This window comes from Azonexus sp. MM2026_4 (assembly GCF_055901855.1).
This window is the reverse complement of sequence record NZ_CM148380.1, coordinates 2,191,663-2,414,743: the sequence shown is the minus strand read 5'-3', so window position 1 is coordinate 2,414,743 and position 223,081 is coordinate 2,191,663. Positions and strand designations below refer to the sequence as shown.

The 223,081-nt window shown below is 66.4% G+C and carries 210 protein-coding genes, 1 other RNA gene and 3 pseudogenes (2 of these 214 running past the window's edge); 118 read left to right on the top strand and 96 right to left on the bottom strand.

Annotation, left to right across the window (positions count from 1 at the left end; genetic code table 11):
- On the top strand, positions 1–232 hold the final stretch of the coding sequence (locus tag AC0KWY_RS11395; protein ID WP_474025612.1) for a DMT family transporter. It extends 644 nt beyond the left edge of the window; the window shows 232 of its 876 coding nt (coding positions 645–876); its start codon lies off the left edge, out of view; the stop codon is at positions 230–232.
- The gene (locus AC0KWY_RS11390) at positions 229–1,086 is read left to right on the top strand and encodes a bifunctional helix-turn-helix domain-containing protein/methylated-DNA--[protein]-cysteine S-methyltransferase (RefSeq protein ID WP_474025611.1); all 858 of its coding nucleotides are present in this window, start codon (positions 229–231) and stop codon (positions 1,084–1,086) included. The genes AC0KWY_RS11395 and AC0KWY_RS11390 overlap by 4 nt, the downstream gene beginning before the upstream one ends.
- Positions 1,087–1,149: 63 nt before the next feature.
- Here the strand turns inward: AC0KWY_RS11390 and AC0KWY_RS11385 are convergent.
- Positions 1,150–1,239: pseudogene (locus AC0KWY_RS11385) on the bottom strand (YgaP family membrane protein); the annotation flags it as partial.
- Positions 1,240–1,330: 91 nt separating this feature from the next.
- Here AC0KWY_RS11385 and AC0KWY_RS11380 point away from each other — a divergent pair.
- Positions 1,331–2,353 (top strand): tyrosine-type recombinase/integrase, encoded by a 1,023-nt coding sequence (locus AC0KWY_RS11380; RefSeq protein ID WP_474025610.1) that lies wholly within the window; start codon positions 1,331–1,333, stop codon positions 2,351–2,353.
- A gap of 52 nt (positions 2,354–2,405) precedes the next feature.
- Here AC0KWY_RS11380 and AC0KWY_RS11375 read toward each other — a convergent pair whose 3' ends face one another.
- From AC0KWY_RS11375 to AC0KWY_RS11320, 12 genes are all read right to left on the bottom strand, one after another.
- Positions 2,406–3,803, bottom strand: coding sequence for an HD domain-containing protein (locus AC0KWY_RS11375; protein WP_474025609.1), 1,398 nt, complete (start codon positions 3,801–3,803; stop codon positions 2,406–2,408).
- A 48-nt stretch (positions 3,804–3,851) separates the two neighbouring features.
- Positions 3,852–4,325, bottom strand: a complete 474-nt coding sequence (locus AC0KWY_RS11370; protein ID WP_474025608.1) for a hypothetical protein — start codon at positions 4,323–4,325, stop codon at positions 3,852–3,854.
- An 83-nt stretch (positions 4,326–4,408) separates the two neighbouring features.
- The gene (locus AC0KWY_RS11365) at positions 4,409–4,990 is read right to left on the bottom strand and encodes a recombinase family protein (protein WP_474025607.1); all 582 of its coding nucleotides are present in this window, start codon (positions 4,988–4,990) and stop codon (positions 4,409–4,411) included.
- Positions 4,991–5,668: 678 nt separating this feature from the next.
- Positions 5,669–6,784, bottom strand: a complete 1,116-nt coding sequence (locus AC0KWY_RS11360) for a hypothetical protein (protein WP_474025606.1) — start codon at positions 6,782–6,784, stop codon at positions 5,669–5,671.
- A 278-nt stretch (positions 6,785–7,062) separates the two neighbouring features.
- Positions 7,063–7,254, bottom strand: coding sequence for a YgaP family membrane protein (locus AC0KWY_RS11355; protein ID WP_298399699.1), 192 nt, complete (start codon positions 7,252–7,254; stop codon positions 7,063–7,065).
- A gap of 71 nt (positions 7,255–7,325) precedes the next feature.
- Entirely contained in the window at positions 7,326–8,003 is a 678-nt protein-coding gene (locus AC0KWY_RS11350) for a Crp/Fnr family transcriptional regulator (RefSeq protein WP_474029720.1), read from the bottom strand.
- On the bottom strand, positions 8,000–8,764 hold the full coding sequence (gene xth, locus AC0KWY_RS11345) for an exodeoxyribonuclease III (protein ID WP_474025605.1): 765 nt from the start codon (positions 8,762–8,764) through the stop codon (positions 8,000–8,002). Before xth ends, AC0KWY_RS11350 begins: the two co-directional genes overlap by 4 nt.
- The gene (locus AC0KWY_RS11340) at positions 8,761–9,222 is read right to left on the bottom strand and encodes a DUF4124 domain-containing protein (protein WP_474025604.1); all 462 of its coding nucleotides are present in this window, start codon (positions 9,220–9,222) and stop codon (positions 8,761–8,763) included. Before AC0KWY_RS11340 ends, xth begins: the two co-directional genes overlap by 4 nt.
- A 21-nt stretch (positions 9,223–9,243) precedes the next feature.
- Positions 9,244–11,298 carry a M3 family metallopeptidase gene (locus AC0KWY_RS11335; protein WP_474025603.1) on the bottom strand — a complete coding sequence of 685 codons (2,055 nt, stop codon included), beginning with the start codon at positions 11,296–11,298 and terminating at the stop codon, positions 9,244–9,246.
- Positions 11,299–11,360: 62 nt separating this feature from the next.
- Positions 11,361–12,134: a DUF2189 domain-containing protein gene (locus AC0KWY_RS11330; protein WP_474025602.1), complete on the bottom strand. Its 774-nt coding sequence runs from the start codon at positions 12,132–12,134 to the stop codon at positions 11,361–11,363.
- Positions 12,135–12,208: 74 nt separating this feature from the next.
- Positions 12,209–13,141, bottom strand: coding sequence for a phosphoribosylaminoimidazolesuccinocarboxamide synthase (locus AC0KWY_RS11325; RefSeq protein WP_474025601.1), 933 nt, complete (start codon positions 13,139–13,141; stop codon positions 12,209–12,211).
- Positions 13,142–13,228: 87 nt separating this feature from the next.
- On the bottom strand, positions 13,229–14,539 hold the full coding sequence (locus tag AC0KWY_RS11320) for a DUF3422 family protein (protein ID WP_474025600.1): 1,311 nt from the start codon (positions 14,537–14,539) through the stop codon (positions 13,229–13,231).
- Between the two features lie 180 nt (positions 14,540–14,719).
- On the opposite strand from AC0KWY_RS11320, the gene AC0KWY_RS11315 reads away from it, so the two are divergent.
- Together AC0KWY_RS11315 and AC0KWY_RS11310 are read left to right on the top strand one after the other, a co-directional pair.
- Complete coding sequence (locus AC0KWY_RS11315) at positions 14,720–15,472, top strand: SPOR domain-containing protein (RefSeq protein WP_474025599.1); 753 nt, start codon at positions 14,720–14,722, stop codon at positions 15,470–15,472.
- A 1-nt stretch (position 15,473) separates the two neighbouring features.
- The gene (locus AC0KWY_RS11310) at positions 15,474–18,815 is read left to right on the top strand and encodes a UvrD-helicase domain-containing protein (protein WP_474025598.1); all 3,342 of its coding nucleotides are present in this window, start codon (positions 15,474–15,476) and stop codon (positions 18,813–18,815) included.
- Positions 18,816–18,841: 26 nt separating this feature from the next.
- Here the strand turns inward: AC0KWY_RS11310 and AC0KWY_RS11305 are convergent, their stop codons facing one another.
- The 8 genes from AC0KWY_RS11305 to AC0KWY_RS11270 all read right to left on the bottom strand — a co-directional run bounded on the left by AC0KWY_RS11305 (position 18,842) and on the right by AC0KWY_RS11270 (position 27,514).
- A complete protein-coding gene (locus tag AC0KWY_RS11305) occupies positions 18,842–21,826 on the bottom strand; it encodes a bacteriohemerythrin (RefSeq protein WP_474025597.1) in 2,985 nt (994 codons plus the stop codon).
- A gap of 93 nt (positions 21,827–21,919) precedes the next feature.
- Positions 21,920–22,084, bottom strand: a complete 165-nt coding sequence (locus AC0KWY_RS11300; protein ID WP_474025596.1) for a hypothetical protein — start codon at positions 22,082–22,084, stop codon at positions 21,920–21,922.
- Positions 22,085–22,107: 23 nt separating this feature from the next.
- Positions 22,108–22,521 (bottom strand): STY0301 family protein, encoded by a 414-nt coding sequence (locus tag AC0KWY_RS11295; RefSeq protein ID WP_474025595.1) that lies wholly within the window; start codon positions 22,519–22,521, stop codon positions 22,108–22,110.
- Positions 22,515–22,910 (bottom strand): BPSL0067 family protein, encoded by a 396-nt coding sequence (locus AC0KWY_RS11290; RefSeq protein ID WP_474025594.1) that lies wholly within the window; start codon positions 22,908–22,910, stop codon positions 22,515–22,517. Before AC0KWY_RS11290 ends, AC0KWY_RS11295 begins: the two co-directional genes overlap by 7 nt.
- A 63-nt stretch (positions 22,911–22,973) precedes the next feature.
- Positions 22,974–23,516: a flavin reductase family protein gene (locus AC0KWY_RS11285; RefSeq protein ID WP_474025593.1), complete on the bottom strand. Its 543-nt coding sequence runs from the start codon at positions 23,514–23,516 to the stop codon at positions 22,974–22,976.
- A 50-nt stretch (positions 23,517–23,566) separates the two neighbouring features.
- A complete protein-coding gene (locus AC0KWY_RS11280) occupies positions 23,567–23,947 on the bottom strand; it encodes a diacylglycerol kinase (protein ID WP_474025592.1) in 381 nt (126 codons plus the stop codon).
- Positions 23,947–26,769, bottom strand: a complete 2,823-nt coding sequence (gene uvrA, locus AC0KWY_RS11275) for an excinuclease ABC subunit UvrA (protein WP_474025591.1) — start codon at positions 26,767–26,769, stop codon at positions 23,947–23,949. The genes AC0KWY_RS11280 and uvrA overlap by 1 nt, the downstream gene beginning before the upstream one ends.
- A 97-nt stretch (positions 26,770–26,866) precedes the next feature.
- The gene (locus AC0KWY_RS11270; RefSeq protein WP_474025590.1) at positions 26,867–27,514 is read right to left on the bottom strand and encodes a L,D-transpeptidase Cds6 family protein; all 648 of its coding nucleotides are present in this window, start codon (positions 27,512–27,514) and stop codon (positions 26,867–26,869) included.
- Positions 27,515–27,664: 150 nt separating this feature from the next.
- Between AC0KWY_RS11270 and AC0KWY_RS11265 the strand changes: the two genes are divergently transcribed.
- The 3 genes from AC0KWY_RS11265 to AC0KWY_RS11255 are packed head-to-tail and all read left to right on the top strand — an operon-like array spanning position 27,665 to position 30,226.
- Positions 27,665–28,867: an MFS transporter gene (locus tag AC0KWY_RS11265; RefSeq protein WP_474025589.1), complete on the top strand. Its 1,203-nt coding sequence runs from the start codon at positions 27,665–27,667 to the stop codon at positions 28,865–28,867.
- A 12-nt stretch (positions 28,868–28,879) separates the two neighbouring features.
- Complete coding sequence (ssb, locus tag AC0KWY_RS11260) at positions 28,880–29,353, top strand: single-stranded DNA-binding protein (protein ID WP_474025588.1); 474 nt, start codon at positions 28,880–28,882, stop codon at positions 29,351–29,353.
- A gap of 24 nt (positions 29,354–29,377) precedes the next feature.
- Positions 29,378–30,226: an HDOD domain-containing protein gene (locus AC0KWY_RS11255; protein WP_474025587.1), complete on the top strand. Its 849-nt coding sequence runs from the start codon at positions 29,378–29,380 to the stop codon at positions 30,224–30,226.
- Between the two features lie 6 nt (positions 30,227–30,232).
- On the opposite strand, the gene AC0KWY_RS11250 is transcribed toward AC0KWY_RS11255, so the two are convergent.
- Both AC0KWY_RS11250 and AC0KWY_RS11245 read right to left on the bottom strand, forming a co-directional pair.
- Positions 30,233–30,721 (bottom strand): adenylyltransferase/cytidyltransferase family protein, encoded by a 489-nt coding sequence (locus tag AC0KWY_RS11250; RefSeq protein ID WP_474025586.1) that lies wholly within the window; start codon positions 30,719–30,721, stop codon positions 30,233–30,235.
- A 38-nt stretch (positions 30,722–30,759) separates the two neighbouring features.
- Entirely contained in the window at positions 30,760–31,668 is a 909-nt protein-coding gene (locus AC0KWY_RS11245) for a MerR family transcriptional regulator (RefSeq protein ID WP_474025585.1), read from the bottom strand.
- Between the two features lie 104 nt (positions 31,669–31,772).
- Between AC0KWY_RS11245 and AC0KWY_RS11240 the strand changes: the two genes are divergently transcribed.
- From AC0KWY_RS11240 to AC0KWY_RS11195, 10 genes are read left to right on the top strand one after another with little or no spacing between them, the layout of a single operon-like run.
- On the top strand, positions 31,773–32,342 hold the full coding sequence (locus tag AC0KWY_RS11240) for a glutathione peroxidase (protein WP_474025584.1): 570 nt from the start codon (positions 31,773–31,775) through the stop codon (positions 32,340–32,342).
- Positions 32,343–32,368: 26 nt separating this feature from the next.
- Complete coding sequence (gene folE2 / locus AC0KWY_RS11235) at positions 32,369–33,169, top strand: GTP cyclohydrolase FolE2 (protein WP_474025583.1); 801 nt, start codon at positions 32,369–32,371, stop codon at positions 33,167–33,169.
- A gap of 9 nt (positions 33,170–33,178) precedes the next feature.
- The gene (locus tag AC0KWY_RS11230; RefSeq protein WP_474025582.1) at positions 33,179–34,495 is read left to right on the top strand and encodes an NAD(P)/FAD-dependent oxidoreductase; all 1,317 of its coding nucleotides are present in this window, start codon (positions 33,179–33,181) and stop codon (positions 34,493–34,495) included.
- A 7-nt stretch (positions 34,496–34,502) separates the two neighbouring features.
- The gene (locus AC0KWY_RS11225) at positions 34,503–35,273 is read left to right on the top strand and encodes a DUF1365 domain-containing protein (RefSeq protein WP_474025581.1); all 771 of its coding nucleotides are present in this window, start codon (positions 34,503–34,505) and stop codon (positions 35,271–35,273) included.
- Positions 35,270–36,460, top strand: a complete 1,191-nt coding sequence (locus tag AC0KWY_RS11220; RefSeq protein WP_474025580.1) for a class I SAM-dependent methyltransferase — start codon at positions 35,270–35,272, stop codon at positions 36,458–36,460. Before AC0KWY_RS11225 ends, AC0KWY_RS11220 begins: the two co-directional genes overlap by 4 nt.
- Positions 36,447–36,941, top strand: a complete 495-nt coding sequence (locus tag AC0KWY_RS11215) for a chalcone isomerase family protein (RefSeq protein WP_474025579.1) — start codon at positions 36,447–36,449, stop codon at positions 36,939–36,941. Before AC0KWY_RS11220 ends, AC0KWY_RS11215 begins: the two co-directional genes overlap by 14 nt.
- Positions 36,942–36,944: 3 nt before the next feature.
- On the top strand, positions 36,945–38,180 hold the full coding sequence (locus AC0KWY_RS11210; RefSeq protein ID WP_474025578.1) for an MFS transporter: 1,236 nt from the start codon (positions 36,945–36,947) through the stop codon (positions 38,178–38,180).
- Positions 38,177–38,698 carry a DUF3833 domain-containing protein gene (locus AC0KWY_RS11205; RefSeq protein WP_474025577.1) on the top strand — a complete coding sequence of 174 codons (522 nt, stop codon included), beginning with the start codon at positions 38,177–38,179 and terminating at the stop codon, positions 38,696–38,698. The genes AC0KWY_RS11210 and AC0KWY_RS11205 overlap by 4 nt, the downstream gene beginning before the upstream one ends.
- 8 nt (positions 38,699–38,706) lie before the next feature.
- Positions 38,707–39,468 (top strand): SDR family NAD(P)-dependent oxidoreductase, encoded by a 762-nt coding sequence (locus AC0KWY_RS11200; protein WP_474025576.1) that lies wholly within the window; start codon positions 38,707–38,709, stop codon positions 39,466–39,468.
- Position 39,469: 1 nt separating this feature from the next.
- Complete coding sequence (locus AC0KWY_RS11195; RefSeq protein ID WP_474025575.1) at positions 39,470–39,892, top strand: nuclear transport factor 2 family protein; 423 nt, start codon at positions 39,470–39,472, stop codon at positions 39,890–39,892.
- A gap of 22 nt (positions 39,893–39,914) precedes the next feature.
- Here AC0KWY_RS11195 and AC0KWY_RS11190 read toward each other — a convergent pair whose 3' ends face one another.
- Together AC0KWY_RS11190 and AC0KWY_RS11185 are read right to left on the bottom strand one after the other, a co-directional pair.
- Complete coding sequence (locus tag AC0KWY_RS11190) at positions 39,915–41,603, bottom strand: putative bifunctional diguanylate cyclase/phosphodiesterase (protein ID WP_474025574.1); 1,689 nt, start codon at positions 41,601–41,603, stop codon at positions 39,915–39,917.
- Positions 41,600–44,521 carry a chemotaxis protein CheB gene (locus AC0KWY_RS11185; RefSeq protein ID WP_474025573.1) on the bottom strand — a complete coding sequence of 974 codons (2,922 nt, stop codon included), beginning with the start codon at positions 44,519–44,521 and terminating at the stop codon, positions 41,600–41,602. Before AC0KWY_RS11185 ends, AC0KWY_RS11190 begins: the two co-directional genes overlap by 4 nt.
- A 423-nt stretch (positions 44,522–44,944) precedes the next feature.
- Here AC0KWY_RS11185 and AC0KWY_RS11180 point away from each other — a divergent pair, with 423 nt between their 5' ends.
- The 3 genes from AC0KWY_RS11180 to AC0KWY_RS11170 are packed head-to-tail and all read left to right on the top strand — an operon-like array spanning position 44,945 to position 48,691.
- A complete protein-coding gene (locus AC0KWY_RS11180) occupies positions 44,945–45,856 on the top strand; it encodes a TRAP transporter TatT component family protein (protein WP_474025572.1) in 912 nt (303 codons plus the stop codon).
- 12 nt (positions 45,857–45,868) lie between these two features.
- Positions 45,869–46,867, top strand: coding sequence for a TRAP transporter substrate-binding protein (locus AC0KWY_RS11175; protein ID WP_474025571.1), 999 nt, complete (start codon positions 45,869–45,871; stop codon positions 46,865–46,867).
- A gap of 12 nt (positions 46,868–46,879) precedes the next feature.
- Positions 46,880–48,691: a TRAP transporter large permease subunit gene (locus AC0KWY_RS11170; RefSeq protein ID WP_474025570.1), complete on the top strand. Its 1,812-nt coding sequence runs from the start codon at positions 46,880–46,882 to the stop codon at positions 48,689–48,691.
- On the opposite strand, the gene AC0KWY_RS11165 is transcribed toward AC0KWY_RS11170, so the two are convergent.
- The 6 genes from AC0KWY_RS11165 to AC0KWY_RS11140 form a co-directional block, all read right to left on the bottom strand.
- A complete protein-coding gene (locus AC0KWY_RS11165; RefSeq protein ID WP_474025569.1) occupies positions 48,679–49,866 on the bottom strand; it encodes a class I SAM-dependent DNA methyltransferase in 1,188 nt (395 codons plus the stop codon). The two genes, AC0KWY_RS11170 and AC0KWY_RS11165, sit on opposite strands and share 13 nt — an antisense overlap.
- Positions 49,863–51,563: a potassium channel family protein gene (locus AC0KWY_RS11160; RefSeq protein WP_474025568.1), complete on the bottom strand. Its 1,701-nt coding sequence runs from the start codon at positions 51,561–51,563 to the stop codon at positions 49,863–49,865. The genes AC0KWY_RS11165 and AC0KWY_RS11160 overlap by 4 nt, the downstream gene beginning before the upstream one ends.
- Before the next feature lie 13 nt (positions 51,564–51,576).
- Positions 51,577–51,960 (bottom strand): DUF6394 family protein, encoded by a 384-nt coding sequence (locus AC0KWY_RS11155; protein ID WP_416691540.1) that lies wholly within the window; start codon positions 51,958–51,960, stop codon positions 51,577–51,579.
- 37 nt (positions 51,961–51,997) lie between these two features.
- Positions 51,998–52,660: a BON domain-containing protein gene (locus tag AC0KWY_RS11150; RefSeq protein ID WP_474025567.1), complete on the bottom strand. Its 663-nt coding sequence runs from the start codon at positions 52,658–52,660 to the stop codon at positions 51,998–52,000.
- A gap of 1 nt (position 52,661) precedes the next feature.
- Entirely contained in the window at positions 52,662–53,252 is a 591-nt protein-coding gene (locus AC0KWY_RS11145; protein ID WP_474025566.1) for a phosphoheptose isomerase, read from the bottom strand.
- 64 nt (positions 53,253–53,316) lie between these two features.
- A complete protein-coding gene (locus tag AC0KWY_RS11140) occupies positions 53,317–53,679 on the bottom strand; it encodes a YraN family protein (RefSeq protein WP_474025565.1) in 363 nt (120 codons plus the stop codon).
- 8 nt (positions 53,680–53,687) lie between these two features.
- Here AC0KWY_RS11140 and rsmI point away from each other — a divergent pair, with 8 nt between their 5' ends.
- The 5 genes from rsmI to AC0KWY_RS11115 all read left to right on the top strand — a co-directional run bounded on the left by rsmI (position 53,688) and on the right by AC0KWY_RS11115 (position 58,275).
- Positions 53,688–54,533, top strand: coding sequence for a 16S rRNA (cytidine(1402)-2'-O)-methyltransferase (gene rsmI / locus AC0KWY_RS11135; RefSeq protein ID WP_474025564.1), 846 nt, complete (start codon positions 53,688–53,690; stop codon positions 54,531–54,533).
- Between the two features lie 93 nt (positions 54,534–54,626).
- On the top strand, positions 54,627–55,742 hold the full coding sequence (locus AC0KWY_RS11130; protein WP_474025563.1) for an MGDG synthase family glycosyltransferase: 1,116 nt from the start codon (positions 54,627–54,629) through the stop codon (positions 55,740–55,742).
- Positions 55,739–56,713 carry a phosphatase domain-containing protein gene (locus AC0KWY_RS11125; protein WP_474025562.1) on the top strand — a complete coding sequence of 325 codons (975 nt, stop codon included), beginning with the start codon at positions 55,739–55,741 and terminating at the stop codon, positions 56,711–56,713. Before AC0KWY_RS11130 ends, AC0KWY_RS11125 begins: the two co-directional genes overlap by 4 nt.
- 78 nt (positions 56,714–56,791) lie before the next feature.
- Positions 56,792–57,823: a dihydroorotase gene (pyrC, locus tag AC0KWY_RS11120; RefSeq protein WP_474025561.1), complete on the top strand. Its 1,032-nt coding sequence runs from the start codon at positions 56,792–56,794 to the stop codon at positions 57,821–57,823.
- An 11-nt stretch (positions 57,824–57,834) separates the two neighbouring features.
- Positions 57,835–58,275, top strand: coding sequence for a hypothetical protein (locus tag AC0KWY_RS11115; RefSeq protein WP_474025560.1), 441 nt, complete (start codon positions 57,835–57,837; stop codon positions 58,273–58,275).
- A gap of 18 nt (positions 58,276–58,293) precedes the next feature.
- Here AC0KWY_RS11115 and infA read toward each other — a convergent pair whose 3' ends face one another.
- The 3 genes from infA to leuA all read right to left on the bottom strand — a co-directional run bounded on the left by infA (position 58,294) and on the right by leuA (position 61,469).
- Positions 58,294–58,560 (bottom strand): translation initiation factor IF-1, encoded by a 267-nt coding sequence (infA, locus tag AC0KWY_RS11110; protein ID WP_474025559.1) that lies wholly within the window; start codon positions 58,558–58,560, stop codon positions 58,294–58,296.
- Between the two features lie 13 nt (positions 58,561–58,573).
- Positions 58,574–59,470 carry a transglutaminase-like domain-containing protein gene (locus tag AC0KWY_RS11105; protein WP_474025558.1) on the bottom strand — a complete coding sequence of 299 codons (897 nt, stop codon included), beginning with the start codon at positions 59,468–59,470 and terminating at the stop codon, positions 58,574–58,576.
- A 316-nt stretch (positions 59,471–59,786) separates the two neighbouring features.
- Complete coding sequence (gene leuA / locus AC0KWY_RS11100) at positions 59,787–61,469, bottom strand: 2-isopropylmalate synthase (RefSeq protein WP_474025557.1); 1,683 nt, start codon at positions 61,467–61,469, stop codon at positions 59,787–59,789.
- Between the two features lie 133 nt (positions 61,470–61,602).
- On the opposite strand from leuA, the gene AC0KWY_RS11095 reads away from it, so the two are divergent.
- The 3 genes from AC0KWY_RS11095 (at position 61,603) to rnpB (ending at position 62,712) form a co-directional block, all read left to right on the top strand.
- Complete coding sequence (locus AC0KWY_RS11095; RefSeq protein ID WP_474029719.1) at positions 61,603–62,067, top strand: Lrp/AsnC family transcriptional regulator; 465 nt, start codon at positions 61,603–61,605, stop codon at positions 62,065–62,067.
- Positions 62,068–62,094: 27 nt separating this feature from the next.
- Complete coding sequence (locus AC0KWY_RS11090) at positions 62,095–62,301, top strand: hypothetical protein (protein WP_474025556.1); 207 nt, start codon at positions 62,095–62,097, stop codon at positions 62,299–62,301.
- Positions 62,302–62,330: 29 nt separating this feature from the next.
- Positions 62,331–62,712, top strand: an RNA gene (rnpB, locus tag AC0KWY_RS11085) — RNase P RNA component class A.
- Between the two features lie 14 nt (positions 62,713–62,726).
- Here the strand turns inward: rnpB and AC0KWY_RS11080 are convergent.
- Positions 62,727–63,911, bottom strand: coding sequence for a vWA domain-containing protein (locus AC0KWY_RS11080; protein WP_474025555.1), 1,185 nt, complete (start codon positions 63,909–63,911; stop codon positions 62,727–62,729).
- A 7-nt stretch (positions 63,912–63,918) separates the two neighbouring features.
- Positions 63,919–64,764 (bottom strand): AAA family ATPase, encoded by an 846-nt coding sequence (locus AC0KWY_RS11075; protein WP_474025553.1) that lies wholly within the window; start codon positions 64,762–64,764, stop codon positions 63,919–63,921.
- 64 nt (positions 64,765–64,828) lie between these two features.
- Between AC0KWY_RS11075 and AC0KWY_RS11070 the strand changes: the two genes are divergently transcribed.
- Positions 64,829–65,962 carry a methyltransferase gene (locus AC0KWY_RS11070; RefSeq protein WP_474025552.1) on the top strand — a complete coding sequence of 378 codons (1,134 nt, stop codon included), beginning with the start codon at positions 64,829–64,831 and terminating at the stop codon, positions 65,960–65,962.
- A gap of 55 nt (positions 65,963–66,017) precedes the next feature.
- Here the strand turns inward: AC0KWY_RS11070 and ahpC are convergent, their stop codons facing one another.
- Positions 66,018–66,581, bottom strand: a complete 564-nt coding sequence (ahpC, locus tag AC0KWY_RS11065; RefSeq protein WP_474025551.1) for an alkyl hydroperoxide reductase subunit C — start codon at positions 66,579–66,581, stop codon at positions 66,018–66,020.
- A 287-nt stretch (positions 66,582–66,868) separates the two neighbouring features.
- On the opposite strand from ahpC, the gene AC0KWY_RS11060 reads away from it, so the two are divergent.
- From AC0KWY_RS11060 to AC0KWY_RS10960, 21 genes are all read left to right on the top strand, one after another.
- Positions 66,869–67,165: an HU family DNA-binding protein gene (locus tag AC0KWY_RS11060; RefSeq protein ID WP_474025550.1), complete on the top strand. Its 297-nt coding sequence runs from the start codon at positions 66,869–66,871 to the stop codon at positions 67,163–67,165.
- Between the two features lie 58 nt (positions 67,166–67,223).
- Complete coding sequence (locus AC0KWY_RS11055) at positions 67,224–67,577, top strand: hypothetical protein (protein ID WP_474025549.1); 354 nt, start codon at positions 67,224–67,226, stop codon at positions 67,575–67,577.
- Positions 67,578–67,649: 72 nt separating this feature from the next.
- A complete protein-coding gene (locus tag AC0KWY_RS11050; RefSeq protein WP_474025548.1) occupies positions 67,650–68,813 on the top strand; it encodes a UbiH/UbiF family hydroxylase in 1,164 nt (387 codons plus the stop codon).
- Between the two features lie 9 nt (positions 68,814–68,822).
- Positions 68,823–69,554: a DsbC family protein gene (locus AC0KWY_RS11045; RefSeq protein ID WP_474025547.1), complete on the top strand. Its 732-nt coding sequence runs from the start codon at positions 68,823–68,825 to the stop codon at positions 69,552–69,554.
- Positions 69,555–69,878: 324 nt separating this feature from the next.
- Complete coding sequence (mraZ, locus tag AC0KWY_RS11040; protein WP_374324476.1) at positions 69,879–70,325, top strand: division/cell wall cluster transcriptional repressor MraZ; 447 nt, start codon at positions 69,879–69,881, stop codon at positions 70,323–70,325.
- The gene (gene rsmH / locus AC0KWY_RS11035; RefSeq protein WP_474025546.1) at positions 70,322–71,248 is read left to right on the top strand and encodes a 16S rRNA (cytosine(1402)-N(4))-methyltransferase RsmH; all 927 of its coding nucleotides are present in this window, start codon (positions 70,322–70,324) and stop codon (positions 71,246–71,248) included. The genes mraZ and rsmH overlap by 4 nt, the downstream gene beginning before the upstream one ends.
- Positions 71,248–71,508, top strand: coding sequence for a cell division protein FtsL (ftsL, locus tag AC0KWY_RS11030; RefSeq protein WP_474025545.1), 261 nt, complete (start codon positions 71,248–71,250; stop codon positions 71,506–71,508). Before rsmH ends, ftsL begins: the two co-directional genes overlap by 1 nt.
- A complete protein-coding gene (locus AC0KWY_RS11025; RefSeq protein WP_474025544.1) occupies positions 71,508–73,256 on the top strand; it encodes a peptidoglycan D,D-transpeptidase FtsI family protein in 1,749 nt (582 codons plus the stop codon). Before ftsL ends, AC0KWY_RS11025 begins: the two co-directional genes overlap by 1 nt.
- Positions 73,253–74,728, top strand: a complete 1,476-nt coding sequence (locus tag AC0KWY_RS11020) for a UDP-N-acetylmuramoyl-L-alanyl-D-glutamate--2,6-diaminopimelate ligase (protein WP_474025543.1) — start codon at positions 73,253–73,255, stop codon at positions 74,726–74,728. The genes AC0KWY_RS11025 and AC0KWY_RS11020 overlap by 4 nt, the downstream gene beginning before the upstream one ends.
- On the top strand, positions 74,725–76,095 hold the full coding sequence (locus AC0KWY_RS11015; protein ID WP_474025542.1) for a UDP-N-acetylmuramoyl-tripeptide--D-alanyl-D-alanine ligase: 1,371 nt from the start codon (positions 74,725–74,727) through the stop codon (positions 76,093–76,095). The genes AC0KWY_RS11020 and AC0KWY_RS11015 overlap by 4 nt, the downstream gene beginning before the upstream one ends.
- The gene (mraY, locus tag AC0KWY_RS11010; protein ID WP_474025541.1) at positions 76,095–77,198 is read left to right on the top strand and encodes a phospho-N-acetylmuramoyl-pentapeptide-transferase; all 1,104 of its coding nucleotides are present in this window, start codon (positions 76,095–76,097) and stop codon (positions 77,196–77,198) included. Before AC0KWY_RS11015 ends, mraY begins: the two co-directional genes overlap by 1 nt.
- Positions 77,198–78,550 (top strand): UDP-N-acetylmuramoyl-L-alanine--D-glutamate ligase, encoded by a 1,353-nt coding sequence (murD, locus tag AC0KWY_RS11005; RefSeq protein ID WP_474025540.1) that lies wholly within the window; start codon positions 77,198–77,200, stop codon positions 78,548–78,550. The genes mraY and murD overlap by 1 nt, the downstream gene beginning before the upstream one ends.
- Positions 78,550–79,710 (top strand): putative lipid II flippase FtsW, encoded by a 1,161-nt coding sequence (gene ftsW, locus AC0KWY_RS11000; protein WP_474029717.1) that lies wholly within the window; start codon positions 78,550–78,552, stop codon positions 79,708–79,710. Before murD ends, ftsW begins: the two co-directional genes overlap by 1 nt.
- A 132-nt stretch (positions 79,711–79,842) precedes the next feature.
- Positions 79,843–80,901 carry an undecaprenyldiphospho-muramoylpentapeptide beta-N-acetylglucosaminyltransferase gene (gene murG / locus AC0KWY_RS10995; protein WP_474025539.1) on the top strand — a complete coding sequence of 353 codons (1,059 nt, stop codon included), beginning with the start codon at positions 79,843–79,845 and terminating at the stop codon, positions 80,899–80,901.
- Entirely contained in the window at positions 80,898–82,289 is a 1,392-nt protein-coding gene (murC, locus tag AC0KWY_RS10990; RefSeq protein ID WP_474025538.1) for a UDP-N-acetylmuramate--L-alanine ligase, read from the top strand. The genes murG and murC overlap by 4 nt, the downstream gene beginning before the upstream one ends.
- Complete coding sequence (locus AC0KWY_RS10985) at positions 82,286–83,191, top strand: D-alanine--D-alanine ligase (RefSeq protein WP_474025537.1); 906 nt, start codon at positions 82,286–82,288, stop codon at positions 83,189–83,191. The genes murC and AC0KWY_RS10985 overlap by 4 nt, the downstream gene beginning before the upstream one ends.
- A gap of 8 nt (positions 83,192–83,199) precedes the next feature.
- On the top strand, positions 83,200–83,940 hold the full coding sequence (locus AC0KWY_RS10980; RefSeq protein ID WP_474025536.1) for a cell division protein FtsQ/DivIB: 741 nt from the start codon (positions 83,200–83,202) through the stop codon (positions 83,938–83,940).
- A gap of 4 nt (positions 83,941–83,944) precedes the next feature.
- Positions 83,945–85,174 (top strand): cell division protein FtsA, encoded by a 1,230-nt coding sequence (gene ftsA / locus AC0KWY_RS10975; protein ID WP_474029688.1) that lies wholly within the window; start codon positions 83,945–83,947, stop codon positions 85,172–85,174.
- A 35-nt stretch (positions 85,175–85,209) separates the two neighbouring features.
- Positions 85,210–86,391: a cell division protein FtsZ gene (gene ftsZ / locus AC0KWY_RS10970; protein ID WP_474029687.1), complete on the top strand. Its 1,182-nt coding sequence runs from the start codon at positions 85,210–85,212 to the stop codon at positions 86,389–86,391.
- An 89-nt stretch (positions 86,392–86,480) separates the two neighbouring features.
- Complete coding sequence (gene lpxC / locus AC0KWY_RS10965; RefSeq protein ID WP_474029686.1) at positions 86,481–87,395, top strand: UDP-3-O-acyl-N-acetylglucosamine deacetylase; 915 nt, start codon at positions 86,481–86,483, stop codon at positions 87,393–87,395.
- Positions 87,396–87,402: 7 nt separating this feature from the next.
- Positions 87,403–87,591, top strand: a complete 189-nt coding sequence (locus tag AC0KWY_RS10960) for a hypothetical protein (RefSeq protein ID WP_474029685.1) — start codon at positions 87,403–87,405, stop codon at positions 87,589–87,591.
- Here the strand turns inward: AC0KWY_RS10960 and AC0KWY_RS10955 are convergent.
- A complete protein-coding gene (locus AC0KWY_RS10955) occupies positions 87,578–88,012 on the bottom strand; it encodes a DciA family protein (protein ID WP_474029684.1) in 435 nt (144 codons plus the stop codon). The genes AC0KWY_RS10960 and AC0KWY_RS10955 overlap by 14 nt on opposite strands.
- A 10-nt stretch (positions 88,013–88,022) precedes the next feature.
- On the opposite strand from AC0KWY_RS10955, the gene AC0KWY_RS10950 reads away from it, so the two are divergent.
- The 4 genes and pseudogenes from AC0KWY_RS10950 to ydiK form a co-directional block, all read left to right on the top strand.
- The gene (locus AC0KWY_RS10950; protein ID WP_474029682.1) at positions 88,023–88,946 is read left to right on the top strand and encodes a M23 family metallopeptidase; all 924 of its coding nucleotides are present in this window, start codon (positions 88,023–88,025) and stop codon (positions 88,944–88,946) included.
- Positions 88,947–89,051: 105 nt separating this feature from the next.
- Positions 89,052–91,757 carry a preprotein translocase subunit SecA gene (secA, locus tag AC0KWY_RS10945; RefSeq protein ID WP_474029681.1) on the top strand — a complete coding sequence of 902 codons (2,706 nt, stop codon included), beginning with the start codon at positions 89,052–89,054 and terminating at the stop codon, positions 91,755–91,757.
- Between the two features lie 58 nt (positions 91,758–91,815).
- Positions 91,816–93,042, top strand: a complete 1,227-nt coding sequence (gene argJ / locus AC0KWY_RS10940; RefSeq protein ID WP_474029680.1) for a bifunctional glutamate N-acetyltransferase/amino-acid acetyltransferase ArgJ — start codon at positions 91,816–91,818, stop codon at positions 93,040–93,042.
- A gap of 3 nt (positions 93,043–93,045) precedes the next feature.
- A pseudogene (ydiK, locus tag AC0KWY_RS10935) lies at positions 93,046–94,041 on the top strand (AI-2E family transporter YdiK); the annotation flags it as partial.
- Positions 94,042–94,101: 60 nt separating this feature from the next.
- On the opposite strand, the gene AC0KWY_RS10930 reads toward ydiK, so the two are convergent.
- Both AC0KWY_RS10930 and apaG read right to left on the bottom strand, forming a co-directional pair.
- Positions 94,102–94,698 (bottom strand): class I SAM-dependent methyltransferase, encoded by a 597-nt coding sequence (locus AC0KWY_RS10930; protein WP_474029679.1) that lies wholly within the window; start codon positions 94,696–94,698, stop codon positions 94,102–94,104.
- Entirely contained in the window at positions 94,699–95,082 is a 384-nt protein-coding gene (gene apaG / locus AC0KWY_RS10925) for a Co2+/Mg2+ efflux protein ApaG (RefSeq protein WP_474029678.1), read from the bottom strand.
- A 35-nt stretch (positions 95,083–95,117) separates the two neighbouring features.
- Between apaG and rpe the strand changes: the two genes are divergently transcribed.
- From rpe to AC0KWY_RS10895, 6 genes are all read left to right on the top strand, one after another.
- Positions 95,118–95,819, top strand: a complete 702-nt coding sequence (gene rpe, locus AC0KWY_RS10920; RefSeq protein WP_474029677.1) for a ribulose-phosphate 3-epimerase — start codon at positions 95,118–95,120, stop codon at positions 95,817–95,819.
- 228 nt (positions 95,820–96,047) lie between these two features.
- A complete protein-coding gene (trpE, locus tag AC0KWY_RS10915) occupies positions 96,048–97,523 on the top strand; it encodes an anthranilate synthase component I (protein ID WP_474029676.1) in 1,476 nt (491 codons plus the stop codon).
- A gap of 10 nt (positions 97,524–97,533) precedes the next feature.
- Positions 97,534–98,106 carry an aminodeoxychorismate/anthranilate synthase component II gene (locus AC0KWY_RS10910; RefSeq protein WP_474029675.1) on the top strand — a complete coding sequence of 191 codons (573 nt, stop codon included), beginning with the start codon at positions 97,534–97,536 and terminating at the stop codon, positions 98,104–98,106.
- Entirely contained in the window at positions 98,103–99,131 is a 1,029-nt protein-coding gene (gene trpD / locus AC0KWY_RS10905) for an anthranilate phosphoribosyltransferase (RefSeq protein WP_474029674.1), read from the top strand. The genes AC0KWY_RS10910 and trpD overlap by 4 nt, the downstream gene beginning before the upstream one ends.
- Positions 99,128–99,916, top strand: coding sequence for an indole-3-glycerol phosphate synthase TrpC (gene trpC, locus AC0KWY_RS10900; RefSeq protein WP_474029673.1), 789 nt, complete (start codon positions 99,128–99,130; stop codon positions 99,914–99,916). Before trpD ends, trpC begins: the two co-directional genes overlap by 4 nt.
- Positions 99,917–100,090: 174 nt before the next feature.
- Positions 100,091–101,191 (top strand): porin, encoded by a 1,101-nt coding sequence (locus AC0KWY_RS10895; protein ID WP_474029672.1) that lies wholly within the window; start codon positions 100,091–100,093, stop codon positions 101,189–101,191.
- A gap of 419 nt (positions 101,192–101,610) precedes the next feature.
- Here AC0KWY_RS10895 and proB read toward each other — a convergent pair whose 3' ends face one another.
- The 6 genes from proB to rplU all read right to left on the bottom strand — a co-directional run bounded on the left by proB (position 101,611) and on the right by rplU (position 108,031).
- Positions 101,611–102,729 carry a glutamate 5-kinase gene (gene proB / locus AC0KWY_RS10890; protein WP_474029671.1) on the bottom strand — a complete coding sequence of 373 codons (1,119 nt, stop codon included), beginning with the start codon at positions 102,727–102,729 and terminating at the stop codon, positions 101,611–101,613.
- On the bottom strand, positions 102,726–103,799 hold the full coding sequence (gene cgtA / locus AC0KWY_RS10885) for an Obg family GTPase CgtA (protein WP_474029670.1): 1,074 nt from the start codon (positions 103,797–103,799) through the stop codon (positions 102,726–102,728). Before cgtA ends, proB begins: the two co-directional genes overlap by 4 nt.
- Entirely contained in the window at positions 103,796–105,037 is a 1,242-nt protein-coding gene (locus AC0KWY_RS10880; protein ID WP_474029669.1) for an EAL domain-containing protein, read from the bottom strand. Before AC0KWY_RS10880 ends, cgtA begins: the two co-directional genes overlap by 4 nt.
- A 6-nt stretch (positions 105,038–105,043) precedes the next feature.
- Positions 105,044–107,056 (bottom strand): hypothetical protein, encoded by a 2,013-nt coding sequence (locus AC0KWY_RS10875; protein ID WP_474029668.1) that lies wholly within the window; start codon positions 107,054–107,056, stop codon positions 105,044–105,046.
- Between the two features lie 378 nt (positions 107,057–107,434).
- Positions 107,435–107,698 carry a 50S ribosomal protein L27 gene (gene rpmA / locus AC0KWY_RS10870; RefSeq protein ID WP_076092045.1) on the bottom strand — a complete coding sequence of 88 codons (264 nt, stop codon included), beginning with the start codon at positions 107,696–107,698 and terminating at the stop codon, positions 107,435–107,437.
- A 21-nt stretch (positions 107,699–107,719) separates the two neighbouring features.
- The gene (gene rplU, locus AC0KWY_RS10865; RefSeq protein WP_011289195.1) at positions 107,720–108,031 is read right to left on the bottom strand and encodes a 50S ribosomal protein L21; all 312 of its coding nucleotides are present in this window, start codon (positions 108,029–108,031) and stop codon (positions 107,720–107,722) included.
- Between the two features lie 126 nt (positions 108,032–108,157).
- Between rplU and AC0KWY_RS10860 the strand changes: the two genes are divergently transcribed.
- Positions 108,158–108,502 carry an FKBP-type peptidyl-prolyl cis-trans isomerase gene (locus AC0KWY_RS10860; protein ID WP_028994363.1) on the top strand — a complete coding sequence of 115 codons (345 nt, stop codon included), beginning with the start codon at positions 108,158–108,160 and terminating at the stop codon, positions 108,500–108,502.
- Positions 108,499–109,854: a pseudouridine synthase gene (locus AC0KWY_RS10855; RefSeq protein WP_474029667.1), complete on the top strand. Its 1,356-nt coding sequence runs from the start codon at positions 108,499–108,501 to the stop codon at positions 109,852–109,854. The genes AC0KWY_RS10860 and AC0KWY_RS10855 overlap by 4 nt, the downstream gene beginning before the upstream one ends.
- A gap of 76 nt (positions 109,855–109,930) precedes the next feature.
- Here AC0KWY_RS10855 and AC0KWY_RS10850 read toward each other — a convergent pair whose 3' ends face one another.
- The 7 genes from AC0KWY_RS10850 to AC0KWY_RS10820 all read right to left on the bottom strand — a co-directional run bounded on the left by AC0KWY_RS10850 (position 109,931) and on the right by AC0KWY_RS10820 (position 115,564).
- Complete coding sequence (locus tag AC0KWY_RS10850; RefSeq protein WP_374324396.1) at positions 109,931–110,368, bottom strand: MaoC family dehydratase; 438 nt, start codon at positions 110,366–110,368, stop codon at positions 109,931–109,933.
- A 52-nt stretch (positions 110,369–110,420) separates the two neighbouring features.
- Complete coding sequence (locus AC0KWY_RS10845; RefSeq protein WP_474029666.1) at positions 110,421–111,620, bottom strand: ABC transporter permease; 1,200 nt, start codon at positions 111,618–111,620, stop codon at positions 110,421–110,423.
- A gap of 1 nt (position 111,621) precedes the next feature.
- On the bottom strand, positions 111,622–112,830 hold the full coding sequence (locus AC0KWY_RS10840) for an ABC transporter permease (RefSeq protein ID WP_474029665.1): 1,209 nt from the start codon (positions 112,828–112,830) through the stop codon (positions 111,622–111,624).
- A complete protein-coding gene (locus AC0KWY_RS10835) occupies positions 112,817–113,506 on the bottom strand; it encodes an ABC transporter ATP-binding protein (RefSeq protein ID WP_474029664.1) in 690 nt (229 codons plus the stop codon). Before AC0KWY_RS10835 ends, AC0KWY_RS10840 begins: the two co-directional genes overlap by 14 nt.
- On the bottom strand, positions 113,507–114,643 hold the full coding sequence (locus AC0KWY_RS10830; RefSeq protein ID WP_474029663.1) for an efflux RND transporter periplasmic adaptor subunit: 1,137 nt from the start codon (positions 114,641–114,643) through the stop codon (positions 113,507–113,509).
- A gap of 80 nt (positions 114,644–114,723) precedes the next feature.
- Complete coding sequence (locus AC0KWY_RS10825; RefSeq protein WP_474029662.1) at positions 114,724–115,032, bottom strand: EF-hand domain-containing protein; 309 nt, start codon at positions 115,030–115,032, stop codon at positions 114,724–114,726.
- 10 nt (positions 115,033–115,042) lie between these two features.
- A complete protein-coding gene (locus AC0KWY_RS10820; protein ID WP_474029661.1) occupies positions 115,043–115,564 on the bottom strand; it encodes a hypothetical protein in 522 nt (173 codons plus the stop codon).
- 193 nt (positions 115,565–115,757) lie between these two features.
- On the opposite strand from AC0KWY_RS10820, the gene ompR reads away from it, so the two are divergent.
- Both ompR and AC0KWY_RS10810 read left to right on the top strand, forming a co-directional pair.
- Positions 115,758–116,489, top strand: a complete 732-nt coding sequence (gene ompR, locus AC0KWY_RS10815) for an osmolarity response regulator transcription factor OmpR (RefSeq protein ID WP_474029659.1) — start codon at positions 115,758–115,760, stop codon at positions 116,487–116,489.
- Between the two features lies 1 nt (position 116,490).
- Positions 116,491–117,822, top strand: coding sequence for an ATP-binding protein (locus AC0KWY_RS10810; protein WP_474029658.1), 1,332 nt, complete (start codon positions 116,491–116,493; stop codon positions 117,820–117,822).
- Here the strand turns inward: AC0KWY_RS10810 and AC0KWY_RS10805 are convergent.
- Positions 117,815–118,402, bottom strand: a complete 588-nt coding sequence (locus AC0KWY_RS10805; protein WP_474029657.1) for a hypothetical protein — start codon at positions 118,400–118,402, stop codon at positions 117,815–117,817. The genes AC0KWY_RS10810 and AC0KWY_RS10805 overlap by 8 nt on opposite strands.
- Positions 118,403–118,709: 307 nt before the next feature.
- Between AC0KWY_RS10805 and AC0KWY_RS10800 the strand changes: the two genes are divergently transcribed.
- Positions 118,710–119,072 (top strand): RidA family protein, encoded by a 363-nt coding sequence (locus AC0KWY_RS10800; RefSeq protein ID WP_474029656.1) that lies wholly within the window; start codon positions 118,710–118,712, stop codon positions 119,070–119,072.
- On the opposite strand, the gene AC0KWY_RS10795 is transcribed toward AC0KWY_RS10800, so the two are convergent.
- Positions 119,063–119,380, bottom strand: coding sequence for a hypothetical protein (locus AC0KWY_RS10795; RefSeq protein ID WP_474029655.1), 318 nt, complete (start codon positions 119,378–119,380; stop codon positions 119,063–119,065). The two genes, AC0KWY_RS10800 and AC0KWY_RS10795, sit on opposite strands and share 10 nt — an antisense overlap.
- A gap of 92 nt (positions 119,381–119,472) precedes the next feature.
- Here AC0KWY_RS10795 and AC0KWY_RS10790 point away from each other — a divergent pair, with 92 nt between their 5' ends.
- Entirely contained in the window at positions 119,473–120,159 is a 687-nt protein-coding gene (locus AC0KWY_RS10790) for a DUF3334 family protein (RefSeq protein ID WP_474029654.1), read from the top strand.
- 9 nt (positions 120,160–120,168) lie between these two features.
- On the opposite strand, the gene AC0KWY_RS10785 is transcribed toward AC0KWY_RS10790, so the two are convergent.
- A complete protein-coding gene (locus AC0KWY_RS10785) occupies positions 120,169–120,879 on the bottom strand; it encodes a peptidoglycan DD-metalloendopeptidase family protein (protein WP_474029653.1) in 711 nt (236 codons plus the stop codon).
- A 272-nt stretch (positions 120,880–121,151) separates the two neighbouring features.
- Here AC0KWY_RS10785 and paaX point away from each other — a divergent pair, with 272 nt between their 5' ends.
- On the top strand, positions 121,152–122,096 hold the full coding sequence (paaX, locus tag AC0KWY_RS10780; RefSeq protein ID WP_474029652.1) for a phenylacetic acid degradation operon negative regulatory protein PaaX: 945 nt from the start codon (positions 121,152–121,154) through the stop codon (positions 122,094–122,096).
- A gap of 5 nt (positions 122,097–122,101) precedes the next feature.
- On the opposite strand, the gene AC0KWY_RS10775 is transcribed toward paaX, so the two are convergent.
- A complete protein-coding gene (locus AC0KWY_RS10775; protein ID WP_474029651.1) occupies positions 122,102–122,725 on the bottom strand; it encodes a phenylacetic acid degradation protein PaaY in 624 nt (207 codons plus the stop codon).
- Between the two features lie 64 nt (positions 122,726–122,789).
- On the opposite strand from AC0KWY_RS10775, the gene AC0KWY_RS10770 reads away from it, so the two are divergent.
- The gene (locus tag AC0KWY_RS10770; RefSeq protein WP_474029650.1) at positions 122,790–123,590 is read left to right on the top strand and encodes an IclR family transcriptional regulator; all 801 of its coding nucleotides are present in this window, start codon (positions 122,790–122,792) and stop codon (positions 123,588–123,590) included.
- A gap of 25 nt (positions 123,591–123,615) precedes the next feature.
- Here the strand turns inward: AC0KWY_RS10770 and AC0KWY_RS10765 are convergent, their stop codons facing one another.
- The 9 genes from AC0KWY_RS10765 to paaN form a co-directional block, all read right to left on the bottom strand.
- Positions 123,616–124,398 (bottom strand): enoyl-CoA hydratase/isomerase family protein, encoded by a 783-nt coding sequence (locus tag AC0KWY_RS10765; RefSeq protein WP_474029649.1) that lies wholly within the window; start codon positions 124,396–124,398, stop codon positions 123,616–123,618.
- A 13-nt stretch (positions 124,399–124,411) separates the two neighbouring features.
- A complete protein-coding gene (locus AC0KWY_RS10760; RefSeq protein ID WP_474029648.1) occupies positions 124,412–125,185 on the bottom strand; it encodes an enoyl-CoA hydratase in 774 nt (257 codons plus the stop codon).
- A complete protein-coding gene (locus AC0KWY_RS10755) occupies positions 125,182–126,411 on the bottom strand; it encodes an ABC transporter substrate-binding protein (protein ID WP_474029647.1) in 1,230 nt (409 codons plus the stop codon). Before AC0KWY_RS10755 ends, AC0KWY_RS10760 begins: the two co-directional genes overlap by 4 nt.
- 42 nt (positions 126,412–126,453) lie before the next feature.
- A complete protein-coding gene (gene pcaF / locus AC0KWY_RS10750) occupies positions 126,454–127,659 on the bottom strand; it encodes a 3-oxoadipyl-CoA thiolase (RefSeq protein ID WP_474029646.1) in 1,206 nt (401 codons plus the stop codon).
- Between the two features lie 10 nt (positions 127,660–127,669).
- A complete protein-coding gene (paaK, locus tag AC0KWY_RS10745; RefSeq protein ID WP_474029645.1) occupies positions 127,670–128,995 on the bottom strand; it encodes a phenylacetate--CoA ligase PaaK in 1,326 nt (441 codons plus the stop codon).
- 27 nt (positions 128,996–129,022) lie between these two features.
- The gene (gene paaI / locus AC0KWY_RS10740) at positions 129,023–129,493 is read right to left on the bottom strand and encodes a hydroxyphenylacetyl-CoA thioesterase PaaI (RefSeq protein ID WP_474029643.1); all 471 of its coding nucleotides are present in this window, start codon (positions 129,491–129,493) and stop codon (positions 129,023–129,025) included.
- A complete protein-coding gene (gene paaH, locus AC0KWY_RS10735) occupies positions 129,486–131,009 on the bottom strand; it encodes a 3-hydroxyacyl-CoA dehydrogenase PaaH (protein WP_474029642.1) in 1,524 nt (507 codons plus the stop codon). Before paaH ends, paaI begins: the two co-directional genes overlap by 8 nt.
- A 2-nt stretch (positions 131,010–131,011) precedes the next feature.
- Positions 131,012–131,806 (bottom strand): 2-(1,2-epoxy-1,2-dihydrophenyl)acetyl-CoA isomerase PaaG, encoded by a 795-nt coding sequence (paaG, locus tag AC0KWY_RS10730; RefSeq protein WP_474029641.1) that lies wholly within the window; start codon positions 131,804–131,806, stop codon positions 131,012–131,014.
- A gap of 130 nt (positions 131,807–131,936) precedes the next feature.
- On the bottom strand, positions 131,937–133,604 hold the full coding sequence (gene paaN / locus AC0KWY_RS10725) for a phenylacetic acid degradation protein PaaN (protein ID WP_474029640.1): 1,668 nt from the start codon (positions 133,602–133,604) through the stop codon (positions 131,937–131,939).
- A gap of 373 nt (positions 133,605–133,977) precedes the next feature.
- Between paaN and AC0KWY_RS10720 the strand changes: the two genes are divergently transcribed.
- From AC0KWY_RS10720 to AC0KWY_RS10670, 11 genes are all read left to right on the top strand, one after another.
- On the top strand, positions 133,978–135,006 hold the full coding sequence (locus AC0KWY_RS10720) for a hypothetical protein (protein ID WP_474029639.1): 1,029 nt from the start codon (positions 133,978–133,980) through the stop codon (positions 135,004–135,006).
- A 79-nt stretch (positions 135,007–135,085) separates the two neighbouring features.
- Positions 135,086–136,144 (top strand): 2Fe-2S iron-sulfur cluster-binding protein, encoded by a 1,059-nt coding sequence (locus AC0KWY_RS10715; RefSeq protein WP_474029638.1) that lies wholly within the window; start codon positions 135,086–135,088, stop codon positions 136,142–136,144.
- 157 nt (positions 136,145–136,301) lie between these two features.
- On the top strand, positions 136,302–137,177 hold the full coding sequence (locus AC0KWY_RS10710) for a branched-chain amino acid ABC transporter permease (protein WP_474029637.1): 876 nt from the start codon (positions 136,302–136,304) through the stop codon (positions 137,175–137,177).
- Positions 137,178–137,179: 2 nt separating this feature from the next.
- On the top strand, positions 137,180–138,112 hold the full coding sequence (locus AC0KWY_RS10705) for a branched-chain amino acid ABC transporter permease (protein WP_474029636.1): 933 nt from the start codon (positions 137,180–137,182) through the stop codon (positions 138,110–138,112).
- A gap of 1 nt (position 138,113) precedes the next feature.
- Positions 138,114–138,875, top strand: a complete 762-nt coding sequence (locus AC0KWY_RS10700) for an ABC transporter ATP-binding protein (RefSeq protein ID WP_474029635.1) — start codon at positions 138,114–138,116, stop codon at positions 138,873–138,875.
- Positions 138,876–138,885: 10 nt separating this feature from the next.
- On the top strand, positions 138,886–140,193 hold the full coding sequence (locus AC0KWY_RS10695) for an ATP-binding cassette domain-containing protein (protein ID WP_474029634.1): 1,308 nt from the start codon (positions 138,886–138,888) through the stop codon (positions 140,191–140,193).
- 283 nt (positions 140,194–140,476) lie between these two features.
- Positions 140,477–140,683 (top strand): hypothetical protein, encoded by a 207-nt coding sequence (locus AC0KWY_RS10690; protein ID WP_474029633.1) that lies wholly within the window; start codon positions 140,477–140,479, stop codon positions 140,681–140,683.
- Between the two features lie 421 nt (positions 140,684–141,104).
- Positions 141,105–142,220 (top strand): efflux RND transporter periplasmic adaptor subunit, encoded by a 1,116-nt coding sequence (locus AC0KWY_RS10685; protein WP_474029632.1) that lies wholly within the window; start codon positions 141,105–141,107, stop codon positions 142,218–142,220.
- On the top strand, positions 142,217–145,288 hold the full coding sequence (locus AC0KWY_RS10680) for an efflux RND transporter permease subunit (protein WP_474029631.1): 3,072 nt from the start codon (positions 142,217–142,219) through the stop codon (positions 145,286–145,288). The genes AC0KWY_RS10685 and AC0KWY_RS10680 overlap by 4 nt, the downstream gene beginning before the upstream one ends.
- Positions 145,285–146,505 carry a cation:proton antiporter domain-containing protein gene (locus tag AC0KWY_RS10675; protein ID WP_474029630.1) on the top strand — a complete coding sequence of 407 codons (1,221 nt, stop codon included), beginning with the start codon at positions 145,285–145,287 and terminating at the stop codon, positions 146,503–146,505. The genes AC0KWY_RS10680 and AC0KWY_RS10675 overlap by 4 nt, the downstream gene beginning before the upstream one ends.
- 107 nt (positions 146,506–146,612) lie before the next feature.
- The gene (locus AC0KWY_RS10670) at positions 146,613–147,095 is read left to right on the top strand and encodes a DUF488 domain-containing protein (RefSeq protein WP_474029629.1); all 483 of its coding nucleotides are present in this window, start codon (positions 146,613–146,615) and stop codon (positions 147,093–147,095) included.
- On the opposite strand, the gene AC0KWY_RS10665 is transcribed toward AC0KWY_RS10670, so the two are convergent.
- From AC0KWY_RS10665 to AC0KWY_RS10650, 4 genes are all read right to left on the bottom strand, one after another.
- Positions 147,052–147,876: a hypothetical protein gene (locus AC0KWY_RS10665; RefSeq protein WP_474029628.1), complete on the bottom strand. Its 825-nt coding sequence runs from the start codon at positions 147,874–147,876 to the stop codon at positions 147,052–147,054. The genes AC0KWY_RS10670 and AC0KWY_RS10665 overlap by 44 nt on opposite strands.
- A gap of 98 nt (positions 147,877–147,974) precedes the next feature.
- A complete protein-coding gene (locus AC0KWY_RS10660) occupies positions 147,975–151,625 on the bottom strand; it encodes a translocation/assembly module TamB domain-containing protein (RefSeq protein WP_474029627.1) in 3,651 nt (1,216 codons plus the stop codon).
- A 2-nt stretch (positions 151,626–151,627) separates the two neighbouring features.
- Entirely contained in the window at positions 151,628–153,301 is a 1,674-nt protein-coding gene (locus tag AC0KWY_RS10655) for an autotransporter assembly complex protein TamA (protein WP_474029626.1), read from the bottom strand.
- 2 nt (positions 153,302–153,303) lie between these two features.
- The gene (locus AC0KWY_RS10650; RefSeq protein WP_474029625.1) at positions 153,304–155,397 is read right to left on the bottom strand and encodes a site-specific recombinase; all 2,094 of its coding nucleotides are present in this window, start codon (positions 155,395–155,397) and stop codon (positions 153,304–153,306) included.
- 109 nt (positions 155,398–155,506) lie between these two features.
- On the opposite strand from AC0KWY_RS10650, the gene AC0KWY_RS10645 reads away from it, so the two are divergent.
- From AC0KWY_RS10645 to AC0KWY_RS10625, 5 genes are all read left to right on the top strand, one after another.
- Complete coding sequence (locus tag AC0KWY_RS10645; protein ID WP_474029624.1) at positions 155,507–156,169, top strand: OmpA family protein; 663 nt, start codon at positions 155,507–155,509, stop codon at positions 156,167–156,169.
- 68 nt (positions 156,170–156,237) lie between these two features.
- Positions 156,238–158,412: a patatin-like phospholipase family protein gene (locus tag AC0KWY_RS10640; RefSeq protein WP_474029623.1), complete on the top strand. Its 2,175-nt coding sequence runs from the start codon at positions 156,238–156,240 to the stop codon at positions 158,410–158,412.
- Positions 158,409–161,081, top strand: a complete 2,673-nt coding sequence (locus AC0KWY_RS10635; RefSeq protein ID WP_474029622.1) for a PD-(D/E)XK nuclease family protein — start codon at positions 158,409–158,411, stop codon at positions 161,079–161,081. The genes AC0KWY_RS10640 and AC0KWY_RS10635 overlap by 4 nt, the downstream gene beginning before the upstream one ends.
- Positions 161,082–161,115: 34 nt before the next feature.
- On the top strand, positions 161,116–162,420 hold the full coding sequence (locus AC0KWY_RS10630) for an ABC transporter substrate-binding protein (protein ID WP_474029621.1): 1,305 nt from the start codon (positions 161,116–161,118) through the stop codon (positions 162,418–162,420).
- The gene (locus AC0KWY_RS10625; RefSeq protein WP_474029620.1) at positions 162,417–164,741 is read left to right on the top strand and encodes an ATP-binding protein; all 2,325 of its coding nucleotides are present in this window, start codon (positions 162,417–162,419) and stop codon (positions 164,739–164,741) included. Before AC0KWY_RS10630 ends, AC0KWY_RS10625 begins: the two co-directional genes overlap by 4 nt.
- A 49-nt stretch (positions 164,742–164,790) precedes the next feature.
- Here AC0KWY_RS10625 and AC0KWY_RS10620 read toward each other — a convergent pair whose 3' ends face one another.
- From AC0KWY_RS10620 to AC0KWY_RS10600, 5 genes and pseudogenes are all read right to left on the bottom strand, one after another.
- Positions 164,791–165,291, bottom strand: a complete 501-nt coding sequence (locus AC0KWY_RS10620) for a DUF3592 domain-containing protein (RefSeq protein ID WP_474029619.1) — start codon at positions 165,289–165,291, stop codon at positions 164,791–164,793.
- 212 nt (positions 165,292–165,503) lie between these two features.
- Entirely contained in the window at positions 165,504–166,007 is a 504-nt protein-coding gene (locus tag AC0KWY_RS10615; RefSeq protein WP_474029618.1) for a hypothetical protein, read from the bottom strand.
- 134 nt (positions 166,008–166,141) lie between these two features.
- Positions 166,142–166,324 (bottom strand): hypothetical protein, encoded by a 183-nt coding sequence (locus AC0KWY_RS10610; RefSeq protein ID WP_474029775.1) that lies wholly within the window; start codon positions 166,322–166,324, stop codon positions 166,142–166,144.
- A 54-nt stretch (positions 166,325–166,378) separates the two neighbouring features.
- Positions 166,379–166,444: pseudogene (locus AC0KWY_RS10605) on the bottom strand (zinc finger protein); the annotation flags it as partial.
- Between the two features lie 221 nt (positions 166,445–166,665).
- On the bottom strand, positions 166,666–167,583 hold the full coding sequence (locus tag AC0KWY_RS10600) for a LysR family transcriptional regulator (protein ID WP_474029617.1): 918 nt from the start codon (positions 167,581–167,583) through the stop codon (positions 166,666–166,668).
- A gap of 103 nt (positions 167,584–167,686) precedes the next feature.
- Between AC0KWY_RS10600 and AC0KWY_RS10595 the strand changes: the two genes are divergently transcribed.
- From AC0KWY_RS10595 to AC0KWY_RS10585, 3 genes are read left to right on the top strand one after another with little or no spacing between them, the layout of a single operon-like run.
- On the top strand, positions 167,687–168,397 hold the full coding sequence (locus tag AC0KWY_RS10595; RefSeq protein WP_474029615.1) for a pirin family protein: 711 nt from the start codon (positions 167,687–167,689) through the stop codon (positions 168,395–168,397).
- Between the two features lie 24 nt (positions 168,398–168,421).
- Positions 168,422–168,973, top strand: a complete 552-nt coding sequence (locus AC0KWY_RS10590; protein ID WP_474029614.1) for a flavodoxin family protein — start codon at positions 168,422–168,424, stop codon at positions 168,971–168,973.
- 49 nt (positions 168,974–169,022) lie between these two features.
- Entirely contained in the window at positions 169,023–169,823 is an 801-nt protein-coding gene (locus AC0KWY_RS10585; RefSeq protein WP_474029613.1) for a response regulator, read from the top strand.
- An 18-nt stretch (positions 169,824–169,841) separates the two neighbouring features.
- Here the strand turns inward: AC0KWY_RS10585 and AC0KWY_RS10580 are convergent, their stop codons facing one another.
- Genes AC0KWY_RS10580 through AC0KWY_RS10570 form a run of 3 tightly spaced genes read right to left on the bottom strand, consistent with a single transcriptional unit; the run spans position 169,842 to position 172,053 of the window.
- The gene (locus tag AC0KWY_RS10580; RefSeq protein WP_474029612.1) at positions 169,842–170,363 is read right to left on the bottom strand and encodes a hypothetical protein; all 522 of its coding nucleotides are present in this window, start codon (positions 170,361–170,363) and stop codon (positions 169,842–169,844) included.
- A complete protein-coding gene (locus tag AC0KWY_RS10575) occupies positions 170,360–170,923 on the bottom strand; it encodes a hypothetical protein (protein ID WP_474029611.1) in 564 nt (187 codons plus the stop codon). The genes AC0KWY_RS10580 and AC0KWY_RS10575 overlap by 4 nt, the downstream gene beginning before the upstream one ends.
- Positions 170,920–172,053: an exo-alpha-sialidase gene (locus AC0KWY_RS10570; RefSeq protein ID WP_474029610.1), complete on the bottom strand. Its 1,134-nt coding sequence runs from the start codon at positions 172,051–172,053 to the stop codon at positions 170,920–170,922. The genes AC0KWY_RS10575 and AC0KWY_RS10570 overlap by 4 nt, the downstream gene beginning before the upstream one ends.
- A 116-nt stretch (positions 172,054–172,169) precedes the next feature.
- Here AC0KWY_RS10570 and AC0KWY_RS10565 point away from each other — a divergent pair, with 116 nt between their 5' ends.
- A complete protein-coding gene (locus AC0KWY_RS10565; protein ID WP_474029609.1) occupies positions 172,170–174,728 on the top strand; it encodes a putative bifunctional diguanylate cyclase/phosphodiesterase in 2,559 nt (852 codons plus the stop codon).
- Here the strand turns inward: AC0KWY_RS10565 and AC0KWY_RS10560 are convergent, their stop codons facing one another.
- Positions 174,729–175,514: an enoyl-CoA hydratase gene (locus AC0KWY_RS10560; protein ID WP_474029608.1), complete on the bottom strand. Its 786-nt coding sequence runs from the start codon at positions 175,512–175,514 to the stop codon at positions 174,729–174,731. It lies immediately after the preceding gene.
- A 116-nt stretch (positions 175,515–175,630) separates the two neighbouring features.
- On the opposite strand from AC0KWY_RS10560, the gene AC0KWY_RS10555 reads away from it, so the two are divergent.
- The 3 genes from AC0KWY_RS10555 to AC0KWY_RS10545 are packed head-to-tail and all read left to right on the top strand — an operon-like array spanning position 175,631 to position 180,736.
- The gene (locus AC0KWY_RS10555) at positions 175,631–176,785 is read left to right on the top strand and encodes a benzoate/H(+) symporter BenE family transporter (RefSeq protein WP_474029607.1); all 1,155 of its coding nucleotides are present in this window, start codon (positions 175,631–175,633) and stop codon (positions 176,783–176,785) included.
- Positions 176,786–176,810: 25 nt separating this feature from the next.
- Positions 176,811–180,257 carry a DNA polymerase III subunit alpha gene (dnaE, locus tag AC0KWY_RS10550; protein WP_474029606.1) on the top strand — a complete coding sequence of 1,149 codons (3,447 nt, stop codon included), beginning with the start codon at positions 176,811–176,813 and terminating at the stop codon, positions 180,255–180,257.
- Positions 180,254–180,736, top strand: a complete 483-nt coding sequence (locus tag AC0KWY_RS10545; protein ID WP_474029605.1) for a WbuC family cupin fold metalloprotein — start codon at positions 180,254–180,256, stop codon at positions 180,734–180,736. Before dnaE ends, AC0KWY_RS10545 begins: the two co-directional genes overlap by 4 nt.
- Here AC0KWY_RS10545 and AC0KWY_RS10540 read toward each other — a convergent pair.
- Positions 180,733–182,250 carry a methyl-accepting chemotaxis protein gene (locus AC0KWY_RS10540; protein ID WP_474029604.1) on the bottom strand — a complete coding sequence of 506 codons (1,518 nt, stop codon included), beginning with the start codon at positions 182,248–182,250 and terminating at the stop codon, positions 180,733–180,735. The two genes, AC0KWY_RS10545 and AC0KWY_RS10540, sit on opposite strands and share 4 nt — an antisense overlap.
- Before the next feature lie 115 nt (positions 182,251–182,365).
- Positions 182,366–182,950 (bottom strand): response regulator, encoded by a 585-nt coding sequence (locus tag AC0KWY_RS10535; protein WP_474029603.1) that lies wholly within the window; start codon positions 182,948–182,950, stop codon positions 182,366–182,368.
- Positions 182,951–183,112: 162 nt separating this feature from the next.
- Between AC0KWY_RS10535 and AC0KWY_RS10530 the strand changes: the two genes are divergently transcribed.
- From AC0KWY_RS10530 to AC0KWY_RS10500, 7 genes are read left to right on the top strand one after another with little or no spacing between them, the layout of a single operon-like run.
- Complete coding sequence (locus AC0KWY_RS10530; protein ID WP_474029602.1) at positions 183,113–184,561, top strand: complex I subunit 4 family protein; 1,449 nt, start codon at positions 183,113–183,115, stop codon at positions 184,559–184,561.
- 1 nt (position 184,562) lies between these two features.
- A complete protein-coding gene (locus AC0KWY_RS10525; protein WP_474029601.1) occupies positions 184,563–187,550 on the top strand; it encodes a DUF2309 domain-containing protein in 2,988 nt (995 codons plus the stop codon).
- Positions 187,547–187,837, top strand: a complete 291-nt coding sequence (locus AC0KWY_RS10520; RefSeq protein WP_474029600.1) for a hypothetical protein — start codon at positions 187,547–187,549, stop codon at positions 187,835–187,837. Before AC0KWY_RS10525 ends, AC0KWY_RS10520 begins: the two co-directional genes overlap by 4 nt.
- Entirely contained in the window at positions 187,834–189,357 is a 1,524-nt protein-coding gene (locus AC0KWY_RS10515) for a proton-conducting transporter transmembrane domain-containing protein (protein ID WP_474029599.1), read from the top strand. Before AC0KWY_RS10520 ends, AC0KWY_RS10515 begins: the two co-directional genes overlap by 4 nt.
- The gene (locus tag AC0KWY_RS10510; protein WP_474029598.1) at positions 189,357–190,850 is read left to right on the top strand and encodes a complex I subunit 4 family protein; all 1,494 of its coding nucleotides are present in this window, start codon (positions 189,357–189,359) and stop codon (positions 190,848–190,850) included. Before AC0KWY_RS10515 ends, AC0KWY_RS10510 begins: the two co-directional genes overlap by 1 nt.
- Entirely contained in the window at positions 190,847–192,319 is a 1,473-nt protein-coding gene (locus AC0KWY_RS10505) for a complex I subunit 4 family protein (protein WP_474029596.1), read from the top strand. Before AC0KWY_RS10510 ends, AC0KWY_RS10505 begins: the two co-directional genes overlap by 4 nt.
- 3 nt (positions 192,320–192,322) lie before the next feature.
- Positions 192,323–192,523: a hypothetical protein gene (locus tag AC0KWY_RS10500; protein ID WP_474029595.1), complete on the top strand. Its 201-nt coding sequence runs from the start codon at positions 192,323–192,325 to the stop codon at positions 192,521–192,523.
- On the opposite strand, the gene AC0KWY_RS10495 is transcribed toward AC0KWY_RS10500, so the two are convergent.
- On the bottom strand, positions 192,524–192,865 hold the full coding sequence (locus AC0KWY_RS10495; RefSeq protein WP_474029594.1) for a zinc ribbon domain-containing protein YjdM: 342 nt from the start codon (positions 192,863–192,865) through the stop codon (positions 192,524–192,526).
- 3 nt (positions 192,866–192,868) lie between these two features.
- Positions 192,869–194,560 carry a SulP family inorganic anion transporter gene (locus tag AC0KWY_RS10490; protein ID WP_474029716.1) on the bottom strand — a complete coding sequence of 564 codons (1,692 nt, stop codon included), beginning with the start codon at positions 194,558–194,560 and terminating at the stop codon, positions 192,869–192,871.
- 110 nt (positions 194,561–194,670) lie between these two features.
- On the opposite strand from AC0KWY_RS10490, the gene AC0KWY_RS10485 reads away from it, so the two are divergent.
- Complete coding sequence (locus AC0KWY_RS10485; RefSeq protein WP_474029593.1) at positions 194,671–194,862, top strand: CopG family transcriptional regulator; 192 nt, start codon at positions 194,671–194,673, stop codon at positions 194,860–194,862.
- Here the strand turns inward: AC0KWY_RS10485 and AC0KWY_RS10480 are convergent.
- On the bottom strand, positions 194,859–195,113 hold the full coding sequence (locus tag AC0KWY_RS10480) for a hypothetical protein (protein WP_474029592.1): 255 nt from the start codon (positions 195,111–195,113) through the stop codon (positions 194,859–194,861). The two genes, AC0KWY_RS10485 and AC0KWY_RS10480, sit on opposite strands and share 4 nt — an antisense overlap.
- 398 nt (positions 195,114–195,511) lie before the next feature.
- Complete coding sequence (gene metG, locus AC0KWY_RS10475; protein ID WP_474029591.1) at positions 195,512–197,593, bottom strand: methionine--tRNA ligase; 2,082 nt, start codon at positions 197,591–197,593, stop codon at positions 195,512–195,514.
- A gap of 161 nt (positions 197,594–197,754) precedes the next feature.
- Between metG and AC0KWY_RS10470 the strand changes: the two genes are divergently transcribed.
- The 4 genes from AC0KWY_RS10470 (at position 197,755) to AC0KWY_RS10455 (ending at position 202,542) form a co-directional block, all read left to right on the top strand.
- Positions 197,755–198,438 carry a response regulator transcription factor gene (locus AC0KWY_RS10470; RefSeq protein WP_474029590.1) on the top strand — a complete coding sequence of 228 codons (684 nt, stop codon included), beginning with the start codon at positions 197,755–197,757 and terminating at the stop codon, positions 198,436–198,438.
- Positions 198,439–198,513: 75 nt separating this feature from the next.
- Positions 198,514–199,605: an iron-sulfur cluster carrier protein ApbC gene (gene apbC, locus AC0KWY_RS10465; RefSeq protein ID WP_474029589.1), complete on the top strand. Its 1,092-nt coding sequence runs from the start codon at positions 198,514–198,516 to the stop codon at positions 199,603–199,605.
- Positions 199,606–199,679: 74 nt separating this feature from the next.
- Positions 199,680–200,246 carry a dCTP deaminase gene (dcd, locus tag AC0KWY_RS10460; RefSeq protein WP_121456767.1) on the top strand — a complete coding sequence of 189 codons (567 nt, stop codon included), beginning with the start codon at positions 199,680–199,682 and terminating at the stop codon, positions 200,244–200,246.
- Between the two features lie 70 nt (positions 200,247–200,316).
- Positions 200,317–202,542, top strand: coding sequence for an Orn/Lys/Arg family decarboxylase (locus AC0KWY_RS10455; protein WP_474029588.1), 2,226 nt, complete (start codon positions 200,317–200,319; stop codon positions 202,540–202,542).
- 18 nt (positions 202,543–202,560) lie between these two features.
- Here AC0KWY_RS10455 and AC0KWY_RS10450 read toward each other — a convergent pair whose 3' ends face one another.
- Genes AC0KWY_RS10450 through AC0KWY_RS10440 form a run of 3 tightly spaced genes read right to left on the bottom strand, consistent with a single transcriptional unit; the run spans position 202,561 to position 205,428 of the window.
- Positions 202,561–203,037, bottom strand: coding sequence for a dihydrofolate reductase (locus AC0KWY_RS10450; RefSeq protein WP_474029587.1), 477 nt, complete (start codon positions 203,035–203,037; stop codon positions 202,561–202,563).
- Between the two features lies 1 nt (position 203,038).
- Entirely contained in the window at positions 203,039–204,631 is a 1,593-nt protein-coding gene (gene pgi, locus AC0KWY_RS10445; protein ID WP_474029586.1) for a glucose-6-phosphate isomerase, read from the bottom strand.
- Between the two features lie 2 nt (positions 204,632–204,633).
- Positions 204,634–205,428 (bottom strand): thymidylate synthase, encoded by a 795-nt coding sequence (locus AC0KWY_RS10440; RefSeq protein ID WP_474029585.1) that lies wholly within the window; start codon positions 205,426–205,428, stop codon positions 204,634–204,636.
- Between the two features lie 189 nt (positions 205,429–205,617).
- On the opposite strand from AC0KWY_RS10440, the gene AC0KWY_RS10435 reads away from it, so the two are divergent.
- Complete coding sequence (locus AC0KWY_RS10435; RefSeq protein ID WP_474029584.1) at positions 205,618–207,102, top strand: hypothetical protein; 1,485 nt, start codon at positions 205,618–205,620, stop codon at positions 207,100–207,102.
- Between the two features lie 3 nt (positions 207,103–207,105).
- Here the strand turns inward: AC0KWY_RS10435 and mog are convergent, their stop codons facing one another.
- On the bottom strand, positions 207,106–207,696 hold the full coding sequence (gene mog / locus AC0KWY_RS10430; RefSeq protein WP_474029583.1) for a molybdopterin adenylyltransferase: 591 nt from the start codon (positions 207,694–207,696) through the stop codon (positions 207,106–207,108).
- Positions 207,683–208,222 (bottom strand): ribosome biogenesis factor YjgA, encoded by a 540-nt coding sequence (gene yjgA, locus AC0KWY_RS10425; RefSeq protein ID WP_474029582.1) that lies wholly within the window; start codon positions 208,220–208,222, stop codon positions 207,683–207,685. The genes mog and yjgA overlap by 14 nt, the downstream gene beginning before the upstream one ends.
- Positions 208,223–208,289: 67 nt before the next feature.
- Here yjgA and pmbA point away from each other — a divergent pair, with 67 nt between their 5' ends.
- From pmbA to ribD, 6 genes are all read left to right on the top strand, one after another.
- Positions 208,290–209,633 (top strand): metalloprotease PmbA, encoded by a 1,344-nt coding sequence (gene pmbA / locus AC0KWY_RS10420; protein ID WP_474029581.1) that lies wholly within the window; start codon positions 208,290–208,292, stop codon positions 209,631–209,633.
- 144 nt (positions 209,634–209,777) lie between these two features.
- A complete protein-coding gene (locus AC0KWY_RS10415) occupies positions 209,778–210,950 on the top strand; it encodes a TRAP transporter substrate-binding protein (RefSeq protein WP_474029579.1) in 1,173 nt (390 codons plus the stop codon).
- Position 210,951: 1 nt separating this feature from the next.
- On the top strand, positions 210,952–211,611 hold the full coding sequence (locus tag AC0KWY_RS10410; protein ID WP_474029578.1) for a histidine phosphatase family protein: 660 nt from the start codon (positions 210,952–210,954) through the stop codon (positions 211,609–211,611).
- 37 nt (positions 211,612–211,648) lie between these two features.
- Positions 211,649–212,899, top strand: a complete 1,251-nt coding sequence (gene glyA, locus AC0KWY_RS10405; RefSeq protein WP_474029577.1) for a serine hydroxymethyltransferase — start codon at positions 211,649–211,651, stop codon at positions 212,897–212,899.
- A 6-nt stretch (positions 212,900–212,905) separates the two neighbouring features.
- Positions 212,906–213,370 carry a transcriptional regulator NrdR gene (gene nrdR, locus AC0KWY_RS10400; RefSeq protein WP_474029576.1) on the top strand — a complete coding sequence of 155 codons (465 nt, stop codon included), beginning with the start codon at positions 212,906–212,908 and terminating at the stop codon, positions 213,368–213,370.
- Positions 213,367–214,464, top strand: coding sequence for a bifunctional diaminohydroxyphosphoribosylaminopyrimidine deaminase/5-amino-6-(5-phosphoribosylamino)uracil reductase RibD (ribD, locus tag AC0KWY_RS10395; RefSeq protein ID WP_474029575.1), 1,098 nt, complete (start codon positions 213,367–213,369; stop codon positions 214,462–214,464). The genes nrdR and ribD overlap by 4 nt, the downstream gene beginning before the upstream one ends.
- On the opposite strand, the gene AC0KWY_RS10390 is transcribed toward ribD, so the two are convergent.
- Genes AC0KWY_RS10390 through AC0KWY_RS10375 form a run of 4 tightly spaced genes read right to left on the bottom strand, consistent with a single transcriptional unit; the run spans position 214,461 to position 218,321 of the window.
- The gene (locus AC0KWY_RS10390) at positions 214,461–215,216 is read right to left on the bottom strand and encodes a HesA/MoeB/ThiF family protein (protein ID WP_474029574.1); all 756 of its coding nucleotides are present in this window, start codon (positions 215,214–215,216) and stop codon (positions 214,461–214,463) included. The two genes, ribD and AC0KWY_RS10390, sit on opposite strands and share 4 nt — an antisense overlap.
- A complete protein-coding gene (locus AC0KWY_RS10385) occupies positions 215,213–215,614 on the bottom strand; it encodes a hypothetical protein (RefSeq protein ID WP_474029573.1) in 402 nt (133 codons plus the stop codon). The genes AC0KWY_RS10390 and AC0KWY_RS10385 overlap by 4 nt, the downstream gene beginning before the upstream one ends.
- Positions 215,615–215,637: 23 nt before the next feature.
- Positions 215,638–217,020 (bottom strand): S41 family peptidase, encoded by a 1,383-nt coding sequence (locus AC0KWY_RS10380; RefSeq protein ID WP_474029572.1) that lies wholly within the window; start codon positions 217,018–217,020, stop codon positions 215,638–215,640.
- Complete coding sequence (locus tag AC0KWY_RS10375; protein ID WP_474029571.1) at positions 217,017–218,321, bottom strand: murein hydrolase activator EnvC family protein; 1,305 nt, start codon at positions 218,319–218,321, stop codon at positions 217,017–217,019. The genes AC0KWY_RS10380 and AC0KWY_RS10375 overlap by 4 nt, the downstream gene beginning before the upstream one ends.
- A gap of 79 nt (positions 218,322–218,400) precedes the next feature.
- Between AC0KWY_RS10375 and AC0KWY_RS10370 the strand changes: the two genes are divergently transcribed.
- The 6 genes from AC0KWY_RS10370 to AC0KWY_RS10345 are packed head-to-tail and all read left to right on the top strand — an operon-like array spanning position 218,401 to position 221,325.
- Positions 218,401–218,718, top strand: coding sequence for an ArsR/SmtB family transcription factor (locus tag AC0KWY_RS10370; protein ID WP_474029570.1), 318 nt, complete (start codon positions 218,401–218,403; stop codon positions 218,716–218,718).
- Between the two features lie 3 nt (positions 218,719–218,721).
- Positions 218,722–219,147, top strand: a complete 426-nt coding sequence (locus AC0KWY_RS10365) for a rhodanese-like domain-containing protein (protein WP_474029569.1) — start codon at positions 218,722–218,724, stop codon at positions 219,145–219,147.
- Positions 219,144–219,410, top strand: a complete 267-nt coding sequence (grxC, locus tag AC0KWY_RS10360; protein WP_474029568.1) for a glutaredoxin 3 — start codon at positions 219,144–219,146, stop codon at positions 219,408–219,410. The genes AC0KWY_RS10365 and grxC overlap by 4 nt, the downstream gene beginning before the upstream one ends.
- Before the next feature lie 26 nt (positions 219,411–219,436).
- Positions 219,437–219,892, top strand: a complete 456-nt coding sequence (secB, locus tag AC0KWY_RS10355; RefSeq protein WP_474029567.1) for a protein-export chaperone SecB — start codon at positions 219,437–219,439, stop codon at positions 219,890–219,892.
- Between the two features lie 9 nt (positions 219,893–219,901).
- Positions 219,902–220,339 carry an SH3 domain-containing protein gene (locus AC0KWY_RS10350; RefSeq protein WP_474029566.1) on the top strand — a complete coding sequence of 146 codons (438 nt, stop codon included), beginning with the start codon at positions 219,902–219,904 and terminating at the stop codon, positions 220,337–220,339.
- The gene (locus AC0KWY_RS10345; protein ID WP_474029565.1) at positions 220,336–221,325 is read left to right on the top strand and encodes an NAD(P)H-dependent glycerol-3-phosphate dehydrogenase; all 990 of its coding nucleotides are present in this window, start codon (positions 220,336–220,338) and stop codon (positions 221,323–221,325) included. The genes AC0KWY_RS10350 and AC0KWY_RS10345 overlap by 4 nt, the downstream gene beginning before the upstream one ends.
- A 9-nt stretch (positions 221,326–221,334) precedes the next feature.
- Here AC0KWY_RS10345 and trmL read toward each other — a convergent pair whose 3' ends face one another.
- Positions 221,335–221,799, bottom strand: coding sequence for a tRNA (uridine(34)/cytosine(34)/5-carboxymethylaminomethyluridine(34)-2'-O)-methyltransferase TrmL (gene trmL, locus AC0KWY_RS10340; RefSeq protein ID WP_474029564.1), 465 nt, complete (start codon positions 221,797–221,799; stop codon positions 221,335–221,337).
- 43 nt (positions 221,800–221,842) lie between these two features.
- Complete coding sequence (locus AC0KWY_RS10335; protein WP_474029563.1) at positions 221,843–222,655, bottom strand: ComF family protein; 813 nt, start codon at positions 222,653–222,655, stop codon at positions 221,843–221,845.
- Here AC0KWY_RS10335 and bioB point away from each other — a divergent pair.
- A protein-coding gene (gene bioB / locus AC0KWY_RS10330; RefSeq protein ID WP_474029562.1) for a biotin synthase BioB crosses the window boundary here: on the top strand, positions 222,639–223,081 show its beginning. 541 nt of this gene lie beyond the right edge of the window; the window shows 443 of its 984 coding nt (coding positions 1–443); its start codon is at positions 222,639–222,641; its stop codon lies off the right edge, out of view. The two genes, AC0KWY_RS10335 and bioB, sit on opposite strands and share 17 nt — an antisense overlap.

Genomic DNA, 223,081 nt, shown 5'->3' with positions numbered 1-223,081 from the left:
GCTCGGGGTCTTGTGCAGCGGCGTCGCCTTCCTGCTCTATTTCCGGCTGGTCGCCGAGATCGGCCCGGTGCGCACGCTGACCGTCACCTACCTGATTCCTCTGTTTGGCGTCCTCTGGGGCGTCGTCTTCCTCGCCGAGCAGGTCGGCTGGCATACCCTGGTCGGCGGCCTCACCGTGCTCGCCGGCACCGCGCTGGTCACCGGCATCGGTCGCCGGGAGAAAACGTCATGAACGATCTCGCCACCGCCTGCCGCCATTACGACATCGTCGCCCGGGCCATCGTCCATTTGCGCCGCCATGCGCGCAGCCAGCCGACGCTGGCCGAACTGGCCGCCGTCGTCGGCCTCAGCCCGGCCCACCTGCAGCGCGTTTTCGCCGAATGGGCGGGCATCTCGCCGAAGCGCTTCGTTCAGCACCTGACCCGCGAATACGCCCGCAGCCGCCTGCGCGCTGCCGCCGATACGCTGAGCGTCGCCCTCGACGCCGGCCTCAGCGGCAACGGCCGGCTGCACGACCTGATGATCGTCGGCGAGGCGATGACGCCAGGCGAAATCCAGCGCGGCGGCGAGGGCGTCACGCTCGATTACGGCAGCGGCCCGACGCCGTTCGGAATGGCCTTCCTGGCCTGGAACGGGCGCGGCATCTGCCATCTGTCCTTTGCGCACGACGACGGCGCCGCCTCGCTCGCCACCCTGGCCGAGGAATGGCCGCGCGCCGCATTGCGGCGTTCGGACGAAGGGGCGGCGGCCATGCTGCAGCGCATCTTCGGCGAACTGGTGAGCGGCGTGCCGCTGCACCTGCAACTGCGCGGCAGCAACTTCCAGCTCAAGGTCTGGGAAGCCCTGATCCGCGTGCCGCCGGGCGAAGTGCTGTCGTACGGGCAACTCGCCGGCAGGATCGGTGCACCGCGCGCCCAGCGCGCGGTCGGCTCGGCGCTGGCGGCCAACGACATCGGTTTCCTGATTCCCTGTCACCGGGTGATCCGCGACAGCGGCGAAAGCGGCAACTATCGCTGGGGCGAGGAACGCAAGCTCGCCCTGCAACTCTGGGAAGCCGGCCGCCGCGCGCCCGACGCGGCGGCATGAAAAAGGCGGCTCGGGTTACCCCGGCCGCCTTCTGCGAAAAAGCTCGGAATGCCTTGTGCTGCCTCAGTCCTTCTTCAGCGGGCAGGTGTTCAGGCCGATCAGCGGGTAGAGCGGGCACCAGCCCATCAGGCCGGTAGCCAGGGGAACGACGCCGCCCGGAGATGCTGATCTGGCAATGCTTTCCAATTTAGCGCTTTGACGCATTTGTCTGTTTGTCCCTCCTGTGTCCCTCCGGGAGGATCAGGTGGCTACATTCAGGCAGCGTTCAGGTGGTTGGCAGGTTCGGGTTCGGCGTCAGGGCTACCCCGATGTGGTGAAGACGTTCAAGCTCCGGCAAGACGGCGAGAAATGGGCCAGAGCTATTGAACGCGAGTTGGACATGGGTTGCTATGTCCATCGCACAGAAGCGGAGCGGATGACGCTTGCCGAGCTTCTGGAGCGCTATGGGAAAGAGGTGTCGCCCCAGCACAAAGGCCACCGGGAGGAGCTTTGGAAGATCGGCGTCCTCCTGCGTGACCGGATCGCCAAATACAGCTTGGTGGCTTTGACGCCGATGCTGGTCGCCAACTACCGGGACCGGCGCTTACAGGTCGTGTCCGACGCGACGGCCAGGCATGAACTGAACATCATTAGCGCCGCTTACAAGGTGGCCGCTCGTGAGTGGGGTATTCCGGTCAGCAACCCGGTCAGCCAGATCAAGCGCCCTCCTGCCGGACGAGAACGCAAGCGACGCATCAGCCGGGCGGAGATCGATGCCATCATCCAGCACAGCAAGACCAAAGAGCTACCTGACTTCCTGCGTCTCGCTGTCGCTACCGGGATGCGGCGAGGCGAGATCATACGACTACGCTGGCAGGACATTGATCTGAGGCGGCGTCTTGCTTACCTGAACGATACCAAGAACGGCGAAGATCGCGCCGTGCCACTCAGTAGCGAAGCGCTGGTGGTGCTGCAAGCTATGCCTCGACGAATCGACGGACGCCTGTTCAGTCTTGAGCCGCGAGGCTTTTCCAAGGCGATGCGAAAGTCAGTCGTCAGGGCGAGGCGTGCGTATGAGGAGGATTGCGCTTTGTCCGGTGTGTTGCCTGATCCTGACTTCCTCTGTGACCTCCGCCTCCACGATGCTCGCCACGAAGCAGTGAGCGCCTTCTTCGAGCGAGGGTTGGATGTGATGGAGGTTGCGTCCATCTCTGGACATAAGACTCTCGGCTGCTTGAAGCGTTACACGCACATGCGCGCTGAGAAATTGGCTAAAAAACTTGCCTGAATATGATCAACTTTCCTTAAATCTTGGCCTCTTGTCGGTCGGTTTGTGCCATTTAACGCATGGGATAATCAAAATTTTGGTTCAAATATGAAACGAGCTTTTCTCTTAATTCAGGGCGCTTGCTCTTTGGATCTTCCAGGTAAAAAACTCTCAAGCCCCTGTGGTCTTGATCAATTAACTTTCCGAATAGTGAATCATTAACTATACATAGGGGTCGAGATTGGCCGGTTGTTTCGTCAATAATCCGAATCGCGCCAATTGCATAGTCCTCCTTTGCATCGTCAATGGAGTATTTTGCAAAGCTGACATGAGTGCTCCAAACCTTTAAGCGATCAGGATCAATCGATTCTTGTTTGGCAAAATCGGAAATGATTTTTTCGAGGGTCGATTCTTGGGATTTAAACGCCTTTGAATTCTTGCGCAACATTAATGATTCATAAGACGCTAGCGTAATCGCTGGCTTTCGTTCAAGGATGGCTTTAAGGTGATCATGTAATACGCTAGAGTTATCTATTTTGTTTAGCAGCTTCCGAAATTGTTCAAAGAAATAGTTGTCATCAAAAAGGTGCCATTCTCCTGATTTGATTCGATCAACCATACTTTGTGCGGAGCAGTCCAGTCCATCCTCTAGTAGGGTTTCAATGCACGTAATTAGAGACCACTCTAATGCACAGACTGTTTTGTTATATGGAACTTGTAGATAGTCGTAATAACGAGATATTAATAAGTGGTCAGCGGCACGGGTGGCTTTTGAAGATAGGCAATATCGGGAATTGCTATCAAGGCGCGCTTGATTAGCCAAGAATTCGGTGTCAACTGCACCATAAGGCAATCCGGTATGATGGGCTGTGCGTCTGAGGTAGTCCAATCTATCGCAATCCAAGTCCGAACTGATCATCTCAATGAGGGAGTTCTCGGGATCTTCTTTGCCGAAGATTGCTTTTACGGCCTCCGCATCGAAGTCATGGCGAGCAAATATCTCAAGTAGCTCGGGGTCGTGATCAAGAACCTTTCTTCCAAGCATCTCGTGGTTTATACCGTCACCTTTTGGGAGGTCCGGTTGTGATATATCGGCTTGGCTCAGAAGCTGTAATTTGTTTTTAGAATAAAAATTCTGAATTACGTGTTCAGTTGCGTGTGAAAATGGATAGTGGCCAATGTCGTGTAATAGTGCGCCTAGTCGTAGAGATTTCTCCAAGGTGTTTAGATGATCGACGCCATTGTTAGAGTTGTCTCTTGCCGCTTGTAGCATCTTGGTCACATTGTGGCAGGCGCCAATTGAATGCGAAAACCTAGAATAATTGGCGCCCGGGAATATGAGATGCGCCAAGCCTAATTGGCGAATGTTATGTAAGCGCTGAAAAGATTTTGATGAGACTATTTCAGATTCAATCGAGTTTAGAAAAATTGAACCGTGAATTGGGTCGGTTATTCGTTTTTTTTGGCGCATATAAAAAAACACCCCGATAACGGGGTGTTGGTATTTAATTGTTTGTTTTCAAATGAGCTTGTATTGTGTCAAGCGTTCAATGCCTTGGTCAATGCACTCAACTAAGTGAGGTTTTACTTGGGCAATTTTGTTTCTTGCGTCTGCTTCCGACATTTTGCTAACGGAGAGTAAATAATGAAGCGATGCAAGCAATTCATACCAGTGGGACTTTTTGAGGTTGACTGAGTCCGGTATTTGAAGAAACTCTCTTGCCTTGGTGAGCTTTTCTGTCAGTTCAGGGTTAAGAGTCCATTTTTCATCATCAGCACCAATCTGCTGATCAAGCTCAAAATAATCTTGTGTAAGCGACGTGCAGTATGGCCCCTTGATATACCAGCTATATCGATAGCCTAAGTCTGCCTCGAATAGCTGACCAAGATATACTGCTTTCTGCACTCTTAGGCGGTCATCGAAACTAGCAATTTCGGGGTCTTCGCCGAGCGCTCCCAGAAACAACTCAAGGACCTTAAGTCGCGGTTCCATTGCGCCTCCTTGCGCGAGTGTTATCTGTTTGTCCAGCCCGTCTATTATATATGACAAGTCAACACTTGGCCAGATTGCGTTGGCTAGCGCAACTGTGTGCTTAAGCAACCGTTGATTGTGGCCCGAGAAACGCCGTAGGTGCGCGCCAGAGCGCTCACTGATTCACCCCCGCCCAGCCTACGTCGAATTTCTGATCGTTCGGCAGGCGTCGTTTTTGACGGTCTGCCGAGGGTCTTTCCTTCGGCCTTCGCGCGAGCCAGTCCGGCTTGGGTGCGCTCGACCAGCAGGTCGCGCTCCATCTCTGCCACCGCCGCCAGCATCGACAGCAGGAGCTTGCCTGCCGGTGCCGTGAGGTCGGTATTGCCGAGTTGCAGCACGACGACCTTGATGCCACGATCACCGAGTTGGCGGACGGTCTGTAGCACGTCAATGGCGTCACGACCGAGCCGGTCCAGCTTGGACACGACCAGCGTCTCGCCCTTGCGAATCTGACCGAGCATCGCTTTGAACGCCGGACGCTGAGACGCGGCGACCTTGCCGCTCAGCCCTTCATCAGCAAACCAGAAATCCGGTTCGATCTGGTGGCCGGCTTGCTCAAGCTCAAGCCGCTGGTTGTCTGTCGTCTGCGTCCCGGTTGATACACGCCCGTAACCGAAGGTGGCCATCGTCTGCTCCTCTATATGACTGTTGGAAAACGTGGCCAAGAATAGGATGCCGCCAGAAAGTCCACAAGGATAGATTTCCGACTGGGTTGAACGTATAGATAGAGAGGTGCCGGAATACGGTCGTTATCTGACAGGAGCAACCCCGATCAAACTTAATATAAGTTAGTGCTAACTTAGCGCCAAAATTGCCTCGCACCCAAACTAACGCGTTGCGCCCGACCGGAGCGAAGTCCTAGCTGGACGGCGATGGTTTGAAAGTGGTCTGTTCATCGTTCCGAGTCGGTGGCGTGGATTCTTATAGAGGAGGCGGGGTCGAAACCCCGCCAACACACTCCTCCTGTCTGACGGAGGACTTCCTTTTCCGAGGATCAGGAACGGAGGCGGAGCCGACGTTCGGAGCCGCGACACTGCCTTCAGCTATTAGATGAATCGAATCCATGACCCGTCCCCGCAGGGGCGGGTCAGTTCGCCGAAGGCGAACAAGGTTCGATCATTTATTTCTATATCTGCTTGCTACGTCACTACTTACGTATTTCTATATGGCAACCGGGCGCGAAGAGTGGTGTGTAAGGTAATGAATTTATGAGGGAATTCGAAGTGTTGAATTTCAACTCCCGCTTCTACCCCCTCGCTCCTCCTTCCCTTACCCCCTCTCCTCCTCCCGCCACCCTCCCGCGCCTACACCCCAAACGGAACACCAGTCTTTTCCAGCACGTCACGCAATGTCTGGATCTTCGCGGACACAGTTGTACGATGCAACGGCTTCACACCACACCGATAAGCGGCAAGGATGGCGATCTCTTCCGCCTTGGCTTTCGGGCCAAGCAGGCGCATTGCCAACCAGATTGCCTCATACATTTCTTCCTGGCCACGAATGCGGTGATTGCCATCCGCCCACGTAGCAATCGCCATCCTTACAGCAGACACCTCGGCCTTCGAGCGTCTGGTGCGCTTGCCTTCTTCCAGTCCGCTCTTACCCTCCAGAAGGATACGGAAGCGGTCTTTCATCTCGTTGCTGCGAAGCTGCATGAGTTGGGTCTGCTGACGCGGACACACAGTAATCAACTCATTCACACGGAAGTCACAAGTCCAACCGCGCCCAGCAATCTGCTCGGCAATCGCATCACAGTCGAATTCACCCACATGTTGCAGGAGCGACTTCAATTCCGGCCAACGCGGGAAGAGGCGCTCTCCACGGCAAACCAGCCAATGAAGGTCAATCACGATCTGGTCAATGAGAAGCTGGGTGTATTTCTCCCACTCCTTCTTACTGTAGGGAATTTTGGGCTGGTCACGGAACACCGGCGCCAGCATCCCCCACTGATTCAACGCTAGGGAAATATAGACAAATTCATCCCGGATTGCGCCGTAGTCGCGGTCGCGCCTAAATTGACTGGCAAGCTCAATGGATCGCTTAACCATAATGTCATGGCTAAGAGCATCCAGACACAACGGCAATGCCGGATAGGTGTTGCTGCTAGCTGCACAGCTTGCAGAAGCTCTGGCAGATGTATTGCTTGGCGTTGCAGGAACCGGAGAGCAAAGCACTTCCTCTTCCGTTGCTCCGGCGGCACGCTTAGATTTCTGCCGCGCATCGTTAATAAGGGTGTCTGCGAGTTTGGTGACCGTGGCGTGCCGAAGCTGATCGTCACACCCTTCGAACTCCATCAATACGCTCTGATGGACCAAATCTTCCATAATCCCGTCGATCACCGCTCGCTCCAAACGGGGTCCGCCTGCGACAACACGATTGACGTAGTCCATCCAGGTTTCAGAATAGCTATTGGGTTTCATAGTGCTTCCCTCCTTCAAGTAAATATGGGCAGCCCTACGTCCCAACGACCATGAACCCTCTAAGAATTATAGTCAGCTCCGACTTATTCGGTCGGCGATGGCATAGTCAGTTTTGTTGAGAGTATCCAAGCGATGTGATCTGATAGCTACTGGAGGGTGATTTGTTGTCCCTCCTGTGTCCCTTTTGACCAAAAAATTGAGGGTCAAATAGACAAAAAAGGCGGCCCGGGTTGCCCCGGCCGCCTTCTGCGCTAAAGCCTGGAATGCCTTGTGCTGCCTCAGTCCTTCTTCAGCGGGCAGGTGTTGAGGCCGATCAGCGGGTAGAGCGGGCACCAGCCCATCAGGCCGGTAGCCAGGGGAACAACGCCGATCCAGGCCCAGACGGGGCCGCCGGTGAGAGCCCAGGCGATCAGGGCGATGCCGGCCACGATGCGCAGGATTTTGTCGATGCCGCCAACATTGCTTTTCATGAGGTGTTCTCCGATAGATGAGTAGACGACGCCAATTTAACCGCGCCGTGCTGCGCAGTATGTAACCTGGGTCACACAGCGGCAAGCTTGTGCAGGCCGTCGCGGTCGGTCACCGTCAATTGCTCGCGGCCGAGGCTGACCAGGCCCTGGGCAGCAAAGCCCTTGAGCAGGCGGCTGACGATCTCGCGCACGCTGCCCAGCTCGTCGGCCAGTTGCTGGTGGGTGATGTTCAGCGTGTCGGTGTGGCGGGCCAGGATCAGCCTGGCCAGCCGCTGGTCGAGGCGGGCGAAGGCGACTTCCTCGACCAGTTGCATCAGCTCGCCGATGCGTTCGGAAAACAGGTGGAAGACGAAATCGCGGAACGGTGCGTGGTCGACCAGCAGCCGCCCGAACTCGCCGACCGGCAGGGCGAGCAGGGTGAGCGGGGTTTCGGCGATGCCGCGCGCGTTGTAGTCGGTGTGGCCGAGCAGGCAGGACGAGGAGATGATGCAGGAGCCGCCGGGGCTGACCCGGTAGAGCAGCAGTTCGCGGCCGCTGCTGGCCTGCTTGACGACCTTGATGCTGCCGTCGAGCAGCAGCGGGAAACCCGAGCAGGGTTGGCGCTCGGAGAAGACGCAGGCGCCGGCGGGCAGGTGCATCAGCGCTTGCGGCTGCAGCAGGCGGTCGAGGCGGGCGGCAGGCAGATCGCTCAGCGCCGGGTAGAGGCGGAGCAGGGCGCCGCGGTCGAGACTGGCTTCGCTCACGTTCAGCCCAGCGTCGCCCACACCGGGGCGTGGTCGGAGGGGCGTTCGCGCTTGCGCGGCGCGCGGTCGACGCCGGCCGCCGTGCATTTGTCGGCGAGCGGCTGGGAGAGCAGGATCATGTCGATGCGCAGGCCGAGGTTCTTCTGGAAGCCGAGCATCCGGTAATCCCACCACGAGAAGGTCTTTTCCGGCTGTTCGAACAGCCGGAAGCTGTCGCACAGGCCGAGCGCCAGCAGGCGGCGGAAGGCGGCGCGCTCCGGTTCGGAGACCAGGATGCAGTCGCGCCAGCGCGCCGGGTCGTGCACGTCGCGGTCGTCGGGGGCGATGTTGTAGTCGCCGCCCAGCGCCAGTTGCGGGTAGCGCCGCAGTTCGCCGTCCAGCCATTCGGCCAGCGCGTCGAGCCAGCGCAGTTTGTAGTCGTACTTGTCGCAGCCGACTTCCTGGCCGTTCGGCATGTAGGCGCCGACGACGCGCACGCCATCGACGGTGCCGGAAATCAGCCGTTTCTGCTCGTCCGGGAAATGCGGGTTGCCACAGACGACGTCCTCGATCGGCGAGCGGGCGAGCAGGGCGACGCCGTTGTAGGTCTTCTGCCCGGAGAAGGCGACGTGGTAGCCGGCGGCCTCGATTTCGGCGCGCGGGAAGTTGGCGTCCTCGAGCTTGAGTTCCTGCAGGCAGACGACGTCGGGTGCCGCTTCCGCCAGCCAGTCGAGCAGGTGCGGCAGGCGGACCTTCAGCGAATTGACGTTCCAGCTGGCGATTTTCAAGGCGTTTTCCCCGCTTGCGGGTAGCCGGCGAGGTCGAGCATCCGGCCGTAGGCGTCGGCGTTGAAACCGCGGTGCGACTGCGTGCCGACCTTGATCGACGGCACGAAGACGTCGCCGACGACGCGCTTCAGTTCTTCGGCCTGCGCCGGTGTTTCCAGCTTCATCTCGGTGAAGGGAATCCGCCGCTTCTGCAGCAGGTCGCGCGCCTGGCGGCATTCGTCGGCACAGTCGGCCATCGTGTACAGCGTCACCGGGTGCCTCTGCGCTGCCAGCTTGGTGGCGAAGGGCAGGCCGTCGTCAGCCTGCGCCTTGCCGCCGGCTTTCTCGACGTTGCGTGCCTGACCCGGCGGCGGCGTGTCGGAAATCACCGTGCGCCCCTGCGCATCGGTCCATCGATAGGCCTGTGCCTGGGCGCCGGCGCAGCACAGCAGCAGGCAGAGAGCGAGCAGTCTGGACATGAGAGTCTCCCCGAGCGGAAATCAGGCCGCAATCATACCGCTATGACGAAGCAGTGCGTCGGGGCTCGGCGCGCGGCCGCGGAAGGCCGTGAAGTTCTCCAGCGCCGGCCGCTCGCCGCCGCGCGACAGGATTTCTTCGAGGAAACGCCGACCGACCACCGGGTCGAACGGATCACCGGCTTCCTCGAAGGCCGCGTAGCAGTCGGCCGACAGCACTTCCGCCCACTTGTAGCTGTAGTAGCCGGCCGCGTAGCCGCCGCCGAAAATGTGCGAGAAGCTGTTCGGGAAACGGTGCCACTCGGGCGGAATCAGGACGGCGACCTCGCGGCGGACTTCGTCGAGCAGGTCCATCACCGTCCGCTCGCCCTTGGGGTCGAATTCGTAGTGCAGGCGCATGTCGAAGATCGAGAATTCGATCTGGCGCACGGTCATCATGCCGCTCTGGAAGTTCTTCGCCGCCAGCATCTTGTCGTAGAGCGCGCGCGGCAGCGGTTCGCCGCTTTCCACATGGGCGGTCATGCCCTGCAGCACATCCCATTCCCAGCAGTAGTTTTCCATGAACTGGCTCGGCAGCTCGACGGCGTCCCACTCGACGCCGTGGATGCCGGAGACGCCCAGTTCCTCGCCGCGCGCCAGCAGGTGATGCAGGCCGTGGCCGGTTTCATGGAACAGGGTGATCACTTCGTCGTGCGTGAAGGTGGCTGGTTTGCCGCCGACCGGGCGGGCGAAGTTGCAGTTCAGGTAGGCGATCGGCTTCTGGATGCCGCCGGCCGCCCGCTTGCGCGAGCGCGCTTCGTCCATCCAGGCACCGCCGCGCTTGGTCTCGCGGGCGTAGAGGTCCATGTAGAACTGGCCGACCAGCTCGCCGGCCGGCGTTTCGATGCGGTAGAAGCGCACGTCCTCGTGCCAGACCGGCGCGGTGTCGGGTTTCACCTTGACCGTGAACAGGCTCTCGATGACCTGGAACAGGCCGGCGATCACCTTGGGTTCGGTGAAGTACTGCTTCACTTCCTGCTCGGAGAAGGCGTAGCGCGCCTGCATCAGCTTTTCGGAAGCGTAGGCGGCGTCCCAGGGCTGGAAGTCGGTCAGGCCGAGCTCGTCGCGGGCAAACGCCTTCAGTTCGGCGATGTCCTTCTCGGCGAAGGGCTTGGCCTTCTTCGCCATGTCGCGCAGGAAGTCGAGCACCTGCGCCGGCGTGTCGGCCATCTTGGTGTACAGCGAGACTTCGGCGAAGTTGTTGAAGCCGAGCATGGCCGCGTCCTCGGCCTTGAGTTCGAGCAGGCGCTTGATCAGCGGGCCGTTGTCCCATTCCGGCTTCGAGTAGCCGTTGTCGATCTCGGCGGCGCGCGTGGCGTAGGCGCGGTACATGCGCTGGCGCAGCTCGCGGTTGTCGGCGTATTGCATCAGCGGGCCGTAGGACGGCGCGTGCAGCGTGAATTTCCAGCCCTCGACACCGGCCTTCTCGGCGGCTTCGCGGGCGGCGTCCCTGGCGTAGTCGGGCAGGCCGGCGAGCAGGCTTTCGTCGGTGACGATCTCGGCGAAGGCGTTGGTCGCGTCGAGTATGTTTTCCGAGAACTTGGCGGAAAGCTGCGACAGCTCTTCCATGATCGCCTGGAAGCGCGGTTTCTGGTCTTCCGGCAGTTCGGCGCCGCCCAGACGGAAATCGCGAATCTCGTTATCGACGATCTTCCGGCGTTCGGCGCAGAGCGTGGCGTATTCCGGGCTCTGCTTGAGCGCCCGGTACTTGTCGAACAGCTTCAGGTTCTGGCCGAGCTCGGTGAAGAAGCGCGAGACTTCCGGCAGCATTTCGTTGTACGCCTCGCGCCAGGCCGGCACGTCGTTGACCGAGTGCAGGTGGCCGACCACGCCCCAGGCGCGGCCGAAGCCTTCGAGGCCGTCGCTCAGGGCGCCGGCGAAGTCGGCCCAGGTGGCGGGCGTGCTGTCGGCGGTCAGGCGGTCGACCAGGGCGCGGCCGTCGGCGAGTAGCTGGGTGATCGCCGGTTTGACGTGTTCGGGCTGGATCAGGTCGAAGCGGGGGAGGTCGGTGAAATCGAGCAGGGGATTGGTGGCGGTCATGGTTTTCGCGGGGGCAAGAAAAAGGGGCGGTCGCTGCCGCCCCGTGTTTGGCGTCAATCGGACTATTCTACTAGCTCGCGGTAGGCGTGCCACGAGGCGTGACCGAGCATCGGCATGAGGACGACGAGGCCGAAGAGCAAGGTGGCGAAGCCGGTCAGCGTCAGGACCACGATCAGCACCGCCCACAGCGCCAGCGGCCCGGGGTTGGCGACGACCGCGCGCAGGCTGGTGGCCATCGCGGTAACCGGGTCGCAGTCGCGGTCGACCATCATCGGCACCGAAACCACGGTCAGCGCGAAGACGAAGGCGGCGAGCAGCGCGCCGAGAGAGAGCCAGGTCAGGCTGAAGAGCAGGTGTTCGCCGGAGAACAGCAGTTCGTTGAGATAGACGCTGGCGGTGCTGGCCGAGGAGGCACCGAGCAGGGCGAAGGCGATCGCCGAGAAGCGTTCCCAGAGCGTGGCGATCAACGCCAGCAGCAGCCCGAACAGCGCCAGCGACTGGAAGTTGCGGCGGAACACGCGCAGCGATTGGACGAAGATCAGTTTCTCGCCGCTGCCGCTGGCCCGGCTCAACTCGTAGAGTCCGGCGGCGAGCAGCGGCGCGACGAAGAAGAAACCGGAGACGGAGAGCGCCAGCAGATGCGGGTGCTCGAGCAGGGCGAGGATGATCAGGTCGCCGCCCAGCGCGAAGAGCAGGCCGTAGGCGAGCGAGGCGATCGGCGTCCGGCGGATGTCCTGCCAGCCGGCTTCCAGCCAGCGGCTGGGGGCGCGGGCATCGACGCGGCGGACCGCCGGCAGGTCGTGCCCGACACTGTCGAAGCTTGAAGGGGCGTGCATGTCGAACTCCTGAACGATGCGGACACCCCTTCAGACCATTGGCAAGGGCCGGAGGTTCCCGGCCCACGCCCGGTTTACAGCGTCTGGCCGGTCAGCTTCTCGAAGGCTTCGACGTACTTGGCGCTGGTGCGGGCGACGACTTCCGCCGGCAGCGCCGGTCCCGGCGCCTTCTTGTTCCAGTCCAGGGTCTCCAGGTAGTCGCGCACGTACTGCTTGTCGTAGGACGGCGGGTTGCTGCCTTCGGCGTACTGGTCGGCCGGCCAGAAACGCGACGAATCCGGGGTCAGCGCCTCGTCGATCAGGTGCAGGGTGCCGGCGGCGTCGATGCCGAACTCGAACTTGGTGTCGGCGATGATGATGCCGCGCGTCGCCGCGTACTCGGACGCTTCCTGGTAGAGGAGGATGGCGGCGTCGCGCGCTTCGCCGCAGAGCTCGGCGCCGGTCTTGCCGGTACCGGCGAGGGCAGCGTTCAGCGTCGCGTCGCAGTTGGCGGCGGCCTGTTCGAAGGAGACGTTCTCGTCGTGGTCGCCGACTTCGGCCTTGGTCGCCGGCGTGAAGATCGGCGCCGGCAGCTTCTGCGCCAGCTTGAGGCCGGCCGGCAGGGCGATGCCGCAGATGGCGCCGGTCGCCTGGTAATCCTTCCAGCCGGAACCGATCACGTAGCCGCGCACGACGGCCTCGATCGGCAGCGGCTTCAGGCGCTTGACGACGACGGCGCGGCCGCGCACCTGCTCGCGTTCATTTTCGGCGACGACCGATTCCGGATCGATGCCGGTCAATTGGTTGGGGACGATGTGGCCGAGCTTGGCGAACCAGAAATTGGCCACCGCCTGCAGCACTTCGCCCTTCTTCGGGATCGGGTCGGGCAGGATGACGTCGAAGGCCGACAGGCGGTCGGTGGTGACGATCAGCAGCTTGTCGGCATCGACCGCGTAGATGTCGCGGACCTTGCCCTTGGAGAGCAGCGGCAGGCTGGTGATGGAGGAGGCGAAGAGCGGTGCGGTCACGGTCGGGGTCCCGAAAGCAAAAGCGCGATTATAAACCAGCGCCCGTTGGCTTCCGGCCAGTTTCCCGGCGCCGCCTTGTCGGCGCTTTCAGCCGGCCGCTTCCTCGGCGGCCAGCTTGCGCCGCATGCGGCGGGTGCCCCAGGCGACGAGGCCGGCGATCAGCGGGATCGAGACGGCGGTGACGACGTCGGTGTTGAGGTGGTGCAGTTCCTTGGTGCCCTTGGCCAGGTACTGCACCAGTTGCGAACCGTAGTAGGTGAGGACGACCACCGACAGCCCCTCGACCGTTTCCTGCAGGCGCAACTGCAGCTTGGCGCGGTGGTTCATCTGCCCGAGCAGTTCCTGGTTCTGGCGCTCCAGTTCGATGTCGACGCGGGTGCGCAGCAACTGGCTGTTGCGCGCGACGCGCGCCGAGAGTTCTTCCTGGCGGCGGCTGATCGCCTCGCAGGTCTTCATCGCCGGCAGCAGGCGGCGCTGCATGAATTCGTCGAGCGTCGGCAGACCGGGGATGCGCGTTTCGCGCAGTTCCTCGATGCGCTGGCTGACCAGGCCGTGATAGGCGCGCGAGGCGCCGAAGCGGAAGGTGGTGCGCGCCACCGAGTTCTCCACCTCGGCGGCCAGCGCCGACAGCGCGGCGAGCACGCTGCGCTCGTCCTCCGGGGTTTTTGCCTGGCCGATCCTTTCCATCAGCTCGGCCAGCCGTTTTTCCCCGCCGTACAGCCAGGCGCCGACTTCCTTGGCGATCGGCAGGCCGAGCAGCGCCATCATCCGGTAAGTCTCGATCTCGACCAGGCGCTGCACGGTGCGCCCGGTCTGGCGCTGCGTCATGCTCTCGTTGATCACCAGGAAGCGCGAGAAGCCGTTGTCGATCTTGAAGTCGGTGAATACCCAGGCTGCGTCATCGGCGACGCGCGAACCGCCGAGCGTGCGCCCGCTCGGCGTCAGGCCGGCGAGCACCGGCTCGGGCGACATCTCGCTGCCGGGCCGGACTTCGACCTGGGTGGCGACGATCAACTGGCCGGGAATGCCGGACAGCCACTCCGGATGCACCGCGTCGAAGGCGGTGGCATCGGCCGGCAGCGCCTCTCCGGCGGTCAGGTCGCGGAAGAAGGTGTAGGTCGAGAACTCGGTGTGCAGCTCCCAGCGCATGCGGAAGGCGCCGGTCTCGATCATCAGGTGCGATTCCGAACTGTCGATGGCGTTGCAGACATGGCCCTGGCAAAGCTTCGACAGGTTTTCGCGTTCGGCGGCGACGGTCGTCGCGCTGTGCTTGAACACCAGGTGCGAGACGAGCACCGCGCCGGCCAGCGCGGTCGCCGGGCGGGCGTGGAACTCGTTGTTGAGCCGGTGGCGGAGCGGGTGTTCTTCCAGTTCGGCGAGAGTCAGGCGAGGGTGCATGGCGGTATCCGGACGCGATTGCTGCGGTGCAAAAGATTGTAGCACCGCGTTCCGGCGGCCATGGCAAGGACGGCAACGGTGGTGCGAAGCCTCGCGGTAAGCGCTGTCCCGCAGCTTACGGTGAACACGCCCTACAATGTCGCGTGTTCCAGCATTCCCGGCTCCGCGCCGCCTCATCGCATGCGTCTTCCCCTGTTTCTTGCCGCCTGTCTCCTCATTCTGCCGTCCCTGCCGGTGTTCGGCGGGGAGGCCGCCGCCGATCCGGCTGCCGACTTCCAGATGGCGCAGCGCCATTTCGTCGGTTTCGGTGTTGCCCGCAACGACTGGCAAGCCCTGTTCTACCTGAAGCGCGCGGCGGAAGGCGGCCACGCCGAAGCACAGTTCACCCTCGGCAACTACCTGCACATGTACGCCTACGATATCCGGGGGGCGGCGCAGTGGTGGCGGCGGGCCGCCGCGCAGGGGCATTCGGGGGCCGCCGCCAACCTGGCCGAGGCGCTGGCCGCCGGCTGGATCGCGCCCGAGCCGGGCGACGATTCCAAGGCCAAGCCGCCAGCCGCTGCCGCCCCGCTGGCCGCAGCAGCGCCGGCCAGCGCTCTGCCCGACGTCGCCCGGGCGCTGACCGAGGATGCGGCGTGGCGTGTCCTGGGCGACGACGCGGCCAGCCTGCAGGTGTTCGCGTCGAGCAGCGAAGCCGAGGTGCGCGCGCTGGCGGCGCGCCACGCCTGGAAACGGCCGCTCGCGCTGCTTTCCTTCGAGCGCGCCGGGCAACGCTGGTACGCCCTGCTCTACGGCCAATTCCCCAGCGCCGCGGCGGCCAGCCAGGCAGTCGGCGAAGTGCCCGCCGCCTTGCACGCCGCCAGGCCCTGGGCCCGCCGCCTCGGCGACATCCGGCGCCTGGCGCGGCCGCTGCCGGCGCCGGAAGCGCGCTGAGATGCCGCCGCTCGACCGCCTGCAGGAAGACGAAGCCGCCCGCCGGCGGGCGCTCGACCTTGCCTCCTTCATCGTCGAGGCGCCGGCCGGCGCCGGCAAGACCGAGCTGCTGACGCAGCGCACGCTGCGCCTGCTGGCCACCGTCGACCATCCGGAAGAAGTGCTGGCGCTGACCTTCACCAACAAGGCGGCGACCGAGATGCGCGACCGCATCCTCGGCAGCCTCACTGCCGCCACCCAGCCCGCGCCGGCCGACCTGCCGCCGCACAAGGCCGCCACCCGGCAGTGGGCTCTCGCTGTCCTGGCCCGTGACGCCGAACTTGGCTGGAGCCTGCTCGACCATCCCGGCCGCTTGCGCGTCACCACGCTCGACGCGCTGTGCGCCTCGCTCGCCCGGCAGATGCCTTTCCTTTCCCGCTTCGGCGCGCAGCCCGGCGTCGCCGACGACGCCGAAGCTCACTACGCGCTGGCGGCGCGGCGCACGCTGGAAATGGTCGAAACCGGCGACGCCGACGCCGACGTCGTGGCCGCCGCGCTGGCGGCAATGGACAACGACGCCGGCCGCCTCGAACGCCTGCTGGTCGCCATGCTCGGCCGCCGCGACCAGTGGCTGCAGCACGCCGCTCGGGTCGACGGCGGGCTGGTGCGCGACGAGGTTGAAGCCGGCTTCGCCGCGCTGTTCGCCGCCGACCTCGGGCGCGCCGCCGCGCTGCTCGACGCCGTCTGGCAGACGCGGCTGATGCCGTTGGCGCGTTTCGCCGCCGGCAACGTACCGGAGGTTTTCCCGGCCCTGCTCGACTGGAGCGAGCCGCTGCCCGCCGACCTCGACTGCCTGCCCGCCTGGCAGACGCTGGCCGGTTTGCTGCTGACCGGCGAGGGAACGCTGCGCAAGGCGCTCAACAAGAACGTCGGCTTCCCGGCCGGCAAGGAATTCGCCGAGGCGAAGCAGGCGATGGCCGCGCTGCTCGCCGAGCTGGCCGCCGTGCCCGGGCTGGAAGACGCGCTGGCCGGGCTGGCGGCGCTGCCGTCGCCGCGCTTTGCCGACGCCGAATGGGCCACCGTCGAGGTCTTCGCCCGCCTGCTGCGCCTTGCCGCCGGCCAGTTGTGGCTGGTCTTCCAGGAGGCCGGCGAGGTCGATTTCATCGAGATCGCCGCCCGCGCCAGCCTGGCGCTCGGCGACGACGAGGCGCCGACCGACCTGGCGCAGGCGCTCGACTACCGGATCAGCCACCTGCTGGTCGACGAATTCCAGGACACCAGCCCGACCCAGGTCGCCCTGCTCGAGAAGCTGATGCGCGGCTGGACGCCGGACGACGGGCGGACGCTGTTCGTGGTCGGCGACCCGATGCAGTCGATCTACCGCTTCCGCAAGGCCGACGTCGGCCTCTTCCTCAAGGTGCGCGAGCGCGGCATCGGCGACCTGTGCCTCGAACACCTGCGCCTGTTCCGCAACAACCGCTCGCACCCGGCCGTCGTCGACTGGGTCAATGCCAGTTTTCCGACCATTTTCCCGGCCGCCGACGATGCCGCCGCCGGCGCCGTGCGTTACGCAGAATCGGCGGCGACGCGGCCGCCGGTGGACGACAGCGGCGTCAGCGTGCATCCGCTGGTCGTCGGCGCCGGCGGCGACGGCGCCGCCGCCGAAGCGCGCCTCGCCCTCGAGCTGATCCAGGCCGCCCGCCGCGCCGCGCCGGATGGCAAGCTCGCCATCCTGGTCCGTGCCCGCCGCCACCTCGACGCGCTGGTTGGCGAACTGCGCCGCAGTGCTCCGGAGCTGCGCTTCCAGGCGGTCGAGATCGAAGGCCTGGCCGAGCGCCAGCACGTCCAGGACCTGCTCACCCTGTACCGCGCGCTGACCCACCGCGCCGACCGCGTGCACTGGCTGGCCGTTTTGCGTGCCCCGTGGTGCGGCCTGACCTTAGCTGACCTGCACGCGCTGGCCGGCGGCGACAGCCAGCGCACCGTCTGGCAACTGATGCACGACGCGGATCGCCTCGCCGCGCTGAGCGCCGATGGCCGCCAGCGCCTGCTCCACTTGCGCGGCGTGCTTTCCCTGGCGCTTGCCGAACGCGACCGCCAGCCGCCGCGGCGCTGGCTCGAAGGCGTCTGGCTGATGCTCGGCGGGCCGCGCTGCCTCGACCAGCCCGCCGCGCTCGCCGATGTCGAGGCCTGCCTCGACCTGCTCGAACAACTGGCCGCCGCCGGCCGCCTCGACCTCGACACCCTGGCCGCCCGCGCCGCCGAACTCTACGCGCCGGCCGATCCGCTCGGCGACGCCGTGCAGATGATGACCATCCACAAGGCCAAGGGCCTGGAGTTCGATACCGTCATCGTCCCCGGCCTGCACCGCGACACCGGCGGCAGCGACAGCGCGCTGCTGTTGTGGGACGAAGTGCTCGGCGCCGACGGTCGCGAGCGCCTGCTCGTCGCGCCGCTGCGGGCGCGCGGCGAAGCCGTCGCCGGGCCGACGCTGTACGACACCCTGCGCCGCCTCGAAGCCAGCCGCAACGCGCACGAAACCGAGCGCCTGCTCTACGTCGCCGCCACCCGCGCCATCCGCCGCCTGCACCTGATCGGCGTCGCCGCCGTCTCGGAAAAGACCGACGACGGCCTGCGCGAACCGCCCGCCGGCAGCTTCCTCAAACTCCTCTGGCCGCAGGTGCAGCCGCGCTTCGCCGCCACCGAACCGCTGACCGGCGACGCCAGCGCCGGCATCGATTCCGCCAGCTTCGTGCCGCCGCTGTTGCGCCTCGCCGCGCCGGCCGTCCCGGAAATCCTCGCCGCGCCGCCGACCGCCCCGCGCGGCGCCGCCAACCCGGCGGCCCTGCCCGACGAAGCGGCGCATACGCTCGAAATCGCCGTCGGCACCCTGGTCCATCGCTGCCTCGAACTGATCGCCCAACAAGGCCTCGCCGCCTGGCCCGTCGACCGCCTGCCCAGCCTGCTCCCCGGCTGGCAACGCTGGCTGCAGGCGCGCGGCTGCAGCGACGACGAAGCCGCCGCCGGCGCCGCCGAAGCGCAGGCGGCGCTGACGACGACGCTGAGTTCGGCAACCGGTCGCTGGCTACTCGCCGCCCACCCGGATGCCGCCGCCGAACAGGCATGGACCAGCCGCGACGGCGACAGCCTGGCGCAACACGTGATCGACCGCGTCTTCATCGCCGACGGTGCGCGCTGGATCGTCGATTACAAGACCGTGCGCGCCCCGCTCGAAGAACTCCCCGCCCGCGCCGAAGGCTTCCGCCCGCAACTCGAACGCTACGCCAGGCTGTTCGCCGGCGACCCGCTACCGCTCAAGCTGGCGGTGTGGTTCGTGTTGCAGGGGCGGCTGCTGACGCTGTAAGCGGGGCCAGGGGGCGGGGGCGCGCGTCAGCCGTTCGGCGAAGCGCCGTCGACGCCGTTCCTGTCCAGCCAGCGCAGCAGGATCGTGTAGAGCACGGCCGGGGTGACCGGCTTGCTGATGAAATCGTTCATGCTCGCCGCGAAACATTGCGCCTTGTCATCGGCGAAGGCGTTTGCCGTCATGGCGAGGATGGGCAGCTGCGCCCGGCCGGCGAGTTGCCTGATCTGCCGGGTGGCCATCAGGCCGTCCATGACCGGCATCTGCATGTCCATCAGCACCAGGTCGTAGCTGCCGGAGGCGGCCAGCGCCACGGCTTGCTGCCCATCTTCCGCGAGATCGACGCGCAGCCCCAGGTCTTCCAGCAACACCTGGGCGATTTCCCGGTTCACCGGCTCGTCCTCGGCGAGCAGAACGCGCTTGCCGGCGTGCTTGCGCCGGATTTTCCGTTCGGTTTCGGCGAGCGTTGCCTCGTCGCTGGCGTAGGCGGGGAAGATGTCCTTGTTCAGGGTGGCGGTGAAGAAGAAGGTGCTGCCGTGGCCCGGCCTGCTGTTGACGCCGGCCTGGCCGCCCATGGCTTCGGCGATCTTCCGGGTGATCGCCAGGCCGAGGCCGGTGCCGCCGTACTTGCGGGTCAGCGAGTTGTCGGCCTGTTCGAAGGCGTTGAACAGTTTGGGCAAGGCTTCGGGCGCGATGCCGCTTCCCGTGTCCTCGACTTCGAAACGCAGGCAGACGCTGCGCTCGGTTTCGGCTTCCCGCCTGACGCGCAAGGTGATCTGCCCCTGTTCCGTGAATTTCAGGGCGTTGCCGGCGTAGTTGAGCAGCGCCTGCTTGAGCCGCGTGGCGTCGCCGCGCAGGTGGCGAGGCAGGCCGGCGGTCTCGATGTGCAGCGTCAGGCCCTTGTCGTTCACCTTCGAGGTGAGCATGGCAACGATGTCGGCGAGCAGCGCTTCGATGTGCAGCGGGGCGTCGTCGAGGGTGAACTTGCCGGCCTCGATCTTGGACAGGTCGAGGACGTCGTTGATGATGCCCAGCAGGTGTCTGCCGGCGTTTTCGATCTTGTCCAGCCTTTCCGACTGCTCGGCGTTGACGCCGCTGCGGCGGAGGAGGTGCGCCATGCCGGTGATGGCGTTGAGCGGGGTGCGGATTTCGTGCGACATGTTGGCGAGGAAGGCGCTCTTCGCAATGTTTGCCGATTCCGCGGCGAGCTTGGCCTCGGCCAGTTCGCGGGTGCGTTCCTCGACCAGCAGTTCGAGGTTCTGGCGATGTTTGCGCAGTTCTTCATCGGCCTGCTTGCGCTCGGTGACGTCGGTATGCGTCCCGCACATGCGCAGCGGTTTGCCGTTGGCGTCGCGCTCCATCACCCTGGCCTGGTCGAGAATCCAGCGGATGCTGCCGTCCTTGCAGAACATCCGGTACTCCAGGCAGTGGCTGTCGGCCTGCCCTTCGATGACGGCGTTGATCGAATCCCAGGCCGGCGCGCGATCATCGGGGTGAATGAAATCCGACCACTGCAGGGTGGTATTCCTGATTTCCTCGTGCGCGTAGCCCAGCATCTCGGCCCAGCGGGCATTCCGGTCGACTCTGCCGCTGCTGATGTGCCAGTCCCAGAAGCCGAGCTCGGATCCCTCGAGCACGAAGCGCAGCTGTTTTTCGCTGGCCCGCAGGGCGCGCTCCTGCGCCTTGGCTTCGGTGACGTCGAGGAGCGTGACCAGGTGCACCGCATCGAGCCCTTCCGGCAGTGACGCGGCGCCCGCCAGCACGGTGCGGACCTCGCCCGACTTGGTGGTGATGCGCACCTCGCGGGGCATTCCCAAACTTGTCTGACCATTCACCTGCGTCATGTGCGCTTCCCAGTCGGCGATGACCTGTGCCCGGTAGGCCGGGTCGGGGTAAGCGCGTGGCCACCAGTCGGCCAGCGTGGGGATATCGGCCAAGGTGTAGCCGAAGGTGTCGATGAAGGCGGCGTTCAGGTAGGTGATGCTGAATGCCTTGTCGTTGAGCGCCATCGGGATCGGCGATGCTTCGATGATCGCCTGGAAGCGTGCCGATGCCTGGCGCAAGGCGTCTTCCAGACGAACGTGTTCGCTGATGTTGTGAAAGATGGTGGCGAACTCATCCGGCGCGGGGGCGACCACCGAGACCGCAAACGTCCGGTCGAGCGGGGCGTAGCGGGTTTCGAACTGGATCGTCTGCCCGGTGCTGGCAACCTCGGCATAACAGTCCAGATAGGGCACCTCGCCGTAAACCTCGGTGGCCGTCCTGCCAACGACATCTGCCGCGCGCAGGCCTGTGTGGTTCTCGAAGGCAGGATTGACCTCGATGATCTGATAATCGACCGGCTGCCCCGCGGCATCGCGGATGATGCGATGCAGAGCCAGTCCTTCGGTCATGCTCTCGTACAGCGAGCGATAGCGCTGCTCGCTGGCGCGCAGGGCTGCCGAGGCCTGGCCGTGATCGGCGATTTCGCGCATCAGCTTGAGCGCGTTGTCGGTCAGCGAGCCATAGATCGAGAGGGTGAGATCGAGCAGGGCGCGTGTCGCCCCCGCCATTTCCTGCCTGGCCTGTTGCCGGGCGGCTGGGGCGTCGAGGCCGGAGCGCATGGCCAGTACCGCAAAGGCGGCCTGCTTGTCGGTTTCCAGGATGTGCGAGGCCAGCCAGCGGGCGAGAAAGGAGAGGGCTTCGCGCTCGACGTCGCCGGCCGGCTTCTGCCTCAGGTCGGCCTTCAGTTGCCCGACGGTGGCGACGAAGCGGGCGTGGATAGCGCGGTGTTCGATGGCGTCCGGATCATCGCCGAAGCTGGCGTGCCAGATGTTTTCCTCGGTGCGGAAATGGTGATCCGCGTAGTCCGCCAGTTCGTCGAGCAGCGAGTTCAGTCGGCTGGGGCCGCTGCGATAGGCGACATGGCTGGCAAGGAGATTGAGCAGATCGACCAGCTTGTGGTGTTGCTGGTCGATTTCGGCAATGCCGGTATTGAATTGCTCGTTCCAGGGGAAGATGTCGATGGTCTGCATGATCGGTCGGAGATCCTGTGCGACGAAATGCCTCAGCAACGGATACTACGCGCAAGCGTGGCGGATGAGTTTCCTGCCCGCCGCTAACCCGCGTCACGAATAACGGAAGGTGACGTAAATGCCGGCGATCACCGCCGCCAGGAAAAACAGCCCGAGCAGCGCCCGCAGCAGGCGCAAGCAGCGGTGTTTTCTCGCTGCCCGGGCCGTTTCTACATCGATCGTGGCGGCGACAGCGAGAGTGACAAGGTCGTCAACCATCACTGCATCTTTCCGCTAGCCTGTCAGCGGCAGTCGATGCCGCGGATGATGCCGCCCGGGCCCTGGCTGACCCGGCATTCCCGGTAGGCCGGCAGCGGTCGCGCCAGGGTGACGGCGCTGTCCAAATAGCGGCAGCTCAGCCAGACGGGAACCGGGTTGCTGCCGAATTTCCAGGTGGCGACGGGGTTGCGGCCGGTGGAGTCGGTGGTCGGGGCGAGGCTTCTTTGCTCGTCGGGGTGGCCGTCGAAAAAGCCGACCCCGGCGAGGTTGCGGCTGGTGTTGTCGTAGCGGGCGGTCCAGGGTTCCGGGGCGGCGCCGGTCAGGGTTTCGCTGACCGTGATGCTGGGCGGGCAGGCGACGGGTTCCGCCAGCGCGCTGCAGCCGCTGGCGGCAAGCAGCGCGGCGAGGGCGAGGTGGGGCAGGGCGGGCTTTACCATTCGATCACCGAGTATGCGTTGCCATCGTTGCTGAGTCCCGGCCGGCGCGGCTTCCAGGGAATGGTGCGCGGTTGCACCCGGCCTTGCGCCCGCCATTGATCGAGAACCTGAATGCCATCGGCGTCCTGGCCGAGGTAGATCGCGGCATGCTTGCCGGTGTTGCCTTGCTGCGGGTAGGCGCCGCCGACGAAGGTGGCAATGGCGGTGCCCTTGCGGATCGGGTCGCTGGTGCCCGGCGTCAGTTTGCGGATGACCATGCCCTGTCGCCATTGCGGGGTCGGTGGCGCAGCGAGGGTCTGCTGGATGAACTCGACGCATTCGGTGTTGCCGCTTGCGTTCGGGAAACTTCTGTTGCGATACAGCTCGGGGTTCTCCAGGACATGCGCCACGCTTGCTCTCCTTGGTTTGACATTGGCATGAAAACCGGGATGTTAGCGCAGCCGGCGAGCGGATCAAAGGCCTGGCGGCAATTTTGCGGCCATCTGCGTTTTTCGCTCCAGTCGCTGGCCGTCGACGATGAAGCTGCCGTCGCCTACCGCGTGCAGAGTGCGGCGTTCCCGGCGTGCGCCGTCGAGGTGGGCGACGAGCCCTTCCAGGATGACGATGCTGTGTTGTTCGACGATGTCGATGACCTTGCATTCGATGTTGGCCAGACATTCGCGGATCAGCGGTGGGGCGACCTGGCTGGCCGCTGCCGGGGTCAGCCCGAAGCGGGCGAACTTGTCGGTGTCGGCGCCGGAGCTGGTGCCGATGCCGACCACCTGGTCGAGGAGATCGACGGTCGGGATGGCGATCACGCATTCGCCGGTTTTGCGCAGTGCGGCGTAGGAGTGGTTCCATTCGCCGGTGGTGATGGCGAAGCGCGGGCTGAAGTCGATGACCATGGTCCAGGAGATGGTCATGATGTTGGGTTTCCCGCCGTCCTGCGTCGTTACCAGGACGACCGGTCCCGGTTCGATCAGGGTGAAGGCCTGGCTCAGCTTGATCCGCTCCATGCGGCAACCTCCGTTGGCAGGGGGAGACTCCCGTTATGACCCTTGCCGGATCATCCCGCCGGCCACAGCACGCAGGCCCAGACCACGGCGGCGTTGATCAGCGACAGCAGCACGGCGGCGCTGCCCATGTCCTTGGCTTGCTTGGCGAGTTCGTGCTTTTCCGGCGAGGCCTTGTCGACGATGGCTTCGAGGCCGGAGTTGAGGATTTCGACGATCAGGATGAGCAGGATGCTGCCGATCAGCAGCGCCCGGTCGACGCCGGTCTGGCCGAGAAAAATGGCGAGCGGGATGGCGACGATGGCGAGCAGGGTTTCCTCGCGGAAGGCGGCTTCGTTCTTCCAGGCGGCGGCGAGGCCGTCGCGCGAGTAGCCGAGGGCGTTGAACAGGCGGACGAGGCCCTGCTTGCCTTTGAATTCCTTGTAGTCGCTCATTATTTCTTGTTCAGTAGGGGTTTCAGGAAGCGCCCGGTGTGGCTGGCCCGGCATTTGACCACATCTTCCGGCGGGCCGGCGACCAGGATGCGGCCGCCGCCACCGCCGCCTTCGGGGCCGAGGTCGACGATCCAGTCGGCGGTCTTGATCACGTCGAGGTTGTGTTCGATGACGACGATGGTGTTGCCGTGGTCGGCCAGCCGGTGCAGCACTTTCAGGAGCAGCTCGATGTCGGCGAAGTGCAGGCCGGTGGTCGGCTCGTCGAGGATGTACAAGGTGCGGCCGGTGTCGCGCTTCGAGAGTTCGAGCGCCAGCTTGACCCGTTGCGCCTCGCCGCCGGACAGCGTGGTCGCCGCCTGGCCGAGGGTGATGTAGGAGAGGCCGACATCGACCAGCGTCTGCAGCTTGCGGGCGACGACCGGCACCGGGTCGAAGAATTCGCGCGCCTGTTCGACGGTCATGCCGAGCACGTCGTGGATGGTCTTGCCCTTGTATTGCACTTCCAGCGTCTCGCGGTTGTAGCGCTTGCCGTGGCAGACGTCGCAGGGGACGTAGATGTCGGGCAGGAAGTGCATCTCGACCTTGATCATGCCGTCGCCCTGGCAGGCTTCGCAGCGCCCGCCCTTGACGTTGAAGCTGAAACGCCCCGGGCCGTAGCCGCGCACCCGCGCTTCCGGCACCTGGGCGAACAGCTCGCGGATCGGCGTCAGCAGGCCGGTGTAGGTGGCCGGGTTGGAGCGCGGCGTGCGGCCGATCGGCGACTGGTCGACGTTGATCACCTTGTCGAACAGGTCGAGGCCGACGATTTCCTGGTGCGGCGCCGGTTCGGCGGTCGAGCCGTAAAGATGGCGGGCGGCGGCGGCGTAGAGCGTGTCGTTGATCAGCGTCGATTTGCCCGAGCCGGAGACGCCGGTGACGCAGGTGAACAGGCCGACCGGCAGTTCCAGCGTGACGTCGCGCAGGTTGTTGCCGTAGGCGCCGACCACCTGCAACTGCTTGTCCGGATTTTGTGGCCGGCGTTTCTGCGGGACGGCGATTTCGCGCAGGCCGGACAGGTAGGCGCCGGTCAGCGAGGCCGGGTTGGCGGCGACCTGGGCCGGCGTGCCTTCGGCGACCACCGAGCCGCCATGGACGCCGGCGCCGGGGCCGATGTCGATGACGTAGTCGGCGCTGCGGATGGCGTCTTCGTCGTGCTCGACGACCAGCACGGTGTTGCCCATGTCGCGCAGGTTGCGCAGGGTCTGCAGCAGGCGGTCGTTGTCGCGCTGGTGGAGGCCGATCGACGGTTCGTCGAGCACGTACATGACGCCGGTCAGCCCGGAGCCGATCTGCGAAGCCAGGCGGATGCGCTGCGCTTCGCCGCCGGACAGCGTTTCCGCCGAGCGTTCGAGGCACAGGTAGTCGAGGCCGACGTCGATCAGGAAAGTCAGGCGGGCGGTGATTTCCTTCAAGATCTTGTCGGCGATCTGCGCCTTGTGGCCGGGCAGTTGCAGGCAGTTGAAGTAGTTGCGCGCCTCGCCCAGCGGCAGGCGGTTGATTTCGTGCAGCGTCAGCGTGCCGACGCGCACGTGGCGGGCCTCGACGCGCAGGCGGGTGCCGTTGCAGTGCGGGCAGGTCGAGTTGCTGATGTATTTCGACAGCTCTTCGCGCACGGCGTTGGAGTCGCTGCCGCGGTAGCGCCGTTCGAGGTTGGGGATGATGCCTTCGAAGGTATGGCTGCGGTCGAAGCGGGTGCCCTTCTCGTTGGCGTAGCGGAAGTTGATCGCTTCCTTGCCCGAGCCGTAGAGCACTAGCTGGCGGATGTTCTCGGGCAGTTCCTGCCAGGGCGTGTTGACCGAGAAGCCGTAATGCTCGGCGAGCGATTCGATGATCTGGAAGTAGAACTGGTTCTTCTTGTCCCAGCCGCGGATGGCGCCGCCGGCGAGCGATGCCGCCGGGTTGGTGACGACGCGCTTGGGGTCGAAGAACTGGATGACGCCCAGCCCGTCGCACTTCGGGCAGGCGCCCATCGGGTTGTTGAAGGAGAAGAGGCGCGGCTCCAGCTCCTGCAGCGCGTACGAACAGACCGGGCAGGCGAACTTGGCGGAGAACAGGTGCTCCTTGGCGGAATCCATCTCCAGCGCGACGGCGCGGCCGTCGGCGTGGCGCAGCGCGGTCTCGAAGGATTCGGCGAGGCGCTGGCGCATGTCCTCGCGCACTTTCAGGCGGTCGACGACGACATCGACGGTGTGCTTGGTCGATTTGGCCAGCTTGGGCACGGCGTCGATTTCATAGACCGTGCCGTCGACGCGCACGCGCGCAAAACCCTGGGCGCGCAGTTCGGTGAACAGGTCGAGCTGCTCGCCCTTGCGGTTGGCGACCACCGGGGCGAGGATCATCAGCTTGGTGTCCTCGGGCAGCGCCAGCACGTGGTCGACCATCTGCGACACGGTCTGCGCTTCCAGCGGCTGGTCGTGGTCCGGGCAGTAGGGCGTGCCGGCGCGGGCGTAGAGCAGGCGCAGGTAGTCGTGGATTTCGGTGACGGTGCCGACGGTCGAGCGCGGGTTGTGGCTGGTCGCCTTCTGCTCGATCGAGATCGCCGGCGAGAGGCCCTCGATCAGGTCGACGTCGGGCTTTTCCATCAACTGCAGGAACTGCCGGGCGTAGGCCGACAGCGACTCGACGTAGCGGCGCTGCCCTTCGGCGTAAAGCGTGTCGAAAGCCAGTGAGGACTTGCCGGAACCGGACAGGCCGGTGATCACGATCAGTTGATCGCGCGGCAGGTCGAGGTTGATGTTCTTGAGATTATGGGTGCGGGCGCCGCGGATGCGGAGAGTTTCCATCGCCGGTCTACCTGGGGTTGGGACGAAGCGGGAACTATACGCAAAAGCGGCGCGGCTTGCACGGAAGGCTGTATGAATGTACAGCCTTCCGCGGTGCTCAGCGTTTGGCCGGCGAGAACACTTCCTGCTCGATCAGCCACTTGCCGTCGATCCGGCGCAATTGCAACTGCTTGATGCCGGCGTCGCTGTGCGCCTGCGTCTTGTAGCGCTGGTCGAAAGTCAGCCAGGCGCGGTCGTCGCCTTCGCGGCGGATTTCCAGCGTCCCCAGTTGCAGTTCGATCTGCCCGGCACGGCCGATCACGCGCTGGCGGGCGCTCCGCCACTCTTCGGCGCTGGCTGCCTGGCCCTTGAACTCCGGGTGGTAGTGCTTGAGATAGGTGGTGACGTCGCGGGCGACCCAGGCGTCGCGCCAGCTATCGAGGAAGGCCTGCAGGCTGCGGTCGGCGGGGGCGGCGGCCGGGGTCGGCGCGGCTGTCGGCGGCACTGGCGCGGCGCTGGCAGGGGTGACGGCCGGCGGGGCGACTGTTGCCGCGACAGCGGGCGCCGCCGGGGCAGCTGCAGCGGGGGCAGCGGCGACGGGTGCGGCAGCGGGTGTTACGACCGGCGCCGGGGCGTCCTGTTCCATCGGCGGCGGTGGCGGCGGATCGAACATCTGCATGGTGCTGCCGCAGCCGGCGGCGCCCAGTGTGGCGATGACGAGTCCGGCGGTAATCCCCTGTCTGCCGATGCTGTTCTTTTTGCTCATGATCCCTCCCGATCGTGAAAGCGTTGGCCGAAAAATGACAACAACAATGCGCGACTATAACCTATGGCCTAGCCCTTGCGTAGGGGCGCCGTTCGCGTTGGGGCAAACCTGCTAAACTCGTTTCCCTCGCTGCGTTGCAACAAATTCCCCATGTCCGCCATTTCCGACCGCATGAGCCCCGCCGAACGTCGCGTCGGCGCTTCGCTGGCTTCGATCTTCGCCCTGCGCATGCTCGGCCTGTTCCTGATCCTGCCCGTGTTTTCCGCGCACGCGGCGAGCATCCCCGGCGGCGGCAACCTGCTGCTGGTCGGCCTGGCGCTCGGCGCCTACGGGCTGACGCAGGCGGTCTTCCAGATTCCCTTCGGCATCGCGTCCGACCTCGTCGGGCGCAAGCCGGTGATCGTCGCCGGCCTGCTGATGTTCGCCGTCGGCAGTTTCGTCGCCGCCTGGGCGCCCGACCTCCACTGGATCATCGCCGGCCGCGTGCTGCAGGGCATGGGCGCCATCTCGGCGGCGGTCACTGCGCTCGCCGCCGACCTGACGCGCGAGGAGCACCGGACCAAGGTGATGGCGATGATCGGCTCGTCGATCGGGCTGGTCTTCGCGCTGTCGCTGGTCGGCGCGCCGCTGCTCTACGGCTGGGTCGGACTGAGCGGGCTGTTCGTGCTGACCGGGGTGCTGGCGCTGGCGGCGATCGGCCTGCTGCTGAAGACGGTGCCGCCGGTGCCGCGCCCGGCCGGCCACGTCAAGCTGCCGCTGCGCAAGGTGCTGACCGATCCGGCCTTGCTCAAGCTCAATTTCGGGATCGGTACCCTGCACATGATCCAGATGGCGATGTTCGTCGTCCTGCCGCAGGCGCTGCTGCACCGCGGCGGGCTGGCCGCCGCCGAGCACTGGAAGGTCTACCTGCCGGCGGTCGTCGCCTCCTTCGCCTTCATGGTGCCGGCGATCATCGCCGCCGAACGCAAGGACCGGATGCGGCCGGTGTTCCTGGCGGCGGTCGGGCTGACCGCGCTGGTCCAGGGCGGGCTGTTCCTGTTCAGCGACAGCCTGCTGGCGCTCGGCGTCTGGTTGCTGCTCTTCTTCGTCGCCTTCAACATTCTGGAGGCGACGCTGCCGTCGCTGGTCTCGCGTACCGCGCCGGCGGCCGCCAAGGGCGCGGCGCTCGGGGTGTACAACACGACCCAGGCGGTCGGCCTGTTCATCGGCGGTGCGCTGGGCGGGTACATTGCGCAGCATTTCGGCGATAATGCGGTCTTTTCCGCCTGCGCGGTGCTCGCCCTGCTCTGGCTGGCGGTCGCCGCCACCATGAAATTCCCGCGGCGCGCGGCGCCGGCGGTCCAAACTGTTTAGGAGACGATTACGATGGCATCGGTCAACAAGGTGATACTCGTCGGCAACCTGGGTGCCGATCCGGAAACCCGCTACACGGCGAGCGGCGACGCGGTCTGCAACATCCGCCTGGCGACGACGGAAAGCTGGAAGGACAAGAACTCCGGCGACAAGCGCGAGATCACCGAATGGCACCGCGTCGTCTTCTACCGCAAGCTCGCCGAAATCGCCGGCCAGTATTTGCGCAAGGGCTCCCAGGTGTACCTGGAAGGCCGCATCAAGACCCGCAAGTGGCAGGACAAGGACGGCCAGGATCGTTACACGACCGAAATCGAATGCACCGAAATGCAGATGCTCGGCTCGCGCCAGGGCATGGGCGCGCCGGCGGCGCAGGGCGCTGGCGGTGGCGGCGGTGGTTACGACGAGCCGACCGACTACGCGCCGGCCCCGCCGAAGAACCGGCCGAAGCCCTCGTTCGACGATCTGGGCGACGATATTCCGTTCTGATTTTTCTGCCAGGGGCAAGCGCGCATGAGTAAGGCCGTCACCTTCAAGATTCTCGAAGACATCGCCAGGGATCTGTCGGGCAAGGAAATCACCTTCCCGACCTTTCTTGATATCACTTTCCAGGTTCGCAGCGCGCTCAAGGACCCGAACCTGAACGTCGAGCAGCTGGCCAAGCTGGTCGGCGCCGAGCCGCTGATGAGCACCAAGATCATCCGCATGGCCAATTCGGTGGCGCTCAACCCGTCCGGGCGCGAGATCGCCGACGTCAAGAACGGCATCATCCGGGTCGGCATGGAGGCGGTGCGTACCGTCTCCTTCGCCGTCGCCATGGAGCAGTTGCTGTGCTCGAAGCAGATGAAGCCGTTCGAGGAGATCTCGCGCCGCCTCTGGGAGCACACCGCGCACGTCGCCGCGCTGTCCCGCGTGCTGGCGCGCAAGATCGCCAAGATCAACGGCGACGAAGCGATGTTCACCGGGCTGGTGCACGACATCGGCGTCTTCTACCTGATGTCGCGCGCCGCCGGCTTCCCCGAGCTGGTTGCCGACAAGGCGGAGCTGCACGCGCTGCTCGCCGGCTGGCACGACAGCATCGGTCACGCGCTGCTCTCTGCGCTCGGTTCGCCGGAATCGGTGCTGCTTGCCGTCCAGGAACACGAGACGCCGCGCGAGATCAAGGAAATCAAGACCCTGTCCGACGTCCTCTACATCGCCAACAAGATCGCCAACCGCACCTCACGCTGGCGCGATCCGGAGTACGACGGCGAAGTCGATACCTCGATGCTCGAATCGCTGTTCGACGCCGACACCCTGGCCAGCATCGTCGAGGAATCGGAAGAGGAAGTCGCCTCGCTGAAGACCGCGCTCGGCGCCTGAGCGGCGCTACAGACGACGGATCGTGTCGAGCAGGGCCGTCGTCGATTTCTGGTGGATGAACGGGATGGAATGCACCGTCCCTCCCCAGCCGCGTACTTCGGCGCAACCGACGATCCTGTCCACCGGCCAGTCGCCGCCCTTGACCAGCACTTCCGGGCGGCAGTCGAGGATGCGCTGCAGCGGCGTGTCTTCGTCGAACCAGGTGACGAGGGCGACGCAGTCGAGCGCCGCCATTACCGCCAGCCGATCTTCCAGCGTATTGACCGGGCGTTCGTCGCCCTTGCCCAGCCGTTTCACCGACGCATCGGTATTGAGCGCCACCACCAGGCTGGCGCCGAGGGCGGCTGCCTGCGCCAGGTAGGTGACGTGGCCGCGGTGCAGGATGTCGAAACAGCCGTTGGTGAATACCAGCGGCCGGGGCAGTTTGGCGGCGCGCGCGGCCACATGCTCCGGCGCGCAGATCTTGGCCTCGAAGGCGGGAAGGGCGTAGTTCATGGGCCGCATTGTAGCGCGGCCGGCGACACGCGCCGTCCTCAGGCGTGCTCGCGCTGCCAGTCGGCGAGCCCCTGCAGCGCGTCAGGCAGGCCGTGCAGCAGCGTCACGCCGGGTAGCGGCGAGGTGCGCTGGATGCCGGCGCCGCCTGCCCACAGCGCGGTGCTTGGCGGCAATAGCTCGCGCAGTTGCTGCAGCAGGGTCGGCACGCGGCGGCCGGGGAAGGCCACCGAGAACGACAGGGCGACGATGTCAGCCCGGTGCGCCTCGGCGGCGCGGGCGATCTCGAGCAGCGGCATCTGCGTGCCGAGCGGGATGCACTCGGCGCCTTCCAGGGCGAGCAGGGTTTCCGCCATCAGCAGGCCGAGGACGTGCTGCTCTTCCGGGACGCTGGTCAGGATCAGCCGCGGCCGCTGCCGGCCGGCCGGCAGGGCGGCGATGTTCTGGCGCAGCAGGCGCTTGGTCAGTTCGGTGAACAGGTGTTCCTCGAAAACCTCGATGCGGCCGTTTTCCCATTCTTCGCCGACGCGCCCGGTGAGCGGCGCCACGGTGTCCTGGACAAAGCGTAGCAGCCCCTGACGCGCCAGCCGCTGCTGCATGGCCTGCGCGTAGCCGGCGGCGTCGTGCTGGCGGATCAGGTCGAGCAGTTCGTCGAGTCCGTCGGCGGCTGCTTCGGCGCCGGCTGGCGGCGCCGGGCGCGGGCGGCGCGGGCTCAGTCCGGCCAGCGTCTCGAGCGGCGCGGCGACCAGCTTGCCGGGGCGATGTCCCTGATCCATCAGGCGTTTGATCAGGCGCAGGCGCTCCACCTGGTCGGCGCTGTAGCGCCTTTCGCCGTGCGCGTCGCGTTCCGGCAGCGGAAAGCCGTAACGGCGCTCCCAGACGCGTAGCACGTCTTTCGAGAGGCCGGTGTCGCGCTCGACGGTGGCAATGTCGAAACCTGGGTTGTTCATTCTTTGTCCTGAACAAATGTTAGACAAACCGTTGACAAAGGGGTTGTTGCTGACTATCTTACGAACAAAGCCCTGGTTTGTCCAGGACAAATTCGGAGATAAGCATGTTGTCCACCCTGCACCGCTGCCTCGCCGCCATCCTCTTCGCCATCACCGCGCTGGTCCCGGCGACGCTGCGGGCGGCCGATTGTCCGCCGCTGCTCGAACATCGCTTCGCCGATCTCAAGGACGGCCGGCCGCTGTCGCTCTGCCAGTACACCGGCAAGGTGATCCTGGTCGTCAATACCGCCAGCTACTGCGGCTTCACCTCGCAGTACGAGGGACTGGAAGCGCTCTACGCCCGGCTGCGCGAGCGCGGGCTGGTGGTGCTGGGTTTTCCGTCGAACGATTTCGGCGAGCAGGAGCCGGGCAGCGACCGGCAGATTGCCGACTTCTGCCGTTCGACCTATGGCGTCGAATTTCCCATGGTGTCGAAGACCGCGGTCAACGGGAACGCCGCCCATCCTTTCTACCGGCAACTGGCGCAACTGACCGGCAGCCCGCCGCAGTGGAACTTCCACAAGTACCTGATCAGCCGCGACAGCCGCCGGGTGCTGGCTTTCGGCAGCAGCACGCGGCCCGACGAGCCGGCTTTCCTCAAACAGGTCGAGGCCTTCCTCGACGCCGCCCCCTGAACCCGCCGTCCCCCCCGGAGAACCCCATGAACGCCCCCGAAAAGCTCTTCCTGCCCGATGTCCAGTCCACGCCCGACGACCGCCTGCTGGCGATCCAGAAAGTCGGCGTCAAGGGGCTGCGCTATCCCATACAACTGCTGGCCGCCAACGGCCACAGCCAGTCCACCGTCGCCACGCTGGCGATGACCGTCGGCCTGGGCGCCGCGGACAAGGGCACGCACATGTCGCGCTTCATCGAACTGCTCGAAGAGCGGCGCGGCGTGCTCAGCCAGGAGGGCATGTTCCGCCTGCTCGAGGAAATGCTGCTGCGCCTGGATGCCAGCAGCGGCCGCATCGAGATGCGCTTTCCCTGGTTCATTCGCAAGCAGGCGCCGGTTTCCGGTGTCGAAAGCCTGCTCGACTACGACGCCGCCTTCATCGTCGAACGCGAGGAAGGGCGTTACCCGGCGCTGACCCTGGCGGTGACGGCGCCGGTGACCAGCCTCTGTCCGTGCTCGAAGAAGATTGCCGACTACGGCGCGCACAACCAGCGCTCGCTGATCACCCTCGAGGTCCGCCTCAACGCCATGCTCGGCATCGAGGAGCTGGTACGCATCGCCGAGGACGAGGCGTCCTGCGAGGTGTTCGGGCTGCTCAAGCGGCCGGACGAGAAGTGGGTCACCGAACGCGCCTACGACAACCCGAAGTTCGTCGAGGACCTGGTCCGCGACATCGCGCTGCGCCTCATGAAGGAGCCGCGCATCCGCGAGTGGAAGGTGATCTCGGAAAACTTCGAGTCGATCCACAACCACTCCGCCTACGCCGAACTGCATGGCAGCAACGCCTGAGGAGCCATCATGGAGCGGATGAATCGTCAGCGCATCGCCGTCGTCGGCGCCGGCATCTCGGGCCTGGCCAGCGCCTGGCTGCTGTCCCGCCAGTACGATGTGACCCTGTTCGAGGCCGGTAGTTATCTCGGCGGGCATACCAACACCGTCGATGTCACGGTCGATGGCCTGACCCATCCGGTCGATACCGGCTTTCTGGTCTTCAATGAGCGCACCTATCCCAACCTGATTGCCCTGTTCGCGCTGTTGGGCGTGGATTCTGTGGAAACCGAGATGTCGTTCGCGGTCAGCCTGCAATCGCCGGACCTGGAATGGGCGGGGAGCAATCTGGCGAGCGTCTTCGGGCAGAAGCGCAATCTGCTGCGCCCGGCCTTCTGGGGCATGCTCTCCGACATCCTGCGCTTCAACCGCGAGAGCACCGCCTGGTTGCTGGCGCATCCCGGCGACGAGCGCAGTCTCGACGATTTCCTGCAGGCCGGCGGCTACTCGCGCGAATTCGCCGACTGGTATCTGCTGCCGATGGCCGCCGCGATCTGGTCCTGTCCGACCGGCCAGATGCGCGCCATGCCGCTCGCCCCCTTCGTCCGCTTCTGCAACAACCATGGCCTGCTGCAGGTCTTCGACCGGCCGGCCTGGCGCACCGTCAGGGGCGGCGCCCGCAGCTATGTGCAGCGGATCGCCGAACAACTGGACGACGTCCGCATCGCCTGCCCGGTCAGCGCGGTGACGCGTGAAGCGGCAGGGCTGCGGGTGACGCATGCGCGCGGCAGCGATCATTACGACCAGGTGGTGATGGCCTGTCATAGCGACCAGTCGCTGGCCATCCTCGGCTACTCGGCGAGCGATGCGCAGCGCGAGCTGCTGGCGGCGATCCGCTACCAGCCGAACCGCGCCGTGCTGCATACCGATCCGGCGCTGTTGCCGCGTCAGCGTTCGCTGTGGTCGGCGTGGAACTATTTTGCCGGGGCGGGGGCGCCGGGCGAGCAGCCGGTCGGCGTTTCCTACCTGATCAACAAGCTGCAGCCCCTGCCTTTCTCGACGCCGGTGGTGGTGACCCTCAACCCGGTGCACGAACCGGCGCCGGATACGCTGCTCGCCGAGTTCGATTACGCCCACCCGGTGTTCGACGCCCCGGCCATTGCCGCCCAGCAGCGCCTCGCCGACGTCCAGGGCGAGAACGGCATCTGGCTGGCCGGTGCCTGGGGCAGTTACGGCTTCCATGAGGACGGCCTCAAGTCGGCGCTGCGCGTCGCCAACGGGCTCGGCGTGCGGGCGCCCTGGCAGGGCGGGGTTGCCGAACTGCTGGCCGAAACGGAGAGCGCCTGAGGTCGTCATGAGCAGCGCCGCGCACATCTTCCTCGGCCATGTCATGCACCGGCGTTTGCGGCCGGTGGTCAACGCCTTCGTCTATCCGGTGTTCTACGTCCAGTTGCCGCTGCGTGAACTGGCCGCCTGCGATTGCGGCATCTTCTCGGTCGACCGCTGGAACCTCCTGTCGCTGCGCAGCCGCGATCACGGCCCGCGCGACGGTTCGCCGCTGCTGCCGTGGATTACCGGCGTGCTGCGCGAGCACGGCTTGGCCGACGACGGCGAGATCGTCCTGCAGACCTTCCCGCGCGTCTTCGGTTACGTCTTCAACCCGGTCAGCTTCTGGTTCTGCCGCGATCGCCAGGGCCGGCTGATCGCCGTGCTGGCCGAGGTGAACAACACCTTCGGCGGGCACCACAGCTATCTGCTGCACGAGCACGGCCGCGCGCTGGTCGATGGTGCCGAACTGCAGGCAGCCAAAGTCTTTCACGTCTCGCCCTTCTGCGAGGTCGAGGGCACTTATCGCTTCCGCTTCCGCCTCGAGCACGGCACCCAGGTGGCCCGTATCGACTACGCGGATGCCGCCGGCGATCTGCTGCTCACTTCGCTTTCCGGCCGGCCGCAGGCGTGGCGCGCGGGCAAGCTGCTGGGCGCCTTCCTGCGCATGCCGCTGCTCACTGCCGGGGTCATTTTCCGCATTCACTGGCAGGCGCTGAAGCTGTGGCTCAAGGGCGTGCCCTTCATCGGCGCCAGGCCGGGCAGTAAACCGCCGCTACTTCCGGAGACAGGCAAATGAACGAAACCCTAACCCTGCGCGGCGGCAACCGGCTGCCGCGCGACACCCGGACCGTCTTTGGCCTGCTCGAAGGCCTGCGTGGCGGCTTGCTGGAGATTCGTCAGCCCGACGGTTCGAACGCCCTGTTCGGCGACGGCGACGGCGGGGCCAGCCTGCAGGTGCATGACGAGGCGATGTTCGGCCGGGTGCTGGCGCGCGGCGACATCGGCCTGGCCGAAGCCTACCTCGACGGCCAGTGGGACAGCGCCGACCTGACCGGGGTGCTGGCGTTGCTCGCCAGCAATCGGCAGAGCCTCAGCCGGGCGGTGTACGGTTCCTGGGGGCGCCTGCTGGCGGCCCGTCTGCGCCATCTGCTCAACGCCAACAGTCGCCGCGGCAGCCGGCGCAACATCCTGGCCCACTACGACCTGGGCAATGATTTCTATCGCCTGTGGCTGGATCGGACGATGAGCTATTCGGCGGCGATCTACCGGGCCGAAGACGACGGCAGCCTGGAAGCCGCCCAGCAGGCGAAATACCGGCGCATCCTCGACCGGCTGCAGGCGCTGCCGGGCCAGCGTGTGCTGGAAATCGGCTGCGGCTGGGGCGGCTTTGCCCGCCTGGCCGAGGACGCTGGGCTGGCCGTCACCGGCCTCACCCTGTCGCCGGCGCAATTGGCGTGGGCGCAGGCCAGGGTGCCGGGCGCCGATCTGCGGCTGCAGGATTACCGCGACCTGAACGAGCGCTTCGACCATGTCGTCTCGATCGAGATGTTCGAGGCCGTCGGCGAACGCTGGTGGCCGACCTATTTCGCCAAGCTGGCCGGTGCGCTCAAGCCCGGCGGGAAAGCCGTGGTCCAGAGCATCACGATCGGCGACGCGCTGTTCGCCGATTACCGCAAGGGCACCGACTTCATCCAGCAATACATCTTCCCCGGCGGCATGCTGCCGTCGCGCTCGGCCTTCCGGGCAGCGGCAGCGCGCCAGGGACTGGCGGTGCGCGACGAGTTCGCCTTCGGCCGCGACTACGCGCGGACTCTGGCGCAATGGCATGTGGCCTTCGAGCAGAATTGGCCAGCCATCCGCCAGCAGGGTTTCGACGAGCGTTTCCGCCGCCTGTGGCGTTTCTACCTGGCCTACTGCGAGGCCGGTTTCCTGGCCGGCAACATCGATGTCGTTCAGTTCGAGCTCGCTCATGCGCCGGCGTAGCCTGCTGCTGGCGGCCTCGGCGGCGCTGCTCTGGCCGCTGGCCGGGCTGGCTTCTCCGATCCAGGGGCTGCGGCCGCGCGGGCGCGGCAGTTTCCGGCGCTTCGGTTTCCTGGTCTACGACGCCAGCCTGTGGACCGGCGACGTTCCCGACGCTCCGCCGCTGGCCCTGCGCCTCGATTACCGGCGCCGGCTTGCCGGCCAGGCCATCGCCGATGCCAGCGTGGACGAGATGCGCCGTTTCGTTGCCGACGAAGCCAGGCTCGCGGCCTGGGGGCAGGCCATGCGGCGGATCTTTCCCGATGTTGACGCTGGCGATCATCTGCTCGGCGTCTGGCGCGACGAGGGCGCCTATTTCTATCAGGATGAGCGGCTGATCGGCGCCGTGCGCGACCCGGCCTTCGCCCGCGCCTTCTTTGCCATCTGGCTCGATCGGCGCAGCAGCGCACCGGCCTTGCGCGCCGCCCTGCTTGGCGAAAGCTGAGCCATGACCGCCGCCAGCCGCCGCCTTCCGACCCTGGCTTACGGCTTGCTCGCCCTGCCGCTGGCGTTTGCCGCCTTGCCGCTGTATGTGCATGTGCCGGCTTTCTACGCCACCGTCACCGGCCTCGACCTGGGCATGCTCGGCGCCATCCTGTTGCTGGCGCGCCTGCTCGACGCCGGCATCGATCCCTGGCTGGGCTGGCTGGCCGACCGGGTGGCGCGCCGGCGCATGGTGGCGATTTCCCTGCTGCCCTTCTGTCTGGGTTTCATCGCCCTGCTCAATCCGCCGGCCGAGCAGGCCGGCCCGTGGTTGCTGGCCAGCCTGCTGCTCACCTATGCCGGCTTTTCGGCGGCGACGGTGGCCTATCAGGCCTGGGGGGCGGCAGTCGGCGCCGATGCGCCGGAGCGAACCCGGCTGGTCGCCTCGCGCGAAGCCTTCGGCTTGCTCGGCGTGCTGGTTGCCGCCGCGCTGCCGGCCGTGCTGGCGGTGGCCCTGAACGACGGCATCGCGCGCCTGGCCTGGGTGCTGCCGGTGCTGCTGGTGCTTGCCGGTGGCGTCACCCTGTTGCGGGTCGCCGAAGGCGAGGCGAGGGGGCTCGTCAACAGCGCCTTGCTGCCGGCCCTGCGCGCGGTCCTCGGCGATCCCGCCTTTCGTCGCCTGCTGGCGGTCTTCATCTGCAACGGCTTCGCCGCGGCAGTGCCGGCCACGCTCTTCCTGTTCTTTGTCGCCGACATTCTGCTGGCCGAAGCCGCCAGCGGTCCGTTGCTCGCCGCCTATTTCCTGAGCGGCGCGGCGTCGCTGCCTATGTGGCTGAAGCTGTCCGCCCGCATCGGGCGACCACGGGCCTGGCTGCTGGCGATGGGCGTGGCGATGCTGGCTTTTGCCGGCGCCGGCCTGCTCGGGCCGGGCGATGTGGCGCTGTTCGCCATCGTCTGCCTGGCTTCCGGGCTGGCGCTGGGGGCCGATCTGGCGCTGCCGGCGGCGCTGGCAGCCGATCTCGGCGAGCGCCAGGGGCGTGCCGGCGCCTGCTTCGGCGTCTGGAACTTCTTTGCCAAGCTCAACCTGGCGCTGGCTGCAGGCATCACGCTGCCGCTGCTCGGCCTGTTCGATTACCGGCCCGGCAGCGGGCAGGGGCAGACCGCCCTGATCCTGGCCTATGCCTTGCTGCCGCTGCTGTTCAAGGCGCTGGCCGCGTTCCTGCTGTGGCGCTGGCGCAATTCACTGGAGGTCGAATCATGAAACTGTTTGCCGTCGCAGCCCTGTCGCTGGGCTTTGCCGCGTGTTCCACGCCCGGCGTCGAACACTACCGGGCGGAGCAGCCCCGGCTGGTGCTCGAACAGTATTTTTCCGGCAAGCTCGACGCCTGGGGCATGTTCCAGGGGCGCGACGGCGAGGTGCAGAAACGCTTCCACGTCGCCATCGACGCCAGTTGGCAGGGCGATACCGGCGTTCTCGACGAGCATTTCACCTGGTCCGACGGCAGCACCTCGCGCCGGGTGTGGACCTTGCGCCGCCAGCCCGACGGGCGTTACATCGGCACCGCCGACGACGTGGTTGGCGAGGCCATCGGCGAAGTCGCCGGCAATGCGCTGCGCTGGCGCTACGTGCTGGCGCTGCCGGTCGACGGCAAGGTCTACCACGTCGACTTCGACGACTGGATGTTCCTGATCGACGACAAGGTGATGCTCAACCGCTCGCGCATGTCGAAATGGGGCTTCCACCTCGGCGAAGTCACCCTCAGTTTCACCAGGCGCTGAGCCGCGCCATGCCACTCAATCCACGCCTCGACGACTGGCCGGGCAAGCGGGTCTGGTTGCTCGGCGCCTCGACCGGCATCGGCGCCGCGCTGGCGCGCCTGCTGGCAGCGCGCGGCGCCCGCCTGGCGCTCAGCGGCCGGCGCGCCGAGGCGCTGGCGGCGCTGGCCATCCCCGGCGCCCGCTGCCTGCCCTGCGACGTCACCGACGCCGCTGCCCTGGTCGCCGCCACCGCCGAGCTGCGCCGCGAGTGGGGCGGCATTGACCTGGTCGTCTACCTGGCCGGCGACTACGTGCCGATGGGCGCCGACAACTTCGACCTGGCGACGGCCGAGCGCCTGCTTGCGGTGAATTTCAATGGCGCCCTGCGCCTGACTGCCGCCGTCCTCCCCGAACTGCGCCCGGGCGGTGGTATCGCCTTCGTCGCCAGCGTCGCCGGCTATCGCGGTCTGCCCAAGGCGCTCGCTTACGGTCCGGGCAAGGCGGCGCTGATCCACTTCGCCGAATGCCTGCACCTCGACCTGGCGCCGCGCGGCATCGGCGTCTGGGCGATCAACCCGGGCTTCGTTGCCACCCGCCTGACGGCGCAGAACGATTTCGCGATGCCGGCGCTGCTCACGCCGGAGGCGGCGGCGCAGGCGACGCTGGCCGGGCTGGCCGGCGGCGCTTTCGAAATCCACTACCCGAAGCGCTTTACCTACATACTGAAGCTGCTCTCGCTGCTGCCCGACCGCTGGTATTTCCCCCTCATCCGTCGTTTCACCGGAGGCTGACATGAAGCTGGATGCATTGATCGACTTCTACCATACGCTGACCCCGGAGACCGTCGGCCGCTTTGCCGAGTTCTACGCCGCCGACGCCTGGTTCAAGGACCCGTTCAACGAGGTGCGCGGCCTGCCGGCCATCGAGCGCATCTTCCGCCACATGTTCACCCAGGTCGGTGAGCCGCGCTTCGTCGTCACCGAAACCGTCGTCGACGCCGCCAGCGCCGTGCTGATCTGGGAATTCAGCTACCGCGTCCGGCTATGGGGCAAGGGCGAGACGCAGCTGATGCGCGGCGTCTCCCACCTCAAGTTCGACGCCGCCGGCAAGGTCAGCCAGCACCGCGACTACTGGGACACCGGCGAGGAGCTGTACATGAAGCTGCCGCTGATGGGCGGCCTGTGGCGCGGCCTGCGGCGGATGCTGGCGGCTTGATGCCGCCGCCAGCGCGGCGGCATCAAGCGCGTTGCCGCAGGCGCCCGGCCATTTCTCCGGCGCTCAACGGTCGGGCGAACAGGTAGCCCTGGCCGGCCGGGCAGGCCATCTCGCGCAGCGTTGCCGCCTGTTGCTCGGTCTCGACGCCTTCCGCCACCACCGATAGTCCCAGCGTTCTGGCCATGGCCAGAATGGTCTGGGTGATGGCGCGGGCATCGGGGTTCGATCCGACTTCGTCGATGAACGAGCGGTCGATCTTCAGTTCGTCGATCGGATAGCGGCGCAGCGACGACAGCGACGAGAAGCCGGTACCGAAGTCATCGATGCTCAGGCCGACGCCGAGCACCTTCAGATCCCGCAGCAGGCGGCTGCAGTGGTCGGGGTCGAGCATCAGCGCGGTTTCGGTGAGTTCGATGGTCAGTTGGCTGGCTTCCAGTCCGTAGTGGGCCAGCAGTCGTCGGATCATCGAAGGCAGATGAGAGCGCCGGAACTGCTCGCCCGAGACGTTGATCGACATCCTGGGAACTTCGTAACCCTGGGCGATCCAGGTGGCCACCTGACGGCAGGCCGCGTCCGCCACCCAGTCGCCGACGTGATGGATGAGCCCGGATTTCTCGGCGAGGGGAATGAAGCGATCCGGCAGGATCAAGCCTTTCTCCGGCTCCTGCCAGCGAATCAGGGCCTCCATGCCGACCAGGCGGCCGCTGCTCATGTTGACCTGGGGTTGGTAGAGCAGGAACAGTTCGTCGTTGTCGATGGCGCGCCGCAGGCCGTTACCCAGTTGCAGACGTTCGTCCGCTTCTTCCTTGAGATTGCTGGTGTAGAACTGATGGGTGCGTTTGCCTGCCTCCTTGGCCTGATACATCGCGCTATCGGCATTCTTGAGCAGGGTCTCGGAGTCGCCGCCATCACTCGGAAAGAGGCTGATGCCGATGCTGGCGCTGACAAACAGCGAGTGGTCGCCGATGGCGATGGCGTGGCCGAGCGCATCGGAGATGCGGCGGGCGGTCAGGTCCACTTCTTCGGGCGTCGTTTCCTCGATCAGCAGCGCGAACTCGTCGCCGCCAAAGCGGGCCACGGTATCGGCCGCCCGCAGGCAGTCGCGCAGGATGGCGGCAACCGCCTTGAGCAGCTCGTCGCCGGCGGCGTGCCCGAGCGAGTCGTTGACGATCTTGAAGTTGTCGAGGTTGACGAACAGGATGGCAAACTGATCCTCGTGCCGCTTGGTGCGTGCGATGGCCTGGCGAATCCGATCGACGAACAGGGTGCGGTTGGGCAGGGTGGTCAGTTCATCGTGGGTGGCGAGGAATTCGACGCGCCGCTGCGAGTCCTTGACCAGGGTGATGTCGCTGAAGATGCCGACATAGTTGGTGAGCGTGCCATCGGAGTCGTGCACCGTGTTGATGGTGAGCCATTCGGGAAAGATGTCCCCGGATTTGCGGCGATTCCAGATTTCGCCCTGCCACCAGCCCTTCTCGGCGAGGATTTCCCACATTTCCCGATAGAACTTCTCGTCGTGGCGGCCGGAAGCGAGGACGGCCGGCGTCCTGCCGACCACCTCTTCCGCCGTATAGCCGGTGACCTGGGTGAAGGCTTCGTTGACGGTGACGATCTTCTGCTGCGGATCGGTGACGACAATGCCCTCGCCGGCCCGATCGAAGACGCGCGCGGCCAGGCGCAACTGTTCTTCGGCGTGGCGGCGGTCGGTCATGTCCGATGACTGGGTGCACGCCCCTGAATGACGTTGTCGGCGCTGAACAGCGGGAAACGTATCGAAAGCAGATAGCGGTTGCCATCGGCGCGCTGCAGCACTTCCTCCGATTCGATCGCCTCCTGGCGCCGAACCACCTCGAGCTCCTTGCTGCGGAACTGGTCGGCATTGCGGCCGTTGAAAATCTGCGCATCGGTCTTGCCGATGACGTTGGCCGACTTGAGCGCGAAGGTTTTCTCGAACTGCCGGTTGATGAACTCGTAGCGTCCCGCCAGGTCCTTCAGCGAAATCATCGAGGTCGAGTTGTCCATGATCGCCAGCAGGCGTTCCTGGCTTTCGCGGATCGCCCGTTCCGCCGCCAGGCGCTCGGTGTGGTCCATCAGGCTGATGACCGCGCCGCGGGCCCCCGGTCGGGTGGTTTCATAGGGGGCGATGTGCAGCAGGTAATGCCGCTCGTTGGAAAACACGGCCTCCTCGACCGCCAGATTGCTGTCGATGGCGCGTCTGACCTGCGGCGAGAAATCCTTCATGCCGAACGGCAGGCGCAGGGACGGCAGCGTCTGGCCCAGGGATTTCTCGGTGAGGAGGAAGATCATCACGGCCGGGCTGTTGAAACGCGACAACTCGAGTTTTTCGTTGCACACCAGGATCGGGAAACCGACGCTGTTCTGGATTTTCTCGAGATCGTTGAGCGCTTCGGCAAGTTCGCCGGTACGGACCTGCAGTTCCTCGTTGACCGTCGTCAGTTCCTCGTTGGTCGATTGCAGTTCCTCGTTGGCGGATTCAAGCTCCTCGTTGGTCGATTGCAGCTCTTCGTTGGCGGCCTGCACTTCCTCGTTGAGCGCCTGCATCTCCTCGTTCGAGGTTTCCAGTTCCTCGATCACCGTCTGCAAACGTTCGCGGGTCGAAATGAGCTCCTCTTCGAGGGCCTTGACGTTGACCGAGTCCTGCAGAAGATCGCTCCGGGGCTCGCCGCTGGTGTCTTTTTCGACCAGCGCCGTTTCGAAGGCGACCAGGAAGAAGGAACTGGTGACGCCCTTTTCCAGGGGGTGGACCGAGAGCAGGATGCGCCGTTTGCCATCCAGGGTCTTGATGACGTGGGGGCGCCCGCTTGCCGATTCGGAGGTGCGCTCCACCTGATGCACCATCAGGTTGAGATCGGCGCGAAATTCCCGGCGGATCAGTTGTTGCAGATTGGTGGTCGGTTTGCCGGCGCTGATCGTCAGGAAGTGCGCGACATCGCCCTGGATGTGCAGGATTTCGAAAGCCGCGTTGATCAGGATGGTCGGCGGAACGAACAGGCTGATCGAGGCATCCAGCAGGCGTTGCTGGGCGTTGGGTTGCTGCACCGCCGGCCGCTCGCGGTTGTCCGGCAGGCGGAAGGTGGGCATCGGCATCAGGCGCGATTCGCCGACGCGGCGGCGGTAGATGCGGGCGGTCTTGTCGCCCGGATCGAACAGGCCTTCCTGCTGGAAGACGCCCTCGGACTTGCCGAGGAAGAGATAGCCGCCCGGCCGCAGGCCGTAATGGAAGGTCGCCAGCACCTTGATCTGCAACTCGTTCTGGAAATAGATCAGGACATTGCGGCAACTGACCAGGTCCAGGCGCAGGAAGGGCGGGTCCTGCACCAGGTCCTGGCGGGCGATGACGACCATGTCGCGCAGCGTGCGCGAGACCTCGTAGCGGTTGCCGGTGTTGGTGAAGTGGCGGGCCACCAGTGCCGGGTCCATGCCGGACAGCGCGGTTTCCGGGTAGCCGCCGCGACGGGCGACGGCCAGGGCGCTGAGATCGAGATCCGTGGCGAAAATCTGGATGCGGAACTGGTTCAGGTTCGGACCGAGCAATTCGGACACCAGGATGGCGATGCTGTACGCCTCCTCGCCGGTGGCGCAACCGGGCACCCAGATGCGGATTTCATCGCCGAAATGCTTGGTTGCCAGCAGTGCCTGCAAGGTCGTGCGCAGGGCCTCGAAGGCCTCGGGGTCGCGGAAGAAGGCGGTCACCGAGATCAGGATGTCCTTGCACAGGTGATCGAGTTCGCCCGGGTCGGCCTCGACCAGCGCCAGATAGTCGTCCAGGCTCGCTACATGGCGCGCCGCCAGGCGCCGTTCGATGCGGCGCCAGATGGTGCCTTCCTTGTAGTTGCCGAAGTCGATGCGGGTCTGTTGCTTGACCCGGATCAGCAGCTTCTTCAGGGTGGTCGTCGATGCCGGCGGATTGACTGCGACCGTGCCCTTGGAGCGGGCGATCTGGGCGATTTCGCGGGCAATTCCCTCGGCCGGCAGCACCCAGTCGACACAGCCGGTGTCGATGGCCGCCTGCGGCATCCCGTTGTATTTGGCGCTCTGCGGCTCCTGGGCGAAGGTGAAGCCGCCGACCGCCTTGATCTCGCGCAGGCCGACCGCGCCGTCGCTGCCAGTGCCGGACAGCACGACGCCGATCGCATCCTCGCCCTTCTCCGCCGCCAGCGACGAGAAGAAGGCATTGACCGAGGGGCGCGGGCTGGCGTTCTTGGGCTCTTCCTGCAGGACGAAGCGGCCGTCGCGCAGGACCATGTTGCTGCTCGGCGGCGTCACGTAAATGGTGTTGCATTCCGGCACCATGCCATCGGTGATTTCCTTCACCGCCATCGCCGTTTCGCGCCCCAGCAACTGCGCCATCATGCTGCGATGGGTCGGCGACAGATGCTGGATCACCGCGTAAGCCAGACCCAGATTGGTCGGCAGGGCGGCGATCAGGTTGGACAGGGCTTCCAGGCCGCCAGCCGAGGCGCCGATGCCGACCAGATAGATGGGGTGGGCGACGATCTCGGCTGCCGGCGGCGGAGTTTTTCTTCGTCGGCTGACCGGCGTCCTGACCGTCGGGGAAACTGCTGCTTTTCCGGGGGCGGGCGTTTTTCTTGGCTTGCCGGTCGTCATGTTCGAGTGCCTGATTCTGCCGCGAGATATGCTTCGAAGAAGTTGCCATGTTGACACAATATCCGGGGGCGTTGGCGAAAGTAATAGCCGGGAGGGCGGATTTTGCTCGGGAACGAACGCTATGGCAGTGCGTTTGGCAGGTGTCGGAGGCCTGTCGGGCGTACTGTTCCACCGTCTCGCGCTTGCCACGAGATCACGTACCGGCATCGTCGCCGCTTCCCGCATCTCGATGACCCCGGGCGTGCCCGGCTCCATCGGTGTCTGCGGCGTCTGGTGGGGGGGCGGCGAGCAGCGCGATGACGCTGATCACGTGCTTGCGGTCGAGGCGGTTGGAAAGGCCGCGGATCGCTGCCGTTCTGGTCGGTGGGTCCGGGCTGCTTCGGTCGTCACGGCGCCGTAACATCGTCCGGCTAGGCTGCCGCGATGACTTCCGCCGCCGCCTTGTTCCGGCCATTTTGCCGTCCTTCCCCCTGGTTCGTTTGCTGCCTGCTGCTGGCGCTGGCCGGCTGTTCGCCGCGGGCGCTGGTGGTTTCCAGCCTGGCCGACGAACTGGCCGGGCAGGCGCAGGGCGCCGAGGACGACCCGGAACTGGCGCGCGATGCGGCGCCCTTTTACCTGAAGCTGTCGGAGGCGGTGCTTGCCCGCCAGCCCGGCCATGCCGCGCTGGCGGAAAGCGTCGCGGCGCGGATGACCGAGTACGCCTACGCCTTCGTCGCCTGCGAGGCGGACCGCATCGAGGCGCAGGACAGCGCCGCCGCCGAGCGCCTGCGCCAGCGCGCCGCCCGGCTTTACCGGCGGGCGCGCGGTCACGCGCTGGCGGCGCTCGAACGGCGCCATCCTGGTTTTGTGCCGGCGCTCGCCGACCCCGCTGCGCTGCCTCGCCTGAGCGCTGCCGACGCCGGCCTCGCCTACTGGGCGGCCGCCGCCTGGGGAAGCTGGATCGCGCTGGCCAAGGACGACCCGGAAATCGTCGCCGACCTGCCGCTGGTCGTTCGACTCGCCGCACTGGCCGAGGCCGCCGACCCGGACTGGGGCGACGGCGCCATGAGCAGCCTGCGGGCGACGCTGGAGGCGGCCCGCCCCGGCGGCGACAAAGCGCTGGCGGCGCGCTGGTTCGACGCCGCGATCGCCCGCGCCGCCGGCCGCAGCGCCGGCGCCTATCTGGCCAAGGCCGAGAGCATCGCCCTGCCGGCCGGCGACCGCGCCGCCTTCGAATCCCTGCTGCGCCAGGCGCTCGCCGTGCGCGACGCGGCCGGCAGCCAACGTACCCTGCAGAACGAAGTGATGCGCCGGCGCGCCGCCTGGCTGCTGGAACGTTCGCCCGACCTTTTCTGACCCGGAGTCCCCATGCAGAAATTCCTCGTCCTCCTCGGCTTGCTGGCGCTCGCCCTGACCCCGTTGCGCGCCCAGGAACAGCAGTTGCGCATCGGCACGCTGGCGCCCAAGAACTCGCTCTACCACCGTCAGTTGATGACCCTCGGCGAAGCCTGGCGCACGGCGCAGGGCGGCGGCAAGTACCTGGTCTTCCCGGACGGCAGCCAGGGCGGCGAGACCGACATGGTGCGCCGCATGCGCATCGGCCAGTTGCAGGGCGGCCTGTTGTCGGTGGTCGGGCTGCGCGAGATCGAACCGTCGATCGCCGCGCTGCAGGCGATGCCGCTGATGTTCCGCAGCTGGGAGGAAGTCGATTACGTGCGCGAGAAAATGCGGCCGGCGATGGAGAAGAAGTTCCTCGACCAGGGCTTCGTCGTGCTCGCCTGGGGCGACGCCGGCTGGGTGCGCTTCTTCTCGAAGAAGCCGGCGCGCCACCCGGACGACTACAAGGCGATGAAGTTTTTCGCCTGGGGCGGCGAGGCCGAGCAGCAGGAAATCATGAAGCGGCTCGGCTACACGCCGGTGCCGCTGGAAACCGCCGACATCCTGCCGGCGATCCAGACCGGAATGATCGACGCCGTACCGTCCACGCCCTACTTCGCGCTGGCGACGCAGATCTACACCAGCGCGCCGAACATGCTCGACCTCAACTGGGCGCCCATCGTCGGCGCGCTGATCGTCACCAAAAAGGCGTGGGACGCGATGACTCCGGCCGCCCAGCAGGCGGTGCGCGAGGCCGGCTTCAAGGCCGGCGCCGAAATCCGCGCCCAGGCGCGCAAGGAAGTCGACGAGGCGGTGGCGGCGATGCAGAAGCGCGGGCTTGCGGTCAATGTGCCGGATGCCGCGCAGCGCCAGGCCTGGGAAGCGCTCGCCGCCCGCCTGCACCCGCAGATTCGTGGCAGCCTGGTGCCGGCGGCGACCTTCGACGAAGTGGTCGGTCACCTGAAAAATTACCGCGCCGGCCGCAAGTAAGTGATTGCTAACATGTTGCGGCGCGCCGAGGCCGGGCTGGCGGCCGGCGCGCTGGCCCTGATGCTGCTCCTGCCGCTGCTCGAGATCGTCCTGCGCCCGCTGTTCGGCGTCGGCGTCGCCAATGCGCCGGCCTTCGTGCAGCACACCGGGCTTGTCCTGGCCATGGCCGGGGCGCTGGTCGCCGAGCGCGGCGGCCATCTCAGTTCGCTCGGCGCCGGCTTCGCGGCCGCCGCCGATTTGCGTCTGCGCCGGGCCGCGCAAGCCTACGCGGCGCTCGCCGCGGGCCTCTTCTGCGGCATGCTGGCGCAGGCCAGCTGGACCTTCGTCGCCGCCGAGATGGCGGTGCCGCGCGCCATCGCCTACGGTGTTCCCGGCTGGTGGTTCATGGCGGCGCTGCCGGCCGGCTTCCTGCTGCTCGGCGTCCGTCTCGCCGGCCGCCTACCCGGTGCGGCGAGCTGGCGCTGGCTTGCCGCCGGGGCGCTGCCGGCGCTCGGCTGGTGGTTCGCCGGGCACTACGACGGCAGCGTATTGCCGTTGTGGCCGTTCGCCGGCGCCCTGCTGCTCCTGCTGCTGTGCGGCGCGCCGGTCTTCGCCGTGCTCGGCGGCCTGGCGCTGGCGCTGTTCTGGCGCGAGGGCCAGCCGCTGGCGGCGGTGCCGCTCAGCCATTACCAGATCACCGTCAATCCCTCGCTGCCGGCCTTGCCGCTGTTCACGCTGGCCGGCCTGGTGTTTGCTCGCACCGGTGCGGCGGCCCGCCTGGGGAGCTTGTTCACCGCGCTGTTCGGCGGCGGTGCGCGCGGCACGGCGATTGCCGCTGCCGTCCTCTGTTCCGGATTCACCGCGCTGACCGGCGGCAGCGGCGTCACCATCCTGGCCCTCGGCGGCCTGCTGCTGCCGCTGCTGGTCGGCGCCGGCTTCCCGGAGCGGCGCGGCATCGGCCTGGTGACCAGCGCCAGCGCGCTCGGCGTGCTGCTGGCGCCGTCGGTGCCGCTGATCATGTACGCGATCATCGCCCGCGTGCCGATCAACGCGATGTTCCTCGCCGGGCTGCTGCCGGCGCTGGTGATGGTGGTCTTCCTGCTGCTGGTCGGCGGTTTCCTGAAGCACGACGGGCTGGCGCCGGCGAGCGCGGTCGGTCGGGTCGATTTCGCCGCCGCCCGCCGTGCCGCCTGGGCGGCGAAATGGGAAATCCTGGCGCCGGTCGTCGCCGTCGGTTCGCTGGTCGGCGGCTGGGCGACGCCGACCGAGAGCGCCGCGCTGACCGCCGCCTACGCGCTGCTCACGCAGTCATTGCTGCTGCGCGAGATCGACGCGCGCGGCGTCGGGCGGGCGCTGGTCGAATGCGCGCAGGTGATCGGCGGCATCATGCTGATCCTCGGCATGGCGCTCGGCCTGACCAACTACCTGGTGGATGCCGGCATCCCCGACCGGGCGATCGACGGCGTGCAGGCCTTGCTGCCCGACAAATGGAGCTTCCTGATCGCCTTGAACCTGTTCCTGCTGCTGGCCGGGGCGCTGATGGAGATCTACGCGGCGATCGTCGTCCTGGTGCCGCTGCTGCTGCCGGTGGCGCTCGCCTACGGCATCGATCCGGTGCATTTCGGGATCATCTTCCTGGCCAACCTGGAGATGGGCTTCCTCTGCCCGCCGGCCGGCATGAACCTGTATTTCTCGGCGGCGATGTTCGGCAAGCCGGTGCGCGAGATCGCCGTCTCGGTGCTGCCGGCGGTGCTGGCGATCTTCCTCGGCGCGCTGACCCTGTCGCTGCTGCCCTTCCTGAGCACCGCCCTGCCGGACTGGCTGCTCGGCGTTCAGGCGAGATAGACGTAGAGCGCCGGGATCGGCGTTTCCTGGTCGTGGCGCAGGGTGTCGACGGCCAGTTCGCGGATCGTGAAGCCGTGCTGCGCGGCCAGCCGGCGCACGTAGTTCTCGCTGTGCCGGTAGCGCAGGCAGGGCTGCAGCGTGTAGTCGCCGCCATCGAGCAGTTGTTCGACGGTGAAGGCGAAGCAGCCGCCGGCCCGGAGCAGGCGGCGGACGGCGGCGAAGGCCGGGGCGAGGTCGCCGATGTAGCCGAAGACGTCGGCGGCGACGAAGAGGTCGGCCGGCGTCGTGCGGGCGGCGAGATAGGCGTTCAGCTCGTGGCGTTCGAGCTGGCGGTAGATGCCGCGAACCGCTGCCTGTTCGAGCATGGCGGCGGAAAGGTCGATGCCGTCGATGGCGTCGACCAGCGGCCGCAGCAGTTCGCCGCAGAGACCGGTGCCGCAGCCCAGGTTGACTGCCGCCGGGTAGCGCCGGCCGGCCTGCAGCAGCGGCTCGATCAGCCGGCGGTGGCCCTGGTAGTGTAGGCCGTCGACCAGGTGTTGCTGGAAGTCCGGCGCGTAGTCGTCGAACAGCGCCTGCACGTAGTGGCTGGGCGGCGTTGCCGGCTGGGCGTCGCCGCCGACGGCGGCCAGGTAATAGCGGTTGAGTTCGGGGTCGCCGCCGTGTTGCAGCGCGCGCCGGTAGGCGTCGGCGGCTTCCGGTAGCCGCCCGAGTTCGCGCAGCAGGCCGCCGCGCGTGCTCCACGCTTCGGCGTGGCCGGGGTCGAGGGCAAGGACGCGGTCGATCGCGGCAAGCGCCGCCGGCAGATTGCCGGCCCGGCCATGGCAGTGGCTGCAGACCAGCCACAGTTCCGGGCTGGCCGTCGCCGGCAGGCCGCTTTCCAGCGCCGCGGCGGCTGCCGTCCAGTGGCCGAGGGCTTCCTCGCAGAGGCCGAGCTGGACGCGCGCTTCGCGGTTGTCCGGCTCGCTGGCGGTGATTTCCAGCAGCAGTTCGCGGGCGGCGGCGAAATCGCGCAGCCGGAGCAGGGTCGCCGCCAGGTTGACCATCACCGACGGCCGCCCCGGCGCCAGCGCCAATGCGGCAACGAAGGCATCGCGGGCGGCAACGTCGTCGCCCGCCTCGAAAGCGGCGAGGCCGCGCTGGAAGTGGTCGCGGGCCTGGGTGAGGGGATCGTTCATGGCAGCGGTTTCTTGCGTGGGGTGAGGATGCGCCACAGCGCGCCGGACGGGCGGGTCTCGCCGTCCAGCACGTAGGCCAGTTCGTTCAGGTTCTGCAGCGCCAGTTCGAGGCGGCGGCGGGCGCCGAGGTGGCTGGCGAGGAGCAGGTGGTCGCCGGCGCTGAGCTCGAAGTCGTCGTCCGGCAGCAGGTGGATGCGGTCGCTGCGGTCGATCAGCAGGACGCTCAGGGGCAGGGCGCTGCTGCGATCGTTGGCGTCGCGCAGGATCTCGCCGAGACGGAAGGGGCGGCCGTGCATCAGCGCCTGGCGGGCGGCCGGCGCTTCGCTGGCGTTGAGGCGGACGCTCCACACGGTCGGCGTGCGGTCGCCGCCGATTTCCTGCAGGCGGCCGGCCAGGGCGCGGCACCAGGCTTCGTCGCGCTGGTCGAGGGCGGCGAGGAAGCGGCCGAGCAGCGGCGTGGTCAGGATGGCGATGCTTTCGTGGGCGACGATGTGGCTCGGCACCATCGCGAATTCCGGGCCGTAGGCCTGGAACAGCGCGTTGTTGGCGGCCTGGTTCTGGCGCGTGACGACGAACAGCGCTGGCTTCAACTCGCTGGCGGTGACGGCGATCGACAGGTTGTTCACGTCGTTGTCGCTGCCGGCGATGATGCCAACCGCCCGCTCGATGCCGGCGGCGCGCAGGATGGCGGCCTCGGTGCCGTCGCCGACGATGCGCTCGTCGCCGCCGGGAGCGGTGGGGTTGACGATGGTCAGGGTGAGCCCAGCCTGGCGCAGGCGGGCGGCGACCGCCTGGCCGAAGCGGCCGTAGCCGCAGACGATCCAGTGGCCGCGCGGCGGCCGGTGCGGTTGCGGCAGCGGCGAACCGGGCAGGCTGGTCAGCAGTTCGACGAGGCGGAAACGTTCGGGGGCGGTGATCGCCTGGCCGAGGTGGTCGGCGAAGCGTTCGAAGGGGTTGATGATGTGATCGGTGCCGAACGAGGCCATGTTGGCGGCGACCGAGGTGCTGCGGGCGCGGGCGATCACCGGCAGTTTGGGGGCGAGCAGGCGGACGGCGATGGCGATCGCCAGGTTGGTCAGTTCGTCGTTGGTCACCGCCAGCACGCCGCGGCATTTCGGGTGCTGCAGGCCGGCCAGCAGCAGGTTGTCGGGCAGGCTGGCGTCGGCGGCCAGGGCCGGGGTATCGGTCTTGAAGTCGAGGAGGTCGAGTTCCTCGACGCGCAGTTCGTCCTTTTCGAGGACGACGAAGGCCTGGCCGATGCGGTCGAAGCTGTGGCAGATCAGGCTGCCGGTCTCGCCGCAGCCGCAGACCAGGTAGAACGGCTCCTTGAGCCGGCGGACGCGGCGCATGAAGCGGTTGGCGGTCAGCGTGTTCTGGAAGCCCTTGTCCTGCAGCAGTGCGATCAGCGTCACCAGCGAATACGACCAGCCGACCACCGACAGGTAGATGCAGACGATGACCCAGAAGCGCTGGGCGTCGGAGAAGGCGTTCGGAATTTCGCCGAAGCCGATGGTGGTCGCCGTGTAGCTGATGAAGTAGAAGGCGTGGAAGAAGGACAGCGGCGGCGTCGGCCGGCCTTCGGCATCGACGCCGGGAACCAGCGTCAGGCCGACCACCGAGATCGCGTAGATGACGATCAGGACGATGATCGGCGCGCGCATGCGCCGCAGGACCAGGAAGAAGGTGCTGTTGCTCACCGTCGGCTCCGCGTCAGCGGCGCAGCATCACGGTTTCGACGATGAGCAGGATGACCGAGACGATGTTGGCGAACAGCGCGCCGCCGGACAGCGAGACGACGCTCGACGTGACCGAGGCGGTCATGCCCTCGCCGGTGACATGGACGGCGATGCCCCAGGTGACGGCGGCGGCGATCAACTGCAGGTCGGCGACCAGGCTGGTCGCCAGGTGGATGGCGCCGATCTGCGTGCGGTCGCCGAACTTGAGCGCGGTGGCGATCAGGCTGACGACCAGCGCTGCCGCCAGTTCATAGACGTGGTGCAGCTCGGGACGGTCGATGTCGCCGATGAAGAAACCGAAGTTGAGCGTCGCCGCGAGGACGATGAAGAAACCGAAAACGACTTTTTCGAGGTTCATGGTGTGGTCCGGTCGGCGGGGGGCGATCAGCCTGAGGTCAGCGGGTTTCCACCGGCGCCTGGCTGGCCGGCGGTGCCTTGCGGCTGCCCAGCGCCTGTTCGTCGAGGCGGCGGATGTCTTCGTCCGGCAGCACTTCGAGCAGGTTGATCACCTTGCGCACGCCGGCGGTGGTGCGGGCGACGGCGACGGCGACCTTGGCTTCACGATCGTTGACCAGGCCGAGCAGGTAGGTGGCGCCGTGCTCGGTGACGACCTTGACGTGATTGGCGGAAATCTGGTTGCTGTTGACCAGGCGGGCCTTGACCTTGGAGTCGATGAAGCTGTCGTTGCTGCGGTTGGCGAGCGACGCCTTGGCGCCGACCGTCAGCTCGTCGTAGACCTCGCGCACGCCTTCGAGCTTGCGCGCTTCGGCGACGACGGTGGCCTTGGCTTCGGCGTTGGGCACTTCGCCGGTGATCAGCAGGCGGCGGTTGTACGAGGTGAAGTTGATCCGCGAGACGCCCTTGATGTGCTCGGGGACTCGGCCGGCGGCGCGCCATTCGGTGGTTTCGTCGTCGGTCTGGGTGCCAGTGGTGCGACGGTCATGGATGCTCATCACGCCGACCGCGGCGCCGGTGGCGACGACGGCGGGAACGCAGCCTTGCAGCGCGGGCAGCGCCAGGGCGAGGGCAAGCAGGGAAAGGGGCAGGGCTTTTTTCATGTCATTCGACTCCGAGAAGCAGTGCGTCGATGCCGTCGCACAGGCAGTGGATGATCAGCAGGTGGGTTTCCTGGATGCGCGCGGTACGGTCGGCGGGCACGCAGAGGTGGATGTCATCGTCGCACAGAAGTTCGCCGATCTCGCCGCCGCCCTTGCCGGTCAGCGCGATGACGCGCATGTCGTGCTCGTGGGCGGCCTTGATCGCTTCGATCACGTTGCCGGAATTGCCCGAGGTCGAGATCGCCAGCAGCACGTCGCCGGCGTGGCCGAGGGCGCGCACCTGCTTGGCGAAGATGTGGGCGAAACCGTAGTCGTTGCCGACCGCGGTCAGGATCGAGCTGTCGGTGGACAGCGCGATCGCCGCCAGTTCCTGGCGCTCGGCCTCGAAACGGCCGACCAGTTCGGCGGCGAAGTGCTGGGCGTCGGCCGCCGAGCCGCCGTTGCCGCAGGCGAGGATCTTGCCGCCTTCGAGCAGGGCGCCGGTCAGCGTCTCGATGGCGGCGGCGATCGGCGCCGCCAGCGCATCGACGGCGTTGAGCTTGGTCTGGGCGCTGTCCTCGAAGTGCTGGGCGACGCGGGCAATCAAATCCATGGAGCGGCTTCTTTCAAGTGATCGGCTCATGATTTTACCTCAGCGTGCCGGTGGCGGCGTCGCCTCAATGGTCGCCGGCAAAGGCGTTGCGCAGCCAGCGCAGGTGACCGTCGTCGATCAGCACGCAGTCGAAGCGGCAGGCGCATTCGCCGTGGCGGGCCAGCCAGTGGCGGGCGGCGAGGACGATGCGACCCTGCTTGAAGGCGTCGATGCTGGCGCCGGCGTCGCCGAAATCGCTGCGGCTGCGGGCGCGCACCTCGACGAAGACGACGGTCGGCCCGTCCTGCATGACGAGGTCGATCTCGCCGCCGCGTACCCGGAAGTTGCGTTCGAGCAGGCGCAGGCCGCGCCCCGCCAGGTAGGCTGCTGCTTCGCTCTCGGCTTCGCGGCCGCGGGCGACGGTGGTATCGTTGGTTTTTGCCTGCATCGCCGAAAATGACAAACGAATTGATCGCGGCATTGTACGTCGTGCCGACGCCGCTGGGAAACCTCGGCGACCTGACGCGACGGGCCGAGGAAGTCCTGCGCGCCGTGCCCTGGGTCGCCTGCGAGGACACCCGGCACAGCGCGCCGCTGTTGAAGCAGTTGGGCGCCCGCGCCCGGACCCTGCCCGCGCACCAGCACAACGAACATGAAGCCGCCGCCCGCATCGTCGCCAAGTTGCAGGCCGGCGAGGCCGTCGCCCTGGTCTCGGATGCCGGCACGCCGGGCATTTCCGACCCCGGCGCGCGCATCGTCGCCGCCGTCCGCGCCGCCGGCTGCAAGGTCGTGCCGCTGCCCGGCGCCTGCGCGGCGACCACCGCGCTGTCCGCCGCCGGGCTGGCCGACGAGCATTTCCTGTTCTACGGTTTCCTGCCGAGCAAGGCCGGCCAGCGCCAGCAGGCGCTCGCGGCACTGGCCGGGCATCCTTACGCACTGGTCTTCTACGAGGCGCCGCACCGCGTTCTCGATAGCGTCGCCGAGATGGCCGCGGTGTTCGGCGAACGCACGCTGGTCGTCGCCCGCGAACTGACCAAGCTGTTCGAGAATGTCGACGCCCTGCCGCTCGCTGCCGCCCTCGACTGGTTCAAGGCCGATCCCAACCGGCAGCGCGGCGAGTTCGTGCTGATCGTCTCCGGCGCGCCGGCCGACGCTGCCAGCGGCGAAGGTGAGCGCGTACTGCGCCTGCTGCTCGACGAAGGCCTCGGCACCAAACAGGCGGCCAAGCTGGCGGCGGCGATCAGCGGCGAGGCGAAGAACGCCCTCTACGAGCGCGCGCTGGCGTTGAAGGCGGCGGACTGAGCGGCTTATTCCGGATGCATTGACAGGGCGCGCCGGCGACTGCCAGAATCGCCCGCTTTCCCGACCGTCGCCGGCTGCCCCGGCCAGAACCGCATGCGCATCCTCGTCCTCAGTGTGTCCGCCGGCGCCGGCCATGTCCGCGCCGCGCAATCGATCTGTGCCGCCGGCGCGGCGCTGCCGGGCCTGGAACTGACCCATCTCGACGTGCTCGACCTGGTTTCCGAGGGCTTCCGCAAGTTCTACGGCAGCGCCTATATCAAGCTGGTCGAGAAGGCGCCGCAGCTGTGGGCCTATCTTTACGAACGCACCGATCATCCGCCGGGCAGTTCCTGGCTGGACTCGGCGCGACGCCACGTCGAACGCCTCAACACGCGCCGCCTCGACGCGGAAATCGCCCGCATCGCGCCCGACGCCATCGTGTGCACGCATTTCCTGCCGGCCGAACTGTTGTCGCGGCGGATCGCCGGCGGCCAGCCGACGCCGCCGGTGTGGATCAACGTCACCGATTTCGACGTCCATGGCCTGTGGCTGCAGCCGCACATCGCCGGCTATTGCGTCGCCACCGAGGAAGTCGCCGTGCGTCTGGCCGCCCGTGGCATCCCGGAGCAGCAAATCCACGTCACCGGGATCGCCATCATGCCGCAGTTCGCCAACCCGCCGGCGCGGGCGACGGCGGCCGCCGAACTCGGCCTCGACCCGGCGCGCCCGACCCTGCTGATGATGTCCGGCGGCGCCGGCGTCGGCGGCATCGACCGCCTGGCCGAGCAGGCGGCGGTGGCTTTCCCCGCGCTGCAGATCGTCGCCCTGGCCGGACGCAACGAGGACTTGCTGCGCCGCCTCGGCGAAGTCGCCGCCCGTCATCCGGGGTGTGTTTACCCGCAGGGCTTCACCTCGACCATCGAGCGCGTGATGGCAGCGGCCGATCTGGCGATCACCAAGCCGGGCGGCCTGACCACTTCGGAATGCCTGGCCATGCAACTGCCGATGATCGTCGTCTCGCCGATTCCCGGCCAGGAGGAACGCAACGCCGACACCCTGCTGGAAGCCGGTTGCGCGTTGAAAGCGGTCGATACTGCGGCGCTGGTCTACAAGATCCGCCGCCTGCTCGACGATCCGGCGCGCCTTGCCCGCATGCGCGAATGCCAGGCCCAGCTGGCCCGTCCGCAGGCGGCGCGCACCATTGTCGACCTGGTGCGGGCGGCAGCGTGAAGCGCTGGGCGGTGCGGCTCGGGCGGTGCGCCCGGGCGTTTTCCGGAGTCGCCCTCCTGTCGTTGTCGTGCGCCCTGCCGGCGCTGGCCGGGGCGGACCGGATCAGCGTCTATCCGGCCTACGGCGACGGCGAGTCCGTGACCATCGAGGGACGCGTCGTCGAGCTGCGCGACGGCCCCTCGGCGGCCGCCGACGACAGCCGACTGCGCAATCTCTGGCGCAATTTCCGGCTGTGGATCAACGACGAGCGCAAGCAGGTGCCGGTTGACCTGACGGTCGGCGAGTTCTCGCTGCGCACGCGCACCGACGATGAAGGCTATTTCAGTCAGCGGGCAACGCTGCCGCTGCCGGCGGGCTGGCACGACATCGGCGCCAGCGGCAGGCACGGCGCCGGTCGCGGCCGCCTGCTGGTGGTGCCGCAGGCCAACCGGCTGGGGATGATTTCCGACCTCGACGACACCATCCTGATTTCCGAAGTGACCAGCAAGCCCCGTCTGCTGGCCAACAGTTTCCTGAAAAATCCAACGCAGCGGCAAGCGGTGCCCGGCATGGCCGCGCTCTATGCGCGGACGCTGGCCGCCAATCCGCAGCCGGAGAGCGCGCCGCTGTTCTACCTCTCGGCGTCGCCGCGGCAACTGCACGAGGCGATCGCCGACTTCATCGCCGCCAATGCTTTTCCGCCCGGCGTGCTGATCACCAAGCGGGTCACCGACGACGCCAGCAGCGATCCCCTGTTCGACCAGTTCGCCTACAAGACGCGGCAGATCGAGGCCATCCTGCAGCGCCTGCCCTGGGTACGCTTCATCCTGGTTGGCGACGACGGCGAGCGCGATCCGGAAATCTACGACTGGGTCCGCCGTCACCATCCCGAACGGGTTGCCGAAATCTGGATCCGCCGTGTCCGGGGAGACGGCGGGGCGCCGCTGCCGCCGGGGCAGAAGGCGTTGGCGCCGGTGCTGGCCGGGCGATAGACGGGACGGGCGGCGCAATCGGCCGCCGTCGCCGGTGCGCGGCGCTGCTAAAATTGCGCAAACCACCGAGAGAAGACCATGCAACTGACCCTCATCCGCCCCGACGACTGGCACCTCCACCTGCGCGACGGCGAAGCGCTCGCCGCCGTGCTGCCGCATACCGCCCGCCAGTTCGGTCGGGCCATCGTCATGCCCAACCTGAAGCCGCCGGTGACCACGGTCGAACTGGCCGCCGCCTACCGCGAGCGCATCCTCGCCGCGCTGCCGGCCGGCAGCGCGTTCGCGCCATTGATGACCTTGTACCTCACCGACAACACGCAGCCGGCCGAGATCGCCAAAGCGGCGGCATCCGGTTTCGTCAAGGCGGTCAAGCTCTACCCGGCCGGTGCGACGACCAATTCCGACGCCGGCCTGACCGCCATCGAGAAGGCCTACGATGTCCTCGCCGAGATGGAGCGCGTCGGCCTGCCGCTGCTGGTGCATGGCGAAGTCACCGATCCGGCGGTCGACCTGTTCGACCGCGAGAAGGTTTTCATCGATACCGTGCTGCTGCCGCTGACGCAGCGCTTCCCGCAACTCAAGGTGGTGATGGAGCACATCACGACCAAGGACGCCGCCGAGTTCGTCGCTTCGTCCGCCGCCAACGTCGCGGCGACGATCACCGCCCACCACCTGCTCTACAACCGCAACGCCATCTTCCAGGGCGGCGTGCGGCCGCACTGGTACTGCCTGCCGGTCCTGAAGCGCGAGACGCACCGCGAGGCGCTGGTGGAAGCAGCGATTTCCGGCAACCCGAAATTCTTCCTCGGCACCGATTCGGCGCCGCACGCCAAAGGCGCCAAGGAAGCCGCCTGCGGCTGCGCCGGCTGCTATACGGCCTACGCTGCCATCGAACTGTATGCCGAAGCCTTCGAACAGGCCGGTGCGCTCGACAAGCTGGAAGGGTTTGCCAGCTGCCACGGTCCGGACTGGTACGGCCTGCCGCGCAATGCCGACACGATCACGCTGGTCAAGGAGACATGGACGGTGCCGGCAAGCTATCCTTACATCAGTATCGACGACATCGTGCCGCTGCGGGCGGGCGAGTCGCTGACCTGGAAAATGCGCTGAGGAATCCGACCATGCGTCTGCGTGTCCTGCTGCTCGCCCTGTTCGCCACCCCCCTGTTGAGCGCCTGCGTCGACGATCGCGCCTCGTGGCAGATCGACGGCTCGCGCGAACACACGCTGACGCTGGTGCGCGAGCAGCCGGTGTTCTGGGACAAGAAGGTCAATCTCTACCTGGTGGTTTCCCGGATGCCGGCCTGTACCCGCCGCCATGGTCTGGGGGTGGGGACCGACAAGTCGCGGGTGACCATCTACCAGGTGCCGTCCGGCGCCTTCATCGTCCAGGTCGGCAAGCGCCTGTACGCGACCGAGTCGCAGACCTGCGAGAGCTGGGCGCGGCTGGAAGAGGAACCGGCGGACGGACTGGGCGAAATGCGCGGCGCCTTCCGCGTGCGCAACGGCGAACTCGCCTTCGTCGCCGAGAAGCCGGGGGCGGCCGGCGACGAGGAAGAGTAGCGGGAAGCGCGGCGCGGCTTAGTGCCGGCGGCGGGGCGGCGGCGGGGCGCTGCCGCCGCTGCGGGTTTCCAGGTGGCGGAAGGTGATCCGGCCCTTGGTCAGGTCGTAGGGCGAGAGTTCGAGGCTGACCTTGTCGCCGAGCAGGATGCGGATGTGGTGCTTCTTCATCTTGCCGGCGGTGTAGGCGACCATCTGGTGCCCGTTTTCCAGGGTGACGCGGAAGCGCCCGTCGGGTAGTACGTCTTCGACAACACCTTGCATTTCAAGTAGTTCTTCCTTGGCCAAGCGGTATTCTCCTTCAATGGGTTGCGCAGCCGGGCTGCGTTGCGGCCGGGGTATCGGTCGACAGGGCTTGTGGACAGCGGTGCGGGATTTCCCATGACTGCCCGGGTTCGGTGAGGGCGCTGATCGAGATCAGCGGCGGCGGCGAGCTGACGCTGCCGAAAATCGTCGCGTAGGAAACGTCGGCCGCGTCGCGGCCGGTGCCGATACGGACGAAGCCCATCGGAATCGCGGTGCCCGAGGGGTCGAAGATGTACCAGCGCTGGTCGAGGAAAACCTCGACGTAGGCGTGGAAGTCGGTCGGCCCGAGCGCCGGGTCGGCGCCGTAGTCGATGCCGGTGGTGAAGCGCGCCGGGATGCTCAGGGCGCGGCAGATGGCGATCATCAGGTGGGCGAAGTCGCGGCAGACGCCGACGCGCTCGGTCAGCGTATCGACCGCCGAGGTGGTCGAGCTGCTGGTCGCCGAGCGGAAGGCGACGTGGCGGTTGACCCACTGGCAGATCGCTTCGACCCGGCGATAGCCCTTCGGCAGATGGCCGAATTCGCTCATCGCCAGCATCGCCAGGCGGTCGGACTGGCAGTAGCGGCTCGGGTAGATGTAGGTCAGCGTCGATAGCGGCAACTGGCTGATCGGGGTTTCCGGGATGCGGTCGGGGTCGCCGAGGTGCTGGTCGATGTCGAGCGTCGCCCGGTAGGCGACGTGCAGCGAGCCGCTGGCGACATGCAGGCGCAGGAAGCGGGCGGCGGTGTGCGGCTCGGTTTCGATCGCCGGCACGAGTTGCGGCGCGAGCTGCAGGCTTTCGCTGACGATGCGCTGGCTGGCGGTGTGGGCGGCGTGGATGTTGAAGACGAAATCGGCGCCGGGAGAGTTCAGGGTGTAGTCGAGGTCGATCGCAAACTGTATGCGAACCATGCAATTCCAGGATGTGCAGCGCGCCGTGCTGGCCGTTTCAGGCTGCGCGGACGGGCGGTGGGACGGCGCTTTGCAACGGGGAAATGGGCGATTCGGCTTGCCGTGGCTTCACGTGGCGAAGCGGGCAGGGGGACGGCATTTACGCGGGCAGAACGATGACGATGCGGCCAGGCGGTCGCAAGGAAAGCCACATCTTACGCCGCTGCCGGCGCGCTGACAAGGAAAGTCCCGGAAATTCAGGCGCTTGCCATGTTACTGGCAAGCGCCTGCCTGGGTTGGGGGCGTGTTTGCTAGCGGCGGCTAGGCGGGGTAAGCCTCAGGCGGCGGCGTCGAGGGCGCTGACGCCGAGGCGGTTGATGCCGCCGATCAGAGCCTTGATCGAGGCGGTGACGATGTTGCTGTCGATGCCGACGCCGTAGCGTTCGCCACGGCCACTGGCCGCCATCTCGATGAAGGCGACGGCGCGGGCGTTGCCGTCTTCGCCCATCGGCACCATCGAACGCTCCTCGTAGCTGCGCACCTGGGCCTGGATGCCGGCGCCCTGCAAGGCGTGCATGGCCGCGTTGATCGGGCCGTTGCCTTCGCCGGTCAGGATGTGCGGCGTGCCGCCGATGTCCACCGTGAGGCGGATGCCCTGCTGGCTGCCGTGTTCGAACAGGTGGTGTTCGCGGTAGCGGAGCGGGGTTTCGGCGTCGAGGTATTCGCCGGCGAAGAGGTGCCAGAGGTGCGCGGCGTTGACCTCGCCGCCGTGCGTGTCGGTGTGCTTCTGGACGACGCCGGAGAACTCGACCTGGAGGCGGCGCGGCATGACGACGCCGTGCTCGGTCTCCATCAGGTAGGCGATGCCGCCCTTGCCCGACTGGCTGTTGACGCGGATCACCGAGTCGTAGGAACGGCCGACGTCGGCCGGGTCGATCGGGAGATAGGGCACTGACCAAGTCTCATCCGCCTTTTGAGCGGCAAACCCCTTCTTGATGGCGTCCTGGTGGGAGCCGGAGAAGGCCGTGAAAACGAGATCCCCGACGTATGGGTGGCGTGGGTGGATCGGGAGCTGGGTACAGTGTTCGAAAGTGCGGGCGACGGCGTTGATGTCGGAAAAGTCGAGTTGCGGATCGATGCCCTGGGTATGCATGTTGAGCGCAAGGGTCACGAGATCGACGTTGCCGGTGCGCTCGCCGTTGCCGAAGAGGCAGCCCTCGACGCGGTCGGCGCCGGCCATCAGGCCGAGTTCGGCGGCGGCGACGGCGGTGCCGCGGTCGTTGTGCGGATGGAGGCTGATGATCACGCTGTCGCGGCGTTCGAGGTTGCGGTGCATCCACTCGATCTGGTCGGCGTAGATGTTCGGCGTGGCAATCTCGACCGTGGTCGGCAAGTTGAGGATGACCTTGTTGTCCGGCGTCGCGCCCCAGGCGGCGGTGACCTCGTCGCAGACTTCTTTGGCGAAGTCGAGTTCGGTGGCGGTGAACAATTCCGGGCTGTATTCGAGGGTGATCTTCGTCTCCGGCATCTGCTCGGCGAGCGACTTGATCAACTTGACCGCATCGACCGCCATGTTCACCACTTCGGCCTTGCTCATGCCGAAGACGAAGTCGCGGAAGCTCGGGCAGGTCGCGTTATAAACGTGCACGATGGCCTGCTTGGCACCTTTGAGCGATTCAAAGGTGCGCCGGATGAGGTGCTCGCGCGCCTGGGTGAGGACTTCGATGGTGACGTCGTCGGGGATGTGCTTGCCCTCGATCAATTCGCGGACGAAGCCGAATTCGGTCTCCGACGCCGACGGGAAGGCGATCTCGATCTGCTTGAAGCCGATCCGGCAGAGCGTCTTGAACATCTGCATCTTCTTGTCGGCGTTCATCGGCTCGAAGAGGGCCTGGTTGCCGTCGCGCAAATCGGTGCTCATCCAGACCGGCGCCTGCTCGATGACGCGGCTCGGCCACTGGCGGTCGCTAAGGCCGACTGGCGGGAAAGGCATGTACTTGGGGGTTCTGGCTTGCGACATTTGGGTGGCTCCGGAAATCTTTTGCGATGGCGAAATCTTACGCAATAGCGCGCGGCAGGTGCTTGCGTTCTATGGCATGATTCCGGTTGAAATTGGCAGGAAATTGCGCAAAGGAGTGGTTGTGAGCAATGGGATTCAAATGGACCGCTACGATCGGCAGATTCTCGCCGTGTTGCAGCAGGATGGGCGGATCAGCAACCAGGATCTCGCCGACCGCATCGGCCTCTCGCCGTCGCCCTGTCTGCGTCGCGTGCGGGCGCTCGAAGAGGCCGGCATCATCGCCGGCTACCGCGCCCAGCTCGATGCGAAAAAGCTGGGGCTGAGCCTGATGGCGCTGATCGGCATCTCGATGGACCAGCACACGCCGGAGCGCTTCGCCAACCTGGAAGCGGCGATCGGTGGCATTCCGGAAGTGCTCGAATGCCTGCTGATCACCGGCCAGCAGTCCGACTACCAGTTGAAAGTGGTGGTGCGCGACATGGATGCCTACCAGGACCTGCTGCTCAACAAGATCACGCGCATCCCGGGAGTGACCGGCGTGCACACCAGTTTCGTGCTGCGCAAGGTGGTCGATCGCGGCGCCCTGCCGGTCGATTGAGCTTGTTTGCGGGCTCATGATATTCTCATGACCTGCCCATTCTTCCTGTCGCCGGCCATGAAAAAGACTACCGATTCCGAACGTCGCCGCCTTGATCGCCGGCGCTCCCCCGTCACCCCGCCGCCCTTCCGGACCAGCTCCGGCCTCGTGCTGGCCGAGCGCCGGGCGCGGGTCGACCGGCGCAATACCTGGGTGCGCGACATCGTCGTCGAAACCGACGGCGAAACCAGCTGAGCGCCGATCCCACGTATAATCCGCCGCGGAAAGTCGGCCAGGCAATCGCTGGACACGCAAGTGTCGGGAGGAAAGTCCGGGCTCCATTGGGCAGGATGCCAGCTAACGGCTGGGTGCTATAAGTCGCAAGACCCAAGGCAACGGAAAGTGCAACAGAGAACAGACCGCCGATGGCGTCGCAAGACGCACAGGTAAGGGTGAAACGGCGAGGTAAGAGCTCACCGCGCTGACGGTAACGTTCAGTGGCTTGGTAAACCCCATCCGGAGCAAGACCAAATAGGGAAGCTGAGGCGTGGCCCGCGCTGCTTCCGGGTAGGTTGCTTGAGCCTGTCGGTGACGGCAGGCCTAGAGGAATGATTGCCGAACCTCGCAAGAGGGGAACAGAACCCGGCTTATCGGCCGGCTTTCCACCAGATTCTTTCGTTTCAGCCGCGCGCGCTGGCCAACCGGCGCATCGCCCGCTCCAGCCCGTCGAGGGTGAGCGGGAACATGCGTTCGTCGCCGATCTGGCGGCGGATGGCGGCAATCGACGGGGTGTATTGCCAGTAATTCTCGCCCACCGGGTTGAGCCAGGCGACGCGCGGCCAGGCGGCGACCAGACGCTGCAGCCAGACGGCGCCGCTTTCCTCGTTCCAGTGTTCGACGCTGCCGCCAGGATGATCCACCTCGTAGGGGCTCATCGTCGCGTCGCCGACGAAGATCAGCGTGTAGTCGCGGCCGTAGGTGTGGATCAGGTCGAGCGTGGACAGGCGTTGGTCGTGGCGGCGCCGGTTGTCGCGCCAGACGTGCTCGTAGACGCAGTTGTGGAAATAGAAGTGTTCGAGGTGCTTGAATTCGGCGCGAGCGGCCGAGAACAGTTCCTCGCAGACCTGGATGTGGTCGTCCATCGAGCCGCCGACGTCGAGGAAGAGCAGCACCTTGACCGCATTGTGGCGTTCCGGCCGCAGGTGCAGGTCGAGCCAGCCGCCGTTGCGGGCGGTGCCGGCGATGGTGCCGTCGAGGTCGAGTTCGTTCGCCGCGCCCTGGCGGGCGAAGCGGCGCAGCCGGCGCAGGGCGACCTTGATGTTGCGCGTGCCGAGTTCGACCTGGTCGTCGAGGTTGCGGTAGGCGCGCTGTTCCCAGACCTTGATCGCCGTCCGGTTGCCGGCAGAGTCGCCACCGATGCGCACGCCGGCCGGGTTGTAGCCGCCATGGCCGAAGGGCGAGGTGCCGCCGGTGCCGATCCACTTGTTGCCGCCGGCGTGGCGTTCCTTCTGCTCGGCGAGGCGCTCGCGCAGGCGCTCGAAGATCTTCTCGTAACTCAGTTGTTCGAGCTTTTTCCGTTCTTCTTCGGAAAGGTGGCGTTGCGCCGCCAGGCGCAACCAGTCCTCGGGGATCTCGGCGTCCAGCCCGGGGAGTTGCTCGATGCCCTTGAAGTATTCGCCGAAAGCGCGGTCGAAGCGGTCGTAATGGCTCTCGTCCTTGACCAGCAATGTGCGTGCGAGCAGGTAGAAGTCGTCGATGTTCGGCCCGACCAGGCGCGCCTGCAGCGCTTCGAGCAGGGCCAGCAGTTCCTGCGTCGACACCGGAATCTGCCGGGTCTTCAGGTGCAGGAAGAAGTCGACCAACATCGCGGTTTCAGGGGGCCTTGCGCCGGGCCATGAAGGCGAGCCGCTCGAACAGGTGGATGTCCTGCTCGTTCTTCAGCAGCGCGCCGTGCAGCGGCGGGATCGCATCCTTCGCGTCCTTGGCGCGCAGCGCTTCGGGCGGGATGTCCTCGGCCAGCAGCAGCTTGAGCCAGTCGATCAGTTCGCTGGTCGATGGCTTCTTCTTCAGGCCGGGTACGTCGCGCAGCTCGAAGAAGACTTCCAGCGCCTCGCGCAGCAGTTCCTGCTTGAGGGTCGGAAAATGCACGGCGACGATGCGCTGCATCGTCTCGCGGTCGGGGAACTTGATGTAGTGGAAGAAGCAGCGGCGCAGGAAGGCGTCGGGCAGTTCCTTCTCGTTGTTCGAGGTGATGACGATCAGCGGCCGGTGGCGGGCGCGGATCGTCTTCTGCAGCTCGTAGCAGTGGAACTCCATGCGGTCGAGCTCGCGCAGCAGGTCGTTGGGGAATTCGATGTCGGCCTTGTCGATCTCGTCGATCAGCACCACCGACGGCGTCGCGCACTCGAAGGCCTGCCACAGCACGCCGGGGACGATGTAGTGGGCGATGTCGGCGACGCGCGGGTCGCCCAGCTGCGAGTCGCGCAGGCGCGAGACGGCGTCGTATTCGTAAAGGCCCTGCTGCGCCTTGGTGGTCGACTTGATGTGCCACTGGAACAGCGGCAGGCCGAGCGCGCCGGCCACTTCCTCGGCGAGCAGGGTCTTGCCGGTGCCCGGCTCGCCCTTGATCAGCAGCGGCCGCTGCAGGGCGATGGCGGCATTGACGGCGAGGGTCAGGTCGCGCGGGGCGACGTAGGTGTCGGTGCCTGAGAAACGCATGGTCGGGGTCCGGCGGGTTGGGGTGGAAGGATTGTAAGGGCAAGCGGCTGGCCTACAATGCGCCATGTCCGAAATCAGCCCGCCCCGAATCTCCTGGTCCGATGCCGGCCGGCCGCGCAGCGCGCGCTGGCGTTCCGAAGCCGGCCTGCCGCCGCCGGCTGCGGTCGATGTGGTCGACGAGTCGCTCGCCGCCGATCTCGCCTGGTCCCGCCTGCTGGCCGGCGAAACCCTGCTCTGGCGCGGCGACTGGCCGAGCGCCCGGCGCCTGTTGCAGGCGCTGACGCAGCGCGCCGAGCGGCAATTCCGCTGCCAGCCGGCGGCGTCGCCGTTGGCAACCTTCGCTCGCCATCGTGCGACGCAGGGCCAGCGTGCCGCGCTGCTCGCCCGCCTGCTGGTGCCGCTCGGTCCCGATTACAAGCTGCCGCTGCGCCGCGCCCAGGACGTGCGCGATGCTTGTCGCGAAGCCTGGGGCAAGCCGGACGGCAGCAACAGCGTGGTGGCGCTGCGCGAACTGCTGGCCGTGGTCAGCGCCCACGAATGGCGCAAGAAGGGCGTCCCGGTGGCGGCGGTAGGCGGCAGCATCCACCCGCATTACGGCGTCTTCTCGCCGGTACGCGGCGAGTACGTCGACCTGGTCGCGCAGGCGCCATTGCCGGCGGGCTGCGCACTGGCCTTCGACATCGGTACCGGTTCCGGGGTGCTGGCTGCGGTGCTCGCCCGACGCGGGCTGCAGGTTGTCGCCACCGACTTGGCGCCGCGGGCGCTGGCCTGTGCTGCGGAAAACATCGAAAGACTCGGCTTGGGCGAACAGGTACGCATCGTCGAAGCCGACCTCTTTCCCGACGGGCGGGCGCCGCTCATCGTCTGCAATCCGCCCTGGCTGCCGGGGCAGCCGACCTCGCCGGTCGAATATGCGGTCTACGACCCGGAGTCGCGCATGCTGCGCGGTTTCCTGGGCGGCCTGGCCGAACACCTGAGCCCGGGCGGCGAGGGCTGGCTGATCATGTCCGATCTGGCCGAACATCTCGGGCTGCGCGCGCCCGGCGAACTTGCCGGCTGGATCGCCAGTGCCGGCCTGCGCGTCGCCGCTCGCCTCGACACCCGGCCGCGGCACGGCAAGGCGCAGGATCGCGACGATCCGCTGCACGCGGCGCGGGCCGCCGAGGTGACGTCATTGTGGCGCCTGGTCGCCCAATGAAAAAAGACGGCCGGGCTGGCGCCGGGCCGTCTTTATTTACTGCAGGAAGCGGAATTTAGATCTTGCCGACCAGGTCGAGCGACGGCTTCAGCGTCGCGGCGCCTTCCGTCCACTTGGCCGGGCAGACTTCGCCCGGGTGCGAGGCGACGTACTGGGCGGCCTTGACCTTGCGCAGCAGTTCGGACGCGTCACGGCCGATGCCCAGGTCGTGGATTTCGGCGACCTTGATCTCGCCTTCCGGATTGACGACGAAGGTGCCGCGCAGCGCCAGGCCTTCGGATTCGATCATGACGTCGAAGTTACGGGTGACGGTACCGGTCGGATCGCCGAGCATCACGTACTGGATCTTGCGGATCGTGTCGGAAGCGTCGGCCCAGGCCTTGTGCGTGAAGTGGGTGTCGGTGGACACCGAATAGACTTCGACGCCGAGCTTCTGGAATTCAGGATAAACGTCGGCCATGTCGCCGAGTTCGGTCGGGCAGACGAAGGTGAAGTCGGCCGGGTAGAAGAAGAAGATCGACCACTTGCCCTTGAGGTCGGCGTCGGAAACGGTGATGAACTTGCCGTTCTGGTAGGCCTGAACGGTGAAGGGCTTGATCTTGGTATTGATGATGGACACGGGGTTCTCCTTGGGTTGGGTATGACGACTGGGGTGATCTTAGAACCGGGGTGGCGATTGTTCCAATTGATTGCTTAAATATAGTACATAGTTGAGTGCTATGTGTATTTGTCGTGCCTGCCGCGGCATTTTCCGAGAAACGTATCCCGCATGCAAAAATACCCTTTGAATGGCGCAGATTAAGGCCTGGCGGCCAACACGAAGTGAAAAAGGTGTGCTACTTTAAGTCCGCTGCCGTTCAGACGGCCGGTTTTCTTAACTTGATTGGGTAACTAGGAGGCACTTAGATGAATAAATCCGAGCTGGTCGAAGTTGCTGCACAAGAAGCTGGTATTACCAAGGCCGCCGCAGACAAGGCGTTGTCGGCCATCGTCGGCGCGGTTGTCCAGGCTGTTGCCAAGGGCGAGTCGGTAACGCTCGTTGGATTCGGTACGTTCAAGTCGGCGCCGCGTGCGGCCCGTACCGGCAAGAATCCGAAAACCGGTGCGACCCTGAAGATTCCGGCCACGACCGTGCCGAAATTCACTGCCGGTACGGCCTTCAAGGCTGCCGTCGCCCCGAAAAAGGCCGGCAAGAAAAAATAACCGAGCTCTCACCACATGCGGGGGCCGTCTGTGACGGACTCCGCTTTTTTACTTTGCAATGAACAATCCGAACAGCGATACCCAGATAGAAGAAACCGAGCCTGCCGTCGACGCCGATCTCCCAGAGACCGTCGCGGAAGATCAGCAGCCCGAGTTCCAGCCGCTTGACCTGAAGCGCCGCTTGCGCGAACTGCTGTCGGTTCCCGAGCGAGACCGCAGCGACGAGCAGTGGGACGAGATCATCGAGCTGGAAATCCAGCTGGCGCCCGGTAACCGGATTTCCGGCAGTCCGGTGCCGGGTGGTGGTGGCGGGCAGCCGCGCCATAACGCGCCGCGCCAGAGCAAGCCGGGCAATGCCGCAGTACCGGCGGCGCAGAAGAAGCATCGGCCGCGCTCGAAGAACAATCGTTGACCGCGCCAGGGGGGCAAGCCCGGCGGTGGCGAAGCGGTGTGATCCGCGCCTTGAGTTCTTGCCCGGGCAGGCATGCAGCATTTTGATCTGATCATTGTCGGTGGCGGCCTGGCCGGCGCCAGTCTGGCCGTTGCCCTGCGCGACAGTTCCCTGCGCATCGCCTTGGTCGAAGCACAGCCGCCGCGTCGTCCGGCAGGCTGGGATGCGCGCATCTACGCCGTCAGCCCGGCCAATGTTGCCTTTCTCGATGCGATCGGTGCCTGGCGCCATCTCGATCACCAGCGCATCGCGCCGATTGCGGCGATGAAGGTGTTCGGCGATGCCGGCGGTGCGCTCGAGTTTTCCGCCTTCGAGACCGGGGTTGCCGACCTCGGCTGCATCCTTGAGTCTTCGCTGGTCGCCTGCGAATTATGGGAAGGCCTGAAGCGCCAGTCCAACCTGACGTTGTTTGTGGCGCAGAAGCCGGCGGCGCTCGAATTCCGCGATGAGGTCGCGGTATTGCGGCTGGCCGATGGCGAGGCCTTGTCGGCCGCGCTGCTGGTCGGGGCTGACGGGCGCGATTCCTGGGTCCGCGAGGCAGCCGGCTTGCCGGCGCACAACCGGCACTACGGCGAAAAGGGGGTGGTCGCCAATTTTGCGACCGCCCGGCCGCATCGCAATATCGCCTGGCAGTGGTTTGGCGATGACGGGGTACTGGCTTACCTGCCTTTGCCGGGGCAACAGATGTCCATCGTCTGGTCGGCGCCTGATGCGCTGGCCGACGAGCTGTGCCAACTGTCGCCGGCAGCGTTGTGCGAACGTGTCGAGCGGGCCGGCCACGGTGTGCTCGGCAAGCTGGAACTGCTGACCCCGGCGCAGGCTTTTCCGCTGCGCCTGATGCGGGTGCCGGAGATCGTCGCCCGGCGCCTGGCACTGGTCGGTGATGCCGGCCACGGTATCCACCCGCTGTCGGGGCATGGCATCAACCTGGGTTTCCAGGACGCCGAGGTGCTGGCGAGTCGCCTGCTGGCGGCCAATGCCTGGGAAGACATCGGCGATTTGCGCTTCCTGCAGGGCTATCAGCGGGCCAGGCGCGAGGAAATCGCCTTGTTGCAGACGACCACCGACGCGCTGCGTCGTCTTTTTGCTGCGCCGTCGCCGCTGCTGCGGCCCTTGCGCAATCTGGGACTGAACTTTACGAACCGCTTGCCGGTCGCAAAGAGTGTCCTCGTTCGTTATGCCCTTGGGGGCTTCTAGGAGAGTTTGATGTTGCTGAAGGCCTGGTCCACCGTATTGCTCTTGCTGATCTCGACGGTCTGTTCGGCGAATGAAGCCGAAATCCAGAAGGCCATCGAGTCCCGGCTCGGGGTCAAGGTCGAAAGCGTGACCCGGGCCGGCTATTTCGGTCTGTACGAAATCTACGCCGACGGCAACCTGTTCTACACCGACGAAAAGGTCACGGCGATCCTGATCGGCGGCGACCTGATCCGTTCCCAGCACGCGCTGAACCTGGTCGATCTGAAGACCAACCGCAATATCACCGACGAGCGCCTGCGCAAGCTGACGGCGATCAAGTTCAGCGACCTGCCGCTCGATCGCGCGATCAAGCAGGTGCGCGGCGACGGCAGGCGGGTGCTGGCGACCTTCGAGGATCCCAATTGCGGCTACTGCAAGCGCCTGGCCAAGGACTTGCAGAAGCTGGAAAACGTGACGGTCTATACCTTCCTCTACCCGATCCTGTCCGAGGATTCGCTGAAGAAATCGCGTCAGGTCTGGTGCTCGGCCGACCGTGCCAAGGCCTGGAACGACTGGATCATCGATGGCAAGACGCCGGGCGGCAGGGATAACTGCGACACGTCGGCAATCAAGCAGAACCTGGAATTCGGTCGTCGCCTCAACATCACCGGTACGCCGACGATCATTTTTGCCGATGGCGAACGGGTGCCCGGCGCGGTGCCGCTCAACGTGCTTGAGCAACGGCTGAACCAGCAGAAATAACGGCATTTTCGCGCGCTCGCTGACGAGCGCCGCAGGCGGCACATCGTTCCCCGGAGGGGGGGCGATGTGCCGCTTTTTCATGCCACTTTTGGCGGGGTGGAGATGTCATCGTGATGGCTCGCGGCTGGCTTGCAAAACTTCTAATGTTTAACTTTAACTAACGTTTTTCACGCATTGATTTTTAAGCATTTTTTGCCCAGCATTTTGTCTTGAAAAACCCCGGTAAGTCATTGTTGCGTAAGAAAAAATTCCCCGTTTTTCTATTGACGCCCATCGGGGCATGCCTTAAAGTGGGAAAACGTGTTGAAAAGTGGGTAAACGGGGATGTTCGAGGGGGCTACGGCACTCAGTCTGGATGCGAAAGGGCGGCTTGCCATTCCGGCAAGGCATCGTGACGCCCTCTTGGCAGCCGGCGCCGGGTCGCTGGTCCTGACTGCGCATCCGCATCGTTGCCTGCTGCTTTATCCGGCGCCCGCCTGGCAGCCGATCCGCGACCAGATTCTCAAGGCTTCCAGCCTCGATCCGCGCGCAGCGGCGATCAAGCGGGTGATGGTCGGCAATGCCCGGACCGAAGAACCTGACAGCGCCGGACGCCTGCTGGTCGCTCCCGAGTTGCGCACCTATGCGCAACTGGAAAAGACGGTGTACCTGGTCGGCATGGGCAGCCATTTCGAAATCTGGAGCGAGGCCGGCTGGCAGCAGCAGAACGATCTGGCGGCCGAGGCCCTGACCGGCGATCTGCCGGCGGGACTGGGGGACCTTGTCCTGTGAGTTCCGGCGGCGCCCATGTCACGGTGCTGCTCGAAGAGGCGGTGAATTCCCTGGCAATCAAAAAAGACGGCGTGTACGTGGACGCGACTTTTGGTCGTGGTGGCCACAGTCGCCGCATTCTCGAAGCGCTGGGCGAGAACGGCCGGCTGGTCGCGCTTGATCGCGATCCGCAGGCGATCCGGGCTGGCTCGGCGATTGTCGATGCGCGTTTCGGCCTGGTTCACCGCGCCTTCGGTGAGCTTGCCGAAGCGGCGGTGGAGGCCGGCGTGGCGGCGGTGGATGGGGTGTTGTTTGACGTAGGGGTGTCGTCGCCGCAAATCGACGATGGGGAGCGCGGCTTCAGCTTCCGCCACGATGCGCCGCTCGACATGCGGATGGATACGACGCGCGGCGAGACGGCGGCGGAGTGGCTGGCGCGGGCCGAATTGAAGGAAATAACGGAGGTCATCAGGGATTATGGCGAAGAACGGTTTGCTTTCCAGGTTGCAAAGAAGGTTGTGTCTGCTCGGCTCGAACAGCCCATTGTCACGACAGGGCAGTTCGCTGCCCTCGTACGCGAGGCCGTGCGCACCCGTGAGCCAGGGCAGGACGCGGCGACGCGCAGCTTTCAAGCTCTACGGATTCATATCAATCAAGAGCTCCGCCAGTTGGAGGTAGCCTTGCCGCAGGCCTTCGATCTGCTCAAACCTGGGGGGCGGCTGGTGGTCATCGCCTTTCACTCGCTGGAAGATCGTATCGTCAAGAACTTCATGCGCGCCCAATCGACCGCCGATGCCCTGCCCAAGGGGCTGCCGCTGCGCGCCGATCAGTTGCCGCCGCCGAAGATGCGCCTGGTCGGCAAGGCGATCAAACCCTCGGCTGCCGAAGTGGCGGCCAATCCGCGCGCGCGCAGCGCGGTGATGCGGGTGGCGGAGAAACTGTGATGTTCCGCGTCAACCTCTTCCTGCTCTTCGTCGTCGTCGTCTGTGCGCTGGCCGTGGTCACCGCCCAGCACCGCGGCCGCAAGCTGTTCCAGGCGCTGGAGGCGGAGCAGGAAAAGGTACGGCAGCTGGATATCGAATTCGGCCAGTTGCAAATCGAAATGTCCACCTGGGCGACCCATCCGCGCATCGAGAAAACCGCGCGCGAGCGTCTGCACATGGTGTCGCCGCCCGTTGCGGCGGTGCCGGCGGGGGCGCGCTGATGGTCGTCCGCCGCCGGCCGCAACGCGGTCACCGCTATACCGAAAGTCCGCTGCTGCAACTGGCGCTGCAGGGCTGGCGCTCGCGCATGGTCGGCCTGATCCTGATGGCGGCCTTCCTGGCGCTGCTGCTGCGCGCTTTCTACCTGCAGGTGATCAACAACGATTTCCTGCAGGAAAAGGGCGATTCCCGCTACCTGCGCGATATCGAGATTTCCGCGTCGCGCGGCAAGGTGACCGACCGCCATGGCGACATGCTCGCCGTGTCCACGCCGATGCGCTCGATCTGGGCGATTCCGGCCGATGCCCGGACCATGAGTGCGGAACAGAAGCGCAAGCTGGCGGCGCTGGTCGAACTCAAGCCGCGCGAGCTCGATGCCCGCCTGGCCTCCGAAAAGACCTTCGTCTTCCTGCAGCGCCAGGTACCGCCGCAGGTGGCCGAGCAGGTGCGGGCGCTGAAATTGCCGGGTGTGCATCAGGAGAAGGAATATCGCCGTTACTATCCGTCGGGCGAGATGACTGCGCATCTGGTGGGTTTCACCGGTGTCGACGACAAGGGCCTGGAAGGCGTCGAGCTGGCCTTCCAGCAGTCGCTGCGCGGCCATCCCGGGGCGCGGACGGTGATCCGCGACCGCCGCGGCAACATCATCGAGGATGTCGGCGCCACCCGGCCGCCGCGCGACGGCAACGACATCGCGTTGGCCATCGACGCCAAGATCCAGTATCTGGCCTACAGCCACCTCAAGGCGACGGTCGCCGAACACGAAGCCAAGGGCGGCGGCATCATCGTTCTCGATACGCGTACCGGCGAAGTGCTGGCGCTCGCCAACTGGCCCACCTACAACCCGAACAACCGCGCCAAGCTGTCCGGCGAGCAGTTGCGTAACCGGGCGGTCACCGACACCTTCGAGCCGGGCTCGACCTTGAAGCCGTTTACCGTGGCGCTCGGCCTCGAGCAGGGCAAGTACCGTTACGATTCGATCATCGACTGCGGGCCGGGACGAATCACCGTCGGCCGTTCGGTGATCAGCGATACCCACGCCAATGGCCAGATCACCGTCGCCCAGGTGATCCAGAAATCGTCGAACGTCGGCACCACCAAGATTGCCCTGAGCCTGCCCCGCGAGTCGATGTGGGAAATGTTCGACAGCCTGGGCCTCGGCCGCCAGCCGGCGCTCGGTTTCCCGGGCGAGGCCTCGGGCCGGGTGCGGCCGTGGAAGAACTGGCGGCCGATCGAGCAGGCGACGATGTCCTACGGTCACGGCATCTCCCTCAGCCTGATCCAGCTCGCGCGGGCCTACTCGGTGTTCGCCCGCGACGGCGACCTGGTGCCGGTTTCCCTGCTGCGCGTCGATGCCCCGGTGGTGCGTGGCACGCCGGTGTTCTCGGCGCAGACGGCGCGTGAAATGCGGGCGATGCTGGAACTGGTGGTGCAGCCCGGCGGTACGGCGCCGAAGGCGGCGGTGCCCGGCTACCGGGTCGGCGGCAAGACCGGCACCGCGCACAAGCTGGAAGGCGGCGTGTACGCCAACAAGTACATCGCTTCCTTCGTCGGCGTCGGGCCGATCTCCGATCCCCGGCTGATCGTCGCCGTGATGATCGACGAGCCGAACGGCAAGCAGTATTACGGCGGTCAGATCGCCGGCCCGGTGTTCTCGCAGGTGATGGCCGGCGCCCTGCGCACGCTCGGCGTGCCGCCCGACGCGCCGCTGCAGGTGGCCGCCGCCAGCGACGGAAAGGGGCGCATGTGACGACGCCGCGCGCCCTGCTCGACCAGTTGGAAAGCCTCGGCGTGACGCCGACCGGCGTTGCCGACGACAGTCGCCAGGTGCGGCCGGGCGACCTCTTCCTGGCCTATCCCGGCGATCTCGCCGACGGTCGGCGTTTCATCCCGGATGCCCTGGCGCGCGGTGCGGTGGCCGTCTTCTGGCAGGCTGGCGGCGATTTTGCTTGGCAGCCGGCGTGGCCGGTGCCGCAACTGGAAGTTGCCAACCTGCGCGAACTGGCCGGTCCGCTGGCGCATGCCGTGTACGGTCATCCGAGCGAGGGGCTGTCGCTGATCGCCATCACCGGCACCAACGGCAAGACGACGATCAGCCAGTGCATCGCTCACGCCCATCCGCGTCCATGCGCCATCATCGGCACGCTCGGCGCCGGTTTCCCGGAGCAGTTGGAAGAAACCGGCTTCACGACGCCCGAAGCGACGACGCTGATGCGCTACCTGGCCGATTTCCGCGCCCACAAGGCCGCCGCCTGCGCCCTCGAAGCCAGCTCGATCGGCATTGAGGAAGGGCGGATGAACGGGGCGCGCGTCGATGTCGCGGTGTTCACCAACCTGACCCGCGACCATCTCGACTACCACGGCGACATGGCCGCCTACGCCGCCGCCAAGGAAAAACTCTTTCTCTGGCCGCGGCTGCGCACCGCGGTGATCAACCTCGACGACGAATACGGCATCCACCTGATGCGCGAAACGACGGCAATGCGCGTCATCGGTTATTCGGCGCAGGCACCGCGGCGCGACTTTCCTGCTCTGGTGCGCGCCGAGAATCGTGCCGACACGCCCTGCGGCCAGCGCTTCGATCTCATTCTGCCGAACGGGCGGACCCAGGTCGACACGGCGCTGGTCGGCGCCTACAACGTTTCCAACCTGCTGGCGGTCGCCGCCGTGCTGCACGACGCCGGCGTGATGCCGGCCGAGGTCGGCCGCCGTCTCTCCGAATTGAAACCGCCGCCGGGCCGGATGGAGCGCCTGGGCGGCAGCGGCGAGCCGCTGGTGGTGGTCGATTACGCCCACACCCCGGATGCCCTGCACAACGCCCTGGCCGCGCTGCGGCCGGTGGCCGATGCGCGCGCTGGCCGCCTGGTCGTCGTCTTCGGCTGCGGTGGCGACCGCGATCCGGGCAAGCGTCCGCAAATGGGCGCGGTGGCCGAAGCCGGTGCCGACCGCGTCATCGTCACCAGCGACAACCCGCGCCGCGAGGCGCCGGCGGCGATCATCGCCGACATCGTGCGCGGCATGGCGCAGCCCGAAATCGAAGCCGACCGGGCCGCGGCGATCCGTCTCGCGGTGAGCGGGGCGGATGTCGCCGACGTCGTCCTGCTGGCCGGCAAGGGACATGAAAACTATCAGGAAATCGCCGGCCAACGCCTGCCGTTTTCCGATCTGGCCCAGGCGCGTGCCGCGCTGGCCGGGCGTTCTGCCCCGCAGGAGGAAGCATGATGAACTGGTCCTTATCCCGTGTTGCCGCCGCCGTCGATGGTCGCCTGTGCGGCGCCGACGTCGCGCTGCGCGGCGTGTCCACCGATACCCGGGCGGTCGCTGCCGGTCAGTTGTTCGTCGCCCTGCGCGGCGAGCGCTTCGACGCCCACGATTTCCTCGACGCGGCGGTTGGCGCCGGCGCCGCAGCCTTGCTGGTGGCCGATGAAAGCCGTCTGCCGGCCGGGATGCCGGCCATCGTCGTCGACGACACGCGGCTGGCGCTGGGTCGCCTGGCGCAGGCCTGGCGGGCCGAATTCAAGCTGCCGGTGATCGCCGTCACCGGTTCCAACGGCAAGACGACGACCAAGGAAATGATCGCCGCCATCCTCGCCGCCGCCTTCGGCGACGCCGTGCTGGCAACGCGCGGCAACTTCAACAACGACATCGGCCTGCCGCTGACCCTGCTCGGCCTCAACGCCGGGCATCGGGCGGCGGTGATCGAGATGGGCATGAACCGGCCGGGCGAAATCGGCTACCTGGTCGGCATCGGCGCGCCCAGCGTGGCGCTGGTCACCAACGCCCAGCGTGCCCACCTCGAAGGCATGGGCGATCTCGATGAAGTGGCGCGCGAGAAGGGCAGCATCTTCGCCGCTCTGCCCGCCGACGGCATCGCCGTGATCAATGCCGACGACAGCTACGCCGGGCTGTGGCGCGAAATGGCGGCGCCGCGTCGTGTGCGCAGCTTCGCCATCGACCACCCGGCCGACGTGCGCGGCAACGTATACCAGCACGGCCTGGAAATTTCCCTCGCCCTGACCGCGGCGGAAGGGGCGATCCAGTTCACGCTGGCCATTCCCGGCCGCCACAACGCGCGCAACGCGGTGGCCGCCGCCGCTGCCTGCCTGGCTGCCGGCGTCCCGCTGCCGGCGGTAGCCGAGGGCCTGGCCGCTTTCGCCGGCGTCAAGGGCCGACTGCAGCGGCGCGCCGGCCGCAACGGCGCCGAGATTCTCGACGACACCTACAACGCCAACCCGGATTCGGTACGCGCCGGCATCGACGTGCTGGCCGCGACCATCGGTCGCAAGGTGCTGGTGCTTGGCGACATGGGCGAGATCGGCGAGGCCAGCGGCCAGTACCACGACGAGATCGGCGGTTACGCCAAGAGCCAGGGTGTGGACCGCCTGTTCGCGCTCGGTGAGGCGAGCCAGCAGGCGGTACGCAATTTCGGCGAGGGCGCCCGCCACTTCTGCCACATCGACAAGCTGCTGGCTGCCGTCGACAAGGAACTGGGTCCGGATACCACCGTGCTGGTCAAGGGCTCGCGCTTCATGAAAATGGAACGGGTGGCCGATGCGCTCGCTGTCGCCGCTACCGGGGAGAACCACTGATGCTTCTGGAACTTGCCCAATGGCTGGCGCAGGACGTTCGCTTCTTCAAGGTCTTCAACTACATCACGCTGCGCACCGTGCTGGCGATGATGACCGCGCTGATCATTTCCTTCCTCGCCGGCCCCGGCGTCATCCGCTGGCTGGCGGCCAAGAAGATCGGCCAGGCGGTGCGTACCGACGGCCCGCAGACCCACCTCGTCAAGTCGGGAACGCCGACCATGGGCGGCGTGTTGATCCTGATCGCGATCGGCATCACCACCCTGTTGTGGGGCGATCTGTCCAACAAGTACGTGTGGACCGTGCTCGTCGTCACGCTCGGCTTCGGCATCGTCGGCTGGTACGACGACTGGAAGAAGGTCGTCTACCGCGATCCGAACGGGCTGGCCAGCCGCTGGAAGTTCTTCTGGCAGTCGGTGCTCGGCGCCGGCGCCGCCCTCTTCCTCGCCTTCTCGGCGACGTCGACGGCGCAGACCGAACTGATCGTGCCCTTCTTCAAGAGCATCGCCTATCCGCTCGGCATCGTCGGCTTCATCGTCCTGACCTATTTCGTCATCGTCGGCACCAGCAACGCGGTGAACCTGACCGACGGCCTCGACGGTCTGGCGATCATGCCGACGGTGATGATCGCCTCGGCCTTCGCCATCTTCGCTTACGTCACCGGTAACGCGGTGTATGCCAAGTACCTGCTGATTCCCTACGTGCCGGGCGCCGGCGAGCTGTGCATCCTGCTCGGTGCGATTGCCGGCGCCGGGCTCGGCTTCCTGTGGTTCAACGCCTACCCGGCCGAAGTGTTCATGGGCGACGTCGGCGCGCTGGCGCTCGGTGCCGCGCTCGGCACGGTTGCCGTCATCGTCCGCCAGGAAATTGTCCTCTTCATCATGGGCGGCGTTTTCGTCGTCGAGACGCTGTCGGTGATGCTGCAGGTGTCGTGGTTCAAGTACACCAAGAAGAAATACGGCGAGGGCCGGCGCATCCTGCGCATGGCGCCGCTGCACCACCATTTCGAACAAACCGGCTGGAAGGAGACGCAGGTTGTCGTCCGCTTCTGGATCATCACCATCATGCTGGTCCTGATCGGGCTGGCGACCTTGAAGCTGCGCTGATGGAACTGACGGGCAAACGCGTTCTAGTGATCGGACTCGGCGAGTCCGGACTGGCGATGGCCAAATGGCTGCATCGCCAGGGCGCGTTTGTGCGGGTTGCCGATTCGCGCGACAACCCGCCCAACGTCGAAGCGCTGCAGAGCGTCGCGCCCGGCGCCGAACTGCTCGCTGGCGCCTTTTCCGCTACCACCTTCGCCGGTTGCGAGGTGGTCGCCCTGTCGCCGGGCGTCGCCAAGGCGACGCCGGCGATTGCCGGCTGCGGTCTGCCGCTGATCTCGGAAATCGAACTGTTCGCCGCCGGCGTGCGCGAGCAGGTGGCGGACTCGCAGATCGTCGCCATCACCGGCAGCAACGGCAAGACCACCACCACTGCGCTGACCGCCCACCTGCTCAACGGCGCCGGCGTGCCGGCAATCGCCTGCGGCAACATCTCGCCGTCGGCGCTCGACGCGCTGATGGACGCGCAGGATGCCGGCCACCTGCCCGCCGTCTGGGTCGTCGAGCTGTCGAGCTTCCAGCTGGAAACGACGCATCACCTGAATGCGGCGGCGGCGACCGTGTTGAACATCTCCGAGGATCACCTCGACCGCTACGACGGTAGCCTGGCCAATTACGCCGCCGCCAAGTCGCGCGTCTTCCAGGGCAAGGGGACGATGATCCTCAACCGCGACGACGACTGGTCGATGGCCAACGGCCGTTGCGGGCGCAAGATGGTCACCTTCGGCCTGTCGCCGGCGCCGCGGGCGGTCGATTACGGTTACGTCGACGGCGCCATCGTGCGCGGCAAGGAAGTCCTGGTCGCCGCTGCCGACTTGCAGCTCGCCGGACTGCACAACGTCGCCAACGCGATGGCGGCGCTGGCGCTGGCTGAGGCGGTCGGGGTTGCGCCGCAACGCCTGGTTGAACCGCTGAGGGAATTCCGCGGCTTGCCGCACCGGGTGGAAACAGTGGCCGAGATCGGCGGCGTCGTCTATGTCGACGATTCCAAGGGTACCAACGTCGGCGCCACGCTGGCGGCGATCGAGGGCATGGGGCGCAAGGTCGCCATCGTCCTCGGCGGCGACGGCAAGGGGCAGGACTTTTCGCCGCTGAAGGCGGCGCTTGCCGCGCACGGCCGGGCAGTGGCGTTGATCGGCCGCGACGCGGCGGCGATCGGCATGGCCATCGAAGGCTGCGGCGTGCCGACCGCCATCGTCGGCGACATGGCCGGCGCCGTCCGCTGGCTGGCCGCCCGCGCCGAAGTCGGCGACTGCGTGCTGCTGTCGCCGGCTTGCGCCAGCCTCGACATGTACCGCAACTACGCGCACCGGGCGCAGGCCTTCATCGATGCCGTCGGGGAGCTGCAGCCGTGATGCTCGCCTCGCTCAATTCGCCGCGCCAGCAACTGGCGGAAATCGACCACGCCCTGCTCTGGTCGGCGCTGCTGCTGCTGCTCGGTGGCTTGGTGATGGTCTATTCGGCATCGATCGCCACCGCCGAGGCCGGCCGCTTCACCAACCACCAGCCGGCCTACTACCTGATCCGCCACGCGATTTTCCTGTGCATCGGCCTGGTTGCCGCCGCGGTGGCTTTCCAGTTGCCGTTGACCGCCTGGCAGAAGTACGCGCCCATCCTCTTCCTGGTCGGCGTCGTGCTGCTGGCGATCGTCCTCATTCCCGGCATCGGTCGCGACGTCAATGGCGCCCGCCGCTGGCTGCCGCTCGGCTTCGCCAACCTGCAGCCGTCCGAGTTGATGAAACTGTTCGCCGTGCTCTACGCCGCCGACTACACGATGCGCAAGATCAACGTCATGCACGACCTGAAGCAGGCCTTCCTGCCGATGTTCGGCGCCATGGCGCTGGTCGGCATCCTGCTGCTCAAGGAGCCGGACTTCGGCGCCTTCGTCGTCATCATCTCGATCGCCATGGGCATCCTCTTCCTCGGCGGCCTCAAAGCGCGCATGTTCGTGCTGCTGATCGTCGGCCTGCTGATCGCCTTCGCGATCATGATCATCGTCTCGCCCTACCGGCGCGACCGCATCTTCGGCTTCATGGACCCCTGGTCGGATGCCTTCGGCCGCGGCTACCAGCTGTCGCATTCGCTGATCGCCTTCGGCCGTGGCGAACTGTTCGGCGTCGGTCTCGGCGCCAGCGTCGAGAAGCTGTTCTACCTGCCGGAAGCGCATACCGACTTCCTGCTCGCGGTGATTGCCGAGGAACTCGGCTTCGTCGGCGTCCTGACGGTAATCGGCCTGTTCGCCGTACTGGTCCAGCGCGCTTTCGCCATCGGCCGCCAGTGCGTGCAGCTCGACCGCCTCTACCCGGCGCTGGTGGCGATGGGCATCGGCATCTGGCTCGGTGTCCAGTCCTTCATCAACATGGGCGTCAACGTCGGCCTCCTGCCGACCAAGGGCCTGACCCTGCCGCTGATGAGCTTCGGCGGCTCGGGCATCCTCGCCAACTGCGTGGCGCTGGCCATTCTCCTGCGGGTGGATTGGGAGAACAGGCAATTGATGCGCGGAGGCAAGTTATGAAACCCAAAGCCCGAATCCATCAATTGCCTGTTCCGTCGCAGGCTAACTTGCGCAGCAAGTTAAGCGCGCAGCGCGGCCGGAGACAAAACAGGCTGTGGCAAACCGCAGGCGCTACATGCGAAGGGGAGTGCCATGTCTAAAACCATCCTGATCATGGCCGGCGGTACCGGCGGCCATATCTTCCCGGCGCTTGCCGTTGCCCACAAGCTGCGCGATGCCGGTTGGCGCGTCGTCTGGCTGGGCAATCCGCAGGGCATGGAAGCGCGTCTGGTGCCGCAGCACGGCTTCGAGATGGTGTGGCTCGATTTTGCCGCGTTGCGCGGCAAGGGGCTGGCGCGCAAGCTGCTGCTGCCGGTGAATCTCCTGCGCGGTTTCTGGCAGGGCCTGAAGGCGATCCGCCAGGTCAAGCCGAACGTGGTGCTGGGCATGGGCGGCTACATCACTTTCCCGGCCGGCATGATGGCGGCGCTGAGCGGTGTGCCGCTGGTCCTGCACGAGCAGAATTCGGTCGCCGGCCTGGCCAACCGGGTGCTCGCCGGCGTCGCCGACCGCATCGCCAGCGGTTTCCCGGAAGTGCTGAAGAAGGGTGTCTGGCTGGGCAATCCGGTGCGCCCGGAGATTGCCGCCGTGGCGCCGCCGGCCGAGCGCTTCGCCGGTCGCGATGGGGCGCTGCGCCTGCTGGTGATCGGCGGCAGCCTGGGGGCTCAGGTGCTGAACGAAGTGGTGCCGCAGGGGATGTCGCAGCTGACCGGGGAGCAGCAGCCGCAGATTGTCCACCAGGCCGGCGAGAAGCACATCGATGCGCTGAAGGCGGCCTACGCGGCGGTCGGCGTGCAGGCGCACTGCGTGCCCTTCATCGAGGACATGGCCGGCGCCTACGAGTGGGCCGACCTGGTGATCTGCCGGGCCGGCGCGTTGACCGTGGCGGAACTGGCGGCGGTCGGCGTGGCCAGCATCCTGGTGCCCTTCCCGCATGCGGTGGACGATCACCAGACCGCCAACGCCCGTTTCCTGGTCAATGTTGGCGGCGCCTTCCTGTTGCCGCAAAGCGAACTGACGCCGGATGCGGTGGCGCTGATCCGCAACTACTCACGCAACCAGCTGCTGGAAATGGCCGAAAAGGCCCGCAGCCTGGCCAAGCCGGACGCCACGCTGGACGTGGTCAATCTCTGTATCGAAGCTGCCAAATGAGACACAAGGTCAAACACATCCACTTCGTCGGCGTCGGCGGCTCGGGCATGAGCGGCATCGCCGAAGTGCTCGCCCACCTCGACTACACGGTCAGCGGTTCGGACATCGCCGCCAGCGCGACGACGCGCCGCCTGGAGGGCGAGGGCGTGCGGGTGACCATCGGCCATGCCGCGGAGAACATCGCCGGGGCCGACGCGGTGGTCGTGTCGACGGCGGTCAAGGAAGACAATCCGGAAGTCGTCGCCGCCCGCGACAAGCGCATTCCGGTGGTGCCGCGGGCACAGATGCTGGCCGAGTTGATGCGCCTGAAGCGCGGCATCGCCATCGCCGGCACCCACGGCAAGACGACGACGACCAGCCTGGTCACCAGCATCCTGGCCGAAGGCGGCATCGACCCGACCTTCGTCATCGGCGGCCGGCTCAACGCCGCGGGTGCCAACGCGCGGCTGGGCAGCGGCGACTTCCTGGTGGCCGAGGCAGATGAGTCGGACGCCTCCTTCCTTTTCCTGTCGCCGGTGATCTCGGTGGTCACCAACATCGACGCTGACCACATGGAAACCTACGGCCACGACTTCGAGCGGCTCAAGGGCGCCTTTGTCGATTTCCTCAACCGCCTGCCGTTCTACGGCGTCGCCGTGCTCTGCGCCGACGACGCCAACGTGCGCGCGATCATGCCGCAGGTGAGCAAGCAGATCGTCAGCTACGGCCTGTCGCCGGATGCCAACTTCCACGCCGAGAACATCGTCGCCGACGGGGCGCAGATGCGTTTCACCTGTGTCCGCGTCAATGGCTCGGTGTCGCGCCTGGAGATCACGCTGAACACGCCGGGCATGCACAACGTGCTCAACGCGCTGGCCGCCATCGCCGTCGCCACCGAGGTCGGCGTCGCCGATGCGGCGATCGTCAAGGCGCTCGCCGAGTTCAAGGGGGTCGGCCGTCGCTTCCAGCGTTACGGCGAAGTCGCCCTGCCGGCGGGGGGCAGCTTCACGCTGGTCAACGACTACGGGCATCACCCGGTGGAAATGGCGGCGACGCTCGCCGCTGCCCGCGGTGCCTTCCCCGGGCGGCGCCTGCTGCTGGCCTTCCAGCCGCATCGCTACACGCGCACCCGCGACTGCTTCGAGGATTTCGTCAAGGTACTGTCAACGGTCAACGCGCTGTGCCTGGCCGAGATCTACGCCGCCGGCGAAGCGCCCATCGTCGCTGCCGACGGCCGTTCGCTGGCGCGCGCCCTGCGTGTCGCCGGCAAGGTCGAGCCGGTGTTCGTCGAGGATATCGCGGCGATGCCACAAACGATCATGGATGTCGCCCGCGACGGCGACGTGGTACTGACCATGGGCGCCGGATCGATCGGTGCGGTGCCCGGCAAACTGGTGGAAGGCAAATGAGCGGTTTCGGCAAGGTTGCAGTCCTCTTCGGCGGCACTTCCGCCGAGCGCGAGGTTTCCCTGAACAGTGGCTCGCGCGTGCTGGCCGCGCTGCAGGGCCAGGGCATCGACGCCCACGCCTTCGATCCAGCCAGCCAGCCGCTCGACGCGTTGAAAGGCTACGACCGCGCCTTCATCGCGCTGCACGGCCGGCACGGCGAGGACGGCACGATCCAGGGCGCGCTCGAAGTGATGCACATCCCCTACACCGGCTCCGGCGTGCTCGCCTCGGCGCTGGCGATGGACAAGTTCCGCACCAAGCTGATGTGGCAGGCGGCCGGCCTGCCGGTGCCGGAATACGCGCTGCTCAATGCCGGGTCGGATTTCGCCGAAATCGAGGAAGAACTCGGCCTGCCGCTGTTCGTCAAACCGGCGCGCGAGGGTTCGTCGATCGGCGTGACCAAGGTCAAGGCGCCTGGCGAGCTGAAGGCCGCCTACGAAGAGGCGGCCCGCCACGACCCGCTGGTGATCGCCGAAAAGGGCGTCATGGGCGGCGAGTATACGGTCGGCATCGTCGGCGACCAGGTGCTGCCGATCATCAAGATCGAACCGGCCACCGAGTGGTACGACTACGAAGCCAAGTACAACCGCGACGACACCCGCTACCTCTGTCCCTGCGGCCTGCCGGAAGCGCAGGAAATGCAGATCCGCGGCGAGGCGCTGGAGGCTTTCCGGATGCTCGACGGGCGCGGCTGGGGGCGGGTCGATTTCCTGATGGACGAGGACGGCAACCATTACTTCCTGGAAGTGAATACCGCGCCGGGCATGACCGACCATTCGCTGGTGCCGATGGGCGCCCGCGCCGCCGGCATGGATTACGCCGCGCTGGTGCGCCGCGTCCTCGAACTGGCCGCCAACGACTGAGACGATGAATGTGGCACAAACCGCAACTTCTCAACGCGATCGCCGACCTGCTGCTGCTGGTCGGTGCCGCTGCCTTGCTGGCGGCCGGCGCGGTCTGGGTGGTGCGGGTGCCGTCGCTGCCGGTCAAGCAGGTGGTCTTCGTCGAGCCGCTGGCGCATGTGCGGCGCGGCGAGATCGAGCAGGTGCTGCCGTCGGCGCTGCGCGGCAACTTCTTCAGCCTGGATCTGGAATCCGTGCGCGTTGCGCTGGAGCAACTGCCCTGGGTGCGCAAGGCGCATGTCCGGCGCGTCTGGCCGGCCGGACTGGAGGTGCAGATCGAGGAGCATCAGCCGGTGGCGCGCTGGGGCGAGGGCTATGCGGAAATGGTGAACAGCCATGGCGAGGTCTTCGCCGCGCTGCTGCCGGAGAGCGAGATGGCGCGCCTGCCCTTGTTGGTCGGTCCGCCGGGAACCGCCCAGGAGGTCCTGCAGCGTTTCGCGGTTTTCGGCAAGGCATTTGCAGCGATCGGCGAGCAGCCGGTACAGGTCAGCCTGTCGCCGCGCCTGGCCTGGCAGATCAGGCTGGGCAACGGGATGCGCATCGAGGTTGGGCGCGAGCATCCGAAGTTCACAGTGGGTTCGCGTCTGCAGCGGTTCGTCGAGGTTTATCCGACGCAGGTCGGAAATTTGCCGGTACTGCCGGCGGTCGTGGATTTGCGGTATCCGAACGGTTTCGCGATGAAGGTCGCGGGCGAGGGGAAGGGAAAGTAAGACTATGAGCAGGGACAACAAGGATCTGGTGGTTGGCCTGGATATCGGAACGTCGAAGATCGTCGCGCTGGTCGCCGACATCGACAACGAGGGACGGCTGAGCGTGATCGGCATGGGCTCGCAGGATTCGCGCGGGTTGAAGAAGGGTGTCGTGGTCAACATCGAGGAAACGGTGCATACCATCAGCCGCGTCATCCAGGAAGTCGAACTGATGGCCGACTGCAAGGTGAGCAACGTCTACACCGGGATCGCCGGCAGCCACATCAAGAGCTTCAACTCGAACGGCATGGTGGCGATCAAGGACAAGGAAGTGACGCAGGCCGACGTCGAGCGCGTGATCGAGACGGCGCGGGCGATGCCGATTCCGGCCGAGCAGGAAATCCTGCACATCCTCACCCAGGAATTCGTCATCGACGGTCAGGACGGCATTCGCGAGCCGATCGGCATGAGCGGCATGCGCCTGGAAGTGAAGACGCACATCGTCACTGGCGCGGTGTCGGCGGCGCAGAACATCGTCAAGTGCGTGCGCCGTTGCGGCCTGGAGGTCAATGACCTGGTGCTGCAGCCGCTGGCGTCCAGCTACGCGGTGCTGTCCGAGGACGAGAAGGACCTCGGCGTCTGCCTGATCGATATCGGCGGCGGCACCACCGACATCGCCGTGTGGACGCAGGGCGCCATCCGTCACACCTCGGTGATCCCGATCGCCGGCGACCAGATCACCAACGACATCGCCATGGCGCTGCGCACGCCGACGCGCGAGGCCGAGGACATCAAGTGCAAGTACGGCTGCGCCCTGGCGCAACTCGCCGACATTTCGGAGAACCTCGACGTTGCCGGCGTTGACGACCGGCCGAGCCGCAAGCTGAGCCGTCGCGCGCTGGCCGACGTGATCCAGCCGCGGGTCGAGGAACTCTACGAACTGATCCAGCACGAACTGCGCCGTGCCGGTTTCGAGGACGTGCTGTCGTCCGGCATCGTGTTGACCGGTGGCGCCAGCGTGATGCCGGGGATGGTCAACCTGGGCGAGGAGATCTTCCACATGCCGGTTCGCCTGGGCAACCCGAAGTACGAGGCGAGTCTCTCGGACGTCGTCCAGAACCCGCGTTTCTCGACCGCTTTCGGCCTGCTGCTGGAGGCCCAGGCGCAGCGCAAGCGTGGGATGAAAATTCAGGAGAAGCAGGGCATCAAGGATGTCTTCTCCAGCATGAAGCAGTGGTTTTCCAAGAATTTCTGATTGTTTGTTGAAAAGTCTTTTCAGAGGAGGTCGTCATGTTTGAAATCATCGAGAAGGAAGAAGAGCTCGGCACCGTGATCAAGGTGTTCGGGGTGGGTGGTGCCGGCGGCAATGCCATCGAGCACATGATCCGCGAAGGGGTGAACGGCGTTGAATTCATCGCCGCCAATACCGACGCCCAGGCGCTGGCGCGCAATGCGGCGTCGAGCAAGCTGTCGCTCGGCAAGACCGGGCTCGGCGCCGGCGCCAAGCCGGAAGCCGGCCAGGCGGCGGCGGACGCGCATCGCGACGAAATCCGCGAAGCGCTGAGCGGTGCCCACATGGCCTTCATCACTGCCGGCATGGGCGGTGGTACGGGTACCGGCGCTGCCCCGGTGGTCGCCGAGATCGCCCGCGAAATGGGCATCCTGACCGTCGGCGTGGTGACCAAGCCGTTCAGCTTCGAAGGCGGCAAGCGGATGAAGTCGGCCGAAGCCGGTATTACCGAATTCTCCAAGCACGTCGATTCGCTGATCGTCATCCTCAACGACAAGTTGATGGAAGTCATGGGTGACGACGCCGACGTCGACGACTGCTTCAAGGCGGCCGACGACGTGCTGAAGAACGCGGTCGGCGGCATCGCCGAAATCATTACCTACCCGGGCCTGGTCAACGTCAACTTCGAAGACGTGCGCACGGTGATGGGCGAAATGGGCCGCGCCATGATGGGCTCGGCTGCCGCCTCCGGCGTGGACCGGGCGCGCATCGCCGCCGAACAGGCCGTTGCTTCGCCGCTCCTCGAAGGCGTGAACCTGTCCGGCGCGCGCGGCGTGCTGGTCAACATCACCGCCGCCAAGGGCAACCTGAAGATGAAGGAAGTCAACGAGGTGATGAACACGGTCAAGGCCTTCGCCGCCGACGACGCGCACATCATCTTCGGTGCCGTGTACGACGAACTGATGGGCGATGCGCTGCGCGTCACCGTCGTCGCCACCGGCCTCGGCCAGGTTGCTGCCAAGCGTCAGAGCTTCGAAGTGATCAACACGCCGATGGTCGAAGCGGTTGCCACCGGCACGCACGATGCCGTTTCGTTCTCCAGCGGCGCGGCGATCGACTACAACCAGATTGCCGATGTGCCGGCCGTCGTCAGGAAGCGCAACGTCACCGTCGAGGCGCTGGCCAACAGCGGGGTCGATCGTTACGACATTCCGGCCTTCCTGAGGAAGCAGGCGGACTGATCTGTAACAAAAACTCTCTCTGAAAAAGGGTGGCGGCGCATTGTGTTAGAATGCGCCGCCTTCCCCAGTAATTTCAATCACTTGCCAACATGCTAAAGCAACGCACGCTGAAGACGGTCATTCATGCCTCAGGCGTCGGTCTGCACGGCGGCGTCAAGGTCAATCTGACCCTGCGCCCGGCGGCACCGGATACCGGCATCGTCTTTCGTCGCGTTGATCTGCCCGAACCGGTTGACATTCCCGCGCAGGCGGTTTTGATCGGCGACACCCGCATGTGTTCCTGCCTGGAGCGCGACGGGGTCAAGGTCGGCACCATCGAACACCTGATGTCGGCGCTCTGCGGCCTCGGCATCGACAACGCCTGGATCGACCTCGATGCGCCGGAAGTGCCCATCCTCGACGGTTCGGCTGCGCCCTTCGTGTTTCTGATCCAGTCGGCGGGGATCGAGGAACAGAATGCCGCCAAGAAGTTCATCCGCGTCACCCGGCCGGTCGAAGTCCGCGACGGCGACAAGTGGGCGCGTTTCGAGCCCTATGAGGGTTATCGCCTGAGTTTTTCCATCGTCTTCCACCATCCGGCGATCGATCGTTCGGCGCAGCAGGCGGAAATCGATTTTGCCGAACACTCCTATGTCCGCGAAGTGTCGCGGGCGCGCACCTTCGGCTTCATGCAGGAGGTCGAATACCTGCGCGAGAACGGCCTGGCACTGGGCGGCGGGCTGGAGAACGCGATCGTTCTCGACGAATTCCGCGTTCTCAACCAGGACGGCTTGCGTTACGGCGACGAGTTCGTCAAGCACAAGATCCTCGACGCGGTCGGCGACCTCTACCTGCTCGGTCATCCACTGCTCGCCGCCTACGCTTCGCACAAGGGCGGCCACGCGCTGAACAACCAGCTGGCCCGCGCCCTGCTTCAGCAGCAGGATGCCTGGGAACTGGTCAGTTTCCCCGAGCCGGCCGCCGTGCCGCAAGGCGTCACGCGCTGGCTGGCGCAGACTGCCTGAACCTGCCATGTGGCTGCTGCGCCTGCTGGCAGTCGTTCTCGTCATCGCGCTCGGGGTCGGTGTCGTCCTCTATGCCTTCACCGGGCGCCGCGAATATCTCGCCTTCTGCTGGCGCCTGCTGCGTTACGGCGTTCTGTTCGCGTTGCTGGTCTTCGCGCTGATGTTCCTCGAGCGCCTGGCGATCATTCCCGTCTAGCTGCCCGCTGCAATAGTGTGTCCAGCGCGCTGCGCAGGGGGCCGGGCGGTAGGGTCGCTGTCGTCTGCGCCAGCATGGCCGCCGCGGCGTCGGATATCGGCTTGATTGTGGAAGTGCTTGATCGGCCGAGCTTTTGCCGAGGTTGAACTTTGACCTCGATATCGTTACACTCGGGCGCTTTCTTGGATAATTCGTCACAAAGTCGCCGGTGCATCTGGCGGATTTTGGCGGCGACCGCGCCGTTGTCGGCGTGGATAACGAGTTTCCCCGACTTGTAATTGGCGACATGCGCAGCATGGCGCAGGGCGGCGGGAGCGACCGCGTCGAATCGGCTGGACAGTTTCATCAGCAGCCGGGCATGGGTCATGATACGGCCCGCGGCGGCATCGGCGTCGAGGTAGTCTTGCGGCGCTTTGTACATAGGAGGTTACGTGCAGATCATCTTGGTTTCGCGCCATCTGAAGTCGGCGCGCACGATCACCATTATGCCCCGTCACGTGTTGGCCGCGGTGGCTCTTTTCCTGCTTCTGGTGATCCTCTCGTCGGCCTTGTTTTCGATGATGTCGCTGCATTTCCGGTTGCCGATCGTCGAACGGATACTGGTTTCCATCCAGCAGCAGCAGACCCGGGAAACGAACAACTACATCACCAACAACCTGAACATGATGGCGACCCGCCTCGGCGAACTGCAGGGGCGTCTGCTGCAACTGGATTCGCTCGGCAATCGCGTCTCCGATCTTGCCGGCATCAAGAAGCGTCCGGCCGCTGAAGCCGAAAGCAAGCCGGGGCAGGGTGGGCCGTTCATTCCGGCGCCGCTGTCGGCGGGGGCGCTGCAGCAGGAAATCGAGCGTCTGGCCGCGGAAGTCGATCGCAAGGCCGACGACCTTGCCTTCATGGAGTTCAAGTTGCTGGAAAAGCGGGTCGAGGAACGCCTGATGCCGACCACGCTGCCGGTCAGCAACGCATTGATGGGTTCCAGTTTCGGTTATCGCAACGATCCGTTCAGCGGTCTGCGCTCGCGCCATGACGGCCTGGATTTCTCGGCGCCGACCGGCACGCCGGTGCTGGCCGCCGCCGACGGCGTGGTCGTGGCGGCTTCCTATCACCCGGAATTCGGCAACATGGTCGATATCGACCATGGCGAAGGCCTGCTGTCGCGTTACGCCCACCTCTCCGAGATCAAGGTCAAGGAATCGCAGATCGTTCGCCGCGGCGAGAACATCGGGGCGCTCGGCAGTACCGGGCGGTCGTCCGGGCCGCACCTGCATTTCGAAGTGCGGATGCTGGGCGTGCCGCAGAATCCGGCCAGTTTCCTGAAGCGCGGCGAGCATTTTGCCAATCTGAAGCGGCGCTGAAATCCCTCCTTGCCGCTACGATGCTGTGCTGCCCGTCGGGTTCACCGGGCATGCTAGAATCCCGGCTCCATTGCGCCTGTCGGCGCAAAATCCTATTCCAGTGCGATGATATCCGGCCTACTCAAAAAGATTTTCGGCAGCCGCAACGACCGGCTGATCAAGCAGTATTCCCTCACCGTCAAGCGCGTCAACGCGTTCGAGCCGCAGATTGCGGCGCTTTCCGATGCGCAGTTGCAGGCGAAGACGGCGGAGTTCCGCAAGCGGCACGGCGACGGTGAATCGCTCGACGATCTCCTGCCGGAAGCCTTTGCCGTTGTCCGCGAGGCAGGCAAGCGGGTGCTCGGCATGCGTCACTTCGATGTCCAGCTGATCGGCGGCATGGTCCTGCACTACGGCAAGATCGCCGAAATGCGCACCGGCGAAGGCAAGACGCTGGTTGCCACGCTGCCCGCCTACCTCAACGCGATCGCCGGCAAGGGTGTGCACGTCATCACGGTCAACGACTACCTGGCCAGCCGCGATGCCGAATGGATGGGGCGCCTGCACCGTTTTCTCGGTCTCACCGTCGGCATCAACCTGTCGCAGATGGATCACGAGGCCAAGCAGGCTGCCTACGCCGCCGACATCACCTACGGTACCAACAACGAATTCGGCTTCGACTACCTGCGCGACAACATGGTCTACAGCGCCGGGCAGCGCGTGCAGCGCAGCCTGAGTTACGCGATCGTCGATGAAGTGGACTCGATCCTGATCGACGAGGCGCGCACGCCGCTGATCATTTCCGGTCAGGCCGATGACCATACCGACCTCTACGTCCGGATGCGGAGCGTCGTTCCGCAACTGTCGCGCGCCGCCGAAGAAAACGCCGAGGGCGATTACTGGGTCGACGAGAAGGGTCACCAGGTCCATCTTTCCGAAGCCGGTTACGAGCACGCCGAACAACTGCTGGCGGCAGCCGGCATGCTGGCCGAGGGCAGCAGCCTGTACGACGCCGCCAACATCACGCTGATGCACCACCTGAACGCCGCCCTGCGCGCGCTGACGCTGTTCCACAAGGACCAGCACTACGTGGTGCAGAACGGCGAGATCATCATCGTCGATGAATTCACCGGTCGCCTGATGGTCGGCCGCCGCTGGTCGGACGGTCTGCACCAGGCGGTCGAGGCCAAGGAAGGCGTCGCCATCCAGTCGGAAAACCAGACGCTGGCGTCGATCACCTTCCAGAACTATTTCCGCATGTACGGCAAGCTGGCCGGCATGACCGGCACCGCCGATACCGAAGCCTACGAGTTCCAGCAGATCTACGGTCTGGAAACCGTCGTCATCCCGACCCATCGGCCGATGGTGCGCAAGGACATGAACGACCTGGTGTACAAGACCGCCGACGAGAAGCACGCGGCGATCATCGCCGACATCAAGGACTGCGCCAAGCGCGGCCAGCCGGTGCTGGTCGGTACCACCTCGATCGAAGCGTCGGAACTGCTGTCTTCGCTGCTCGACAAGGAAAAACTGTCGCACCAGGTGCTCAACGCCAAGCAGCACGCCCGCGAAGCCGAGATCGTCGCCCAGGCCGGTCGGCCGGGAATGATCACGATCGCCACCAACATGGCCGGTCGCGGTACCGACATCGTGCTCGGCGGCAACGTCGAGAAACTGCTCGACGCCGTGCGCGGCGACGAAACGCTGCCCCAGGAAGCCCGCGACGCCAAGGTCGCTGAGATGAAGGCCGAGTGGCAAAAAGTGCACGACCAGGTGCTGGCCGCTGGAGGCCTGCACATCATCGGCTCCGAGCGTCATGAGTCGCGGCGCATCGACAACCAGTTGCGCGGTCGGGCCGGTCGCCAGGGCGATGCCGGTTCGTCGCGCTTCTACCTCTGCCTCGACGATCCGCTGCTGCGCATCTTCGCCGGCGAGCGCCTGCGCGGCATCATGGACAAGCTGAAGATGCCGGAGGGCGAGGCGATCGAGCATCCGCTCGTCACCCGCTCGCTGGAATCGGCGCAGCGCAAGGTCGAAGCCCGCAACTTCGACATCCGCAAGCAGTTGCTGGAATACGACGACGTCGCCAACGACCAGCGCAAGGTCATCTACCAGCAGCGCAACGAGTTGCTGGAAACCGAGGATATCGCCGAAACCATTTCCGCGATGCGCGACGGTGTCATCGCCGACATCTTCCGCAAGCATGTACCGGCCGAATCGGTCGAGGAACAGTGGGACCTCGATGGGCTGCAGAAGGAACTTGCCGCCGACCTGCTGATCGCCCCGCCGGTTGCCGATTGGGTCAAGGCTGAACCGACGCTGACTGACGAGGAGATCCTCGCCCGCATCCGCGAAGGCGCGGCCCAGGCCTACCAGGCCAAGGTCGAACTGGTCGGCAGCGAGACCTTCCGCCAGTTCGAGCGCAACGTCATGCTGCAGAGCCTCGATTCCTACTGGCGCGAGCATCTGGCGGCACTCGACCACCTGCGCCAGGGTATCCACCTGCGTGGTTACGCGCAGAAGAACCCGAAGCAGGAATACAAGCGCGAAGCCTTCGAACTGTTCGAGACGCTGCTCGACCAGGTGCGGACCCAGGTCACCCGCGTCGTGTTCACGGTGCAGATCCGCTCGCCGGAAGACGTCGAGGAAACCGCGCCGCACGCCGACGTCAGCAACGTCAAGTACCAGCACGCCGGTTACGACGAGGCGCTCGCCGACGAGAACGGCGAAGCCGGCCAGCCGGTCGAGAACGGACCGAAGGTCGGGCGCAACGATCCCTGCCCCTGCGGTTCCGGCAAGAAATACAAACACTGTCACGGTAAACTGTCCTGAATATCGAATAACCCCAAGGCACCCTTCGCGGTGCCTTGATGCTGTTGGAGCCCTTGCCATGCCCGTCAATTACGCCACCCCGACCGCCGACCAACTGTTCGCCGTGGCCGGCGTCCGCCTCGGCGTCGCCGAAGCCGAAATCCGCAAGAAGAACCGCCGCGACCTGACGCTGGTCGCGCTCGATGCCGGTTGCACGGTGGCCGGCGTGTTCACGCAGAACCGCTTCTGCGCGGCACCGGTCCAGTTGTGCCGCCAGCATCTCGCCAGCGGCCAGGAAATCCGCGCCCTGGTGATCAACACCGGCATCGCCAACGCCGGTACCGGCGAGCCCGGCCGCCAGACCGCCCGCCAGACCTGCGAGGCGGTTGGCGAACTGCTCGGTGTGGCGGCGGAACAGGTGCTGCCGTTCTCCACCGGCGTCATCCTCGAACCGCTGCCGGTCGAACGGATCAAGGCCGGCCTGCCGGCGGTCTTCGCCGACCTCAAGGCGGACAACTGGCACGCCGCCGCGCACGGGATCATGACTACCGACACGGTGGCCAAGGCGGCCTCGCGGACGCTCACGGTCAACGGCAAAAAAGTCACGATATCCGGCATTTCCAAAGGCGCCGGCATGATCCGGCCGAACATGGCGACCATGCTCGGCTTCCTCGCCACCGACGCCGGCATCGCCCAGCCGCTGCTCGACCAGCTGGTCAAGGAGGCGGCCGACGCTTCGTTCAACTGCATCACCGTCGATGGCGACACCTCGACCAACGATTCTTATGTGATGATCGCCACCGGCCAGTCGGGCGCCAGCTTCGCATCGGCAAGCGACGCCAGCTGGGCCGAGGTCAAGGCGGCGATCGTTGCCGTGTCGGTCGAGCTGGCGCAGGCCATCGTCCGCGATGGCGAAGGCGCCACCAAGTTCATCACGGTTGCCGTCGAGGGCGGCAAAACGATCGAGGAATGCCGCCAGGTCGGCTACGCGATCGGCCATTCGCCGCTGGTCAAGACCGCCTTCTTCGCCTCCGACCCCAACCTCGGCCGCATCCTCGCCGCCGTCGGTTACGCCGGCATCGCCGACCTCGACGTCGATGCCGTCAAGGTCTGGCTGGACGACGTGCTGGTCGCCGAGAACGGTGGCCGCGCCGCCGCCTACCAGGAAGCCGACGGTGCCCGGGTGATGGCGCAGGCCGAGATCACCGTGCGTGTCGCCCTTGGTCGCGGCGACGCGGCAGCCAAGGTCTACACCTGCGACTTCTCGTACGACTACGTCAAGATCAACGCCGACTACCGCTCGTAAGCGATGCGCGACATCCACCGCGACCTGACCCGCAACACGCTGGCGATCTTCTTTGTCGTCGGCCTCGGTGGCCTGTCGCTGTGGGTGCTGCGGCCTTTCCTGGCCGCCGGCGTGTGGGCGGCGATGATCGTCGTCGCCACCTGGCCGGCTTTTTTGGCGCTCGAAGCGCGGCTGGGCGACCGCCGGGCGCCGGCAATCGCGCTGATGACGTTGGCCATGCTGCTGCTGCTGGTGCTCCCCTTGTGGCTGGCGGTCGATACCATCGCCGGCAACGCCGGCACCCTGACCGGGCTCGCCGATCACCTGATCGCCAACGGCCTGCCGCCGCTGCCGCGCTGGATCGGCGAACTGCCGCTGGTCGGTGCCACGCTGGCCGGGCTGTGGGCGCAACTGGCGGCTGGTGGCACCGATGGCATCATCGCCCAGGTCACGCCCTATGCCGCCGGTACCGGCAAGTGGGTACTCGCTCAGGTCGGCGGGCTCGGCGGCATGCTGGTGCAGTTCCTGCTGATCGTCACCATCGCCGCCATCATGTATTCCGGCGGCGAACCGGGGGCGCGCCTGGTGCGCCGCTTCGGCCGCCGCCTGGCTGGCGTGCGCGGCGAGAACTCGGTGATTCTGGCCGCTCAGGCGATCCGCGGGGTGGCTTTGGGCGTTGGCGTCACCGCGCTGGTCCAGACCGTGCTCGGCGGCCTAGGCCTGGCGCTGGCCGGGGTGCCGTTTGCCGCCTTGCTGTCGGCGTTGATGCTGATGCTGTGCATCGCCCAGGTCGGTCCGGTGCTGGTCCTGCTGCCGGCCGCCGGCTGGCTGTTCTGGATGGGCGATACCGGCTGGGCGGTGTTTTTGGTGGTGTGGAGCGTGATCGTCGGCAGCCTCGACAACTTCCTGCGCCCGATGCTGATCCGGCGCGGCGCCGATCTTCCCTTGCTGCTGATCTTCGCCGGCGTCATCGGCGGCATGCTCGGCTTCGGCCTGATCGGCATCTTCGTCGGACCGGTGGTCCTGGCCATCACCTGGACGCTGCTGCAGGCGTGGATCGCCGATGCCCTCGGCGACGACTCAGCGCCGGACCAGGCGAATGCGGCGGAACCAGCCGCCGGCGAGGGCCGGGCTGTCGTCGCGCAGGGCGAGGCCGGGGGTGGCGTCGAGCAAATCCTCGAAAACCACGTCGAGCCGGGTGGCGATACGCCGCGCTAGCGGATTGAGCAGGCGCCGCAACGGCGCCTTCTGGTTGCGGCGCAGGAACTTGTCGAGGATCAGCGCCTCGCCGCCCGGTTTCAGCACCCGCGAAATCTCAGCCAGACACAGCGCCGGCTGCGGCACCACGGCCAGGATCAGGTGGGCGACGACGGCGTCGAAACTGGCGTCGGCAAACGGCAGGCGATGCATGTCGCCCTGGATGGCGGCAAAATCCAGATGCCGGGCGCGCGGCAGGCAGCGTTGGAGCATGGCGCCGGTCAGGTCGATTCCCACGTAGCGGTACTGCCCCGGCAGGTAGGGCAGGTCGAGACCAGTGCCGACGCCGGCCAGCAGAATCGTGCTGCCGGGCGTCGCGGCAAGTCCTGCAAGGCTTTGCTGGCGCAAGGCGCGGGTCGCCCGATCGACCGCCAGGTCGTAGAACGGCGCGATCAGGCGGTAGCTGTGCTGCAGCCCCATTCAGTGCAGCGCGCGGGGAATTGCCAGGACGAACTCGGGAATCTCGGCGTCGAAATGCGTGCCGTCCTCGGCCACCATCTGATAGCAGCCCTTCATCGTGCCGATCGGTGTCGTCAGCGATGAGCCGCTGGTGTATTCGAAGCTTTCCCCCGGTTGCAGCAGCGGCTGCTTGCCGACGACGCCGAGGCCGCGTACTTCCTGAATCTGGTTGTTGGCGTCGGTGATGATCCAGTGCCGCGACACCAGCTGCGCCGGCACGCTACCGACGTTGCGGATGGCGATCGTGTAGGCGAAGACGTAGCGGTTGTCGTCGGGGTCGGACTGCTCGGGAATGAACTGCGGGGTGGGGGTGATTTCGATGCGGTACTTGTCGGGGGCGCTCATGGGATAATTTGGTCTCTTGTTTTCAGGGAAGCATCATGTCAGCCAGGGATTTCGTCATCGCACCGAGCATTCTGTCCGCCAATTTCGCCAAGTTGGGCGAGGAAGTGGCCAACGTCATCGCCGCCGGCGCCGACTGGATTCACTTCGACGTGATGGACAACCATTATGTTCCCAATCTGACCATCGGACCTCTCGTCTGCGAGGCGATCCGCCCCTGTACCGACGCGCCGATCGACGTGCACCTGATGGTCAAGCCGGTCGATCGCATCGTTCCCGATTTCGCCAAGGCCGGCGCCAACATCATCACCTTCCACCCGGAAGCCTCAGAGCACATCGACCGCACCCTGTCGCTGATCCGCGACGCCGGTTGCCAGGCCGGCCTGGTCTTCAACCCGGCGACGCCGCTGGATTACATGGACTACGTCATGGACAAGCTCGACGTCGTCCTGCTGATGAGCGTCAACCCCGGCTTCGGTGGCCAGAAGTTCATCCCCGGCACGCTGGCCAAGGCGCGCCAGGCGCGAGCCAAACTCGATGCCTACGAACGCGACAGCGGCCGGCGTATCCGCCTCGAGATCGACGGCGGGGTCAACACCGGCAACATCGCCGAAATCGCCCGCGCCGGCGTCGATGCCTTCGTCGCCGGTTCGGCGGTCTACGGCGCCGGCAAGGACAGCGACGCGCACCGCTACGACTCGATCATCGCTGCCCTGCGCGGCGAATTGGCCAAGGTTTGACGCGCCGCCGGGTGGACAGCGGCAAAGCGCATGCGCTAGACTGTGTTCCACCCGCTGCCTCCGGCCGGGCCTTCTCTACACCTCACGACAAATGACTGCTTCCCGCAACTGGATCATCGAGCTTCGTTGGCGCCCCTGGCGTCCATAATCTCTCGCCCGTCTGGCGCCGAGTCTGTCGGCGCACCCAGTTGCAGCACCCTGTCATCATTGTCGTACCCGAGGTATCCCATGACCGAAACCGAATTCAATGCGCTCGCCGCGCAAGGCTATAACCGTATTCCCGTCACGCTGGAAACGTTTGCCGATCTCGACACGCCGCTGTCGATCTACCTGAAGCTCGCCAACGGGCCGTTCACCTATCTGCTCGAATCGGTGCAGGGCGGCGAACGCTTCGGCCGCTATTCCATCATCGGCCTGGCGTCGCCGACACGCATCGTCGTCACCGGCCACGAGGTGCTGGTGCTCACCGGCAACCGCATTGCCGAACGTGAGCACGACGCCAACCCGCTCGATTTCATCGACAGCTACATGAAGCGCTTCCGGGCGCCCGAGGCGACCGGCCTGCCGCGCTTCCTCGGCGGACTGGTCGGCTGCTTCGGCTACGACACGATCCGTTACATCGAGACCAAGCTGACCAAAACCCAGCGCCCGGATGAAATCGGCACGCCCGACATCCAGTTGCTGCTGTCCGAGGAAATTGCCGTCGTCGACAACCTGTCCGGCAAGCTGACGCTGATTGTCTATGCCGAACCCGGTTTCCCTGGTGCCTACCAGAAGGCGCGCGCCCGGCTCAAGGAGCTGCTGGCCAGGCTGCGCCAGCCGGTGACCATTCCCGCCGAAAAGCCGGCGCACTCGGAACCGGCGGTGTCGGTGTTCGGCGAGGCGGCGTTCAAGCAGGCGGTGAAGAAGGCCAAGGACTACATCACCGAAGGCGACATCATGCAGGTGGTGCTGTCGCAGCGCATGACCAAGCCCTTCCACGCCAGCCCGCTGGCGCTGTACCGGACGCTGCGCAGCCTCAACCCGTCGCCCTACATGTTCTACTTCGACTTCGAGGACTACCACGTCGTTGGCGCGTCGCCGGAAATTCTGGTCCGCCTGGAAGGCGACCGCGTCACCGTGCGTCCGATCGCCGGTACCCGCAAGCGTGGCGCCTCGCCGGAAGAGGATGCGGCGCTGGCCGAAGACCTGCTGTCGGACGCCAAGGAACTGGCCGAGCACACCCAGTTGCTCGACCTCGGCCGCAACGACTGCGGTCGCGTCGCCAAGATCGGCAGCGTCAAGCTGACCGAGCGCATGGTCATCGAACGCTACTCGCACGTAATGCACATCGTCTCCAACGTCGAAGGCCGGCTGGAGAAGGGCTTGGATGCGGTCGACGTACTGAAGGCCACTTTCCCAGCCGGCACCGTCTCCGGCGCGCCGAAGGTGCGGGCGATGGAGATCATCGACGAACTGGAGCCGGTCAAGCGCGGCATCTACGCCGGTTCGGTCGGCTACCTCGGCTTCAACGGCGACATGGACCTGGCCATCGCCATCCGCACCGCCGTGGTCAAGGACGGCAAGCTGCACGTCCAGGCCGGCGCCGGCATCGTCGCCGACTCCGATCCGCATTCCGAATGGGAAGAAACCCGGAACAAGGCGCGCGCCGTGCTGCGCGCCGCCGAACTGGCCGAGCAGGGCCTGAACACGCGGATGGATTGAGGGAGCAGCCATGTTATTGATGATCGACAACTACGACAGCTTCACCTACAACCTGGTCCAGTATTTCGGCGAGCTTGGGCAGGACGTGAAAGTCTTCCGCAACGACGCCATCACGCTGGCCGAGATCGCCCGTCTCAAGCCCGATTACCTGGTCATCTCGCCCGGCCCCTGCGCGCCGGCGCAGGCCGGGGTGTCGCTGGCGGCGATCAAGGAATTTGCCGGCAAGATTCCGCTGCTCGGCGTCTGCCTCGGCCACCAGTCGATTGGCGAAGCCTTCGGCGGGCGCATCGTGCACGCCAGGACGCTGATGCACGGCAAGGTGTCGCCGGTGCACCACAAGAACGAGGGCGTCTTCCGCAACCTGCCCAATCCGCTGACCTGCACCCGCTACCACTCGCTGGCCATCGAGCGCGCCAGCCTGCCCGATTGTCTCGACGTCACGGCATGGACCGAGGACGGCGAGATCATGGGCGTGCGCCACAAGACGCTGGCCGTCGAAGGTGTCCAGTTCCACCCGGAATCGATCCTGACCGAACGCGGTCACGACCTGCTCAACAACTTCCTCGAGGAGCACCAGCAATGACCCCGCAAGCCGCCCTCCAGCGCGTCATCGAGCATCGCGAAATCTTCCACGACGAAATGGTCTCGCTGATGCGCCAGATCATGAGCGGCGAAGTCTCGCCGGTGATGATCGCCGCCATCGTCACCGGACTGCGCGTCAAGAAGGAAACCATCGGCGAGATCGCCGCCGCCGCCAGCGTCATGCGCGAGCTGGCGACGCCGGTCAAGGTGCCCTACGACCGTCACTTCGTCGATATCGTCGGCACCGGCGGCGACGCCGCGCACAGCTTCAACATTTCCACCACCTCGATCTTCGTCGCCGCCGCGGCCGGCGCCAAGGTGGCCAAGCATGGCGGGCGCAGCGTGTCGTCGAGTTCGGGCAGCGCCGACGTGCTCGAAGCGCTCGGTGCCAACATCAACCTGTCGCCGGAAAAGGTCGCCGAGTGCATCGAACAGTGCGGCATCGGTTTCATGTTTGCGCCCAACCACCACAGCGCGATGAAGCACGTCGCGCCGGTGCGCCGCGAAATGGGTGTGCGCACCATCTTCAACATCCTCGGCCCGCTGACCAACCCGGCCGCCGCGCCGAACACCCTGATGGGCGTCTTCCATCCCGATTTGGTCGGCATCCAGGTGCGCGTCATGCAGCGCCTCGGCGCCGAGCGCGTGCTGGTGGTGCACGGCAAGGACAACCTCGACGAAATCTCGCTCGGCGCGACGACGCTGATCGGTGAGTTGAAGGACGGCGAAGTCCGCGAGTACGAAGTGCATCCGGAAGACTTCGGCTTGCAGATGATGTCGTTGCGCAATCTGCGCGTCGGCAGCGCCGACGAGTCGAAGGCGATGATGCTCGCCGCCCTCGACAACCAGCCGGGCGCCGCCCGCGAGATCGTCTGCCTCAACGCCGGTGCCGCGCTCTACGTCGCCAACGCTGCCGCCAGCATCGCCGACGGCATCGCCAAGGCGCGCGAGGCCATCGCCAGCGGCGCTGCCCGGGCCAAGTTGGCGCAGTTCGTCGAATCCACGCAACGCCTGGGGGCAGCATGAGCGACATCCTGAACAAGATCATCGCCACCAAGCGCGAGGAAATCGCCGCCGCCCTGGCCGTCAAATCCCTTGCCACCCTTGAGGCCGAAGCCGCGCAACAAGCCGCGCCGCGCGATTTTGTTGGTGCCATCCGCGCCAAGCTCGCCTGCGGCCAGGCCGCCGTGATCGCCGAAATCAAGAAGGCCAGCCCGTCGAAGGGCGTCATCCGCGCCGATTTCCGGCCAGCCGACATCGCCCGCAGCTACGCCGAGCACGGCGCCGCCTGCCTGTCGGTGCTGACCGACCGCCAGTATTTCCAGGGGGCGCCCGAATACCTGCAGGCCGCCCGCGCCGCCTGCAGCCTGCCGGTGCTGCGCAAGGATTTCATCGTCGACGCCTACCAGGTCGCCGAAGCCCGCGCCATGGGCGCCGATGCCATCCTGCTCATCGCCGCGGCACTGAGCCTGCCGCAAATGCAGGCACTGGAGCGCCAGGCCATGGACTACGGCATGGCCGTGCTGGTCGAAGTGCACAACGGCGAGGAGCTCGATGCCGCGCTGCAGTTGCAGACCCCCTTGCTCGGCATCAACAACCGCAACCTGCGCACCTTCGAGGTCAGCCTTGACACCACCCTCGGCCTGCTTTGGCGCATCCCGCAGGAGCGCATCGTGGTCACCGAAAGCGGCATTCTGAAGCCCGAAGATGTCCGTCTGATGCGCCAAAACGCGGTTCACGCCTTCCTCGTCGGCGAGGCCTTCATGCGTGCCGACGAGCCGGGCGAAGAACTGGGTCGGCTTTTTGCCTGAGTCCTGTTGCATCGATGCAACAGAGTTTCACAATGTGTAGGGACTGTCCGGATTAAGCCTTGCCCCTCGCAGGCCACCCTTGCACAATGCCCTTCAACTTCTCGATCCGAGAGGTAAAGCTTGGCCGGTTCCGCAAGGGGGCGGCCAAAAACTAACCACTAAGGAGATTTTCTGATGCAAAAGAAGATTATCGCTCTGGCCGTCGCCGGCCTGGCTTCCACCGCTGCTTTCGCGCAGTCCAACGTTCAGATCTACGGTGTTGTTGACGTCGGTTTTTCCCGCTCTTCCAGTTCCGATAGGCTGGGCTTGGAATCCCGCTCTGGCCTCGATAGTGGCTTGCAATCCGGTTCGCGCATTGGCTTCCGTGGTACCGAGGACCTGGGCAACGGCCTGAAGGTTTCCTTCGTTCTGGAGCAGTCCCTGGTGAACGACATCGAATCGGATGCGAAGAACGACAAGGGTACTGGCATGTTCGGCAACACCAGCCGCCAAGCCTTCCTGGCTCTGTCCAGTGCCTATGGTACCCTCGCCGCTGGTCGTCAATACACCCCGCAATACGGCCTGGTTTCCAAGGTTGATCCGTTCGGTGCGGGTACCGTTGGTGATGTGACCTACGGTAAGGGCGTTTACGGCATGGGTGTTGCTATTGCCCCGACGACCATCCGTCTGGACAATCTGCTGGCTTACGTTTCGCCGACCTTCGGTGGCGGCTTCAACGTCATCGCTGGTTACACCGCCAACGGCATCGGCGACGAAACCGCGGTTGACGATAACGACGCTAAGGTTTGGGCGATTAACCCGAACTACTCGAACGGCCCGCTGTTCGTCGGTTTGAACTACCATCAAGCCAAGGTTGAGAACCTCAACTATAAGGACAAAGTCTGGGATCTGGGTGGTTCTTATGACTTTGGTGTTGTCAAGCTCTCCGGTGTTTACGGTCAGTTGAAGAACGACCTGTTCGATTCCAAGACCAAGCAGTGGATGGTTGGCGCGACTGTGCCGGTCGGCGCCGCTGGTAACGTTCTGGTTTCTTACTCGCGCAACAAGACCGATGCGACTGGTATTGATGCCAAGGCTTCTAAGTGGGCTATCGGTTACACCCATTCTCTGTCGAAGCGCACCAACCTGTACGCAGCCTACGCTAAGATCAGCACCAATAACGACGCTGAAGGTCAGTTCTCGGTTCGTGGTGCCAACTTTACCCCGTTCCCGTTTACCAATTCTACCGCCGACTACCTGTCCGGCCTGAACCTCGGTATCCGTCACCAGTTCTAATCCAGTCTAACTGGTTTTTAGTGACGATCGAAACGGCCACTCTTCGGAGTGGCCGTTTTTCTTGGTGTGCCCGGCGGGGCGCACTTACTTGGAGGTGAAAGTCCTCTGCTCGTCCGGCAAGGGGAAGAGTTAGTTGAACGGTAAGGGTATCGTGGGTAACTGCGAATCTGGAGGAAGCCGAAGGCGAAGCGCTGGCCTGACGAACAGGAGGCGGATATGAGGCGACACAGCTAGGTAAGGCGGCCGAACATCGTCAAGGCCCGAAACTTGCACGGGGCGCTCTGTGGTGTAGATTCGACAGGTATAAGCGTGAAGGTGGGTGCGTCATATCCGGGGAGATCCTCACGGGTGCTTTGGGCTCCTGGCATCGAGCGCAGGGCAGGCGGCGTGCAATTTCCCTCGTTCGGGATTGGTCTGGATCAGGAAATGATCAGATTGTCGCGGTGGATCATTTCCGGCTCGTCGAGGTAGCCGAGGATGCTTTCGATGTCGGCGGTGGCCTTGCGGGCGATCAGGCGGGCTTCGCCGCTGCCGTAGTTGGCTAGGCCGCGGGCGACTTCGTGGCCGTCCGGGGCGATGCAGGCGACGGCGGCACCGCGTTCGAATTCGCCGTCGATGGCGACGATGCCGACTGGCAGCAGACTCTTTCCTGATTTGAGCGCCTGGACTGCGCCGGCGTCGAGCATGAGACGGCCGGCCAGTTGCAGGTGGTCGGCCAGCCATTGCTTGCGCGCGGCCAGCGGCGGCGTCTGCGCCACGAGCAGGGTGCCTAGCGTTTCGCCGGCGGTCAGGCGCAGGATCGGGTCGGTTTCGTGGCCGCTGGCGATCACGGTGTCGGCGCCGCTGCGGGCGGCTCGCTTGGCGGCGATGACTTTGGTGATCATGCCGCCGGTGCCGACGCGGCTGCCGGCGCCGCCGGCCATCGCTTCCAGTGCCGGGTCGCCGGCGCTGGCCTCTTGGATCAGCGTCGCCGCCGGGTCCTTGCGCGGGTCGGCGGTGTATAGGCCCTGCTGATCGGTGAGGATGATCAGGGTGTCGGCTTCGAGCAGGTTGGCGACCAGGGCGCCCAGCGTGTCGTTGTCGCCGAACTTGATCTCGTCGGTGATCACCGTGTCGTTCTCGTTGATGATCGGGATCACGCCGAGGCCAAGCAGGGTATGCAGCGTGGTGCGGGCGTTCAGGTAGCGTTTGCGGTCGGCGAGGTCGTCGTGGGTGAGCAGGATTTGCGCGGTGTGCAGCCCGTACTTGCTGAACGCGGCTTCGTAGACTTCGACCAGACCGGCCTGGCCGACGGCGGCGGCGGCCTGCTTTTCATGCACGGTCTTCGGCCGGCGGCCCCAGCCCAGGCGCTGGACGCCGCAGGCGACGGCGCCGGAGGAAACGAGGATGACCTCGCGTCCCTGTTCGCGCAGCGCGGCGATCTGCCGCGCCCAGCTGTCGATGGCGGCGAGGTCGAGGCCGTTGCCGTTGCTGGTGACGAGCGCCGAGCCGACCTTGACGACCAGGCGTTTGGCGGAAGCGAGGCGGCTGCGGCTCATTGTTCCTCGGCGGGCGTGTCTTCGTCGTCGTCGGCGATTTCCGGGCGGGCCATCTGTTCGAGGGCTTCCTGGATCGCGTAGATCAGCGGCTTGGTGCCGTCGCCGGTGATGGCAGTGATCGGGAACACCGGGCCGTCGTACTTGGTCGCCTTCTTGTAGGCCTTGAGGAAATCCTTGACCGCCTTTTCGCGGTCTTCCTCGGGAATCAGGTCGAGCTTGTTGAGGACCAGCCAGCGCGGCTTGTCGGCCAGCGCCGGGTCGTGCTTGAGGAGTTCGCCGACGATGGCCTTGGCGTCCTTGACCGGGTCGGCATCGGGATCGATCGGTGCGATGTTGACCAGGTGCAGCAGGATGCGCGTGCGCTGCAGGTGCTTGAGGAAGCGGATGCCGAGGCCGGCGCCGTCGGCGGCGCCTTCGATCAGTCCGGGCACGTCGGCCATGACGAAGCTCTTCTCGGCACCGACGCGGACCACACCGAGATTCGGATGCAGCGTCGTGAACGGGTAGTCGGCAACCTTCGGCCGGGCCGACGAGACGGCGCGGATCAGCGTGCTCTTGCCGGCGTTGGGCAGGCCGAGCAGGCCGACGTCGGCGAGCACGCGCAATTCGAGGCTGACCTCGAATTCCTCGCCCGGCTCGCCCTTGGTGCATTGGCGCGGGGCGCGGTTGGTCGAGGACTTGAAATGGGTGTTGCCGAGGCCGCCTTTGCCGCCCTTGGCGAGCATGACCTTCTTGTCGTGCACGTCGAGGTCGGCCAGCACTTCGCCGGTGTTCAGGTCGGAAATTACCGTGCCGACCGGCATGCGCAGCACGATGTCCTCGCCGCCCTTGCCGTAGCAGTCGGCGCTGCCGCCGTTCTCGCCGCGTTGGCCGAGGAACTTGCGGGTGTAGCGGTAATCGACCAGGGTGTTGATGTTGCGGTCGGCGACCACGTACACGCTGCCGCCCTTGCCGCCATCACCGCCGTTGGGGCCGCCCATTGGAATGTACTTCTCGCGGCGGAAAGTGGCGATGCCGTTGCCGCCGTCGCCAGCTTTAACGTAGATCTTCGCTTCGTCGATGAATTTCATAGCATAGCGTCGAGAGGTTTGGGCTCATTGTTGTACATGAAACCTTGGATGTATACGCGATACGGGAATGCGTCACTACTATTTTCCCCATTAAGTGCGCTAAGAATGCTACGCAAGTGTTTGTCAATGTTCTCGGTGCCTTCAAAACAAAGATCGAAATTACAAGACCTAGCTAGTAGTACAAAATGTGGAAGCATGTTTAGAGAAGCATCTACGTTATTGTTCGACGGTAAGAAGCTGCGGTTGACTTTGAGTAAGCTGCGGCGTTCTGGATGTTTTGTTTGGAAATGGCGTAAGCGGTCAAAGTTAGAATTGGCGGTGCCAAAATCGTCAATGGCAAAACAGAACCCCTCTGCGATCATTTCCGCAATTGCTTTGCCCCCGCTCTCCGTAAGGTTGCCGCCTTCAACTATTTCAATTTGAATTAAGTCGCGCATGCTAGGTGGGATTTGTGCGCTTAGCTCCTGCTTCCAAGCGTGGTTGCAATACTCTGGATAAATATTGACAGCGAAATTGGTTATATTATTTTTTGATAGTCCTGCAATCCTAGTCAAGCTTGTGATTAATTGCCTGTCGAAAGCTAATTGCAAATTGCGGTCATGTTTTACAGCTTCAAGCCAAGTCGTGATTGCGACAGTTTCGTTTTCTCCTGGGCCTGTATGTAGTCGGGATAGAATTTCAACACTACTGCTTGTCGGGGTTTCTGAAGGAATTACGAAAAGGCCCTGCTCGTTTCGCTGTAATTCAAATTTGCGTTGGGCGTATAGTCGGAAACGAGGAAATGAGCTAGGTGAAGTTGGTGTAATGGCATTTTTTAGCGTTGTCGCGTCATAGGGAGTTTTTGGCGCGGAGAGATTTACTCCATGCAGTGGAACGGCGGCTGAAGTACCCCGCAATGCACGGTATAGTGCTTCTTGAGCGATTTCAATAGCTTCGGTAGGGGTTTTTCTAGGCTGGCCGATAGCATAAACGATTTGTTCAAATTGATGTAAATGTCTTGTTTTGTCGGCGATTGCTGTTTCGATCTTGCTGGTGGAGTCTATTAAGGTGCTGGCTTGTTCAATTTGATATCGCAGCACTAATAATGAATGGGCGTGATTTGGTCGAGAAAAATATGCTTTGATAGCAAGAGTGCTCACCTGCAAATCGCGAGATAGCCGTTTCCGGTCTTCGCAAGGTAAATTCATTGGCAACGCGATTAGGACAACCAAGTGTTGGGGATAAGCTTCTGTTGACATAGGGCGTTACTGTCCTTCGAAGTAATCGACAACTGAGTGCAATGCGTTAATTCGTTCGCTGAGGGATGGGGTTTCTTTGCGTTGCTTGGCGAGTAGCTGATGAACCCCAAAACGTCCTGTGGCGTTTGTTGAGCTTGATTTGGGTAGGATGCTAAGCATTGCGGTTAAAGTCGGTAGTAGGCGAAGTGTAGCGCGGTTTAATTGCCAGCGACCCGGGTAGTCAGGATATTGGGGCTCCATGACCGCAATATATTCTTGGGGGACTCCCGCAGAGATTAATGCTTTTAGGTATCCATCAAAATGGTGATGAACTTTAGAGAGCAGTTCATCGTGTGCTTGCCCCGCAAGCTGAGGCAGTGTGTTACATTGAAGTTCTTCATCTTCTAGATTGCAGATGTATATACAAAAGGTCCGCAGGTGGTAATCGAGCAAGCTGTTTTTTCTTAGGCGAGGTTCCAATACCTGTAGTTGCGGTGCCCAAGTTGACCAAATTGATTCGACGTAATCTGGAAAATTCGCCCCGTAGGGGTACAGAAAATCTATCCAGTGCGTCGTGATCTCGTTGGTATCAATATTGATCCGACGTTCGATCTCGTCATCAGTGATGCCTAGGTAATCTGCATATTGTCTTGCAGTTTGTTTTATCTTGGGTTCAAGATCACGGGTAAGAATTCCGGCAGTAAAAATGTGCGCTATCTCATGTGAAAGAGTATTCCAGTTGCCTTCAGGTGATATCGGGTCGAGTAGGGCTTGATAGGGGACGAGAATAATTCCATACGGGAGAGCGGCAAAGCCATGGCGATCAGAAGCTAGAACCACCCCGTTCCAAGGTCGAAAACGATCTTTTAGGCTGATCGGTAGCGAGTTATGAATGTCTTGGTAAAAATGCTGCGCAGTTTTGTCGAGGGCGTGTAATGGAAGGAAGGCGCCCAGCGATAGTCCGGAGCGCCGAAGGTCTGTGTCTAGGGAAATGTCGGTACGTTTTACTCGGCGCTGTATCAGTGCGTCGCGAAGCACATCCAGCAAGTTTGCTGCACGCTTTTTCTCGAGAGAGCTGAGACTCTTGCGCACGTCCTCTGTGATAGTTTGGATCGTCTTATTCAGGCGGCACAGAAAGGCTGGTGACACATCACGATAATCATTTTCTTGTTGGCGAAGTAACTGAGTAAGCTTTTGTATATACAGAGGTTCGTCGATATCTTTTGTGCTGATGGTTATTTGATCCCCTTGGCGTGGCTTCTGGGGAGATGGTTGGAAATTGTATTCGAAGATCAAACTGGTGCGAGTGCTGGCGCCGAGGCATTGAATTTGATTGATTTTGAACAATAATTGATGGAAATCAATTTCATCAAGGCAAACCAGAATATCCTCGTCTCCCGTTAGTGATGATGTCGATTTATTCCACTCGTTGCGGATGTATTGATCCAGAGATCCTTGATTGTTTAATGGGGTATTAATACGAATTTGCGCACTAACAGTGAATTCCCCAACCGACTGTTCACTGGGAATGCCGAAAGGTACCGTAGTGGTGCGAAATATTATTGGGTGGCTTTGGCAAGCGTTGAAGAGGCTTGTTAGCGCTTCTTGAAGAGGTTGCTGGGAAAGGTCGGCAAGTATATAAAGTGCATTTAGACTAAGGCTGCCAAAAAAAAGACACCGAAGGTTGCTAGGTAGAGCGGAGGACAATTTGCCAGCAATGTCTTGCTGTAGTGTTTTTGGATTGCAGGGTGAGCGGTCTTCGCCTAGATCGAGTCTAAATAACAATCCGGCGTTGGATTGCATATCCAGCCAGCGATCAATGTCTGGAGAGGTGTGCCCTGTTTCTAGAAGAAATACTAGCTCCAAGAGGTCGGGGGGGGGGCGATGCTGTTGTAAGGTTTGGTCGAAGTCAGCGCGGTGCACGCTGAAATAGTCATACTCGCCGATGACTAGATACTTAACGTTGTCGTCAGGGGATGTGGCTTCAGCATGGCGGCGTGCTCGGAAAAAATCGAATTGGTAGAGATTTGAGTGGGCCATGGTGGGATAGCAAAAGGTAAATAAAAAGGCCGCGCAATGAACGCGGCCTCATGTGTCGTTTGCTAACAGACTATCTGTTGCAAGCGGACTGAATCATGTGCTTCTTCAGATCCAGTTGAACCGAGGACATTAGCATGGAGTGCTGAAGGTCGTTCGGCGCTTCGCCGAGAGTGGCGACATCGTAATGACTACCTGACTTGGCGCCAGATATTCGGGATCCCAAGCACTCAAATTCCGAGTGAGGAACCCAAGCATCCAAGGCATCTTTGAGGGAGCTCAAGATTAACCCCGTTTCATGAGTATGGCGTATTTAACCGCATTAGCCAGAATTTGCCAATATGTTTTTGGCAAGTTCTGGTGTGTGCGAAAACGTTACGTTTATTCGGCAGCCGGAACGATGGTGACCGTGCGGCGCTTCTTTTCGCCCTTGATGGCGAACTGGATGGTGCCATCCTTGAGCGCGAACAGGGTGTGGTCCTTGCCCATGCCGACGTTTTCACCGGCGTGGAATTCGGTACCGCGCTGGCGAACGATGATGTTGCCGGCGAGAACGAACTGACCGCCGTAGCGCTTGACGCCGAGTCGTTGTGCCTGTGAGTCGCGGCCGTTACGCGAACTGCCGCCTGCCTTTTTGTGTGCCATTTGCTAGCTCCTTCTCTGAACTCAGGCAGCGATCGTGTCGATGCGCAGTTCGGTGTAGTTCTGACGATGGCCCTGACGCTTCTGGTAGTGCTTGCGACGGCGCATCTTGAAGATCTTGACCTTGTCGTGGCGGCCGTGGGAAACCACGGTGCACTTGACGGTGGCGCCAGCAAGGAAGGGGGCGCCGATCTTTACCGACTCGCCTTCGCCTACCATGAGGATCTGGTCAAGGGTAACTTCTGCGCCAACGTCTGCCGGTATCTGTTCTACTTTGAGTTTTTGGCCAGCGGAAACGCGATACTGCTTGCCGCCGGTTTTTATGACCGCATACATGGGTTGGACTCCGGGAATGAACTAAGGGTACTACGAAGAACCGCGCATTATACGCAGAAGTTTATGAAAGTCAAAGGCTTTCAAGGGGTTGTGCTAGAATTGCCGCCTTTCGCAAAGGAGCATCTCATGGCTGAAATCACCACGGCCTCCGGCCTGATCTACGAAGACACCGTCGAAGGCAGCGGCGCCGTCGCCGCCGCCGGCGCTTTCGTCACCGTGCACTACACCGGTTGGCTGACCGATGGCAGCAAGTTCGATTCGAGCAAGGACCGCAACGATCCCTTCCAGTTCCCGCTCGGCCAGGGGCATGTCATCAAGGGCTGGGACGAAGGGGTCCAGGGCATGAAGATCGGCGGTACCCGCAAGCTGACCATCCCGGCGCATCTCGGCTATGGCGCCCGCGGCGCCGGCGGCGTCATCCCGCCGAACGCAACGCTGGTCTTCGAGGTCGAACTCCTCGACCTGCAATGACCCAGGCCGACGATCCCTGGGCCAAGTGGCGCAAGCCGGCAGACGACGCTGCGGTCGACCGCAAGCCGTCTGCCGTAGTTGCGCCGATAGACACTCCCAAGCCAGTCAAAACGCAGCCGGCCGCTGCGCCGGAGACGCCGGTAGCGGCAAGTGCCCCGGCAAAACCCGCGGCGCCGGTCGAGCCACAGGATACCGCTACACCGACCCCGCCGTCGGGGACGCTCGGTGTGCTCAAGACGCCAGGCAGTGAAACCACCGGCCGCAAGCGCCCGGTACGGGGAGGTGCGCTCGCCCGCAAGCCGCGCGAGACGCCGGCTGCGCAGCCGCGGCAACGCGAGGGCGCTCGTCCGGAAGGCGGGCGTCCGGCTGCCGTCAAACCGCGCCAGGAACGCCAGGGCGGGGAGTGGCAGGAGAAGCGCCGGCCGGATGGGGGGCGCCAGGAAAAATTCGGGCAAGGCAGGGACGGGCAGAACCGGGATCGCCGCCCGGCCGGGGAGAATCCCTGGGCCCGCAAGCCAGCCAGCGAGGTGTCGCGCGGCAACGCCGGTGCGCGTCCGCCGCGGCCAGAGCGTGCCGAGCGGCCCGCCAGCCCGCCGCCAGCGGTCGTTGCCAGTGGTGAAGCACCGAGCGGCGTCCGCCTGTCCAAGGTGATGTCCGAGCGCGGTCTTTGTTCGCGGCGCGAGGCCGACCTCTGGATCGAGCGCGGCTGGGTTTTCGTCGACGGTGAGCAGGTCAGCGAACTCGGTTCGCGGATCGAACCCGACGCGCGCATCGAAATCTCGACCGAGGCGAAGAAGGACCAGGCCAAGGCGGTGACGATCCTGCTGCACAAGCCGGTCGGCTACGTTTCCGGGCAGCCGGAACCGGGCTGCACGCCGGCGGTGACGCTGATCACCGCGGAAAATCAGATACCGCAGTCGGGCGGGCCCGAGTTCAAGCCGTGGATGTTGCGCGGCCTGGCGCCGGCCGGCCGGCTCGACGTCGATTCGACCGGCCTCCTCGTGCTGACCAGCGACGGTCGCGTTGCCAAACGCCTGATCGGCGAGGACAGCGAGGCGGAAAAGGAATACCTGGTGCGCGTTTCCGGAGAGATGATCAAGGGCGGCCTCGAGCTGCTCCGGCACGGTCTGGAACTCGACGGCAAGCCCTTGAAGCCGGCCTGGGTCAAGCAATTGAACGAGGACCAGCTGCACTTCATTCTCAAGGAAGGCAAGAAGCGGCAGATCCGCCGCATGTGCGAGCTGGTCGGGCTGAAGGTGATCGGCCTCAAGCGTGTGCGCATCGGCCGCATCCGCCTGGGTGACCTGCCCATGGGACAGTGGCGCTTCCTGCGCGACGACGAGGCATTCTGACGCTGCCGTGACGCAACGCCCATGAAAAAACGCCGGCCGGGTCGCCCCGCCGGCGTTTTTCATGGGTGTAAGGGTCTCAGGCCGTACCGGTCGGAGCGGCGGCGCGGACCGGCGGCATCATCACGCATTCGCCCTCGATCACCGTCTTGCCGGCGACCGTGCACACGGTGTCGAGCGTGACGCGGTTCTTCGCGGTATTGACTTCCTTGACCGTCACCGTCGCCGTGACGGTGTCGCCCGGGCGCACCGGCGCCTTGAACTTGAGCGTCTGCGACAGGTAGATGGTGCCCGGTCCGGGCAGCTTGTTGGCGAGCACCGCCGAAATGAAGCCGGCCGACAGCATGCCGTGCGCGATACGGCCGCCGAACATCGTGCCCTTGGCGTATTCCTCGTCGAGGTGAGCCGGGTTGACGTCGGTCGAGATGCCGGCGAAGAGAATGATGTCGGCTTCGGTGACGGTCTTGGCGGTGCTGGCGGACATGCCGGGTTCGAGTTGGTCGATGTGATACGACATTGCTGGGCTCCTGTCAGGTTGTTATTGGGTTGGGAAGCTGAACTCTAGCACGTCATTCTGTCCGTAATGCTGCGACCGGGTCGAGGCGCGCCGCGTTGCGCGCCGGCAGGACGCCGGCCAGCAGTCCGATGGCGATGGCGATGCCTTCGGCGAGCATCACGAAGCTGAGCGGCGTATGCACTGGCAGCGCCGGCAGCGCGAAATGGATCGCCTGGGCGAGCCCGAAACCGAGTGCCAGGCCGAGCGCGCCGCCGAGCGCCGACAGTGCCACCGCCTCGCCGAGGAAAAGGCCGAGAATGGTCCGCCGCGAGGCGCCGAGGGCGACCAGCAGGCCAATTTCCGAGGTCCGCTCGCTGACCGCGATGGTCATGATGGTGACGATGCCGACGCCGCCGACCAGCAGCGAAATACCGCCCAACGCGCCGACCGCCAGCGTCAGCACATTGAGGATGCTGGACAGCGTCTTCAGCATCTCCTCCTGGGTGACGATGGTGAAGTCCTCGCGACCGTGGCGCTCGATCAACTGGCGACGGATACGCTCGGCAACCAGCGCTGCCGGCACGCCTTCGGCGGCGGCCAGGTTGATCTCGTCGCAGCCTTCACGGTTGAACAGCTCCTGGGCGCGGCCGGCGGGGATGAAGGCGGTGTCGTCGAGGTCGATGCCGAGGAACTGCCCCTTCGGCGCCATCACGCCGACCACCCGGAAATGCAGGCCGCCGATGCGCAGGCGCTGGCCGAGCGGGTTGGCGGCGCCGAACAGCTCCTCCTTCAGCTTGCTGCCGAGGACGACGAAGGCGCGCGCGTTGGCCGGGTCCTCGTCGGGCAGGAACTGGCCGCTGCGCATGGTCGACCGGAAGACGATGCGCGAATCGGCATTGACGCCGTAGATCAGCGTCCGCCGCGTGCGCCCGTTGCCCTCGACCTCGGCGTTGCCGCGCACGTTGGGCGTTACCGCGACGACCTGCGGCAGGCGTTCGAGCGACTTCGCATCGTCCAGCGACAGCGGTCGGGCGCTCGACGGCAGGCCGGACGGCGCGCCGCCAGTCTTCGTTTTGCCCGGGGCGACGGTGATCACGTTGGTGCCGAACTGGGTGAATTCGCCGAGCACGTAGCGGTGGATACCTTCGCCGATCGAAGTGAGGAGGATCACCGAGGCGATGCCGACGGCGATGCCGAGCAGGGTCAGGAAGCTGCGCAGGCGCTGCGCGGTGACGGCGCGGCTGGCCAGCGAGATGGCGTCGGAAAGCCGCATGTCAGTGCTTCATCAGCGCCTGCACCGGATCGAGCCGGGCAGCGCGGCGGGCCGGCAGGAAACCGAAGAGGAGGCCGGTGGACAGCGCGGTGAGCAGGCCGGCGATCACCGCCCAGTCCGGCGGATAGGCCGGAAACACCGGGAACAACTGGCGCAGCGCAAAGGCGCCGGCTTCGCCGAGGCCGTAGCCGACCAGGGCGCCGCTCGCCGACAGCATCGCCGCTTCGGTCAGGAAGGCCAGGCGGATGGTGCGCGCCGGTGCGCCGAGCGCCTTCAACAGGCCGATCTCGCCGGTACGCTGGGTGACGGCAACGAGCATCACGTTCATCACCAGGATGCCGGCCACCGCCAGGCTGATCGCGGCGATCCCGGCGACCGCCAGGGTCAGCGCGCCGAGCAGCTTGTCGAAGGTGGCGAGCACCGCGTCCTGGGTGATCACGGTGACGTCCTCCTCGCCGCGATGACGCTGCTTGAGGAGTTCCAGAACCTGCGTGCTGGCGGCGGGAATCGCCTCGCGGCTGCGCGCCTCGACCAGGATGCGGAACAGCGTGTTGGAGTTGAACATCGCCTGCGCCAGCGCGACCGGCACGACGACCAGTTCGTCGGTGTTCATGCCCAGTCCCTGGCCGGTCGGGCGCAGGATGCCGATCACCCGCAGCCGGCGGTCGCCGACGCGGACCAGGCGGCCGAGTGCCGGCTCGCGGCCGAACAATTCTTCCTGCACCTTGGCGCCGATCACCGCCACCGGCGCGGCGCGCTGCCAGTCGTCGTCGGGCAGCGCCTCGCCCTGGGCCAGTTCGAAATTGCGGATGGCGAAGAAATCGCGGTTGGCGCCGGCCACCATCACTTCGCGCAGGCGCCCGCCGGCGCTGATTTCCGAGGTGCCGACGGCGAGCGGGCCGACCCGGCGCACGGCCGGCGCACGCAGCAGCGCCTGGGCGTCGGCGATGGTCAGGTCGCGCGGCGTGCTGGTGATCGCGGTGGCCGGGTTGAAGCCGCCGGTGCCGGTACGGCCGGGCAGGACGATGACCAGGTTGGTGCCGAGCGACGAGAACTGGCCGACGACGTAGCGCCGCGCGCCGTCACCGAGCGCGGTGAGCAGCACGACGGCTGCGACGCCGATGGCCATGGCCAGCACCGACAGCGTCGTGCGCAGCGGGTAGCCGGCGGCCGCGTCGCGCGCGAAGCGCAGGATGTCAGCCGGGCGCACCGGCGCTGTCCGATTGCAGGCGGCCGTCTTCCATCACCAGCCGGCGGCGGGCGCGCTCGCCCATGCCGGGGTCGTGGGTGACGACGATCAGCGTGACGCCGCGCGCGTTGAGCGCTTCGAGCAGATTGACGACGTCTTCGCCGGTATGGCGGTCGAGGTTGCCGGTCGGCTCGTCGGCGAGGATCAGCGGCGGCTGCATGATCGTCGCCCGGGCGATGGCGACGCGCTGGCGCTGGCCGCCGGAGAGCTGGTCCGGCTTGTGGTCGGCGCGCTGGTCGAGGCCGAAATCCTTGAGTGCCGTCGTCACCCGTCGCGCCCGCTCGGCCGGGGCGATGCCGGCCAGCATCATCGGCAGCGCGATGTTCTCGGCGGCAGTCAGCCGCGGCACCAGGTGAAAACTCTGGAAAACGAAACCGATGCGCGTGCTCCTCACCTTCGCCTGCTCGTCGGCGCTCAATGTTGTCACGTCGCGGCCTTCCAGTCGGTAGTGGCCGATGTCGGGGCGGTCGAGCAGGCCGAGCAGGTTGAGCAGCGTCGATTTGCCGGAGCCGGACGGGCCCATCACGGCGACGTACTCGCCGGCGTCGATCGTCAGGTCGATGCCGGCCAGCGCCCGCACCGTGGTGTCGCCGAGCTGGAAGCGGCGCTCGATGCCGGCGAGTTCGATCAGCGCCATCTATTTCGCCGCGCTGTCGGCGACCGCCTTGACCCCGGCCTTGACGCCGGCCCGCTCGAGCGAGGTGACGATCTGCTCGCCCGCCTGCAGACCGTCGAGTACCTCGGCGTATTCCCAGTTCGACAGGCCGGTCTTCACCGGCCGCGCTTCGAGTACGCCGTCCTTCAGCACCAGCACCTGGCCGCCCTCCTGGAGCGCGGCGGTCGGGATGCGCAGCACGTTGTCGCGGCCGGCGAGGATGATCTCGACGTCGGCGCTGTAGCCGACCAGCAGCTTGCCGGCCTGTTCCGGTTTCTCGAAATCGACCTCGATGTTGACCGTGCGCGCCTGCTTCTCGACCGCCGAGACGTAGGGCGCGACGCGCCGCACCTTGCCCGGCAGCGACTGCCCGGGGAGCGCGTCGAGGGTGATGCGCACCGGCTGGCCGGCGGCGATCTTCGGCGCGTCGACCTCGTCCATCGGCGCCTTGACGTAGAGGCAGGAATCGTCGATCAGGTCGATTGCCGGCGGCGTCGGCACGCCCGGCGGCGACGGCGTCGAGTATTCGCCGAGTTCGCCGACGATCTTGGCGACGGTGCCGGCAAACGGCGCGTAGAGCGAAACGCGGCCCTGCTCGACGCGCGTCGCCTTCAGTTTGGCTTCGGCCTGGGCGACGTCGGCCTTGCTGGTGTTGCAGGCGGCGCGGCGCACCGCCGCCTCGGTGCGGGCGGCTTCTTCCTTGCTCGGCGAGACGAAGCCGCGGGCGCGCAGGTCGGCCTGACGCTTCGCTTCGTTCTCGGCGTTGCCGGCGGCGATGCAGGCCTCGTCGCTGCGCCGCGCGGCGAGCGCGATCTGCGCCTGGGCCAGCGCGCTTTGCGCCTGCTGGTCGTCGTTCCACAGCTTCATCAGCAACTGCCCCTTCTCGACCCGGTCGCCTTCCTTGACCCCGAGGTACTCGATGCGGCCGCCCATGATCGTCGACAGCTTGGTGCGCTGGCAGGCTTCGACCGTGCCGGCGCGGGTGTTGGCGAGCGTCGCCTCAACCTTGCCGCGGCCGACTTCATGGACGACGACGGCAAGCGGCTGCGGACGGGTGAGGGCGAAGAGGGCGGTGCCGAGCAGGACGATGACGACGAGAGCGATGACGAGGCGACGCATGGCAGGCCGATCGGTGGCGGATTCAGTGTGTGATGGTCCCGTGAACCCGCCCCAAGATCAAGGCGCTGGCCGGGCAAAAGTCAGGACCCCGCAGCGCCCCGTCGTTCGGCAAGCTGTTCAGCGGCGAAGCGGCGCAGTTCGTCCTCGCTGACGTAGCCCTTGACGGTGCTGTCGATCCGGGCGAAGTTCTCGTATACGCGGGGCATCTTGCCTTTCGCTTCGTCGCGCGTCAGGCGGCCGTCGCCGTTGGCATCGGCCTGCCGGAAACGTTCGGCGAGCTTGGCGCCGGCTCGTTCGCGGAACTGTTCGCGCTTGCCGTCGTTGACTTGCGCCAGGACGGGTGCGGCGAGCAGGGCGAGCAGCAGGGTGGCAGCGATTCCGGATTTCATGGCGTTTTCCTCAGCGGCAGGGAATGGCGGCGCCGGCAGCGTCGGTGCAACTGCCGCTATGGACGACGCCGGTTTCCTTGCTGTAGCTGGTGCTGCCGTTGTAGGTATTGCCGGCGGCGCCGGTAGCCGTCGTCGTCCGCGACTGGGTGATCTCGCCGTCGGCGCTGCGCGTCGCGCTGCCCTGGCTGCTGATGCTGCCGTTAGCATTGCTCGCCTGGAAGCCGCTGCGATGGTTCAGGCTGCCGTCGGCGGCGCGTGTCGTTTCGCCGGCGCGGGCGCCGCTGCCGCCGTTCGGGCCGCGGAAGGCGCCGCCGCTGACCAGGCGGCCGTTGCCCTGGCCATCGCCGGTGATGGCGCGACCGCGGGCGAAGCCGCCGCCGTTCGGGCCATGGCGGACGGCACCGACGGCGGCACCGTCATGGCCGCGGACGGCGAGGCGGCCGCCGGCTTCGGCAGGGGTTGCGGCGAGCGCGGCAAGCAGGGCGCCGGTGGCGCAGGCGAGGGCGAACAGGGGGCGGGAAACGTGGTGCATGATGATCTCCTTGGCTGATGGGGCCGCGGGCTTGCGGCATGGCTGTCATTCTGGGCGGCAGTCGTTTGCCGCCGATGTCGACGACGGGGGGGTTTGTCACAGTTCATGTCGGCCGCCGGCCGTTGACATGGTTTGACATCGATTGCCGGGGCGGCGGGCTGACGGCGCGGCGGCGGGCTGCGACAATGCCGCCATGTCAGCCGCCCCGGAAACCATTTCGCTCCTCATCCTCGATGACGAAGCCGAGTTGCGCGCCCTGCTGCAGCGCTATCTTGGCGAGCAGGGGCTGCGCGTGCGCGCCATCGGCGAACCGGCGCAGCTCGACCGCCTGCTGACGCGCGAGCGTTTCGACCTCCTCATCCTCGACCTGATGCTGCCCGGCGAGGACGGTCTCAGCATCTGCCGGCGCCTGCGCGCGGCCGGCGAGACGATCCCGATCATCATGCTGACCGCGAAAGGCGACCCGGTGGACCGCATCATCGGCCTTGAAATGGGCGCCGACGACTATCTCGCCAAGCCGTTCACCGCGCGCGAACTGCTCGCCCGCATCCAGGCCCTGCTGCGCCGCCAGCGGATGACGCTGGGCGGCACCGCGCGCCCGGCCGACGAAGTGCTGCGTTTCGGCCGCTGCGAACTGAACGCGGCAACGCGCAGCCTGTTGCGCGACGGCCAGCCGGTTGACCTGGGCAGCACCGAATTTGCGCTGTTGCGGGCGCTGGCCGCCAACGCCGGTCGGCCGCTCGGGCGCGAGCGCCTGCTCGAACTGGCGCACGGTCGCGAGCATGTCGCGCTCGATCGCAGCATCGACGTCCAGGTGATGCGCCTGCGCAAGGCGATCGAGGACGATCCGGCGCAGCCGCGCCATATCCGCACGGTGTGGGGCGTCGGCTACGTCTTCGTCGCCGATCCCGGGGCGGCGGACTGAGATGCGCTGGCTGCCGCGCTCGCTGTTCCGCCAGAACCTGCTGCTGCTGGTCGCCCTGATCCTGCTCGGGCAGTTGATCAGCGCGCTGGTTTTCATCTTCGCCGTGCAGCAGCCGCGTGCCGTCCGCCTCGCCGGGCTGGCCGCGCAGCAGGTGCTGGCCCTGCAGCAGGCGGCGGCGCGACTGGAAGACGGGCCGCGCCAGGCCTTCCTGGCGGCGATGAACGTCGGCGACGAATTCCGCGTCCTGCCGGCCGCTGCGCTGCCGCTCGACCGCACCGAATTCGCCGGCTTCGATGAGCCGGATTCGGTCGCCGTGCGCGGCTTCCTGCGTCGTCTGCGCGTCGCGCTCGGCGAGCGGGCGCAGATCGTCCGTTGGCAGGCGAGCGACCGCAGCATCTGGGTCGGCATCCTGATCGGCGACGACCCCTACTGGGTGACCCTGCGCGGCGGCCAGTTGCTGCCGGTGGCGCCCTGGCTGTTCCTCGGCCTGTCGGCGGCGGCGACGCTGCTGGCGATTTTCGGCGCGGTCGGCATCTCGCGCCGTATCAACCGGCCGCTCGCCCGCCTGGTCGAAGCGGCGCAGGTCATGGGCAAGGGCGAGCGACCGCCGCGCCTGGCCGACGACGGGCCGCAGGAAATCGCCACCGTCGCCGCCAGCTTCAACCAGCTCGCCGACGATCTCGCCGCCCTCGACCGCGAGCGCGCGGTGATGCTGGCCGGCGTCTCGCACGACCTGCGCACGCCGCTGACCAAGCTGCGCCTGGCGCTGGATATTTCGGAGACCAGGCTGGAGCCGGCGCTGTTCGCGCAGATGGGGCGGCAGATCGACGAGATCGACGGCCTGCTCGACCAGTTCCTCGCCTTCGCCCGCATCGGCGACGACGAGGAGCCGCGCCGCTGCGCCATCGACCCGCTGGTCAGCGCGGTAGCGGCGGCCTTCGTCGCCGACGGCATGGCGCTGCACCTTCAAGCAGGCGCCGGCGTCAGCCTGCTGCTCCGCGAAAAGGCGATCCGCCGGTTGCTGGTCAACCTGCTCGACAACGCGCGCAAGTACGGCGGTGGCGAGGTTGCACTGGTCACCCGCGTCGACGGCGGCTGGTGCCGGATCGAGGTCTGCGACGACGGGCCGGGCGTCGCCCCGCAGGATGTCGAGCGCCTGCTGCAGCCTTTCGTGCGCGCCGACGCGGCGCGTGCCGGCAAGCCGGGAACCGGTCTCGGCCTGGCCATCGTCCGCCGTATCGTCGATCTGCACGGCGGTACGCTCGAACTCCTGGCGCGTGGCGACGGCAAACCCGGCCTGCGGGTCAGCGTCGCGCTGCCGCTGACTACCTGAAACCGGGCAGCCAGCCCGATTGTTCGTGGCCCCAAACGGGTTCCAGCGCGCCCTGAAACAACGCTTCGATCACCGGCGGATCCTGCCACGGCTCATCCATGAAGGTGAGGCCGATTTCCTCGACGGTGCGGCCTGACCAGTAATGTTCGGCAACCTCGTCGAGGGCGGCGAGCGACAGGCTGTGCGGCAGGCGCAGGTAATCGAGCCAGCTCGCATCGTGGAAGGAACACAGATAGGCGCCCTTGGTCCGCGAACACGACAGGTTCTTGCCGAACACGCGGTCGGGGTGCTTGAAGCGGTAGGTCATCGCGTCGGTGCGCGTGGCGAACTGCAGCAGCGCGTGCAGGCGGCTCGGGAAGTGGCCGTAGCGGCGCTGGCGGAAATACTCGAGATGGTATTCGGCGAAATAGTTCTGTACCGACAGCAACTGGTCGCCGGCACTCGGCGCGCCGCCTTCCGGCGCCGACAGGGTGGCGCCGAAGGGGCTGCCGCGCAGGATGTCCCAGCCCGGCAACTCGGCCCCGGGGTCGAGCCAGCAGAAGAGTTCCAGCGTGGCGGTATCCTTGATCAGGTTTTCCATATCCCGGTCGGGCGGCAGCGAATCGCATGATTATGACCGATCGCGCAGCGAAAATAACTACTTGGTTTTTTCCGCCGAAGTGGTAATCTGGGCTCGTGTCGGGTGTGCAGCAAGCCGGGCATGCAGTGGCAGTCGATGCTGCGTTGCAGGAGATTCTATGGACGTTGTCACAGGAAGTTTTTCTTGAGATTGCCGTGTAGTACTCCAGATCCGGCGTAATGCCGATTGCCCCAGCCGCCGTGCCGGGGTTGCTGTAAACCGAAGCCCATGCCAGTCGCGCGTGGGCTTCCTGCTTTTGGGGATCGCTTTGTCCACTACTCTCATTCAGCGCCACGGCACCTGCCAGCGTTATTCCGACAGCGTCGTCCATGCCGGCACCGTCTATCTGGTCGAAATTGCCGCCGACACCACGCTCGATGCCGCCGGCCAGGCCGCTTCCATGCTGGCCGGTGTCGACCGCCTGCTGGCGCAGGCCGGCAGCGATCGCCGCCACTTGTTGATGGCCACTCTCTACCTCGCCGACATGGCCGATTACGACGCGGTCAACGCGGTCTGGGACGCCTGGCTGCCGGTAGGCTGCGCGCCGACACGGGCCTGTGTGCAGGCGCGACTGGCCAAGCCGGAATACCGGGTCGAGATCGCGCTGACCGCGGCTGTCGCTCAGGGCTGAACGTCGGCGTCGCAGTCGCAGCCGCTGCCGGCAGAAATCCAGCGGGCGGCGAGGCGGGAGGCGAGCGGTGCCAGGGCGGCGGGAAGGGCGGGGAAATGCTCGGCCGGCGCGCGCAGCAGGCCGCAGTGGTAGCGCGTCTCGGCGGCCGACCAGCGCAGCGCCGGGCAGGGACCGCCCCGTTGCAGGAAGCGCAGGCGGCCGAGCGGGCAGGTCTCGAGCGCGCAGCAGACGCCGCAGCCGGTGCACGGTTCGCCCGGCGCCGGCTTGGCCGGGGCGTCGGCATGCAGTTCGATGACGGTGTGGCGCATGGGTGGATCATGCGTTGTCCGGGCAATGCCGCGCAAGCCCGGCAGCAGCGGCTGCGCTATAGTCAACCCTTCAATCCACAGCCTTGCCGATCATGAACGTAAAAATCTCGCCCGTCGTCTTCGGTACCGAAGACATCCTGCGCAGCCTGTGCAATTCGGTGACCGACGTACTCAACGTCGCCACCTGCAGCCAGGTCCGCTATTCCGGCATGGTCCAGCGCATCACCAAGACCTGCCTGAAACCCGATATCGGCTGTTTCGTGCTGTTCGACGGCGGCTTCACCGGGCTGGTCGTGCTCAATTTTTCGGCCGCGGCGGCGATGGAAATCTACGAGGGCTACCTGCTCAGCATGGGGATGGCGCGCGACGACCTGGCGACATCGCATACCTCGGACGAGGTGAGCAACGTGATGGGCGAGCTGATGAACCAGATCGTCGGCAACTTCACCGGCAAGATCGGCCGCGAGCTGCAGACCCACATCACCCAGAACCAGCCGAAGATGCTGGTTCTCAACAAGCAGGTCATCCTCAGCGTCGATACCAACCTCGACCGCCCGGAAGCGCGCCGCGTCACCTTCTACACCGCGCGCAACAACATCTTCTACCTCGAGCTGGCGATCGACCACACCGAGTTCATCCAGATCAACGAGTTCGATGCCCAGGAAATTCCCGATCCGGATGCCCTGATCGCCGAAGCCGGCGCGGCATCGGCGGCCAGTCCGGCGCCGGAGTCCGGGGGCAGCGAGCACGACGAACTGCTGCGCTCGCTCGGCATGTAGGCTGCCCGCTCAGGGGCGCTCGAGAAACAGCGCCGGGTCGACCGGCGTCGCGTTGAGGATCACCGTCCAGTGCAGGTGCGGGCCGGTGGCGCGACCGCTGGCGCCGACCGCGCCCAGCCGCTGGCCGCGGTCGACGCGCTGGCCGACGGCGACATCGATGCGCGACAGGTGCATGTAGGCGCTGATCAATCCCTGGCCATGGTCGAGGAAGACGGTGTTGCCGTTGAAGAAATAATTCCCGGTGTCCACCACCCTGCCGACCGCTGGCGCCAGCACCGGAGTGCCGGCGGGGGCGGCGAAATCGAGGCCGTTGTGCGGCAGGCGCGCTTCGCCGTTGAAGAAGCGGCGCAGACCGAAGCGCGACGACAGGCGGCCCCGGCTTGGCCGGGCGAAGTCGCTGTCCGGCGCGGCGGCGCTGAAAGTGGCCTTGATCACCGCCGTGTGCGCCTGTTCGCGCTCGATGCGGCGCAGATCCTCGGGCGTCGGTTCGACCTGACGCCGGTTGCGCAGGCGCAGGCGTTGCTCGCCGTATGTCCAGGGGGCGACGGCGATTTCCCGCTGCGCCGCGGTGGACGGCGTTTCGACGCGGATGCTCAGGGTGCCCGGCGGCGTGTCGAGCGGAATGCCGAGCAGCGCGTGCCAGCGCCCATCTTCGGCGACCACCGCCAGCGGCTGCTCGTTCAGGAAGGCGCGCGGCGCCGCTTGCTCGCTGCTGCCCAAGTCAACGACGGCAACGCCGCCGGGAACCGGCCGATGTTCCGGCAGTGCTGCCTGCAGTGGCGGGCTGCTGAGGATAAAAGCAATACAGATTAATTTTTCGATTGATAAAAGTTGTGTCACGTCTCTGCTCTGTTCTGGGGTTTCGGCGGCCGGTTTTTTGCCCGGATTCTGAAAAAGTCATTTGGAATGATGGGCATGGATCGGTTAAGATGGGCAATTCCCAATCCAGTTCCGGCTTTTTTTCGCCGCTACTTTGACAGGATTATGATTCTGTGGGCAATGCCATTCAACAAAGGCTGACCGAATTCCGGCAAAAACGTCGCGTCCAGGCCGGTTCGCTGATCATCACCGCTTTCGGTGACGCCGTCCTGCCGCGCGGCGGCAAGATCTGGCTGGGCAGCCTGATCCGCCTGCTCGAACCGCTCGACCTCAATGAGCGGCTGATCCGCACTTCGGTCTTCCGGCTGGTCAAGGAAGAGTGGCTGCGCACCGAAACCCTCGGCCGCCGCGCCGATTACGCGCTCACTGCGGCCGGCCGCCGGCGCTTCGCGGAAGCGGCCCGCCACATCTACGCGTCGCGGGCGCCGCTCTGGGATCGGCGCTGGCGCCTGATCCTGGTGGTCGGCGAACTGCCGCCGAAGGAGCGCGAGCAGGTGCGCAATGCCTTGCTCTGGCAGGGCTTCGGCGTGCTCGGTGGCGAGTGCTTCGTGCACCCCGGGGCGGAATTGTCTACCGTGCTCGACGCGCTGCTCGCCGAAGGCCTGGCCGACGCGCTCGGCGCGCTGCTGCCGCTGTTCGCTGCCGATGCCCGCTCGGCGGCGTCGGCCAGCGACGCCGATCTGGTGGCTCGGGCCTGGAATCTCGACGCCTTGTCCGGTGCCTACGGCCACTTCGTCGATCGTTACCAGCCGGTGCTCGACGAACTGCAGCGCGATGCTTCGCTCGATCTGGCCGATCAGGATGCCTTCCTGCTCCGCCTGCTGTTGATCCACGATTACCGGCGCATGCTGCTGCGCGACCCGGAACTGCCGGAAGTGCTGCTGCCGGCACAGTGGCCGGGGCAGCAGGCGCGTCTCCTGTGCAAGGAAATCTACAAGCGCCTGGAAGCCGCCTCGTCGCGTCACCTAGATGCCATGCTGTGCGTTGCCGACGGCAGTGTGCCGGGCGAGGACGGCACGCTGGCCCGTCGCTTCAGCCAGGACGATCCGCTCGCCTGATGGCCTCAGTCGGCGCGCTCGCGCTGCTTCAAGCTCACCAGCGGCACCACATCGGGCATTTCGATGCGTTTGCGGTCGGCTTCGACGGCGCTCAGCGGCGTGGTTTCGATGAGCGTCGCCAGGCTGCGCCGGGCGAGGTCCTGATAGGTCTTCGTGCCCTCGACCTTCCAGGCGATTTCCTCGTCGCGCAGCGGGCGTACGACCCGGCCCGGGACGCCGGCGACCAGCACGCCGTCCGGCACCTGTTCGCCGGCCTTGATGAAGGACGAGGCGGCGACGATGCTGTTGGCGCCGATGGCGGCGTTGTCCATGATCACCGCGTTCATGCCGACCAGCGCGTTGCGCCCGATGCGGCAGCCGTGCAGGACGGCGCCGTGGCCGATGTGGCCGTCCTCCTCGACCACCGTGTCGGTGCCGGGAAAACCGTGCATGACGCAGGTGTCCTGCAGGTTGGCGCCACGTTCCAGGATCAGGCGGCCGAAGTCGCCGCGCAGGCAGGCGCAGGGGCCGACGTAGCAGCCGGGGCCGACGATCACGTCGCCGATCAGGACGGCGCTCGGATGGACGTAGGCGGTCGGATCGACGACCGGCGTGATGCCGTCGATGGCATAGACGCGTAGGGATGTCATGAAAGATGCTCGCTCGGTTCGGAATGCTTTATTATAGAACTCATTTTGATATGAGGAATTTTCGATGAGCGACGAAATCGACAGCCGGCACGGCGTGCAGTCGCTGGAAATCGGCATGAGCATCCTGCGGGCGATGGTCAACGGCCAGCGCTCGATGATGCTCAAGGACATCGCGGCGGCGGCCGACATGCCGCCGTCGAAGGCGCATCGCTACCTGGTCAGCCTGATCCGCGCCGGCCTGGTCGAGCAGGACCCGATGAGTTCGCGCTACGACCTCGGGCCGTTCGCGCTCAACGTCGGCCTCGTCGCGCTCGACCGCCTTGACCGGGTGCGCCTCGGCCTCAACGTCATCGCCGACCTGCGCGACGAGATCAACCAGACGACGGCGCTCGCCGTCTGGGGCGACAAGGGGCCGGTGGTGGTGCGCTGGGAGCGGCCGCGGCGGCCGATCACGGTCAATGTCATCACCGGTACCGTGCTCGACCTGCTGTCGTCGGCGACCGGTCGCATCTTTGCCGCCTGGATGCCGCGCAAGGTTGTTGCACCGCTGCTCGCCGCCGAACTGAAGGCTGCCGACCTGCCGCCGGAACTGCGCAGCAAGACCGCCGTCGAGACCTTGCTGGCCGGTATCCGTGCCCAAGGCTTCGCGTCGACCGAGGGTTTTCACCGCGTGCGCGGCGTTGCCGCGGTGGCGGCGCCGGTGTTCAACTTCCGCAACGAAATCACCATGGCCCTGGTGGCGGTTGGCGTTCAGGGCATGTTCGACATGAGCGCCGATGGCGAATTGGTGCAGCGCGTGCGCCATCACGCGGCGGCCTTGTCGCTGCGCCTGGGCGCCACCGGCGAGCCGAAAATCCCGCAATAACGAAGCTTTTCGGCGCACGGCGGGTTCAGGCGAGCCAGGCTGGCGGCCGCTTGTCGAGGAAAGCGGCGATGCCGTCGCGCGCCTCGGCGGTCGCCCGCTGGCGGGCGATGCGGCCTGCCGTTTCCTCGCCCAGCGCAGCGTCGATCGGGCGCCCGGCGACGGCAGCGATCAGTTCCTTGGCGGCGTTCTGGGCGAGCGGCCCGCCCTGCAGCAGGCTGGCAGTCAGCCGGTCGATGGCGGCGTCGAGTGCCTCGGGGGCGACCACCTCGCCGACCAGACCAATCGCCAATGCGCGTTCGGCGCTGATCTTCTCGCCGCTCTGAAAATAACGCAGCGCGTGGCGCGGGCCGATGGCGCGCAGCACGTAGGGGCTGATCACCGCCGGGATGATCCCGAACTTCACTTCCGAGGTCGAGAAGCTGGCGTCGCTGGCGGCAATCGCCATGTCGCAGGCGGCGGTCAGGCCGGTGCCGCCACCCAGGGCGGCGCCCTGGACGCGGGCGACGGTCGGCTTGCGCAGGCTGTCCAGGGTATGCAGCATGGCGGCGAAGTTGCGGGCGTCGGCGAGATTCTGCTCGGCGCCGAACTGCGCCGCCCGTTTCATCCAGTTGAGGTCGGCGCCGGCCGAGAAATGCCGGCCGCGGCCGCCGAGGACGACGATGCGCACGCCGGCATCGGCCTCCAGCTCGCGGCAGGCAGCGGCCAGTTCGGCGATCAGCGTCTCGTCGAAGGCGTTGAAGACGGCCGGACGGTTCATCCAGATCGTCGCCACCGGCCCTTTGTGTTCGATTTCCAGGGTGTCGTACATGGCGAACTCCGACTCAGCGGTTCTTGAACGCCGGCTTGCGTTTCTCGACGAAGGCGGCCATGCCTTCCTTCTGGTCTTCGAGCGCGAAAGCCGCATGGAAGGCGCGGCGCTCGAACAAGAGGCCCTCGTTGAGCGAGGACTCGAAAGCGCGGTTGACCGATTCCTTGATCATCATCACTACCGGTAGCGAATAGCCGGCGATGGTGGTCGCGGCCTTCAAAGTTTCGTCCAGCAGTTGCTCGGCCGGGATGACGCGGGCGACCAGGCCGGCCTTCTCGGCTTCGGCGGCGTCCATCATGCGCGCGGTCAGGCACAGGTCCATCGCCTTCGCCTTGCCGACGGCGCGCGGCAGGCGCTGCGTGCCGCCAGCGCCGGGCAGGGTGCCGAGGCGGATTTCCGGCTGGCCGAACTTGGCCGTATCGGCGGCGAAGATCATGTCGCACATCATCGCCATCTCGCAGCCGCCGCCCAGCGCGAAGCCGGCCACCGCCGCGATCACCGGCTTGCGCGTGGTCTTGATGCGCTCCCAGTTGCGGGTGATGAAGTCCGTTTTATAGGCCTGCATGTAGTCGAAGTCCTTCATGAAGCCGATGTCGGCGCCGGCGGCGAAGGCTTTCTCGTTGCCGGTGAGGACGATGCAGCCGATGTTCTCGTCGGCTTCGAAGGCGTCGATGGCGGCGGCGATGCCGTCGACGACATCGTTGTTCAGTGCGTTCATCGCTTCCGGCCGGTTGATGCGGATCAGGCCCACCTTGCCGTGGACTTCGCTGAGTACGACATTGCTCATGGCAAAAATCTCCAAAAAAATGGCCGCCCAACCCTGGGGCGGCCCGAAGTGCAGTGATCGTTCGCGGGTCGGGAACGGCTTACTGGGCGAGCGCCCAGTCGCCGTTCTTCACTTCCAGCATGCGGAACGCGGAGAGGTCGAGTCCCATGTGGTCGGTCGCCGACATGTTGAAGGTGCCGCTGGTGCCGACGAAGCCCTTGGTGGCTTCGAGCGCGTCGCGGACCTTGGCCTTGTCGGTGCCGCCGGCGCGCTTGATCGCCTCGACCGCCAGCATCAGGCCGTCGTAGGCGTAGCCGCCGAAGGTCGAACACGTCGGTCTTGTAGGCCGCCTTGTAGGCGTTGGCGTAGGCGGTGACGACGGCCTTCTGCGGGTCATTGGCGGGCAGCTTTTCCGGGATCAGCTGGGCCGGCGACGGCAGGCGCACGCCTTCGGCAGCCGGGCCGGCGAGCTTCAGGAACTCGTCGGAAGCGACGCCGTGCGACTGGTAGAGCGGCAGCGCGATGCCGAGCTGCTTGTAGTTCTTGGTGACGATCGCCGGACCCTGGCCGAGACCGAACACGAAGACGGCCTGGACGCCGGCGCTGTTCTTGATCTTGGTCAGCTGCGGGCTCATGTCGGTATCCTTGGGCCCGTAGGTTTCATTGGCGACCAGGGTGATGCCGTACTTGCCGGCGACCGCTTCGGTTTCCTTCTTGCCGGAGGCGCCGAAGCCGGAGGTTTCGGACAGCAGGGCGACCTTGCTGATGCCGCGCTTCTTCATGTCCTCGAAGACCTTTTCGGCGGCCATGCGGTCGGTGTGCGGGGTCTTGAAGACGAACTTCTTGACCGGCTCGATGATGACGACGGCGCCGGCGAGCGAGACGAAGGGAATGCCGGCCTTCTCGGCGAGCGGCACGGCGGACATCGTCGAGCCGGTGGTGGTGCCGCCGACCAGGACATCGACCTTGTCGTCCTCGATCAGGCGCTTGGTGAAACCGTTGGCCTTGCCGGCATCGCTGCCGTCGTCGTAATGCACCAGTTCGAGCGGGCGGCCGAGGACGCCGCCCTTCTTGTTGATCTCGGCGACGTAGAGCTGCAGCGTCTTCAGTTCCGGGTCGCCAAGGAAGGCGGCGGGGCCGGTGACCGAGAGTACCGAACCGATCTTGATCGGCTCGGCGGCCAAGGCGCCGAGGGCGCCGAAAGCCAGGGCGGCCCCGGCGACGAGTTGTTTCAGGCTGGTCTTCATGGGTGGGTCTCCTCCTTCGGGTTGTTGTCGGTTGCAGTGGGGTCAGACACGTTCGATGACCATCGCGATGCCCTGTCCGACGCCGATGCACATGGTACACAGTGCGAAGCGTCCGTTGCGCCTTTTCAGCTCGTAGGCGGCGGTCGTCACCAGCCTGGCGCCGCTCATGCCGAGCGGGTGGCCGAGGGCGATGGCGCCGCCGTTCGGATTGACGTGCGCCGCGTCGTCACCCAGGCCGAGGTCGCGCAGTACCGCCAGCGCCTGCGCGGCAAAGGCCTCGTTGAGTTCGATGACGTCCATCTGGGCGAGCGTCAGGCCGGTCTGCGCCAGCACCTTGCGCACCGCGGGCGCCGGGCCGAAGCCCATGATGCGCGGCGCGACGCCGGCGGTCGCCATGCCGACCACGCGGGCCAGTGGCGTCAGCCCGTAGCGGCCGGCGGCAGCTTCCGAGGCGAGCAGCAGGGCGCAGGCGCCATCGTTGACGCCGGAGGCGTTGCCGGCGGTGACGCTCAGCTCGGGGCCGTTCACCCCCTTCAGTTTGGCCAGTTGTTCGAGCGTGGTTTCCGGGCGCGGATGCTCGTCGGTGTCGACGACCTTGGCGTCGCCCTTTTTCTGCGCGATCACCACAGGCACCAGTTCGTCGGCGAAGCGGCCGGCGGCATGGGCGGCGGCCCAGCGTTGTTGCGAGCGCAGCGCGAAGGCGTCCTGGTCGGCGCGGCCGATGTTGAAGTCGGCGGCGACGTTGTCGGCGGTCTGCGGCATCGAGTGCGTCTCGTACAGCTTCTTCATTGCCGGATTGACGAAGCGCCAGCCGATGGTCGTGTCGAAGATCGCCGCGTTGCGCGAGAACGCCGACTCCGCCTTGCCCATGACGAAGGGCGCGCGCGACATGCTCTCGACGCCGCCGGCGAGCATCAGCGTGGCCTCGCCGGCCTTGATCGAACGGGCGGCGAGGCCGACCGCGTCCATGCCGGAGCCGCACAGGCGGTTGACCGTGGTGCCCGGCACTTCGAGCGGCAGGCCGGCCAACAGGCCGGACATGCGGGCGACGTTGCGGTTGTCTTCGCCGGCCTGGTTGGCGCAGCCGTAGATGATGTCGTTGACGGCCGTCCAGTCGACCTGCGGGTTGCGTTCCATCAGCGCCTTGAGCGGGATGGCGCCGAGATCGTCGGCGCGCACGCTGCTCAGCGCGCCGCCGTAGCGGCCGATTGGAGTGCGGATGGCGTCGCAGATGAAGGCTTGGGTCATTGTGCTTTCCTCAGTTCTGCTTCGGGCGTTCGTCGAGCACGCGCTTGGCCTTGCCGACCAGGGTGCGCGGGATGGCGTCGAATTCCATGACGGTGATCCGCGTCGATACGCCGATGATGGTCTTGATCCGGTGCTGCAACTCCTTGCCGATCGCCTGGAGGTCGGCCTGGGTCAGCTTGCCCGACAGTTCGCGCTGCACTTCGCAGCGCACTTCGAGGTTGTCGAGGTGGCCGTCGCGCGTCACCACCAGCTGGTAGTTGCCGGCCAAGCGCGGGTCGCGCAGGATCTGCTCCTCGATCTGGGTGGGAAAGACGTTGACGCCGCGGATGATCAGCATGTCGTCGGTGCGCCCGGTGATCTTGCCGATGCGGCGGAAGGAGCGGGCGGTCGGCGGCAGCAGGCGGGTCAGGTCGCGGGTGCGGTAGCGGATGACCGGGAAGGCTTCCTTGGTCAGCGAGGTGAACACCAGTTCGCCTTCTTCGCCATCGGGCAACACCTCGCCGGTTTCCGGGTCGATGATCTCGGGGTAGAAATGGTCTTCCCAGATCACCGGGCCGTCCTTGGTCTCGATGCATTCGCAGGCGACGCCCGGGCCCATCACTTCGGTCAGGCCGTAGATGTCGATGGCGTCGATGCCGAGCTTCTTCTCGATCTCGTGGCGCATGCCTTCACCCCAGGGCTCGGCGCCGAAGATGCCGACCTTGAGCGAAATCTCTTCCGGCTTGATGCCCAGGCGCTCGAATTCCTCGGCGATGACCAGCGAGTACGAGGGAGTGACCATGATCGCGTCGGGGCGGAAATCGACGATCTGCTGCACCTGCTTTTCGGTCTGTCCGCCGGACATCGGCACCACGGTGCAGCCGAGGCGTTCGATGCCGTAGTGGGCGCCGAGGCCGCCGGTGAACATGCCGTAGCCGTAGGCGTTGTGCACCATGTCGCCGCGCCGCACGCCGGCGGCGCGCAGCGAGCGGGCGATCAGGCTGGCCCAGTGGTCGATGTCGTTCTGCGTGTAGCCGACCACCACCGACTTGCCGGTGGTGCCGCTCGATGCGTGCAGGCGGACGACCTGCTCGCGCGGCACGGCAAACAGGCCGAAGGGGTAGTTGTCGCGCAGGTCGGCCTTGGTCATGAACGGGAACTTGCCGAGATCGGCCAGGCACTGCAGGTCGTCCGGATGGACGCCCTTTTCCAGGCACTTCCGGCGATAGGGCTCGACGTTGTCGTAGGTGTGGCGCAGCGACCATTTCAGGCGTTCGAGCTGCAGCGCCGAGATTTCGTCGCGGCTGGCGGTTTCGATCGCTTCGAGGTCGCCCGTTTGCGGGGTCTTGACGGTCATGGTGGTCTCCTCCGTTTTGGGGTGGTGTCAGGCTCGGTCGGCCTGTTGCAGTCCGGCGATCACCTCGCCGGCAATTCGGTAGCTCTTGCCCCGGAACAGGGCGATGGTGGTGCCGGCAGCGTTGCGCACGGTGATGTCGTAGACGCCGGTGCGCCCGGCCGCCGAACGCTCGACGGCTTCGGCTTCGAGGGTCTCGCCTTCGCGGGCGGGGGCGAGGAAGTCGATGTGGCAGGCCGAGGCGACAGTGTTCTTGTTGTAGCTGTTGCAGGCGTAGGCGAAGGCGGTGTCGGCGAGCGTGAAGATCATGCCGCCGTGGCAGATGTGGTGGCCGTTGACCATGTCGGGGCGGACCGTCATCGTGAGCAGGGCGGCACCCGGCTGGACGCGGACGATGCGGATGGCGAGCGCCTGGGCGGCGGCGTCGCGGGCGTACATCGCCGCGGCGGTGGCCTCGGCAAGCGCCTGCGCCTCGGCGGCGCTGAGTTTGGGTTCAGTCATGGAGGTTCTTTCCGGCAAAGACGGCGCGGCGGATCAGCGGCGAGACGCGGTAGCGGTCTTCGCCGTAGCTGGCGCCGAGGTTGGCGAGGACGTCGCGGATGGCGCCGACGCCGACCTGGTCGGCCCAGGCCAGCGGGCCGCGCGGGTAATTGACGCCCAGGCGCATCGCCGCGTCGGCGGCGGTGGCGGCGCAGACGCCCTGGTTGACCGCGTCGGCGGCCTCGTTGGCGAGCATGGCGACGGTGCGCATGACGGCCAGGCCGGGCACGTCGGCGAGCTGCGAGACGGCGTAGCCGGCGGCTTGCAGCAGGCCGATGGCGGCTTCCGCAGCGGCCGGCTCGCACTGGGCGGCGACGGCGACGGCGAGGCGGCCGGCGGTTTCGTAATCGAGCGCCAGGTCAACCAGCACGCAGTTGGCGACGCCGTCGCTGGCGGCACGCTCGGTGGCCGAGCGGCCGTCGGTCTGGAAGAGCACGGCGCGGCCGATTTCGGCGACGCGCCCGTCGGTCGACGGCGCCCGGGTGAACGACAGCTTGCCGTGCTGCAGGCGCTCGGCCAATGCTTCGGCGAGCGGCGACTCGCCGCAGACGACGATCTTGCCGGCCGGCGTGCACGCTGCTTCGGTCTGCGGCGCCGGGCGGGCGGCGTCGGCGGAATAATCGTAGAAGCCGCGTCCGCTCTTGCGGCCGTAGAAGCCGGCGTCGACCAGTTCCTGCTGGATCAGCGAGGGCAGGAAGCGCGGGTCGTGGTAGAAGGCGCGCCAGACCGAGTTGGTGACGGCGAAATTGACGTCGTGGCCGATCAGGTCCATCAACTCGAACGGGCCCATGCGGAAACCGCCGGCCTCGCGCAGCACGGCGTCGAGCGTCGCCGGGTCGGCAGCACCTTCCTGCAGCAGGCGCAACGCCTCGGCGTAATAGGGGCGGGCGACGCGGTTGACGATGAAGCCCGGGGTCGATTTGGCATGCACCGGCGTTTTGCCCCAGGCAGCGGCGGTGGCGTACAGCGTGTCGGCGACGGCGCAGTCGGTGGCCAGGCCGGAGACGATCTCGACCAGCGCCATCAGCGGCGCCGGATTGAAGAAGTGCAGCCCGGCCAGGCGCTGCGGGCGCTTGAGCGCGCTGCCGATGGCGGTGACCGAGATCGACGAGGTATTGGTGCCGAACAGGCAGTCGTCGCCGACGATGGCTTCGAGGTCGGCGTACAGCTTCTGCTTGGCTTCCAGGTTTTCGACGATGGCTTCGACCACCAGCGCGCAGCCGGCCAGGTCGGCCAGGCGGTCGGCTGCCTGCAGGCGGGCGCCGGCGGCGGTTGCGTCGGCGGCGCTGAGCTTGCCCTTGTCAGCCAGCTTGGCGAACTGGGCGCGGATGTTTTCGATGGCGGCGGCTGCGGCGCCCGGCCGGTTGTCGAGCAGGCGCACCGGGTGGCCGGTCTGCGCCGCGACCTGGGCGATGCCGGCGCCCATGGCACCGGCGCCGACCACGGCGACGACCGCGCTTTGAGGAAGGGCGGCCATCGTCAGTCCCCGGTGAACTTCGGCGCGCGTTTTTCCATGAAGGCGGCGACGCCTTCGGCGTAGTCGGCGCTCCAGCCGAGTTCGCGCATGAAGCCGCCCTCGAAGGACAGTTGCTGCTCCAGCGTGTGGCCGGGGGCGGCGTGCATCGCCTGGCGGGTGCGCATCAGCGCCTTGGTCGGCAGGCTGGCAAGCTGGGCGGCGAGCGCGTCGATGCGGGCGGCGAAGGCGTCGTCGGCGACGCATTCCCAGATCAGCCCCCATTCGGCGGCCTTCGCGGCCGGCAGCTTGTCGGCGAGCAGGGCCAGGCCCATGGCGCGCGCCATGCCGACCCGTTGCGGCAGGAACCAGGTGCCGCCGGTATCGGGAATCAGGCCGATCTTGGAAAAGGCCTGCAGGAAGGACGCCGACTGCGTGGCGACGACCAGATCGCAGGCCAGCGCCACCGAGGCGCCAGCGCCGGCGGCGATGCCGTTGACCGCGGCCAGGGTCGGCACGCGCAGGTTCTGCAGGCGCAGTACCAGCGGCTTGTAGTTCTTCTCGACGATGTTGCCGATGTCCGGCTGGTGACCGGCTATGGCCTGCATGTCGGGATCAGCGAGATCCTGGCCAGCGCTGAAGGCGCGGCCGGCGCCGCTGAGCACCAGGACGCGGATGCTGCGGTCGGCCTGGACGCGGTCGAGGGCGACGCGCAGTTCGGCGTGCATCTCGCCGGTGAAGCTGTTCAGCTTGTCGGGGCGGTTCAGGGTCAGGCGGGCGACGCCGTCGCTGACTTCAAAACGGATGGTGGTGAATTCCATTCAATTCTCCCGAACTCGTGCAGAAATCGTAGCGAGCCCGTTCAGGCCGGTCCGAGAAGCGCAGTCGTACAACTGTACGGCGAGCATCGCAGGGCCGGGATGGGCGGGCGCAGTAGATTTATGCATGAGTTCAAATGTGGTAGCGGCGCTGGACGACAACGAAGCGGTTGGCGACGAAGGCGGCGTCGGCGTAGGACGCGTTCGCTGCCGGGTTGCCGCCGGTGCCGTGGTAGTCGGAATAGGCCGCCGACTGATTCACGAAAACGCCGCCGGTCAGGTTGATCGACAGGGCGACCTTGGCGCGCATCGTGGCGGCGGTCATCGCGTCGATGATTTCCGGGCGGGTCGAGTAGATGCCGGCGGTCAGCGCGCCGTGCGTGGACACGATGCGTTCGGAGAGGGCGATGGCGGCCGGGGTGTCGGCGACCTTGACGATGAAGCTGATCGGCCCGAAGCGTTCTTCCATGTAGGCGGCTTCGTCGGCGGCGTCGCAGGCGAGCAGGACCGGGGTGCGCACTTCGGCGGCCGGGAATTCCGGGTTGTCCAGCTTGCTCGAGGCGAGCACGACGCGGCCGAGGGCGCCGCTGTCGGCGTCCTTGATGCGCTGCAGGGTGTCGGCCGACTGCACGGCGCCGAGCACGGCGAGGGCGACTTCCGGTTTGCTCAGGAAGCCGGAGACGGCCTTGGCCAGGTCGGCGCACACTTCGTCGTAGGACTTGTGGCCGTCTTCGGTATCGATGCCGGCGGCCGGGACGAAGATCGCCTGCGAGGTGGTGCACATCTGGCCGGAATAGAGCGAGAGCGTGAACGCGAGGTTGCGCAGCATCGCCTTGTAGGCGTCGGTGGAGTCGATGACGATGTTGTTGACCCCGGCCAGTTCGGCATAGACGCGGGCCTGGCGGGCGTTGTCGACCAGCCACTGGCCGAAGGCGTTGCCGCCGGTGAAGTCGACCGATTTCACGGCCGGATGCGTGACCAGCTTCTGCGTCGCGCTGCGTTCGCTGGCGACGCACAGGGTGACCAGGTTGGGATCGATGCCGTTTTCGGCGAGCACGGCGCGGATCGTGCGCACGGTGATCGCCGCCGGCAGGATGGCGTTGCTGTGCGGTTTGACGATCACCGCGTTGCCGGTGGCGAGCGCTGCGAACAGACCGGGATAGGTGTTCCAGGTCGGGAAGGTGCCGCAGCCGACGACGACGCCGACGCCCTGGCCGACGATCTCGAAGTGCTTCTTCATGACCAGCGGCGGGTTCTTGCCCTGCGGCTTGTCCCAGACCGTTTCGGTCGGCACGAAGCTCTGTTCGCGGTAGGCATAGGCGACGGCTTCCAGGCCGCGGTCCTGGGCGTGCGGGGCGCCGGCCTGGAAGGCCATCATCCAGCCCTGGCCGGTGGTCATCATCACCGCGTGGGCGATTTCGAAGCTCTGCTGGTTCAGGCGATCGAGGATTTCCAGGCAGACGCCGGTGCGCCCGTCTACGCCGGCCTTCTGCCAGCCGTCCATGGCCTTCCGGCCGGCGGCGATCAGTACTTCCGGATCGCACACCGGGTAGCTGACGTTCAGTTCAATGCCGTAAGGCGAGCGTTCGCCGCCGTGCCAGCCGTTGCCGCCCGGCTGGTCGAGCACGAAGGCCTTGCCGAGATGGGCGGCAAACGCCGCCTTGCCGTCGTCGGCGGCAGTTTCGCCATAAGTCTTGGGGCTCGGCATCTCGTTGTAGGCGGACCAGTAGCCGCGGCTGCGGATGGCTTCCAGGGCGCCGTCGAGGGTGGCGCGGTGCTTGTCGAGCAGATGTCGGGGCATCGGATGTCTCCTTGTTCTTGGTGTCTTGTGGGGTGGCGGCGGCTTGGACCGTCTGTCTGGGTTCTACGATACGAATCAAAGAGGCAAAAGTCAAATGAAAGTATCGAAAAATTCGTGTGTTTCTTGTGTTCTGTTTAGAGAAACAGGTTGTTGACGTTAGATAAAACTCAATTAAAACATCGGCTAACTTGTTTGTTATTTCGATTTATCCGTTGCGGTTTTGAAATGCGGAATGCGTTCCGAGGTAAAATCATTGCATTTCGATACATAAAATGTTGACACGTGCTGCGTATCGGTATCATGATTGCTCCAACGCTACCCGGGAGGCCGGGCGGCTGTTCAACGATCACGACAATCCACTGAAGGAGGAGCCATGGCTATCAACAAGGAAAGATTCGCGGACAAGATGGAATTCCCGCCGGCAACGCCGCAGCCCAACGTCTATCCGCTGTCCTGGAACAGCAAGACGAAGAAGCTGCAGGAAGTCTGGGAAGCCGCGCTGCGCGAGAACTGGGACCCGGAAAAGCTGCCCTGGGACACGCTGGACGTCGACAGTTACAGCTGGGAAGAGCGCGAATCGATCGCCTACTGGTGGAGCCTGCTGTCGGTGTTCGACGCCTCGGCGCCGCCGGTCTTTGCCGAGGCGCTGATCAAGACCTATGAAGTGCATGAGGAAGATCCGGTGCGCAAGTGCTTCTTCTCGGTCACCCGCGACGAGCAGAACCACGAGATCATGTGCGGCCTGGCCATCACCAAGCTGCTCGGCCATCCCGATCCGCTGACCTACCAGCCGAAGACCGAACTCGGCAAGCGCCTGCAGAAGAACGTCGCCTGGCTGTACTTCAACGGCGGCCGCTACTGGACCGGCTACAAGCAGGCGGTGCCGAAGTACGACCTGGCGGTGCTCTTCTCGTCCTTCCTGATGGGCGAGATTGCTGCCGCCACGATCTTCAAGCAGATGTACGAGAACTCCCGCGAAGCGGTGTTCAAGGAAGGCTTCAAGAACATCGGCCGCGACGAAGGTCGCCACATGGCGATCTGCATGGCGGTCATGGAACGCGACTATCCGGGCCTCGACGATGCGACCAAGAGCATCGTCACCAAGCAGATCCGTGCCGGCTACCTGTTCCTGTCGGCGGTGCTGTTCGAGCCGCCGATGGAGTTCTGGGACCTGCCGGCCGATTTCATCGACAACCAGCGCGAGGCCGAGGAAGTCGCCCGCGGTGCCGGTTTCGGCATCCCGAGCTACGAGGCCAAGCTGCAGAACTGGAAGAACGCGATGATCAACCTGAAGGGCGTGCTCGACCGCTACAACATCCCGTTCCCGGCGATTCCGGAAGTCGGCATCACCGGCGAGGAAATCAGCGACATCGCCATGGAAGACATCATCCCGGTCTTCTGACCCCTGCCGGCCGGCGCCTGCTCCCGGGCGCCGGCCTTGCCGCAACAGAGAAACCAATAAGAACGAAGAGGAAGACAACATGGCCCGCATCATCATGCAACCCTCGGGCAAGTCGGTCGATTGTGCCTACGGCGACACCGTGCTGATGGCCCTGGAAAAGGCCGGCTACGCGCTCCCCAACAACTGCCGCGCCGGCGCCTGCGGCGAATGCAAGGTCAAGGTCACGCGGGGTCAGTTCGATCAGGGCATGGTCCTCGACATGGCGCTCTCCCAGGATGAGCGCAAACAGGGCTACGGCCTGATGTGCATGGCGAAGCCGATTTCCGACGAGCTGACCATCGAGTGGGGGACCGAGGACGCCAAGCCGAAGCTCTTTCCGCCGCGCGAGGACGCGCTGTTCGTCGTCGTCGACAAGAAGGCGCTCGCCGCCCGCGTCGTCGAACTGCGCCTGCGCCCGGTCGGCCAGCCGATCCGCTACTGGCCCGGCCAGTACGTCACCATCGGCAACCCGCGCGCCGACATTCCGGCGCGCGCCTATTCCATTTCCAACGCACCGCGCCCCGATGGCGAGCTGGTGCTGCAGGTGGCACGCGCCGACGGCGGCGTGACCAGCAACTGGATCCACGACACGCTGGCGGTCGGTGAGAGCGTCAAGGTTTCCGGCGCCTACGGCACCTTCATTGGCGATCCTTCGGTCGATACGCCGGTGCTGTGCCTGGCGGCCGGCACCGGTCTGGCGCCGGTCATGGCGCTGGCCGAGGCGGCGCTGCGCCGCGGCTTCCGCAAGCCGGTGACGATGCTGTTCTCGGCGCGCAGCGCCGACGACGTCTACGGCACCGGCATGATGGCCTGGTGGCGCACCAAGCATCGCAACTTCGATTACCAGGTGACGCTGACCCGCGAGCAGCGCGAAGGCTATCGCCACGGCCGGATCGACGTCGTGCTGCCGCAGATGTTCAGCGACCTGTCGAAGCACACCGTCTTCGTCGCCGGCAGTCCGGAATTCGTCGATAGCTGCGTTGCCGCCGCCAGGGCGCTCGGCGCCCGCGACGAGTTGATCCACAGCGAGGGTTTTTTCGCCCAGCAGCAGCCGGCCAAGGGCGACGACGATCCGTGGTCGCATTCGCCGCTGGCATGAAGGAAGTCCCGTCGCAGCGGCGCACAGAACGCCGCCGGCGGGGCTCGATGGCAAGCGGGGCGGTTCCGGTTGCCAACCAGGGTCATCGCCCTTGACAATGTAGGGCTATCGGAGGAGACAACATGATAATGACCAGCCTGCGGGCAGGGGGACGCTGATGCTCGCCCAGTTCCTGCAATTCCTGTTTTCCGGGGTCACCGTCGGCGCCACCTATGCGCTGGCCGCCCTCGGCTTCACGCTGATCTACAACGCCAGCAACGTCATCAACTTTGCGCAGGGCGAGTTCATCATGCTCGGCGGCATGCTGGCCGTCTTCTTCGCGCAGATGGGGCTGCCGCTGCCGGTCGTGCTGCTGCTCGCCATCCTGGTGCCGGCGGTAGTCGGCGTCCTGGTCGAGAAGCTGGCGATCGAGCCGGTCAAGGGCGCCGAGACGGTGACGCTGATCATCATCACCATCGGCGCCTCGCTGGTCATCCGCGGCATCGTCCAGGTCTGGCTGGGCAAGAATACCTTCAGCCTGCCCGCCTTCTCCGGCGACGCGCCGATCGAGATTCTCGGCGCCACGCTGCTGCCGCAGAGCCTGTGGGTGCTCGGCATCACTGCGCTGGTGGTGGTCGCGCTCTGGTACTTCTTCAACCGCACGCTGCAGGGCAAGGCGATGCTCGCCACCTCGTTCAACCGGACGGCGGCGGAACTGGTCGGCATCAACACCAGCTGGGTGCTGTTCATGAGTTTCGCCATGTCGGCCGCGCTCGGCGCGTTGGGTGGCATCCTGATCACGCCGATCACCCTGACCTCCTACGACGTCGGCATCATGCTCGGCCTCAAGGGCTTCGTCGCTGCCGTCGTCGGCGGGCTGGGCAACGGCCTGGGCGCGGTGGTCGGCGGCCTGCTGGTCGGCATTCTGGAGGCGATGGGCGCCGGCTACATTTCGTCGGCGTACAAGGACGCGATTCCCTTCGTCCTCATCCTGCTCATCCTGTTCTTCATGCCGCGCGGCCTGTTCGGCGGCAAATCGACCGATCGGGTGTAAGCATGCAAAAGAACCCTCATCTCGGCCTCGGGCTGCTCGCCGCCATCCTCATCGCGCTGCCCTTCGTGCTGCCCAACAGTTTCTACCTCGACCTCGCGGTACGGATGGCGATCAACGCCATCATCGTCATCGGTCTCAACCTGCTGATCGGCTTCGCCGGCCAGATCAGCCTCGGCCACGCCGGTTTCCTCGGCATCGGCGCCTACGCCTCGGCGGTGCTGCCGACCCATTTCGGCTGGCATCCGCTGCTCGCCCTGCTCACCGGCGCCGTCGCCTCGGCGCTGCTGGCGGCGCTGGTGGCGCGGCCGATCTTCAAGCTGAAGGGGCATTACCTGGCGATGGCGACGCTCGGGCTGGGCATCATCATCAACATCGCGCTGCGCAACGAGGCGCAATGGACCGGCGGCCCGGACGGCATGGCGGTGCCGGCGATGGCGCTGTTCGGCATCGAGATCAGTAACGACCGCCAGTGGTACTGGGTGGTCGCCGTGCTGCTGGTGATCGCCGTCTGGGCTTCGCAGAACCTGATCGACTCGCCCTTCGGCCGCGCCCTGCGCGCGCTGCACGGCTCCGAGGTGGCGTCGCAGGTGGTCGGCGTCAACGTCGTCCGCTACAAGGTGACGATCTTCGTCATGTCGGCTTTCTCGGCCAGCGTGATGGGCAGCATCTCGGCGCACTACATCGGTTTCATCAGCCCCAACTTCGCCGACTTCTTCCACTCGATCGAACTGGTGACCATGGTCGTCATCGGCGGCATGGCCTCGGTTTACGGCTCCGTCGTCGGCGCCGTGCTGCTCACCGCGCTGCCGCAGGCGCTGGCCACCTTCGAGGGCTGGGAAACGGTGGCCTTCGGCGCCATCCTGATGTTGTGCATGATCTTCCTGCCGCGTGGCCTGGTGCCGACGCTGGCGGCGCGTTTCGGCAAGGGGGAGTGAGATGAGCCTGCTCCAGGTACGCAACCTGTCGATCCATTTCGGCGGCGTCAAGGCGGTGCAGAACGTCAGCTTCGACATCGACGCCGGTATCGTCTACTCGGTGATCGGCCCCAACGGCGCCGGCAAGACCACGCTGTTCAACCTGATCACCGGCGTCTACAAACCGAGCAGCGGGGAAATCCGTCTCGACGGCGAGGCCATCCACGGCCGCGCGCCGAGCGAACTGGCGCGGCGCGGCGTCGCCCGCACCTTCCAGAACCTGCAGATCTGCATGAATATGAGCGCCATCGAGAACGTCATGGTCGGCGCCCATCTGCGGCTCGATCGTAACCCGTTCAAGGCGGCGCTGCGCCTGCCCTCGCTGCGCCGGCGCGACCGCGAGCTGCGCGCCGAGGCGGCGCAATTGATGGATTTCGTCGGCCTCGGCCAGTACGTCGAGGCGCGCGCCGACGCGATGTCCTACGGCGCCCTCAAGCGTCTGGAGATTGCCCGCGCGCTGGCCATGAAGCCGCGCCTGATCTTCCTCGACGAGCCGGCCGCCGGCCTCAATCCCAAGGAGACCATCGAGGTCGATACGCTGGTGCGCAAGATCGCCGATTCCGGCGTCACCGTCGTCCTCGTCGAGCACGACATGAAGATGGTCATGAACCTGTCCGACCGCATCCTCGTCCTCGACTACGGCAAGAAACTGGCCGAAGGCAGCGGCGCCGAAGTGCGCGCCAACCCGGACGTGATCGCCGCCTATCTCGGCACCCATGCCTGAGGGAAACGCCATGGAAGCATTGCGCATCATCACCGAAGAACACCAGAACCTCTGGCGCGTCGCCGTCACCCTCGACCTCGTCGCCGGCGAAATGGAAGCCGGCGAGCCGGTCGATCCGGCCTTCTTCCACTCGGTGTTCGACTACATCGAACACTTCATGGACGCCTGCCACCACGCCAAGGAGGACGAATACCTGTTCCCGGCGCTGCGCCAGCGCAGCCCGGAAGCGGCGGCGGTGCTCGACCGCCTGCAGATCGAACACCGCAACGGGCCGGAAATCCTCCGTTCGCTGCGTCGCCAGTTGGCGGCACCGGCCAGCGCGCCGGGCGAATTCGCCGGCAACTTGCGCATCTTCGCCGAGAGCCTGAAGTCGCACATCCGGACCGAGGAAAAGGACGCCATGCCGCTCGCCCGCGAGGTCCTGCTTGCCGAGGACTGGGCGGTCATCGACCGCGCCTTCCTCGACAACGCCGATCCGGTGTTCGGCGAACAGGCGCGCGTCGAGTATCGCCAGCTCTTCCACCGCATCGCCAGCCTGGCGCCGGAATCGGTCGGCCTCGGCGCGCACAGCGGCGGCGACCTGGAGCCGGCGGCGCATGCCGTGGCCGGCGACACCATGCTGCGCGTCAGCGGCCTGGAGAGCTGCTACGGGCGGATCAAGGCGCTGAAGGGGATCGACCTCGAAGTGCGCCAAGGCGAGCTGGTCGCCCTGGTCGGCGCCAACGGCGCCGGCAAGACCACTTTCCTGCGCGCCCTGTCGGGGGTCCAGCCGATCAGCGCCGGACGCATCTTTTTCAACGGCGACGACATCACCAACTTGCGCGCCGACCAGCGCGTGCGCCGCGGCATCTGTCAGAGCCCGGAAGGGCGGCAGGTGTTCGGCCCGCTGTCGATCGAGGACAACCTGCGCCTGGGTGCCTTCACGCAGCCGAAGGCGCAGGTCGAGGGCGATCTCGACAAGGTCTTCGCGATGTTCCCCATCCTCAAGGAAAAGCGCCACCTGCCGGCCGGCACCCTGTCCGGCGGCCAGCAGCAGATGCTGGCGATCGGCCGCGCGCTGATGGGGCGGCCGAAGATGCTGCTGCTCGACGAACCGTCGATGGGCCTGGCGCCCTTGCTGGTCGAGGAAGTGTTCAACGTCGTCAAGTCGCTGAAAGCGCAGGGCATGACCATCCTGCTCGTCGAGCAGAACGCCTTTGCCGCGCTGGCCATCGCCGACCGCGGTTACGTGCTGGAAACCGGCGCGGTGACGCTGACCGACAGCGGCCAGGCGCTGATCGCCAACGAACAGGTGCGCGCCGCCTACCTCGGCATGTAGGTTGCTCGGCGGCGTTCATGTTGTCTGGCGTGGCGTGCGGCAATGACAGTTCGTAGGCGCCGCAGAAGTCGCGCAAGCCTTCGTCGTTGCTTGGCAGGCCGTAGCTGCCGCTTGCCGGGTGATAGTTGATCGCGTATTCGCGGCAGACCCGATTCACGCGCAACTGGCGAGGCCTGTTGCCGGCAAGCTGTGCAGCTGTTTCCACCGGCGTGAACGCAGAAAACAGAACCTGGCGATACCGACCGTCGGCGCAGGCCAGAAAAATGGCGTAGTACTTGAGCGAGTGAGTAATTCCGACCAGGCCGCCTTGTATCTCGACGATCCGGTCAGGACGGCGGTCGGCATCAAGATCGACGTTGCGATGCTCGTAAGCCTGCAGGTAGCGGTCGGTGTGGCACGCAGGCGGGGCGTCGTCCTGGCAGATCGTCAGGGCCCGCAGTGCCAGTGTTCATCGACCTCGCTGAGCACGATGGGGGCGTCGCAGCTGTGATGCCTGGCGAGAATCACGAGCGCGTTGCTCAGTCGCATCTGTCACCCCCTTGGCAGCTTGCGTAGCGCATGCGTGAGCCATGGCCAAATCAGCATTGCCCTCGTACCACGTCGCCAAGGGTTGCCCCGGCGACTGCGGTGTCTGGCAGCAGCAAGTGCAGGCTCTTTACTGCTTGCTGGTTGCCGCGATGCGGCGGCGTGTTTTTGCCCCCGCGGGGTGTAGGGGAGAGCGGCGGCAGTTTGGGCATCGCGATGGAATGAGGCCGGGAGAGGGGAGATTGCATCATGACGATGTCACGCCGGTCAGGGTGGCTGGTTCATGCCGCGGGGTGGTGCTCTGACGGTCAGTGATGGCGTGGGCGAAACAGAGGTCGCGGCAACGCGGTATCATCCGCAGGTTTCCCAGCCCGGGCAGGTTCGGCATGATCGACAGGCAGACTCAGTTCGCATCCCGTTTTGCAGGATTCCGGCGCGCCGGCGCGCTGGTTTGCGTCCTGCTGCTCGCCGCCTGCGGCAAGGAGGCAGCGCCGCCGCAGGCCGCCGCCAAGCCGGCCTTGAGCGTCGCCGTGGTGGCGCCGCAGACGGTCGATTGGCCGCGTACCCTGAGCGCCAATGGCGATGTCGTCGCCTGGCAGGAAGCGGTGATCGGCGCCGAGCTGTCCGGCCTGCGCATCGTCGAAGTGGCGGTCGAGGTCGGCCAGACGGTGCGCAAAGGCCAGGTGCTGGCGCGCCTCGATGCGGCAACGGCGGCCAGCGAGCGGGCTGAGGCGCAGGCGGCGGTGGCCGAGCTGGAGGCCACCCAGGCCGAAGCGCGCGGCAACGCGGCGCGGGCCAAGGAACTGCAGGCCAAGGGCTTCTACAGCCAGCAGATGAACACCCAGTACCAGACCGCCGAGCAGGCGGCCGGCGCCCGCTTGGCGGCGGCGCGGGCGCGTCTCGAATCGGCGGCGCTGCGCCTGGCGCGTACCGAGATCAAGGCGCCGGACGACGGCGTCATCGCGGCGCGCAGCGCCGCCGTCGGCTCGCTGGCCAGCGCCGGCCAGGAACTGTTCCGGCTGATCCGCGGCGGCCGCGTCGAGTGGCGGGCGGCGGTGCCGTCGGCCGACCTCGGGCGGATCGTCGCCGGCGGCCCGGTGCGCATTACCGGCCCGGACGGCGCGACGGTTGCCGGCAAGGTGCGCCAGGTGGCGCCGGCGGTCGATCCGGCGACCCGCAACGGCATCGTCTTCGTCGATCTGCCGGCTGCCGGCGCGATTCGCGCCGGCATGTTCGCGCGCGGCGAGTTCGAACTCGGCAAGGCGCCGGCGCTCACCGTGCCGCAGGCGGCGGTGGTGCTGCGCGAGGGTTTCGCCTACGTCTTCACGCTGCAGGGCGGCGACCGCGTTGCCCAGACCAAGGTCGGCCTCGGCCGCCGCCAGGGCGAACGGGTCGAGATCGTCGATGGCCTGCCGGCGTCGGCGCGCATCGTCGCCAGCGGCGCCGGCTTCCTGGCCGACGGCGACCTGGTGCAGGTGCTGGCAGCGGGCGCCGGCCAATGAACGTTTCCGCCTGGTCGATCCGCAACCCGATCCCGGCGATCCTGCTCTTCCTGCTGCTGACGCTGGCCGGGTTGGTCGCCTTCAAGGGCATGAAGGTGCAGCAGTTCATGGACGTCAACCTGCCGACGGTGACGGTCAGCGCCAGCCTGCCCGGCGCCGCGCCGGCACAGATGGAAACCGAGGTGGCGCGCAAGATCGAGAATTCGGTGGCGACGCTGCAGGGCGTCAAGCATATCTATACCAAGGTGCAGGACGGGACGGCGACGATCACCGTCGAGTTCCGCCTGGAAAAGCCGACCCAGGAGGCGGTCGACGACGTGCGCGACGCGCTGTCGCGGATCCGCTCCGACCTCCCGGGCGATCTCAAGGACCCGGTGGTGAGCAAGGTCTCGGTGGCCGGCGCGCCCATCCTCACCTATACCGTCGCCTCGTCGCGGATGGACGAGGAGGCGCTCTCCTGGTTCGTCGACAACACCGTCGCCAAGGCCATCCTCAGCGCCCGCGGCGTCGGCGCCGTGGCGCGCGTCGGCGGCGTCAGCCGCGAACTGCGCGTCGAGCTCGACCCGGCCCGCCTGCTCGCGCTCGGCGCCTCGGCCGCCGACATCTCCCGGCAACTGCGGCAGATCCAGCAGGAAGCCTCGGGCGGGCGCAGCGACATCGGCGGCGTCGAACAGTCGGTGCGCACCATCGGCACCGTGCATTCGGCGGCGGAACTGGCGGCGATGGATATCGTCCTCGGTAACGGGCAGCGGGTGCGCCTCGACCAGATCGCCAGCGTCAGCGACGACATCGCCGAACGGCGCAGCGCGGCGCTGCTCAACGGCAAGCCGGTGGTCGGCTTCGAAATCTCGCGCAGCAAGGGCGCCGGCGAAGTCGAGGTGGCGGACTCGGTGGCCGTCGTCCTCGCCCGCCTGCGCGCCGAACACCCGGACATCGAGATCACCGAGGCCTTCAACTTCGTCGATCCGGTGATCGAGAACTACGAAGGTTCGATGTGGCTGCTCATCGAGGGCGCCATCCTCGCCGTCATCGTCGTCTGGCTGTTCCTGCGCGACGGCCGCGCCACCTTCGTCGCCGCCACCGCGCTGCCGCTGTCGATCATTCCGACCTTCGCCGCGATGGCGCTGATGGGCTTCACGATCAACGTCGTCAGCCTGCTCTCGCTGTCGCTGGTGGTCGGCATCCTGGTCGACGACGCCATCGTCGAGATCGAGAACATCATGCGTCACCTGGCGATGGGCAAGACGCCCTACCAGGCGGCCATGGAAGCGGCCGACGAGATCGGCCTGGCGGTCATCGCCACCACCTTCACGCTGATTGCGGTGTTCCTGCCGACCGCCTTCATGAGCGGCGTCGCCGGCAAGTTCTTCATCGAGTTCGGGTGGACGGCAGCGATCGCCGTCTTCTTCTCGCTGGTCGTCGCCCGCATGCTGACGCCGATGATGGCCGCCTACCTGCTGCGTCCCACTACGGCCCATGCCGAGCCGCGCTGGCTGCGCATCTACGCGGGCTGGGCCGGCTGGTGCCTGCGTCACCGCGTGCTGACGCTGGTCGCCGCCGGCGCCTTCTTCTTCGGCTCCTTCGCGCTGGTGCCGCTGCTGCCGACCGGCTTCCTGCCGCCGGACGACCTGTCGCAGACCCAGGTCCATGTCGAGCTGCCGCCCGGCGCCCGTTTCGCCGAAACGCTGGCGGCGGCGGAACAGGCGCGGCAGATCGTCGCCGCCCACCCGCAGGTCCGCCTGGTTTATACCGCGCTCGGCGGCGGTGCCGCCGGCAAGGACCCGTTCATGCCGGGCGGCGCCGCCGAAGTGCGCAAGGCGACGCTGACCGTGAACATGACGCCGCGCGGCGAGCGCTCGGGAACCAGCAAGCAGCAGATCGAGGGCGAACTGCGCGACGCGCTGGCGGCGGTGCCGGGGGCGCGGATCAAGGTCGGCCTCGCCTCGGCCAACGAGAAGTACGTCATCGTCCTGGCCGGCGAGGACGGCGAGCTGCTGGCCGGCCACGCCCGCCAGGTCGAGCGCGAACTGCGCGGCATACCCGGCATCGGCAGCGTCACCACGACGGCCAGCCTGACCCGCCCGGAACTGGTGATCCGCCCCGACTTCGCGCGCATGGCCGACCTCGGCGTGACCTCGGCGGCGATCGCCGACACCCTGCGCATCGCTACCGCCGGCGACTACGACCAGGGGCTGGCCAAGCTCAACCTGCAGCAGCGCCAGGTACCGATCGTCGTCAAGCTGCCGCCCGCCGCCCGCGCCGACCTCGACCTGCTGCGCCAGCTCACCGTCCCCGGCCGCCATGGTCCGGTGCTGCTGGCCAATATCGCCAGCGTGGATATAGCCGGCGGGCCAGCCGAGATCGACCGCTACGACCGCCTGCGCAACATCAACTTCGAGGTCGAACTGAACGGTCGGGCGCTCGGCGACGTCGAGAAAGCGGCGCTCGCCTTGCCCAGCCTGCAGCAACTGCCGCCCGGCATCATCCAGTCGACGATCGGCGACGCCGAGGCGATGGGCGAGCTGTTCGCCAGCTTCGGCCTGGCGATGGCCACCGGCGTGCTCTGCATCTACATCGTGCTGGTCCTGCTGTTCAAGGATTTCGTGCAGCCGGTGACCATCCTGGCGGCGCTGGTGCTGTCGGTGCCGGGTGCCTTCCTGGCGCTGTTCATCGCCCAGAAGGCGTTGTCGATGCCGTCGATGATCGGCCTCATCATGCTGATGGGGATCGCCACCAAGAACTCGATCCTGCTCATCGACTACGTCATCCTCGCCCGCCGCGACCACGGGCTGGACCGCTGGCACGCGCTGCTCGACGCCTGCCGCAAGCGGGCGCGGCCGATCGTCATGACGACCATCGCGATGGGCGCCGGCATGCTGCCGATCGCGCTCGGCATCGGCGCCGATCCGAGCTTCCGGGCGCCGATGGCGATCGTCGTCATCGGCGGCCTGATCACCTCGACCTTCCTCAGCCTGCTGGTGATCCCGGTCGTCTTCACCTATGTGGACGACGCCATCGCCTGGCTCGGCCGCCGCCGTAACAAACCGGCTCCGCCTGAGGCGGCATGAACGCCCACGTTTCGATCCTGTTTGCCTCGGCGATCCTTCTCGTCGCCTTCGCCATCGAACGCGCCGGGCGGCGCTACCGGATTCCGCCGGTGATCCTGCTGATCGCCGCCGGCATGCTGACCAAGCCGCTGCTCCATGTCGCCGGCTGGACGCTGGACGGCCTCGACGTGGTGGTGCCGATCATCGGCACCATCGGCCTGGTGCTGATCGTCCTCGAAGGCTCGCTCGACATCTCGCTGTCGCGCGAGCGCCTGTACTCGGCGCGGGCGGCGATGTGGATGGCGCTGCTCGGCTTCCTCGTCTGCTTTGCCGTCCTGACGCCGCTGATCGAACTCTATTTCGCCTTCGGCTATTTCAAGGCGGCGGTGATCGCCGTGCCCTTCGCGCTGATCTCCAGCGCCGTCGCCATTCCCAACAGCCAGTTCCTGCCGCCGCACGGCCGCGAGTTCGTGGTGTACGAAAGCGCGCTGTCCGACATCATCGGCGTCATCGTCTTCTTCGCCCTCGTCCATTCCGACGGCTCCTTCCTCGGCGTCGTCCAGGGGCTGCTCGGCGGCGGCCTGGTGTCGCTGGTGCTGTCGGTGATCTGCGCCATCGGCCTCGCCCTGATCCTGATGCACAGCCGCGGGCCGATCCGTTTCCTGCCGCTGCTCGCCGGCCTGCTCGGCCTCTACGCGGCGGGCAAGCTGCTCTACCTGTCGCCGCTGATCATGGTCCTGCTGTTCGGGCTGACCATCAACAATCCCTTGCTGATCACCCGCGTCCCGTTGTTCGAAGACTGGATGAGCGATCACTACGACACGACGCTCAACGAATTCAAGGCGATCGCCTTCGAGCTGACCTTCGCCGTGCGCGGTTTCTTCTTCATCCTGCTCGGCTACTGGACCGACTTGAAGACGCTGGCGATGCCGCTGGCCTGGTTCGGCGCCCTGGTCGCATTGTTCGTCATCTACCTGTCGCGCGCCGCGCTGCTGCGCAGCTTCGGCGGGCCGCTGGCGCCGTCGCTCCTGTGGCTGGCGCCGCGCGGGCTGATCACGGTGCTGCTCTACCTCACCGCGCGCATGGTGGTGCCGGTGCCGGAATGGGTCGGCGGCAGCGTGCTGATCGTCGTCATCGCCTCTGCCTTGCTCATCCTGGTCGCCCAGCGCCGCCACGACCTGCCGGTCAGGGCGCCGCTTCCCGCCGCACCCGCCGCGACGGTGGAAGACCCCAGGTGAGGGTGTAGAAGATATCGACCGCGTTGTCGCTGCCGGTGCGGCAGTCAGTTGGTGAATCGAGACGGAGAAATTAAACTGACCATCGATCCTTCACTTGGCGAGTATTAATGTCTGTTCCTCTTTATACCTTCGGCTACGAGGGCCTCGATATCGACGCTTTCATCAGTCGGCTGCAAGCGGTTGGGGTCAAGACCATTGTCGATGTTCGTGAATTGCCGTTGTCGAGGAAAAAAGGCTTCTCCAAGACCGCGCTGGCAGAGAGCCTGAAACGTCATGGGATTGCGTATTTCCACGCGCCCGCGCTGGGATGTCCCAAGCAGATCCGTAACCGTTATCGGATGGATGGCGACTGGCAGACCTATGCTCGAGATTTTCAGCGCTATCTTGCCACTCAGGACAACATGGTCAGCCAGCTGGCGGGAATGGCCCGTAGTTCAATCGTATGCCTTATCTGTTTCGAAGCTGATTTCAACTTTTGTCATCGCAGCTATGTCGCCCGTGCGGCGATGCGCCTTGGCAGCGGGCTATCGGTCAGTCACCTGACCGCTAAAACAGTTCTCCCTGACCAGCCTGTGCGGCTAGTGGCTTAGGCGGATAGATCACGCCGACGATCAGCCATTGCTTCGGAAAGCGATGGATTGTTCCCATCAGAAAAAGCAGGTCCTTGGTCGAGAATTCGACAAGGTACTTTTGCCGGAACAGCTTTTGCCAGTCCTGCTTACGATGAACATTCCAGAACAGCGCGCCGGCTTCCCAGTCGACGAGCTTGTGCTTGTGCGTCGTGACGATGCCATCGGATTCGCAGGCATAGACGTAATGGAAGTCGAACGGTAATTTTTTGAGCAACTTCAGCGATTTCTGTTCGTCATGCTGATCAAAAAGCGACCCTTGGGTCTGCGCTTGCATCAGTTTTGCTTTTTCTTCTGGCGTCCACTCGGGGGTGTCGGCTCTCGTGATCAGCAAGTCGATCAGACGTTGCGGGCGTAGCAAGCCAAGGGAGATTCCCCTTGTCTCCCGGGCCGCATCAAGTGCAGCGAAACTGGTGAAGATTTCGAGCGGGACAATGGCCTGCCGTCGTTCGCCCCATTCGTTGCGGGGTGACAAGGGTTCGCCGAGAAGTTCGATGGTGTCGACGGAAATGCGGTGGCTTTCCGGACGATTATCTTCCCGGGTCTTGCGGACCCTGGCGGTGATCCACTGCCATTTCCTGAATTGCTGCTCGTCGCTGACCAGTCGAAAAGGAACTGGGAACAGCCGGATCAATTTCCCCGTGTGCTCCATGCCTGCCACGCAGGATGTTTCGACGTAGCTTGCGCTGGGCGATGGATAGGTCTTGCACAGAATCAGGACTGTTTTGCGCTCGGCAAGCATGGTTGATCGCGGAAGCAGCGGGATGGGAGTTTTTATTATGCCATTGGGTTAATTGCGTTTGGTGAGGTTTTCAGCCCAGCGCCGCCACGACCAGCCGGTCAGGGCGCCGCTTCCCGCCGCACCCGCCGCGACGGTGGAAGACCCCAGGTGAGGGTGTAGAAGATATCGACCGCGTTGTCGCTGCCGGCGCGGCCGATCAACGTGATGTCGCGGGTCAGCGCCACCGACAGGCGGACGATGCTGTCGGCGGTGCCCAGCGACTGCTCGTAGCCGAGCGTCGCCGTTTCGGTCAGGCGCTTGCCGATGCTGAAGATCTGCTGGCCGGTGCTGGCCGTGGTGTCCACGCTGCCGCCGGCGATCCGGCTGCCGGCCTGGCGGCCGCTGCCGTCGAGGCTGCCCTGGCGGACGCCGAACTCGTCGATGCCGAAGCTGCGCTTCAACTGCTGTACCAGTTTTCCGGAGTCGTTGCCGAGCAGGCCGGCGGCCGCCGAGAGCAGGACGCTGGCATCACCGCTACCGGTGTTTTCCGGGCCATGACCGAGGACCAGCCAGGAGAGCTTCTCGGCGTCCGGCAGTTCGGGGTCGGAGACCAGGCGCAGCACCGGTTTCTGCGCCGTGCCGGAAATCTGCACGCCGGCTTCGACGGCCAGCCCCTTGCGCACCGCGCGCACGTCGAGCGCCGGGTTCTCCGGCAGGCCCTGGAAGCGCAGTTCGCCGCGCTCGATCTCCAGTTGCTGGCCGTAGGCGTCGAAGCGTCCGTCGCGGGTGCGGATGGTGCCACTGGCGCGCGGCAGGTCGCGGCCGCTGGCAGTCAGCCGCAGGCTGCCGGCCAGCCGGGTGGACAGGCCGCTGCCGTCGAACAGGAAGTGGCGGCCGAGGCTGATTTCCAGGTCGAGGTCGAGACGCGGCCGGGTGCCGGTGGCGGCTTTCTGCCCCGGGCGTTTGACGATGACGTCGTCCGACAGGCGCGGCGCGCCGGCCGGTGCCATCTGCCACCAGGCGGCATCGACCGCGAGCTGGCCGCGCAGGCCGAGCGCCGCCTGTTGCCAGCTCAGCTTGCCCTGGCCGGAGAGGTTCAGCCACTGGTCCGGACGCTGACGGACGCCGACGCGGTCGAGGACGACGTCGAGATTGGCCTGGCCATCGCTGCTCGCCGGGTCGATGGCGATGCTGCCGGAAATTTCCAGCTTGCCCGGCGCTGCCTGGGCCGCCGCCGCATCGCCCAGGCGCTGGCGCAGCGGGCGCGGCAGCGGCTGGTGCGGGCTGACGAAAACGAAGCGGCGCAGTTGCAGGCGGTTGTCGGTGATGTCGGCGGTGAGTTCGCCCTGTTCGAGGCGCATGCCGCTTTCCGTGTCGCTCATCGCCAGCCGGCTGCCGTTCACCGTACCCGACAGTTGCGGCCGGCCCGGTGTGCCGGCCAGGCGCAGCGCCGCTTTCAGTTCGCCGGCGCTGCGCCACTGCTCGCCGAGCAGTTCGCCGAGCCAGGCGAGGTCGTTGATCGCGGCGTCGAGGCGGCCCTGCCAGGGGCGGTCGGCGGCGAGTTGCCAGGGGCTGGCGAGCGCCGCCTCGAGGCGGGCGTCGACCTTGCCGATGCGGCTGCCGCTGGCTTGCAGTTCGGCCTTCAGTCGGCTGGTGTCGGCATTGGCGGCGAGCGTTGCCTGCCAGTCGAGCGGCGTGCCGGCCAGGCGCAGCGGGCCGAGCGACCAGCCATCGCTCGCCAGTTGCACGGCGGCCGGGGCGAGCAGGCGCAGGTTGCGGGCGGTGTCGTGGGCGTTCACCGTCAGCTCGTTGACTTGGCCCTGCCAGCGCATCTCGCTGAGGCCGCCGCTGGCCGCCAGTTGCAGGCGCTCGCCGCCGGCCAGGCTGCTGGTCAGGCGTAGCCGGTGGCTGCGCCGGCTGCCGTCGACGTCGAGTTGCAGGGCTTGCGCCCAGGTCGCGGTGTGGCCGTCGCCGATTGCGTCAAGGCCGAGCTGGAGTTTGAGCGGCGCCTCGTCGGCGGCGCCGAGCTGGCCGTCGAGCTTGAGGCCGCGCAGGCGGAAGCTGCCCGGCAGGCCGAGCGTCGCCGCCTGCAGGCTGGCGTTGAGGCTCGGGCGCTCAAGCGTGCCGCCGAGTTCGAGGCGGCCGGCGATGCCGCCTTCGCCGCCGAGCGCGGCGAGTTGCGGGGCGTCGATGACGACGCTCAGGCGGTCGTCGGCGCGGCCGAAGGCGCCGTTCGCCTGCAGCCGGTTGCCGGCCAGCGCCAGTTGCAGGTCGACGCCGCTGAGCAGCGGCCAGGCCAGGCGCAGCTTGCCCTGGCCGCTCACCGGCTGGTCGCGGAAGCGGCTGTCGTGCAGCGCGAATTCGCCGTCGATCACCGGCGCCGGCGCAAGGCGGCCGCTCGCCTGCAGCGTCGCGTTCAGCGTCGCCGTCGGCAGCGCGGCGAAACGCGCCGGGTCGAAGCGGTCAAGGCGGGCGTCGGCGCGGAAGCTGAAGTCGCCGGTGTGCAGCTCGCCGCTTGCCTGCAGGCGGGCGTCGCCGGCCGCCAGTTCGAGTTGTTCGACGCGCACCGTCGCCGCCGCGTGCTCGACCGCGGCGCGCAGGCGAAAGCGCGGGTCGGCCAGGTCGACGCGGACCTGCTGGGCGCTGGCGCCCAGTTCGGCCTTGATCGTCCCGGCCAGCCGGGTCGGCCGCAATGCGGCGAGCAGGCGGCCGGCGTCGAGGCGGCTGGCGGTCAGTTCGAGATGCAGGCTGCCGTCCTGTTCGCCCTGCCAGTCGCCGCGCCCTTGCAGTTCGCCGCCGCCGGCGAGCGTCAGGCGCAGTGCCGGCAGTTGCAGGCGGGCGGCCTGCCAGCTGGCGTCGCCGGCCAGTTCGGTGAAAGGCAGCGCCTGGCGGTCGAGCGGGCCGGGGCGGCTGTTGCTGATCTGGAAGCGGGCGCTCACACCGTCGCCGGCCGGCGCGATGTCTATGCGGGCGGCCAGTCGGGCGCTGGGCAGCGAGGCCTGCCAGGCGGCTGGGTCGATCTCCTTGAGGTCGACGTGGGCGCTGGCGAAGGGCTGTTCGGCGAACGGCGTCAGCAGCGCTTCGCCGTCGCCGGCGATGCCGCTTTTCGCCTGCAGGCGCAGCGGCAGTTGGGCGAGCGGGCCGGCGGCGTGAAGGTCGAGGGCGAGCGGGCGCTCGGCCAGTTGGCCGTGCACGGCGAGGTCGGCGCGCAGGGGGAAGGGGGCGAGGCCGTCGATTTCGCCGTCGCCAACGATGGCGACGTCGCCGCTGCGCAGGCTGAGCTCGGCCAGGCGATGCTGGCGGCCGTCGCTGGCCAGGCGGGCGCGCAGCTCGCTGGCCAGGGCGCTGCCGTTGTAGTGCACGGCGGCGATTTCCAGGCGGTCGACGGCGAGTGCCAGCGGCAGGCGCAGGTCGGCGGGCGCTGGCGTCGGCGTCTGCTGGGCCGGGCTGTCGATGCGCAGTTCGCCGATCGTCAGCGCGTCGACCTGCAGCCGGCCGTCGCTCAGTGCGGCCGGCGACCAGGCGAGTTGCAGTTGGCCGATGGCGATGTGCTGCTCGCCGTCCTGCCATTGCACTTCGGCGATCTGTAGCGGACCGGCGAGGCGGCCGTCGACGCCGGCGAACTGCAGGCGGCCGCCGCTGGCCGTGCTGGCAAGGCCGGCCAGCGTGCGCAGGCCACTGCCGGTGCCGGTCAGCCAGGCGAGGCCGGCGAACGCCAGGAGAACGAGCAGGAAAACGAGAAGGGCAAGGGCGGCAAGGCGGCGTTTCATGATCAGAACGGGATCGCCAGCGAGAAATGCAGTTGCACGGCGCGCTCGCGTTCGCCGTAGCCGAGGTCGGCGCCGATCGGCCCGGCCGGGCTGCGCCAGCGCACGCCGAGCCCGTAGCCGACGGCGAGGCGGGCGTCGGCGAGGGCATCGACGGCGTCGCCGGCGTCGATGAAGGCGGCGACGCCCCAGTCGTCGTTCAGCCAGTGCGTGTACTCGGCGCTGGCGACGGCCATGTAGCGGCCGCCGACGGTCGCTGTGCCTTCGCGGATGCCGAGGCTCTGGTAGGCGTAGCCGCGCACCGAGCCGGTGCCGCCGGTACGGAACAGGTAGTCCTGCGGCACGTGTAGCCGGCTGTCGGCGTAGGTGCGGCCGAGTTCGCCGCGCAGCGCCAGGGTATCGCGGCCGCCGAACGGCAGGTAATACTGGACGCGACCGTGGGCGCGCACGAAATTGGCGTCGGAAAGCAGGGCGCGGGCGGCGCCGCCGAGGCTCAACTGGACCACCAGGCCGGCGCGCGGGTCGAGCGGGTTGTCGACGGCGCGCCAGGTCCACGTGGCGTTGGCGACCAGCGCCCGGCTGGTGACGCTGGCGGCGCCGTCCGGCGAGCGCCGCTCGCGCTGCCAGTTGAGCGACAGCCGCTGCTCGACGCTGCCGCGCTGCTGGATGCTCTGCACGCCGAAAGCATGACGTTCGGTGCGCAGGTCCTCGATGTCGCTGCTTTCCTGCGCGAAGCCGAAACCGTGCCGCCGCTGGCTGGCGTCCGGCGGCAGGAAGACGTCGCCGTAGAGGGTCTGCCGCTTCTGTTCGAGACGCAGGCCGCCGGTGAACTCCCAGGCCTGGTCGAGGAAGTTCGGCGTCTGGTAGTTGGCCTCGACGCGGGCGCCGGTGTTCGAGCTGAAACCGGCGCCGAAGCCGGCGCGGTGGCCGGGGCGTTCGCGCAGCCGCAGGTCGACCGGGACCGTCGCGTTGCCGTCGCCGTCGACGCTGGCGGCGTCCATGTCGAGTTCGGCGCGGGCGCTGGCGAAGTAGGGCGTCGCCTGCAACTGGCTGGCGAGCAGGTGCAGGTCCTCGGCGCGGTAGGGGCGGCCGACCCGCACCTGGCGGTTGTAGCGGGCGACCAGTTCGGGCGGGAAGCGGTACAGGCCGTCAATGCGCAGTTCGCCGTAGCGGTAGCGCGGGCCGGCGTCGTAATGGGCGCGCAGCGTCGCCCGCTGCGTCGCGGCGTCGATCGTCGCCGCGCTGTCGTCGAGGCGGGCGGCGGCGTGTTCGACGGCGAGCAGTTCGGCCAGCACCTGCTGCTTGGCGTCGTTCCAGTCGGCCTGGCGGAAGGGCTGGCCGACCGGCAGCCGCCAGCCGGCAAGCAGCGCCTCGCGGCGCGCCGGATCGAGCGGGCCGGCGATGGCGAGGTCGACTTCGGCGATGCGGGTGCGCGGGCCGGGGTCGATCTTCAGCGTCAGCCCGTCATCGCCGTCGGCGATTTCGATCTGCGGCGTGAAATAACCTTCGGTGGCGAGGATTTCCTCGCCCAGTGCGCGTGCTCCCTGGCGCCCGGTGTGTTCGGTGAGGAAGGGCGAGATGCGGCCGGCCAGATCGTCGGGCGCTTCGACCTGCCACTGCGCGGCGGCGGGCAGCGCGCAGCAGAGCATCAGGGCGGGCAGGCCGGCGCGGCGCCGCATCGTCAGGCGGCGGGCGGCCGCGGCGGACGCAGGAAGCTGCCCGGCTGGCGGCGCAGGCGGCGGCCGATGGCGCCGAGCAGCGGTCCCCAGTGGGCGAACTCGATGCGCCGCGCGCGCATCGCCGTGCGCAGCGCCAGCGCGAAGCTGACGCCGAGGTTGGTGAGGCCGATCAGGGCCACGCCGAGGACGCCGAGCAGCAGCGCCTGCCAGGCGATCGCGTAATCGAGGCCGCCCAGCGCGTAGCCGAGGTTGGCCGAGGAGAAGGCGATGTGGCGGATGTCGAGCGGTAGCCCGAGCATGGCGCCGAGCATGCCGGTCGAGCCGAGCATGCAGCCGAACAGGAAATTGCCCATGATGCCGCCCAGGCGGTCCTCGATGTAGCGGCCGATGCGCTCGGCGCGGGGGCGCCCGGCGACAGCGCGCAGCCAGCGCAGGTAGCCGATGCGGCGGCCGATGTCGGCGTAGGCGGCGCGGTTGTCGAAGTAGCCGCTGATCAGCCCGGACAGGAAGAGGTAGAAACCGGCGATGGCGGCGTGCGGGATCGCCCACGACAGCGGGTCGAGGTCGCCCAGCAGGTGGAGCGCCTTGTCCGGGCCGACCGCCTCGCCGCCGAGCAGGGTGAAGGCGACGCCGACCAGCAGGGCGACCGGGAAGGCGACGGCGACGTTACCGAAGATTGCCGCCAACTGGCTGCGGCTGACCGCGGCGGCGACGTCGGCGACGCGTTCGAGTTCGGCGTTGCGGTTCGGTTTCAGTTCGCCGAGCAGGCCGGCCAGCGTCTGCGCGGTCATCGCCGGCTGCTTGGTGGCGACGGTGAAGCCGAGCAGGAAGATGAGTACGAAGCCGAGTCCGTAGATCATGCTGAACAGGAAAGCCTCGACGAAGGGCGGGGCGTGCAGCGTCGCCGCCTTGATCTTGAGCAGCGCCATGACGCCGATCAGGACCCCGGCACCGGCCGCCGAACGCCACATCTTGCGGTAGTCGGCCGGCGTCTCGCAGATGTAATGCTCGCCGGAACGGGCGGCGTTCTCGGTGACGCGCACGGCGAGCACGCCGGACAACTGGCCGAGGTAATGGCGCAGGCCGTGGCGGCGGTTTTCGGCGAGAAAGACGGCGCGCGCGAAGTCGGCCCATTGCGCGATCGCCGCCTCGTGCGGCACCTCGCGCAGGCCGGCGGTGAGGATGGCGACCAATTCCGCCAGCCGCTGCAGGCTTTGTTCGCCGCGCGTCAGCAGGTAGGAAAGATGCAGGCTGGTGCCGATGGTGAGCGCTCGCTTGCGGATGCGCTTCAGGGTGTCCTGGCACTGGTTGACGATGACCTGCAACTGGTCGCCGTTGTCGAAACGTTCGCTGTCGCCGTCGAGGCCGGCGCGGAAGGCGCTGACGAAATCGAGCGCTTCCGCCGAGAGGGCGATGAAGCGCGGCGCGTCGTCGTCGAGGTCGGGCGAGGCGCGCATCAGCTCGTCCTCGACGCCGAGGCCGCTGACGCGGTGGGCGAGGAGCAGGATGGCGTCGAGCATCTGTTCCTGGACGCCGCGCCGGTCGCGCTCGCGGAAATCCTCGGGCGGCGCCAGCAGCGTCCAGAAGCGCTGCGCCAGCGGCGCCGGGATGGCTTCCAGCCAGCGCCAGTCGTCGCGCCGTTCGAAGATCAGCTGCAGGCAGTCGCGCATCCGCCGCTCGTCGGGGGCTTCCGGCAGCAGCCGGTTGCCGAGGATGCGCCACCATTCGGAGAAGAAGCCGGTGCCGGGCAGGATGCCGCTGTCGGTGAAGAAGGTCAGCAGCCGCCGGCTGCCGATGAAGCTGAGGACGTGGTGACGGAAGGCGGCGGCGAGGGTGGCGTCCTCTTCGAGGCGTTCGAGGAGCAGCGCGTAGCGCGCCGGCGTCCCGTCGTCGCCGCCGTGCGCCGGGCGCAGCGCGGCGATCAGCCGGCGCAGCAGGCTCAGTGCGTCGGCCTCTTCGTTGCGGAAAGCCGCCAGCGTATCGAGCAGGCGTTGGTCGGAAGCGGCGCCGCGCGGACGCAGGCGACGGAGCAGTTGGGGCAGCGATTTGAGCAAGGGCAGTGGGGCGGGGCGGCCGCAGCGTTGCAAGAATGCCATGATATCGCGTCAAGTCGCTTTATCCGGTGCTTCCGGCTTGGCGCCTTGGTGACGATTCGTAATAGAATGTTCCGCACCTTCTAACAACAACTTTTCCTCGGGAAAAAACATGAACCTCGTTAAGAAATCCATCGCTGTTGCCCTGCTCGCGGGTATCGGTTTCTCGGCTGTCGCCCAGGAACGTGTCTATGTCATCGACCAGCGCGACGTCGTCGCCAAGAGCGGTTTCGGCCTCTGCTGGCGCACCGGTTACTGGACCCCGGCCGCTGCCGCCGCCGACAAGGCCGGTTGCGAATGCGACCGCGACCTGCTGCCGAAGGCCGCCTGCGAAGGCAAGGCCGTCACCCCGGCTGGCGCTGCCGCCGCCGCTGCCGCTGGCGTCAAGCCGACCGGCGAGAAGGTCACCGTCGCCGCTGACGCGCTGTTCGACTTCAACAAGGCTGTCCTGCGTCCGGAAGGCAAGGCCAAGCTTGACGAGCTGGTCGCCAAGGCTGGCCAGATCAAGCTCGAAGTGATCCTCGCCGTCGGCCACACCGACCGCATCGGCGGTGCCGCCTACAACCAGAAGCTGTCCGAGAAGCGCGCTGCCGCGGTCAAGGAATACCTGGTTGCCAAGGGCATCGAAGCCAACCGCGTCTACACCGAAGGCAAGGGCGAAACCCAGCCGGTCACCGGCGACAAGTGCGGCAAGGGCGAGAAGAAGTCGAAGTCGCTGATCGACTGCCTGCAGGCCGATCGCCGCGTCGACATCGAAGTCATCGGCACCAAGTAATCCTGCCGCTTGCTTTCGCAGTCAATGAAAAGCCCTGCTCCGGCAGGGCTTTTTCACATCTGGACAACATGATCCGCCGCCTGCTTTCCTGCTGTGTTCTCGTCCTTGCCCTGGGCGCCGGTCTTGCTCAAGCGACGCCGGCGGAACGGCCGCGGGTCGGGCTGGTGCTCGGCGGCGGCGGGGCGCGCGGCGCCGCCCACCTGGGTATCCTGGAAGCGCTCGAAGCGCAGCGCATCCCGGTCGATTGCATCGCCGGCACCAGCATGGGCGCTCTCTTCGCCGGCGCCTGGGCGGCCGGCGTGACGCCGGCGGCGATGCGGCGCGAACTGGAACGGGTGGATTGGCGCGACATCTTCATCGACAACCCGGAATACGGCGAGATGGGTTACCGCAACCGGCTGATCGCCCGCACTTATCCGCCGGGTTCCGAAGGCGGCGTCGGCGACAGCGGTGTGCGCTACCAGGGGGGCGTCGTCGCCGGCCAGAAGATCAAGCTCTTCCTCAACCGCCTGGTCGGCACCGCGCGTCAGATCGAGAGCCTGCCCTTGCCGCTGTCGATCGTCGCCACCGACATCGGCAGCGGCCAGCGGGTGGTCTTCCGCGATGGCACGCTGAGCACGGCGATGCGCGCCAGCATGTCGGTGCCCGGCCTGCTGGCGCCAACCGAGGCGGCCGGCCGCAAGCTGGTTGATGGCGGCCTGGTCGACAACCTGCCGGTCGGCGAGGTGCGCGAGCGCTGCCGGGCCGACGTCGTGATCGCCGTCGATGTCGGCACGCCCTTGCTGAAGAGCGAGGAGATCGGTTCGCTGCTCAGCGTGTCGGCGCAGATGATCGGCATCCTCACCCAGCAGAACGTCGAACGTTCGCTGGCCCTGCTCGGGCCGCGCGACATCCTGATCCGCCCCGAGCTCGGCGACATTACGGCGGTCGATTTTCCGCGCCACGCCGAGGCCGCCGAACGCGGCCGCCTGGCCGCGCAGGCGGTGGTCGAGCGGCTGGCGGCGCTGAGCCTGAGCCCGGCGGACTATGCCGCCTGGCAGCAGGGCGTGGCGGTCGAAGCACAGCCGCAATTGCGCGTCGATGCGGTCGAGGTGGCCGGCTTGCGCCGGGTCAGTCCGCAGGCGGTCGAGCGCCTGCTCGACATCGTGCCGGGCGAGGAGGTCGGCGCCCTGCGCATCGATAACAACCTGTTGCGCATCTACGGCGACGGCCATTACGAGAGCGTCGATTACGCGCTGAGCAACGAAGCCGGGCGCAACCTGCTGCGCGTGATGCCGGTCGAGAAATCCTGGGGGCCGGACTACTTGCGCTTCGGCATCACCTTGCAGGCGGACGACGGCGACGGTGCCTCCTTCGGCCTGCGCGGCGCCTACCATCGGACCTGGCTCAACGCGCTGGGCGGCGAGTTGCTCTATCACGCCGAACTGGGCACCCACAACCGGCTCGGGGTCAATTACTACCAGCCGCTCGACGCGCGCCAGCGGCTTTTCTTCGAGGCGCTGGCCGGCGTCGACCAGGAACGCATCGGCATTTACCAGGACGACCGCCGGCTCGCCGAGTACAAGGCCAGCGAGGGCCGGCTCGGCGTCTGGCTCGGCCACAGCCTGGGCGTGTACGGCAACGTCCGCCTCGGCTGGTTGCAGCGCGACCGGCGTTACCGTCTCGATACCGGGCAGCCGCTGCTGCCCAACTTCGATACCGACTTCGGCGGCTGGCAGGCGAGCGTCGACCTCGATCGCTTCGACCGCATGTATTTCCCGACCCGTGGCTGGGCCGCCCGACTGACCTATTTCGATTCGCCGAAGCTCGATTACGCCCGGGTCGATGTCGATCTGCGCGGCGCCTTCTCGGTCGCCGACAACGTCTTCAACGCCCGTTTCGCCTACACCGGTTCGCCGCACGGCCGTTTGCCCGGCTTCGACGCCGCCCGCCTCGGCGGCTTCCTCAACATGACGGCGTTCAGCCGCGACCAGTTGCAGGGCGACAGCGTCCGCTACTTCGGCCTGCGCACCGAGCACATCGTCAGCCGCATGCCGCTCGGCCTGCGCGGCGACCTGCGCCTCGGCCTGGCGTTGGAAGCGGCCAATCTCGGCGGCCAACTGAGCGAAACGCGGCGCCGTCAGTGGATCGATTCGACCGCGCTCTACCTCGGCGGCGAAACGCCGCTCGGCCCCGCCTATCTCGGCATCGGCCGCTCGTCCACCGGGGCGTCGAGCATCTTCCTGTTCGTCGGCGCGCCATGAGTCAGACGCTTCACCTGTGCGCCACCTCGCGTCTGGCGCAGACGCTGCGCCAGATGCTGCCGGCGGCGGGAGCCGCCTGGCGGACGCCGCTGGCGCTGACCCTCGGCCAGTGGCTGGCGGAGCTGGCCGACGCCGCGCTGCTTGCCGGCGCGGCGGTGCCGATCGCGCTCGACAGCGACGCCGAGCGCCTGCTCTGGGAACAGGTGGTCGCCGAAGCATTGGCCGGCGGGGTTGCCGGCGGCGCCCTGTTCGACCTTGCCGGCCTCGCTGCCAGCGCCCAGGAAGCGCATGCGCTGTGCCGCGAATGGGGGCTGACGGCGGGTGGCGATGGCGACGAGTCCCGCCTGTTCGCCGACTGGCAGGCGCGTTTTCTCAAGCGCTGCCGCAACGCCGGTTGGATCGACGCCGGCGGCCTGCAGCACTGGCTGATCGAGCGCCTGAATGAAGGCGTCTGCGCCTTGCCCGAGCGCGTCGTGGTCGCCGGTTTCGACCGGCCGACGCCGCTTGAGCGCCAGTTGTTCGCAGCGCTGGCCGGGCGTGGCGTCGTCGTCGAGGCCTTGCCGGCGGCCGCCGTCGCCCGCCGGATCGAGGTACGCAGCGGTGCCGATGCCGCCGCCGAATGCCATGCCGTCGCCGCCTGGGTCGGCGAACGCCTGGCGGCCGATCCGCAGGCCAAGCTCGGCATTGTTGCCCCCGACCTGGCCGCTGTCCGCGACCGCCTCGCCGGTCTGCTCGACGAAGTCCTGCTGCCGGCGGCCTTGCGTCCCGACGCCGCCGATCTGGCGCGGCCCTACAACATCTCGCTCGGCCGGCCGCTCGCCGAGCAGCCGGTGGTGCGCAGCGCGCTCGAACTGCTGGCGGTCGCCGGCAGCCGCGGCAGCGTCGAACAGACCCGCTTGTCGGCGTTGCTGCTCGGCGGTTTCTGGGCCGGCGCCGACAGTGAGGCCGACGTGCGCGCCCGGCTCGACGCCGCGCAGCGCCGCCGCCTCGGCTTCCTGACCACGCCGGCGGCCCTGCTGCGCCTCGGCGAACGGCTGGAGCTGCCCTGTCCGCGCACGCTCGCCGCGCTCGCCGAGGGCTGCGGGCTGGCCGCGGCGGCGCCGCGCAGCCAGCGGCCGGCGGCCTGGGGCCGGCATTTCCGGCAGATGCTGGCGGTGCTCGGCTGGCCCGGCGAACGGCCGCTGTCCAGCCACGAATTCCAGGCCCAACGCGCCTTCCTCGAACTGCTCGACGGCTTCGGTCGGCTCGACGGCGTGCTCGGCAGCATTGGCGCGTCGACCGCCCTGGCTCGCCTGCGCGATCTCTGCCGGCACCGCGTGTTCCAGCCGGAAACCCGCGGCCGGCCGGCGGTGCAGGTGCTCGGCGTGCTGGAGAGTGCCGGCCTCGAGTTCGACGCGCTGTGGGTGATGGGGATGAACGATGACCGCTGGCCGCCGCCGCCGCGTCCCAACCCGCTGCTGCCGGCCGCCGCGCAGCGGGCGGCGGGCAGCGCCCACGCCAGCGCCGAGGTCGAGCTCGACTTCGCCCGCCGCGTCCAGGCCCGCCTGCTGCGCTCGGCGCCGCAACTGATCTTTTCCTTCGCCCAGGCCGACGGCAACCGCCTGCTGCGGCCAAGTCCGCTGCTCGCCGAGCTGCCGCCGGCGCAGCCGCTGACGGTGCGGGTGGCGACGCTGGCCAGCCGGCTGGCGCTGGCCGATCAGCGCGTCGCGCTGACCGACGCCATGGCGCCGCCGCTGGCCCCGGGCGAAACGGTGCCCGGCGGCAGCTGGCTGCTGCGCGCCCAGGCGATCTGCCCGGCCTGGGCCTTCTACCGTTTCCGGCTCGCCGCCCAGGCGCTCGAAGCGCCGGTCGACGGGCTCGATCCGGCCGCCCGTGGCACGCTGGTGCATGCCGCGCTCGAAGCCTTCTGGCGCCAGTGCGGCGGCAGCGCGGCGCTCGCCGCGCAGGACGCCGCCGCCCGGACGGCAGCCATCGCCGGCGCTGTCGCTACGGCGCTGGCGCGCTTCGAGCAGACGCTGGGCGGCAGCCTGCCGGCGCGTTTCCGGCAGCTCGAAGGCGGCCGCCTGCGCCGCCTGCTCGAGCGCTGGCTGGCGCTCGAAGCGAGCCGGCCGCAGCCGTTCACGGTCGCCGCCTGCGAGCAGGCGCAGGAAGTCGCGATCGAGGGCATCCGGGTCAAGGTGGTGGCCGACCGTATCGACCGCCTGGAAGATGGCCGCCAGTTGATCATCGACTACAAGACCGGTGCCAGCATCGACGTCCGCAACTGGGCGAGCGAACGCCTCAGCGAGCCGCAACTGCCGATCTACGCGGCGCTGGTGGCGGACGACGTGGCCGGCGTCGCTTTCGCCAAGGTGCTCGCCGACAAGCCGGCCTTCACCGGCGTCGCCGACGGTGGCGACCTGCTGCCCGGTGTCGCCGGGCTGGCCGACGGCCGCCAGAAACTGTTCGACCCGGCGCGCTTCCCGGACTGGCCGGCGGTGCTCGAGCACTGGCGCGGCCGGCTGCAGGCGGTCGCCCGCGAGGTCGGCGACGGCGTCGCCGGCGTCGTCTTCGCCGACGAGGCGGAGCTGCGCTATTGCGAGGTGCTGCCCCTGCTCCGCCTGCCCGAGCGGCGGCGCCTGCTGGCGGCGGCGCAGCCGGAGGTGCCGACGGTGATGGAGTCGAGATAAGATGTCGGCTCGTTTGCGGCGAGGGAGGGGGGAGATGGCGATCAAAGGCTGGCAACTGCTCGGCAGTCTTGTCCTTTGTTTGCTCGCTGCCTGCGGCAGGGAGACGGCGCCGGCAGCGCCGCCGGCGCGCAGCACGGTGACCTTCCTGCATTACTTTACGGATTCACTGAGCGGCGGCGTCGGCGAGACGGCGGCGGCGTTCAACGCGCAGAGCACGCGCCACGAGCTGAAGGCGGTTTCCCTCGACCACGAGGCCTTCAAGAGCAGCATCCGCGACACTCTGCAGGCCGGCAATCCGCCCGACCTTTATTCGAACTGGGCGGGCGCCCGCACGGCGGCCATCGTCGACCGCCTGGAACCGATCGACGACGTCTGGGCCAGCGCCGGCCTCGACGCCGCCTTCCCGCCGGCGGTGACCCGGGCGGCGAGCGAATACGCCGGCCACAAGTACCTGCTGCCGCTGACTCAGCACTACATCGGCATCTTCTACAACAAGCGCCTGTTCGCCGAACACGGCCTGCAGCCGCCGGCCACCTGGGATGAATTCCTGGTCGTCTGCGAGCGTCTCAAGGCGGCCGGCGTGACGCCGATCGCCCTCGGCGCGCGCGACAAGTGGCCGGCGCAGTTCTGGTTCGATTTCCTGCTCCTGCGCAGCGCGCCCTACGCCTTCCGCCAGCGCCTGCTGAACGGCGAGGAACGCTTCGACGATCCGCGCGTGCTGGCCGTCTTCGCCCGCTGGAAGAGCCTGCTCGATGCCGGCTATTTCAACCGCCAGCCGCATCCGAACAGCCTGGCCTGGGACAGCGGCGCCAACGAGATGGTCTATCGCGGCGAGGCGGCGATGACCCTGATGGGGACCTGGAACATCGGCTATTTCACCAATGCCGCGCACGGCTGGGTGGCCGGCCGCGATTTCGACTTCTTCCCCTTCCCGGTCATCGATCCGCAACTGCCGCGGGTGGCGATGGGGCCGATCGACGGCCTGGTCTTGCCGCGGCGGGCGGCCAATGCGGCGGGCGCCCGCGAGGTGCTTGCCTATTTCGCCGGCGCCGCCGCCCAGCAGGCGTTCAGCCGCGGCTCCGGGGCGCTGGCGCCGAACCGCCAGGTGCCGGCCAGCGCCTACAGCGAACTGCAACAGCGGGTGAGTGAGGAAATCGGCCGCAGCCCGATCTTCACCTTCGCTTTCGACCTGGCGGCGCCGCCGGCCGTCGCCAGCCTCGGTCTCGACGCCTTTGCCGATTTCCTCGCCTTCCCGCAGAGCTACCCGGAAATCGCCCGGCAACTGGCCGCCGCCGCGCCGGCGGCCTTCGCCGTCGCCGCAGGGACAACGCCACCGTGAAATGGCTCGAGCGGCTCGGCTTCCGGCAGAAAATCCAGCTCAGTTTCGCCGCGCTGGTGCTGCTCGTGGCCGCCAACGCCCTGGTCGGCATCTACGCCGCCGTCTCGATCAGCCGTCAGGTCGGCGAGCAGGAGGTGCTGGCCGGGATCATCGGCGACATCATGCAGTTGCGCGACGCCACCGAGCGCTTTTCCCGGCAGCGGGCGCGCCAGGCCGAAGCGCAGGCGCTCGCCACGCTGGCCGGACTGGAGCGGCGGATCGCCGCGGCGCCGGCGCAGGACGAAGGCTATGCGGCGCTGCGTCCGCTGCTCGACGATTATCGCCGGCAGTTCCAGAAATACACGATCGAGGTCGACCAGCGGGCGGCGCTGGAAAGCCGCGCCCTGCTGCTCGGGCAGCGGCTGCCGGCGGCGCTGGCCGATACCCGCTTGCGCTTCGCGTCGCTCGGCGACCGCGAACGCTTCGATGCCCTGCTGCTGCGCCTGCTCGGTCTGCAATGGCAGGAGCGGGCGCTGCAGGAACAGCCGGGAGATGGCGAGCCGCGCCTGCTCGCCGACCTGCGCGCCGGTCTCGAACGCTTGCGGACGAGCGCGCCGGGGCGGGATCCCGAGGCCCAGCGCCACGTCTATCGCATCCTCCAGGATGCCGGTGATTACGTCGGCAGTTTCAGCGCCTACCTGAACCTGCGCGCCCGCAGCGACCGTAGCGAACAGCGGCTGGACGAGATCACCGGCCAGTTGAACGCGGCGGCGCTGGCGCTCAACGAGCGGGCGCGGCAGTCGATCGAAGCCCAGGTGCCAACCTCGATCGGTCTCATGGGGTTGGTCTTTCTCGGCATCCTGCTCCTTGCCGCGTCGTTTTCCGCCCGCCTCAGCCGCAGCATCCTGCAGCCGATCAACCGCCTGATCGGCACCACCCGGCAGATTGCCGCCGGCGAGTTCGAAGCGCGGGCGGCGGTCGACGTCGATGACGAGATCGGCGAACTCGCCCGTTCCTTCAACCGCATGACCGACAGCCTGCGTGCCCTGCAACTCGGACTCGAGCAACGGGTCGCCGAGCGCACCGTCCAGCTCGCCGAGGCCAACGCCGCGCTGCGCGACTACCAGGGGCATCTCGAAGCCATGGTCAACGAGCGGACGCGCGAACTGCTCACCGCCAAGGAATCAGCGGAAGCCGCCAACCGCGCGAAGACCAGCTTCCTCGCCAACATGAGCCACGAACTGCGGACGCCGATGAACGGCATCCTCGGCATGATCGCGCTCGCCCACAAGCAGGTCGGCGACCCGCGGCCGCGCGAGCAACTGGACAAGGCGCGGCGCTCCGCCGAGCGCCTGCTCGCCATCCTCAACGACATTCTCGACCTGTCGCGCATCGAGGCTGACCGCCTGCACCTCGAACAGGCGCCGTTCCGGCTGGCTACCGTACTCGACAACATCGACATCCTGTTCGCCCACCGCGCCGCCGAAAAAGGCCTGCGCCTGCGTTGCGAGATGCCGCCGGCGCTCGCCGGCGTATCTCTGCTCGGCGACGCGTTGCGCCTCGGGCAGATCCTGATCAACCTGGTCGGCAACGCGATCAAGTTCAGCGAGCATGGCGACGTCGTGCTGCGCGTCAGTCGCGGCGACGCCGGCGACGGCCCGGTCGAGCTGCGCTTCGAGGTCGAGGACAGCGGCATCGGCATCGGTAGCGCCGATCAGCAACGCATCTTCGCCGCCTTCGAACAGGCCGACGGCTCGATGACCCGCAAGTACGGCGGCAGCGGTCTCGGCCTTGCCATCTGCCGGCAACTGGCGCAACTGATGGGCGGCGACATCGGCGTCGTCAGCACGCCCGGCCAGGGCAGCGTCTTCTGGTTCGTCGTCCGCCTGCCCGAAGTGGCGGCTGGCGAGCCGGTCCCGTCAGCCGCGCCGGACGCCCAGGAAAACGAGGCCGCGCTGCGCGCCGACTGCAGGGGCCGTCGCATCCTGCTCGCCGACGACGAACCGATCAGCCGCGAAGTCGGCGAAATCCTCCTCGCCGGCGCCGGCCTCCAGGTCGACACCGCCGAAGACGGCGAACAGGCGCTGGCGCTCGCCCGCCAGCAGACCTACGACCTGATCCTGATGGACATGCAGATGCCCAACCGCAACGGCATCGACGCCACCCGCGCCATCCGCGCCGACTCCGTGAACCAGCGCACGCCGATCCTGGCGATGACCGCCAACGTCTTCAACAGCGATCGCGACGCCTGCCTCGCCGCCGGCATGAACGACCACCTCGCCAAGCCGCTGACCCCGGAAGCGCTGTTCGCGGCGGTGCATCGCTGGTTGCGGGCGGGCTAGGCGAGCATCTTGCCGAGATAAGGCAAATTATTGAGGTGGGACGCGAGTCTCATCCCGTATTTCCAAGCTTTTTCCTGGCGGCAGAATCGATCTCTGGTGATTCCCGCTTGTGGCGCTTCTTTTTTCCCCGTATCGCATCCAGGGTTAGCAAACCGGCGCAACCCAGAAAGGGGATGGAGAACACGCAAAGCAGCAACGGGGGGAGCCAGAGATAGAATGCTCGATCAAGTCGGACCAGCTCTCTCTTGCCCTGGTTTCGTATCAGGACGCGCACCGGACTGCCAGCGGTGAAATTCGGCGCTGGATTCGCATTCTGTTCGACAAGCTCCTGGGATGATCCGTCAGGATGAACGAAGCGCACTACAACTGCGCAGCCTTTGCTACGGCGTGGGCATTCGAAGCGATCTATCACTCCGCTGACGGGCTGGCTGTAGTAAGTTGCCAGTACAGCTTCGCGCAAGCCAGAAATGCCGATCGCGGCAGGTGTGCTACCTGCGAGTGCGAAAGCAGCTATGAAAACCAGTGTCGATGTGCGTATTTTCTCTGCCATGGGTAACTGCTCGCGCCTTGAAATGCTATCTGCCGACGTTGACCGCTCGCTTGCTTGATTCCGGGGGCATCATTTCCTCGGCTGTCTTTCAATTGAGCAGCCCGGTGTTTTGTTCGGGTTGGCCGGAATTCTGCTGGCCCGTCCATTGGGATGCGAGCGGTTTGCCGATGAACGTACGAGGCAAGCTGCTTCCGGAAGCGTTCCTTTGCTCCTTACATGTCCAGCGTCGTGCAGCCGATCCGGGATGCCTTGTCGCTCCGGAAGTAGGTGTAAGGCGGGATGGTGTAGAAGCTCTCCGCGTCGTAGGCGAATTCGCGGCTGAACAACACCGGTGCGTCTTCGTTCCGCAGGACGAAAGAAGTCTTGGCGCCGACGGACGCGATGTGGTCGGCAATCGGGCCGTCCACAAGCACCGAGAAGTCGGAGCCGCTGTCACCCCAGAAATCGAACGCCTTCGCCGGAAAGCCCAGCACCCGGGTGCCGGCCGGCAACTGCCAGCTACCTTCGGGCGGCCCCTCGACGACTTGCGCGCCGGTGACACCCAGTCGCGTCAATGACCGGATGAAGGCGGGGTCCTGAACGTCCTGAATGGCACGGGGGGCGCAAAAGACGGCACCCGTCAGCCATTGCTCGAGGTCGGCGAGCGATTTCAAGTGGGTGGGCCGGGACAGGTCGAGCGTCGCCGGATAGTAGTGCGGCGCATCGAGGTGGCGCATCAAGAAACCGGCTGCCGCTGGCGGCAGCTTCGCCCGCTGCCAGTAGGCGATGGCGACGCCGGTGAGGATTGCCGCGAGAAAGAAGGCGGCTGTCCTGTGCGACTTGTTTGTTTCCCGATGGGGTGGGCTAGGGTCTAAGCCTTGCGCCATTTGGACCAGGCGATTAATCGGCCGATTAAACCACCACCAATAACACAGGTTGGGAACACGAATTTCTCGGCACCGTAGTGGTACTCGAAGACGGTATTTACGAGAAGTAGCCCCAGTAATGCGCCGAGGAAGGCTCCGGCTCCGCTGTACATGCGGCGGTCGATCATCTGAGCTCCCTTGCGAAACGCGGCTGAGTGACCGATTGCCTCATATATCAGTGTTGTTCCGCACTGAATGCATCGAACAGAGGTTGCTGAGTTCTGGGTATTGCAAGTTGGACAATACATAGGGACCTAACGGTTATTTCGGGCGGCAGAGTTGATCAATGAATTCGGTGCGGTTTTGGTGGGTGCGGCTGTGTCCTGGTATGCATGAGGAATGGTCTGGCGGCAGGATCAGCACGTTAGCATAAGTTGATTGCGGATGTATTTCGTCGGAACCCAGTCCGCTAGTACCGTGGTCAGAAGGCGCTTCCTTGCCATCCCGCCGGCGAAGGCGGCGCGCCCGCTCAGCCCGTCCCTAGCCCCTCGCTGAGCATGGCCAGCGTTGCCGGTTTCGCCAGTTCGTCGAGGAACCAGCGCAGCGCCTTGCCGATCTGGCGGTTGCGCCAGGCGATGTGCGACTGCAGCGGCGGTTGCGGGTCGGCAAGTTGCAGTTCGACGAGGCGGCCGGCGGCGATTTCCGGGTCGGCCAGCCAGGCCGGCAAGTGGCCGACACCGAGGCCGGCCAGTTGGGCTTGCGCCTTGGCGCGCATGTCGGGGACGCGCAGCGCGTCCTGGCCTTCGATCAGGCCGACGGTGCGGGCGGTCAGTTCGCGCGAGGTGTCGGCGATGACGATGGCGCGGTGGCGCATCAGTTCGGCGCTCGGCAGCGCTCCCTGCCAGCTGGCCAGCGGGTGCCCGGCGGCGACCACCAGGCGCATCACCGTCCGGCACAGCAGGCGGCTGCTGATGCCGCCGCGCGCCGGCGGGTCGCCGGGGGCGCCGAGCACGAGGTCGGCGCGGTCGGCGGCGAGGGCGTCCCAGGTGCCGCCGAGGACTTCGTTGCCGAGGCTGATCCGGGTATGGTGGCCGGCGTCGTAGAAGCGGCGGATCAGCGGGAAGATCCGTTCGCTGGGGATGATGGCGTCGATGCCGATGCGCAGTTCGGCTTCCCAGCCGGTGGCGATGCGCTGCACGCGCCGTTCCAGCTCCTGAGCGGCGCGCAGCAGGTGGCGACCGTCGCCGAGCAGGGTGCGGCCGGCGTCGTTGAGGATGGCGCGGCGGCCTTCGCGGATGAAGAGCGGGGTGCCGAGGTCGCTTTCCAGCTTGGCGACGGCGTGCGACAGCGCCGACGGCACCCGGTGCAGCACGGCGGCGGCGGCGGTGAAGCTGCCGTGGTGGTCGATGGCGTCGAGTACCTGGAGCTGATCGAGGGTGATCTTCATGTGAAATTAATTGAATGAATCGGCCGAAATTGTTCGCTGTTTCCGGTTGAACTCTAGGCTTAACATGGCGCCAAAGCAATGTATTCATTCAACAGGATTCATCATGGTCAAGCTTCGCGGTGCCGCTGAACGGGGTTATGCCGACCATGGCTGGTTGCAGGCGCAGCACAGCTTTTCCTTTGCCGATTACGACGACGCGGCGCATCTGGGCTGGGGCGCGCTGCGCGTGATCAACGAGGACCGCATCGCGCCGGATGCCGGTTTCGGCATGCACGGCCACCGCGACATGGAGATCGTCACCTGGTTGATCGGCGGCGAGCTGGAGCACCGCGACAGCCTCGGCAACGGCGGCGTGCTGCGCCCCGGCGAGGTGCAGCGGATGAGCGCCGGCAGCGGCATCCGGCACAGCGAATTCAACCCGTCGTCGAGCGCGTCGACGCATCTGCTGCAGATCTGGCTGCGCCCGGCGCGGGCCGGCGGCCAGCCCTCCTGGGAGCAACGCAGCTTCGCGCCGGCGCTGCTGCACGACCGCCTGCAGCCGATCGCCACGCCCGACGGCGCCGACGGCAGCACGACGATCGCCCAGGACGCCCGCGTCTATGCCAGCCGGCCGGCTGCCGGTAGCCGTCTCGTTCATGCCTTGGCACCCGGTCGTCTCGGCTGGGTGCAATTGGTCGCCGGCCGCCTGACGGTGAATGGTGTAGCGCTGGCCGCCGGCGACGGTGCGGCGCTCGCCGACGAGGCGCACATCGAGTTCCTGGCCGACGAAGCGGCCGAGTTCCTGTTCTTCGACCTTCCACCCGAATCAATCTGACCTTCATCCCCGAAAGGAAACACCATGAGCCAAGTTGTCGTCGTCTATCACTCCGGTTACGGCCACACCCAGCGCGTTGCCGAAACCGTCGCCGCCGGTGCCGGCGCCGAACTGCTCGCCATCGACGCCGAGGGCAACCTGCCCGAAGGCGCCTGGGACAAGCTCGCCGCGGCGAGCGCCATCGTCTTCGGCACGCCGACCTACATGGGCGGTCCGAGCTGGCAGTTCAAGAAGTTCGCCGATGCCTCGTCCAAGGCCTGGTTCACCCGCGTCTGGCAGGACAAGCTGTTTGCCGGCTTCAGTTGCAGCGCCAGCCCGATCGGCGACAAGGGCTCGACGCTGGCCTACCTGCACACGCTGGCGTCGCAGCACGGCGGCCTGTGGGTTTCGCTCGGCATGTTGCCGAGCAACACCAAGGCGGCGACGCGCAATGACGTCAATAGCCTGGGCGGTTCGGTCGGTCTGATGGTGCAGTGCCCGTCCGATGCTCCCGCTGCCGAAATTCCCGCCGGCGACATCGAGACCGCCCGCCGCTTCGGCGAGCGCATCGCCGCCGTCACCGGCCGCTTCAAGTAAGCGGCGCGCTGCTATAGTGAGGGCCATCGTCGTTCCCGGAGTGAACCGCATGGCCCTGACTTCTTCCCTGGCCGAACTCGTCGTCCTGCTGGTCGAGCCGTCGCAGATGCAAGCCAACCTCGTCACGCGCATGCTCGAACACCAGGGTATCCGGCGGGTGACCGCGGTCACCACGGCGCGCGCGGCGTTGGCCGCGCTGAACGATCCGGACCCCGGCCAGGTGGTGATCAGCAGCCTCTACCTGCCGGACATGCCGGGCACCGAACTGGTGACGGCGATGCGTGCCGAACCGATGCTGGAAACCATTCCCTTCATCCTGGTTTCCAGCGAAACCCGGCCGCAACTGCTCGAACCGATCCGTCAGTCCGGCGCCTGCGCCATCGTCGCCAAGCCCTTCACCGAGCAGCAACTGGCGCGCGCCCTCTACGCCGCGGTGGATAACCTCAACCCGCCGGAAGAGCTCGATGTCGCCGACATCGAAGCCTTGCGCGTGCTGGTCGTCGACGACAGCGTCGCTTCCCGCCACTACCTGCGGCGCCTGCTCGAAGAGCTGGGGATCACGCGCATCACCGAATGCGCCAACGGCCGCGAGGCGGTCGCCGTGCTGCAGGAAAACCTGTTCGATCTGGTCATCACCGACTACAACATGCCGGAGATGGACGGCCGCGAACTCACCGAGTACATCCGCACCCAGAGCTGGCAGGCCGACGTGCCGGTGCTGATGGTGACCAGCGAGCAGAACATGGGGCGCCTGGCGGCGGTCGAGCGGGCTGGCGTCTCCGCCATCTGCGACAAGCCGTTCGAGGCGTCCAGCGTGCGCACGCTGATCAACGACGCGCTGCGCTCCTGAAACGGCCGGGGCGGCGCGCTACTGCGCCGGGAAGCCCCGACGGATTTCGGCGAACAGCGCCGCGTTGGCCCCTCCCCCGGCGGCGGAAGAAATCATGATGATCAGGCTGGCGTCGACCAGGAAATACGCGTAGACCGTGTTGGCTTCGCTGCGCAGTTTTTTTCCGCGCACGCCATCCAGAGCGCTGGCAAGCTTTTGCAGCTCGTCCGGCGACGAGGTCCGGAAACGCTCCACCGTGAAATAGCTTTCGCCGTTGATCAGCTTGACCAGCTCGTAGCCGGTCAGACGCTTGAGATGGTCGCGACCCACCGTCCGCGAGATTGCCCGGGCTGTTTCCCTGGCGTGCCGGCAGGGCGCGTCGTCCGTCTGCACCACAAGCTCGGGATGCTGGCGCAGCAGCGTAGCAACGGCCTGGCCGAGCCGCCCGTCGGCGATCGGCGCCAGCTTCTGCGAACATGGCTGAATCTGCGCCCCGGCATCGCCGGGGGGTGCCGAAATCGCCAGTAAACAGGCGGTGATTGCTGCAGCGAAGTTTTTCATGGGTCAGCGCGGCGTTGTCGCCGGATGACGATGAGGCGGATTGCCAGTCCGCGCAGGACGACGCTCAGCGCGAGCAGGACCAGCAGCGGGTCGAGCAGCGCGTCCCAGAGGTTGGCGAAGAGGCCGGCGGCGTAGGCGGCGAGGCCGGCGGCGAGGATCAGCAGCCAGCTGTGCAGGCCGCGCCACCAGAGCAAGATGCCGAACGGCAGCAGGGCCGCCAGCAGAGGCAGCGGCTGGTAGCCGAGGGCGTAGGGGTCGAAGCCGCCCCAGCCGAGCGCGGTCGGGTAGAAGAGCGCGGCGACACCGACGACGACCAGCGCCGCCGGGTAGGTCAACGGCACCAGCGGCCGTTGCCGCAGGTGGAGCAGCGCCAGGATCAGCAGGGTCAGCGAGGGCGGCCCGAACAACCCGTGCAGCGCCGGCGCGATGCCGGCCAGCAGGGCGACGGTGGTTCCCGCCAGCGCCGCGTGCGGACGCAGCACGCCGAGCGGCAGCAGGCTGACCAGGCCGCCGAAGATCAGGCCGTGGGCGAGCAGGCCGTAGGCGGCGAGCAGGTTCATGGCAGGCCTCCGGCGAGCCAGGCCTCGTTGAAGGCGAGGTGGCGGATGCCCTGCCGGCGCCAGGCATAGACGAGGTGGATGCGGCCGTCGGCGGCCTGCAGCAGCGCCGGCTCCGAGAAATCGGCGGTGGCGTCGGCGGCGTCCTCGACGCGGCGTGCCAGGCGCCAGTTGCTGCCGTCCGGGTCGCCCAGCCAGAGCGCCAGGCGGCCGCGTCCGCTGCCCTCGTTGCCGGCCAGCAGCAGACGGCCGCTGGCCAGGCCCAGCAGCGCCAGCGGCGTGCCGGGATTGGCGATCGCCGAGGGCGGCGCCGCTTGCCAGCTGGCGCCGCCGTCGGTGCTGCGCGCGGCGGCCAGGCCAGGGCCGGGGATGGCCACCGACAGCGCCGTCGCGCTGGCGTTGTCGGTGGCGGCGATGGCCGGGTAGGCGGTGCCGGCCGGCAGGCGGCGTTTGTCGACGATGCGGCCGGCGCGGTCGACGCGCAGCCATTCGCCGTAAGGGCGCAGGGCGGACTGGCTGAGGGTCAGTCCGAAGCCGCCATCGGCCAGCGGCAGCGGGGTTTGCGCCAAGGGGGCGCTGCCGGTGAACGGCGTGGTGATCCGTAGTTCGGGCCGTCGCCAGTGCCGCCCGCCGTTGTCCGACTGGCTGTAGAGCAGCAGGCCGCCGACGCCACCGACACCGCTGGCGGCGTACCAGAGCTGCAGGCGGTCGCCGTCGGCGGCGAGCACCGGGTGGGCGAGGCGGTCGATATGGGCGAAGACGGCGCCGGCGCTGTCCTGCAGCGTGGTCAGCGGCAGCGGCTCCTGCCACTGGCCGTCGATCAGGCGGCTGAACCAGATTGCGTCCTGCGCGTACTTGCCGCCGGCGACGCCGACCCAGGCGGCGACCAGCGTGCCGTCGGCGAGCCGGGCCAGGCTCGGGCTGGCGGCGGCGGAACCGGTGCCGGGGAGCATCCGCGCCTGATGGAGCGGTGGCGTCGGCGGGGCGGGGCGGGTGGCCGGCACGGCGAAGCCGGTTGCCGTGGCGCGCGGCGCCTGGACGAAGGCGGCGGCGAGGGCGGCGAGGAAAACGGCGGGCGCCAGCCAGTGCAGGTGGCGTTGCAGGACGGGAAGGAAGGCCGGAAGGGGCTGCATGGGGCGGATTGTAACCCCGGCGACCAGCCGGGCGGCCGACGTGACATACTCGCGGCATTCGCCGCCGGCGGCGGATCGGGCGGATTTGGTGATACTCTCTGCGCGGGGAGAACGCTATGCGCATCAACAGTTTCATTCTGGCGACCTCGGCCGTGGTCGCAGCCTTGTTTTTTGGCGGCGCCTATTGGTCGCTCGACCGGGTTTTCGACAACATCGTGCGGACCAACGCCGCGCGCGCGTCCGATGCCGCGACCCGGATCACCTTCGCCTCGATGTACCAGTTGATGAGCCAGGGCTGGAGCCGCAAGCAGGCCAACGACTTCCTGCGCGAGATGGCGGGGTCCGGTGCCGGCAGCAGCATGCAGGTGCAGATCTACCGCGGTCAGCCGGTGGTCGAGCTGTACGGCGAGATCGCCCAGCCGCCGATCGATGCGCCGCTCGCCGAAGCCTTGCGCACTGGCCGCGCGACCCAGATCGACAGCAAGGAAGAAGCGCGCCATATCTACCCGCTGCTCGCCGATGCGCGTTGCCTGAAATGCCATACCAACGTCCAGCCGGGCGTCGCGCTGGGGGCGATCGAAGTGCGCCAGGAATACGCCGGCCTGCTCGCCGACGCGCGCCATGAGTTGCTACTGGCCTTCGCCTTGCTCGTGCCGCTGGCGGCGATTCTCGCCGGCGCTGCCGTGTGGTGGGTCGGTCGGCGCATCGAAGGTGCCGTCGAAAGCCTGCAGCAGGAGTTCGATCAGGTCGGCGCGGTTGGCGACCTGAAGGCGCTGGCGGTGACCGAGCGCGATTTCGTCTTCGTCGAACTCAAGCGCATCGACCAGGCGTTGCGCGCGTTGCTCGACAAGGTGCGCGGCATCGCCGTGGACAAGGATGTCCTCAGTTTCGAGATCGGCCTGCTCGAGAAGTTCGTCATCACCGCCGATGTCGTCCGCGACTGGCGCGAGTACGTCGGCCGTCTGCTGGTCGACATCAATACCATCCTGCCAGCGCATACGCTGTTCTCGATCTTCAAGATCGACGACGAGATGTTCGACCTCGAAGTCTTCTGGTACGGGCCGGTGTCGTTTGACACCAAGCGGCGGATGGAGCACTACATCAACCAGGAGCTGATGCGCACGGCGACCTTCTCGGAATGCGGCAGCTTCGCCGTCCATCACCACGTCGCCAACAGCGACGGCCCGGTGGTCGAGTTGAGCGACGCCGAGGTGTCGTTGCGCGCCAAGTCCTTCTTCGTCGACAAGCCGAAGATCGGCGGCATCGTCGGCATCGGCGTCCATGCCGGGGTGCTCGACGACGAGACGCGCTACCTGGTGGTCGAGAGCGTGCTGTCGACCTTGCTCAACGTCGTCGGCTCGGTCAAGGCGATCTACAAGTACACGCGCGATCTCGAGTACTACGCGACGCGCGACCCGCTGACCGACCTCTTCAACCAGCGCGTCTTCTGGGAACTCTCGTCCTACGAGATCGGCCGTGCCCAGCGCAACGGCTACAGCTTCGGCCTGCTGCTGATCGACCTCGACAACTTCAAGCTGGTCAACGACAACCACGGCCACACCGTCGGCGACACCTACCTGCAGCGTTTCGCGCGCCAGGTGCAGGGGGCGCTGCGCGACGGCGACATCCTGGTCCGCTACGGCGGCGACGAGTTCGTCGCCGTGCTGCCGGAAGCGACCCAGGAATCGGTGGTGGTGGTGGCGCAGCGGGTGCGCAGCGCCGTCGAGCAGCTCGAGGTGATCACGCCGGAAGGCGTCCGCCTGCGCGGCACGGCGTCGATCGGCCTGGCCGTCTATCCGGACCACGCGGACAGCACCAAGGACTTGCTGATGTTCGCCGACAACATGATGTACCGGGCCAAGGCGGCGGGTAAGGACCAGGTGGCGGTGCCGACCCCGGACGACGTCGTCGAGATCTTCCGCGACATCTCGCAGAAGAGCCTGATGGTCGTCGAGGCGATCGAGAACCAGCGCATCGTTCCCTACTTCCAGCCCATCCTCGATGTGGCGAGCCGGCAGATCGTCGCCTACGAGGTACTGTCGCGCATCGATCTGGCCGGCGAGATGATCCGCGCCGACGAGTTCGTCGAGATCGCCGAGAAGATCGGCGTCATCCACCGTCTCGACATGCTGGTGCTGGAGCGGGCGCTGTTTTCCCTGTCGCAGCAGGGGCACGACGGCGAAATTTTCGTCAACCTGTCGCCGCGGGCGCTGGTGTTCAGCGAGTTCGCCCGCGACCTGCGCCGCATCATCGCCGCCAGCGGCGTCGAGCCGGATCGCATCGTGTTCGAGATCACCGAGCGCGACACGGTGAAGAATCTGGCCCTGCTCGAACGCTTCCTGATCGACCTCAAGGCCGACGGCTTCAAGCTGGCGATCGACGACTTCGGTTCCGGTTTCTCGTCCTTCCACTACCTGCGGCGTTTCCCGATCGACTACCTGAAGATCGAGGGCGACTTCATCGCCAACATGCTGGTCAACAACAAGGACCGCACCTTCGTCACCAGCATCCGTTCGCTGGCGCGGGAAATGGGCATCGCGGTGGTCGCCGAGTACGTCGAATCGCCGGAAGTGCTGCGCGAACTCGAACGCATGGAAATCCACCGCGCCCAGGGCTACTACATCGGCCGCCCGGCCCCGGCCATCCTGCCCCGGGACTGGCAGCCGCCGGCCTGATCAGCAGCCCTTGTAGGCCGGCTTGCGCTTCTGCATGAAAGCGTCGATGCCTTCGCCGGCATCCTCGCTCATCATGTTGCAGGCCATCACCTCGCCGGCATAGTCGTAGGCGTCGGCGAGGCCCATTTCCAGCTGCTTGTAGAACATGCCCTTGCCCATGCGCACGGCGACGGCGCTCTTGGCGAGGATGGAGCCGGCCAGGCGCTCGATTTCGGCGTCCAGCGCGTCGGCCGGGACGACGCGGTTGACCAGGCCTTTGGCGCGGGCTTCCATGGCGTCGATGAACTCCCCGGTGAGCAGCATTTCCAGTGCCGCCTTGCGCCCCAGGTTGCGCGCCAGGCCGACCGCCGGCGTCGAGCAGAAAAGGCCGACGTTGATGCCGGAGACGGCGAACTTGGCGACGTCGGCAGCCACCGCCAGATCGCACATCGATACCAGCTGGCAGCCGGCGGCGGTGGCGATGCCGTGAACGCGGGCGATCACCGGCTGCGGCAGGCGGGTGATCGTCAGCATCAATTCGCCGCACTGGCGGAACAGCGCCTGCATGAACTCCTTGCTGTGGTTGGCGCGCATTTCCTTGAGGTCGTGGCCGGCGCAAAAGGCCTTGCCGGCGCCGGCGATGACGACGACGCGGACTTTTTCGTCGGCGGCGATGGCGTCGAGTTCGCTCTGCAGCGCCGTCAGCATCTCGCGCGACAGCGAATTGAACTGGCTGGGCCGGTTCAGGGTCAGCGTGGTCAGGCCGTCGGCCCGGTCGTCGCGCAACAGACAGGATTCTTCGTTCATTCTGGTCTCCTCTATCGGTTTTGTTGGTGAGTTGCGACTGTAACCGAGAAGCCGGGCGGGCTCCAGCCGTCGGCCGCCTGCTATGATGCCGGGCTGTTTTTCCGGATGTTGCCGCCATGCGCCGCCTGTTTTCCGTCTCCCACCTGACCGCCGGGTTCATCGCAGTCCTCGTCGGCTACACCAGTTCGGCGGCGATCGTCTTCCAGGCGGCGAGCGCCGCCGGGGCCGGTGCCGAACTGATCGGCTCGTGGCTGTGGGCGCTCGGCATCGGCATGTTCGCCACCTCGGTCGGCCTGTCGCTGTGGTTCAAGGCGCCGGTGCTGACCGCCTGGTCGACGCCGGGGGCGGCGCTGCTTGCCGTTGGTCTCACCGGCGTGCCGATGAGCGAGGCGATCGGCGCTTTCCTGTTTGCTTCGGCGCTGATCGTCGTCTGCGGCGTTTTCGGGCTGTTCGAGGCGATCATGCGCCACGTCCCGAAATCGCTGGCGGCGGCATTGCTGGCCGGCGTCCTGGCGCGCTTCGGGATGGCGCTGTTCACCGCGCTGGGCAGCGAGTTGCTGCTGGTCGGGGCGATGTTCGCCGTCTATTTCGCCGGTCGCCGCTGGCTGCCGCGCTACGCCGTGCCGCTCGCCTTCATGGTCGGCCTGCTGCTCGCCGCGGTCGGCGGCATGATCCACGGCGAGGCGGTGAGCCTGACGCTGGCGCTGCCGGTGTGGACGACGCCGACCTTTTCATTGACCACGCTGATCGGCGTCGGCCTGCCGCTGTTCATCGTCACCATGGCCAGCCAGAACGTGCCCGGTCTGGCGGTATTGCGCGCCAACGGCTACTCGACGCCGGCCTCGCCGCTGATCACCTGGACCGGCGTCACCGGCCTGTTGCTGGCGCCGTTCGGCGGCTTCGCCTTCAACCTGGCGGCGATCACCGCCGCCATCTGCATGAGCCCGGCGGCCGATCCCGACCCGGCGCAGCGTTACCGGGCCGCCATCTGGGCCGGCGTCTTCTACCTGTTTACCGGTCTCTTCGGGGCGACCGTCGCCGCGCTGTTCGGCGCGCTGCCGGCGGCGCTGATCGCGGCGATCGCCGGGCTGGCGCTGCTCGGCACCATTGGCAACAGCCTCGGCGCGGCGCTCGCCGACGAGCGCGAGCGGGAAGCGGCGCTGGTCACCTTCCTGGCCACCGCCTCGGGGATGTCGCTGTTCGGCATCGGCAGCGCCTTCTGGGGCTTGCTGCTCGGACTCCTGGTGCTGAAACTGGTGCCGCCGCGATGAGGCGTGGCGAGGTAAAATCCCGGCGATGAATTCGCCGCGCTACGTTCATCTTCGTCTCCATTCGGAATATTCGGTCACCGACGGCATCGTCCGCATCGGCGACGCGGTCAAGCGGGCAGCCGGCGACGGCATGCCGTCGCTGGCGCTGACCGATCTCGGCAACCTGTTCGGCCTCGTCAAGTTCTACACCGGCGCCCGCGGCAAGGGGGTCAAGCCAGTGGCCGGCGCCGACGTCTGGATCGCCAACCCGGAGGCGCCGGACGCTCCCGGTCGCCTGTTGCTGCTGGTGCGCAACCGCCAGGGTTACCAGCAGTTGTGCGAACTGCTGACCCGCGCCTATACCGTCGAGGGGCGGCGCGACCGCGCCGAGATCCACCGCGAATGGTTCGCCGAAATCGGTTGCGACGGCTTGATCGCCCTCTCCGGCGCGCATCTCGGCGACGTCGGCGAAGCGCTGCTGAACGGCAATTTCGACCTGGCGACCGAACGCGCGCAGGCCTGGGAGGCGATCTTCCCCGACGCCTTCTACCTGGAAGTGCAGCGCTACGGCCAGCCGCAGCAGGAAGCCATCGTCCAGCAGACCGCCGACCTGGCCGGCGAAACCGGCATCCCGCTGGTCGCCACGCACCCGATCCAGTTCATGAACCGCGACGACTTCCGCGCCCACGAGGCGCGTGTCTGCATCGCCGAAGGTTACGTGCTGGGCGACCACCGGCGGCCGAAGATCTACACCGAGGAGCAGTACTTCAAGTCGCAGGACGAAATGGTCGAGCTGTTCGCCGACCTGCCGGAAGCGCTGGAAAACACGCTGGAAATCGCCCGTCGCTGCAACATCGAGATGACGCTGGGCAAGAACTTCCTGCCCAACTTCCCGATCCCGCCCGGCATGACCATCGACGAATTCCTCGTCGACGAGGCGAAGAAGGGCCTCGAAGTCCGTCTCGCCGAGTTGTATCCCGACCCCGAGGTGCGCGCCCAGCGCCGCCCGGAATACGACGAGCGGCTCGCCTTCGAGTGCAACACCATCGTCCAGATGGGCTTCCCCGGCTACTTCCTGATCGTTGCCGACTTCATCAACTGGGCCAAGCACAACGGCGTGCCGGTCGGCCCCGGGCGGGGTTCCGGCGCCGGTTCGCTGGTCGCCTACAGCCTGCGCATCACCGACCTCGATCCGCTCGCCTACGCGCTGCTGTTCGAGCGCTTCCTCAACCCGGAGCGGGTGTCGATGCCCGACTTCGACGTCGACTTCTGCCAGGACAACCGCTGGCGCGTCATCGAGTACGTGCGCGAGCACTACGGCGCCGACGCGGTGAGCCAGATCGCCACCTTCGGCACCATGTCGTCGAAGGCGGTGATCCGCGACGTCGGCCGCGTGTTCGGTCTGCCTTACTCGATGTGCGACCGCATCTCGAAGCTGATCCCGATCGTCCAGAACAAGCCGGTGTCGCTGGCCGAGGCGCTCGAGCAGGAGCCGCAACTGCGCGAGATGATGGAAGGCGACGGCGACGGCGAAACCATCCGCGAGCTGTTCGACTTGGCCGGCCGCCTCGAAGACCTGACGCGCAACGTCGGCATGCATGCCGGCGGCGTGCTGATCGCGCCGGGCAAGATCACCGAGTTCTGCCCGATCTACCAGGCCACCGGCGCCGACGCCTCGCCGGTCTCGCAGTTCGACAAGGACGATGTGGAAAAGGCCGGCCTGGTCAAGTTCGACTTCCTCGGCCTGCGCAACCTGACGATTATCGAACTGGCGGTCGAGTACATCCGCCGCATGACCGGCGAGAAGCTCGACCTGATGGCGCTCGGCTTCGAGGACCCGGGGGCCTACCAGATCCTCAAGGACGCCAACACGACGGCGATCTTCCAGGTCGAATCGGAGGGCATGAAGAAGCTCCTCAAGAAGCTGGCGCCCGACCGTTTCGAAGACATCATCGCCGTGCTCGCGCTCTATCGTCCCGGCCCGCTCGGCTCCGGGATGGTCGACGACTTCATCCTGCGCAAGAAGGGCCAGCAGGCGATCGACTATTTCCACCCCGACCTGACCGCCTGCCTGGCGCCGACCTACGGCGTCATCGTGTACCAGGAACAGGTCATGCAGATCTCGCAGATCATCGGCGGCTACACGCTCGGTGGCGCCGACATGCTGCGCCGGGCGATGGGCAAGAAGAAGCCCGAGGAAATGGCCAAGCACCGCGAGACGATTGCCGCCGGTGCCCGCGAGAAGGGCTATGACCCGGCGCTCGCCGAGCAGTTGTTCGACCTGATGACCAAGTTCGCGGAATACGGCTTCAACAAGTCGCACACCGCCGCCTACGCCGTCGTCACCTATCACACCGCCTGGCTGAAGAAGTATCACTGCGCCGCCTTCATGGCGGCGACCATGTCGTCCGACATGGACAACACCGACACGGTGAAGATCTTCTACGAGGACACCGTCGCCAACAAGGTCAAGGTCCTCGGCCCCGACGTCAATGCCTCGGCCTACCGCTTCGAGCCGGTCGATCGCTCGACCATCCGCTACGGCCTAGGCGCCGTCAAGGGCACCGGCGAGCAGGCGGTCAATGACATCCTGCGCGCCCGCGAAGCCGGCGGCCCGTTCAAGGACCTGTTCGACTTCTGCCAGCGTTGCGACAAGCGCATGGTCAACCGCCGCACCATCGAGGCGCTGATCAAGGCCGGCGCCTTCGACAGCATCGACCGCGACCGCCACAAGCTGCTCGCATCGGTCGGCATTGCCATGGAGTTCGCCGAACAGGCCGAGCGTAACGCGATGCAGAGCAGCCTGTTCGACATCGGCGACGTCGCCGAGGCGCACGCGCCGCAATACCTGTCGGTCAAGCCCTGGGACGAGAGGACACAACTGATGGAGGAGAAGACGGCGCTCGGCTTCTTCTTCTCCGGCCATCCGTACAACAGCTACAAGAAGGAATTGTCGCGCTTCGTCCGGCGGCCGTTGAACCGGCTCGAGCCGGCCAAGGAATTCCAGGTGCTGGCCGGTGTCGTCGTCGGCGTGCGCACGCAGATGACCCGGCGCGGCAAGATGCTTTTCGTCCAGCTCGACGACGGCACGACGATGGTCGAAGTGTCGGTGTTCAACGAGTTGTTCGAGGCCGAGCGCGGCAAGATCGTCACCGATGAAATCCTGCTCGTCGAAGGCAAGGTGCGCTACGACGATTTTTCCGGCGGCAACAGCGTCGCCGCCGAACGCCTGATGACGCTGGGCGAGGCGCGGGCGCGCTTTGCCAAGCATCTGCTGCTGAAGATGAACGGCAGCGCCGACGCCAGCCGCCTGCGCTCGCTGCTGCAGCCCTTCGCGCCGGGGCCGGCGACGGTCCGGGTGCGTTACCGCAACGCCAGCGCCCAGTGCGACCTGCTGCTCGGCCCTGCGCTGCAGGTCCGCCTCGACGACGCCCTGCTCGAGGCTTTGTCCGAATGGTTGCAGCCGGAGAACGTCGAGATCGTCTATTCATGACGATCCACATCGATCGCGCGATGCTCGATGCGCTGGTCGACTCGGCACGCGGGGCGGCGCGCCGTCGCCAGCATCGCAATCTACATCAGGATGCCGCCGAACCCGTGCAGCGTTTGCTCATTGCGATCGAGCCGGATTCCTATGTCGTGCCGCACCGCCATTCCGCCCCGGGCAAGCGGGAAACGCTGACCCTCCTGCGCGGTCGCCTCGGCCTGATTCTGTTCGACGATGGCGGCCGGGTACAGGAAACCTGCTTGTTCGAAGCAACGGGTGAGGCGCTCGGCGTCGAGCTGGCCGCCGGTGTCTATCACAGCGTCGTCGCGCTCGAAACGGGAACCGTCATCTTCGAGGTCAAGGCCGGTCCCTACAACCCGGCGCTCGATGTCGAGCGCGCTGCCTGGGCGCCGGCCGAGTCGGCGCCCGCGGCGCGCGACTACCTGGCCGGTCTGCACGCCCTCTTTGCCGCCAACCAGGCTTAAGCGACCAGTTCGCTCTTGAAGCCGATGCGCACGGCGCCCCAGTGGCGGCCGTTGATGGTGATCGGCATCGACAGGTCGTTGAGGATCTCGCCGGTGTCGCGGACGTAGGTCTGGAACAGCGAGGATTTCTGGTTGCGCGCCAGCTTGAGGCCGACCGGGTCGTTGAACAGGCGCTTGTGCCGGCATTTCGCCAGGTCCACCGCGGGGTCGCCGCTGGGCGGGTGGGAGAAGTTGCCGTTGTGGGCCGGCGCGTAGCCGTTGCTGTCGACGGCCAGCGAATAGACGAGGCCGGGAACTTCACCGAGCAGGCGGTCGTAGAGGCCGGTCAGTTCCTTGTCGCACTGGGCGTCGTAGGCGGTCGTGTAACGCTTCGGGTTGGAACCGGGGATTTCCTTGTAGGCCTGGTCGAAGACATTGACGCCGCGTTCGGCGAGGCGTTGCAGGATGGCGGCGACGGCGTCGCGGAAGCCGATGCAGCGGTCGTGCAGGGTGTCGAACATGCTGCTGCCGGTGCGGAAGTCGGCGAGCGTGCATTGCAGGTCCTCGGTCGATTCGCGCAGCGTCTTCGCCGAATCCTGACACTGTTTCATGCGCCCGGAGATGTTGACCGAATGGTTGCGGATTTCCTCGACCTCGCGGTGGATCGCCTGGTTGCTTTCGCGCAGGTTGTAGATCGCCGTGGCGATCGTCGACAACTGCTCGGTGGTGCGTTTGAAGTCGCCGACCATGGTGTCGAGGTCGCGCGCCGAGGTGCCGATGTGGTCGTTGGCGCGGGTGACCTCGCCGACGATGGTCTGCGTCCGGGTCGAGGTGTCGGCGACCAGGTCGATCATCGACTGCGTGTTCTGGCCGATCACCAGGGTCGCCGTCTTCACCTTCTCGGCCAGCTTGCGCACCTCGTCGGCGACGACGGCGAAGCCGCGGCCGGCTTCGCCGGCGCGGGCGGCCTCGATCGCCGCGTTGAGGGCGAGCAGGTTGGTCTGGTCGGAAATGTCGTTGATCAGCGAGACGATCTCGTTGATCTTCATCGAACTGCTATGCAGTTCGACGACCGTCGTCGAGAAGTGCTCGATGTGCTCGTTGGTCGAACGCATCGTGCTTGCCACCGATTCCATCTGCACCAGCGAACGCTGCGCCTTTTCCAGGTTGTTCTGCGTTGACGCCTGGATCGCGTCGGCGTTGCTGGCGACGTCGCCGACCGCCTGGTTGACCCGGTTGCTCGAGGCGAAGATGTCCTCGGCCAGCACTTCCTGGCGGCGTACCGCGTCGCCGGTCAGTTGCACCAGGTGGTTCATGCGCGCCGCGTCGGCGGCGATGCTGACGCTGCTGCTGCGGGCGTGCGTGATCAGGCCGCGGATGCGCGCGAAGAAACGGTTGAGATTGCCGGCGATGCGTCCGGCGATATCGCCGCCGCCACTGCCGACCGGGTGTGCGAGATCGGAGGCGCCGTCGGCAATCGCCGCGATGTCCCGATCAACCTTTTCCAGCGATGCCGAATTGCCAAACCAGCCCATTGATGTCTCCTCCTCCTGGGGGTTGCGCCAAGCTCTCCATGATCCGGAACAGACTTGCTGTTCCCGTCGCCCTTGTGCCGGGCGATCTCTTAAGGATGGGTGTTGATTGCCTGCGTCAGGTGCGCTGTCGCGCTGCCAGCCGGCCGAGCAGGAAACCCTTGATTTCGTGGAAGGGAATCGGCTTGCCGAAGACGGTGACGTCCTGGGGCATTTCCTTCTGGCGGATTTCCTGGGCGTCGATGGCGCTGACGACGATGATGTCCATCGGGCTCAGTTCGGGCATCGCGCGCAGGCGGCGGATCATTTCGAAACCGTCCATGCCCGGCATCATCAGGTCGGCGATCAGGATATCCGGCATTCGCTGACCGACCTGCAGCAAGCCTTCGAAACCGTCGCCGACGATGCGCAGGGTGACCGGCAGCTTCCAGCTGTCGAAGGTCATCTTGTAGAGCTTCTGCAGCGTCGGATCGTCTTCGGCGATCAGGATGTCGAGCTGGCCGGAAGCGTCGCCGTTGCGGGCGATCTGCTTGCGCCGCTTGGCGAGCAGGGCGTCCACCGAGCTGGCGGGAATCCGGCGATGGCCGCCAGCCGTCTTCCAGGCATCGAGGACACCGTTTTCAACCATGTTCTGGACCGTACCCAGGGAGACGCCCAAACGTTGTGCGGCCTGGCGGGTGCTGAGAAATTCGTTGTCTGCCATTGCTGTCGCTGAAATTGCAAATTTGCCAAATTGTAACCGAAAGCCTTTCCGTTTGTGTAAAGAATCGCAGGCGGCCGGATTTTCCGATTTTGCCAAAGCCGCCGAGGAGACTGGCATAATCCGCGCATCAAAAATTCATAATCACGGGAGCGGGGGACGGGGGTGCTCAAGCTGCTGGTTTTCCTGCCGGTCGTCGGCGCCGCCCTGCTGGCGTTGGCGCCGGCGCGGGCGCAATTGCAGTGGCGGCTGGCGCTGCTGGCGGCGCTCCTTTCGCTGCTGCTGGTCGGCAGCCTGCTGCTGCGCTTCGATCCGGCCGGCGCCGCCGTCCAGATGTACGAGAGCCAGGCCTGGAACGTCCGCCTCGGCTCCTACTTCGCGCTCGGCGTCGACGGCATCTCGCTCGCCATGCTGGCGCTGAGCGCCGTGCTGACGCTGGTCGCGGTGATCGTCTCGCGCGGCATTCCGGGCGGCGGCAAGCTTTATTACTGCCTGCTGCTGCTGCTCGAATCGGCGATGTTCGGCGTGTTCACCGCCCGCGACTGGTCGCTTTTCTACGTTTTCTGGGAAGCGACGCTACTCCCGCTGTTCTTCATGATCGATCGGCTCGGCGGTGAGAACCGGCAGCGGGCAGCGCTCAACTTCTTCCTGTATACCCTGGGCGGTTCGGTGTTCATGCTGGTGGCGCTGCTCTTCCTCTACGACGCGGCGCCTGGCCACAGCTTCGCCATGCACGACATGGCGCAGGGCGGGCGCAGCCTGCCGCTGCCGCTACAGTTGCTGATCTTCGCCGGTCTCTTCATCGGCTTCGCGGTCAAGATGCCGGTCGTCCCGCTGCACGGCTGGTTGCCGCTGGCCCACGTCGAGGCACCGAGCCCGGTGTCCATCCTGCTTTCCGGCGTGCTGCTGAAGATGGGCGCCTACGGCCTGATCCGCGCTGCCGAGACCCTGCCCGCCGCCTTCCAGGCGGTGCAGTCCTGGCTGGCGCTGCTGGCGCTGGTCAGCCTGCTCTACGGTGCGTTGCTCGCCTGGCGGCAGCAGGACCTGAAAGGCATGGTCGCCTACTCGTCGATTTCGCACATGGGCGTCGTCCTGCTCGGCATCGCCGCGCTCAACCCCGCCGGCTTCAATGGCGCCGTGCTGCAGATGGTCGCGCACGGGCTGGCGGCGGCCCTGCTGTTCCTGATCGTCGGTCTCCTTTACCGGCGCACCCACCGCCGCGACCTCGCCGACTACGGCGGCTTGTACGGGCTGGCGCCGCGTTTTGCCTTCTTCATCGCCTTCGGCTTACTGGCGGCCATCGGCCTGCCGGGCAGCGCCGGTTTCGTCGCCGAATTGCACGTCCTGTACGGCGCCTACGGGCGCTGGGGATTTGCCGTGGTGGCGCTGGGCATTGCCATGCTGGTCGCGGCGGCCTACGGACTGCGGGTGATCGGCCGCTTCTGTCAGCCGGCGCCGGCGGGTGCCGTACTGGCCGACCTGACGCGCAGCGAAACGGTCGCCGCCGGGCTGCTGGCGCTGGCGATCGTCGTCCTCGGGGTGTGGCCGACGCCCCTGCTGATCCTGGTCGGCGGCAGCACGGCGCGCCTCGCCGCCTTGTTTGCGGGGAGCTGAAATGACGGCGACGCCACCATCTTCACGCGACGAGCGCCTGCGGCACTGGCTGGCCGAACTGGAGCATATCCTGCCGGCGCAGGCGCCGATCCGCGATTTCGTACACCACAACACCCTGCACGGTTTCCAGCATCTGCCGTTCGCCGAGGCGCTGGCGGCGGCGCAGGCGCTGACCGGTGCCGGCAGCTACTGGCCGCCGGCGCGTTTCCGGGAAGCCTTCGCCAGCGGTCGGATCGGCCGCGACGACCTGCTCGGCGCGCTGGCCGATGCCGGCATCGACGATCTCGAGGCGCCAGTGTGGGGCGGATTCTGCCGCCGCGACGTCTGGCTGGCGGCGCTTCTGGTCGACGAAACGGCGCCGCCCGACGCCGCCCGCCTGGCGGCCTGCCGGCAACTGTTGCCGGCGGCGCCGGCCGGCGCCGACTGGCGGGCACTGGCCGCCCGGCGTTGGGCCGCGCTGGGCGCCGGGGTCGGCCGCCAGTACAGCCTGCGCGGCCTGCTCGCCCGGCTCAGCGGCGAGGACGTGCTGGCCTCGGTGCGCGGCATCCTGCAGCGCCACCTGGCAGCGCACCTCGATCTCGGCATGGCGGCCTGGCGCAACCCGGCGCACGGTCAGGGCTTTTACGCCGCCTGGAAAGCCAGCGCCGGTCGCGACCTCGCCTGGGAGCTCGACGAACTGCCCGACATTCGCGACGAGATCCAGCACCTGCCGGACGACGCCGTCGTCCTGCTCGAGGCGGAGTTGCGCGAATTGCAGCCGGACGAAGCGGGCTGGTACGAAATCCTGCTGCGCCTGGCGCTGGAGATGCCCGGTTGGTCCGGCATGTTCCTGCGCCGCGATCGGCATCCGGTGGCCGACGCCGGGACGCCGGTGGCGATGGCCGATTACCTGGCCGTCCGCGTCTTCCTCGAACGCCGCCTGTGCGGCGAGCTGCTGCGCCGGCTGACCGGCAGCCCGGGCGGGCTGGCCGAACTCGACGCTTACTGCCGGGCGCATCCGGCCGAATTCCTGGTCCGCGATGCCCGCCATCTCGGTTGCCTGCCGGAAGACCTGCTGGCCGCTGCCGGCCGCCTGTGCGCCGCCCCGGCGGCGGCTATGGTGGCCAATGCGGTGGCCAATGCGGCGGCCTGGGAGGCGCTGGCGCCTGCGGTCGCCGCCCATCTTGCCGATGACCGGCCGGCGGCCGATGCGCGTGCCCTGGCCGGGCTGCTCGAGCAATTGGCCGAGGCGGCGCCGACCGTCCTCGACGAGGCCGGGGCGCAGGTGCTGCTCGGCGAACTGGCGCGGCTGACGCCGGAGTTGCGCGGCCAGCTCTGGCTGGAAGCCTACGAAGGGCACTACCGCGAGCAGTTGTTCGGCGCGCTGGCCGCCAACACCGGGCGCCGCCATGCCGTTGCGACGCCATCGGCGCAGGTGGTGATGTGCATGGACGACCGCGAGGAAGGCACGCGCCGCCACCTTGAGGAGATCGCGCCGGACATCGAGACCTTCGGTGCCGCCGGCTTCTTCGGCCTGCCAATGTACTGGCAGGGACTGGACGACGCGCAGCCGATCGCCCTCTGCCCGGTCGTCGTGACGCCCGACCGGCTGGTGCGCGAGCAGCCGGTGCCCGGCAGCGAGGCCGCCTGCGCCAGCCACGCCCGCCGGCGCGAGCTGCGCCTGCGCTGGCGCGAGCGCCTCTACCAGGACACCCGGCGCGCCCCGCTGGCCGGTCCTTTGCTGACCGCCGCCGCCGGCCTGCCGGCGCTCGCCGCGCTGACCGTGACGACGCTGGCGCCGGCCTGGCTGGCGCGGGCGCTGCGCCGCTGGCGCGAGCAGTTCGACGGTCGGGTCGCCGGCGAACCGGCGCTGACCCGCGCGGCCAGCGACGATTCCGGCCGGCTGCCGGTATTTAGCGACGAGGAACAGGTCGAGCGGGTCGAGGATTTTCTGCGCACCATCGGCCTCACCGACGGCTTCGCGCCGCTCGTGCTGATGTTCGGTCACGCTTCCGGCAGCCGCAACAACCCGCACCTCTCGGCCTACGACTGCGGCGCCTGCTCCGGCCGCCACGGCGGGCCGAACGCCCGCGTCTTCGCCGCCATGGCCAACCGTCCCGAGGTCCGGGCCGGGCTCGCCGGGCGCGGCATCGTCATCCCGCCGGGCTGCCATTTCGTCGCCGCCGAGCATCACACCGGCGACGACAGCATCGAGTGGTACGACCTCGACCGGCTGCCGGCGGCGCGCCAGCCGGATTTCGACCGCTTGCTGGCGAAGCTGGCGGAAGCCTGCCGCTGGCACGCGGTCGAGCGTTGCCGCCGGCTCGCCTCGGCGCCGCCGCGCCCGAACCCGTGGCAGGCGATGCGCCACGTCGCCGGCCGCGTCGCCGATCCGGCGCAGGCCCGGCCGGAACTCGGCCACGCCACCAACGCCGCCGCCTTCATCGGCCGGCGGGCGATGAGCCGCGGTCTCTTCCTCGACCGCCGGGTGTTCCTGATTTCCTACGACCCCGAGGCCGACGGCGACGGTGCCATCGTCGAGCGCATCCTGCTTGCCGCCGGCCCGGTCGGCGCCGGCATCGCCCTCGAATACTATTTTTCCACCGTCGACAACGAGGCCTGGGGCTGCGGCTCCAAGGTCACCCACAACCTGACCGGCTTGTTCGGGGTCATGGAAGGCGCCGAGTCCGACCTGCGCACCGGTCTGCCCTGGCAGATGGTCGAAATCCACGAGCCGATGCGCCTGCTCGTCGTCGTCGAACAGAAACCCGAATTGCTGTCCGCTATCGTCGCCCGTCAGCCGGCCCTGCAGGAACTGGTCGGAAATGCCTGGATCCGTGTCGCCGCGCGCGACCCGGCGAGCGGCGCGCTGCACCGCTATTGCCCGCGCCGCGGCTGGCTGCCCTGGGCCGGGAGCAGCGTGCTGCCGCAGGTGGCGCGTTCGCACGACTGGTTCGCCGGCGAATCCGGGCCGCTGGCACCGGCCATGCTGCTGGGAGGCGTGACATGATCCTGGAAACCGCAGTTGACCGCTTACTCTCCTGGTGCCGCCGCATGAATGCTGACCTCCGCGCCTGCGATGTGAGGCACGCTTTGGGTGATGGCGCTACGCGGCCGCTGGCACGTCCGGACGGGCGTCCGGCTTTGTGGCTGCGCCGAAACTCGCCGTCTGCCGAAATTTTCGCCGGCTCGTTTTCGCTCCTCCTTGCAGGCATGAGCCTGCCGCGTCGTCGCTTCGCGCCGGTCATCCCGTCCAAACGCGCCATCGGCCGCGTTCAACTGAGGTTTCAAGGATGATCGAACTCTTGCGCAACGCCGCCGATGGCGTCTGGCTGGTGCCCTTGCTGCCGCTGCTCGCCGCCATGGCGGTCGGTCTGCGCGTGCTGCTCGGGCGCTGTGCCGGCGATGCCGGCGAAGTGCCGACGGCGCGCTTCAGCGAACTGGCGGCGCTCGGCAGCCTCGCTCTGCTGCTGCTGATCGATCTCGCCGTGTACTGGCACGGCTGGCCCGGCCAGCGGGTGTTCGCCACCTGGTTCGCCGCCGCCCACTGGCGCGGCCAGATATCCTTCCTGCTCGACGCCTTGTCGCTGCCGGTGGCGACGCTGAGTGCGCTGATCGGCTGGCTGGTGGTGCGTTTCTCGGCCGCCTACCTGCATCGCGAGGCGGGCTTTCACCGCTACTTCATCGTCCTCGGCCTCTTCCTGTCCGGGCTGCAGGCGCTGCTGCTCGCCGGCAACGGGCTGCTGCTCTTCCTTGGCTGGGAAATGTGCGGGGTCGCTTCCTTCCTGCTCATCGGCTACGCCTGGCAGCGCCCGGTGGCGACCGGCAACGCCCTGTTCGCCTTCGTCAGCAACCGGGTCGGCGACGCCGGTCTGCTTTTCTCGCTTGGCCTGGCCGCTTACTGGGCCGGCAGTTTCGAGTGGCCGGCGCTGTTCGACGCCCAGTTGTCGCTGGTCGATTTGCGCGTGCTGGTGCTCGGCTTCGCCGTCGCCGCCCTGGCCAAGTCGGCGCAACTGCCGTTCACGCCGTGGATCGCCCGGGCGCTGGAGGGGCCGACGCCGTCGTCGGCGATCTTCTACGGCGCGCTGCTGGTCCATGCCGGCGTCTTCCTGATGCTGCGCCTATCGCCGCTGCTTGCCCAGTTGCCGGACGTGATGGCCGGCCTGCTGGTGATCGGCGCGCTGACCGCGCTCTATGCCTGGCTGTGCGGCCTGGTGCAGAGCGACGTCAAGTCGGCGCTGATCTTCGCCACGGTCTTCCAGGTTGGCCTGATGTTTGTCGCCATCGGCCTCGGCTGGACGACGCTGGCCACCTGGCACCTGTGCCTGCACGCCGCCTGGCGGGCCTGGCAGTTCCTGCTGGCGCCGTCCTGGCTGCAACTGACCCGCGGCCGCCCGGCGCCGCCGCCGCGCTGGCTGGTGCGCAGCCAGACGCTATACACGGCGGCGTTGCAGCGCTTCTGGCTCGACCGCCTGGGCATCATCCTGCTCGCCGCGCCGACCGCGGCGATCGCCCGCGACGTGCGGGCGCTGGAAGAAAACTTCATCGACCGCGTCATCGGCGAACCCGGGCGCGGCCGGGCGGTCGCGCCGGAGCGTCCGCTGGTCCAGGCCGACGGCCTGCCCGGACGGCTGCTGGCGCTGCTCGCGGATTTTCTGCAACGCATCGAGAACCGCCTCCTCCTGCGCGGCCGCGGCGGTGCCGCCGAGCGCCTGCTGCGCGAAGCCGGCCGCTGGCTGGTGACGCTGGAGGGGCTGCTCGAACAACCGCGCTACCTGATGATGGCGGTGATGGCGACTTTCGTGGTGATCCTCTGATGCCGAGCGAGACTTTCTGGTTCCAGCAGGCGGCGCTGCCGCTGCTCGCCCTCCTGCAACTGCTGCCGCTGGCCGGCGCGGCGCTGGTCTATGCGCTCGGCGAACGACCGGCGGCGGTGCTCGGCGGCAAGCTGTGCGCGCTGGCCGTCTTCCTCTTTGCCGGTTACGTCGCCGCCCAGGTCGACCCGACGCGGGCCGGCCTGCAACTGGCGGAACGCGGGGCGCTGCTCGGCTACCACGTCGCGGTCGATGGCATTGCCATCGTCTTCCTGCTGCTGGCGGCGCTGCTGACGCTGCTGATGACGCTGTACGGGATGAGCCGCGGCATGATTTCGCCGGGCCGCCTGTTCTCGGTGCTGCTGCTGGCCGAGACGGGACTGGTCGGGATGCTGCTGACAGTCAACATCGCCTGGTTCGCCTTCTTCTCGGCGCTCGAACTTTGGGCGGTGGTCTACCTGCTGCGGCGCTGGGCGTCGTCGCGCGCCGAGACCCAGGCGCTGGCGCGCTTCGTCCAGTACCAGGGCTTCGGGCTGGCGCTCTTCGTCGCTGGCTGCTTCGTGCTTGGCTGGGGCTATGCCGAAAGCACCGGCGGGCGCTGGAGCTTCGACCTTTTCGACCTGAGCGGCACGCTGCCCGCCGGCAAGTTCCAGACCGCCGCCTTTTACCTGCTGTTCTACGGCCTGGCGGTGCGCACGCCGCTCTTCCCGCTGCACGGCTGGCTGCCGAACATGGCGCAGCACGGGCTGATCGCGGTGGCGCCGGCATTGATGGTCGGGGTCAAGGTCGGCATCTACGGCATGGCCCGCTTCGTCCTGCCGCTGACGCCGGACGCCGTCCTCGCCTGGCAGCCCTACGTCGTCGGCTTCGCCATGGCCGGCGTCTTCTTCACCGCCGCGCTCGCCTTCCTGCAGAGCAACCTGCGCCGGCTGCTCGCCTTCGCCGTGGTCAGCCATACCAGCCTGCTGGTGATCGGCCTGTTCAGCCTGCACAGCGCCGGCATCCAGGGGGCGGTGCTGCTCGCCGCCAACTTCGGGTTGGCGGTGACCGGCATGTGGTTCATCGTCGGTTTCGTCTTCCGGCGCACCGGGACTACCGAACTGGGCGAGCTGTCCGGCCTGTTCGAGCGCATTCCCTTCCTCGCCGTCGCCTTCCTGACCTGCGGTCTGGCCATCGTCGGCATGCCCGGCACGCCCGGCTTCGACGCCGCCCACCTGGTGCTGGAGGCGGCGATCGACCGCTTCGGCGCGTTGTCCACGGTCGCCACCGCGCTCGGTAACGTGGCCGCCGCCGGCTTCCTGCTCTGGGCCTTCCAGAAGGCCTTCCTGTCGCAGGAGAAGACGGTGGGGCACGATGTGGACCGGACGCTGGCGATGGAATACGCGGTCTGCGGCATCGCCCTGGCGGCGCTGCTGGCGATCGGCTTCTTCACCGAGCCCTGGCTGCGCCTGACCGATACCGCCAGCCAGGCGCTGGCCGCGAGGTTCGCCCGATGAACCCGCTGCTTCCCGCGCTGCCCGTGCTTTCGCTGCTGGTGCTGCTGCCGGTCGCCGGCGCCGGGCTGCTCTGGCTGTTGCCCGCCCGTCTGGCGCGGCCGGCGACTTTCGTCGCGATGGCGGCGGTGCTGGCGCTGGCGACCCTGGCGCTGTTTTCCTATCGTCCTGAGACGGCCGGTTTCCAGTTGCTGGAACGCTGGCCTTGGCTGACCGGGCTGGGCGTCGACTGGCTGCTGGCGGTGGATGGGCTGTCGGTGCTCTTCCTGCCGGCGACTGCCTTGCTCTTCCTCGGTGCGCTGATCGTCGCCGGCGACGCCGGCGCCAACGCGCCGCGCCTCTTCCACAGCCTGCTTTTGCTTCTGCTGGCGGCGACGCTGGGTATCTTCTGTGCGATCGACCTGATCGTCTTCTTCGTCTTCTGGGAATTCAGCCTGGTTCCGGTCTATTTCCTGCTGTCGCGCTGGGGCGCCACCGCCGGGGCGCCGCAGGTCGCCGCGCGCTACGTGCTGATCATGCTCGCCGGCGGCTTTCCGCTGCTGCTTGCCTTCGTCGTCGTCGGCAGCGCGGGCGGCAGTTTCGACCTGACGGTGCTGCTCGAACATCCGCTGCCCTTGCGCGAGCAGCGCATCGTCCTCGTCCTGATGCTGATCGGCTTCGGCCTCAAGCTGCCGCTGGTGCCGCTGCATACCTGGTTGCCGCAGTTCGCGCTGGCGGCGCCGGGTAGCCTGACCGCGCTGCTGCTCGGGCTGAAGGTCGGCGCCTACGGGCTGGTCAGGTTCGCCATTCCGCTGGCGCCGCAGGCGGCGCAGGATTGGCACTGGCTGCTCGCCGGTTTCGGCACGGTGACGCTGATCTACGGCGCAGTCGGCGTCCTGGCACACAGCAACCTGCGCGTCGGCATGGCCTACGCCAGCATCTGTCACGTCGGCTTGGCGACGCTCGGTCTGTCGACGCTGTCCGGGCAGGGCGCCCAGGGGGCGATCTCGCTGCTGCTCAGCTTCACGGTGGCGACCGGCGGCGGCATGCTGCTGCTCGAATGCCTGCGCCAGCGCACCGGGTCGACCGACGTCCAGGCGCTGGGCGGGGCGGCCCGGACCATGCCGCTGTTGGCCAGCGGGGTGCTGATGTGTGGGCTGGCCGGCGTCGGCATGCCGGGGACGAGCAGCTTTCCGGCCGAGTTCCTGCTCATCCTGGCGACGCTGGATCGCTACACCGGGGCCGGGATGGCGGCGCTGTTCGGGCTGGCGATCGCCGCCGGCGCCTTCCTCGCCCTTTACCGCAAGGCCTTCTTCGGGCCGCTGACGCAGCCGGCGGTGGCCGCTGCCGGGGATTTGCGGCCGGCCGAGCGCTGGGTGCTGCTGGCTCTGATCGCGATGATCGTCGGCATCGGCGTCTATCCGGCGCCCTGGCTGGATATCGTGCGGCCGTCGGCGGAAGCCTGGGCGGCCGGGCTCGGACTGCGGGGCTAGACGATGGCGGCAAACCCGGCGCCGGTGCCGGAACGGCCGCGTTGCCGCGGCTGCCGCCACTACTACATCACTTTCGACGCGGATTTTCCCTACGGCTGCCGCCAGCTCGGCTTCAAGAGCGCGCGCGAGCCGATGCGCGACGTCATCGAGTCGTCGGGGCAGCCCTGTCTCTATTTCACGCCGGGCAAGCCGGCGCCCGGCTGATCAGGCCTTCTTGACGAATTCCGACTTCAACTGCATGGCGCCGATGCCGTCGATCTTGCAATCGATGTCGTGGTCGCCGTCGATCAGGCGGATGTTCTTGACCTTGGTGCCGACCTTGACCACCGACGACGAGCCCTTGATCTTCAGGTCCTTGATCACGGTGACGCTGTCGCCGTCCTTGAGCTCGTTGCCGTTGGCGTCGCGCCAGACCTTGCTTTCCTCGACGGCGGCGGCCGGGGTGTCCTTCGGCCATTCATGGGCGCATTCGGGGCAGATGTAGAGCGGGCCGTCCTCGTAGGTGAAGGCGGAGTTGCATTGCGGGCAGTTGGGTAGGGCGCTCATGGTTCAGTATTCTTCCTGGAGGCCGCCCATCAGGTTGGGCAGCAGGCGGTGGGCGCGCGCGATGGCGTGCGGGAGGTCGGGACAGACGTTGTCGTCGCCGACGGCGTCGATGAAGCCGGCGCGGTAGAGCAGCGAGCCGGGTTGCGAATTGAGGCCGCAGAGGAGCAGCGTGCAGCCACGCTTGGCCAGCTTGTCGCGCAGGTTTTCCAGGCCTTCGAGGCCGGTGGTGTCGAGCTGGACCAGGCGGGTGGTGTCGAGGATGACGACCTCGGGGTGGCCGGCGCGCGGGTCGAGCAGTTCTTCGAGCTTGTTCACCGCGCCGAAGAACAGCGAACCGTACAACTGCCAGGCGGCGACGCGCAACGTGCCGTCGGGGTAGAGCAGGTGCGGCTCCTGCGCTTCCTCGTCGAGCGGCAGGCGCTCGATGCGGGTCAGTTCGGACATGCGGTAGATGAAGAACAGGCTGGCCAGGACCATGCCGAGTTCGACGGCGATGGTCAGGTCGAAAAGCACGGTGACCAGGAAGACGCTGACCAGGATCAGCCGGTAGTTCCACGAATAGCGGCGCAGTTCCTTAAACTCGTGCCATTCGCCCATGTTGATGGCGACCACCATGACGATTGCCGACAGCGTCGCCAGCGGCACGTAAGCAGCGAGCGGCGCGGCGACCAGGACGACGGCGAGCAGGGTCAGCGCGTGGATGATGCCGGCGATCGGCGTGCGCCCGCCGGACTTGACGTTGGTCAACGTGCGGGCGATCGCGCCGGTTGCCGCGAAGCCGCCGCAGAGGGGGGCGGCGAGGTTGGCCAGGCCCTGGGCGACGAGTTCCTGGTTGGGGTCGTGGCGGTCGTCGATCTGGCTGTCGGCGACGCGTGCCGAGAGCAGCGACTCGATGGCGCCGAGCAGGGCGATGGTGATCGCTGGCGAGATCAGCTTGCCGAAATCATGGATCGACAAGGCGGGAAAACCGAAGGCCGGCAGTTCCTGCGGAATGCCGTTGAAGCGGCTGCCGATGGTTTCCACCGGCAGGTCGAGCGCCCAGGCGGCGATGGTGCCGACCACCAGCACGGCGAGCGGGCCGGGCGCCCGGCGCAGCAGCGCCAGCCGTTGCGCCAGCCGGTTGTAGGAGAGCAGGAAGACGAAGCAGGCGACCGACAGCGCCAACGTCGGCAGGTCGACGGTATGCGCGTGCGCCGCCAGCACCTTGATCCGGGCGAAGAATTCGGCCGGCAGGCTGGCGATGGTGAGGCCGAAGAAATCCTTGATCTGGGCCAGGAAGATGACGACGGCGATGCCGTTGGTGAAGCCGATGACGACGGTCACCGGGATGAAGCGGATCAACTGGCCCATGCGGGTCAGCCCCATGGCCAGCAGCATGACGCCGGCGAGCATGGTGGCGCCGAGCAGGTTGGCGAAGCCGTGGGCGGCGACGATGCCGTAGATGATGGGGATGAAGGCGCCGGTCGGGCCGCCGATCTGCACCCGTGAGCCGCCGAGCAGCGAAATGATCAGGCCGGCGACGATGGCGGTCCAGATGCCGGCGGTCGGCGACACCCCGGAGGCGATGGCGAAGGCCATCGCCAGTGGCAGCGCCAGCACGCCGACGGTGATCCCGGCGCCGAGGTCCTTGCCGAACTGGGCCCGGTCGTAAGTCGGCAGGCAGTCCAGCAGCTTGGGGCGGAAGGCGATCTTAATCATGACGCGCGCTCGGGGGAGGAAGCGTTGCATTATATGAGTAGATGATTAATCGTCAATGTTAATCGTATGTTAATATCACGACGAAGGAATACAAGAAGAGAAGACTCATGGAGAAACGCACCGCCCGCCTGACGCTGCTGATCGACCCGAGGAAGAAACAGATCTTCGAGGAAATCTGCGCGACGCAGGATCTGACGCCGTCGCAGGTCGTGCGCCGGCTGATCCGTCAGTACATCATCGACAATGCCGGCGAGCGCGAATTGCCGGACTGGCTGCGCGCCTCGGTGCGCGGCGATTAATCGCCGTCCGGTCGGGGCGGCGCCAGGCGGCCGAGTTCGCGCAGGATACGGCCGATCGCCCAAACCATGAGGACCAGCCCGCCACCGGCGCTGGCTGCCGCTTCCGCCGTGCTGCGCGGAAAACTGTCGAGGATCGTGCCGTCGCCGCCGGCGAACCAGGCAACGCCGAGGGCGACGCAGAGGAAACCGAACAGGTCGACCAGCAGGAAAGCAAGCAGTCGGAAGGGAAGGGGGCGGGTTTGTGCGTTCATCACCATATTCTGACAAAAATTTGCGTTCCGGGCTTGACAAGCGGCTTTGTCAAGCCCGGTTATACACAGCGTTCATCGCCTGTCGCGACGCCTGCCTCGGTGTCGCTGGTGAATTTGACAGATTCGCCCGGCTTGTGATTAATCGCATGGAATCAGTGGCTTACCTGTTTGCGCAAGTTTTGCGCAGGGTAAGGAAAAGCCTTGTGGGGCGGTCACTTAGCGGTGTGCCTCGCAACTAACCCACAGACTTATCCACAGGTTTTGTGGATAGATCGAAAACCTCTATGCCGGGGTGGTGATTGACCGCCAAACTTAAAGTAACGCTTGAGGTTTGAGGCCGGAATGCTGCGCTGCAAAAGAAAAAGGCCGCTGTCGCGGCCTCGGGGGAGCGTTGCTGCCTACTTGACCCGCATGCCGGGCTGGGCACCGCTGTCGGGAGACAGCAGGTAGAGTCCCGGCGTCTTGCCGTCGAGGTCGGAAGCGGCGAGCACCATGCCTTCGGAGAGGCCGAATTTCATCTTGCGCGGCGCCAGGTTGGCGACCATCACGGTCAGTCGGCCGACCAGTTGCGCCGGGTCGTAGGCCGCCTTGATGCCGGCGAAGACGTTGCGCGTCTTCTCCTCGCCGATGTCCAGGGTCAGGCGCACCAGCTTGTCGGCGCCGTCGACGTGCTCGGCATTGACGATCTTGGCGATGCGCAGGTCGACCTTCATGAAGTCGTCGATGCTGCACAGGCCGTCGGCGCTGGCCGGGGCTTCCTTCTTTTCGGCCGGCTTGGCGGCGGGCTTGGCCGGCGCTTCGGCGGTGGCCGGGGCCAGCGACTGCTTGTTGGCTTCGATCAGCGCTTCGATCTGCTTGGCGTCGACGCGCGTCATCAGGTGGCTGTAGGCGTTGATCGCGTGGCCGCCGGCGAGCAGCGTGCCGGCGTCGGCCCAGGTCAGCGGCGCCAGGTTCATGAAAGCCTCGACCTTGCCGGCGGTGGCCGGCAGCACCGGTTTGAGCAGTACGGTGAGCAGGCGGAACAGGTTGAGCGCGTTCGAGCAGGCGGCGTGCAGTTCGCTGTCCTTGCCTTCCTGCTTGGCCAGTTCCCAGGGTTTGACGCTGTCGACGTACTGGTTGGCGCCGTCGGTCAGGGCCATGATCTCGCGGATCGCCTTGCTGAACTCGCGCGCTTCGAACAGTTCGGCGACGCGCGGTGCGGCGTCACGGATGGCGCGGATCGCCGGCAGCTTGTCGTCAGCCGGCGCCAGTTGGCCGTTGAAGCGCTTGGCGATGAAGCCGGCGGCGCGGCTGGCGATGTTGACGTACTTGCCGACCAGGTCCGAATTCACGCGGGCGACGAAGTCGTCGAAGCTGAGGTCGATGTCTTCCATCGTGTTCGACAGCTTGGCGGCGAAGTAGTAGCGCAGCCACTCCGGGTTCATGCCGCTGTTCAGGAAGCTTTCGGCGGTGATGAAGGTGCCGCGCGACTTCGACATCTTGGCGCCATCGACGGTCAGGAAGCCGTGCGCGAAGATCCTGGTCGGCGTGCGGTAGCCGGCGTGTTGCAGCTCGGCCGGCCAGAACAGCGCGTGGAAGTAGAGGATGTCCTTGCCGATGAAATGGTAGAGCTCGGTCGTCGAGTCCTTCTTGAAGAACTCGTCGAAATCGAGACCCCGCTTGGCGCAAAGGTTCCTAAACGAACCCATGTAGCCGATCGGCGCGTCGAGCCAGACATAGAAATACTTGCCCGGTGCGTCGGGAATCTCGAAGCCGAAGTAGGGCGCGTCGCGCGAGATGTCCCAGTCGGACAGCTTGTTGTCGCCGGGGGCGCCCAGCCATTCCTGCATCTTGTTGGCGGCTTCGGCCTGGAGCACGCCGCTGCTCGTGTATTCGCGCAGGAAGGCTTCGCAGCGCGGGTCGGAGAGCTTGAAGAAATAGTGGTCGGAGTGGCGCAGCTCGGGCTTGGCGCCGGAGACGGCCGAGAACGGCTCGATCAGGTCGGTCGGCGCGTAGGCGGCGCCGCAGACTTCGCAGTTGTCGCCGTACTGGTCCTTGGCGTGGCACTTCGGACACTCGCCCTTGATGAAGCGGTCGGGCAGGAACATCTGCTTGACCGGGTCGTAGTACTGCTCGATCGAGCGCACCTCGATCAGGCCGCCGGCCTTGAGCTTGCCGTAGATGTCGTTGGCGCAGGCGCGGGTTTCCGGCGAGTGCGTGCTGTAGTAGTTGTCGAAGCCGACCAGGAAGCCGGCGAAGTCGCGCGAATGCTCGCCATGCACGCGCTCGATCAGTTGTTCCGGCGTGATACCCTCCTTTTCGGCGCGCAGCATGATCGGCGTGCCGTGCGTGTCGTCGGCGCAGACGTACCAGCATTCGTTGCCGGACATCTTCTGGAAACGCACCCAGATGTCGGTCTGGATGTATTCGACGAGGTGGCCGAGGTGGATGGCGCCGTTGGCATACGGCAGGGCGGAGGTGACGAGGATCTTGCGCGGCATGGGGGCGACGGGATTGGGCAAAAACGCGATTCTACCGCGCCCGGAACGAAACCCGTTGCTGCGGTGCAAGTCGAAGTCAGGGCGGGGCCGCGTGGAATCATGCATTTATCGGTTGATCCGGCGGCCCGGGCTGGGCAGAATTCGTCTTTCCAGGAGGGGTTATGAACTTTGCCGTTATCGAAGACAGTCGCAGTCAGGCCGAAGTGCTGAAGGCCTTGTTGAAAAGCGAGGGCTACCAGGTCGAGGTATTTGCCGATGGCAAGTCCTTCCTTGATGTGCTGGCCACGCGCAGCTTCGATTTCTACGTGGTGGACTGGGTCCTGCCCGATGTCGGCGGCGACGTGCTGGTCGGCAAGATCCGCGAGCGTTACGGCTGGGATGTGCCGATCGTCGTCTGTACCGCGCGCACCGAGGAAGAACATGCCTCCGATATCCTGCGCCTGGGGGCCGACGACTATGTGCCGAAGCCGGTTCGCTACATGGAATTCCTCGCCCGCGTCGATGCGCTGCTGCGCCGGCGCCGGGCCAAACACCCGGATCTGCTTCGCATCGGCAGTATCGAGGTCGACGTCGAGGGGCGGCGGGTTCGTCTGGCCGGGCAGGAGATCGATCTGACGCAGCGCGAGTTCGACCTCGCTGCCGTCTTCCTGAAGAACGTCGGCCGGGTGTTGGCGCGCGAGGAACTGCTGGCCGCCGTCTGGGCGCGCGAGGCCGATGTCGATACGCGCACCGTCGACACCCACGCCAGCCGCCTGCGCAAGAAGCTCGGCCTCTCGGGCGAAAGCGGCCTGATGTTGACCTCGGTCTACGGGCAGGGCTATCGACTGGATACCGTTTCCGGCTGATTTGCGGCAAGGCTTTGGGCTATACTCTACGAAATCAGTCGGGTATTGTCCGACGCCAGCCCAAGCGGAGTGTCCATGAGCCTTACCGAACAGCAGGTCAGGAATGTCCTGGCCGAAACCATCGATCCCAATACCGGGAAAAGCTATCTTGCCGGCAAGTGCCTGAAGAATCTGCGCCTTGACGCCGACGGTGTCGCTTTCGACATCGAACTCGGCTACCCGGCGAACAGCCAGCACGAAATCATCCGTCAGCAGATTGTCGGCGCGCTGGCCGCGCTGCCGGGCGCCGGCCGCGTCAGCGTCAGCGTCTCCAGCAGCATCGTCGCCCATGCCGTCCAGCTCGGCGTCAAGTTGCTGCCCGGGGTGCGCAACATCATCGCCGTCGCCTCCGGCAAGGGCGGCGTCGGCAAGAGCACGACGGCGGTCAACCTGGCGCTGGCGTTGGCCCAGGAAGGGGCGCGCGTCGGCCTGCTCGACGCCGACATCTACGGTCCCTCGCAGCCGCAGATGCTGGGGCTGGCCGGTCGCCAGCCGGAGTCGCCGGACGGCAAGCGGATGGAGCCGCTCGAGGCCTACGGCGTGCAGGCGATGTCGATCGGTTTCCTGGTCGATGTCGAGACGCCGATGGTCTGGCGTGGGCCGATGGTCTCGCAGGCGCTGGAACAACTGCTCAACGAAACGCATTGGCAGGACATCGACTACCTGATCGTCGATATGCCGCCGGGTACTGGCGACACGCAACTGTCGCTGGCGCAGAAGGTGCCGGTGACCGGCGCGGTGATCGTCACGACGCCGCAGGACATCGCCCTGATCGACGCGCGCAAGGGGCTGAAGATGTTCGAGAAGGTGAATATCCCGATCCTCGGCATCGTCGAGAACATGAGCATCCACGTCTGTTCGAACTGCGGCCACGCCGAGCACATCTTCGGCGAAGGCGGCGGCGAGCAGATGTGCAAGGACTACGACGTCGAATTCCTGGGCAGTCTGCCGCTGGAAATGAGCATCCGCCAGATGGCCGACGGCGGTAAGCCGACGGTGGTCGGTGCGCCGGATTCGAAGGCGGCGGAAATCTACCGCCGCATCGCTCGCCGGGTGGCGGTCAAGGTCGCCGAAAAGGCCAAGGACATGAGTTCGAAGTTCCCCAACATCGTCGTCCAGAACACCTGATCTTTTTACACATTGCAGCGAATAAAGGCGGGTAGAATCCCGCCTTTATTTCTGGTTGACTGCAGGATTCCCGTATGGCCATCAAATCGGACAAGTGGATACGCCGCATGGCGCAGGAACACGGCATGATCGAGCCGTTCGCGCCGGAACTGGTGCGCGAGGCGAACGGCCAGAAGATCGTTTCCTACGGCACTTCGAGTTACGGCTACGACATCCGCTGCGCGCGCGAATTCAAGGTGTTCACCAACATCAATTCGACCGTCGTCGACCCCAAGAACTTCGACCCGAAGTCCTTCGTCGAGATCGAATCCGACGTCTGCATCATCCCGCCGAATTCTTTCGCGCTGGCGCGCACCATGGAATACTTCCGCATCCCGCGCTCGGTGCTCACCGTCTGTCTCGGCAAGTCGACCTATGCGCGCTGCGGCATCATCGTCAACGTGACGCCGTTCGAGCCGGAATGGGAAGGTCACGTCACACTCGAGTTCTCGAACACCACGCCGCTGCCGGCCAAGATCTATGCCGGCGAGGGTTGCGCCCAGGTGCTGTTCTTCGAGTCCGACGAAATCTGCGAAACCTCGTACAAGGACCGTGGCGGCAAGTACCAGGGGCAGGAAGGCGTCACCCTGCCCAAGATCTGACCGCATTCCGTAACGTAAACCGCTTATTCTCCGACCCGCTGCGGCGGGTCGCCGCTTTTGGGGATACACCATGCGCTTCCATTTTCCGGTCATCATCATCGATGAAGACTTCCGTTCCGAAAACGCCTCCGGGCTGGGTATCCGCGCGCTGGCCGAAGCCCTGCAGAGCGAGGGACTGGAAGTGCTCGGCGTCACCAGTTACGGCGACCTGACCTCGTTCGCCCAGCAGCAGAGCCGGGCGTCGGCCTTCATCCTGTCGATCGACGACGAGGAGCTGGCGCTCGAACCGGAAGAGACGCTGGCCGAACTGCGCGCCTTCGTCGAGGAAATCCGCCACAAGAACGCCGAGATCCCGATCTTCCTGCACGGCGAGACGCGCACCAGCCGCCACATTCCGAACGACATCCTGCGCGAGCTGCACGGTTTCATCCACATGCACGAGGACACCCCGGAGTTCATCGCCCGCAACATCAAGCGCGAAGCCAACGCCTACCTCGACAGCCTGCCGCCGCCCTTCTTCCGCGCGCTGACCCACTACGCCGCCGACGGCTCCTACTCCTGGCACTGTCCCGGCCACTCGGGCGGCGTCGCCTTCCTGAAATCGCCGGTCGGCCAGATGTTCCACCAGTTCTTCGGCGAGAACATGCTGCGCGCCGACGTGTGCAACGCGGTCGAGGAACTCGGCCAACTGCTCGACCACACCGGCCCGGTCGCCGCCTCCGAGCGCAACGCCGCGCGCATCTTCAACTGCGACCACCTGTACTTCGTCACCAACGGCACCTCGACCTCGAACAAGATCGTCTGGAACTCGACCGTGGCGCCGGGCGACATCGTCGTCGTCAACCGCAACTGCCACAAGTCGGTGCTGCACTCGATCATCATGACCGGCGCCATCCCGGTGTTCCTGATGCCGACGCGCAACAACTTCGGCATCATCGGGCCGATCCCGAAGAGCGAGTTCGCCTGGGAGAACATCCAGAAGAAGATCGATGCCAATCCCTTCATCGAAGACAAGACGGCCAAGCCGCGCGTGCTGACGATCACCCAGTCGACCTACGACGGCGTGCTCTACAACGTCGAGGACATCAAGGAGATGCTCGACGGCAGGATCGACACCCTGCACTTCGACGAAGCCTGGCTGCCGCATGCCGCCTTCCACGATTTCTACGGCGACTACCATGCGATCGGCGCCGACCGCCAGCGCTGCAAGGAATCGATGATCTTCGCCACGCAATCGACGCACAAACTGCTCGCCGGTCTCTCGCAAGCCTCGCAGATCCTGGTCCAGGACTGCGAGGAACGCCACCTCGACCGCGATGCCTTCAACGAGGCCTACTTGATGCATACCTCGACCTCGCCGCAGTACTCGATCATCGCCTCGTGCGACGTCGCGGCGGCGATGATGGAAGCGCCGGGCGGTACCGCGCTGGTCGAGGAGTCGATCGCCGAAGCGCTCGACTTCCGCCGCGCCATGCGCAAGGTCGACGAGGAATGGGGCACCGACTGGTGGTTCAAGGTCTGGGGCCCGGACGACCTGTCGGAAGAAGGCATCGAGGAGCGCGACGCCTGGATGCTGAAACCCGGCCACCGCTGGCACGGCTTCGGCCAGCTCGCCGAAGGCTTCAACATGCTCGACCCGATCAAGGCGACGATCATCACCCCGGGGCTGGACGTCGACGGCGACTTCGGCGAGCGCGGCATCCCGGCGGCGATCGTCACCAAGTACCTCGCCGAGCACGGCGTCATCGTCGAGAAGTGCGGCCTCTACAGCTTCTTCATCATGTTCACCATCGGCATCACCAAGGGCCGCTGGAACACGCTGGTTACCGCGCTGCAGCAGTTCAAGGACGATTACGACAAGAACCAGCCGTTGTGGAAGGTGCTGCCGGAATTCGTGCAGAAGCACACGCGCTACGAGCGGATGGGCCTGAAGGACCTGTGCAAGCAGATTCACGCGGTATACAAGGAAAACGACGTCGCCCGCCTGACCACCGAGATGTACCTCTCGGACATGGTGCCGGCGATGCGTCCGGCCGACGCCTGGGCGCGCATGGCGCACCGCGAGATCGAGCGCGTCCGCCTCGACGAGCTCGAAGACCGGATCACCTCGGTGCTGCTGACCCCCTATCCGCCGGGCATCCCGCTCCTGATCCCGGGCGAGCGCTTCAACGCCACCATCGTCCGTTACCTGAAGTTCGCGCGCGATTTCAACGCCCGCTTCCCCGGCTTCGAGACCGACATCCACGGCCTAGTCAAGCGCGAGGACGGCGAGTACTACGTCAACTGCGTGCGCTGACCCCGCTTGCCGGCGGCGTCAGCGCCGCCGGTAGCTGACGAAGCTGCAGCCGGGACCGGCGCTGCGTGCGCTTTCCTGCCAGTCGGCAGCGGAGATTTCCGGGAACCAGGCGTCGCCCTCCGGCGCCAGCTCGACTTCGGTGATTTCCAGGCGGTCGGCCAGCGCCATCGCCTGTTCGTAGATCTGCGCGCCGCCAATGACGAACAGCTTCTCGGCGTCCGCCGCCAGGGCGATGCCGTCGGCCAGCGCGTTGGCCAGCTCGGCGCCCGCTGCGACGTAGTCGCGTTGCCGGCTGATCACGATGTTGCGCCGGCCGGGCAGGGGGCGGAAGCGCTCGGGCAGCGATTCCCAGGTCTTGCGTCCCATCAGCACGGCATGGCCGGCGGTCAGACGCTTGAAATGCGCCATGTCCTCGGGAATGTTCCAGAGCAGCCGGTTGTCCTTGCCGATCACGCGGTTGCGGGCGACGGCAACGATCAGGATGATTTCGGGCATGTCAGTAGCGCAGTTTGCGGAGGTGGTCGATCAGGCCGCGGGTCGAGGTGTCGAGTTCCGTGTCGACACCTTCGCCGCGAATCACCGGCAGCAGGCGGCCGGCCAGTTGCTTGCCGAGTTCGACGCCCCACTGGTCAAAGGAATTGAGGTTCCACAGCACGCCCTGGCAGAACACCTTGTGCTCGTATAAGGCGATCAACTGGCCGAGGCTGAATGGCGTCAGCGCCGGCAAGATCAGGGTGCTCGACGGCTGGTTGCCAGGGAAGGTGCGATAGGCGATCAGCGTTTCCTCAATGCCGGCGGCGCGGGCCTCTTCCGCCGTCTGGCCGAAGGCCAGTGCCGCCGCCTGGGCCAGGCAGTTGGCAAGCAGGCCGCTGTGGTGGCCGGGCAGGGGGAAGTCGGCGCGGGCCACGGCGATGAAGTCGCTGGCCACCAGTTCGCTGCCCTGGTGCAGCAATTGGAAAAATGAGTGTTGACCATTGGTCCCGGCGACGCCCCAGACGATCGGGTTGGTCTGGTAATCGACGGCGAGTCGGTCGCGGTCGACGCGCTTGCCGTTGCTTTCCATTTCCAGTTGCTGGAGGTGCGCCGGCAGCAGGCGCAGCGAATGGCTGTAAGGGAAGATGGCGTGGCTGTGGGCGCCGAGGAAATTGCGGTTCCAGATGCCGATCAGGGCCAGGGTCAGCGGCAGGTTGGTGGCGGCGGGAGCCGAGAAGAAGTGTTCGTCGAGGTCGTGGGCGCCGGCCAGCAACTGCTTGAAATTGGCGAAGCCGATGGCCAGTGCGATCGGTAAGCCGATCGACGACCACAGCGAGAAACGGCCGCCGACCCAGTCGGCGAACGGGAAGACGTTCTCCGGGGCGATGCCGAATGCGGCCGCTGCCGGCTGGTTGCTGGAGGCGGCGACGAAATGCCGAGCCACCGCCGCCTCGTCACCTGCCGTGTGCAGCAGCCAGTTGCGGGCGGTGGTGGCGTTGGCCATGGTTTCCAGCGTGGTGAAGGTCTTGCTGGCGACGACGAACAGGGTGCGGCGCGGATCGAGGCGGGAAAGCTGGCTGGCAAGGTCGGCGCCATCGAGGTTGGCGACGAAATGGACGCGCAGGTCGGGGTGCTGGCTGGCCGCCAGGGCCTGGACGGCCAGACGCGGTCCGAGGTCGGAGCCGCCGATGCCGAGATGAACGACATCGCTGATCCGCTCGCCGGTGTAGCCTCGCCACTCACCGCTGTGAACACTCTCGCAGAAGACCGCCAGGCGTGCCAGTCCGGTGCGTACCACGGCCGGCGCGCTGGCGCCGGCGCGCAGCCAGTGATGGCCGGCGGCGCGCTGCTCGGTATGGTTGATTGCTTCGCCGCTGCGCATCCGTTCCCGCCACTGCTGCCAGTCCGCCCGCTCGGCGAGTTCGCGCAGCAGTGCCAGCGTGGTCGTGCTCAGGCGCTGCTTGGAAAAATCGAGCAGCAGTCCGTTGTGGCGCAGCGAAAGCTGCGCGAAGCGTTGCGGATCGGCGGCAAACAGGTCGCGCAGGTGCTGCTGCCCGATTTCCTCGGCGTGCTGCGCCAGGGCCTGCCAGGCCGGGGTCGCGCTCAGTCCGTTCATGCTCAGACGGCGACCGGCGCCGCGATGTGCGGGTGCGGGTCGTAATGGTCGAGGCGGAAATCCTCGAACCTGAAGGAGAAGATGTCAGTGATTTCGGGGTTGATCCACAGCGTTGGCAGGGCGCGCGGTTCGCGCGCCAACTGCAGGCGTGCCTGGTCGAAATGGTTGGCGTAGAGATGGGCGTCGCCGAAGGTATGGACGAAGTCGCCCGGGCGGTAGCCGCAGACCTGCGCCAGCATCATCGTCAGCAGTGCGTAGGAGGCGATGTTGAACGGCACGCCGAGGAAGATGTCGGCGCTGCGCTGGTAGAGCTGGCAGGAAAGCCGGCCGTCGGCGACGTAGAACTGGAACAGGCAGTGGCAGGGTGGCAGCGCCATCTGGTTGACGTCGCCGGGATTCCAGGCGGAGACGATGTGGCGGCGCGAGTCCGGGTTGTGCTTGAGGCTGTGCACCAGTTGCGCGATCTGGTCGACCAGGCGACCATCCGGGCATTCCCAGCGCCGCCATTGCTTGCCGTAGACCGGGCCGAGGTCGCCGTTTTCGTCAGCCCATTCGTCCCAGATGCGGACCCCGTTTTCCTTGAGGTAGGCAATGTTGGTATCGCCTTGCAGGAACCACAGCAGTTCGTGGATGATCGACTTGAGATGGAGTTTCTTCGTGGTCAGCGCCGGAAAGCCCTGCGCCAGGTCGAAGCGCATCTGCCAGCCGAACACCGAACGGGTGCCGGTGCCGGTGCGGTCGGCCTTGTCCTGGCCGTTTTCCAGCACATGGCGCATCAGGTTGAGGTAAGGCTGCATTGGAGCTCGTGTCTTGCGCGGGAAGGAACAGCCAAATTCTACCGTGTTCGTCGTGTTTCCGTAGCGCATGGCGACGGATTAGAATGCGGGCATGTCGTCGTCCAGGGGCGGCATGCTGACGAGGAGGGCGATGTGCTGAACAAGATGGGGAATCTGGGCGGGCTGTTTGACCGAAGGAACGGTCATCCGTTGGCCAACCCGCGTGAGTTGCAGCAGATTGTCAGCGAATTGCCGCGCGACAATGCCTTCAAGTCGCTCGACGAAATTGGCGGTTGGCTGGAGTCGCTGGCGGTCGCCGAAGGCTTTCCCGCCGATCGTCTGTTCATCGCGGCCAGCCAGTTGGAGGATGCGGCGATGGCGCATCTGCGGCGGCTGTCGCGCGAGTATCTGCATACCGTTCGCCTGTCGAAGGCCGAGGAGCGTCGGCTATGGGCGATCAACGCCGGTTTCTGGCGGCAGTTGGCGGAGGTCTATGAAAAGGCCCTGGCCGGCCTGGTTGCCGCCGGACCGACGCCGGAGGCGCTGCGTCTTCAGTTGCCGGGTTTGTGCGCGCGCCTGATCGCCGCGTTGCGGGCCCAGCTCAAGTGGGAGCAGTTCCACTACGGGCCGACGCCGCCCACGCTCTGGGCGCGTCTGGGCGCCGCCCTGCTGCGGGCGGAGGAATATGGCGTGGCGACCCGCCTGAGCAATCTCGGTGGCCTGACCGGCAATACTTCGCCACTGGCCGAGTATCGCAAGGCGATGGTCTTTCACGCCGCTTCGATGGACAGCCTGCTGCCGCTGGAGATCGAACTGGCCGAGCGCTTCATCGCGCATTACCTGATGGCGTTCGATTTTCCGCAGCATGGCGAGCACGATTGCGTCTATTGGGTCGATCTGGCGCTTGCCCAACCGCCACTGCGGCTGGCGCGGATGCCGGCGGAAGCGACGCCGACCCTGCGTTTCTTCCGCCCCGGTCGGGCGCACCGCGAGATGGAGGAGTTGCTGCACCTGCTCGAGCGCGGCAGCGATGTGCCGGCCGACATCATGCTCGGCGGCCAGTACCTGGCGAAGACGCTGATTCCCGTGTTGCGGCATCTGGCGGCCTACCTGGCGCCGATCCCGCCGCAGCGCCGGCACGACCGGCATCGGGTCAAGCACCGCCTGTCGGTGATGAGCGGGCTGGTCAATGCCTACGTCGTCTTTTCCGGCGAATTCGGCGGTCGGCCGGCCGGTTTGCAGATCGAGAGCTGGGTGGTCGAGAACGTCAGCCGCGGCGGTTTTGGCGCTTACGTCAACAGCATTCCCGGCGAGTGGCTGAAAGTCGGCGCGCTGCTCGCCCTGCAGCCGGAGGGCGGCGAGAACTGGGTGCTCGGTTGCGTCCGCCGTTACCATCGGGAAAGCGAGGACGAGGCGCGGGTCGGCATCGAGACGCTGGCGCGGGCGGTGGTCGCCGCCGAACTGAAGCCGAAGATGGCGTCCAGCTATGCCGCGGTCGGCGGTATTCCGGCCTTGCTGCTGGAGGAGGGGAATGCGCCGGGCGAGTTGCGCGTCGTGCTGCCGCCCTACACCTTCGATCCGCGCGAAGCCCTTGAATTCGTCCGCGACGGTAAGCCCGGCCTGCTCGAACCGCTGCTCGTCATCGAGCAGACCAACGATTACGAACTGGCCCGCTACCGCGTCCTGCCCGGCTGAGGGTCAGCGCGGGCGGATCGCCGATTTCGGACGGAAAGCCTGGATCACCCGCGGGTCAGTCTCGGCGTAGGGGCCGCCGAGCAGGTCGATGCAGTAGGGAATGGCGGCGAAGATGCCGACGTGGCGGACGCTGCCGTCGGCGGCGCGGACGCCTTCGAGCGTCTCGCGGATCGATTTCGGTTGCCCGGGCAGATTGACGATCAGCGCCTGCTTGCGGATCACCGCCACCTGCCGCGAGAGGATCGCGGTCGGCACGAAGTTCAGGCTGATGCGCCGCATTTCCTCGCCGAAGCCGGGCATTTCCTTGTCGGCGACGGCCAGCGTCGCTTCCGGCGTGACGTCGCGCGGCGCCGGGCCGGTGCCGCCGGTGGTCAGCACCAGGTGACAGCCGCAATCATCGACCAGCTCGACCAGCGTTGCTTCGATTCCCGGCCGGTCGTCGGCGATCAGCCGGGTTTCGGCGCGCCACGGCGTGGTCAGTGCGCTGCCCAGCCATTCCTGCAGCGCCGGGATGCCCTTGTCCTCGTAGATGCCGGTTGAGGCGCGGTCGCTGATCGAGACCAGGCCGACCACCAGGTTGTCAGGCGTCGTCATGCTCGGTCTCCGCGCTGCCGGCCGGGGTGGCGTCGAGGTCCTTGAGAAACTGGAAGATGGCACGGTAGCTCTTCGGCGGCTTGCCGGCTTCCTGTTCCTTCAGCGCGTTGCGGCGCAACTGGCGCAATTGCTGGAGGTCGGCGCCGGGCCACTGGTTGGCGATCTCGGTCAGCGTCGCTTCCTCTTCCAGCAGGCGCGTGCGGAAGCGTTCCAGACGGTGCAGGCGCGCCGTTTCCGCCGCCGATTCGCCGCGCAGCAGCGCCAGGCCGGCGCGGATCGGTTCTTCGTCCACGCCGCGCATGATTTTGCCGATGTACTGCATCTGGCGGCGGCGGGCGCCGTGGGCGGTGATCTTCTGGCAGTCGCGCACCGCCGCCAACAGGGTTTCCGGCAAATCGATGCGCTTCAACTGGCCAACCGACAGCTCGACCAGCTCGGCGCCGAGGTCGCGCAGCGCGTGCATCGCCTCCTTCTGCTTGGTTTTCGAGGGGCGAACGAGGTCTTCGGGGTAGGTATCGTCTTGCATGGCAGCATCCGGAACGGCAACGGCGGGCTGCTATGATAGCGACTTTTCCCGCCAGGACGCCGTCCACATGTCCGAGACCGCCGCTTTTTCCCACGCCTTCGCCGACCTCCAGCAACTTGCCGAGGACGTCCTCAAGCATGCCCGCACGCACGGCGCCAGCGCCTGCGAAGTCGATGTCTCGGAAGGCTTCGGGCAGTCGGTGACGGTGCGCTGCGACGAGGTCGAGACCATCGAGTTCAACCGCGACAAGGGCATCGGCGTCACCGTCTATGCCGGGCAGCGCAAGGGCTACGCGAGCACTTCCGACTTTTCCGCGCAGGCCCTGCGCGATACCGTCGAGGCGGCGCTCAACATCGCCCGCTTCACCGCCGAGGACGACTGCGCCGGCCTCGCCGACGCCGCATTGATGGCTCGCGATTGCCCGGATCTCGATCTCTACCACCCGTGGCGCCTGAGCGTCGAGGAAGCGATCGAGGTGGCCAGCCGCTGCGAACAGGCGGCCTTCGACGCCAGTCCGCTGATCGACAACTCCGAAGGGGCGACGGTGTCGACGCAGCAGGCGCACTTCGTTTCCGCCAACAGCCACGGTTTCATGGGCGGCTACCCGACCTCGCGTCACTACATTTCCGCCTCGGTGATCGCCGGCGAGCGCGAGCAGATGCAGCGCGACGACTGGTATACGACGCACCGTGACGGCCAGCGCCTGGAAAGCCCGGAAAGCGTCGGCCGCATTGCCGCCGAACGGGCGGTGGCGCGGCTCGGCGGGCGCAAGCTGAAGACCGGCGACTACCCGGTGCTGTTCGAAGCGCCGCTCGCCGCCGGCCTGCTCGGCAGCCTGGTACACGCGGCCAGCGGCGGCGCCCTCTACCGCAAGGCGTCCTTCCTGCTCGACCACCTCGGCAAGCAACTGATGCCCGACTTCGTCAATATCGTCGAACGGCCGCATCTGCCCTGTGGGCTGGCCAGCGCCAGCTTCGACAGCGATGGCGTGGCGACGCGCGACAGCGACGTGGTCAGCGCCGGCATCCTGCAGCGCTATTTCCTCTCCGCCTACACGGCGCGCAAGCTCGGCCTGCAGACCACGGCCAACGCCGGCGGCAGCCACAACCTGATCATCGAACCCGGCAGCCTCGACCGCGCCGGCCTGCTGCAGAAGATGGGGCGCGGCCTGCTGCTCACCGAAGTGCTCGGCCACGGCATCAACTACGTCACCGGCGACTACTCGCGCGGTGCCGCCGGTTTCTGGGTCGAGGACGGCAAGATCGCCTACCCGGTCGAGGAAATCACCATCGCCGGCAACTTGCGCGACATGTTCGCCGGCATCGTCGCTGTCGGCAACGACGTGCTGGCGCGCGGCAGCAAGCAGAGCGGCTCGATCCTGATCGACCGCATGACGATCGCCGGCGAGTAGTCCACGGGTCTTGTGCCCGCTCGCTTCGATGCCGGAAGGCGGCCTTGCGCCGCGTGCGTCTTTTGCTCGCCAAGTCGCCCGCTTTACGGAAGAATGCATGCCATTGGATACAGCATAATCCCGCCCGAGCGGGAGGAGACAGACATGCAACGTAGAGATTTTCTTGCCGTGGCGGCGGCCGGCGCTGCGGCTTCCCTCGCCGCCTGCAGCAAGGAAGAGGCGCCGCCGCCAGCCGAACCGGTCGCGGCCAAGCCGGCGACGCCGCCGAAAAGCGAGCCGCCGCCGAAGCCGGTCGAGGCGCCGGCGGTACAGAGCCCTTACCCGGCGGTGCGCTGGCGCCTGACCTCGAGTTTTCCACGCAGCCTGGACACCATCTTCGGCGGCGCCGAGGTTCTCGCCGACCGCTTGCGGGCGATGACCGGCGGCCGCTTCGACATCCGCGTCTTCCAGGGCGGCGAGATCGTTCCCGGTCTGCAGGCGCTCGAGGCGGTCGAGCAGGGGACGGTCGAGGTGGCACACACCTGTTCCTACTACTACGTCGGCAAGGACAAGAGCTTCGGTTTCGGCACTTCGATGCCCTTCGGCATGAACGCGCGGCAGATGAATGCCTGGGTCTATTACGGCGGCGGCCAGGAACTGCTCGACGATTTCTACGGCAATTTCAACGTTCTCTCCTTCGCCGGCGGCAACACCGGGACGCAGATGGGCGGCTGGTGGCGGAAGAAGGTCAGCGCCGTCGACGACCTCAAGGGCATCAAGATGCGCATCGCCGGCCTCGGCGGCGCGGTGTTTTCCGAACTCGGTGTCGTTCCGCAGCAGATCGCCGGCGGCGACATCTACCCGGCGCTGGAGCGCGGCACCATCGACGCCGCCGAATGGGTCGGTCCCTACGATGACGAGCGCCTCGGCTTCTACAAGGTGGCCAAGAACTACTACTACCCGGGTTGGTGGGAGCCGGGGCCGATGATCCATTTCTTCGTCAATCGCAACGAGTGGGAGAAGCTGCCGCGCGAATACCAGGAAGCGTTCCGGGCGGCGGCCTTCGAGGCCAACGTGACGATGATGGCGCGCTACGACCACCAGAACCCGATCGCGCTGAAGAAGCTGCTGCAGAGCGGCGTCAAGCTGCAGGAGTTCTCGCGGCCGATCCTCGAGGCGGCGTACAAGGCGGCGCAGCAGTTGTACGCCGACGAGGCGAAGAAGAACCCGGCATTCAAGAAGATTCTCAAGGCTTACGACAAGTACCGGCGTACCGAAAACGCCTGGTTCAGCGTTGCCGAGAACCGTATGGACGATTTCCTCCAGTCGCAGGCCTGACATGCGTTTTGACGAAGAGTTGCCGCGCCCGACGCGGCTTTGCGTGGTCCGCCACGGCGAGACCGAGTGGAATGCCGAACGGCGCATCCAGGGCCAGATCGACATCGGCCTCAATGCGACCGGCCACCGTCAGGCGCAGGCCGCCGGGCGCTGGCTGAAAACGGCCGGGGTCAGTGCGCTCTACGCCAGCGACCTGCGTCGGGCCTGGGATACGGCGCAGGCGATCGGCGCCGCGCTGCAGTTGCAGCCGGTGGCGGCGCCCGAGTTGCGCGAACGTCGTTACGGCGTCTTCGAAGGCCTGACCTATGCCGAGGCAGCGACGCGCTTTCCCGAGGGCTATGCCGCCTTCGAGGGGCGCAACGCCGATTACGCGTTCGAGAACGGCGAGAGCCTGAAAGTCATGTACGCCCGCGTCACCGGCAAGCTGCGCGAAATCGCCGCCTTGCATCCCGGCCAGGATGTCGTCGTCGTCGTCCATGGCGGCGTGCTCGACGTGATCAACCGCTTCGTGCGCGGCAATCCGCTGGAGATGGCGCGCGACTTCCTGATTCCGAACGCCGGCATCAACTGGATCGCCACGCTCGATGGCCGGTGGACGCTGGAAAGCTGGGGCGAAACCGGGCATCTGGCGGGCGACGCGTTGGACGAACTGCCTTCGTGATAAAATCGCGGCCTTTTCAACGGCTTGAGGCATCCCCATGTTTTCCGCGAAAGACACCCTGGCGAAAGTTGACCCTGAACTGTGGCAGGCCATCACGGCCGAGAACCAGCGTCAGGAAGATCACATCGAACTGATCGCATCCGAGAACTACGTCAGCAAGGCGGTCATGGAAGCCCAGGGCTCGCAGCTGACCAACAAGTACGCCGAAGGCTACCCGGGCAAGCGCTACTACGGTGGTTGCGAACACGTCGACGTTGCCGAGCAGATCGCCATTGCGCGCATCAAGGCGCTGTTCGGCGCCGATGCCGCCAACGTCCAGCCGAACTCCGGTTCGCAGGCCAACCAGGCCGTGCTGATGGCCTTCTGCAAGCCGGGCGACACGATCATGGGCATGAGCCTGTCTGAAGGCGGTCACCTGACCCACGGCATGCCGCTCAACATGTCCGGCAAGTGGTTCAATGTCGTCTCCTACGGCCTGAATGAAAAGGAAGAGATCGACTACGACAAGATGGAAGCGCTGGCCCGCGAACACAAGCCGCGCCTGATCGTCGCCGGTGCCTCGGCCTACGCGCTGCGCATCGACTTCGAACGCTTCGCCAAGATCGCCAAGGAAATCGGCGCCATCTTCTGGGTGGACATGGCCCACTACGCCGGCCTGATCGCTGCCGGTTTCTATCCGAACCCGGTCCCGTTTGCCGATGTCGTCACCACCACCACGCACAAGACGCTGCGCGGTCCGCGCGGCGGCGTCGTGCTGATGAAGGCCGAGCATGAGAAGGCGATCAATTCCGCCATCTTCCCCGGCCTGCAGGGCGGTCCGCTGATGCACGTGATCGCCGCCAAGGCCGTCGCCTTCAAGGAGGCGGCAACGCCCGAGTTCAAGAACTACCAGGAACAGGTAATCATGAACGCCCGTGTCATGGCCCGAGTGCTCGGCGAGCAGCGTGGCCTGCGCATCGTCTCCGGGCGCACCGAGAGCCACGTCTTCCTGGTCGACCTGCGAGCCAAGAACATCACCGGCAAGGAAGCCGAGGCGGCGCTGGGCAATGCCCACATCACCGTCAACAAGAACGGCATCCCGAACGATCCGCAGAAGCCGATGGTCACTTCCGGCATCCGTATCGGTTCGCCGGCGATGACGACGCGTGGTTTCACCGAGATCGAAGCCGAGCAGATCGCTCACCTGATCGCCGACGTGCTCGACGCGCCGAACGACGAAGCGGTGGCCGCTACCGTCCGCGAGAAGGTCTCGGCCTTGTGCAAGCGCTTCCCGGTCTACGGCGCCTAAGCAAGCATGAAGTGCCCTTTCTGCGGCAATGACGAAACCGGGGTGGTCGACACCCGGGTTTCCGAAGAGGGCGATATCGTCCGTCGCCGCAGGAAGTGCGCGGCCTGCGACAAGCGTTTCACCACCTACGAACGGGCCGAGATCCAGTTGCCGCAGGTGGTCAAGAAGAACGGCCTGCGCGCCGACTTCAACCGCGCCAAGCTGCGCGCCAGCCTCGAGCTGGCGCTGCGTAAGCGGCCGGTATCGATCGAATCGGTCGATGCGGCGATCGCCGACATCGAGGAAAAGCTGCTCACCGCCGGCGAGCGCGAAGTCAGCACGCAGCAACTGGGCGAACTGGTGATGCGCGAGCTGAAGAAGCTCGACAAGGTTGCCTACATCCGTTTCGCCTCCGTCTATCGCAATTTCGAGGACGTCAACGCCTTCTCCAAGGCGATCAAGGAAGTCTCGCCGTCGCCGCGCAAGAAATGAGCTTTTCCGCCGCCGACCGCAGCATGATGGCGCGGGCGCTGCAACTGGCCGAACAGGGCCTGTGGACGACCTCGCCCAATCCGCGCGTTGGCTGCGTGCTGGTCCGTAACGGCGAGATCGTCGGCGAAGGCTGGCACGAGAAAGCCGGCGAGCCGCATGCCGAAGTCCATGCCCTGCGTGCAGCGGGAGAACGGGCGCGCGGTGCCACCGCCTACGTCACGCTCGAACCCTGCAGCCATCACGGGCGCACGCCGCCCTGCGCGGAAGCGCTGATCGCTGCCGGCGTCGCGCGCGTCGTCGCGGCCATGGAAGACCCCAATCCGCTGGTTGCCGGTCGTGGCCTCGCCTTGTTGCGTGCGGCCGGTATCGACACGGCAAGCGGTCTGCTTGAGAACGAGGCGCGCGAACTGAACCTCGGCTTCGTCTCGCGCATGACCCGCGGCCGCCCCTGGCTGCGCTTGAAGGCGGCGGCCAGCCTGGACGGCAAGACGGCCTTGAACAACGGCAGCAGCCAGTGGATCACCGGTCCCGAGGCGCGTCGCGATGGCCACCGCTGGCGGGCCCGCGCCTGCGCCATCCTGACCGGTATCGGCACGGTGCGCGACGACGATCCGAGTCTGACCGTGCGCGACGTCGCCACCCCGCGCCAGCCCTTGCGGGTGATCGTCGACAGCCGCCTGGAGACGCCGCCGACGGCGAAGATCCTGGCCGGGGGCGGGGTGCTGATCGCCGCCGCGGTCGAGGCGCCGGAACGCGCCGCCGCCTTGCGCGCCGCCGGGGCCGAGATCGTGACCCTGGCCAACCCGGCCGGCAAGGTCGACCTCGCTGCGCTGCTGCAGGAACTGGGGCGGCGCGGCATCAACGAGCTACACGCCGAGGCCGGCCACAAGTTGAACGGCTCGCTATTGCGCGAAGGCCTGGTCGATGAATTCCTGATTTACCTGGCGCCCTGCCTGATCGGCGACGACGCGGCCGGGCTGTTCAGCCTGCCGGCGCTGACCAGTCTGGCCGACAAGCGTTCGCTGAAGATTCTCGATCTGCGCCAGGTCGGGCCGGATATCCGCCTGCTTGCCCGGCCGCTAGCTGGTCGTTAAGCGCTTCGGGCTCCGCACACGGCGCAATCGGGGTCGCGGCGGAATTTCACCGTCCGCCATTCCATGTTCAGGGCATCGAGCAACAGCAAGCGGCCGTTCAGCGATTCGCCGATGCCGGCGATCAGCTTCAGCGCCTCGGCTGCCTGCACGGTGCCGACGATGCCGGTCAGCGGCGCGAACACTCCCATCACCGCGCAGCGTACTTCTTCGACGTCGTCGGCTTCCGGGAACAGGCAGTGGTAGCACGGCGCGTCGTCGCGGGCGAGATCGTAGACGCTGACCTGGCCGTCGAAGCGGATGGCAGCGCCGGAGACCAGCGGCTTGCGGTGATGGACGCAGGCGCGGTTGATGGCGTGGCGGGTGGCGAAGTTGTCGGTACAGTCGAGGACGATGTCGGCGCTGCCGACCAGGGCGTCGAGCTCGGCGCCGGCCAGCCGGCTTTGCAGCGGGACCACTTCGACCGCGGGATTCAACGCCGCCAGCGCCTGGCGGCCGGATTCGGCCTTGGCCATGCCGACCCGTGCCTCGGTATGGAGAATCTGTCGCTGCAGGTTGGTCAGGTCGACGACGTCGTCGTCCACCAGGGTGATCCGGCCAATGCCTGCCGAGGCGAGGTAGAGCGCCGCCGGCGAGCCGAGTCCGCCGGCGCCGACGATCAGCGCGTGGCTGTCGAGGATGCGCTGCTGGCCTTCGATGCCGAGTGCGTCAAGGAGGATGTGCCGGCTGTAGCGGAGCAGTTGCTCGTCGGTCACTTGTACTCGCGCCACTCCGGCGGGGTGTCGTCGTGGTCGCCGTGCGGGCGGGTTTCCCAGGCCTTGACGTAGGCTTCCTCGGGCGACGGCTTGAGACGTTTCTCCGGGGAGGCCATGTTGTGCAACTGGGTTTCCTCGACGTAATGAATCAGCGCCCGCGTCAATTTGCTCATCAGCGTGCTGTCGAGGTGGTAGCCGTGGTTGACCAGGCGGTCCTCGAGTTCGGCCAGGGTGTGCTGCTGCAGGTCGTAGGCGACGCCGAGCGCCCGTTTTTCGTAGCGCGGCTCGACATCGACTTCTTCAACCCTCTTGAGGTCGTCAGCGGCTTCCGGGACCTGTCCTGGCGGAAACTTGGCGAACAGGATTTCCCGTTTCTTCCTGCGGTCCGTGCTGCTCATCATCCCTCCCGCGCGGTGACGTGTTACGGCTTGCCCTGCATGAACTGTACGCCCTTCAGGATGTTCAGCGCCTGCTGGAACTGGTAGTCGCTCTTGCTGGCATATTCCAGGCGGGCCGGCATCGCCTCGTCGTCACGTTCTTCCTTGGCGGCTGGCTTGCTGGCCTGGGGCTTCGGTTCTTCCTTCCTGGCGGCTTCCTGCTTGTCCTCGAGATGGCGTTCGAGATCGGCTTCGCGCAGGCGGGCCGGGCCGTTGCCGTTTGGGGTTTCCTCGACGACGATGTCGGGCGTGATGCCCTTGGCCTGGATCGAACGGCCGCTGGGCGTGAAGTAGCGGGCGGTGGTCAGCTTGATCGCCGTGTTGCCGGGCAGCGGCAGTACCGATTGCACCGAGCCCTTGCCGAAGGACTGGGTGCCGACGATGGCGGCGCGCTTGTGGTCCTGCAGCGCGCCGGCGACGATTTCCGATGCCGACGCCGAGCCGCCATTGACCAGCACCACCATCGGTACTTTCTTGACCGCCACCGGCAGGCCGCGTAGCGGGTCTTCGCCGGTGCCGCGCAGGTAGTCGCGCGGTCGGGCGAGGAATTCCTGCTTGGCGTCCTCGGTGCGGCCGTCGGTCGACACGACCTTGACTTCCGGCGGCAGGAAAGCGGCGGAGACGCCAATGGCGCCGTTGAGCAGGCCGCCGGGGTCGTTGCGCAGGTCGAGAACGAGACCCTTGAGTTCGCCGTCCTTGTACAGCTTGCTCAGGTGTCTGGCGAGATCGGCGACCGTGGTTTCCTGGAACTGGGTGATGCGGACCCAGGCGTAGCCGGGTTCGACGACCTTCGACTTGACGCTCTGCACCTTGATCACTTCGCGGACCAGGGTGAGTTCCAGCGGCTTGGCCTCACCCTTGCGCAGGATGCCAAGGCGGATCGAAGTTTTCGGCTTGCCGCGCATCTTCTTGACCGCGTCGGACAGGCTGAGGCCCTTGACCGGGGTGTCGTCGAGCTTGAAGATCAGGTCGCCGGCCTTGACCCCGGCGCGGTAGGCCGGGGTGTCCTCGATCGGCGAGACGACCTTGACCAGACCGTCCTCCATGCCGACTTCGATGCCGAGGCCGCCGAATTCGCCCTGCGTGCCAACCTGCAGGTCCTTGAAGGAATCAGCGTCGAGATAGGCGGAGTGCGGGTCGAGGTTGCCGAGCATGCCGGAGATGGCGTTGGCGATCATCTTCTTGTCTTCGACCGGCTCGACATAGCCCTGCTTGATTGCGCTATAGACTTCGGCAAAAGTGCGCAGGTCCTCGATCGGCAGTCCGATCTTGGTGTCCTTCTCGGCGAAGGCGGGTAACTGCAGGGTGATCAGTGCGCCGGCAACGAAGCCGCCGACGGTAAGGCTCAAGGTCTTGATTTTGCTCATTTCAGGCTGGCCCAGGACAAGGGGTCGATCGGATTACCTTTATGACGGATTTCGAAGTATAAACCGGATTCCTGATTGCCCCCGGTGTTGCCTACGGTGGCGATGGTTTCGCCGCCGTCGACGGCCTGGCCGACCTGTTTGAGCAAAGAGTCGTTATTGCCGTAGATCGTCAGGTAGGCGTCGCCGTGGTCGACGATCAGCAGGTTGCCGAAACCGCGCATCCATTCGGAAAAAACCACCCGGCCGGAGGCGATCGCCTTGACCGGGCTACCGTTGTCGCTGCGGATGAAGAGGCCGCGCCACTGTCCGCCGCCTTCGCGCGGTTTGCCGAAGCGGCCGATCACGGCGCCGCGCACGGGCAGGCGTAGCGTGCCGCGCAGTTTGGCGAAGCGGCCGTCGTTGGGTGCCGGATCGTAGCGGTTCTCCTTGCTCGGGGCTTCGCGCGGCGGCGCCGGTTCGCGGCTGCTGCCCGAGCTCGCCGGCGGCGGCGGTGGCGGTTTGCGGCGTGCTTCTTCCGCGGCCTTGGCCGCCTGCTGGGCAATAATCCGCGACAGTCGGTCGATCAGCTGGGTCATGCGTTTTTCGTCGCGCTGCAGCGAGCCGATCTCCCGCCGCTGCGCCCGGATCTTGCTCGACAGTTCGGCGTGCAGCGCCTGGCGTTCGCGGCGCTGCTGCTCAAGCTCGGCATGGTGCTGGCGCTGCTCGTTCTCGACTTCGGCGAGTTCGGCGGTACGCTCCCGGGCATCTTCGGCGAGTGCCTTCTTCTGCCGGATGGTGGCCTGGATTTCGCCCATCAGTTCTGCCTTGGCGCCGGCGATGGCGGACAGGTAATAAAGGTCGCGCGCCAACTGGCTCGGATTGTCGCCGTTGAGCAGCAACTGCAGCGAATCGGGCGAACCCTTCAGGTACTGGCGGTAGAGCAGGTTTTCCAGTTGCTGCTGCTGCAGGGTCAGCGTTCCGCCCAGTTCGCGCGACTGGGTCTCCAGGTTTTCCAGGCGCTGTTGCAGGTGTTCTCGTTGCCCGCCCAGTTCGTGCAGCTTGCGCTGCAGGCGGGAAATCTGCCGTTCCGACTCGCGCAGCCGGTCGGCGGCGTCGGCGCGCGAGTCTTCGCTGCTCGACAGGTCCTTGCGCAAGTCCTCGATGCGGTTGCGCAGCTCTTCGAGATCCGCGCGTTTGGCCGCCACCTCCGGTGCGCTGGCCTTTTTCTGGGCGGTTGCGGGATTGATGAGGGCGAACGCCAGCAGGAGCGCGAGCGAGCAGGCGGGAAGAACGGAGCGCAAGCCGGCGCGGGCGGAAAGCATGAGGAAATCGTGATTGGGTTCTAGGTTTGGCAAGGCTTATTCTATAATCAACCGTTCAACCAAACTGAGGTTTTCTATCTTGGACGCTATTTCCTCCAGCCTGATCGACAAGCAGGAGCATATCGAGACGGCGGCGAGAGCCCTGAAGGCGATCGCGCATCCGTTGCGCCTGAAGATTCTTTGCGTCGTCGGCGATCAGGAAGCCTGCGTGCAGGAGATCGTCGAAGCCGTCGGCACCTCGCAGAGCAATATCTCCCAGCATCTCGCCATCCTGCGCGAGAAGGGGGTCCTGCTGACGCGCAAGGATGCCAACCGGGTTTTCTACCGCGTCGGCGATCAGCGTACCCTGCAGCTGGTTGGCATGATGCGCGAAGTTTTTTGTGGTGTGGAGAATTAAGCAATGCCGATGGATTTCATCAACCAGAACATCCTGCTTATCGGGATTGTCGTTGTTTCCGGCCTCGGGCTGCTCTGGCCGCTGGTCTTCCGGCCGCTCGGAGCCGCCGTCAATCCGGGTGAGGCGACCCTGATGATCAACCGCCAGGATGCCAAGGTGATCGATGTGCGCCAGGCGAACGAGTTCGCCGCCGGGCATATTCCGGACGCCATCAACATTCCCGAAGCCCAGCTTGGCGAACGCCTGCACGAACTGGAAAAATTCAAGGAACTGCCGCTGATCCTGTGCTGCGCTTCCGGACTGCGTTCCGGTCGGGCTTGCAAGGCGTTGAAGGAGCAAGGCTTCGACAAGCTGTTCAACCTCGGCGGTGGCGTCGATGCCTGGGTGGCGGCAAGCTATCCGCTGCACAAGGGCGGGCGCAAGAAATGACGCAGGCGGTCCTGATGTACACCACGGCGATCTGCCCCTTCTGCATTCGCGCCAAGCAGTTGCTGACGGCGCGTGGCGTGGCGGCGATCGAGGAAGTCCGGGTCGATCTCGACCCCGATCGGCGCGATGAGATGATGCAGAAAACCGGCCGGCGTACCGTGCCGCAGATTTTCATCGGCACCACCCATGTCGGCGGCTGCGACGACCTCTATGCCCTCGACGCCGCTGGCGGTCTGCTGCCCCTGCTGGCGGCGGACGCCTGAACTGATCAACTCACAGAAAGAGAAACATGGAACAGAACGAACAGCCGGTTTTCGGCATCGAAAAGCTTTACGTCAGGGACCTCTCGCTTGAAGTGCCGAATGCGCCGGAAGTCTACCTCGAACAGGAAGCGCCGCAAGTCACCGTGCAGCTCAACTCCACCGGCCGTGGCGTTGGCGAAGGGGTCTTCGAAGTCGTGCTGACGGTGACGGTGACCGCCACCGTCGCCGAAAAGACCGTGTTTCTGGTCGAAGTGGCGCAAGCCGGCGTCTTCCGCATCATGAACGTTCCCGAAGAGCAGCTCGAGCCGCTGATCGCCATCGCCTGCCCGAACGTCCTCTTCCCCTACGCCCGCGAAACGGTTTCGGATGCGGTGACCCGCGCCGGCTTCCAGGCCATCCTGCTGCAGCCGGTCAATTTCGAGGCAATGTACGTGCAGCGCCTGCAGGAAATGCAGGCAGCGGCCGAAACCCAGCCCCAGTAAGCGCCGCTCATGCGCCGCCTGCTGACAGCCCTCTGTTGCCTCGCCACGGCCTTGCCGGCCCTGGCGCTGGATTTCCGTTCGGTCGTCGTGCCGGCGGCGGTGCTCTACGATGCGCCTTCGCACAAGGCCAAGAAGCTCTACCTGATCCGCGCGCAGACGCCGGTCGAGGTCGTGGTCCGCCTCGAGGGCTGGGCCAAGGTGCGCGACGCCGAGGGCGGATTGGTCTGGATCGAGGCCAGCCAGCTGGCCGAGCGGCGGACCGTCATCGTCACCGCAGCCGGTGCCGAGCTGCGGCAGTCGGCGGCGGAAAACGCGCCGGTCAACGCCAGTTTCGCCAAGTGGGTGGTGCTCGACTACGTCGGCACCCCGGCGCCCGGCTGGGTCGCGGTCAAGCATCGCGACGGGCTGAGCGGCGTGCTCCGAACGACGCAGGTCTGGGGGCTATGAAGATTACCCTGCTCGGTGGCGGCGCCTGGGGAACCGCGCTGGCCATCGCTTTCGCCGAAGCGCACGCGGTGACTTTGTGGACGCGCGAAAGCGACGTCGCCGCCGATCTCCTCTCGACCCGCGAAAACCGCCGCTTCCTGCCGGGTTATCGACTGCCGGCGCAGGTCGCGGTGGCGACCGATTTTGCCACTGCCGTTGCCGATGCCGAACTGCTGATCGTCGCGACGCCGATTGCCGGCTTGCGGCCGACGGCGGAGAAACTCCGCGAACTGGCCTGTACGGTGCCGCTGCTCTGGGTGTGCAAGGGATTCGAGGCCGGCAGCGGCAAGTTACCGCATCAGGTGGTGGCGGATGTCCTGGGCTCCACGGCGCTTTGTGGCGCCTTGTCCGGCCCGAGTTTTGCCGAGGAGGTCGCCGCCGGGCAGCCGACGGCGATAGCGCTGGCTTCCCGCGCTGCCGGTTTTGCCCGCGACACCGCGCGCCAGTTGCATGGCGGCAGCCTGCGTATCTACGCCAACGACGATCTGGTCGGCGTCGAGGTCGGCGGCGCGGTCAAGAACGTACTGGCGATCGCCACTGGGGTCTGCGACGGCCTTGGTCTCGGTCTCAATTCGCGGGCGGCGCTGATGACCCGCGGTCTCGCCGAAATCGCCCGCCTCGGCGTCGCCCTGGGCGCTCAGCGCGACACCTTCATGGGCCTGGCCGGCATGGGCGACCTGATCCTGACCTGCACCGGCGACCTTTCGCGCAACCGCCGGGTTGGCCTTGGGCTGGCGCAGGGCAAGTCGCTGGCGCAGGTGCTCGACGAGCTCGGTCATGTCGCCGAAGGGGTTTATACCGCCCGCGAGACGGCGCGCCTGGCGGCGGAGCTCGGCGTAGACATGCCGATCAGCACGGCGGTTGCCGCCGTCCTTGATGGCCGCTTGACGGCGCGAGCCGCGGTCGAGCAACTGATGGCGCGCGATCCCAAGGAAGAAATCGCCTGATCTGCCGCTTTACACGGCGTCGTTGAAACCGCATTGCCGCCACGCCTCGAAGACGGTGACGGCGGCGGCGTTCGACAGGTTGAGGCTGCGCTGTCCGGCGCGCATCGGCAGACGCAGGCGCCGGTCTTCCGGAAAACTGTCGCGGATTGCCGGCGGCAGGCCGGCGGTTTCGCTGCCGAAGACGAATACGTCGTCCGCTTCCATGGTCACCGAGTACAGGTTGCGGCTGCCGCGGGTGGTCATCGCGAACATCCGGCGCGGCGCCAGCGCGGCGAGACAGCTCGGCCAGTCCGGGTGACGGACGAGTCTGGCGTATTCGTGGTAATCGAGGCCGGCCCGGCGCAGGTGCTTGTCGCTGAGATCGAAGCCGAGCGGCTCGACAAGATGCAGTTCGGCGCCGGTGTTGGCGCACATGCGGATGATGTTGCCGGTATTGGGCGGAATTTCCGGATGGACGAGGACGACGGCGAACACGGGACGGTCGGTGGGCGGCAAAGGCGCCGATTAAATCACGAATTCAGGTGTTGAGGGTGCGGGCGACGACCGCGACTTGGACCTCAAGCGCGCCGCGATCGATCAAGCTGCGGGCGGCTTCGTCGGCGGTGGCGCCGCTGGTCAGTACGTCGTCGACCAGCAGCAGGCGCTGGCCGGCGCAATCCGCACTGCAGGCGAAGGCGCCGCGCACGTTGCGCTGCCGTGCCGGGCGGTCGAGTCCGGCTTGCGAGGCGGTGGCGCGCTGGCGCTGCAGCAGGTCGCGGGCAAGCGGCAGTTGCAGATGCCTGGCGAGGGCGCGCCCGATTTCCGCTGACTGATTGAAGCCGCGTTCGCGCAGACGTTGCGGGTGCAACGGCAGAGGGACGACGGCGGTGAAGTTGCAACCGGCGAGTATCCCGGCAAGGCGGGCGCCGAACCAGTCGGCCAGGGCCAGTTGATGGCCGTATTTCAGCGCATGGATCAGGCGATCGACCGGAAAGTCGTAGCGATACAAGGCGCTGACGCCGGAAAAGGCGGGTGGCTTTTGCAGGCAACTGCCGCAATGTTCGCCATAAGTCGTTGTTTCGCCGCAGCGCGGGCAGCAGTGCACGGGTAGCGGCGGGAAATCGCCGACGCAGGCGGGGCAGAGCAGGTCATCGCCGCTGTCGGCGGCGCACAGCAGGCAACTGCCGGGCGGCGCGAGGCGGGCCCGGACTAAGGCGGCGAAACGGCGGTGGATGGCCTGGGGTAAAATGCCGGGAACGCTTGACCGTTTCGGTAATCCATAATTACCATTGGCGTTTGCCCTTGATTTTTCGACGATTTTCTTAAGGTATTCCATGTCAGCCAGTGCCACCGCCGTGACTCCTTCCTGTTCCCAGACCGCAGCGCTTCCCCGCTGGACCCTCGAGCAAGTGCTGGCGCTCTACGAGTTGCCGCTGATGGATTTGTTGTTCCGGGCGCAGACGGTGCACCGCGAAAATTTCGATGCCAATGCCATTCAACGCTCGACCCTGCTCTCCGTCAAGACCGGCGGTTGCTCCGAGGATTGCAGCTATTGTTCGCAATCGGCGCGCTACGACACCGACCTCGAGCGCGAGCGCCTGATGCCGCTCGGCGAGGTGGTCGCCGCTGCCCAGGCAGCCAAGGACAAGGGCGCCTCGCGCTTCTGCATGGGCGCCGCCTGGCGCGGCCCGAAGGACAACGACCTCGACCAGGTGCTGGCGATGGTGCGCGAGGTCAAGGCGCTCGGCATGCAGACCTGCGTCACGCTGGGCATGCT

Excerpts from the sequence above, each read along its gene's own strand:
- AC0KWY_RS11390 (WP_474025611.1), top strand. The coding sequence starts at position 229 with ATGAACGATCTCGCCACCGCCTGCCGCCATTACGACATCGTCGCCCGG.
- AC0KWY_RS11375 (WP_474025609.1), bottom strand. The coding sequence starts at position 3,803 with ATGCGCCAAAAAAAACGAATAACCGACCCAATTCACGGTTCAATTTTT.
- AC0KWY_RS11370 (WP_474025608.1), bottom strand. The coding sequence starts at position 4,325 with ATGGAACCGCGACTTAAGGTCCTTGAGTTGTTTCTGGGAGCGCTCGGC.
- AC0KWY_RS11365 (WP_474025607.1), bottom strand. The coding sequence starts at position 4,990 with ATGGCCACCTTCGGTTACGGGCGTGTATCAACCGGGACGCAGACGACA.
- AC0KWY_RS11360 (WP_474025606.1), bottom strand. The coding sequence starts at position 6,784 with ATGAAACCCAATAGCTATTCTGAAACCTGGATGGACTACGTCAATCGT.
- AC0KWY_RS11355 (WP_298399699.1), bottom strand. The coding sequence starts at position 7,254 with ATGAAAAGCAATGTTGGCGGCATCGACAAAATCCTGCGCATCGTGGCC.
- AC0KWY_RS11340 (WP_474025604.1), bottom strand. The coding sequence starts at position 9,222 with ATGTCCAGACTGCTCGCTCTCTGCCTGCTGCTGTGCTGCGCCGGCGCC.
- AC0KWY_RS11335 (WP_474025603.1), bottom strand. The coding sequence starts at position 11,298 with ATGACCGCCACCAATCCCCTGCTCGATTTCACCGACCTCCCCCGCTTC.
- AC0KWY_RS11330 (WP_474025602.1), bottom strand. The coding sequence starts at position 12,134 with ATGCACGCCCCTTCAAGCTTCGACAGTGTCGGGCACGACCTGCCGGCG.
- AC0KWY_RS11320 (WP_474025600.1), bottom strand. The coding sequence starts at position 14,539 with ATGCACCCTCGCCTGACTCTCGCCGAACTGGAAGAACACCCGCTCCGC.
- AC0KWY_RS11315 (WP_474025599.1), top strand. The coding sequence starts at position 14,720 with ATGCGTCTTCCCCTGTTTCTTGCCGCCTGTCTCCTCATTCTGCCGTCC.
- AC0KWY_RS11310 (WP_474025598.1), top strand. The coding sequence starts at position 15,474 with ATGCCGCCGCTCGACCGCCTGCAGGAAGACGAAGCCGCCCGCCGGCGG.
- AC0KWY_RS11305 (WP_474025597.1), bottom strand. The coding sequence starts at position 21,826 with ATGCAGACCATCGACATCTTCCCCTGGAACGAGCAATTCAATACCGGC.
- AC0KWY_RS11300 (WP_474025596.1), bottom strand. The coding sequence starts at position 22,084 with ATGGTTGACGACCTTGTCACTCTCGCTGTCGCCGCCACGATCGATGTA.
- AC0KWY_RS11295 (WP_474025595.1), bottom strand. The coding sequence starts at position 22,521 with ATGGTAAAGCCCGCCCTGCCCCACCTCGCCCTCGCCGCGCTGCTTGCC.
- AC0KWY_RS11285 (WP_474025593.1), bottom strand. The coding sequence starts at position 23,516 with ATGGAGCGGATCAAGCTGAGCCAGGCCTTCACCCTGATCGAACCGGGA.
- AC0KWY_RS11280 (WP_474025592.1), bottom strand. The coding sequence starts at position 23,947 with ATGAGCGACTACAAGGAATTCAAAGGCAAGCAGGGCCTCGTCCGCCTG.
- uvrA (WP_474025591.1), bottom strand. The coding sequence starts at position 26,769 with ATGGAAACTCTCCGCATCCGCGGCGCCCGCACCCATAATCTCAAGAAC.
- AC0KWY_RS11270 (WP_474025590.1), bottom strand. The coding sequence starts at position 27,514 with ATGAGCAAAAAGAACAGCATCGGCAGACAGGGGATTACCGCCGGACTC.
- AC0KWY_RS11265 (WP_474025589.1), top strand. The coding sequence starts at position 27,665 with ATGTCCGCCATTTCCGACCGCATGAGCCCCGCCGAACGTCGCGTCGGC.
- ssb (WP_474025588.1), top strand. The coding sequence starts at position 28,880 with ATGGCATCGGTCAACAAGGTGATACTCGTCGGCAACCTGGGTGCCGAT.
- AC0KWY_RS11255 (WP_474025587.1), top strand. The coding sequence starts at position 29,378 with ATGAGTAAGGCCGTCACCTTCAAGATTCTCGAAGACATCGCCAGGGAT.
- AC0KWY_RS11250 (WP_474025586.1), bottom strand. The coding sequence starts at position 30,721 with ATGAACTACGCCCTTCCCGCCTTCGAGGCCAAGATCTGCGCGCCGGAG.
- AC0KWY_RS11245 (WP_474025585.1), bottom strand. The coding sequence starts at position 31,668 with ATGAACAACCCAGGTTTCGACATTGCCACCGTCGAGCGCGACACCGGC.
- AC0KWY_RS11240 (WP_474025584.1), top strand. The coding sequence starts at position 31,773 with ATGTTGTCCACCCTGCACCGCTGCCTCGCCGCCATCCTCTTCGCCATC.
- folE2 (WP_474025583.1), top strand. The coding sequence starts at position 32,369 with ATGAACGCCCCCGAAAAGCTCTTCCTGCCCGATGTCCAGTCCACGCCC.
- AC0KWY_RS11230 (WP_474025582.1), top strand. The coding sequence starts at position 33,179 with ATGGAGCGGATGAATCGTCAGCGCATCGCCGTCGTCGGCGCCGGCATC.
- AC0KWY_RS11225 (WP_474025581.1), top strand. The coding sequence starts at position 34,503 with ATGAGCAGCGCCGCGCACATCTTCCTCGGCCATGTCATGCACCGGCGT.
- AC0KWY_RS11220 (WP_474025580.1), top strand. The coding sequence starts at position 35,270 with ATGAACGAAACCCTAACCCTGCGCGGCGGCAACCGGCTGCCGCGCGAC.
- AC0KWY_RS11215 (WP_474025579.1), top strand. The coding sequence starts at position 36,447 with ATGCGCCGGCGTAGCCTGCTGCTGGCGGCCTCGGCGGCGCTGCTCTGG.
- AC0KWY_RS11210 (WP_474025578.1), top strand. The coding sequence starts at position 36,945 with ATGACCGCCGCCAGCCGCCGCCTTCCGACCCTGGCTTACGGCTTGCTC.
- AC0KWY_RS11205 (WP_474025577.1), top strand. The coding sequence starts at position 38,177 with ATGAAACTGTTTGCCGTCGCAGCCCTGTCGCTGGGCTTTGCCGCGTGT.
- AC0KWY_RS11200 (WP_474025576.1), top strand. The coding sequence starts at position 38,707 with ATGCCACTCAATCCACGCCTCGACGACTGGCCGGGCAAGCGGGTCTGG.
- AC0KWY_RS11195 (WP_474025575.1), top strand. The coding sequence starts at position 39,470 with ATGAAGCTGGATGCATTGATCGACTTCTACCATACGCTGACCCCGGAG.
- AC0KWY_RS11190 (WP_474025574.1), bottom strand. The coding sequence starts at position 41,603 with ATGACCGACCGCCGCCACGCCGAAGAACAGTTGCGCCTGGCCGCGCGC.
- AC0KWY_RS11185 (WP_474025573.1), bottom strand. The coding sequence starts at position 44,521 with ATGACGACCGGCAAGCCAAGAAAAACGCCCGCCCCCGGAAAAGCAGCA.
- AC0KWY_RS11180 (WP_474025572.1), top strand. The coding sequence starts at position 44,945 with ATGACTTCCGCCGCCGCCTTGTTCCGGCCATTTTGCCGTCCTTCCCCC.
- AC0KWY_RS11175 (WP_474025571.1), top strand. The coding sequence starts at position 45,869 with ATGCAGAAATTCCTCGTCCTCCTCGGCTTGCTGGCGCTCGCCCTGACC.
- AC0KWY_RS11170 (WP_474025570.1), top strand. The coding sequence starts at position 46,880 with ATGTTGCGGCGCGCCGAGGCCGGGCTGGCGGCCGGCGCGCTGGCCCTG.
- AC0KWY_RS11165 (WP_474025569.1), bottom strand. The coding sequence starts at position 49,866 with ATGAACGATCCCCTCACCCAGGCCCGCGACCACTTCCAGCGCGGCCTC.
- AC0KWY_RS11155 (WP_416691540.1), bottom strand. The coding sequence starts at position 51,960 with ATGAACCTCGAAAAAGTCGTTTTCGGTTTCTTCATCGTCCTCGCGGCG.
- AC0KWY_RS11150 (WP_474025567.1), bottom strand. The coding sequence starts at position 52,660 with ATGAAAAAAGCCCTGCCCCTTTCCCTGCTTGCCCTCGCCCTGGCGCTG.
- AC0KWY_RS11145 (WP_474025566.1), bottom strand. The coding sequence starts at position 53,252 with ATGGATTTGATTGCCCGCGTCGCCCAGCACTTCGAGGACAGCGCCCAG.
- AC0KWY_RS11140 (WP_474025565.1), bottom strand. The coding sequence starts at position 53,679 with ATGCAGGCAAAAACCAACGATACCACCGTCGCCCGCGGCCGCGAAGCC.
- rsmI (WP_474025564.1), top strand. The coding sequence starts at position 53,688 with ATGACAAACGAATTGATCGCGGCATTGTACGTCGTGCCGACGCCGCTG.
- AC0KWY_RS11130 (WP_474025563.1), top strand. The coding sequence starts at position 54,627 with ATGCGCATCCTCGTCCTCAGTGTGTCCGCCGGCGCCGGCCATGTCCGC.
- pyrC (WP_474025561.1), top strand. The coding sequence starts at position 56,792 with ATGCAACTGACCCTCATCCGCCCCGACGACTGGCACCTCCACCTGCGC.
- AC0KWY_RS11115 (WP_474025560.1), top strand. The coding sequence starts at position 57,835 with ATGCGTCTGCGTGTCCTGCTGCTCGCCCTGTTCGCCACCCCCCTGTTG.
- AC0KWY_RS11105 (WP_474025558.1), bottom strand. The coding sequence starts at position 59,470 with ATGGTTCGCATACAGTTTGCGATCGACCTCGACTACACCCTGAACTCT.
- leuA (WP_474025557.1), bottom strand. The coding sequence starts at position 61,469 with ATGTCGCAAGCCAGAACCCCCAAGTACATGCCTTTCCCGCCAGTCGGC.
- AC0KWY_RS11090 (WP_474025556.1), top strand. The coding sequence starts at position 62,095 with ATGACCTGCCCATTCTTCCTGTCGCCGGCCATGAAAAAGACTACCGAT.
- AC0KWY_RS11080 (WP_474025555.1), bottom strand. The coding sequence starts at position 63,911 with ATGTTGGTCGACTTCTTCCTGCACCTGAAGACCCGGCAGATTCCGGTG.
- AC0KWY_RS11075 (WP_474025553.1), bottom strand. The coding sequence starts at position 64,764 with ATGCGTTTCTCAGGCACCGACACCTACGTCGCCCCGCGCGACCTGACC.
- AC0KWY_RS11070 (WP_474025552.1), top strand. The coding sequence starts at position 64,829 with ATGTCCGAAATCAGCCCGCCCCGAATCTCCTGGTCCGATGCCGGCCGG.
- AC0KWY_RS11060 (WP_474025550.1), top strand. The coding sequence starts at position 66,869 with ATGAATAAATCCGAGCTGGTCGAAGTTGCTGCACAAGAAGCTGGTATT.
- AC0KWY_RS11055 (WP_474025549.1), top strand. The coding sequence starts at position 67,224 with ATGAACAATCCGAACAGCGATACCCAGATAGAAGAAACCGAGCCTGCC.
- AC0KWY_RS11050 (WP_474025548.1), top strand. The coding sequence starts at position 67,650 with ATGCAGCATTTTGATCTGATCATTGTCGGTGGCGGCCTGGCCGGCGCC.
- AC0KWY_RS11045 (WP_474025547.1), top strand. The coding sequence starts at position 68,823 with ATGTTGCTGAAGGCCTGGTCCACCGTATTGCTCTTGCTGATCTCGACG.
- mraZ (WP_374324476.1), top strand. The coding sequence starts at position 69,879 with ATGTTCGAGGGGGCTACGGCACTCAGTCTGGATGCGAAAGGGCGGCTT.
- ftsL (WP_474025545.1), top strand. The coding sequence starts at position 71,248 with ATGTTCCGCGTCAACCTCTTCCTGCTCTTCGTCGTCGTCGTCTGTGCG.
- AC0KWY_RS11025 (WP_474025544.1), top strand. The coding sequence starts at position 71,508 with ATGGTCGTCCGCCGCCGGCCGCAACGCGGTCACCGCTATACCGAAAGT.
- AC0KWY_RS11015 (WP_474025542.1), top strand. The coding sequence starts at position 74,725 with ATGATGAACTGGTCCTTATCCCGTGTTGCCGCCGCCGTCGATGGTCGC.
- mraY (WP_474025541.1), top strand. The coding sequence starts at position 76,095 with ATGCTTCTGGAACTTGCCCAATGGCTGGCGCAGGACGTTCGCTTCTTC.
- murD (WP_474025540.1), top strand. The coding sequence starts at position 77,198 with ATGGAACTGACGGGCAAACGCGTTCTAGTGATCGGACTCGGCGAGTCC.
- ftsW (WP_474029717.1), top strand. The coding sequence starts at position 78,550 with ATGCTCGCCTCGCTCAATTCGCCGCGCCAGCAACTGGCGGAAATCGAC.
- murG (WP_474025539.1), top strand. The coding sequence starts at position 79,843 with ATGTCTAAAACCATCCTGATCATGGCCGGCGGTACCGGCGGCCATATC.
- murC (WP_474025538.1), top strand. The coding sequence starts at position 80,898 with ATGAGACACAAGGTCAAACACATCCACTTCGTCGGCGTCGGCGGCTCG.
- AC0KWY_RS10985 (WP_474025537.1), top strand. The coding sequence starts at position 82,286 with ATGAGCGGTTTCGGCAAGGTTGCAGTCCTCTTCGGCGGCACTTCCGCC.
- AC0KWY_RS10980 (WP_474025536.1), top strand. The coding sequence starts at position 83,200 with ATGTGGCACAAACCGCAACTTCTCAACGCGATCGCCGACCTGCTGCTG.
- ftsA (WP_474029688.1), top strand. The coding sequence starts at position 83,945 with ATGAGCAGGGACAACAAGGATCTGGTGGTTGGCCTGGATATCGGAACG.
- ftsZ (WP_474029687.1), top strand. The coding sequence starts at position 85,210 with ATGTTTGAAATCATCGAGAAGGAAGAAGAGCTCGGCACCGTGATCAAG.
- lpxC (WP_474029686.1), top strand. The coding sequence starts at position 86,481 with ATGCTAAAGCAACGCACGCTGAAGACGGTCATTCATGCCTCAGGCGTC.
- AC0KWY_RS10960 (WP_474029685.1), top strand. The coding sequence starts at position 87,403 with ATGTGGCTGCTGCGCCTGCTGGCAGTCGTTCTCGTCATCGCGCTCGGG.
- AC0KWY_RS10955 (WP_474029684.1), bottom strand. The coding sequence starts at position 88,012 with ATGTACAAAGCGCCGCAAGACTACCTCGACGCCGATGCCGCCGCGGGC.
- secA (WP_474029681.1), top strand. The coding sequence starts at position 89,052 with ATGATATCCGGCCTACTCAAAAAGATTTTCGGCAGCCGCAACGACCGG.
- argJ (WP_474029680.1), top strand. The coding sequence starts at position 91,816 with ATGCCCGTCAATTACGCCACCCCGACCGCCGACCAACTGTTCGCCGTG.
- AC0KWY_RS10930 (WP_474029679.1), bottom strand. The coding sequence starts at position 94,698 with ATGGGGCTGCAGCACAGCTACCGCCTGATCGCGCCGTTCTACGACCTG.
- apaG (WP_474029678.1), bottom strand. The coding sequence starts at position 95,082 with ATGAGCGCCCCCGACAAGTACCGCATCGAAATCACCCCCACCCCGCAG.
- rpe (WP_474029677.1), top strand. The coding sequence starts at position 95,118 with ATGTCAGCCAGGGATTTCGTCATCGCACCGAGCATTCTGTCCGCCAAT.
- trpE (WP_474029676.1), top strand. The coding sequence starts at position 96,048 with ATGACCGAAACCGAATTCAATGCGCTCGCCGCGCAAGGCTATAACCGT.
- AC0KWY_RS10910 (WP_474029675.1), top strand. The coding sequence starts at position 97,534 with ATGTTATTGATGATCGACAACTACGACAGCTTCACCTACAACCTGGTC.
- trpD (WP_474029674.1), top strand. The coding sequence starts at position 98,103 with ATGACCCCGCAAGCCGCCCTCCAGCGCGTCATCGAGCATCGCGAAATC.
- trpC (WP_474029673.1), top strand. The coding sequence starts at position 99,128 with ATGAGCGACATCCTGAACAAGATCATCGCCACCAAGCGCGAGGAAATC.
- AC0KWY_RS10895 (WP_474029672.1), top strand. The coding sequence starts at position 100,091 with ATGCAAAAGAAGATTATCGCTCTGGCCGTCGCCGGCCTGGCTTCCACC.
- proB (WP_474029671.1), bottom strand. The coding sequence starts at position 102,729 with ATGAGCCGCAGCCGCCTCGCTTCCGCCAAACGCCTGGTCGTCAAGGTC.
- cgtA (WP_474029670.1), bottom strand. The coding sequence starts at position 103,799 with ATGAAATTCATCGACGAAGCGAAGATCTACGTTAAAGCTGGCGACGGC.
- AC0KWY_RS10880 (WP_474029669.1), bottom strand. The coding sequence starts at position 105,037 with ATGTCAACAGAAGCTTATCCCCAACACTTGGTTGTCCTAATCGCGTTG.
- AC0KWY_RS10875 (WP_474029668.1), bottom strand. The coding sequence starts at position 107,056 with ATGGCCCACTCAAATCTCTACCAATTCGATTTTTTCCGAGCACGCCGC.
- rpmA (WP_076092045.1), bottom strand. The coding sequence starts at position 107,698 with ATGGCACACAAAAAGGCAGGCGGCAGTTCGCGTAACGGCCGCGACTCA.
- rplU (WP_011289195.1), bottom strand. The coding sequence starts at position 108,031 with ATGTATGCGGTCATAAAAACCGGCGGCAAGCAGTATCGCGTTTCCGCT.
- AC0KWY_RS10860 (WP_028994363.1), top strand. The coding sequence starts at position 108,158 with ATGGCTGAAATCACCACGGCCTCCGGCCTGATCTACGAAGACACCGTC.
- AC0KWY_RS10855 (WP_474029667.1), top strand. The coding sequence starts at position 108,499 with ATGACCCAGGCCGACGATCCCTGGGCCAAGTGGCGCAAGCCGGCAGAC.
- AC0KWY_RS10850 (WP_374324396.1), bottom strand. The coding sequence starts at position 110,368 with ATGTCGTATCACATCGACCAACTCGAACCCGGCATGTCCGCCAGCACC.
- AC0KWY_RS10845 (WP_474029666.1), bottom strand. The coding sequence starts at position 111,620 with ATGCGGCTTTCCGACGCCATCTCGCTGGCCAGCCGCGCCGTCACCGCG.
- AC0KWY_RS10835 (WP_474029664.1), bottom strand. The coding sequence starts at position 113,506 with ATGGCGCTGATCGAACTCGCCGGCATCGAGCGCCGCTTCCAGCTCGGC.
- AC0KWY_RS10830 (WP_474029663.1), bottom strand. The coding sequence starts at position 114,643 with ATGCGTCGCCTCGTCATCGCTCTCGTCGTCATCGTCCTGCTCGGCACC.
- AC0KWY_RS10825 (WP_474029662.1), bottom strand. The coding sequence starts at position 115,032 with ATGAAATCCGGAATCGCTGCCACCCTGCTGCTCGCCCTGCTCGCCGCA.
- AC0KWY_RS10820 (WP_474029661.1), bottom strand. The coding sequence starts at position 115,564 with ATGCACCACGTTTCCCGCCCCCTGTTCGCCCTCGCCTGCGCCACCGGC.
- ompR (WP_474029659.1), top strand. The coding sequence starts at position 115,758 with ATGTCAGCCGCCCCGGAAACCATTTCGCTCCTCATCCTCGATGACGAA.
- AC0KWY_RS10810 (WP_474029658.1), top strand. The coding sequence starts at position 116,491 with ATGCGCTGGCTGCCGCGCTCGCTGTTCCGCCAGAACCTGCTGCTGCTG.
- AC0KWY_RS10805 (WP_474029657.1), bottom strand. The coding sequence starts at position 118,402 with ATGGAAAACCTGATCAAGGATACCGCCACGCTGGAACTCTTCTGCTGG.
- AC0KWY_RS10795 (WP_474029655.1), bottom strand. The coding sequence starts at position 119,380 with ATGCGCCACACCGTCATCGAACTGCATGCCGACGCCCCGGCCAAGCCG.
- AC0KWY_RS10790 (WP_474029654.1), top strand. The coding sequence starts at position 119,473 with ATGAACGTAAAAATCTCGCCCGTCGTCTTCGGTACCGAAGACATCCTG.
- AC0KWY_RS10775 (WP_474029651.1), bottom strand. The coding sequence starts at position 122,725 with ATGACATCCCTACGCGTCTATGCCATCGACGGCATCACGCCGGTCGTC.
- AC0KWY_RS10770 (WP_474029650.1), top strand. The coding sequence starts at position 122,790 with ATGAGCGACGAAATCGACAGCCGGCACGGCGTGCAGTCGCTGGAAATC.
- AC0KWY_RS10765 (WP_474029649.1), bottom strand. The coding sequence starts at position 124,398 with ATGTACGACACCCTGGAAATCGAACACAAAGGGCCGGTGGCGACGATC.
- AC0KWY_RS10760 (WP_474029648.1), bottom strand. The coding sequence starts at position 125,185 with ATGAGCAATGTCGTACTCAGCGAAGTCCACGGCAAGGTGGGCCTGATC.
- AC0KWY_RS10755 (WP_474029647.1), bottom strand. The coding sequence starts at position 126,411 with ATGAAGACCAGCCTGAAACAACTCGTCGCCGGGGCCGCCCTGGCTTTC.
- pcaF (WP_474029646.1), bottom strand. The coding sequence starts at position 127,659 with ATGACCCAAGCCTTCATCTGCGACGCCATCCGCACTCCAATCGGCCGC.
- paaK (WP_474029645.1), bottom strand. The coding sequence starts at position 128,995 with ATGACCGTCAAGACCCCGCAAACGGGCGACCTCGAAGCGATCGAAACC.
- paaI (WP_474029643.1), bottom strand. The coding sequence starts at position 129,493 with ATGACTGAACCCAAACTCAGCGCCGCCGAGGCGCAGGCGCTTGCCGAG.
- paaH (WP_474029642.1), bottom strand. The coding sequence starts at position 131,009 with ATGGCCGCCCTTCCTCAAAGCGCGGTCGTCGCCGTGGTCGGCGCCGGT.
- paaG (WP_474029641.1), bottom strand. The coding sequence starts at position 131,806 with ATGGAATTCACCACCATCCGTTTTGAAGTCAGCGACGGCGTCGCCCGC.
- paaN (WP_474029640.1), bottom strand. The coding sequence starts at position 133,604 with ATGCCCCGACATCTGCTCGACAAGCACCGCGCCACCCTCGACGGCGCC.
- AC0KWY_RS10720 (WP_474029639.1), top strand. The coding sequence starts at position 133,978 with ATGGCTATCAACAAGGAAAGATTCGCGGACAAGATGGAATTCCCGCCG.
- AC0KWY_RS10715 (WP_474029638.1), top strand. The coding sequence starts at position 135,086 with ATGGCCCGCATCATCATGCAACCCTCGGGCAAGTCGGTCGATTGTGCC.
- AC0KWY_RS10710 (WP_474029637.1), top strand. The coding sequence starts at position 136,302 with ATGCTCGCCCAGTTCCTGCAATTCCTGTTTTCCGGGGTCACCGTCGGC.
- AC0KWY_RS10705 (WP_474029636.1), top strand. The coding sequence starts at position 137,180 with ATGCAAAAGAACCCTCATCTCGGCCTCGGGCTGCTCGCCGCCATCCTC.
- AC0KWY_RS10700 (WP_474029635.1), top strand. The coding sequence starts at position 138,114 with ATGAGCCTGCTCCAGGTACGCAACCTGTCGATCCATTTCGGCGGCGTC.
- AC0KWY_RS10695 (WP_474029634.1), top strand. The coding sequence starts at position 138,886 with ATGGAAGCATTGCGCATCATCACCGAAGAACACCAGAACCTCTGGCGC.
- AC0KWY_RS10685 (WP_474029632.1), top strand. The coding sequence starts at position 141,105 with ATGATCGACAGGCAGACTCAGTTCGCATCCCGTTTTGCAGGATTCCGG.
- AC0KWY_RS10680 (WP_474029631.1), top strand. The coding sequence starts at position 142,217 with ATGAACGTTTCCGCCTGGTCGATCCGCAACCCGATCCCGGCGATCCTG.
- AC0KWY_RS10675 (WP_474029630.1), top strand. The coding sequence starts at position 145,285 with ATGAACGCCCACGTTTCGATCCTGTTTGCCTCGGCGATCCTTCTCGTC.
- AC0KWY_RS10670 (WP_474029629.1), top strand. The coding sequence starts at position 146,613 with ATGTCTGTTCCTCTTTATACCTTCGGCTACGAGGGCCTCGATATCGAC.
- AC0KWY_RS10665 (WP_474029628.1), bottom strand. The coding sequence starts at position 147,876 with ATGCTTGCCGAGCGCAAAACAGTCCTGATTCTGTGCAAGACCTATCCA.
- AC0KWY_RS10660 (WP_474029627.1), bottom strand. The coding sequence starts at position 151,625 with ATGAAACGCCGCCTTGCCGCCCTTGCCCTTCTCGTTTTCCTGCTCGTT.
- AC0KWY_RS10655 (WP_474029626.1), bottom strand. The coding sequence starts at position 153,301 with ATGCGGCGCCGCGCCGGCCTGCCCGCCCTGATGCTCTGCTGCGCGCTG.
- AC0KWY_RS10650 (WP_474029625.1), bottom strand. The coding sequence starts at position 155,397 with ATGGCATTCTTGCAACGCTGCGGCCGCCCCGCCCCACTGCCCTTGCTC.
- AC0KWY_RS10645 (WP_474029624.1), top strand. The coding sequence starts at position 155,507 with ATGAACCTCGTTAAGAAATCCATCGCTGTTGCCCTGCTCGCGGGTATC.
- AC0KWY_RS10640 (WP_474029623.1), top strand. The coding sequence starts at position 156,238 with ATGATCCGCCGCCTGCTTTCCTGCTGTGTTCTCGTCCTTGCCCTGGGC.
- AC0KWY_RS10635 (WP_474029622.1), top strand. The coding sequence starts at position 158,409 with ATGAGTCAGACGCTTCACCTGTGCGCCACCTCGCGTCTGGCGCAGACG.
- AC0KWY_RS10630 (WP_474029621.1), top strand. The coding sequence starts at position 161,116 with ATGGCGATCAAAGGCTGGCAACTGCTCGGCAGTCTTGTCCTTTGTTTG.
- AC0KWY_RS10620 (WP_474029619.1), bottom strand. The coding sequence starts at position 165,291 with ATGGCAGAGAAAATACGCACATCGACACTGGTTTTCATAGCTGCTTTC.
- AC0KWY_RS10615 (WP_474029618.1), bottom strand. The coding sequence starts at position 166,007 with ATGCGCCACCTCGATGCGCCGCACTACTATCCGGCGACGCTCGACCTG.
- AC0KWY_RS10610 (WP_474029775.1), bottom strand. The coding sequence starts at position 166,324 with ATGATCGACCGCCGCATGTACAGCGGAGCCGGAGCCTTCCTCGGCGCA.
- AC0KWY_RS10600 (WP_474029617.1), bottom strand. The coding sequence starts at position 167,583 with ATGAAGATCACCCTCGATCAGCTCCAGGTACTCGACGCCATCGACCAC.
- AC0KWY_RS10595 (WP_474029615.1), top strand. The coding sequence starts at position 167,687 with ATGGTCAAGCTTCGCGGTGCCGCTGAACGGGGTTATGCCGACCATGGC.
- AC0KWY_RS10590 (WP_474029614.1), top strand. The coding sequence starts at position 168,422 with ATGAGCCAAGTTGTCGTCGTCTATCACTCCGGTTACGGCCACACCCAG.
- AC0KWY_RS10585 (WP_474029613.1), top strand. The coding sequence starts at position 169,023 with ATGGCCCTGACTTCTTCCCTGGCCGAACTCGTCGTCCTGCTGGTCGAG.
- AC0KWY_RS10580 (WP_474029612.1), bottom strand. The coding sequence starts at position 170,363 with ATGAAAAACTTCGCTGCAGCAATCACCGCCTGTTTACTGGCGATTTCG.
- AC0KWY_RS10575 (WP_474029611.1), bottom strand. The coding sequence starts at position 170,923 with ATGAACCTGCTCGCCGCCTACGGCCTGCTCGCCCACGGCCTGATCTTC.
- AC0KWY_RS10570 (WP_474029610.1), bottom strand. The coding sequence starts at position 172,053 with ATGCAGCCCCTTCCGGCCTTCCTTCCCGTCCTGCAACGCCACCTGCAC.
- AC0KWY_RS10565 (WP_474029609.1), top strand. The coding sequence starts at position 172,170 with ATGCGCATCAACAGTTTCATTCTGGCGACCTCGGCCGTGGTCGCAGCC.
- AC0KWY_RS10560 (WP_474029608.1), bottom strand. The coding sequence starts at position 175,514 with ATGAACGAAGAATCCTGTCTGTTGCGCGACGACCGGGCCGACGGCCTG.
- AC0KWY_RS10555 (WP_474029607.1), top strand. The coding sequence starts at position 175,631 with ATGCGCCGCCTGTTTTCCGTCTCCCACCTGACCGCCGGGTTCATCGCA.
- dnaE (WP_474029606.1), top strand. The coding sequence starts at position 176,811 with ATGAATTCGCCGCGCTACGTTCATCTTCGTCTCCATTCGGAATATTCG.
- AC0KWY_RS10545 (WP_474029605.1), top strand. The coding sequence starts at position 180,254 with ATGACGATCCACATCGATCGCGCGATGCTCGATGCGCTGGTCGACTCG.
- AC0KWY_RS10540 (WP_474029604.1), bottom strand. The coding sequence starts at position 182,250 with ATGGGCTGGTTTGGCAATTCGGCATCGCTGGAAAAGGTTGATCGGGAC.
- AC0KWY_RS10535 (WP_474029603.1), bottom strand. The coding sequence starts at position 182,950 with ATGGCAGACAACGAATTTCTCAGCACCCGCCAGGCCGCACAACGTTTG.
- AC0KWY_RS10525 (WP_474029601.1), top strand. The coding sequence starts at position 184,563 with ATGACGGCGACGCCACCATCTTCACGCGACGAGCGCCTGCGGCACTGG.
- AC0KWY_RS10520 (WP_474029600.1), top strand. The coding sequence starts at position 187,547 with ATGATCCTGGAAACCGCAGTTGACCGCTTACTCTCCTGGTGCCGCCGC.
- AC0KWY_RS10515 (WP_474029599.1), top strand. The coding sequence starts at position 187,834 with ATGATCGAACTCTTGCGCAACGCCGCCGATGGCGTCTGGCTGGTGCCC.
- AC0KWY_RS10510 (WP_474029598.1), top strand. The coding sequence starts at position 189,357 with ATGCCGAGCGAGACTTTCTGGTTCCAGCAGGCGGCGCTGCCGCTGCTC.
- AC0KWY_RS10505 (WP_474029596.1), top strand. The coding sequence starts at position 190,847 with ATGAACCCGCTGCTTCCCGCGCTGCCCGTGCTTTCGCTGCTGGTGCTG.
- AC0KWY_RS10500 (WP_474029595.1), top strand. The coding sequence starts at position 192,323 with ATGGCGGCAAACCCGGCGCCGGTGCCGGAACGGCCGCGTTGCCGCGGC.
- AC0KWY_RS10495 (WP_474029594.1), bottom strand. The coding sequence starts at position 192,865 with ATGAGCGCCCTACCCAACTGCCCGCAATGCAACTCCGCCTTCACCTAC.
- AC0KWY_RS10485 (WP_474029593.1), top strand. The coding sequence starts at position 194,671 with ATGGAGAAACGCACCGCCCGCCTGACGCTGCTGATCGACCCGAGGAAG.
- AC0KWY_RS10480 (WP_474029592.1), bottom strand. The coding sequence starts at position 195,113 with ATGAACGCACAAACCCGCCCCCTTCCCTTCCGACTGCTTGCTTTCCTG.
- metG (WP_474029591.1), bottom strand. The coding sequence starts at position 197,593 with ATGCCGCGCAAGATCCTCGTCACCTCCGCCCTGCCGTATGCCAACGGC.
- AC0KWY_RS10470 (WP_474029590.1), top strand. The coding sequence starts at position 197,755 with ATGAACTTTGCCGTTATCGAAGACAGTCGCAGTCAGGCCGAAGTGCTG.
- apbC (WP_474029589.1), top strand. The coding sequence starts at position 198,514 with ATGAGCCTTACCGAACAGCAGGTCAGGAATGTCCTGGCCGAAACCATC.
- dcd (WP_121456767.1), top strand. The coding sequence starts at position 199,680 with ATGGCCATCAAATCGGACAAGTGGATACGCCGCATGGCGCAGGAACAC.
- AC0KWY_RS10455 (WP_474029588.1), top strand. The coding sequence starts at position 200,317 with ATGCGCTTCCATTTTCCGGTCATCATCATCGATGAAGACTTCCGTTCC.
- AC0KWY_RS10450 (WP_474029587.1), bottom strand. The coding sequence starts at position 203,037 with ATGCCCGAAATCATCCTGATCGTTGCCGTCGCCCGCAACCGCGTGATC.
- pgi (WP_474029586.1), bottom strand. The coding sequence starts at position 204,631 with ATGAACGGACTGAGCGCGACCCCGGCCTGGCAGGCCCTGGCGCAGCAC.
- AC0KWY_RS10440 (WP_474029585.1), bottom strand. The coding sequence starts at position 205,428 with ATGCAGCCTTACCTCAACCTGATGCGCCATGTGCTGGAAAACGGCCAG.
- mog (WP_474029583.1), bottom strand. The coding sequence starts at position 207,696 with ATGACGACGCCTGACAACCTGGTGGTCGGCCTGGTCTCGATCAGCGAC.
- yjgA (WP_474029582.1), bottom strand. The coding sequence starts at position 208,222 with ATGCAAGACGATACCTACCCCGAAGACCTCGTTCGCCCCTCGAAAACC.
- pmbA (WP_474029581.1), top strand. The coding sequence starts at position 208,290 with ATGTCCGAGACCGCCGCTTTTTCCCACGCCTTCGCCGACCTCCAGCAA.
- AC0KWY_RS10415 (WP_474029579.1), top strand. The coding sequence starts at position 209,778 with ATGCAACGTAGAGATTTTCTTGCCGTGGCGGCGGCCGGCGCTGCGGCT.
- AC0KWY_RS10410 (WP_474029578.1), top strand. The coding sequence starts at position 210,952 with ATGCGTTTTGACGAAGAGTTGCCGCGCCCGACGCGGCTTTGCGTGGTC.
- glyA (WP_474029577.1), top strand. The coding sequence starts at position 211,649 with ATGTTTTCCGCGAAAGACACCCTGGCGAAAGTTGACCCTGAACTGTGG.
- nrdR (WP_474029576.1), top strand. The coding sequence starts at position 212,906 with ATGAAGTGCCCTTTCTGCGGCAATGACGAAACCGGGGTGGTCGACACC.
- ribD (WP_474029575.1), top strand. The coding sequence starts at position 213,367 with ATGAGCTTTTCCGCCGCCGACCGCAGCATGATGGCGCGGGCGCTGCAA.
- AC0KWY_RS10385 (WP_474029573.1), bottom strand. The coding sequence starts at position 215,614 with ATGAGCAGCACGGACCGCAGGAAGAAACGGGAAATCCTGTTCGCCAAG.
- AC0KWY_RS10380 (WP_474029572.1), bottom strand. The coding sequence starts at position 217,020 with ATGAGCAAAATCAAGACCTTGAGCCTTACCGTCGGCGGCTTCGTTGCC.
- AC0KWY_RS10375 (WP_474029571.1), bottom strand. The coding sequence starts at position 218,321 with ATGCTTTCCGCCCGCGCCGGCTTGCGCTCCGTTCTTCCCGCCTGCTCG.
- AC0KWY_RS10365 (WP_474029569.1), top strand. The coding sequence starts at position 218,722 with ATGCCGATGGATTTCATCAACCAGAACATCCTGCTTATCGGGATTGTC.
- grxC (WP_474029568.1), top strand. The coding sequence starts at position 219,144 with ATGACGCAGGCGGTCCTGATGTACACCACGGCGATCTGCCCCTTCTGC.
- secB (WP_474029567.1), top strand. The coding sequence starts at position 219,437 with ATGGAACAGAACGAACAGCCGGTTTTCGGCATCGAAAAGCTTTACGTC.
- AC0KWY_RS10350 (WP_474029566.1), top strand. The coding sequence starts at position 219,902 with ATGCGCCGCCTGCTGACAGCCCTCTGTTGCCTCGCCACGGCCTTGCCG.
- AC0KWY_RS10345 (WP_474029565.1), top strand. The coding sequence starts at position 220,336 with ATGAAGATTACCCTGCTCGGTGGCGGCGCCTGGGGAACCGCGCTGGCC.